The organism is Epilithonimonas zeae, from assembly GCF_900141765.1.
GTDB classification, from domain to species: Bacteria; Bacteroidota; Bacteroidia; order Flavobacteriales; family Weeksellaceae; genus Epilithonimonas; species Epilithonimonas zeae.
The window spans coordinates 288357-519042 of sequence record NZ_FSRK01000001.1 but is presented as its reverse complement, the minus strand read 5'-3'; the positions used below and the strand labels follow the sequence as shown (position 1 = coordinate 519042).

Below are 230686 nucleotides of genomic sequence, written 5' to 3'. Positions count from 1 at the left end.
GAAATCCAGTTTGGATAGGTTCTGCTTTCTCCGCCAGGACGAACCGATTCGTGAGAGTTGACCATAATCTTATAATCATTAGCTTTCTCTGCAATTCTGTAGAAATGGTTGATTGTCCACTGAGAATAATGGTGCTCTCCTCTTGGAATGATGTCGCCTACATAACCCGTTTTCACAGATTTGTAACCATATTTATTCATCAATTTGAACGCATCATCTGCCCATCTTTCATAGTTGGTTGCTGAACCGGAAGTCTCGTGGTGCATAATCAAATTGATGCCTTTTGAATGCGCATAATCATTCAGCATTTTGATATCAAAATCTGGGTAAGGCGTGATGAAATCAAAAACGAATTCTTTGGAATGTCCAAACCAATCTTCCCAACCTGTGTTCCAGCCTTCGATAAGCAAGCCTTGGAAACCGTTTGCTGAAGCGAAATCGATGTATTCTTTAACTTTTGTATTGTTTGCTGCGTGCTTTCCGTTGGGCGTCAATTTAGAAAAATCGGTTTTTCCGATGTGAACATTTTCTGCTGTTGAGTATGCCCATTGTGATTTCCCGATAATCATTTCCCACCAAACGCCCATATATTTGGTTGGTTTGATGTATGAAGTGTCTTTATATTTAGTAGGTTCGTTCAGATTGAACATCATTTTAGAAGCCATTACATCTTCTGCTTTTGGCGCAACGATAATGGTTCTCCATGGCGTCACAGTCGGTGTTTGAATATAACCTTTCGCGCCTTGCCTGTCAGCTGTTAAATGCGTTTTGAATTTGAAATTCTGAGCATCCACCTCTAAATGTGAAGCCGGATAATCCAAAACTGCAGCTTCTCCAACATTGATATACAACTGGTCTTTTCCTTCTTTTTTCAACATCAAAGGTGACTGAACTGCATTTTTGATCAAAGTCTGTGAAGCGTTGGAATCAAAAGCTTTTGGCCATTGAGCCGGGATTTCGGAAATTTTAGTAGTCTGATACTGGTATTCCTGAGAATCGTAATCTGCAACAATCCACCAAGCCTTCATATCGGTTGGAAAATCGATTTCAGAATCTTCTTCTCTGATTACGAAATAATTCAGATTTTTTTGTTGAGGGAACTCGTATCTGAATCCTAATCCATCATTGAATAACCTGAATTTTACAACAATACTTCTGTCGGAAGAAGTTTGATTCAGCGTCAATGCTAACTCGTTGTAATTGTTGATGTAGTTTTTCTTTTCTCCAAGAATCGGCTGCCAAGTTTCGTTTTTAGAATCTCTCTTCTCTGCTGTTTTTGTGAAGCCGTTATTGAGGTCAAAACTTGCATCTTCCGGTTTTGCAATCTCGGAAGCGAATTTGATAGAAGAATCTTTGAACAGTCTTAATCCTAATTTAGAATCTTCTACAACTACGTTTCCGTTATATTTCAGATTATAAACTGGAACGCCGTTTTTCAATTGGAAATTCATTTCAAATTTTCCGTCCGGAGACTTTAGACTTTGAGCATAAACTCCGTTAAACATCATAGTAAGCAAAGCTGCTCCAATGGTGAATTTTTTCATTTGACTAAATTTATTTTTTTAAGGTCAAATGGAATCGCTTATTAACTAATTAATAAAAAATAGCCAATGGCGATTTCATTTTTCTAAGGTTTATATATGTTGTACAATATAAAAAAAGTGCTGCGAAACCGCAACACTTTTCTATATGATTTTTAAGGTTTAAAGCTTAATAACTGAATATTTTAAGTTAACCAAATCTAAAACAATTTTGTAGTTTCCTGATTCAGCCACTTGAATATCACTACCACCTGAAACTAGGTTTCCACCAGATCCACCATAATTGGTAGTCCAAGCATCATTTAGTCGGAATTTGATATTTTTCCCACCCACGAGTGCAATATTAGCAATTTCCCAAGTTTGGTTAGAACTATTCCAAGTCATATCGGTATCAGCATCCCATCCTCCAGGTGTAGCATCACCAATTAGTCCCCAAGAATATGCTTCTAATGAGAATACAAGCGTGTTTGTATTTACAGTCAATTTTTGATAACCTGTATTTGGAGCTTTTAGATTACCTCCTCCGTTATAAATAAGATTTACGTTATCTGTTGTACCATAGCTATTATCCCAATTTCTTGCAGTTGTAATCTTAAATTCAGAATTTGCCTCTGTAAACTTAATATACCCTGTATAGATGCCATCACTTTTTGGAGAAATCAAACTTTCTGCTGTAGCAGGAGTCCAACCTTGATATGCTCCCGGTGCATAAAGATATGAAGTCACTTCATAAGGAGTAGCTTTGAAAGTCACAACCTCAGAAACTAATGTAATTGTTCCTGTTGATTTTGTTTCAGCAGTTACTTTGACATCAAACTCTGACTGTACATTAGCTGCCGCTCCGGCATTCAATAATGCAAATACAAAATCTTTGCTTGTTAACTCAAGTGATTTTACAGGATTAGCAACCGTACTAGTAACAGTTCCCAAGTTACTGAAAGAGCCTCCTTTTTTAGCAAGACTAACAGTATATTTCACATCAATACCAGATGAATAATCACTCCAGTTTATTTTGATAAGATCATCCGGTTTATTTACATCTAAGCTTACCACACTACCAGAAGTAGGAGCCGTGATAACAGGTCCAGCTACTGGATACGGTGTTACTGCAAAATTAATTGTATTAGAAACTTCTGCACCTGCTTCTATACGTAGATAAACATTTGAAGATGCATATGTTGATAAACCAGCTTGAAGAAATTTACTATTAATATCACCTATCGTTGTAGTAAATGTATTACTAGTAGAAGTGCCTAAAGTCATTTTATTTGCAAAATCTTCTGTCGTTGAAAATACGATAGTAGATTCTGAAGAGCCTGTTTTATCCCAAGTTAGGGTAAAAGGATTATCCTTCATTGTTTCATATAACACATTACTTCCTAAAGTAGTGTCATATAATTTGAAACTAGCCTCTGGTGAAGTCCAGTCTCTGTCAGCATCATTATCACAAGCTACAAAAACGATTGTAACAAGCAATGATGCAAATAATAATTTAAATATATTTTTCATATTCTAATAATTAAAAACTGGAATTATTGTTTAACGATAGTATAAATACCTGCTTTGATGTTAACTGTAATTTTGTAAGAACCTCCGTCTCCAACAAACTTAACATTACCATTATCTCCTTTTGGCCCTAGGAAACCACTAGCACCATCAGCAGAAATATTACCCCAATCTAAATCTCCAAAAGATTTTTGACCTAAGAATTTAAATTCGGCATCCGCAGGTAACGTCGTAGTATATTCGAATACACCCGCTCCTGTTTTTGTCATAGCAATAGCATTTTCGGCTGACCAGTTAACACCTGCTACATTTCCTACCAAATAAACTTGTGGGATATCGAAAGCTGGAATTGGGGAAGCTGTAGCTTTAAGAGATTGAACACTTTTGTCTGCATTAATTATAACTTTATAGATTCCTGTTTCACCAGTAAACTTCATATTTTCGTGGTCTGCAACAGTTATGTTGGAAGACACTTGTTTGAAATATCTATTCGCAGCATCCGTTGTAGCATCATCTATACTATAATTGAGCGGGCTCCAATCTTGTTGTCCCAAGAATCTAAAGTTCTTATCTTTTTCAAGATATGTGTAAATGATAGACTCATTTTCAACCTTATGAAGAATTTGAGCAGCACTAGCTGTCCATCCGACATAAGAAGCCTCGCCTACTAGGAAGAAATCTGGATAAACCAATTTGTATGGTGTTACCATCACAGATGTTACATTAGATTCCTGTTGTAATTGTTGAGATGTTCCAATATAAGATCTAACTTTCAAATACATTTTACCAGTAACATCTGCAGGAAGTCCAACGCCTGCCGCAGCATTGTTCATCTGTACTGCCGTAAATGTTGCATATTTAACAGACTGTCCAAATGTTCCAAGAACATAAGGTTGTGTAAAATTTTCTGTACTAGATGCTTCCACTACATAATTGATTTCCGTGGGAACAGAATAACTTGCTGCATCCCAATTGACAGTTAATGCAGGATTATTTGGAAAATTACCATCAAGAAAGACTGATTCTTTTGATAAATCCATTACTATAGGAGCATCATTTTCTTCTATCGTAATTTTCTCTCTATCTTCACAAGACATAACACTAAAAAGCATTATAATTGCGAAGAAAAATTTATATATTTTATGATTTTTCATTTCTTAAAATTTTTCTTTAAATTAATATCCTGTATTTTGAGAAAGATTGCTATTTAGATTCAGATATTTATTTGGAATTGGGAAAAGTTGTCTGTATTCAGGAAGACTATTACCATTGATACTTCCACCTTTCCATTGCCAGTTATATCCTGAAGTATATTTACCAAAACGTATTAAATCTTGACGTCTATAACCTTCCCAGTAAAGCTCTCTAGCACGCTCTGCTAAAATAAAATCTGCATTCAAAGCCGATTGTAAAACAGTTGCAGCCCCTCCCCTTGTTCTAAGTTCGTTAACATAAGTAAGCGCATTCGCTAAACTACCTTTTCCGTTCACTACCGCTAACTCAGCATACATTAAATAAGCATCCGCCATTCTAAATAATGGGAAATCCGCATCAGTAAAGTTAAGATCACTACCATTAGCTCCTGTTGAAGTTTTATTAGAAAACTTAATCAACTTTGCACCTTGTTCAAATTTAGAATAATCAGAAATAAATTCAGGATCTGTACTTCCTACTACTTTCATAACCCTTGCGTCAGAATTCCCTACTGTTTGCATAAATTCTTGACGAACTCTAAATCCTTGCCATCCGAAATCTATTCCTAATGTAGCGCCTACTTCATTTGTACAACTTGCGTGGATAAGATAAGTAGTACCACCATAAGTTCTTGTTTTAACACCATCAAAATTGATTGGGAAAATGATTTCATCTTGTGCTCCATTCGAATTATTATCAGCCTTGAATAAATCAGCATAAGGAATCTGCGCTACTTTATAAGTAGATCCAATTACTTTTTCAACTTCTGTCAAAGCTTCTGAACTTTTATCAGCGCCAGTGTATACTTTTGCATTAATGTATAATTTCGCTTTGAGCATCCAAAGAGCAGCTTGATCAGCTCTTCCATATTCATTCATTTTTGGAGCGGGAAGATCCCCCTCTATAGAATTCAGTTCATTAATCACATAATTGAACATATAATCTCTAGACTGCATCACTGGTTTAGTTCCTAAAGCATCATTTTCTGTTGCAAAAGGCATTTTACCATAAATATCAATTGCGTGATAGTAAGTCAAAGCTCTTAAAAATCTTGCTTCAGCTCTGAAAGTTTTTATTTGTGCTTTCAAATCTTCTGAAACACCTCTTGAGTTTAACTTGTCATCAGTTGTCTCTCTTAAGTATTCATTCACAAGACCTACTTGGAAAAATACTCTAGCAAAAAATGCTTCATTGAAAACATTATCCGCATTCCAAGTATTGAAGTTCAAATCTCTAATGGTAGGGTTATCACTTTCGCCCCAGGCAATTATAGCCTCATCTGTTGTTAGTTCCTGCAATTGCCAATATCCTCTTAAATATTGTGAAAAGCCTTCATTCGGTCCTCCATCATCTTCAGAACCTAAGTCAGATTGTCCATTACCAGATTGTTGACCTGTTACAGATAATCCCGCATAGATTTTTGCTAAAAACTGTTTGTATGAAGCTGGATTAGCGTAAAATTGTTCTGAGGTATATAATTCGTCATCATTAACAGACACATCAAGATCATTAAGACATGAAGTAGTTGTTAATAAAAAGATACCTGCAATAGCTAGATTTCTTAATTTAAATATATTTAGTTTCTTAATTTTCATTGTGAATTAGATTTAAAAATTAGCGTTTATTCCTAAAGTAAACATTCTCGCTCTTGGATAAATAGAGTTATCCATTCCATTGTTAAATACTTCAGGATCTAAATTTTTATATTTTGTAATTATTAATACGTTTTGAGCAGCTCCATAAACTCTTAAAGAAGCATTATTGCCCATAAAATTGTTGAAAGTATAACCTACAGTAAGATTGTCAAGCTTTAAGAAATTACCGTTTTTAACATAGTAATCTGAAACCTTATTAGCTTCCGCAAAACGGGTATTATTAAAATCTACTGGAGCATTATTTATATTATTATCAACGGTGTTATTTATATGATTCATCTGCGATCTATCTGCAGAAATCTGATCATATACATAATTACCAAGACTCGCTCTCCATCCCATTGAAAAATCCCAATGTTTTCCAAAAGTAGCATTGGTCATCAATCCCATAGTTACATCGGCTTGTGGTTTTTTATAATTATACTTATCTGCTGTTGTAATTTCACCATCACCATTTCTATCTACATAAGCTCCCTCCACTGGTCTACCGTTTGAATCATACACTTGTTGATATACCCAAAACGCATATGGAGAATAACCTTCCCTAAATGTCTGAACATAGCCACCTAATCCAACATTACCTTTATCTACACCATTAACTTGCAATTCTTGTATCTCCATTTTATTATAAGATACATTGTAGTTAAAGTTTAAAGTAAATTTCTCATTTTTAACTGCTTTTACATCTAAACCAAGATCAACACCTTTAGATTGTAATTTACCAATATTTTGAGGTCCAATGATTCTTAAATTCTCCAATGGCCCTTCTGGCACGATAGATAACAAATCTTTAGTATCAGCTAAGTAAAAATCTAAAGTACCTTTGATTCTATTATTCAAGAAACCGAAATCTAAACCTAAATTATATTTTAAGCTCTCTTCCCATTTCAGATTTTCATTATATCCGTTAGGTTTTGCTATTAAGTAATACTCATTTCCTAGTTGATAATACAATGTAGATGAAACATTATAAGTTTTAAAATAATCATATCTCCAATCACCTATATCTTGTTGGCCAGTTTTACCAACACTCGCTCTTAGTTTCAAATCGGAAAGTGTAGAATTTCCTTTCAAGAAACTTTCTTCAGAAATTTTCCAAGCTGCCGCAACACCTCCAAAGTCTCCCCATCTGTTATTTTTACTAAAGCGTGAAGATCCGTCTCTTCTGTAGTTAATTGTAACTAGATACTTATTATCCCAACCCAAATTTAACCTTCCAAAAAAAGCCTGTAGATTTAAATCTGGTTTTGTGTCTGGATTATAGAAGTTATTCGAAGGATCTAAAGAATACAGTAATGTATTACCAGAAGAAGATTTTATTTTATGATAATTCTGATATTCATAACCTCCCATGGCTTCTAAATTAAACTTACCAAATGCCTTAGTATAGTTTAGCTGGAAATTACCATTCTTATTTAAAATACTCTCATCTGAGTATGAGTTCTCTCCATAAAACTGAGGATTACCTCCTGCAACTGAGAAATATCCGTTTCTAGAATAAGGATTTGTAGTTACATGACCATCTAATTCTTTACTATCAAGACCCGCATTTACAATCAGTCTTAAATCAGGTAAAAAATGGAATTTATATTCCATATTCACATTTCCAAAAAATCTTCTGAAATTTTGTACATCATGCTTGTTTCTCAACATACTTACAGGGTTACTAACTCCAAAAGTTTTTAAAACTCCCGCATCTACTCTTGTCCATTCTGTATATCCATCGAATGGAGAACTTGTATCATAAACAGGTTTTGTAGGATCATATGAAATTGCATTTTTTATTGCATCTTCACTAGCGTTATTTTTAAAAGTATAAGAATATGTTCCAGTAATATTAAACTTCAAATGATCATCTAAAAAACTAGGACTTAAAGCTAAGTTAGCTGTTGTTCTTCTGAATTGAGAAGTCATTAACAATCCAGAATTATCCAAGTTATCAACTGAAAAACGCGTAGGCACTTTACCAAACAAGCTACCAGAAATAGAAGCATTAATATCAGTTGTTACAGTGGTTCTAAGAATTTCTTTTTGCCAGTCTGTATTGGCTGTTCCTAAAAGATATGCTTTTTCTGGAGCATACTGATTAATAATCTCTCGGAACTGATCTCCAGAATAAACGTCAATTTTTTTGGCCAAAGTATTCACCGTAGTAAAAGCATTAAGTGAAACTCTCAATTTTTTACTTCCTTTTTTTGTAGTAACTAAAATAACACCGTTAGAACCTCTAGAACCATAGATTGCTGTAGAAGCAGCATCTTTTAAAATAGAGAAAGACTCTATATCATTCGGGTTAAGTGTCGATAAAGAAACTCCATCCAAAGGTAATCCATCAACAACTAATAAAGGATCATTACTTGCATTTAAAGAAGAGCCTCCTCTAATTCTAATTGTTGCCTCACTACCTGGTGTTCCAGATTGGGTAATAACCAAACCCGAAGATCGACCATTTATAAGTCCTTCAGCCGTAGTTACTGCACCTTTATTAAAGTCTTCTGTGGTTAATGCAGTGATAGACCCTGTAAGATCTGTTTTCTTCTGCTTACCATAACCAATCAACACAACTTGTTCGATCTCGGTTTCTTTTTTGGCCGAATCAGTTTGTTGTGCATGTAGCATTGTTCCAAGCAAGAGAAATGCAGGAGCAATTTTTAATACATTATAGTTTCTCACAAAAAATAAATTTTTAAGGTTTATATTATTTTCTTATTTGTTTCCAGATTACACATAATCTAGTTTTGCAATTTATAAAAAAAACGACATTGTGTTAAAATATTTTTAAAATCAGTGAATTTAGCAAAGTATTTCGATAAAAAAAACAAGCAACAATAAAACAAATAGCTGAATATCAAATACTTAAATCAATGTTAATTTTCTTAACAAATATTGATTTTTAACAATTTTTTCGGTTTTTAAGTCTATTTTTCTTCTTCTAAATTAACCAATATTAATCCTATATTAATCAAAAATGAAACAAATCATAATTTTTAGAATATTCCAAATCGTTGAAAACATCAATAAATTCGTGACTTTAATAAAAATTAAAATATTCAATAAAAATAAATTTTTAATTAAATTAATAAACCTAAAACCATTAAAAAACTAAATTTAAACAAACACATCAATAACTAACAAAGGACTAACATAGGATATAGAAAGGACTTACAAAGACAAGTGAAAAATTTTCATTTCCACTAATTTGATTTTCCAATTTTCATAAATCTCATTAACTAAAAAACCTAACTGATCTTCATCCATTTTAATATTACTTGCACTTATCTGATTTTAAAAATGAAAATCGTATTTTTGCAACTCAAAATTTCAATTAGAAAATGTCAAACAGAAAGATGATTACGGCGGCTTTGCCCTATGCAAACGGACCGGTTCATATTGGGCATTTGGCGGGAGTTTATATTCCTGCAGATGTTTATGCTAGATTCCAAAGAAGATTAGGAAAAGATGTGGCGTTTATCTGCGGAAGCGATGAGCACGGAATTCCTATTACCATAAGAGCTAAAAAAGAAGGCGTCACGCCGCAAGATATTGTTGATAAATACCACGAAATCATCAAAAAATCATTCTCAGATTTGGGAATTTCTTTTGATGAATATTCAAGAACGACGTCTGCAAATCACCGTGAAACAAGTCAGGATTTCTTCAAAGTTCTTTATGAAAAAGGGAAATTTACGGAAGAAATGTCTGAGCAGTATTTTGATGAACAAGCTGGAGAATTCTTAGCAGACCGATATATTGTAGGAACTTGCCCGAATTGTGGCAACGAAAATGCTTATGGTGACCAATGTGAAAGATGTGGTTCTACCCTTTCGCCATCAGAATTGATTAATCCAAAATCAATGTTAAGTGGCAATGTTCCGATTTTAAAAGAAACAAAAAACTGGTATTTACCGTTAAATGAATACGAAGATTTCCTGAACAAATGGATTATCGAAGGTCACAAAGATGACTGGAAACCCAACGTTTACGGACAGGTAAAATCTTGGTTAAACGACGGTTTGAAACCTCGTGCCATGACCAGAGATCTGAACTGGGGCGTTCCTGTTCCACTTCCGAATGCTGAAGGAAAAGTACTTTACGTATGGTTTGATGCACCAATTGGATATATTTCTTTCACCAAAGAATGGGCTGAGAAAAAAGGAAAAGACTGGAAAGATTATTGGCAAAGTGAAGGAAGTGATTTAGTTCATTTCATTGGAAAGGATAATATTGTATTCCACTGTATTATTTTCCCTGCAATGATGAAGGCTCACGGTGATTTTATTATGCCGAAAAATGTGCCTGCTTTTGAATTTTTGAATCTTGAAAATGATAAAATTTCAACCTCAAGAAACTGGGCAGTCTGGGCACACGAATATGTTGAAGATTTCCCTGGACAACAGGATGTTTTGAGATACGCTCTTCTTTCATCGGCTCCGGAAACTAAAGATAATAATTTTACCTGGAAGGATTTTCAGACGAAGAATAATTCTGAGTTAGTTGGAATTTTTGGGAACTTTATCAACAGAGTTGCGGTTTTGATTCATAAATATTATGATGGCGTTGTTCCTGAAGGTGATGTAAATGCGCCTGAATTAGCTGAAATAAACAAAGCTGCAAAAGAAATTTCAGGCTTCTTAGAAAACTATGAATTTAGAAATTCTTTAATAGCTTTAATGAATTTAGCTCGTTTTGGAAACCAGTATCTTCAGACAGAAGAACCTTGGAAAACTATTAAAGATAATCCTGAAAAGGCCGCACATTCTTTATTTGTAGGCGCTCAGATTGCAGTGGCTTTAGCGCAGTTGTGTGAGCCTTTTATGCCTTTCAGTTCCGAGAAATTATTAAGTATGTTTAATGTTCAGAAATCAGATTGGAAAAATGTTGAAACTAAATCTGTTTTAATTGAAACTGGTCACAAAATCAACGAAGCTTCTCTTTTGTTCTCAAAAATCGAAGACGATGTTATCGAAGCTCAAATCAAGAAACTGGAAGATACCAAACAAAACAATAAGAAAACAAATCCTAACGCCAACCCTATGAAAGACGAAATTCAATTTGATGATTTTGCTAAAATCGACTTGAGAACTGCAACAATTCTTGAAGCTGAAAAAGTAGAGAAAGCAGACAAATTATTGAAGTTCAAAGTGGATACTGGTGTTGATATCAGAACGGTTGTTTCTGGAGTTGCAGAAAGCTTTTCTCCGGAAGAATTAATTGGAAAACAAGTAATGATTTTACTAAATCTTGCACCAAGAAAAATCCGTGGAATAGAATCTCAAGGAATGTTTTTATTAACCACAAAACCAGACGGAAAATTATCTTTCGTAACGCCTGATGAAACCGTAGAAAACGGAATCGAGATTGGATAAAATGAGATATATTAATCTGTTATTTTTATTTTTTGGAATTCTTTTTTTTCAAGGACAAGAACACAAAAATGCCTGTCTGAAATATAATCTTGAAAAAGACAGTGCAATTTTCAGATTATTATATGATAAAATATTCACTTCTTCGCCTCAAATTAATTTTAAAAAGATTAGTAATGATTCTTTACAGGTTTCTTACGGTTACAAACTTTTAAATCACAAAATTGAACCTAAAGACTATTTTAAAGTAAATTATTTTTCTGACATAAAAGAATTCAAGATTGATATATTCGGTAATAAAATCAAGCAAAAAGACTCTCTAGATTTATTACAAGAAAACATTAACATTAATTTAATTACTCTTGAGTTTCCAAAAAAATGTATAAATATTGGAGACAAATGGTTTTCAGACAACGATTTACATTTTTCATTGTACGAAAATTTTGATAAAGAATATCAACTTACAGAAGTTAATGAAAAAGAATCAAAAATAAATGTGAATTTTAATTTTAATAAAAAATTAAAAAAATCAAAATTATTCGAAGATTTATCAATAAAAGGTTTCTATATCATTAATAATGAAACAGGAATTATGAAAAATGCTAAACTTAATTTTTACTACTTTAAAGAGGAAGAAATGGTCTACGAATATGAAATGTTGATTGAAAGATTATTATAAGGAAGGAGTCAAAAATACTGACTCCTTTTTTATGTAATAATGCTAAAAAAATACTAAAATTTTAATTATTGAACGTTAGTCTAGCCAGATAAGAATCTTCATCCTGCAAAACTTTTTCAATTTTAAATCCATTATTTTCAGCGGCATTTTTCAAAGTATCAAAGTCGAGATATAGCCATTTTATCGGGTCTTCAGATTCGCCTTTGTAATGGACAATATAATCCAACTCACCATAATAACCATCTACCGGAATGTAAAAACCACCGTCCTCATCTTCATCAAACATATAAAGAATATCAGTGCTGTCAATAAGAATTTGACCTTTTGAACTTAATAAAGAATGGAGTTTTTTGAGGTAAATATCGATGACATTCAGGCTTTGGAAAATCCCAGTTCCGTTCATCAATAAAAGAATTGTATCGAATGTTCCTTCTGAAAAATGCAGCATATTTTCTGCAACCGCACTCTTGACTCCTCTTAGTTTACAAACTTCAATCGACTTTGGAGAAATATCCAATGCTGTAACTTCAAGATTTCTTTCATTCTGAAGATAAAGAGAATGCGAACCAGCTCCAGCTCCGATATCCAAAACTTTTCCGTTGGCTAATTTCAAAGCTTTTTGTTCGATTTTATTCATCTCCTTAAAATCTCGAAAAAGATAATCAACAGGAAGTTCATCCAGTTCGGAAATAGAAGTTTCGGTTTGCAAATCCTTTGGATTATTATTGTGGTAGTAATCCCAGATAGCACGTCCCATTAGGTCTTTCATAGTGGTAATTCTGATTGCAAAGATAAAACTTTAGAATAGGAAAATAAAGATTATGGATTTTGTAAAATCGAGATCTAAAAATTCTTATTACGTATTAGCATCATTAGTTTTTTCTATACTCTTACGGTTCAGATTTTGCTAATAATACCTAAATTGTATCTCCAATTTGAAATCGATCAATGAAAGATAAAAATAAAAACTTCCACACAGGATTTACGTTCAGCAAGCATATTCCGGAAGAGATTTCGCATTTTGACAGGGTTTTTGGCGTCTTCAAAGACTTGCTCATCCATACTTCCGGAGATTTGGACGAGGCTTTTGACTGGCTGGATATGCTCGATAAAGAATATGATATCTTCAATGAAGAATATGGTTTGGACGACTTTATCGAAGATCTTAAAAAACGAGGTTACATCAAAGAAGAGGTTAAAACAGAAGATGGAAATTCCGGTTCCGGAAATGGTAAAAATATTCTGACAGCAAAACTGGAAGCAGCTTTGCGGGATTATGCACTGGACCAGATCTTTGGAAAGCTGAGAAAAAGTGGTGTCGGAAATCACAGAACCAACAAAAGCGGTGTCGGTGATGAGAAAGACGGCGAAAACCGAAACTTTCAATTTGGCGATGACCTTGCAATGGTGAACCTGACCGAAAGTATCAAAAACGCACAAATCAACAACGGCATTTCTGATCTGAGACTGACGGAAAACGATCTCATTGTAGAAGAAACCAAACACAAAGCGCAGATGAGTACGGTTTTGATGATTGACATTAGCCACTCGATGATTTTGTATGGCGAAGACCGGATCACACCTGCAAAAAAAGTAGCAATGGCTTTGGTGGAACTCATCAAAAGGAAATATCCGAAAGATTCCATCGATATTATTGTTTTCGGGAACGATGCGTGGCCAATCCAAATCAAAGATTTGCCTTATCTGCAAGTAGGACCTTATCACACCAATACTGTTGCAGGACTGGAATTGGCAATGGACATTCTACGAAGAAAAAGAAATACCAATAAGCAAATCTTTATGATTACTGATGGCAAACCAAGCTGCCTAAAACTTCCAACCGGCGAATATTATATGAACAGTGTTGGTCTGGATGAAAAAATTGTTTCGGAATGTCTTAACAGAGCAGCACAAGCCAGAAAACTGAAAATCCCCATCACAACTTTTATGATTGCGCAAGACCCTTATCTGAGACAATTTGTGAAAGCCTTCACAGCTCAAAACAAAGGAAAAGCTTTCTTAACCGGACTTTCAGGATTGGGACAAATGATTTTTGAAGATTACGAAAAAAATAGAATTAAAAGAATTTAAGAAAAAGCAAATATTTTCTCGCTGATTTTACTAATTGTGCAGATTGATTTTAAACTAAATAATTTGCATAATCCGCTAAATCTGCGAGAATTAAAAACATTATTAATTAGTAAAAAATGAAGAACGATACGACATTCAAAGAATTAAAAAAATCGGGATACACAGATAAAACAATCAATCAGGAAATCCAGGCAAATCTGATTGCAAAAATCAAAGCCAAAGAACCAGTTTTCGAAGGACTTTGGGGCTACGAAGACACCGTGATTCCACAACTGAAAAAAGCAATTTTGGCTGGACATCACATCAATCTTTTAGGGTTGCGTGGACAGGCAAAAACTAGAATCGCCAGAAGTATGGTCAATCTTTTGGATGAATATATACCGATTGTCAAAGGTTCCGAAATCAATGACAGTCCTTTCAATCCGATTTCAAAATATGCAAGAGATCTGATTGCTGAACTAGGAGACGAAACACCAATTTCCTGGGTTCATCGTTCGGAAAGATTCTTCGAAAAACTGGCAACACCTGATGTGAACGTTGCGGATCTGATCGGCGATATCGACCCGATTAAAGCAGCGACTTTGAAACTGCCTTATTCGGACGAACGCGTTTTACATTACGGAATGATCCCGAGAGCTAACCGTTCGATTTTTGTGCTGAACGAATTGCCGGATCTACAGGCGAGAATTCAGGTTTCATTGTTTAATATTTTGCAGGAAGGTGATGTGCAGATCCGAGGTTTTCAGTTGAGAATGCCTTTGGATATTCAGTTTATGTTTACAGCCAATCCAGAAGATTATACCAACAGAGGAAGTATTGTAACACCTTTGAAAGATAGAATTGGTTCTCAGATCTTCACGCATTATCCGAAAACCGTTGCATTGGCGAGACAAATCACGGAACAAGAAGCTTTGGTTTCTGAAGATGATAAAGCAAAAATCCAGATTCCGGATTTGGCAAGAAATCTTTTGGAAGAAGTCGCATTTGCTGCCAGGGAAAGTGAGTTTGTGGATGCGAAAAGCGGCGTGAGTGCAAGGCTAACCATCAGCGCAATGGAAAATCTTATAGCTGCTGCAAAATTGAGATTATTAGAATCCGATTCAGAAAAGACGAATATCCGACTTATTGATTTTATGTCGATTGTTCCTTCCATCACCGGAAAAATCGAATTGGTCTATGAAGGTGAACAGGAAGGCGCAGATTATGTCGCCAAAATCCTGATTGATGATGCTGTGATGACTCAATTTGAAAGCCTTTTCCCTAGAATTTCCAAATTGGAAAAAGAGGGTTTGAAAACACCTTACACCGATATCATCCAATGGTTCAACAACAATCATCTGGAACTGAATTATTCTGATAACGATAACGATTTCTACAGCAAATTGGACAGCATAAAACCTCTGACAACTTTGATTGAAGAAAACGTTCCTGAATTGGATAACAATGATAAAAACTTCTGTAAAGAATTGGTATTATGGGCTTTGACAATCAGTAAAAAATTGGACAAGTCAGAAAATGCCTCTACTTTCAATTTTGAATCGGCTGGGATTGGGCAGTTTTTTAGAAGCTAATTTTTTAAACTAAATTTCACAATACAAAACCTCAGAGAAATTTCTTTGAGGTTTTTATTTTCTAGCCCCGATAGGAACGGCATCCTTTTTTGTTATTGCGGGGTAAATGGTTCAAAAGATTGCTTCACTTCGTTCGCAATGATGAAAAAGATATAGTGGATAGCGGGATTAAGCTCCTGAAAATGATTAGCACAAAAGCAAAGCCCCGCTCTGAAAACAAGACGGGACCTTACAAGTAAAAACAAGGTATTTTTTATATCGCAGAACCTACGCCATCTTTCAGGCTTTCTGCTAATTTTTTTCTTTCTCTTAAGCGTCTTCGGGCGACGACGGATTTACCGCCGAAGAGCCTTACAAGTTTATCTAAAGTGAATTTAGGATATCCGAAATGATGGGTCATTACGAAAATTAAAATCCCAAAACCGGCAAGTACAATATATCCGAACAGTTTTTTATTGGCTACAATCATCGCGTTGAGCTGAATGGTTTTCAGGCTGAGATTGGGTTGGGCATTAAGTGTCATTCCGTCCATATAGACGGCTAAATCTCCAAGACTCTCGATCTGAAACTGGTATTGAGTCCACGAAAATAGGGCGGAGAAAAGTCCGACTGTGACGAAAGAACGCCAAACCAAAAATAATCCGATTGCGGGCAACATATCGTTGATTTCGAGCTTATCCAAAGCGTAATACCAAACTGATATGTAGAGCGAACACATCCCGAATCCTTTTAAAAACATTGGCAGATACCAACTTTCATAACTGAACTCGAGTACCATCGAAAAATACATTATGATGCAGTACGCCACCATCGAAGAAAAGCCTGCAAAGATGAAAAACTTGAGCTTTTTTTCTTTTTTAAACCAATATACGGCTAAAATTCCTGCCAGTAACATTCCCGGAATCATCATCATATTCAGTTTAGCATTCGTCAACTGGTCGTATCCTAAAACTCCGACTGAAAAGATGTTCTGAAGTGAAGTGGTTGCCAGAAACATCCCGAGACAAAGCAAAAGGAATAACCCGACCTGCACATTGTTTCGTGTGAAAATTTTGAAGGAAAGATATGGTCGTTTTAAGGTCGCCTGACGTATGACCATCAAAGCAAAACTCACAAATGCAGCAATACTTGCATTAATGATATTCTGTGAATTGAGCCAATCCTGTTGTTTCCCGAATGAAAAAACATACGCCGAAAACATAAATGTCGAAATAAATAGAAGAATACTCAGCCAGTCGATGTAATGCAAAGGCATTTTAAGCGCAAAATATTTATTGTGCATCAACGCCCAGCAAATCAGTGCTACAATGAAACAGAGAATCGCTACAAAAATGAGGAACTGTCTCCAATTGTAAATGATAGAAAATTCTACGGCGTAATAATTTGCAACCTGAGTTATCACGAGAATAAAAGTGTAAAAAACACCGTAAAATATTCCCCTTCCGCCCATCAGCATCATCAATGGGAGAAATACTTCAATTGTAATAAATGTTTTGAAGAACCCTAAAATCAATGATATAAAAACAATTACCATTGGATTGGAAGTTGTAGCATTGATGAAACTTAAAACACCCATCAATACCAGTAAAGCCACGACTTTATCTCGCACTTTGAAACGCATTTTAGCTCTCAAAACGATAGGCATTGCAGCGCCCATCCCTACTGTTGTGGCATAGTTTGCCCACATATAATATTCGCTCAGCGCTCCCGTATCGCCCACCATATAGCTTAAACTTCCAGTATACACTCCACTCACCGGCATTGCGATAAGCGTGATCAGGAACAGCATAAATAGCTGAAGCGGTTTCGGAACCCAATTACTGAAAAGACCTTGGTTGTACATAATGTTGTTTTTAAGGTTGGAAGTTGGAAGATTTGTGCCGGAAGTTTTCCAGCAGTGAGTTGATTTCTAAAGATTTTATCACTCGGTGTTGCAAGGCGACGAATCACATACTTCCATAATCCCGCTTCCAGCTTCCATCCTTTTTACTTGATTCTTTTTACTTTTTACCTGGCTCTTTAATAGACACATTCATATTCATCCCTGCGCTCAGTTTCGCAACATCTTCTTTTTTGTTGGAATCTGTAAACTCAATTCTTACAGGAATTCTCTGCTGAACTTTAATGAAATTACCTGTCGAATTATCCGTTGGAACGCTAGAATATCTCGAACCTGTTGCTGCTGAAACGGCAGTTACGGTTCCTTCAAACTGTTTTCCGCCCAATGCATCGGCGGTCATCATTATCTTTTGTCCGATTTTGATATTCGGCATTTGACTTTCCAAGAAGTTAGCGGTTATCCATTTCTGATTATTCAAAACGATGGTTCCGACTTGTTGTCCCGGCTGAATCAACTGACCTTCAGAAATCAGTCTTCGTCCCATTACACCATCGTAAGGTGCAGTAATTACGGTGTAAGAAAGATTGATTTTCGCCATATCCAATGCAGATTTTGTTCTTTTGATTTCTGCATCGTTGATTCCTAATTTAGATTTCACTTCAGTGGTAGAAAGATTTGCCGATTGCTTTTGATTAACCAATGTTTCATAGGCTGCTTTTTGCGCATCATATTCGGTTTTCATCTGGTCGTATTGCTGTCTTGTTACTGCTTCCGAAGCCAATAAATTTTTATATCGGTTTAAATTCTGTTCTGCATTCCAAAGTCTGGCTTTTGCTCCGGCTATGTTCGATTCCATAACACTTACGTTGTTGGAAACCGTGTTGACAGAAGAACTTGTTGCTGACCTTTGAGCCAATGCATTTTGATACGCCGCTTCTGCCTGACCAAGCTGTGTAAGAATTTCTCTGTCATCCAGAATGACCAAAGTATCACCCTTTTTTACTTGTTGATGCTCGATAAATTTAATTTCCTTGATATAAGCCGAAACCCTTGTGTTAATCGGATTAATAAATTCCTCCACCTGAGCGGCTTCTGTGTAAGTTTTATCGCCGATGTGAAAGTACTGACGAACTAACCAATACAATCCGAAACCAATCACCGCAAAAACAATAATGTTTGAAATGATGGCTCTGATTTTATTTTTCTTATTTTCTTTCTTCTTCGCTACGGCAGAATTAGCCGCCGGTTTTGTATCTTGAGTATTTTGTTCCTTGTTTTCCATTATCTTGATTTTCAGTTTTAATAAAATTGAATGTTATTTTTAACGCAGAGTGCGCAAAGTTTTTTGACTACTAACTGTTTTTAAGTTTACAAAGGCGTAAACTCTGCTAAGACCACAGAACATTTCTTATAATGTTCCCGTTGATTTCAAAAGATTGTAATATTGATAAAGCACATTGATTTCCGCATTGGCAAAATCTAATTCCGACTGCAGTTTTTGGTTCTGTGCATCCAGCATTTCTGCCTGTACAGCCAATTGGTTCAGATATTTAGCTTCTGTGATTTTGTAGTTTTCATCGGCCAGATTTTTAGCATCATTCAGAATTTCTGCCTGCTGAATGGCTTCCTGATATTTTGTATAAGCCGCATTTACAGCCATATCAAGATTTTGCTGTACCAAAGTCATCGCATCATTCGCCTGATTTTTCTGGATTTCCCCAAGCTTCACTCTTTCTTTGGTTTTGTATAAATTATCAATATTATAGCTCAAAGAAATTCCGCCCTGCCAACCGCCGGAGTACATATCCAAAACAGGATTTCTTGTTGTAATCGGTCTTTGCAGAGTATAACCTCCAAAACCTGCGAGCGTTGGCATTTTATCGGTTTTAATGATTTCGATGTTTTTATCTGCAACTTCGATATTGGTTTTTGCCGATTTCATTTGAGGATTGCTGTCGTGAGCGAGATTCAGATAATAATCCATTCCGATTCCGGTTTCTTTGTTTCCTAAATTTTCTACTGGGACAATCTGCGTTTCAGAATTCAACCCTAAAGCAATATTCAGATTATAATTAAGAATTTTTCTGTTGTTGACTAAAGTTAAAATTCCCTGGTCGAGATTTTTGATGTTTAATTCTCCACGGATGATTTCGTTTCTCGTTATCATTCCTTGTTTATAAAAATCATTGATGTTTTTTAATCTTTCCTGAGCCAGCTTTTTGTTATTCTGAAAAATTTTTTCCTGATTGATTATTTTATAAATATCTAAATAATTTGAAATCACCAAAAACTTTACGTCTTGTTTATTTTTTTCTAAATCCAATTCGGAAAGCTGTTCACGAAGTCCGGCCAATTCAATAGATTTATTCACCAATCCACCTTTGAAGATGAGTTGAGTCGCCTGAACCGCATATGAACTCCCGTAATGAGGCATCGGAATCGTCGTTGAATTGGAAAAATCTTTGTCGATTGCCACCACATTTCCCAAGTAAAACTGACTTGTCGAAGCTGTGATTGTAGGAAGTTTCTGAAGTTTAGTAATATCCGTCTGCTGTTTTGCGATGTCGATATTCTGAGCAGAAATTTTTAGTTGCTGATGGTTCTGAATTGCCAGTGTGGCAACTTCATCTGCGGTCATCTGTTTTATTTCTTGTGAAAAAAACAGCGCAGGAAAGAGACCTATCAAAACTGAGACTGCTGTTTTTATGTTCTTAACCATTTTACCTTGTTTTACAGATGCAAAGTTAGGCCGGTTAAATATTCAAACAAATGTTTGATTTTTGGAAAAAGATGTTCAAATGTAGGATTCGATTATTGAAATTGCTGCCTGTACTGGCTTGGACTCATCCCCAAATGCTTCTTAAAAAAGTGAGAAAACGAGTACTGGTCGCTAAAGCCAAGAACGGAGGAAATCTCTGAAACAGGCATATTAGAAGAGTTTAAATATACTTTTGCTTCATTAATTACAATAGAAGCAATAATCTGGCTTGCCGATCTTCCCGTAATCGACTTCACCACCGACGAAAGATGTCTGGTTGTAATGGATTGCCGCTCTGCATAGAACTCAACATTGCGGTTATTCAAATGATGATTTGACAAATCATTAAGGAATAAAAAAACAATCTCTTCCTGTCTCGACATCTGATTCATTGCACTGCTGTCTTCCTTAGAAATAATTCCTGCCATCTGATAGCAGAAAACCGAGAAAAGATGTTCCACAATCTCTTTTTTATAGATCATTTCAGTGTTAGAATCGAGAATATATTTTAAAAAATTGACGCTTTTCCAAACCACTTCCAGGTCATCCGGTGAAAACGGAACACCGACATTCATCTGCTGACGGAAATACCGGTAGGTAATTAACCGATTAAATTTCAACGACAATGTAGAAATAAATTCGCGCTTATAAGAAACCATCCTCGACTGAAAATCATCGCTGAAAGAAATCAGCTCATAGACACTTTGCGGATCTGTGACAATAAAAGTATTGGCCGAAAGCTCCAGATCACTGAGGTGTTGCCTGAGTTTTATTGTCCCGCTTTTTATAAATAAAAACGCAGGATTCTCAGGACGAAAGGGTTTATCCACCGTAATTCTCTGGTGAATCGTTTCCTGAGTAAAAATCTCAACCCCGAATTTTTCTAAAGCTGTCATTTTGTAAATTTAAGGAATCTAATTTCAAATAAAAACCTCAGAGAAATTTCTCTGAGGTTTTTATTTTTTAGCCCCGATAGTAACGGTTACCCCACAGCAAGCGATGGAATTTGCGGTTGCGCGAGGAGTAATAGTGGATAGCGGGATTAAGCTCCTAAAAATTTATTTGGTTATAACGTAAACTTCCTCGTAAGGTTGGATGAGCACCCAGCCGTTTCCGGAAAACTTCATCTGGAATTCTTCGCCACTCCCCCTGCCAATAAGACTTTTCAGAGAAACGTTGGTTTTGAGCTCAGGCGTTAGGTTTCCTGACCAAGCAACGGTCGCATTAGGATCTGTGAAAACTGGATTTTCCGGTGTCACCAAAAGCGTCAGAGGATGTCCGTGCGTCGTGATGGCGATGTGACCTGTTCCACTCAGTTTTACCTGAAAAAGTCCGCCTGCCATAACACCTGCGATACTTTTCAGCATTTTGATGTCACTTTTGATGCTTTGGTCGTGTGCAAGAACGTCGTTTCCGTTGACAGAAATAGACTCATTGTTCAAGTGCAGGATTCTTACTTTTTTACCGTTATCAGCAACATACAATCTACCTGACCCTTCTGCTTTCATTAGTTTTGTACCTTCGCCGGAGATTGCTTTTTTAAGAAGGTTACCTAGTCCTCCAGACAACATTCCTTGTCTTTCGAAATTGATGTTCCCAACATAGCCAACCATACTTCCGGCCTTTGTCCATACCGCTTGGTTGTTGAGATTGATTTCCAGAAGTTCTGGTTTCTCCAGCTCGAAATAGTCTTTTTCTTGTGGATTTTCTTTTGTTTCGTTAACGAAAGCTTCGATTGAAAATTTGCTCATAATTTTTATTTTTTTTGATAACCTAAAATAAGAATTTTTATTAATCGAAAGATTAAATTTTCAAAACAGTAAGAAAAAACCCAACAAAATTGCCGGGTTTTCAAGTATAGTAAAAAAATTTAGTGTTTAAAATTGTCCGCCTCCAAGTGCGCGGTAAAACTCTGTAACGGCTTGTAACTGTTGTAATTTATCATTTACGCCTGCTAATTTTGCCGCTAATAATGATTGTTCAGAAGTTAAAACATTCACGTAATTTGTATTAGATGAATAGGTTAACAATTCTTTGTTGTACTCCACTGCTTTTTCCAAAGACTGGATTTGAAGTTGTCTTGTAGTTTCTTTTTCTTTAGCTTTTTGATAAGACAATAAAGAGTTTGAAACTTCGGAACCTGCTGTCAATAAAGCTTTTTCGAATGTATAATAAGCCTGCATTTTACGAGCTTCCATTATTCGAACCTGTGCTTTTCTGGTTCCCATTTGGAAAATATTTTGTGTCACCGTTCCTCCAAGTGTATAGAACAGAGAATTGGTGAAAAAACTTTCCAAAGTTCTGGATGACAAGCCTAGAGTTCCCGTGATGCTAATCGTTGGATAAACCTGCGCCATCGCCATATTTTTGTTCTCGAATGCCTGACGGAAAGTTAATTCAGCAGACTGAACATCCGGACGATTTTTCAGTAACGAAGCAGGAACTCCTGTTTTCAAATCTGTGTAAATCACTTGAGAATCGATGGAATTTCTGTCAATCGGTTGAGGATTATCATTCATCAAAATATTCAAAGAATTCTCGGTTTGCTGGATTTGCATTTCCAAATCCGGAACCGATAGTTGCGCTGAATAAAGGTTTGCCTTGCTTTGCTCCACGTCAGCTCCTGTCAGATATGCTGCATCCATCAACAACTGTACAGTTTCTACATCTTGTTTACGAAGTTCGATGGTTTGTTTTGTAATTTCCAATTGTTTATCAAGCGAAATCAATTGATAATATAATGTCGCCGCCTGAGCTACCATTTGTGTTTGAATGGCGCGTTTTGCCGCATCAGTCTGAAGAAATCCTGCGTAAGCCGAGTTTTTAAGCGCTTTGATCCTTCCCCAAACATCTATTTCCCAACCTGTGGAGATTCCTAATCTGTACACAAGCAAATCGGGCATCACAAAGTTTCCACCTTGAGCAGCTGCACTGTTTTTGGTTTCCGTGACAGAAGCCACGCCATCCAGACTTGGGAGATTCTGCAATTTGGATTGTTTGAAAACGGCACTCGCTTCCTGGATTCTCGCAACAGCAACTTTCAAATCCAGATTATTCTGAATGGTTTTATTGATGATATTCTGAAGCTTCGCGTCTGTGAAGATTTGATTCCACGCAACGTTGGCTACAGAAGTACTGTCGTTATTGGTTTTTTGTCGGAAAAGATTGTCCTGACGACTTTGCTCGATGTCCGGACTCTTGTAAGTATCTGTGACTTTACAAGAGTAAAAGAAACCAGCGACACCTGCTAATATGATTAGATTTTTTAAATTCATTTTTCTCAACTTTTGGTTATTCGCTTAGTTCGCCTTCGTATTTTTCAACGTCTTTTTTGCCACTCACTTTTTCCTGCAGATACATAAATACTGCAAATAAAATCGGGATAAAGAACACTCCGAAAATAGTTCCAAACAACATTCCACCAATCGCTCCAATACCAATCGATTGGTTACCTACGGCTCCAGCTCCAGTTGAAATCGCTAATGGAATCAAACCGAAAATGAAGGCAAACGAGGTCATCAAAATCGGACGAAGTCTTTGTTTCGCACCACTAATTGCGGCGTGCGCAATACTGTAACCTTTCTTCCTAGCATCAAGCGCAAATTCTACAATCAAAATCGCATTCTTCGCCAAGAGTCCAATCAACATAATGAGTGAAATCTGAGTATAAATATTATTAGAACCTCCAATCCACGCACTGAACATCATTACACCAGCCAAACCAACCGGCAATGACAACATTACTGCAAATGGCAAAATATAACTCTCATACTGCGCTGCCAAAAGGAAATAAACGAATACACAACATAAAATAAATATGTAAACCGTTTGCCCTCCTGCCGTAACTTCTTCTCTAGTCAAACCGGAAAATTCGTAACCGTAACCTTGTGGTAATGTTTCTTTCGCCACTTTTTCCACTGTAGCAATAGCGTCTCCGGAAGAGAAACCAGGATTTGGTGTTCCATTCAGAGAGATTGCTGTAAATAAGTTGAAACGCCCAATCGCCTGAGGTCCGTAAACTCTTTTCGCTGTAATAAATCTATTCAATGGTGCCATTTCACCATTGGAATTTCTAATCTGAATCATATTGAAACTCTCCAGATTTTCTCTATTCTCAAACGGCGCTTGGTAAATCACACGATATTGTTTCCCGAACAAGTTAACATTCGAAGAGTAAACACCTCCATAATAACCCTGCATTGTTCCCAAAATATCTGACACCGAGAATCCAGCCGCTTTTGCAGCAGGAATATCAATATCAATCATATATTGAGGATAATTTGGATTAAATGATGTAAATGTTCTTTGGATATCCGGCTGCTGATTCATTTTATCAATGAAATCATTTGTAACCTTAGTTAAGTCAGCGATACTTCCACCTTTCTGGTCCTGAATCTGCATTTCGAAACCTGCTGCATTACCAAAACCTTGCAGAGTCGGTCTTCCGAAGAAAGTCATTTTTGCATCTTTGATTCCGGCTGTTTCTTTATACATTTTTGCAACAAAAGATTGTAGATCTTCCCCTTTTTTAGTTCTGTCTTTCCAATCCTTTAATTTTACGATAAGCATCCCATTATTAGAACCACTTCCTGAAATCATTCCTCTTCCCGAAACTTTGAAGATGTGAAGAACTTCTGGCTGTTTTTCAACAATTTTCTCAACTTTGGCGAGAACTTCTCTCGTTCTGTTTTCGTTGGAACCTATCGGAAGCGAGATATCCATAAAAATCCCTCCCATATCTTCACTTGGAACGAAGGATTTCGGTGTGGTGTTCATCAACCAAACAAAGATTCCAGCGAACAAAGCCAGACCAGCGAATGCCATCCATTTTTTTCTTAATAAAAACAAAATCCCTCTCGAGTAACGTTTTATCATCGCATCGAAAATGATATTGAAATTGGTAAAAAATCGTTGCAAAAAATTCTTATTCTTTTCTTCGTGAGAATGAGGTTTAAGGAAAATCGCACATAATGCAGGACTTAATGTCAATGCATTTACAGCGGATAGTATAATCGAAATCGCTAATGTTAAACCAAATTGCTTATAAAATACCCCAGCCGAACCAGAGATAAAACTAACCGGAATGAAAACCGCCGCCATTACCAATGTGATACTGATAATCGCACCACTGATTTCGTCCATCGCATTTATGGAAGCCCTTAACGGCGATTTTTCCCCTTGCTCCAGCTTACTGTGAACGGCTTCTACAACTACAATCGCATCATCGACCACAATTCCTACCGCCAAAATCAATGCGAACAGCGTCAATAAATTAATCGTAAATCCGAAAATACTCAGGAAGAAAAATGTACCAACAATCGCTACCGGAACCGAAATCGCCGGAATCATTGTCGAACGCCAATCCTGTAAGAACAAGAAAACTACGATGAATACAAGGATAAATGCCTCAAACAAGGTATGAATTACTTTCTCGATTGACGCATCCAAAAAGTCATTAGCATTAACTAACGCCACATACTTTACACCTTTTGGAAAAGATTCCTGAGCCTTGTCCAAAACCGCAATAGATTGATTAATTACATCCTGCGCGTTGGAACCTGCAGTTTGTGCGACCGCCATACCAATGGATGGATGACCGTCTGTAACACTGGTTCCCGTATAGTCTTGTGCACCCAACTCTACTCTGGCTACATCTTTAAGTTTTAAAGTTTGCCCGTTTTCTGTAGCTTTTAGAATGATATTATCAAATTCGGGAATTTCTGTCAATCGTCCTTTATATTTCAAAGTATAACGGAAACTTTCATTACTTTCATCACCTAAACTTCCTGGCGCAGCTTCGATATTTTGTTCAGCTAAAACCGTATTGATATCAGAAGGAACCAATCCGTAAGAAGCCATTTTATTCGGGTCCAGCCAAATTCTTATCGAGTAATCTTTGGTACCAAAAACCGTCACATCACCAACGCCCGTTACCCTTTTGATTTGAGGAACGATGTTGATGTTGGTATAGTTTTGAAGGAAAGTCATATCGTAATTAGGATTCTCACTATACAAAGAGAAAATCAATACGTTGGAACTTTGTCTTTTAGTTGTTGTAACTCCGGCTCTTGTAACCTCCGCAGGCAACAAAGGCGTAGCTCTGGAAACCCTATTTTGTACATTTACCGCAGCAATATCTGGGTCAACGCCTTGCTTGAAATAAATCGTTACCGAACCACTTCCATCATTGGTCGCAGTAGAGGTCATATAAGTCATCCCTTCTACCCCATTGATTTGTTCTTCTAGCGGAACAATTACACTTTTTAGGATTACATCGGCATTAGCACCTTGATAACTTGCACTTACAACTACTGTTGGCGGGGCGATATCCGGATATTGTGAAATCGGTAAAGTCACGATTCCCAAAACACCGAGAATCACGATGATAATGGAAATTACGGTGGACAATACCGGACGTTCTATAAATTTTTTAAACATATTTTTTTAGACTAAAGGAAAAAAGAGGAATGATAAAAGACTTTCAAAATCGAAAGCTTTCAAATTCTCACTTTTGACATTAATGAAATAATTTGGAAGACTATTTTCTATCGATTACGTTTTGCAAAGTCGTTTCTTTTGGAACCACCTGCGCATCATCTTTTAGAAGTCCGATGCCTTCTACCACAACTTTGTCGCCAGCTTTTAATCCTGATGTTACAGCATAAGTTAATCCGTCTGGAAGACTTTCGACTTTAATTTCTGTAGATTTCACTTTGTTATCAGCTCCAATCAGGTAAACTAAAACTTTTCCCTGCATCTCGTACGTTGCAGCTTGTGGAATGATAATTACATTTTCGAGATTATTCGGCATCTGAACTGTTGCGCTGTAACCACTTCTGATAAGGCCTTTCGGATTTGGGAAAGTGGCTCTCATAGAAAATGAGCCTGTGTTTGGGTCAACCAATCCACTGATGGATTCAACTTTTCCTTTTTCCTCATATTTGCTTCCGTCTGATAAAACCAATTCTACCAAAGGCGAGTTTTTTAATTTTTCTTTAATTGTTGCACCTTCTGCGTGTTTGAAGAATTCCAGCTGTTGTTTTTCATTAATGGAAAAATAAGCGAATATCTTTGAAACATTGGAAACTGTTGTTAATGGCTGCGCTGTAGCTGTGCTGATGTAACTTCCTGCTTTGTAAGGTAAAGTTCCTACAACACCACTTACCGGACTGTAAAGTTTGGTGTAGCCTTGATTGACTTGGGCATTTGTTAATTGAGCCTGCGTTTCAGCCAAAGATGCTTTCGCAGATTTTAGCGCCAATTCAGCGGATTGTAATTCGTAAGCCGAGATGATTTTTTTGTCAACCAAAGGTTTGGTTTTTGTGACTTGCATTTGTGCGGTTGCAACTGCTGCTCGTGCGCTGTTTACCGTAGCCTGAGCTGCCAAAACAGATTGTTCGTATTGAGGATTTCTGATGAGGAAGAGTAATTGTCCTTTGCTGACCTGACTACCTTCATCGATGTAGATTTTTTCTACGAAACCATCAATTTTAGGTCTAATTTCTACATTTTCGATGCCTTCTAATCGGGCAGGATATTGTGTCAGATTTTCAGCTGGTCCACTTTTCGCAACGATATACTCATATGGTTGTGGTGGCAATTCTTTTTTGTCATCTTTATTTTCTGACTTTGAACAAGATGTTAAAAGACCTAAAACAACAAAAAAGCTAATCGCGATATTCCTCATAAATACTAATTTTTAGATGTGTTTTCAAACAAACGTTCAAATTTATTGATTATCTACAACACTTATGTTATGTAATTAATAATAATATCTATCAAAGATAATCAACAAAAACTATTATTACTGGTGTTCAATAACTTAAAAAATAATTTTAAAGAATATTTAACACAATTTCATCAAACATTTGTTTGAACAGGAAACTTAAAAGCTGTTTATTATAGAGATTTTTAAAAGCTTTTTATTGCTAATTTTTCACAATTATTCTTAATGAAGCAAAGCTACTTTTATGTTAGCAAGAAAACATTACCAAAATTACTGAATTATTTACCAATTTTACTTTTGACAGAATACTCTTCTACAAGAATTTATAAAATGGAAATTTAAATTAATTGATTATGAAAATGTAATATTTTTTGATGTAAAATTGTCATTAATAAAAATGGAAATATGAAATCAATTAAACTTATTTTTTTCTGCACTTTAGTTTACATTTCTTCGAATGCGCAGTCCGATAATACTTATCAAAGTTTAGTTGCCCAGGCAAGTTTATTTCATCTTCAAAAAAATCCGGAAAAAGCAGTTCAACTCTACGAAAAGGCTTTCGAAATACAACAACCTGATGCACTTACAGCTTATAAAGTGGCTGGAATATATTCTTTAAATCAAGATTCGGAAAAAGCTTTCCAATATTTGAAAACATCTTTATTTTCCGGCTGGACTGAAGCTGATTGGTTGTTATTCGACCCTTATTTTGATAATCTAAAAACTAATAATTCTGAAAAATGGAGAGAAATTGAAACGCTTGCAATTTCTCAGGAAAAACAATATGAAAAGACTTTGAAACTTCCCGCTTTGAGAAAAGAAATCAATCTAATGTGCCTGAATGACCAAAAACTTAGATATAAAAAATCACAAAATACAGATGAGAATTTAGCCAAAACAATTGACCAGCAAATTAATGAAGCGGATTCATTCAATCTAATTCAATCTAAAAAAATCATTAAGCAATATGGCTGGCCAAAAATGTCGGAGATTGGAAAAGACGGACAAAATAATCTTTGGTTGATTGTTCAGCACGCTGACCAAGATGTTCTATTTCAAAACGAAGCTTTGTCGGAAATGGAAAAGTTAATCGGAACAAAAGAGCTGAATATGGAAAATTACGTATTTTTATATGACAGAGTTCAATGTAATTTGAATTATAAGCAATTGTACGGGACGCAGGTAATTTGGTCAGGAAATGGAGAAGCATCTGGCTTTAGACCTATGATACGAGAGGATTTAGCAAATGAAAGAAGAGAAAAATTGGGACTTGAACCATTGGAAATCTATTCTTTGATTTATGGATTTTCTTATCAACCTATTGATTCAAAAGAGTCTGCAAAAAGAGAATCAATTTACAATTCACAAGTTAAAGAATTGTTGAAAAATGCCAAGAAAGCATATAATGTAAAGGAATTTCAAAAGGCTTATGATGATTACAACACAGCTTCCACTTTTCTCGGTGGAATGAGTAATAATGACAACATCGAAGCTTCAATTTTGTTTTCCAAAATCGCGAAAATTGACAAAGATGAAAAATATAAAAGCATTGCTTTGGACTTTTTGGATTTGTTATATCTACGAGGAAAATTAACCATAACTCAGCTTCTAAAACAGTCTGAATTTAAGATATTACATCAGGAACAAAGGTGGATTGATTTGTTGGGAAAATTAAAATAATCAAAAAATTGGTTTTTGCTTTTTTATAATAAGTATTTTTGAGGATAAAGAACTAAGGACTGTTTTAATGAAACCTCAAACGCTTCCAATTTTATTCAGTTTCAATTCGCTTTACTTATCATTTTTGTACTTTAGGTTATTTTGGATTTCGGATGGAGAAGAAACGCCTGAACTATTGATTTACAAATATATGTTGTATTCGGTTTTTCTGGTTTATCCGCTTTTCATTTTCTCGACTTTGATTTTTTCAAAAATGACAAAAGCGAATATGCTCCTTAAATTTTTGATTTTTGGATTGGTTTTGTCGGGCCCGGTTTTATACTTTTATTCCTTTGATTTGTTCAAACAAGAGGAATTAATGTGTGGATATCTTGTAATGCTAATCCAATGTTTGATTCAGTCTCAAACCATAAAAGACGAAGAAATGGTAGCAAGATTTGCAGGTGTTTATGCTGGAAAATTGCTTTTGTGGTTTTTCCTTTTAATCATATCACTATCTTATTTTTTATTTGATAATCGTGATATCTTGATGAATATGCTCTTCGGCGGAATCTATTATCTATGCGTTGGAATATTTGATTATTTCATCAACAAGTATAAATTTCTTACAGAAAAATAGGAGCAGTCAATTAATTATTTCCTCACAACAGGAAGAATCTCGTTCTTATTAAGACCAAATCTTTTGATATCAGCTTCTGAGAATTTTTGAGAATAGAAATTGATTTCGGTTTCAAAACCAACACTTTTCAGACGGTCAAAATAATCCATTCCGTACCAGCGAACGTGATCATACTGACCAAAGTGTTTTTGGCGTTCTTTCGGATCTGTGATGGTGAAATCTTCGTAAGTTTTTTCCAGAGAATTTTTCATCGGAACTTGTACAATTCCCCAACCTTTCGGTTTCATCACACGATAAAGTTCGGACATTGCTTTTTTATCATCAACAATATGCTCCAAAACGTGATTGCAGATAATCACATCAAAACTATTATCCTCAAAAGGTAAATCCAAAATATCAGCTTTTACATCCACAATCGGAGAAAACAAATCGGCAGAAGTATAATCCAGATTCTTCATTTTTTTGAATTTTCTGAGGAATTCCTGCTCCGGAGCAATATGAAGAACTTTTAATTTTTCAGTAAAGAAAATAGTTTCATTTTGAAGATAAAGCCACATTTGGCGGTGTCTTTCCAAAGACAACGTTCCTGGAGACAATGCATTTGCTCGTTGTTTTCCGTAACCGTAAGGCAAGAATTTGCGATAAGACCTTCCATCAATCGGGTCTGTAAAATTGTTCCCCTTGAAAAACAAAACAATTATCGGACGCAAAAAAATGCTTAGATTAATAAGCATTGGTCTCGGGATTTTATTGAGGAGAAATTTGGCTAATTTTTTCATTGATTAAAAATCAACTTGGAAAGCTTTTTCTTCGTCAGATTTAATTCCTAAAGCTTCGTAAATATAATCGTAAGTAGAAAGCAAAACAGGTTTTCCATTGTAAACACAAACATCGTGTTCAAAATGCGCGGAAGGCTGATTGTCCAAAGTTGTAACAGTCCAACCATCATTATGGAACTTCACTTTTTCTGTTCCAAGGTTAATCATCGGTTCGATTGCAAGGCAAATTCCGTCTTTTAGGACTTTTCCGCTTCCTGGTTTTCCATAATTCGGAACTTGCGGGTCTTCGTGCATTTGTCTTCCAACACCGTGACCAACCAATTCTCTCACTACACCATAACCTTCTTTTTCACAATGTTTTTGGATAGCATTGGAAATATCTCCCACTCTCTTTCCTCTCACACATTGCTCGATCCCTTTGTACAAAGATTCTTTGGTAACTCTCAATAGTTTTTTAACCTCATCGGAAACTTCTCCAACTTCAAAGGTGTAAGCATGGTCACCAACAAATCCGTTCCAGAAAACACCACAATCTACAGAAAGAATAGTTCCTTCCTTTATAGGTTCAGAATTTGGAATTCCGTGAACGACTTGCTCATTTGGTGAAATACAAAGTGATGCAGGAAATCCGCCATAGCCTAAGAATGCAGGTTCTGCACCGTGGTCTTTGATAAAATCATAAGCTAATTTATCAAGATGAAGTGTTGTAACGCCTGGCTTAATTTCTTTTGCCAACATCCCCAAAGTCTGGGATACCAATCTTGCACTTTGCTTCATCAATCGAAGCTCATCTATATTTTTGAGTTGAATCATTTATAATTGCATTGATGTATTATGTAAAATGTATTTTTAAAACGATATTTTGTACTTTTTACATTTTACTTTTACAAAGAGACTTACCAAAAAAGTCCTCTTTTCTTTTCTTTTTTCATTTTGGAGTAAGCGTGAACTTCACCGCCCGCCACTTGGAACTCTATTCTTTCGTTGATGATTTGGTAGATTTCGCCCCAACCCGGGAATCCGCCAAGATTTCTGTCATCGATGAAAAGGTCTGCGTCAATCTTTCTTGATTGCGTTTCCGAATCGAAAACTTCACCTTCAAAACTGGAATTAACAGCGTAAAATTCTAATCCGTTTTTTCTGCAGAATTCTACCGCATCTTCCAAAGATTTACCGTGTCGGTAAGTCCAAAGAATCAATCTGTAACCTTCTCCCTGAAGTTTTTTCAAAGTTTCGAATGCAAATGTTTTGGCTTTCCCAATTCCCGGATAAGCATCATCCACAATAGTTCCATCGAAATCGATTGCTAGTTTTTTATTACTTTTTATCATTGTTGTTTTTTATGAAAATAAGTGAGCAAATATACAAATTATATAAATGTCTTTTTAATTTTATAAATCAATGAAATTATTGATTTAATCAAATATTTTAAATTTTCTATACAAGAAAACCTGACCAAAGATCAGGTTTTTACTATTTAATAATTGTAATAACTATGAATATTTATTAATGTTTTATGACTTTGAAAGTTTTGGATTCTCCATTCTTCAACACTGTATTGACGAAATAAATTCCTTTTGACAAATTCGACACGTCTATCTTATTATTTTTAACTTCAGTAATAGTTTTAATAGTCTGTCCTGCAGCATTGTAGATGAATACTTTGTCAACATTCTGAATTGAACTGATATTCAACTCATTGGAAACTGGATTTGGAAAAACAGATACTTGATTTTTACCAACTTCATTAACAGCCAAATATGGATTTAAGAAACCTGAAATCTCGAAGACATAATTGTATCCGGCATTAGATTCCCAAGTTTCTCCACCGTCAAATGATACGACAGAATCCAAGTCACTTCCAGAATTAGGTGTAACTTCCCAACTTTGATAGTCTGTGAACGGAAACGGCGCTGCAATAATCTCGATAAAATACCTTCCCGGCAATAAGTCAACAGGCTGACTCCAATCAAACTCAACATCTGCTGCCACAACATCCAAAGGGAAACCTTGTACAGGGTGATAACCGTAGAAATTCTCCGTCGTTGGACCAACATTCTCAAAAGTGTGAAGAATCTCACCTGGTAAATCATTCTCAGACTTACGGATATTGATTGTCGCATTTTTGATATTACCCAGTTGCAAAGTAGAAATTTTGAATTTTGTAAATGTCAGTTTCTGCCCATCCGGAACTACAAAGTCATCCGCCAACGATGTCCAGATCATACGAACACCAGCTTCGTGGGAATCTCCGAAATTACCTGCTGTGAAAGGCGTTCCAGTCGGTTGCTGTTCGCTTGTGTCATTACAATTTCCTATAACTTCAAAAACGTGATCGTAGTAAGAAAATCCACCAAACCAAGGATCTGTATCAAATTTTGTAAAATCGAATCTGCCTAATTTTCTCGTATTTTGATCGGTAATTTCCCAGCTTACCGGCGTATTGTCGCCGGGAGCCGCTTGTAATTGAACAAAGTATTTACCTTTCGGCAAATCGAATGGCGATGGAAAATCTACAGTAATTTTGTAAGCATCCATATTTTCTAAAGTCGATTGATAATCCAAAACCTGAGAAGTCGGAACCAAATTCGTGAAAGTCTGAATTACTTCTCCAGGAACGCCTTGGTTTTCTTTAAGAATATAGACATTCACAAAGTTTAGATTGGCAGAACCTTTCAAAACATTGAACGTTAATTGCTTTGCCGTAAGAATTTTTCCTGGAGCAACATCGAAATCAGAAGCTGCACTATATTCATAAGTACCTCCTGTCGTAATATTTTCGCCGTTTGAAATTTTGTCCGAACCAATTCCATAACTGCAATTTTCACCTGATTGTGCAAATCCTAAAACGCTGGATAACGCCAAGGCAATAAGTAAGTTTTTTCTCATATCAAATTTTATAATTGTTGATGCTAAACTATGTTACATTATCTGTAAATCCAACTTTAACCCTTTCGAAATCCTTGATTTTGAAATAAGAAATCATTATTCAAAATACTGAAATTCAATATTTTAAATTTTAAAATTTAGCTTTTATAAAGATTAATTTTTTGAAGCTTCGCGAATGAAAACAGAAGGCGAAATACCCGTAATATTTCGGAAAACAGTCGCAAAAGAACTATGCGAAGCAAAGCCACATTCTTCTGCCAGATAACTTATTTTATAATTCTGATATTCTTTATTAGTATAAATTTTCTGACAGATGTACGCAATTCTCAACTCATTGATGTAAGTATTGAAGTTCTTGCCTTTATACTTATTAATAACCTCAGAAAGGTAACTTGTATTGGTTTTGAGTTGAAGGGCTAGACCCGCAATCGTCAATTTCGGATTGGTAAATTTCTCAGATTCTTCAAATTTCTGAAGTTTATCCAGCAAATCTTTTTCGACAGAATTAGGAATCTGAACTGGTGAATCTTTCTGAACTTCTACCGGAGATTCTAATTTATTTTTAGTTGAAATGATCTTGTCTGACTCCAATTTATGAATGATATTTTCAAAAACCTTTCTTTCTTTTTTTCTTCGATAAAGTAAAAAGATAATTGCAAAAGCTAATATTAAAACAAAAACTGTCGCAATAATCACAATATTTTTCTTAGAACTATCGGCATCAGAAATGGCATCTTTATAATCTTTCTGTTCTGCATTGATAGCGGACGAAATAGCTTTCATCTCACTTTCTCTGATGCTTCTGTTGAGTTTTATGAATTCCTCATTGTAAAGAGAATATTGAGATTGGTCATTCAAAGCTTTAAAATCTTGGGAAAGATTATAATAAACATCAGAAAGCAGACGCGTATCCAAATCACTTTTATGCTTGAGAACAATCTTCAAAGTATCAATTGCTCGTTGATATTCTTTCCTACCCGCATAAACTTGAGACAAAGCATTATAAATGAAATAGTTTATCTCATTGTTATAATTGTTCTTAATCGCAAGAGCTTTATTCAGATAGATTTCTGCAGAATCATTTTTAAGGTAATAGTAGGAATTCCCAATATTATAAAGCGAACGCCTGTGATGATAAATTGATTGTTCATCAGGATTTTTGACTAACTCAATTTCCTTCAGTGATTTTTTATAGAATTCGCTGGCTTTTTGATAATTTTCTTCATCAAAATCAATATTCCCGATTTCCAGATAAGACAAAGTTTTCAGTAGTTTTTTCTTGTCTCCTTCTGGTAATTTGTTGATTTGTTTGATAGCATTATCAAGATAGAATTTGGCTTTATCATTCAGATTTAGTTGAACATACTGATGCGCAATAGAACCATTCATTCTGGCAATCAATGCATAATCATCTGTTTTTTCTGCAAATTCTTTGGCTTTGAAAAGTAGTTCTGTAGATTTTTTAAGGTCATTATTTTTGAAGTACGAAACTGCCAAAGATGCGAGCTCTTCACTTTTCTTTGTATTGTAGTCGTTATCATTAGACAAAATATTCTGCCCAAATACAAGATTAGCCATCAAAATGCAACAGAAAAAAAATCTGCCAATCATCATTATTTATGAATTAATGAAACGAATTTACACCAAAAAATAAAAAAGTCGGTAAAAAACCGACTTTTCTATTTTATTTATCTTGAGTTTCTAGTTCGCCAGAATATTCCCAGTCATTTCTTCAGGAATATCTACGCCCATCACTTTCAAAATTGTTGGCGCCACATCACCCAATTTCCCTGGTGTCAAATTCCAAGTATGGTCTTTATCCATTACGATGAACGGAACCAAGTTAGTAGAGTGTTGCGTGTTTGGAGAACCATCCGGATTTATCATTACATCAGAGTTTCCGTGATCTGCCAAGATGAAAACCGCATAACCGTGTTCATAAGCCGTTTCAGCAACTTTTTGGATACAAGAATCAACAACTTCCGCCGCTTTTACTGCTGCAGAAAAAACACCTGTATGACCAACCATATCTGTATTTGCAAAATTAAGAACTACAAAATCTGCAGATTCTTTTTGTAACTCAGGCACGATTGCATTGGTGATATCGTAAGCCGACATTTCGGGTTTCAAATCGTAAGTCGCAACATCTTTCGGACTCGGGCAAAGCAAACGTCTTTCCTGAACGAATTCTGCTTCTCTACCGCCAGAGAAAAAGAAAGTAACGTGGGGATATTTTTCTGTTTCAGCGATTCTGATTTGAGATTTGCCTGCCGCTTCCAATACTTCGCCCATTGTTTTCTGAAGAACATTCTCATCAAAAACAACTCTTACATTCTGGAATGTTTTATCATAATTCGTCAAAGTCACATAGTACAAGTCAAGCTTTTTCATTCCATACTCTGGGAAGTCTTGCTGAGAAAGCACTTCTGTGATCTCACGACCTCTGTCTGTACGGAAATTGAAAGAAATCACAACATCGTGGTCTTCAATCTTAGCAATCGGGAAATGATTCTGAACTGCAACAATTGGCTGGATAAACTCATCCGTAACATCTGCATTGTACGAATCCTGAATCGCCTGAACCAGATCTTTTGACTCCTTTCCTACTCCGTTTACCATTACATCATAAGCCAACTTCACACGCTCCCAACGCTTGTCTCTGTCCATCGCATAATAACGACCGATGACAGAAGCCAGTTTCCCGGTTGTGGATTTCATATGATTCAGCAAATCTTCAATGAAACCTTTTCCGGACTTCGGGTCACAGTCACGTCCGTCTGTGAAAGCGTGAACGAAAACATTATCCTTGAATCCAAATTCGTGAGCTGCCGTCAGCAAACCTTTCAAGTGATTGATATGAGAATGCACACCACCATTGGAAACCAATCCAATGAAATGTACTTTTTTGTTGTTGGCTTTAGCATATTCGAAAGCAGCTTGGATGACAGGTTCTTTTCCAAGACTTCCGTTTTCCACAGCCATATTTAGTTTTACAAGGTTTTGGTAAACGACTCTACCGGCACCAAGATTCATATGTCCTACTTCCGAGTTCCCCATTTGTCCGGCCGGCAGACCAACTGCCAAACCACTTGCTTCCAAAGTTGTGTTCGGAAAGTTTTTAAGTGCTGAATCTATAAAAGGTGTTTTAGCTTGAGCCAGAGCGGAAACGCTATCGTTAAGACCTATTCCCCAGCCATCTAATATTGCAAGAATTGCTTTTTTTGACATTTTTAATTTTGTTTTGTTACTACAAATTTACGAAATGAAAATGCGTTAAGATAATTTCTAAAGATATTTTTTGCAGATTGATAAATATGATTAACTTTAAGACCCTTTTTTAAAAAATCAAAATGGACTTAAGAGACCAACTGAAAAACCTTTTCCCTGAACACGAAGAACAGGATTTCCAAATGCCTAACGAAGCCAAAGAAAACTTCAAACAGAAAGAACCTTTGGTGTGCAAATTCGAGAAGAAAGGCAGAAACGGGAAACCTGTAACCATTATCGAAGGTTGGGAAGGTGACGATGAAGGCTTGAAAGAAATCTCGAAAAAAATCAAAACAACACTCGGAATCGGCGGTTCTGAAAAAGATGGAACTATCATCATCCAAGGCGACAACCGAGACAAAATAATGACCATACTGAAAGACCTTGGTTACAAAACAAAACGTGTAGGAGGATGAGAATAATTATTAATGCTGAATTATAAATAATATTTGCTCGCAGATTTAGCTAATTAAGCAGATTAAGAAATCTGTGAAATCTGGAAAATCAGCGAGATAAAAATTAAATCTAATTTCTATTTGTTTACCATCTATTTTCTAAAAACAATCTAAAAATTAAAAAATCAATATAATATGATCAACAAACTAGCAGCTTCTGAATTGGTTCTAAATGACGACGGAAGTGTTTACCACCTCAATCTTCTTCCGGAAGATCTTGCAGACAAAGTACTTCTTGTAGGCGACCCAGACAGAGTTCCAAAAGTTTCAAAATTCTTCGATACTATCGAAATTAAAAAGAACAAAAGAGAATTCTATACACACACGGGAACTTTGCGTGGCGAGAGAATCACGGTAATGTCAACAGGAATCGGGACAGAGAACATCGATATCGTGATGAACGAATTGGATGCTTTGGTCAATATCGATTTGAAGGAAAAGGAATTCAAAAAAGAACATAAGTCGCTGGAACTTTTCCGTATGGGAACTTGCGGAAGTGTGAATCCGGACATCGAAGTTAATAATATGCTGGTAACGCAGAATGTTGTTGGTCTGGACGGATTGATGCATTTTTATCAGGATTACGCATTTGAAAATGAGTTCAGTAAGAATTTCTTAGAAAAATTCCCTTATGAGAAAATCAAACCAATGTTGTATTTCTCAGATTGGGCAGAAGATATCGCTGATTATTATGCTGATGCAAAATACAGAGGAAACACCGCGACTTTCCCTGGATTCTATGCACCTCAAGGTCGCCAGTTGAGATTGAAAGCACTTGATGACAAATTCCTTGAAACTCTAAATGACCTAGGTGTTTCGAACTTCGAAATGGAAACTTCTGCAATCTATGGTCTATCCAAATTATTAGGACACAAAGCAATTACTGTGAACTGCGTTATCGCTAACAGAAGACGTGGCGAATTTGCAAGCGACCACCACGCATCAGAAAAAATGATGATTGAGTGGGTTCTTGACAGAATTATTAAGTAGACACAATCTTTTAAATATAACAATTTACCAATCCAACAATTAGTACGCATTGGTAAATTGTTATATTTTTTTTCATTGTTAAATTGTATTCCGTACAAAACAACTTTCAATATGGTCATCTACAATTCCAGTAGCCTGAAGATGAGAATAGATAACCGTTGAACCCAGAAATTTGAATCCTCTTTTCTTCAAATCTTTGCTAATGGCATCAGACAATTCTGTCGTAGCCGGTGCTTCCGTATGAACTTTCCAGGCATTTACAATTCGGCTTCCGCCTGTAAAGGTTGAAATGTAATTATAAAAACTCCCGAATTCTTTCTGAAGCTCCATAAACTTTTGCGCATTGGAAATAGCTGCATTCACTTTTAACCGGTTTCGGACGATTCCTGTATCCTGCATCAGTTCTTCGACTTTATCTTCTCCATATTTTGCAATCTTCTTATAATCGAAATTATCAAAAGCCCTTCCGAAAGTTTCTCTTTTTCTAAGAATTGTAATCCAACTTAATCCTGCTTGGAAGCTTTCGAGAATCAAAAACTCAAACATTGTTGCATCATCGGTCACCAATCTTCCCCATTCCTCATCGTGATACTTCTGATAAAGTTCATCTGTTCCGCACCAGGCACATCTAATTTTTTCCATTGCTTTTAATTTTGATGTCAATTTAGGAAACATTATAAATTCAAAACAAAACATTAACGTTCGTTAAGATTTAACGGCATCGTAATTGAATAATTGGTTAGCATCAAATCAAATTTTTCAATATTAATCACTAAAACAAAATATTATGAGTACGCAAGACCAAAATTACAATGATGCAGAAAGAGCTGTCAACAAAACTGAAAATTCATTAGAAAATGCAGCTGACAGAGCTAAAAACAAAGTGAATGAATATGCAGACAGAGCTCGAAATTATATTGATGAACAAAAAAGAAAAAATGAAGAGCCAACAAGAGAAGGCTTTTTCGAAAATCTAAAATCAAGCGCTGCAGAAGCTTGGGAAGACACCAAAGATTTTGCAGACAAAGCTTGGGAAACAACAAAAGATACCGCTTCTGATGCCTGGGAAAAAACCAAAGATGCAGCCGAGGATGTAAAAGCAGAAGTGCGTAAAGCAACGAATTAGTTTTTAAGTTAGTAATAGTTTTTCACGAAAAGGAGAAGACAATGATTTGTCTTCTCCTTTTTAATTATATTTGCAAAATTATTATCAATGAAGATGAGAAACTTATTATTTTCGGTCTTATTTTTAGGATTTTTCGCAAATTCCCAAACATTCAATCAAGATTATGCAAATGTTGCCAATCTTGTTTCTCAGTCCAATATCAATACTTATTTACAAGAATTCGAAGGTTTGGGCGTAAAAACCACAGGTTCTACAGCCAACAACAATGCTTACAATTGGCTGAAAAACAAATATCTTTCTTTCGGATATTCGGAATCTCAAATTACGAAAGATGATTTTACATATAGCGGAAAAACAACTTCCAATTTAATTGTCACAAAAACAGGAACCAAATACCCTAATACTTACGTCATCATTTGTGGACATTACGATACGATTACCGGAACCGGAACCAATGACAATGGAAGCGGTGTTTCGGTAATTCTTGAAGTGGCTAGACTTTTGAAAAATGTTTCAACAGAATATTCTATCAAGTTCATTAATTTTTCTGGAGAAGAGCAAGGCTTACTCGGTTCTGCACATTACGTTTCCAATGTTGTGAATGCGACCAGCCCGAAAATGAGCATCCGTTTGGTTCTTAATATCGATGAAGTTGGCGGTGTAAAAGGAAAGACCAATGATACAGTCACTTGCGAAAGAGATGAATCCAACAGTCCAAGCTCCAACAACTCAGCTTCCAATACTTTCACACAACAATTGATGAATTGCGTAACTTTATATTCGACTTTGAAAACCAATCTCAGCTACGCCTATGCTTCCGATTATATGCCATTTCAAGCGAATGGTGAAATTATCACAGGACTTTTCGAGTACAACGAAACGCAATACGCACACACTGTAAATGATACTTATGTCAATCTTGACCCAGTTTACATTTATAATATCGCAAAAGCTACAACGGGAGCGGTTCAGCATTTTGCGATTGCGAATCAGACATTGGATGTTTGTACCCCTAAGGAAATTGCAATGAGTTTCAGGTTTTATCCAAATCCCGCAAAAGATTATCTACAACTAGAATTTTTGAACAGCAAAACTCAGCATTTTAATTTTACGATTACAACATTGGATGGCAAAATCCTTAGTAAAACGGAGAATCAAACTAGAATAGATATTTCAAACCTTCCGAAAGGTATTTATCTTGGAACTTTCAAAATCGAAGACCAGCAGATTACTAAAAAAATTATTGTAGAATAAGAAAGTTTGGATTTTCAATTTCTTAATTTTTCAAAGTTTCAATATTATTTTGGCAATCCCCTCGCCTACGCATTTGCCAAAGCCAGGGTTGCGCTATCCACTATTATCTTTTGTTTTGGCCTTAGCTAAATCCAATAAAAACAAAAGGATGGCCGTTTCTATCGCTATTGCAAGCAGGTTCGACCATTAGTCAAAAAATTCGGCAGACAATTTGCTATCAAGTTTTTTCAATTTTGAAATAATCAATCGTAATTAATTCGTTTTACGAAATCTAAAATCACTATCTTTGCCCTTATGCAGAAAATCTTAATCGTAGAAGACGAAAAAGCAATCTCCGGCGTTCTACACAGTATTTTATCAGACGAACTACCAGAATACCAATTCGAAATCGCAGAAGACGGTTTCGAAGGTTTCAAATTCATAGAAAAAGAAGACTTTTCTTTGGTCATCTCTGATATCAAAATGCCAAAAATCTCCGGAACCGAACTTCTTAAACAAAGCCTTCAGTTGAAACCCGAAACAACATTTGTGATGATTTCCGGTCATGCAGATATTGATACTGCCGTCAGCTGTCTGAAAGAAGGCGCTTACGATTTCATCTCCAAACCTATTGATATCAACAGATTGATTACGAGTGTAAAAAATGCTCTTGACAAAGGAAATCTGCAGAAAGACAACTCCAACCTTAAGCAGGAAAACTCTCAGCTTAAGAAAAAAGTCAATAAAAAATACCAGATGATTGGTGAATCTTCTGCCCTTAAAAAGATTCAGGAGATTATTGATAAAGTAGCACTTTCCGATGCCAGAGTTTTGATTACAGGACCCAACGGAGCTGGTAAAGAATTGGTGGCACACGCTATCCATTCTCAAAGCGAACGTTCCCGCGGACCAATGGTTGAAGTGAACTGCGCAGCCATTCCATCAGAATTGATTGAAAGTGAATTATTTGGTCACGTGAAAGGTTCTTTTACTGGCGCTATCAAAGATAAATCCGGAAAGTTTGAACAAGCCAATGGCGGAACTATTTTCTTGGATGAGATTGGAGATATGAGTTTGGTAGCTCAGGCAAAAGTATTGAGGGCTTTGCAAGAAAGTAAAGTTTCCCCTGTTGGAAGCGACAAAGAAATCAAAGTGGACGTCCGTGTCATTGCTGCAACTAATAAGAATCTGACCAAAGAAATCGAAGCTGGAAAATTCAGGGAAGACTTGTATCACAGGCTTTCTGTTATAGAAATCAACGTTCCATCTTTGAACGACAGGAAAGAAGATATTCCTTTGTTGGTAGAATATTTCACGCAATTGATTTCGAACGAAAATGGAACTTCGCCGAAGAAATTTGATGAAAAATCCATCAAAGCTTTACAGCAATATGATTGGACAGGAAACATCAGAGAACTTAGAAACGTTGTGGAAAGATTAATCATCTTAGGTGCAGACCCTGTGACTGCTGATGACGTGGCGAGTTTTGTAAAGAAATGAGATTAAATAAATAAAAATATTTAACCGTCTCGTTCTTTTCAACGAGGCGGTTTTTTTTGAATAAAAATGAAAAGTTTGCGATTATGACTTTTCTTTTAATAAAATTATATGAAATAAAATGAACTTTTTAAACAAACAATATACGCAGGAAGGACTGAAGTTAGCGCTTCCTGTAATGCTAACACAGGTTGGACAAGTTTCTGTAAACCTGTTCGATAACATTATCGTTGGTAAACTTTTAGGAGCTCAGGCTTTAGCCTCAGTCTCTTTGGGAAATGCATTGTTTTTTTCCATTTTCGTACTAGCTTTAGGATTTTCTTTTGCAATTCCGCCTTTGGTTTCGGAGGCTAATTCTCAGAAAAAACATGATGTGATTAATTCGGTTTTCAGACACGGATTTGTGATTAATTTAGGAATTGGAACTTTACTGATGATTATTTTGTTGGCGGCTCTACCTTTGATTTATCATATGGATCAACCAAAAGAAATTATTCCGAATACGATTAGTTTCCTCAGCATAATGGCATTTACGATGATTCCGTTTATGATGTTTCAGACTTTGAGAGAAGTTTCGGAAGGTTTATCATTTACGATTGGTGTAACCAAAGCTACAATCATTGCTAATGTGATTAATATCGTCCTGAACTATGTCTTCATCAAAGGTCTTTTCGGATTACCGGCAATGGGCGTTCAGGGTTCTGCATTAGCAACTTTGATTGCCAGAATTTTTATGGTAGTCTTCTTATATTTTGTTTTGGTAAAAGAACCAAAAACAAGACGTTACATCAAAGAATTCTCTTTAAAAATCAGTCTTTTCACAAAGGAGATGTTCAACAAAATGTTCAAGCTTGGTTTGCCAACTGCTTTACAAATGTTCTTTGAAGTTACAGCTTTTGCTGCCGCTGCTTTCATTTGTGGATTGATAAGTTCTACCGATATAGCTTCCCATCAGATTGCGTTGTCTATGGCTTCGTTTACATTCAATCTTTGTATTGGATTCAGTGTAGCTTCTACGGTAATGATTGGAAATAAAATGGGTGTTAAAGACTTTGAGGGATTGAGAAAAATCGGGATTAATAATTTCAAATTAACCTTGATCTATATGGGATTCTGTGGATTGATGTTTATTCTTTTCAGAAATGTCTTACCTCATTTTTTCACAAAAGAAAGCGATGTTCTGGTCATCAATTTAGCTTCTAAATTAATGATTATTGCAGCATTATTCCAATTATCCGACGGAATCCAGGTAACAGCTTTAGGCTGCCTGAGAGGAATTCAGGATGTGAAAATCCCAAGTGTCATTACATTCTTGGCTTATTGGGTTTTCACCATTCCGGTTGGTTATTTTCTTTGTGTGACTCTGAAAATGGGCGCTTTCGGGATGTGGATTGCTTTGGGAATCGGATTGACAATTTCTGCAATTCTTTTAGTAATTAGATTTTTGAGATTGAGTAAGAGGAAAGCTTTATCAAATAATGAGAAAGAATTAATAGTGAATTAAATCCTCTCTGAAAGTGTCATTGTAATAATATTATTACCTAAACCTATTTTAAATTTTTAAATTTGCAACACAAAATTCCGAAATGAATATTAAACAAAATATACAGTCAAAAATAACCGAAATCATTGCTCAACTCTATGGAATCGAAGGCGTAGTGCTGGAAGTTCAGAAAAACAAAACGGAGTTTGAGGGAGATTTCACAATCGTCATTTTTTCTTTGGTAAAACAGGCGAAAAAAAGTCCGGATGTTATCGGAAACGAATTGGGCGAAGAAGTGAAAAATCAAATAGATTTTGTTGAAAGCTTCAATGTGGTAAAAGGTTTTCTTAACCTCAAAATCAAAGACCAATTGTTCGCCGAGCAATTATCCGAAATCAGAAATGATTTCGATCAAGTAACACCGAAAAATCAAACGGTAATGGTGGAATATTCTTCACCAAATACAAATAAACCACTCCATTTGGGACATATCAGAAATAACCTTCTCGGTTTTTCTGTTGCCGAAATCCTGAAAGCGGACGGTTATAATGTTATCAAATCTCAAATCATCAATGATCGTGGAATCCATATATGTAAATCTATGTTGGCTTGGGAGAAATTCGGAAACGGAGAAACGCCGGAATCTACAGGTTTGAAAGGCGATAAATTGGTCGGAAACTACTATGTGGAATTCGATAAATTGTATAAATCCGAAATCAAGGTAATGGTTGCTGACGGAATAGATGAAGAAACTGCGAAAAAGCAAGCGCCATCTATCATAGAAGCTCAGGAAATGCTTTTGAAATGGGAGCAAAATGACCCAGAGGTTCGACAACTTTGGAAAATGATGAACGAATGGGTTTATGCAGGATTTAACCAAACTTACTCCAGATTGGGTGTTAATTTTGACCAGGTTCAGTACGAGAGCAATACTTATATTCTTGGAAAAGATTTGATTCAGAAAGGTTTGGAAGACGGGATTCTTTACAAAAAAGATGACGGTTCTGTTTGGTGCGACCTGACAGACGAAGGACTTGACCAAAAATTGTTGCTGCGTTCTGACGGAACTTCGGTTTATATGACTCAGGATTTGGGAACTGCTGTGGAGCGTTTCAAAAAGAATGACCTTCAAAAACTGATTTATACAGTAGGAAATGAGCAAGATTATCACTTTCAGGTTCTTTTCAAAATCCTAAAAAAATTGGGTTACGAATGGGCTGACCAGCTTTATCATTTGTCTTACGGAATGGTAGAATTGCCTGAAGGAAAAATGAAGTCCCGGGAAGGAACGGTGGTTGATGCTGATGATTTGGTTCAGGAAATGTATCAAACTGCGAAGGAGAAATCTCAGGAATTGGGCAAGTTGGAGAGTTTGAGTGACGAAGACAAAGAGAAATCTTACGAAACGGTTGGATTGGGTGCTTTGAAATATTTTATCCTAAAAGTTGATCCTAAGAAAAAAATGCTTTTCAATCCTGCGGAAAGTATCGACTTCAATGGAAATACCGGACCTTTTATTCAATATACTTATGCGAGAATTCAGTCGCTTTTGGCTAAGGCTGAGTTTTCCGGAAATGAGAATTGGGGAACTTACCTTCCGAATGAAAACGAAAAGGATTTGATTATGCTTTTGTCCGAATCCAAAGATGTTGTAAGCAAAGCAGCGGAATCTCTAAGTCCGGCTCTGGTTGCGAATTATGTTTATGAATTGGTAAAAACGTACAACTCGTTCTATCAAAATAATCCAATCCTGAATCAGGATGATGAGCAAGCCAAACAGTTTCGTCTTCAGTTGTCTGAACTGGCTGGAAAAACGATTAAAAAATCATTATCGATGTTAGGAATCAATGTAGTGAATAGAATGTAAAATTTCATCTTAAAAATAAATTGAAACTCTGCTTTTGGGCGGAGTTTTTTTGTTTCTACTCTTCCCTAACTGTATATTTCTCCAAAATATAAGGTGTAAGTGGTCGCAGATCACTTCCGTTTTCCGGGTTGATTCCATTATCTGTAAAAAATTCTACTTCGTTCTGATACTTAGAATACCAAATATTTTTAATAGAACTAATTGTATCAGGCTGAGTTATCTTTTTGAAATTAGCCACTTTTTTAGGATCAATTGCAATTAAATTATTTTTAGTCTGATTACAATCTTCCGGAACATATTCTTTTCCGTTCCAATACATACACTGCTTCGTTGCAACTAACAATCCTAACCTATTTCGATTAGTTTCTATTTCTGGTTTCTTTTCATCTGCTTTATACATTTTATTTCCAACAAACAAACCGCCACAAAGAATTGCCCCAATGATTCCTAGATTACTTTGTTTGGTAAGGAATTCTTGGAGGTTAAAAACTGGGCTATTGAAAAGTGTAAAACTAAAGTTAGTACCTTTCAAAGATTGTTCTTCATCATCAATACTGAATTTCAATGTTGTAGAATCATTAATCTTTTTTGTAAAAATAAAATTCTTACAAAAATCCTCATAATCCTTATATCCTAAATATTTACTCAATTGATCCAAAGTAATTTCATCAATATAACGATTCTTATTTTTTTGTACTAAATCAGTATAATACCTTTCAAACATCTTATCTGTTTTTGCAGATCCGAATAAACCTTCAAAATGAGTACTAAGATATCCGGCAAGATAATTTTTGCTGACATTTTCTTTTTTTAACTCTTTTTCGGCTTGCTCAAAAGCTGTTTTAACTAAAGTTTTCTTCTTTTCATACATATATTTTAATTGAAGAATTAATTCCGTGTCCAAATTAGACAAATCCCTGTCTGAAAAATTACGGTTTTCCATAAAAATGATACAAATACTGTCCAACTCGTGTCCAGTTCCTGTCTAGGAAAAAAGCCCCTATTTGATTGAAATTTGTAATCAGAAATCAGTGATAAACAAAACCTTACAAAAACAAAGTTACAAAACTGATCTCAAAAAACAACCTGATAAGACGGAGGACAATCTCTGACTTGGGAAGCAGAAATTTCTCTTCCGTTTTTGAAGGTCACTTCCCAAAAATTTAAGAAGCGCTTCTTTTTTCAAACTGTGTAAACCTACTCGTGATCTGCTTTGCGAGGAAGAACACGAATGCAAATTTTTAAATTTTTAAAACAATGTTAAACTTACTTTTAATATTATTGGGATTAATTTCAAATCCTTCAGATTCTAATACATCAAACTGTGGCAATGACGGAGGTACAACAGCTACAGTAGCACAACCAAATCCGGATGATACTGGTGGAGATAACGGTCATATTCCAATCAAAAAATAATTAATCTGGGCGAAAGAAATCTTTCGCCTATTTTTTTTAAATTCGAAGAAAAACTAATTGATAAAATATTTTACTTTATTCTTATTCATTATTCTTTGTTCGTGTTCAAAAAAACAAACGAATCAAAAGAGTACAAATATATATTATGATAAAGCTTTTGAATCTTTAGCCAACAATGAATATTATAATGCTTTTATAAATTTTACCATAGCTAAAGATATCTTTATTCGACAAAATGATAGCTTTAGTGCTGGTAAGTGTCTTACAAATATGGCAATATTACAAGAAAAAATTGGGGATAATTTTGGTAGTCAAGAGACCAGCTTACAAGCTAACCTATTTTTTAAAGAAAAAGACACTTCTCATAAACAGTATATAATAGCCAACTATAACAGTTTGGGATTATCAAATTATAATTTAAAAAACTTTAATAAGGCTCTTCTATTTTATGACAATGCTTTAGCTTTAGTTCAAGACTCTATCAGTAAATATATTTCACTTAATAATAAAGCAAACACATACAGGGAGTTAGAAAAATACGATAAAGCTATAGAAATATATGAAAGTATCTTAAAAATAACGCGAAAAGACAATACTGAACACGCTCGGACACTTACAAATCTTGCCTTTACAAAATGGCTTCAGAATCCAAAATACAATCCAATTCCAGAATTTCAAAAAGCTTTAAATATTAGATTAAAAGAAAAAGATCGGTGGGGGTTAAACTCAAGCTATGCTCACATTGCAGATTATTACATTAAAAATAATCAAGACTCCGCATTATTTTATTCTAGGAAAATGTATGAAATCTCAAAGAAAATCAACAGTCCGGATGATCAAATTGAAGCTTTACAAAAATTAATTACTCTAGAAAATTCTCAAAATTCAAAAAATTATTTTCAAGTTTATCAAAAATTAAATGATAGTCTCCAAACGGCCAGAAATAAAGCAAAAAATCAGTTTGCGTTAATCCGATATGAAACTGAAAAAAATAAAGCAGATTTTCTAAAAGCTAAAGCCGAAAGCACGGAAAGACAAAATAAAATAACAGTTCGAAACATTGCTTTAATAGTAGCTTTTTTTATTTTAATTGGTTTTTATATTTATCTAAGAAAGAGACAAAAAAGACTTCAGCAAGAAAAACTCTTAGAAGTAAAAAACACTGAGCTTAAAATTTCCAAAAAAGTCCACGATAAAGTTGCCAACAGAATTTATCAATTGATGTCACAAGTTGAGAATAAAGAAGTGATTGACAAAGATGCTCTCTTATTCGGTTTGGAAAATGCATACGAAACTTCCAGGGATATTTCTTATGAAAATAAAGATATCAATGAAAATCAAAGTTTCTCTGAACAGCTTTATAATATGCTGAATTCTTATTCTTCAAACGCTGTGAAATTTATTCCCATCGGAAATAATGAAAAACTCTGGGAAGGTGTCAGTTTTCAGAATAAAACAGAAGTTTACCTGGTTCTTCAGGAATTGATGACGAATATGAAAAAACACAGCCAAGCAAATATCGTTTCCATTAAATTTTCCAAAGACAATTCGAGAATAAATATCTCATATACAGACAACGGAATAGGAATTAAAAACCTTTCTCCAAAAAATGGATTGCAAAATATGGAAAACCGTATTAATGCTATCAACGGAACAATTATTTTTGACACAGAAACCAATAATCTATTGAAAATCAACATTTCATTTCCAGTCTAAAATAATACACATATGTTTACAAAAATTCTTATCGCCGAAGATTACGAAAGTTCCAATATCTCTGTTCAAAAAGCATTAGAAGACCTCAAAATTACCAATCCTAAATATGTCAATTATTGTGATGACGCACTTAGCAGAATCAAAATGAATTTGCTTGAAAAAAATCCCTTCGAGCTTTTAATTACAGACCTTTCTTTTGATGAGGATCATAGAGAGCAAAATCTTAAAAATGGTCAACAGCTTATTTTTGCCGCAAGAGAACTTCAACCAAATTTGAAAGTGATTGTTTTCTCTGTTGAAAAGAAGGAAGTTATTATTGAGAAACTTTTTACAGAACAACACATCAACGGTTATGTAAAAAAAGGGCGTGAAGATGTAAAAGATTTGAAAAAAGCAATAAGAGCAGTTTTCAACAATGAAAAATACATTTCTTATGATTTGAAAACAAATAGTTCTGAACGAAATTCTTTCGAGTTTTCTGAATATGACACTTTACTCGTTTCTCTATTAGCCAACGGGATTCTTCTTAAAAATATACCCGATTATCTGAAAGAAAATAACATCAAACCTGCTAGTATGAGTGCAGTGGAAAAAAGATTGAAGGAAATTAAAGAATCTTTAGACATCAATAGCAATGAACAGCTCATAGCTTTTTGCAAAGACTTCGGAATTATCTAATTCGTTTACATAACTACTTTTTATTAAAACTTTCAAAATCATATTGAAAGTTTTTTTGTTTTTACGGAAATCCGTAAAAAAAGAATATTTGACTGAGGTACTTTTGAATTGTTAAACAAATAAAAAATTTTCAAATGACAGGACAAAATGACAAATGGGAATTCTATCAAGATTCAAGAGATGAATGGAGATGGAGAAGAACTGCTTCTAATGGACAAATTGTAGGAGCTTCTACTCAAGGTTATGTTAACAAATCAGATTGTATAGCAAATGCAAGAAGAAATGGTTATAACGGATAACTAAAATTTTAAAACTAATAACTATGGAACTCAAATTAAAACTAGAACAACTGCATCAAAGAGTAAATGGTCTCAAAGATCAGATACAAACTGAGGAAGCTACGAAAACGGCTTTCGTAATGCCTTTTATTCAGATTCTTGGTTACGATATTTTCAATCCAACGGAAGTGATTCCAGAGTTCATTGCTGATATTGGAACCAAAAAAGGCGAGAAAGTGGATTTTGTCATCAAAAAGGATAACGAACCCATTCTGATTATAGAGTGTAAAAGTTGGAAAGAAAATGCGGATGCGCACAACTCTCAGCTTCATCGTTATTATCACGTTTCCAAAGCCCGATTTGGAGTTTTGACCAACGGAATTACTTATAATTTCTATACAGATCTGGAGAAGCCAAATATTATGGATGAGAAACCATTTTTCACAATCAATCTTGATGATTTGAAAGACAGTTCCATCAAAGTTCTTGAGAGTTTTACAAAGTCAGGTTACAACCTTGAATCGATTTTGGACTCTGCAGAAGCTCTGAAATATATCAAAGCCATCAGAAAAGAATTCGAAAAAGAAATTGAAAACCCTTCTGACGAAATAGTAAAGTTATTGGTTAATCGATTCTTCGAAAGACCACTAACAGCGAATAGAATGGTTATATTTAAGGAATATACCAAAAGAGCTTTAAGCCTATCAATTTCAGAATCTATCAGTTCCCGTTTAAAATCTGCTTTGGTTATTAATGATAATATCGAGACAGAAAAAACAACTGTTTCTATGACAAACATTGATCAGAATAATGAGACTTCAAAAGTTATAACTACAGATGAGGAATTAGAAGCTTTTCAAATTGTAAAAGCCATTTTACGTGAGAAAATCTCTGCTGAAAGAATTGCTTACAGAGACACACAATCTTATTTCGGGATTCTGCTGGATGACAATAATAGAAAGCCAATTTGCAGATTTCATTTCGGAGCTAATAGAAAATTAATTGAGTTATTCCATAACGGGAAAGATTCTGGAGAGAAAATGAATCTTGATTCACTTGACGAGATTTATAATCACAGAAATGAACTTCATCAAACCATTGAAAATTATAATTAAACGACTATGAAAAAACTACTTTTTATTTTATTGACATTAGGATTATTAATCCCAACAACTTACGACGCTTCAGCAAAAAATTCTTCAAATACAGAATTTTTTGCTAAAAGACAGAAGAAGAAAAAATCTTCTAAAAAGAAAAAATCATCAAAATCGTACTCAAAGAAAAATGGCTGTACATACAACGGTTATCCGCTAGAAGTCGGACCAAAAGGTGGTTGTTATTATTGGGCAGGAAACAGCAAAGAATATGTGGACAGAAGCTACTGTTCAGGATGTAATTAGGCTTTTAACACTTTAGAATTTGACTATGAAAAAAATAATTTTACTTTTTATAATCTGTTTATCATTTAATTCCTGTTCTAGAAGCGGAGATTCAGATGGAGATTCAAACAGAAGATGTACTTATAATGGACACACATTATATGTAGGAGAAAAAGGTGGCTGCTATTATTTATCCTCTGGCGGAAATAAGGAATATGTAGACAAGAGTTATTGCTCAGGATGTAATTAACGATGGAAGCAAATAATTCTAAAAATTTCAAACGATTAGAAATTATCTACAAAACATTTTTCTTTTTTTGTGCACTTTGCTGTTTCTTCGCTATTCTTCCTTTACCACTATCATATTACACATTTCTTAGAATCATCGTTTTCATTGCATCAGGAATTGTGATTTATTATTTCGGGAGACAGAAAGAATATCATTGGGTAATTGTTTTCGGAATCATTTTGATTTTATTTAATCCGATTTTTCCAATTCATCTTTATCTCAAAAGTCTCTGGATTCCGATTGACATTGTAACAGGGATTTTATTCCTGCTGCTGGTCGTCATCAGATTAAAAAAGAAAGAACCACTTCAGGAAATCATCCCGGAAAAACCGACTCCAGCTAAAACATTCAGCAGGGACAGAATCATTAGAACTTCATCAAAAAACAATAATAACAATGAATGAAATTATAGAACCAACCGAAAACCTTAAAGCCCATTTTTTAAGGCTTTATCAAATGGCACTTTGTGATGACAATTTTAGTCCACTTGAACTGAAAGCGCTTTACAAATCGGCCGAAGAAAGAGGGATATCTCCTAAAAAATTAGACGAAATCCTTTTGAATCCTATCAATTCAAAAATCGTGATACCTGAAAATATCGAAGAAAAAATCGATTATCTCTACGATTTAACAGTAATGATTTGGGCTGATGGAATTGTTTCTCCCAATGAGAGAACATCCTTGGAAAAATACGTCCTGATGTTCGGATTTATGGAAGAAAATGTATTACAAATCGTAGATTATCTCATCGATTCTGTAAAAGAAGGAAAAAGTAAAACTGACATTTTTAACGATTTAAAAAACTAAATTATGACCAGTAATATCAAAAACATTTTCAGGCTGAAACCTGTTGCAGTTGAGAAAGAAGAATCTCCTCTTAAAATTGTAGAAACCAACAACAATGAAGAAGTAACGGAAGAAAGCAGAAAGAGAACCTACCACGAATCTGGTTATAGAGATAGCTCTCGCAACAATGGAAACCACACCGCTTTATCGATTTGTCTGGACGCCATCTATTCCAAATTTCAGAATGAGGAAAAAGAATTGGCTGACAAACAAAATAAACTGAAAGAGCCTTACATCAACGAGCAAAAAAATAAAGAAACCGAAATCAAAGGTCTTACCATTTCTCTCGATAATAAGGAAGAGCAAATCAAAGAAATTCAGCAAAACGTTGACACGGTTAAGGATAAAATTGAAACTTTGAAATTCGAAATTAATGATATTCCGAAAAATCCGGAACAGTATCAGATCAATGCAAGCAAAGGCGCTTCTACAAAATTTTGGATTGGGCTATTGCTCTTGATTCCAATCAGCTTGTACCTGTTTACATTTTATATTTCGACTTCCTTCTCGGCGTTCTTTAAAACATTTGACCCGAATGTGAGCATTATGCAAAGTGTTTTAGATGCACAGGCATTCAACAAGGCTTGGGATGAAGGTCCGTTGGAAGGTGCTTTTGTGACTTTGATTCCGTTTGTTTTCCTCGGTTTAGGTTACTTGATTCATATGTTTGGAGAAAACAAAAACTGGCTGAATTATGTAAAAATGTTCCTGCTTTTTGTTGTGACTTTCGTTTTCGATGCCATTCTTGCTTATGAAATCGAATCTAAAATCTATGAGCTTAATAAAACTTTCGATTCTCCACCTTTTGATTTGTCGATTGCTTTTACGAAGAATCAGTTTTGGGGAATTATTTTCGCCGGATTTGTGGTCTATATTATTTGGGGATTGGTTTTCGATTTCATTATGAAAGAACATAAAGAAAAAGATAAAATCAAACACGAGCAAATCAAAAAACAAAAAGACATTCTTGTTCATCAAGACCGCATTACAGGATTTGAAAAACAAATGGAAGAAATCAAAAACGGTATTGCAAGCATCAAAGAATTAATCATCAAAGCCCGAGGAAGAATCGAAGAACTCCAAAATATTATTGATGGTGTTATCATTCCTACCAAAGAATACAAATCTTATGCTTCGGAATATGTCCAGGGCTGGATTACATTTATTGGTGAAAAATTAGCTGTTTCTCATCCTGTAAAGCAAGAAATGATAGAGGAATGCAAAAATCAATACAATTATAATCTGAACAAAGTCGGCGCCAATTCTGACAGCCAAAATTCAGTTTACGTTTCTGTTTTATAAACCAATACTATGAAAAAAATATATTACTTATTAATTCTTTCATTATTTTTTATTCAATGTAAAAAAAGTGAACCAAAAGTTGATGATGGTGGAAAAATCAATGATTCGATTGCCAGTAGCAAGAACTTAAATGTTAGCATTCTCATCGACCTTTCTGATAGAATCAACCCGGAAAAATACCCAAACCCATCAATGGAATATTATCAACGGGATTTGGAATACATCAAAGCGATTAAAAACGGTTTTATTGACCACGTTAAAAGTAAAAAAGTGATGCAACTGAATGACCAGATGCAGATATTCTTCAATCCAGAACCTTCCGATTCCAAAATCAACGACTTTGCAAAACAGCTGAAAGTTTCGTTTGATAAGAATACTTCTAAAGAAACTATCAATCTCATTGACGAAAAATATTCTACCCTGCCTGAAAAAATTTACCAATCAGCGATTCAGGACAAACAATACGTCGGTTCCGATATCTGGGGATTTTTCAAGAATAAGGTCAATGATTATTGCATCAAAGACAAACATAGAAACATTCTTTTTATTTTAACAGATGGCTATATGTTCCACAAAGATTCTAAATTCACAGAAAATGAAAAAACCTCTTATCTAACGCCAGAATTGGTAAAATCCTTAAAGTTGAATACTTCCGATTTCAAAACTAAAATCACTGACAAGGGACTCGGATTTATCAAAGCCAATGATAAACTTACTAATCTGGAAATTGTAGTTCTAGGAATCAATCCGGAAAAAGGAAATCCTTTTGAAGGGGATGTAATTAAAACATATTGGGAAAATTGGTTGAAAGAAATGAATGTGGCGAAATATCAAGTTAAAGATGCTGATTTGCCTACTAATCTGGAACCCATCATAAAAAATGTGATTCTGAATAAATAAAATAATTATTCAGCTAATAAAATGAGTTTTCAACATTTTGAAAGCTCATTTTTTTTACTTCAATACCTTATGAATAAAAAAAAGCAATCAACTGAAATTCAGTTGATTGCTAGTTTACAATGTAGACCCACAGGGATTCGAACCCCGACAGGCGGTACCAAAAACCGAAGTGCTACCGTTACACCATGGGTCTGTCGTTTATTGTGGTGCAAATGTACAGCTTTTTTTTTAAGTTCCAAATTTTCTTCGAAAAAAAATGCATAATTTTATAAAATAATTTTTCACACATCTCAATGTTAATCGACCTTTCCAAAGCTTCACCAATTGCAGAAACACCATCTAAAGAATTTGAAACCAAAGTTTTAGACTTCATAAAAGAATGGTTTTCGGAGTCAAAAACGGTAAAAATCCAGAGTTCTGGTTCTACCGGAATTCCGAAAGTTTTTGACATAGAAAAATCAAAAATGTTGAATTCGGCAGAAATGACTTGTGATTTTTTAGGATTAAAAGAAGGCGATTTAGCCTTACTTTGTCTTCCGATTGAATATATCTCCGGAAAAATGACGGTTGTAAGAAGTATTTCAAGAAAATTAAAACTGAAAATTGCTACTACTTCTCTCAATCCATTGGAAAATGTCAATGAAGAAATTGATTTCTGCGCAATGACACCTTTGCAGGTTGAAAATTCTTTGGACAAAATCCACTGGATTAAAAATCTGATCATCGGAGGCGCATCAGTCTCGGAAACTTTAAAACAAAAAATATCTCAAACCCTCAAAACCACAAATATTCAAACCAAAATATTCGAAACTTATGGAATGAGCGAAACCCTTTCTCACATCGCTTTAAAACAGATTTATCCAAATCAGGAAGATTGGCTTACAATTTTTGATGGCATTGATATTTCTCTGGATGAAAGAGGTTGCCTGAAAATATTTGCTCCAAAACTGAATTCAGAAGTTTTGCAGACCAATGATTTGGTGGAGATTAATGCGAAAAATCAATTCAGATTTCTGGGAAGAATTGACAATGTGATCAATTCCGGAGGTGCAAAGATTTTTCCCGAAGAGTTAGAAAAATTAGTTAAAAAAGAAATTCCCAATGAAGTTGTTTTCCTCGGAATTGAACATGAAAAACTCGGACAAAAATTAATCCTCATAATCGAAGGAGAAAATAACGAACATTTAAAATCTAAAATTTATAATCTAAAATTTGAAAAATCGTTTCATAAGCCAAAAGAAATTATTTTTGTAGAGCAAATCCCAAGAACGCCCAACGGAAAAGTGAATCGTCTTGAATTAAAGAAATTGATCAAAAACTAAAAATGAAGGATTTTTCTACCGAAATCAGCTACAAAACTTCCCGCTCTTCCGGAGCTGGCGGACAAAACGTGAACAAGGTGGAAACAGCTGTAACAGCGATTTGGAATGTAATGGAAAGTCAGTTTTTTTCTTTCGATGAAAAATTGAGAATCTCGGAAAAATTGAAAAATAGAATTAATTCCGAAGGTTTGCTGCAAATGACTTCATCTGATAGCAGAACTCAGCTTCAAAACAAAAAAATCGTAACTGAGAAAATGCTGGAACTGGTTGAAAAATCACTATTTGTTCCAAAGAAACGACTGGCTACAAAACCTTCAAAAGGTCACATCCAGAAACGTATCGACAACAAAAAGAAATTGTCTGAGAAGAAAGAGAATCGAAAATTCAGGTTTTAAAATCCGAAAGCTTTTCTATTTCCTGATTAATTCTCTGAGTGTATTCATATTGTTTGTCACGAATTCTTCCATGATTGGTTACCGTTTCATAATCCTGCTGATAATCCTTGTAATCATCATAAATATCCGTGTAAAACTTTTGAAGGGTTTTAGCATCCATTGTCTTATCACTGATTACTTTCCTGAATCTCCTCGCAAACAATTCGGCAATATCAAAATGACTTTGCTCGTGCATTAGAACCAAATCCGTTTTGTGGTCACTATGCGCCCAAGATCTTGTAGGAACAAAAAAAGATTCAATCTTAACTTCTCTGGAAGTGAATTTTTTAGTTGGACTGTTCAACAAATAGGAGATTCCACAAAAGGTTGTTGCGGCGGCTTTGGAAGTATCCGGTTGCGTTTTCGATTGGAAATCTTCCCAAACCAGCCTCCGGTTTTCATTCCAAAAAATCTTGTCTTGAGCCTTAGTCAATCCAATGAAAAACAGAAAAATAAGTACTAAAAATGGTCGTAACATATCTCTTAGATGTTTTTTTTCAATTAATGTTAATTTATTTCCACAAAAAATGTATTTTTACCTCCCTCATTTTAAAAAATGGAAAAAGAGATAAAAATCAACTTTGAAGTTATCCCGAGTTACGATGAACTCAACGATATAGAAAAAACACTTTTTGATAAAGCTAAAACCATTCGAGAACAAGCTTATGCACCTTACTCCCATTTTTTTGTTGGTTGTGCACTTCTTTTGGAAAACGGCGAAATAATCACAGGAAGCAACCAAGAAAACGCCGCTTATCCTTCCGGATTGTGTGCAGAGAGAACGACTATTTTTTGGACTTCAGCGAATTATCCTGATGTAAAAATCAAAAAAATATTTGTAATTGGCGGACCGGAAGACGCTTTGAGTTCCGTTCCAATTCCACCTTGTGGCGGTTGCAGACAATCTATTTTGGAGTATGAAGCTAAGCAAAAAGAACAAATCGAAATCTATTTTGCCGCACCCAACGGAGAAATCATCAAAACAAAATCTATCAGAGACCTTTTACCTTTCTCATTTGATGGAAGCTTTTTGTAATTTTTAGGAGCAACAAGCTGGTGGCTTCGGTAGAACATTTCAACCTGCTGTCCACTATATCTTTTTTGTCATTGCGAACAACGTGAAGCAATCCATTGAGCATTTCAGCAATCGCAATAACAAAAAAGGATGCCGTTCCCATCAGGGCTAAGTTGTCATTTTCTATTTCTTTTCAACAATTAAAACTTTGATTATTAAAAAAACATCTGCGAAATTAGCCTAATCTTCGAGAATAATAATTTTCTCTGATAATCTTTTATTTAAACAAGAACACAATAAAATCGAAAAACCCATTCAAAATCTTGATGGGCTTTTCTTTTTAAAATGTAGATATGGATATGAAAGTTTGGTTATTAGTTTTTAATCACTTTCCGAGTAGTTTTCTTACCATTTTCAAATTGGATTTCTACAACATAAATACCTTTATCAAAACGAGAAAAATCAATTGTAGAATCTGATGTCAATTCTGTATTCAAACTTTGTCCTGCAAGATTATAGACTTTATGCGTTTTGATTTTGCTCGTAGATTTTACGTTCAAGACACCTTTTACTGGATTTGGATAGATAGAAACTGTTGTGTTTTTAACATCAGCAACGCCTAGAACCGCCAATTCTTTTTCTTGGGATTTATCCGAATATTTTTTTGCAGCATCAATTGATTTTACGCTCCAGAATATTTTGGAGGGTAAATCCATTTTATCCAGATACCAGCTTTTTGTAGTCACAATATATTTTGCGATGTCAGTTTTTCCAGCTTCGGAACCAACACTCAATTCATATTGAAGAGAGTTTTCCGGCGTTTTGTCATCTGTTGCTCCAGACCAAGTGAATTTGATTTTACCGTCATTATCTGTTGCGGTTAAAATTGTTGGCGCATCTGGTTTTTGATTGGTAACCGTCGTTTTATTTTTGAATAATTTGGTGTAAGGCAACAAGTCTGGGTCATCCCAATCAAAACCATTGGCTAGAATATCAAGATTCCCGTCGTTATTATAATCAAATACAGCTAAAGTTCCTTGGCTTCCCAAATTGTAAAGGTTCGTATTTTCATCTTTCTCAAATTTCTGAAGTTGAGGATTGTAAAGGAAAATTTTAGAATAGGATTCATAATCATTATCTCCAATGACAACAAAATCATAATATCCATCGTTATTGAAATCACCGACTTCTACTCCACCACCAGACAATCCTTCGCCTTCGATTTTATTTTCTGTAAAATTCCCTTGGCCATCGTTAATGAAAACTGCCAGATATGGGTCATAATTTTCATCCTGACCTGCAACTACGAAATCCTGAAAACCATCACCGTTGAAATCCGCAAAAGACATTTTGCTGTCACTCACTACTGGAAGTTCAGACTTCTTAACTAAATTTCCATTCTCGTTAATATAAATAGAGAAAGTTCCTTTGTAGTTAGCATTATATCCGTTGACGATTAAATCCAGCTCGTTATCATTATTAACATCAATCACTTTGAAACTTCCGTTTTGTGTTCCTGCCGCCCAAGCTGTATTTTTCTGAAAACCTGCTGAATTATTAAGATATAAATCCAATTCGTGTGTGAACCCTACTCCTTCAACATACTGTGTTCCGTTGATTGCATAATCCTGTTTCCCATCGTGGTTGAAATCGAAAACATCTAAGCCCCCGTAGATTTTCCCAGCTGCATTATCAACCAGAGTAAAACCAGAACCTGTATTTTTATATCGATATTGTTGATAATTCACGATATCATTATAGCTTAATCCAGTTGTGATAACGTCCAAAAGTCCGTCATTATCAAAATCGATGAACTTCACAGCGCTCAAGTGAACCGAATTTTCTCCAAAATCCTGAATGGAAGAGAAAGTTCCATTGCTGTTTTTGTAAAGACTATTGGAAGTCGTATCAACATTGGTATCTCCGTCAGCATCTATCGCACCAGTGAAAAATATATCCTGAGATCCGTCGTTATCAACATCTGCAACTGCCGCTGCAGAATAGAAATAATTTTTAAGATTGGGCTGAGAGATTTCTTCAAAACTTTGTGCGTTGCTAATCATAGCAGATAAGAAGAAGAGAGAAACGTAAAACTTTTTCATAATATTTATTTAGAATAATTAAAAATTACTTCACAAAAGTATTGAGTTCTTCTTACCAAAAAGTATTTTGGAATATGATATTTATCTTGTTTTAGAGAAAATTAACTTGGGTTCAGAGAATGCAAACTATGAAATCTCAAACATTCTACTCTCCTCGTTGATGCGCCTTACAACGTTTTCTGTTCGTTCTTTATGTGTATCAGTAATGAAAATCTGTCCGAAACTTTCTTTGTTTACCAGTTCAATCAGTTGAGAAACTCTCGTATCATCCAGCTTATCAAAAATATCATCCAAAAGAAGGATTGGTGATTTTCCTGTCAATTCTTTGATTCGGTTGATTTGGGCTAATTTTAAAGAAATTAAGAAAGATTTCTGTTGACCCTGAGAACCAATTTTTTTGATTGAATTACCATTCATTTCAAACAACAAATCATCTTTGTGAGTTCCTTTTGAAGTATAAGTTAAAGCTCTGTCTTTATCAATAGAGCTTGATAAAAGTTCTTTAAAAGTATTGTCAAAAAGATGAGATTCATAAATGACATTTACGATTTCTTTTCCGCCGGAAATGATTTCATAAAAATGTTGAACGATCGGATTCAGTTTTTCTATGAATTCTTTTCTTTTTTCGAAAATTCGGGTTCCGAAGTTTGAAATAGGGTCATCATAGATCTCCAGAGAATCTTTGTCAAAAGTTCTGTTTTTGGCAAAATATTTCAGTAATGCATTTCTTTGCTGTATTGTTTTCTGATACTGAATCAAATCAAAAAGATAAGAGGAATCGGTCTGAGAAATCATCGCATCCAGAAACTTCCTTCTGCTTTCTCCCGAATCAGAAATCAAATTAGAATCATAAGGCGAAATCATCACACTCGGCAGATAACCAATATGGTCAGCCAATCTGTCGTAAGATTTATCGTTTTTCTTGATGACTTTTTTGGACTCTTTTGGTTGAAGGATTTTGATAATATCTTCTTTTTCCTCATTCTGAATTTCGGATTCAATGACGAAGAAATCTTCATCAGATTTTACATTATTAAGGTCAGAATTTCCGAGGAAACTTTTGCCAACAGAAAGATAATGAAGTGCATCCAGAATATTGGTCTTCCCTACTCCATTATTGCCCACAAAACAATTGATTTGAGGCGAAAAATCAAAAGACTGTTCCGAGTGATTTTTGAAATTGATGAGTGAAAGTTTGTTGATAACCATTCTTGAAATTGATTTTACAAAAATCGTTTAAAAATAAAAGCTTTCAAAATTTATTACTAAAAAAGAATTTAGTTCCCAAAATTCACAAAATGCGGAATATCCGTACCAAAATTATTCAGTGGCAAAACATTATTTCGGTTGCTGTTAAAATCAAAAACCGAATTGTTATCAAAAGGAACTCGAGGATAATAAGTAAACGAAATCTGAATCCTGTTGAAAACCAAGTATGGATTATTAATCAAAACCCCAATTCCGATTTTTGTATTGGCTTTAGTCTTTAAAAGATTATCATCAGGCATTCCCAGCCAGCCAACTGCAGTTGTCAAATAAGGACTAAAATGGAAATTTTTCCAAGTTTTATTAACGAAAAGTTGAAGCTGATATCTCAAAACCAACTTCTTTGTGCCGATGTAATCTGCATTATAAACAGGAAAATCTTCTGCTGAGGAAAGGTTGATTCTGTCTCTGTAAGAATAATTATGTTGAGGATTTCCAAGAGCCAAGGTTGGAGAAAAGAAATGTCTTGCCTTCGCAAATTTCCAATCCATTAGATTTGTGAAATAAGTTCCGTCCAACCGGAAAGATTCTCGGTTTTGGCTGTCTTCATTAAAGAATCTTCCAAACTGAGCCTTAATATTAAAATAACCAATCTTAGTAAAGTCGCCATATGAACCCGAAACACCAGCGTAAGGCATCACTTCATTACTTCTCGACAAAAATCCGGCGGTTAAACTGAACGTATTTCCATAAGCAATATCTTCCGGCAAATCATATTGAAAAATATTCTTCTGAACGGAGAATTTCCTTTGAATAAATCCCGCAGACATCAGAAAACTACTGTAAGAACGGAAATACCCAAACTGGTCAACATAAGGGCTATCTTTATATTGATAATTCTGAAAACGTCCTATCAAAGCAATATTACTGGAGACTTTTTCATCTGGATTTGATGAAACTGGAATTTGATAACCGCCCCACAAATCCTGACTGTAAACTTTGATCTGAACTTCTGGAAAAGTTGTGTCTGTTTCTATTGGAAGGAGCACATTTCGCATAAAATATTCAAAAGTAAAACCACCTGCCCATTTTGTCAACGGAGAGAAAAAATCCCTTTTGACATTGAAATTGATTCTTTCATTCTTAGCAAAATCACGTTCTCCCAAAACCTGAGCATTGATGTAAGAACCAAAAAGATTGTAAGCCGTATAACTTCCGTACATATAATCTTGTTTTTCCTTGGAATCGTTTCTGTAAAGGAAATCCGCTTCGTGGCCAAGTCCAAGAAAATTCTCTTCCGTTACTCCCAGACCAATTTTACTTCCGGAATAACTCACTCTCGGCTTCAAACTCCAGGAATCGAGAACTTTTACTACAACATCAATAGAATCTTTGGTAGAAGTGCTGTCAGAAACACTGATATTAACTCTGTTTACGAAAGGCATCGCTCTTAGCAAACGTTCGGATTCGTAGAGTTTTTGAGCGTTATATTCTTCGCCTTTTTTGAAGAGCAAATAATTATTAACGGTTGAAACTCGGGTATTGGAATGAAGATGATTTGTAAACCAATCGTACCATTTGGACTTTTCTTTTTTGTCTTTGGAACCGTATCCAAAAGGGTCGATCGTTTCAATTTTGATATTTCGGATATATCTTCCATCATAAGTTTCCTGAGATTGTTTATCCGTTCTGGTTTTTACAGAAGCCGAATCCGCTTCTCTACGAAATATAAAACGATGAATGAATTTCGTAACTTTTCTTCTATCAGAAAACTCCTCGATTTTATAATAAAGCGAATCTTTTCCTTCCTGGGCATTAGCAAAAGAAAAGCAACTTAAAACGAAAATAAAAATCAGAATCGATTTGTTCATCAATAATCGGAAAATTCAACAAAATCTGTTTAGCAATTTACAAGCCAATGCACGAAAAGCCATAACAAAGGTAATCCGCTACAACTCTCAACCCAAAAAGAAAAGTATGATTCTTGATTGCTATTTTCAGAAAAATAAATCAATATAAATGTGATAATTATCGTCAAGAAAAAATAAATACCGAATTCTAAATCAAGGGAAAAAACACTCAATAAACCAGAAATAAAAATCAGTAGATAAGCAAGAATTTTAGTTTTCTGAACGCCAATTAAAATCGGAAAAGTCACAACGTCATCACTTTTCATATCTCGGATATCAAAAGGTAAAACCAAAGCCGAAATGAATAACCAAGAAATTAAAAAAATCGGCCAATTAAATTGAGGAAGAATCAGCCAAGAATTAATCAAAGCCCAAGTCAATCCAACATAAAAAATCTTTAACAAAGGAATTTTCCGAATAAATTTCTCCAGAAAAAAAGAATTGTAGAGCAAACCCAAAACGACTATAATTGCCCATTTCAAAAGTCTGTATTCGTTATGATTTTTGAGGATGAGAATCACACTAATAATTCCACAAATACAATTGAAAATCAGAATCTTGAAAAATTTCTTTTTGTCGTATTGATATTTGGTATAAAGATAACCGCTGAAATAAGTAATGAAAATCAACAACAAAGTCGGCCAACGGAATATCTTTTGCTCCAGCATAAAAAATCCAGCCAGAAAAGTTCCCATTAATGAAACATAGACCTGACTCTCAATGAGATATTTTTTTGCTAAATTTAAAATCGACATTTTACTTTAACAAATGTCGGAAAAATTGTTCTAAATAAATAAAATCTTCAAAACGTTAAATTTCAAAAAAAATATTTCTCTTTCCAACCTTACGATAAAATAATGCATCTTTATAAAGTGATTCAGTCACTCATTCAAAAAAAAAAATAAAAGACATATATGAAAATCCTAAAATCTTTATTAGTATTCTTATTGATATTTGCTACTATGAATTTTTCCGCACAAAACTATTACGACCAGCAATGGAAAAAAATCGAAGACAATTATAAAAAAGGAACTTACAAATCCAATCTTCCGATCATTCTGGAAATACAAAACCAAGCTTTGAAAGACAACAACGCCATTCAAATCATCAAATCTTTGAAAGCGGAATTCAGTATTACAAAGCAGACTTACGATGATACGAAGAATGATGAAAATTCCAAATTCTTTTCGAAGCTTCAAAATACGGAAACCAAATTGAAAGGCGATGAAAAACAATTGTTTCATCTTCTGACTCTGGAATTTATCAAAGATTATTATCAGAATAATTCTTGGAAAATCAATCAGAAAACTAATATTGACAACGCCGATTTATCACAAATCGAAACTTGGAGCAAGCTGGATTTTAAAAATTATTTATCGAAGAATTATTCAGAATTAGAAAAAGAAAATTCTGTTTTGAAGAAAATATCGATGCAGAAATACAAGGAAATCTTTGACGAATCTGATAATCTTGAATATTTTCCAACACTTTCCGATTGGTACAATTACAATTATATTGAGTTCTTAAGAAATCAAAATCTTTTCACACCGAATGAATTGAAAGTGAATTCGACAAAAATCAATTCAATTTTTGATTCGGAAATTACTTCACTTTCTGGAAATTCTCAATTGTATTTCAAGCATCAGAAAATCAATTATAATTGTGAATTCAATAATTGTAAAGACAAATTCGCACAACTTGAAAAATTGGTTGAAGACGAATCTGTAAAAGGCGATTACAAAGTCTTGATTATCGATGATATGATTGAGATTCTTCAGCAAAAAGAGGATAACAAAAAAGCTTTGGTTTGGGCAAATAAAGCGAAAGAACTTTATCCAAAATCGAAATTTATCAATAATATTAAAAACAAAGAAAATCAGATCAAAAATCCGCAACTGAACTTGTTTTATGAGAACGAAACCCAGAGTAACAAACCAATTCACATCGTTGCGGAAGGAAAAAATGTTCAGCAATTTTCTTTGAATATTTATGAAGTAAAAGATGACACACAAGGTTTTCTGAATCACGTTTTCGATTCTTACAAAACACCTTTTGCGAAAGTCAAAAAAACACTGATAAGAAAAGACCAATTCACGATTCCGGAATCTTTCGATTTCAAAACGCATAAAACGTCTTTGGAGCTGAAGGCTCTTCCTGCAGGGATTTATCTGGCTGAATATGTTGTGGAAAATTCTGTTCAGAAAAGTTTTTATTTCATCGTTTCTGATTCGAAAATCATCTATTCTAAAAAAGATGATAACAATCCAAAAGCTAATATTCTAAAACTCGTAAACAACGAAAACGGAAAAGCTTTTATTAACGAGAATCTTGAGATTGTTGAATTTGTAAGAGGAAAACAAATCGTAAAATATTCTGTAAAAACCGATGCTTCCGGAAGTTTTCAAATTCCTAATTCTGAGAATAAAGAATATTACAGAAATTTTCTTGTGAAAAACGGGAACAATTATTCGATGATAAATGTTTACGGCTATGATAGTGATTATGGCAATCGAAATAAATCCGAGAATCAGGAATCGGCACAGATTTTCCTTGACAGAAAAATCTACAGACCTGGACAAATTGTTTATTTCAAAGCGATTGCAACTGGAATCAATGGCGAAACTCAGAGAGTAAAAACATTAGAAAAAATTCCGTTGAATATCACTTTGCACGACGCAAACGGCGAAGAATTGCAAACTTTGAAACTGACAACCAATGAATTTGGTTCGGTGAATGGCAGTTTTACACTTCCAAAAAACAAGCTGAACGGAAATTTCAATATTGAAGTTGATAATGACGATGATAATTCTGGTTATCATATTTCAGGTTATACGGATTTTAATGTTGAGGAATACAAACGTCCAAAGTTTGAAGTGACTTTTGACCCGATAAAAGACGAATACAAATATGGTCAAACTATCGAACTGAAAGGAAAAGCGATGATGTTTTCAGGCGTTCCTTTGAGCAATTCAATTGTGAATTACGAAATCAAAAAACAGAATATCCGTTGGAAGTATTTCTGGTGGTATCCTCGTGGAAATGATAACGAAAATTCGATTCTTGGTGATGTAAAGACCAACGAAAAAGGAGAATTTACTATCAAAATCGAGTTGAAAAAAGATGAAACTCTGGAAGGTATTCAGATTGATAATTATGCAATTAATGCTTCTGTGACGGACATCAACGGAGAAACTCAATCCGCAAATACGAATGTAAAAGTGGCTTCGGTTTCTCATTACATTACGGCGAACGAAATCGGAAATACGTTTTCAAATGAAGCTGTAAAACTAAATGTTGACACCAAAAATTACAACGACCAAGTTTTGAAGAAATCTTATAACGTAAAACTGGAAAAACTGGAAGAACCAAAACAGATTTTTAGAGAGAATTTTGCTTCGGTTGTTCAGGATCTACCAAAACTTTCTAAAGAAGAATTTGTGCAGAAATTTCCTCACGACAGATTTGATAAAAATGATGATTTGAAGAATTGGAAAGTTGAAAAACAATTGATTAATCAAGTTGAAAATCCATCAACTGACAACCAACAACCAACAACTAATCTCGATTTAGGGAAATTGGGAGCTGGAACTTATAAACTTCAATTTTATAACATCGAAGGGAAAGACACGATAAAAACGGAACAATTCTTCAAAGTTTGGGACAAAAAATCACTTGTACAAAATCAAAATCCATTCTTGGAAGTGATTAGACCAACGCAGGAATACAAACGAAGCGAGAAAGTAAAAGTGTTTGTTTACTCTGCGATTCCGGATGCTTTGGTCAACATTTTCATCCAAAATGGAAAAGAAGAAACTGTTACAGAAACCAAATCTTTCAAAAATGGAATTCTGGAATATGAAACTACCATTCCGAAAGATGAAAGTATCTCGAAAATTAATTTGCAATTCCAATTGGTTGCGTTTAATGATGTAAAAACCGAAAATGTTGATTTGAAAATAGCAGACAGCAAAGATGATTTGAAAATTGAAACCGTTACTTTCCGAGACAAATTACAGCCTGGACAAAAAGAAAAATGGACGATAAAAATCTCTGGCGCTGACAAAGAAAAAATCAACGCTGAAGTTTTGGCGAATATGTACGACAAATCGCTTGACCAATTTGCGTCTAATTCTTGGAATTGGCAGGAATTCTATTCTCCTTTTTATCAAAGTTCTTATGAATTTAGAAATGGTTTGGAACAACAATATTACAACGGTAAAGTTAAGTATTTAAAGACTTTGAATATAATCATTCCTCAATTCAATTGGTTTAATGGTGCCATTTTATTTGGTTCTGATATAGATGGTGACGGAATTGCAAATTCAGATGATGCTTGTCCAACTGTTCCTGGAACGGCTCAATATCAAGGTTGTCCAAAACCAAAAGCAATGTATGCAAGTGAAGTTGAAATGTCTGTTTCCGCTCCAGCAATGAAACTTCAAGGTAGAGCTGCAGGAATACAAGTTTCAGATTCTGCAAAAACTCAAAATATCGAAGAAGTCATTACTACAAGAATAAAGGAAAAAGATTTAAACAAAATCCCAGTTCGTCAAAACCTCAACGAAACAGCTTATTTCTATCCAAATCTTCTAACAGATAAAAAAGGAAATATTTCGTTTGAGTTCACTTCTCCGGAAGCTTTGACACAATGGAAAGTGATGTTTTTGGCGCATACAAAAGATGCGAGAAGTGCAATTTTGGAAAAATCTGTCGTAACGCAAAAAGAATTTTCTATCACACCAAATTATCCAAGATTCTTACGAGAAGGCGACGAATTGAATCTTCAGACTAAAATCTCAAGTTTGGTTAATCAAAAATTAAATGGTTTTACACAATTGCAGATTTTGGATGCGTTTACAAATGAAGATATTTCGGAGAAATTCGGGATTAGCACATTGACGGCTGTTCCTGGTTATAATAGAGAACAAACTTTTACATTAACGGAAAAAGGAAATTCCGTGGTGAATTGGAAAGTGAAAGTTCCGAACGATGTTTCATCAATTATTATTAAAATCGTTGCGAAGGCTGGAAATTTCTCTGATGGCGAACAAAAAGCAATCGCTGTTTTGCCTAACAGAATGTTGGTGACAGACGCACTTCCGATTTTTGTGAAAGAAGGACAGACGAAAACTTTCACTTTAGAAAATCTAAAAAATTCTGATTCTAAAACATTAACCAATGTTTCCAATACTTTGGAACTAACAACCAATCCAATTTGGGAAATTATGTTTGCGCTTCCAAGCCTGAAAGATGATACTAATAATTCAGCAGATGTTATTTTCAACAAATGGTTTGCAGATGTTTTGGCTTCGGAGATTTTCAAAGCGAATCCAAAAATGAAAACCGTTTTTGATGAATATCAATTCAAAGGTCTCTTGACCTCGAATCTTGAAAAAAATCAGGAATTGAAGCAATTGTTATTAGATGAAACGCCTTGGGTTCTTGAAAGTAAAAATGAAACTGAACAAATGCAGAAACTGGCAAGAATATTTGATGCGAATACGATGCGAAATTCAATTCAAAATGATTGGTCAGAATTAGTAAAATTGCAAAATCCTGATGGCGGATTTAGCTGGTATCAAGGTTATCCGAGTTCATATTATACTTCACTTTATATTTTGAAAAACCTAGGCAGAATCAATGAATGGTTGAAAGGAAATGTAACAGATTATCAAAGTTCTGAACAGAAAGAAATGGTTAAAAAACTGGTTTCTTACGTGGATAACGAAGTCAATAAATATTGGAAAACAGATAAGGACAATGTTTGGAACAATTTTGTTCTCGATTATCTTGACACAAGACATTATTGGGAAAAAGAATATGCTCTGAAAGCAAAAGGCGCAACTTTGAAAACGGCTATTATTTCTAAAGCTAAAACGGTAAAAATTACCGATTTAACTTTCTTTGGATTATACAGAGCGGCTTTATTATTTAATAATTATGGATTGAAAGATGTTTCGAAAAAACTGATGAATTATCTGAAAGAAACTTCGACAGAAACAGAAACTCAAGGTGTTTACTGGAAACAAAATCTAAACGATTGGGGTTGGTATTCTTCCAAAACCGTGAATCACGCCGGAGCCATTGAAGCGTTTCAAAAATTAACACCAACTGATGAAAACTTCATCGAAGAAATGAAAATCTGGCTAATTACGCAGAAAGAAGTAAATTCTTGGGGAAATTCCAGAGGAACTGCAGAAGTGATTTTTACCATTTTGAATTCGGGGAAATCTTGGACTTCAAATGAAAGTGATAAAGCGGAAATTAACTGGGGAGGAAAACAACTTAACCCGCAAACACAAGCAACAGGTTATGTGAAGCAAACTGTAACTTCTGATAACTTGGATAAAAATCTATCAACAGTTACAATCAAAAAAGAAAGCGCTGGAATTGTTCAGGGTGGATTATTCTGGCAATATTATGAGGATTTGGACAAAATCAAATCTTCGGAAAGTTATATTTCCATTACTAAAGAATTGTACAAAAAAGTGAAGACTGAAAATGGTGAACAATTAATTAAAATCAATGAAAATTCGCCATTGAAAGTTGGTGATAAAGTTACCGTGAGAATGATTCTGAACACCGACAGAAATATGGAATTCATTCACTTAAAAGATATGCGAGCTGCTGGTTTTGAACCGTTGGATGTGATTTCTGGTTATCAATGGAAAAACAATTTGGGATATTATCAATCAACAAAAGATGCTTCTACTAACTTTTACATCGAATACATGCCGAAAGGAAAATATGTTTTCGAGTATGACTATGTAGCGAATGCAAGTGGGAAATTCTCTAATGGAATTACGACTTTGCAGAATTATTATGCGCCGCAGATGAATGCGCATACACAGGGAACTAGCGTGCTTATAAATGAATAATTAATATTAAAACTGTTAAAAAAGCAATCAAATAATAATATTTGGTTGCTTTTTTTTATTTTTAAATACTTTTTTTTAATCAACTAATAAAACGACTAAACTTTCTTTTAAATATTAATCTTATAATATATAATTATGGTAAAACATTTATTAACTGTCACTGGTATCTTAGCATCTATTCTACTAAGTGCTCAAAAAAATTTTTGGACTCCAGTTCAAAATGCAAGTGTTCTTGGGAAAACAATCTCGCTCAAAGAAAGAACAACGACACCTAAGGCTTACAATCTCTACAAGCTGGACATGAAAGGAATTAAGTCTGAGTTGGCAAAAGCCCCTGCAAGAGAATCCATCAACGAAGATGTTGTCATCAAATTTCCAAATGCTAGTGGGAAATTAGTAGATTATGTTGTGAAGGAAGCTCCTGTAATGGCCAAGGAATTATCTGATAAATATCCTGACATCAAGTCTTATGTAGGTTATCAGAAAGATAACAGTGGTAATACAATTAGACTTAGCACATCTCCATTTGATGGAATCAATGTGATGTATTTTGATAATTGGGAAGTGAGTTATTTGGATACCTATACAGATGACCTGTCAACTTTTATCGTTTATAAAAGAAGTGATTTGCCTGCATATCCCGAGCAATTCAATTGTGGATTTGACCAAGCTAATTTCCAAACACCACCATCTGTAGAACCTATCGCCCTGAAAGCTCCAATAGTAAAAGACGGAATGCTAAGAAAATATCGCTTAGCATTAGCTTGTACTATAGAATATGCAGCTTTCCATGTAAATAGAGCAGGATTGTCTGGTGGTACTTTGGAACAGAAAAAAGCAGCAGTTTTAGCTGCGATGAATGCCTCTATGACCAGAGTAAATGGTGTTTATGAAAAAACTGTTTCCTTGACAATGGTATTAGTCCCAAATAATGACCAAATCATCTTTATCGATAGTGACAACTATGACAACGAAAACTCTGCGGCTAATGGTTACCCTCTATTAGGACAAAATCAAACGGTTTGTGATAATGTTATCGGTACAAACAATTATGACATTGGGCACGTTTTCAGTACGGCTTCTGGTGGTGTCGCTTCGCTTCAATCTCCTTGTAATGCTTCTAGGAAGGCACAAGGAACAACAGGTACAAATTCCCCAATCAATGATGCTTTCAACATAGATTATGTAGCGCACGAGATGGGTCATCAATTTGGTGGCAACCATACTTTCCGTGCCAATACAGGATCTTGCCAAGGCAATGCTAATAATGGTACAGCGGTGGAGCCAGGTAGTGGCAGCACGATTATGGCTTATGCGGGAATCTGCGGATCTACCAATAATATACAAACACGAAGCGATGCCTATTTTCATTCTGTAAGTGTTAATGAAATGTACAATTTCATCTCCAGAACTACAGATTGCTCCGTAAAAACATCAAATAATAATGGTGTTCCGACTGCTGATGCAGGTGCAGATTACACAATTCCTAATGGAACCGCATTTGTTCTGACAGGTTCTGGAACTGATCCTGATGGAGATGATTTAACTTATCTTTGGGAACAAACAGATTTTGCAGCGCTTGCCAACAACCCACAACCTCCCGTTGCTACTTCAACCCTAGGAACAGCCTTCAGATCATTTACACCTACAACTTCTCCACAAAGATATTTCCCAACAATGTCATCCATTGCCAACAATATTTTGACACCGAAATGGGAAGTAATACCAAATGTTGCAAGAACTCTGAATTTCTCTCTTTTGGTAAATGACAACAAAGCGACAGGAAATCAATCTGCAAGAGATTTGATGAAAGTAACTGTTACAACAACTGGTCCTTTCAAAGTGACTTCTCAGACATTAGCGGCCAACTATAATGGAGGTTCTACTCTGCCTGTAACCTGGGATCTTGCTGGAACCAACGTAGCCCCAATTAACACGGAGAATGTACAAATCTTACTTTCTTCTGATAATGGTTTAACTTTCCCGACCGTATTAGCGGAAAGTGTGCCTAATACAGGAAGCGCTGATGTAATTCTTCCAAATGAAAACAATGGAAATGCAAGGATTATGGTAAAAGCTGTAAACAATATATATTTCGCTGTAAACTCTGCCAGATTTAACATTAATAAAGTTCTAGCAGTTAACGAATCTGCTTTTGACAAAGGTTTTGCTATCTATCCAAACCCTACAAAAGGAGAAGTTAATATCTCTTTGAGTAAGGTAAACAAAGGAGCTAGTTATCAAATCTTAGATCTTTCCGGAAAATTAGTTTCTAATGGATCTTTGGAAAATGAAAAAACTCAGGTTAACATTTCTAGTTTGAAAACAGGAACTTACAGAATTGTAATTTCTAACAACGGAGAAACTACTAGCAAAAATCTTATTGTTAAATAAGCAATTAAACTTAAAAACAAAAACCAACTTCTTTTCGAAGTTGGTTTTTTTTGTTCAAAAATTAATTTAAATCAAATTAAAATCCGTATTGCAATCCAATTTGGAATCCACTATTCCTTAGCTGTTTATCACTATTATTCCAACTTGTAGAACCATTTTTCTTAATATCAGTAAAACCAATAATATATCTGGCTCCAATTGCCATATTATTGAATTTAAAACCTAATCCAACTCCGCCACTCAGATCCAATTGATTGTAAGCATCTTTATCTTTCTCGATTATGGTTTTGCTATCACTCTCATATTTATTTTTATTACCAACCAAAACACCAAACTGAGGTCCACCTTCGACATAGAACTTAGGTATCAATTCAAACTGAAACATAATTGGCATTGATACATAATTAAGATTCAGCGTGTGAGAAGTATTTCCATTTTCATATTTCACTCCCATATTGTTATATATCAATTCTGGCTGAATACTAAGTAAAGCATTAACTGGTGCATTCATATACAATCCCGCATAAAAACCAACCTTAGAATTTTTATCACCCCAACCATTTTCTTGACTGATTGTAGAGATGTTCGCTCCTCCTTTTACACCAAATGATTGAGAGTAAGCCAATGATATCATCGTCAATCCCAACAACCCAAATATTTTCTTCATATATAATTGTTTATGAAGAACAAAAATATAAATTATCAAATTAAAAAAGACCGAAATAATCGGTCTTTAGTAATAATTTAATATTATGTAATATTAGAATTTGTAAGATAATCCAACTTGGAAGGTATTGTTTCTGTTTTTACCACTTTGTTCTAATGTAGTATTACCATCTTCGTCGTTGTTTTTCTTGTTGATATCAGTAAATCCGGCAACATACCTTGCATTGATTCCAAAATTCTGAGTGAAATTAAAACCAAGACCTAGTCCTGCTCCCATATTGAATCCACTATAAAAATCTTTAATATCTCTTGAAGAATAAGACTCTGTACTTGTAGAAGATGAGCCTCCAGAAGTAATAGTTCTAGTTGTATCACCTTTAGCCTTAGCTCCAACTAAGAATCCAAATTCAGGACCAGCTTCTAAATAAAAATTAGGCGTTGCATGAAATTGAAACATTACAGGAACTGTTACATAATCTAAATTAAGACTTGCAGAGTTTTTATCCGTAGTAGTTACACCTCCAATAGTATAAGAATTGGTTCCAGTAACTTTAGCTCCCATTTGGCTATACAAAACCTCTGGTTGAATACTGAATTGTTCTGATAAGGGTGCATTCATAAAAACACCTCCATAGAACCCAGCTTTAGATTTTGAATCTTCATAGCCATCATCTGAGATTGATGAAATGTTAAGACCTGCTTTTAAACCGAACGACGGACTAGTTTGTGCAAATGCAAATGTTCCCGCTACTAAACCTAATCCTAAAAATAACTTTTTCATAATTTCAAATTTTAAATTTTGTTTTTACGATTTGGATAGTTTCAAAATCTTTGCCAAAATTTAAATAATCAATTATTATAAATGATTATTAGCTTGAAATCAATAATTCAAAAAGCTTGTTTTCAATGGATTAAAATATTATTCAATAAATAACAAAAATCAATTCTGATTAAGTTCTTTATAGAAATTTAGGGTCAAAATAATTTGTTCCGGACTTAATTTTTGGTCAAAAAGACAACTTCCAATTCCATTAATCAATGAAAAATTGATATTTCCGTCCTGATTTTTTTTATCATTAAACATCAAACCCATAATAGCAGCATTCTTGAATTCTGAAATATCGATATAAGGAAACAATCTTTTTATTTTACTAATAATAACTGATGACACTTCTACATCAATCAATCCGCAAAGAAAAGCCAAATGTGTTTCGCAAATTATTCCAAGCGCTACAGCTTCTCCGTGAGGAATTAGATTGCCTTTTTTCAAGAAAAGACTTTCCACAGCATGACCAATCGTATGGCCAAAGTTGAGTGTTTTTCTGACATTCTCTTCTTTAAAATCTTGAGAAACCACATTATTTTTAATTTCCATACTTCGGCTGATGAATGGAGAAACAGATTCTGGCGTTATTTTATCAAGAGAACTTAATTGTTTCCAATGTTCAGCATCGGCGATTAATCCGTGTTTCAACATTTCAGCAAAACCACTTCTTAGTTCTTCAAATTTTAGAGTTTCTAAGAATTTTGGATAAAAGAAAATACCTTCCGGCAATGCAAATGTTCCAATTATATTCTTCAGATACTGATGATCTATTCCCGTTTTACCTCCAATAGAAGCATCACACATTGATAATAGAGTTGTAGGAATATTGATGAATTTGAAACCTCTTTTATAAGTTGAAGCCACAAAACCGCCCATATCTGTTATCACACCTCCACCAAGATTGATTAGAAGAGATTTTCTGTCCGCTTCCATTTCTGAAAAGATTTCCCAGAGCTGTGTTGCCGTTTCTATATTTTTATTCTCTTCGCCAGCTTCTATCTCGATAACCTCAAAATGAGCTTCGGTTTCTAGGTTTGGGAGTAAGATTGGTAAACAATGATTGTGCGTATTCTCATCCACCAAAATAAAAATCTTACTTGGTTTGATTTGGTCAATATATTCATTAAGACTTGTGAAATCTTGGTCAAGCTCTTTTATCATAACTCAAATTTTAACAAAAGTAAGAACAAAATGGGAATAATCGGTTTTAATTGGACGACGAATTGTACGCAGCCACGACTTATCTCAATCTATGTATTTTTAATGGAATCGATGAACCACTTAGTTAGTTTTGAGCGGAAATTCTTTTTGTGGAGCAGAGTGGAACAAAAAGATTGACTTCGTCGAACGACTCCGTTAGGTTTGAGAGCAGAAGACGGATTAAGTTACCCAAAATAAAAAAGAGAGACAAAAGCCTCTCTTTATAAAATATATTGACGTAAATCTTACATGTGAATCGACCTTTTTCCAGTCGCATCCAAAGCAGCTTCTTTCACAGCTTCTGCATAAGTTGGGTGTGCGTGAGAACTTCTTGCGATATCTTCAGCACTTGCACGGAACTCCATTGCCATCACACCTTCTGCAACCAAATCTGCTGCTCTAGCCCCAATCATATGGAAACCTAGAACTTCGTCAGTTTTTTCGTCAGCGATGATTTTTACAAATCCGTCTGTATCACCACTTGCACGGCTTCTTCCTAAAGCTCTCATTGGGAAACTTCCTACTTTATAAGCCACACCTTCTTCTTTTAGCTGCTCTTCTGTCTTACCAACACCGGCAACTTCTGGCCAAGTATAAACTACTCCTGGAATCAAGTTATAGTTGATGTGAGGTTTTTGTCCAGCTAAAATTTCAGCTACCAAAGTTCCTTCTTCTTCCGCTTTGTGCGCCAACATTGCGCCTTTGATAACATCACCGATAGCGTAGATGTTAGAAACATTAGTTTGCAAATGGTCGTTGGTTTTAACTCTTCCTCTTTCGTCCAATTCAACTCCTGCTTTTTCTAATCCAAGTCCGTCTGTGTAAGGTCTTCTTCCCACAGAAACCAAAACATAATCACCTTCGAATTTGACTTCTTCACCTTTTTTATTTTTGGCTGTAACTTTTACAGAATCTCCATTTCTCTCCACTGCAGAAACCGCTGTAGAAAGCTCGAATTTCATTCCTTGTTTTCTAAGAACTTTTTGCAATTCTTTGGAAAGCGCACCATCCATTCCTGGGATGATCTTGTCCATAAACTCAACCACAGTTACCTGAGAACCCAATCTCAAATAAACAGAACCCAATTCAAGACCGATTACTCCTCCACCGATTACAACCAAATGCTTAGGAATTTCTTTCAAATTCAAAGCTTCTGTAGAAGTAATTACTCTTTCTTTATCCAGAGTGATGAAAGGTAAAGATGATGGTTTTGAACCAGTTGCGATAATTGTATATTTTGATTCGATAGTTTCAGAAGAACCATCGTTTTTAGTTACTTTAATTTGTGTAGCAGATTCGAAGCTTCCAAGACCTTCAAAAACTGTGATTTTGTTTTTATCCATTAGGAAATTGATTCCTTTTGTCGTTTGTTCTACTACTCCATTTTTACGTTCAATCATTTTTGCCAAATCTACTTTTGGCTCATCGATGATAATTCCGTAATCTGCAAACTCGTGTTTTGCTTTTTCGAAATGCTCAGAACTGTCCAGCAAAGCTTTGGAAGGGATACAACCCACGTTAAGACAAGTTCCGCCCAAGGTAGGATATTTCTCAATAATTGCAGTTTTGAAACCTAATTGCGCAGCTCTGATTGCTGCAACATATCCGCCAGGACCAGAACCGATAACGGTTACATCAAATTGACTCATATCTTTGTGATTATTATTCGAATAAAAATTTCCTCAAATTTACGAATTTTAGAACAATTTTGGAACTGATTTAAATAAGTAATTAATCTCTATTTTTGTATCAGATTTTTCTAAAATTCAATTACAATGTCACTCGAACAAAACTATCAAGATATCCTTTCTCAACTTCCCGAAAATGTAAAACTAGTAACAGTTTCCAAAACCAATCCAGCTGAAAAAATTAAGGAGGTTTATAATTTGGGACAACGCGCTTTTGGAGAAAATAAAGTTCAGGAATTACTGGAAAAACAACCCGTTCTTCCCAGCGATATCGAATGGCATTTGATTGGGCATCTTCAAACCAACAAAGTGAAATACATTGCCGGTTTTATTGCAATGATAGAAAGTATTGACAGTGAAAAATTGTTGAAAGAAGTAGATAAGGAAGCTCTGAAAAACAATAGAAAAATCAACGTTCTGCTTCAGGTCAAAATCGCAAAAGAAGACACGAAATTTGGTTTGACAGTGGATCAGGCTAAAGAAATTTTCAATGATTATCTTAATGGAAATTATCCGAATATCGAAATCAAAGGGCTAATGGGAATGGCGAGCTTTGTGGATGATGAAACTCAAATTCGTGAAGAGTTTTCTATTCTGAAAAATCTTTTTGATGAATTATCTGAACTGAAACCTTTAGAAACTTTATCAATGGGAATGAGTGGTGATTTTCCAATTGCGATAAAATCTGGCTCAAATTCTGTAAGGGTTGGTTCTGCGATTTTTGGAGAAAGGAATTATTAGTTGTTGTTTGTCAGTTGATAGTTTTTGTCAGGCTGAGGCTCTCGAAGCCGTTCTAAATTAAAATTCTATTAAATCAAACTCTTATAAATCTTCATCATTTCCTCAGCAATAACCTCATCATTAAATTTCTGAACAAACTGCAAACCTTTTTCAGCACGGCGTTTTCTCTCAGATTCATTATCCCAAAGAAAATTGATTTTGGCGCGGACATCCTCCACATTTTCAGGATTCACATAAACAGAATCTGGTCCGCCGGCTTCGGGCAAACAACTTGTGTTGCTGGTAATGACAACGGTTTCGGAAAATAAAGCTTCGATGACAGGAATCCCGAAACCCTCGAAAAAACTGGGATAAATAAAGATTTCCGCAAGTTTATAAATCCCAGCCAATTCTTCCATAGAAACGCCTGAGAGGAACTGAACTTCGATTTTACTTTTCTCAATTTCTTTTTCAATCAATTTAAAATATTTCGGCTTTTTGGCTCCGACAACTACTAATGGAATTTTCGAATCCTTTAAAGCTTTTATAATATTCAACAGATTTTTTCTTGGCTCAATCGTCCCGACATTCAAAATAAATTTTTCCGGAAGGTTGAATTTTTTTTTGATTTGATTAAGAACTCCCTGTGATTGTTTTTCTTTGAAACTGGCGTGACAACCTTGATAAACCACTTCAATTTTATTCTCGTTAACTTTAAGAAACTGAATTATATCCCGCTTAGTTTGTTCCGAAATTGCAATAATTTTATCTGCAGAATTTGAAGCTTTTTTGAATTTCCAGAAATGAATTTTTCTGTCAATCCAAGTGTAATATTCCGGATATCTTTCGAAAATCAAATCGTGAATGGTAACGACTTTTTTAATCGGTTTCGGGTTCCATCGCAAAGGCAATTCGCCGGACAAACCGTGGAAAATGTCTGCATTGTTGTTTTGTGCATCGATTCCTGTTTTAAGCTGTCGGGAAAGCGTGCCTTTAGTTGTTTGGACGAAAGTCACATTGGGCAATTTCAATATCGCTTCGCCACGCTCCGACTTCTTTTTATTGAATAATAAATATTGATTATCTGGAAAATACGTTGCTAAAACCCGAACCAAATCGCGGGAATAATTTCCTAAGCCAGACCAGCTGGAAAAAATACGTTTGGCGTCGTAGGCAATCTTCATTAATTCTTATTTTTTTGAGTCCAATTTTCCAAAAACTCTTTGGTTGTGAAGAATTGATAATTATTTTTCTTTGCCCATTTAATAAAATCATCAAAGCGATTTATCATTGCTTCATTCGTATTTTTGAAAGTAAAATTGGGCAATTTATATTTTGGATTTGAGATGTCTGCAAATTCCCAAGGGTGAAAATAGATGTTCAAAAATCCTGTGGAACTTAATGATAATTTGGACAGAAATTTATAAATCCAAAGCGGAAAGTTATGAAAACTCAGCCAAAACAATGGAACTCTAAATATTGTAGAAACCGATGCCGGAAACTGCAAAATCCTCTTCTGCCAAAATGGTTTTCTGCTAACTCTGAAGTTGTTATATCGTCCTGGCAGATAAGTTGGATTAATGGATGAATTGTAGAAATAGCCTGCATCAGAAACTGCATCTTCCGAAACCGGACTCATTCTTGGCATTCTGAGACCAACTACTTTTGTATTAAACAATTTTTCTAATTCTTGTTTTGATTCTGCTAAATGTTTCTCTTCAAAATCCGAATGAAACCACGTATGAGAAGCCAATTCGTGACCTTCAGAAAGTAATTGTTTTACCAAATCCTGATTATTTTCAGCAAAAACAACTGTCGAAAAAAAAGTAGCCTTGATATTATTTTCTTTCAAAATCCTGAGAATATTCTGTAAACCCTTTCTGGAAACCGCCAATTGCTCTTTCAAAGGAATTTCCCCACTATATTCTAAAGGCATATCAAATTCTTCTATATCAAAACTTAGTAAAATCATTAATTAAAAATTTTTCGAACGGATAATATAATTTGGACGTTCTTTGATTTGTTTGAATATTTTTCCCATATAAATTCCTAAAATCCCTAAAATTATCAGCTGGATTCCGCCAAAGAAAACAACTGTCATCAATATCGATGCCCAACCGGAAATTTCAGTTTTATTAATGAATGCATAAATGACATAAGGAATGTATAGCAAGGACAAAAATGAAAAGAAAAATCCAAGATAAGCCGCTAAATAAAGTGGTTTCATACTAAAAGCAGTAATTCCTGTAAATGCAAATTTTATCATTTTCCCCAAACTATATTTACTGCTTCCGGAAAATCTATCCGCAGCAACAAAATCAATCGAATATTGTTTAAAGCCAACCCATTTTACCAAACCTCGAAGAAAAATATCTGTTTCACCAGTTTTTCTGATAACATCAATGACTGATGCATCTAGCAAGCGGAAATCAGAACTACCCTTTTCCAGTTCTACATCGGATAAGCTTGACAAAATATGGTAGAAAAAATCTGATGTCTTTCTCTTGAAAAAACTAATATTTTTAGAATATTTTCTGATGGTATAAACCACATCGTAGCCTTCTTCCCATTTTTTAATCATATCAGGAATCATCGTTGGAGGATGTTGCATATCTGCGTCCATAGAAATCACAGCATTTCCATCCGCATAATCCATTCCGGCTTTTACAGCATTCTGATGTCCAAAATTTCTTGAAAATTCCAGATATTTTAGCTTAGGACAATTAGATGAAATCTCTTCTAAAGTCTTTTGGGTTGCATCCCGACTGCCATCATTCACATATATTATCTCATAATCATAATCAGGAAGGTTCAAAAACACTTTTTTGATCTCGCCGTGGATTATGGATAAGTTACCTTCTTCATTATAAGCCGGAATCACGATGGAAATCTTTTTCATCTGCTTATATTAATATTATTGGTCTAGTTATCAGTCCAATTTATAATCTTTTTCAAAATCCTTTGTCAGCAATTCATACATCACTCTAAACCAGATTAATATACAAGGAATTGCCTTAGTGGAATATTTGATAAAAATATCTTCTTTTATAAATTTTGGAAATAAATCCGAAAATGCAAAACAAGTGAAAATCATTACAAAAATCAATAAGCTAATGTCAATTTTTGATAATTTTTTCTGCATCAAAAACCAAAGCATGACACCTGCAACTGCAATGATATAAGTTGGACTCTCGGAACCTGAGCTGAAAAGGACGACAAATAATAGTGTGGAAGCCAAAATCATCATTTGAAATGGTAAAAATTTGAATTGTTTAGTTCTGAGATAAGGTAACATGAACAAAACAAATCCGGGAATCAAAAAGATAAGATTAGAAATAGTAGCATCGCCTAAAATTCTTCTCACAACACCCATTAATGAATAATCCTGACGTGTTCCCAAAGCTTGATTTTCCAAATTTTTTCCAGATAACGAAGTGTACCAATCAAAGTAGGATTGAATACCAAATTTTGGACTTGAAATCAACATCGGCAAAACAAAAAATAAAATTGAGATTATGATTAATGAAATAATGAATTTGGTTTTGTTTTTAACAAAGAAAAAAGCGGAAAGTCCCACAACTCCATAGATTTTCACAAAAACACCAATAAGAATGGCGAAAGCTGATTGCGTCTCTTTCCTTTCATAAATATAAATCGCTGACAACATCAATAATCCTGTCAAAATAATATTAAACTGAAAATAAGTTGCCGCGGTGATAAATTCCTGAAGACAAAGCCAAGCAAAAAACGATTTCTTTCTATCCGAAAAAGGAAGTTTGTAAATAGCATACAGGAAAACCAAAGTTCCGGCAACATTCCATAAAACTGCACCAAAACCATCTGGCATCATAGCAAAAGGAGCAATCAAAAGACTGAAAAATACACCGTAATGATTGCTATCAAAAAACAAGTCAGGATATTGCGAGAAAATATTTCTTTCTTGTAACGTATTGTAAAATACATTTTTGAAAATCAGATAGTTATTATAACCTCCAGTTCCTCTTTTGTATTTGCTGTACGCAGTCAACGCTGCAACAATAATATAGATTACAAAGATAATTCTGTAATCTGAAATCAGTTTCAAGAACTTCTGTTTCACAATAGCTTTGATAGGTTGATTAGTTTAAAAAAAATGTCATTCTAACAAGAAGTTTAAATTCTCATTAGAATGACAAATATAAGTTTAAAATCGATAGTTATTAAACTGCTACATTATTTTCTCTCAAAGCATCATTAAGAGAGGTTTTCTTGTCTGTCGATTCTTTTCTTTTTCCGATGATCAATGCGCAAGGAACCTGGTATTCTCCTGCAGGAAATTTCTTCGTATAACTTCCAGGGATCACAACTGATCGTTCTGGTACATAACCTTTCGTTTCGATTGGCTCAGGTCCTGTAACGTCGATAATTTTGGTGGACATTGTCAAACAAACATTCGCTCCTAAAACAGCTTCTTTACCAACACGAACACCTTCTACCACGATACAACGTGAACCGATGAACGCATCATCTTCTATAATTACCGGAGCTGCTTGCAAAGGTTCCAAAACACCGCCAATTCCTACACCGCCACTCAAGTGAACATTTTTGCCAATTTGTGCACAGCTTCCTACAGTTGCCCACGTATCTACCATTGTTCCGGAATCTACATAAGCACCGATATTAACATAAGAAGGCATCATAATCACGCCACTTGCAACAAAACTTCCGTGTCTTGCGATTGCATGTGGAACCACTCTTACACCTTTCTCAGCATAATTTTTCTTCAAAGGAATTTTATCGTGAAATTCGAATGGACCAACTTCTATGGTTTCCATTGTTTGGATTGGGAAATACATCACCACACCTTTTTTTACCCACTCGTTGATTTGCCAGCCGTTTTCAGTTGGTTCAGCGGTACGTAATTCTCCTGCATCTAATTTCGCAACAACTTCTCTTACGGCATTCTGATATTCTTCTTCTTTCAAAAGGTCACGGTTATCCCAAGCTTTTTCGATTTTTTCCTGTAAAGACATAATTATATAAATGATAATTGATTAATGATGATTGATTTTAATCTGGATTAATTTAATATTCGCAAAAATAATAAATCTAAAGCACACTTCTCGCAAAAAGAAAAGCTTTGTTCCAATAAGCTTCGTTGAGGGATGAAATAATAACTCCTTTTGAAGTTGAGGCATGAATAAAAGTCACCTCCCCATTATTCAAAATATCGTGAACAATTCCAACGTGTGTCACAGCAGATCCGCCAGCTGTTGCAAAAAACAAAAGATCGCCGGGTCTTGCTTCAGAAACATTGATTAATTTCCCTTGTTTTGCCTGATCAGATGAGCGTCTGGGCATTTGAATTTTATTTTCGTCAAACACTTTACAAACCAGACCTGAGCAATCAAAACCTGCCTTTGTATTTCCAGCATACTTGTAAGGTGTCCCCAAATAATTTTCTGCATTATCCAAAACAGACGATCTTGTTCCAGAAACTGAACCAGAATAATTGGAATTTAATTTTTTAAGGCTTGTAGATTTTGATGTTGCTGGCTTTTTGTAAGAATATTTTTTTGTAGACTTAGAAGCACCACAAGAAACCAGAATAATTGAAAATATAATTACCAGTACAGATTTTTTCATTCGACATTGTTTTAGAGTAATTATATTTCTATATGAATCAATTTTTGCTTACTGTACAAAAATAGGTTAGTTTAATTTTCCAAACAAACATTTGAATAAAAAAAGAGAGAAGTTTTTGAAACTTCTCTCAGGTAAATATATTGATTGTAAATTGATTCGAAATTAAGAGGGCAACTAGTGCCCCCTTTAATCAATAATCAGGTTCTATGAACTTGATTACTTGTTTTTTCATGAGCAAATTTTTTGCCAAACAAAAAAAAACAACCTACTGAATTTCAGAAGATTGTTTCAAAGTGGAGAATACGGGGATCGAACCCGTCACCTTTAGACTGCCAGTCTAACGCTCTAGCCAGATGAGCTAATTCCCCATTGATATTACAATGATAAGAATTTTAACTGAAAAAATTTAAAAAACTTAATAAAATTTAAAATAAAAAAATCGGGCTCAAAACAGTTTGAACCCGATTCCTGTAAAACGTAAAATTTAAAAATATGAAATCAATTTTGATTTGATTTTAAATACTCATCGATGATATCAAATGCTTTTTTTTCGTCTTTGATATCGACTTTAATAAAAGTGTTGGTTGCAGTGGGAGTAGATAAAAAACTAAGATAAGAGTTCTCTACATCACATTTTATTCCTGCATCTTCCAGCCTAAATTTTATTAGCTGAATCTCCTGTGGGCTATTACTTTCGTAAACAGCCACTCTTGTTGTTGCATCCATAATTCAGATTTTGATTTTTTTATTAAGCAAAGCAATTTACGAAAAAAATACCATAATCTGAAATTCCTTATATTAAATTCTCAAATATTGAATTAATTTTATCTAAAATAATTTGGATTTCTTCTTTTGTTACATTCAGATGTGGACGGAATCTAAGCGACTGGTCACCACAAGTTAAAATGATAATTCCTTCGTCATAAAGTTTGCTTCTCAACCATTCTCTGGACTCCCCATCTTTTAGATCAAATGCGCACATTAAACCTTTTCCTCTTGCAGCAGAAATATTTTCAGGAAATTTCTGCGCTAATTTTTTCAATCCATCTAATAAAAATTCACCTACAATTTTAGAATTTTCAATCAGATTTTCATTTTCAATAATTTCTAAAACTAATTGAAAACGAAGCATATCAATAAAATTCCCTCCAAATGTAGAATTGATTCTGGAACTTTCTACGAAAACGTGATGTTCTACTTCATCCAATTTTTCCTTATTGGCTAGAATTCCACAAACCTGAGTTTTCTTACCGAAAGTAATGACATCCGGAATAATATCAAGATGCTGGAAAGCCCACATTTTCCCCGTCATTCCAATTCCTGTTTGAACTTCATCAAGGATAAGAAGAATCTCGTTTTCATCGCAGATTTTTCTTAATTCAGTAAAGAACTCGTTTCTGAAATGATTGTCACCGCCTTCTGCCTGGATTGGTTCGATGATAATACAAGCCACTTGATCCGGATTTGTCAGAATCGCTTCTTGAATATGCAATAGAGCCAATTGCTCGTGCTTGATTGTTTCCTCCAGATTATCTTCTGTAATTGGGAAATTCAGTTTTGGATTCGTAATTCTTGGCCAATCGAATTTGGGGAAATACTGGTGTTTTCTCGGGTCAGAAGTATTGGTCAAAGACAATGTATAACCGCTTCTTCCGTGGAAGGATTGCTTAAAATGGATAACCATTCCGGCTTCTTTATCAATATTCTTCTGCCAGTTCTTTCTGGTTTTCCAGTCGAAAGCTGTCTTCAAAGCATTTTCCACAGCCAAAGCACCGCCTTCTACGAAAAAGCAATAAGGTAATTCCTTCGGAATCGCGACTCTGGAAAAAACTTCCATAAAATCTGCATATTCCTGCAAATAAACGTCGCTAAGCGTTGGTTTATAAGTTGCTAATCTTCCCAGCCAATTTGCTTTTTCCAAAATGTATGGATGATTGTAACCTACGGAAGCCGATGCGAACATAGAGAACATATCAAGATATTCTTTGCCCGTCAAACGGTCAACGATGTAGGAACCGTGGGATTTTTCAAAATCCATTACAAAATCGAAACCGTCTGCAAGGATGTGTTTTCCGAGGGTTTCTTTTACTTTATTTTCGTGTACAATTGTGTTCATTTTAATAGTTGATAAATTTACATTGATATTTACTTACTTAATCTGGTCGCTAATTAAAAATCTTTTTTTTTGCGACCCTTCTTTATTTTTTTTTGTAATTCACCTATTTGTTTACTTAATTTGCTTTTATCTGAATGCAAAATAATTGCTCCACAACCACCCCTACCTCCATATGATTTTGTTGCATCTTCAATATTTAGTAAATTAATTTCTTTAACAGTATTTTGATTGAGAACATTAAGTATAATTGAAAAGTTTGGTTGTTTATTCAAATCAAATAGAATTAAATGCTTATTATTCTCAAGAAAAAATAAAATTTTGCATTTATTTGAAAAATCTTCTCCATCTCTTAGTACTAAATCATTAGAAATTAAATTTTGCGGAACAATTGAATCAGTTTTAATTTTTTTTATAATTAATTGAATTTTTTCACCTTTATTTTCAGTGTTTTTTAAATTTCGCATCCATTCTAAATTTTTTATTTTTGAGGTTAAACTATCAAATTTATTTTGTGCAAATAAAAAATTAGAAAATAAAATAAATAGTAATACTACTTTCATCAAAATAATAATAATTTAAAAAAAAATAACTTTCAACAATTCTAATCTAAATCAAATTTGATTCCTTGAGCCAAAGGCAAACTGCTCGTATAATTAATCGTATTGGTTTGTCTTCTCATATAATATTTCCAGACATCGGAACCAGATTCTCTTCCGCCGCCGGTTTCTTTTTCGCCACCAAAAGCGCCACCTATTTCAGCGCCTGAAGTTCCAATATTGACGTTCGCAATGCCACAATCTGAACCTCCGTTTGAAAGGAACAATTCTGCTTCGCGAAGATTTTGTGTCATTATTGCAGAACTCAAACCTTGCGGGACATCATTTTGGATAGCAATTGCTTCTTCTAATGTTTTGTATTTAATCAAATAAAGAATTGGCGCAAATGTCTCGTGCTGAACAATTTCGTAACCGTTCTCAACCTCAGCGATACAAGGTTTTACGTAGCAACCAGAATTGTAATTATCGCCTTCCAAAACGCCACCTTCTACGATGAAGTTTCCGCCTTCAGACTTACATTTCTCGATAGAATCTTGATATTGTTTAACCGCTGATTTGTCAATCAATGGACCAACGTGATTAGTTTCATCCAAAGGATTTCCGATTTTCAATTGTCCGTAAGCTTTTACCAAACGATTTTTAACTTCATCATAAACAGATTCGTGGATAATCAAACGTCTTGTAGAAGTACATCTTTGTCCAGCCGTTCCAACGGCACCGAAAACGGCACCGATGATTGACATATTAAGGTCGGCATTTTCTGTAATGATGATGGCATTATTTCCACCCAATTCCAGAATCGATTTTCCGAAACGTTCTGCTACATTTTTTCCTACAATTCTTCCAACTCTTGTAGAACCTGTGAAAGAGACCAAAGCAATTCTCTTATCATTGACTAATTTGTCTCCAATTTCATGGTCAGCAATTACAAGACTAGAAATCCCTTCCGGAAGTCCATTTTCTCTTGTAACCTCAGCGAAAATATTTTGGCAAGCGATCGCACAAAGTGGTGTTTTTTCTGATGGTTTCCAAATAACAACGTTTCCACAAATCCAAGCTAAAGCAGCGTTCCAGCTCCAAACTGCAACCGGAAAATTGAATGCGGAAATTACACCTACAATCCCCAATGGATGATATTGCTCGTACATCCTATGACCTGGTCTTTCGGAATGCATTGTGTAACCGTGAAGCTGGCGCGATAATCCAACTGCAAAGTCACAGATATCAATCATTTCCTGAACTTCGCCAAGACCTTCCTGCAAAGATTTCCCCATCTCATAAGAAACCAATTTACCTAGGTCGTCTTTGTATTCTCTTAGTTTATTTCCAAATTGTCGAACCAAATCGCCACGTTTTGGCGAAGGAACTTGTCTGAATTCTCTGTAAGCTTCCTGCGCTTTCGTTACTACTTTTTCGTAGTCACCAGCATCGGAAGTTTTTACAGAAGCAATCTTATTTCCGTCAACCGGAGAGAAACTGTCTATATTTTGCCCAGATGAGAAAAATTCTAATCCGGTAGAAGTACCATTGTTTTCTGTTGAAATGCCTAATCTTTTCAGGTTTTCTAATATTGAAATCGAGGACATAAATTTTAATTTTTTTAGAGTCCCTAAGATAAAAATATATTTCGACCAGCAAAATCAAAAGCTAACAATCGTTAGTAAACATTTAGCAATTATTATTGCTTTGAGATAGTAAAAAGATAATTAATTTGTGAAAAAGGATGTTATCAATAAATTTAATTTGATATCAGTCACTCAAACATCTATAAATTAAGGATAATTTATAATTTTGAATGAGTCTAAATTACATAAATTTTCATATTTTTGAAAAAAATAAAAGATGGAAGACCAACTACAGACGACCGAAGAAAAGAAATTGCCGAAGTGGAAAAGTCTGCTGAAAAAATTTGGAATAGGTGGAATTATTTTTTTTACAGTAAAAGGTATCATCACTTCTACACTAATCTATTTTCTTGGCAAAAACTTTTGGGTGATTATCAAGGATTATGTTGCTCAATGGTTTGATTAAACTGACTTCGCTCCATATTAAAAATAAAAAAAATCCTTTGTAGCAAAGGATTTAATTTTTTTATCGGTAACCGAAATTTTTCAGGTCTCTGTCATTTTTTCGCCAGTCTTTTTTGACTTTCACAAACAGATTGAGATGGATTTTTTTCCCAAAGAATTTTTCCAAATCTATTCTTGCCTCTGTTCCTACTTTTTTAATAGCTTCGCCTTTGTGACCGATGATAATTCCTTTTTGCGTATCCCGTTCCACGTAAATGATGGAATCTATAACAATAGCACCTTCTTTCTCTTTGAACATCTCGGTAACGACTTCTACAGAATATGGAATTTCTTTTTCATAGTTAAGAAGAATTTTCTCACGGATTGCCTCATTCACAAAGAAACGTTCCGGCTTGTCTGTATACATATCTTTGTCATAATACGCTGGACTTTCCGGCAACATCGATTTCAGTTTCGGAAGAATAATTTCTGTATTAAAAGAGTTGAGTGCAGAAATTGGAAGAATCTCAGCTTTCGGAATTCTTTCGTGCCATTCAGTTGCTATTTTTTCCAGTCCTTCTTGATTGGTTTGGTCAATTTTATTCAACAATAATAAAACTGGAACAGGAATTTTGTTGAGTTTATCAATTAAAAATTCGGATGGTTCTGCTTTATCCGTCACATCTACGATAAACAAGAAAACGTCTGCATCCTGTAAAGAATCCTTCACAAAATCCATCATTTTTTCCTGCAAACCATATTTTGGATCAAGAACACCTGGTGTATCAGAGAAAACAATCTGCAAGTCTTCTTCATTATAAATCCCGAAAATACGGTGACGTGTGGTTTGTGCTTTTTGAGTAACAATAGCCAGCTTCTCTCCCATCAATTGATTGAGAAGTGTCGATTTTCCGGCGTTTGGTTTCCCGACGATATTTACGAATCCTGCTTTGTGCATTGATTTTAAATTAAAGTATTAAATGCTAAAATGATGTAAGAAAACATTTTAATGGACAGCAAAGTTACGGAAATTTTCGGGGGAACATTTCAGAAATCGTAACATTAAATAAATGAAGATTTTACATCATATTTTTTTTATCTTTATGGTCAATTAAAAAAACTTAACCTTATGAAAAAACTTTACACTTTATTATTTAGCTTTTTATGGCTATTAGGATTTTCTCAGTCTTATTCATCATTAATGAATATAAATTGGAAAATTGATAAAATAGAAAAAAACAACACAAACTATTTTCCTCCACTTAATAATGGATATGGGATATTTAATGAAGGTTTTGACACTTTCAATAACTCTAACTATTTTACATTATCTTCTGGATTATATAACTCTGTAGCGGGAAGAATAACATGGAGAGATAATTACTTCAATATACCAGCAATCAGTTTTACGTTAGGAATTTATGAGGGTGAGAATGAACAAGCTGTAAAGTTTTTTGATTTCCTAATTTACGAATTCTATACAGGAAATCAAAATCAACAAAATACTGAAAATTATTATTTTGTTTACAGTGAAAGCAATGGCGGTAAAAGTTTAGTTATATCCCGTTCTAATGGAGATAAAATCTTTTATTCAAATAAAATTTTAAGCACTTCCGACGTTTCAAAATCAAAAATCTCTATTCATCCGAATCCTTCATCAGAATATATTTTTATAGAAAACTTAAAACTTAATTCTAATATTGAATTGTATGACAATACTGGAAAATTGGTAAAAACAATCTCTAACAATACGTCTAAACAAGAAATCAACATCAAAAAACTTTTACCCGGAATTTACTACTTAAGAATTGATGGAAAGTCTGTCCAAAAAATAATCAAAAAATAACTAATACATATAATCATATGAAAAAACTCTATACTTTATTGATCGGTTTTTTTTGCGTCCTGGGATATTCCCAAAATCCACTTTTATTTGATAAAAATTGGAAAACAGAAAAAGTCATTATTGGAAACAACACTATTCTCCCAAATGAAAACAGTGGATATTTTATCAATTTTAATAAAACGAATACATTTTCCTATTACAGTAAAATATGTTCTGAAAATTGGGGAAATATCAATTACAACACCATTTCAGATGATTTCACAATCACCCTTGCCAATCACTATTTAACCAACTGTACCTTTACAGACTTGACTAATTTCGACATAAATTATTCTTTATTTTTTACAAAAAATTCATCTGGGACTAATAAAATTAATTATAACATTGAAAGTAACTCTACAGGTCAAAAATTAATCCTTTCAAACAGTTCTGGCGATCAGATTGTATATAATTTTTATACACCTCCTGTAAATTTAACATCAAAAACATGGAGCATAAACTCTTTAAAGATTAATGGAATTAATTATAATAAACCATCTCAATATTTAGGAGGAAGTACTACAATTGGTATTGATGGATTTTTCAACACATCATATTTCAATACAGGACAAGGTCAAATTGGTTTTTTTGCCGATAATAAATTTAGTGTCCTGTCATTATCCGTAACACTAGCCGATTCTGACAATCCACAAATATCCCAGTTTGATGGATTGTATTTTGACAACTTTTTCAGTGGTATAGATGGAAGAATAAATCCTTACTTCTACGAATTTTCTAATGATAATAATACTTTAACCATTATTAAATTCAATGGAGATACTGCCACTTACTCAAATAAATTCCTTTCAACATCAGAAATTTCAAAATCAAAAATCTCGGTTTATCCAAATCCATCATCTGATGTTGTAAAAATTGAAAATCTAAAACCGAATTCATTATTAGAATTAATAGACAGTTCAGGAAAATTGATTAGAACAATTTCTAATATTAAGTCAGATAAAACTGAGATTAATATTAAAAATTTAGCGTCGGGAATATATTATTTGAAAGTCGACGGGCAATCTGTACAGAAGATTATCAAAAAATAATTTTAATAAATCAAACAAAAATCGGTTCAACTTTGAGCCGATTTTTTTATTTTAAAGTTCTACCTTTGAAAATTCATTATTTCAAATAACCGTTTATGTTTACAGACAAAGAAATCTCAGAAATCAATCATCTTCTCGTTCCGGAAAATAACATCGTTATTGTAACGCATCATAATCCTGACGGAGACGCAATTGGTTCTTCTCTTGGTCTTAAACATTACTTGAAAACAAAAGGAATTGATGCCACTGTAATCACACCCAATGATTTTCCGAAATTTCTAAAGTGGATGCCAGAAGCGAAACAAATCATCATTGGTGAATATAAAAGAAAAATAGCTGGCGAAGCCATTTACAATGCGGATGTTATTTTTTGTCTTGATTTTAATTCACCTTCAAGAATTGGACTTCTTGGAGATTGGGTAACTAAAGCAAGAGCCAAAAAAGTTTTGATTGACCATCATCAGATGCCGGAACAATTTGATTACGTTTATTCTGATACAACAGTTCCTGCGACCTGCCAAATGATTTATCACTTTATCCAAGCGAATAATGATGAAAAATTAGTTAATCTTGATATTGCACAATGTCTTTATACAGGAATAATGACAGATACAGGCGGATTCAGGTTCCGTTCTACGAGTGCAACAACCCACAGAATTGTGGCTGAATTGATTGAAAAAGGTGCTGACCCAGCGATTATCACTTCCAATACTTGGGACACCAATACAATTTCCCGCTTACATTTGCTTTCATTAGTACTTAGCAGAATCGAGTTGACTAAAGATGGAAAAGTGGCCATTCTTTGGCTGAAACGTTCTGAACTGAAAGAATACGGCTTCGACAAAGGCGATACGGAAGGTTTTGTGAATTATGGGTTGAGTGTACTGGGAACTAAAATGGCGGTTTTCTTTATGGAAGATCTTTATGAGGATTTTATCAAAATCTCTTTCCGTTCCAAAGATTCTGTGGACACGAATCAGTTTGCTCGAAAATACTTCAATGGTGGTGGACACATCAATGCTTCCGGTGGAAAATATTTCAAATCGATGGAAGAAACAATTGAGGATTTCAAAGAAAAAATTGAAACGGAAGACTTTTAAGAAAGATCAAAGGCCAAAGAATCAAAATTTGATTAATTAGACTTCATTTGACACTGAAAATTTGATTGATTGACATAATTCCTAGCCCCGATGGGAACGGCATCCTTTTTTGTCTTATCTGAAAAATTATATTGAAGACTTAACTTCTAAGACAAAAAAGATACAGTGGACAGCGGGATTAAGCTCCTAAAAATCTACCTCAAAAAGACAAAAATCAGTGCAATAATCGCTGGTAAAGCCTGAACGACAAATATTTTCTTGGAGGCTGACAATGCGCCGTAAATTCCTGCTACAATAACACACGCAAGGAAGAAAATTGCGACATTTTTTGCCCAAATCGCATCGCTGATAAAGAAACTCCAGATGAGTCCAGCGGAAAGAAATCCGTTGTACAGACCTTGGTTTGCAGCGAGTTTTTTGGTGGGTTTGAACATCTCATCCGGCAATGAACCTTTGAATGTTTTTTTTCCTAATGTTTCCCAAGCGAACATTTCCATATAAAGAATATAAAGATGCTCCAGAGCTACGATTGCAATGAGGATTTTTGATATGATTTCCATTTTAGAGAACGAGTTTTTTTGGTAAATGATGCAGTAATTCTATATTGATAATCGAAGCGCAAATCTCCGGTTTTTCCCAATGTCCGTTATGTCCGCAGTCCAAAACATATGATTTGATATTGGTTCTATCAGGAAGATTTTTAATGGTTTTTTCTGAATTGACAGCGGAATCGTGTTTGCCCGACAGAACCAGAATTTTTCCTTCAAAGTTTTCTAAAACAGATTGTCTATCTGCTCGCTCTATCATTCCTTTTTGAGAAGCCAAAACACCATCAACAGACGATGTGTAGGCTGTTTCTTTGGCTAATTTAATTTTAGATTCCAAAATATCATGCTCATTAGGATTGAAAAGATTCGGAACACCTGCGTTGACGAAAGCCCGAAGATTTTCTTTGATGATTCTCAAGCCTTTTCTTCTGATTTCTTTTTTTGCTTCATCATCGGCAAAATAAGTCGAGAAAAACAAAGTAAATGATTTCAGAAATTCAGGATATTTTTCTGCAAAAGCTAGCGAAATATAACCGCCCATCGAATGTCCCAGCAAATGAAATTCTGTCAAGCCCAAATCATCAGTAACTTTTTTGACTTCATCCGCCATTATTTCGGAAGTTTGAATTTCAGCAACAACCCCAGACTTTCCAAAACCTGGCAAATCAATTTTTATCAATCGGAATTTTTCTGACAGAAACGGAATCATATCATTCCAAATCGACAGATTTTCCATAAAGCCGTGAAGCAAAACCAAATTTTCCGTTCCTTCTCCTTTTATTTCGTAGTTGAGCATCGTTTATAATTTAATCATTATTTTGTCAGCAAATCCTGCATTATTAACGGATTCATAAAGTTTGAAAGTTTTTCCACCGTCTTTGGTGGAAAAATTTTTCTTTCCTTTTCTGACATCTAGTTTTCCATTATCATAATCTGAAATGCTTTGCGTAATGGTTCCGTCGAATTTAAGATTTTTCGGTGAAGTCATTCTTGCGCTGCCTTCGATTTTCACAAAATTACTTCCCGATTTATTTTCGCCTGAGACTTGATATTCATCTTGACCGATTTTTGTAAAAGTGATTTTTCCTGTTCCATTCACTTGGTCGTGAGTCAAAGAATGTATTCCCGACAGATCTTTAAACGCTCGACTACTGAGAATACTGTCATTGATTTTTGTTCTAACTGCATTGATTGAATCGATGATTTTCACACTATCAACTTTCGGAGTTGTAGTTTCTTCGGATTTTTTACAAGAAACGATTAAAAAAAGAATAAGAACTGGAATTAGTTTTCTCATAGTTTTAATTTTCCTCACGAAAATAAATAAAAAAGAGCGTCCTGAGACACTCTTTACAAAATAATTTTTTTAATTATTGAACTTTATTTTGGTACAATTCCTTTTCTTTACCATTCATTTCCGCAATTCCATAACGTTCGGATTTAGTCAGTGCCAATTCATCTAACATATCAATGACTGTTTTATATTCTGAATCATCTGCAGGTTTTACAATGACTGTGAAGTTTTCTTTTTTAGGCGCATTTGCTTTTGCTGTTTCAATTGTTTTTGCAACCTGAGCTTTATCAAATGAAACTTGTTTTAGACTATTATCATTCAAATCTTTTTTATCCGCTTGATAATAGAAAACTTTACCTTCTTTACCTAAAATAAATGTAATTGAATTTTTATAATTAATTTCTGTTGGTTCTCCAGTATTTCTCGGAGGATTGGAAAAATTGATGGCGTTTGGTTTTGAGAAATTGGTGGTAAACATAAAAAATGTAATCAATAAAAATCCCAAATCCACCATTGGTGTCATATCCACACGAATTGGTTTCTTGTTTTGAGTTTTCTTTCCGTTAGATTGTTCTTTAATTTGTACTTCTGCCATAGCTTTAAGTTTTAGTAGTTAGTAATAGAAAATAAAAATCCATAACGATTCTTCATCATTATGGATTTTTGAATACAAATTATGTACCTAAAATTTTATTTTATTATAAAAATATTATTTATAGAATTATAAATTTTGCCATTGTTCAAAAGTCATCTGAAATTTGATTTCTTTTCCGTGTGTTCCGATTTCTTCCCAGCCAGAAAATTTGTAGAATTGTTCAGCTCTTGTTTTTGGCGCAGTTCCCAGCCAAACTGTAGTTTTTGTCTGTTGAAAATACCAGCTCAACATCAGGTTATGTAAGTGTTTTCCGATGCCTTGCTTTTCGAATTTAGGTTTTAGAAACAATGCCCAAATATTGCTTTCAACCAAATCTACGATGGCGAATCCTACAATTTCATTTTCAATTTCGCAAACCCAACCTTTTCCGTTGTCTGTTAAATAAATCTCGTAATCTTTATCTTTTACAACATCCGGATTGGACAATTGATTTTCATTTACAGAATTGCGGACAATCTGCATTTGTGGAATATCGCTGATATTGGCTTCTCTGAAAATCATTACTTATTTTTAAAATAATCAATTCCACATTTTAGGAATTTTTTGAAATCCTCTTTTGGCATATAGCCTGAAACAGGCGAATTAATCACCTTTTGGTCAGGCGTTACCAAAACATAGTGCGGCTGGGAATTATTATTGAAGTTAACCTGCTGGAACAGACTCCATTTGTCGCCAATAGTTTTCACTTTCTTCATTTGACCTTCGCCCATATCGATTTTGATCTGTTCATTTTCCGGCAGCTCTTCTTTGTCATCCACATAAACTGAAGCGATAATCACATCGTTTTGAAGAATCGGTAAAATATCATCCTGACTCCAGACAAATTCCTCCATTTTTCGGCAATTTTCGCAACCATAACCTGTGAAGTCTATCAAAACCGGTTTGTTTTCTTTCTTCGCAACTTCTATCGCTTCGAAATAATTATGATAAGGTTTCAATCCAAGAATTCCGTCTTCTTCATTGTGGAAATAGCTGACATTCAATGGAGGTAAGATTCCGCTTAGCATTTGTAATTTCGGTTTTTCTGAAGGAATCAATCCTTGAATCAAATATCCAATAAAGACAATTCCAAAAACACCAAGAATTCTTCTTGATAAACTGATTTTCGGCTTTTTATCATCGTGCGGAAACCTGATTTTTCCGAATAAATAAACTACCAATCCAATGGCAATGATAATCCAAAGTACGATGAACAGTTCTCTTTTTAGCAAAAATGTTTTGGAAACTAGATCTGCTTTTGACAAGAATTTTAAAGCTAATGCCAATTCTATAAATCCAAGAACGACTTTCACAGTGTTCATCCAACCGCCAGATTTTGGCAAACTTTGAAGCGCTTGTGGAAACAACGCCAACAATCCAAAAACCAATGCCCAAGCCAATCCGAAACCACCTAAAGCGAACGTCAACAATGTTGGAACGTTTGTCGCACCTGCAACAACACCACCTAATAAACTTCCTAAAATCGGACCTGTGCAGGAGAACGAAACGATGACTAAAGTCAAGGCCATAAAGAAAATTCCAATCAATCCGCCCGCTTCTTCAGCTTTGGAAGATTTGTTGGCAATCCAGCTTGGCAAAGTAATTTCGTAGTAACCAAAAAAGCTTAAAGCAAAGAATAAAAATATGGCGAAGAAAAATAAATTCAACCAGATATTAGTTGAAATCTGATTAAAAATATTACCCGAAATCCCATCAATAATATGAAACGGAATACTCAATAAAACAAAAATCAAAAGAATGAAAAATCCGTAGATAAACGCATCTCTTTTACCTTTTGCTTTGTCTTTGTTTCCCTTTGTAAAGAATGAAACCGTCAACGGAATCATTGGGAAAACGCAAGGTGTCAACAACGCAATCAACCCACCTAAGAATCCTAACCCAAGAACTAACCAATTGTCATCATTCGGTTTTTCCTGAACATTTCCGCAATTCGTCAAAGGATTTTTGAAGTCCAGAGAATTAACTTTCAAACCTTCTTGTTTGGCAACAGCAGGCGTTTCAATATTTGTAGGTTTCAGAACCGTACCAACCTGTCCTGCCGGAGCGACTTCATAAACGGTGTCTTTTGTTTTATCAACATTTTCGCCAGAAGTGACTTCGGTTTTACTCCCTTCGATTTGTTTTTCAAATTCTAACGTATTTGGTGCCAGACAAACACGGTCATTACAAGTCTGATACATTATTTCAGCAGTAATTGTTGCTGGTTTTGTCGCATCTTTTGGTTTGAATTTCTGCTTAAAAACAACTTTATTTGAATAATAAACAATCTGAGCACCAAAAGCTTCCGAAAACTCATCATGTTTTTTTCCTATTTCCTGAACTTTTCCAAGCAATTGAATTCCTTGTTTTGAAGTAATTTTAAATTCAGTCGGAATTCCGGAATCCGGTGGCAAATCTTGCGAATAAATATGCCATTTATCTTCAATAGTTCCCGTCAAAACTGCTTCATATTCGTCTTTCCCAACAGAAACAACATCGAATTTGAACTTAACCGGGTTTTTTATCTGCGCATTGAAAATAGTTATTATTAATAGAAAAAGTGTTGATAACACTAATTTTAAATCTTTCATTTTTTGATATTAAATTTTTACTTCCAGAGAATTCGAATTTTCAGAACTGAATCTCCCGTCTTGCCGAAAAGGCAATACACCTAAGATTTGGTCATTCGTATCACAAAGAAGCCAGATTTTTTGCTTGGCTAAAATAGACAATTTTTCATCCTTAAAAAACTTCGAAATTTTCTTTTTACCAATCATTCCGATAGGAAAAAACAAATCACCTTCTTGTTTTTTTCTCAATTTCAAAGGCAATTGAATCTTATTTTTATCAATTTTCCAAAAACAAGTACCGAATTCCTGAATCTCACTTTTAATATTTTGAGGAATTACGATTTCATAATCAACAATTTCAAGCAAAACTTCTTCTGAATCCTCACTTCTGACTTCTAGTTTATCACTAAAAATCAATTCGTTGCGATTAATAATTAAGTGAAATTCAGAATTGAAAAATGAACTTCCGGTGTGAGCTGACAGAACTTTCTGCATTTCGTTTTCATCATTGAAACCAAATCTTTTCAATATCTCATATCGAATCAATTCAGATTCTTCTGAGAATGTTTGTTTATCAATGATGATTTGATTTTTGTTAGAATTTATTTTGAGAGCTTCAATTTTTTCAGTCACAGATTCATTAATAAAATCTTTAGCTTGATTGATGTAATAGATGCTTTTTGAGAAATTGGTCAAAAAATCTGGATTAATTTTTTCCAATTCCGGAACAATATTGTGTCGGATTTTATTTCTTAGGTAATCCGTTTTCTGATTGGATTGATCTTCTCGAAATTCAATTTGATTCTTTTTTGCAAAATCATAAATTTCGTCTTTAGAAAAATCAAGAAGAGGACGAATGATTCCGTTTTCATTTTTGGGAATCCCACTTAAGCCTCGGATTCCGGAAGCTTTGGAAAGATTAATGATAAATGTTTCCAATTGGTCATTCAGATGATGTGCCGTGACTAAAAAGTCAAGATTTTGTTTTTGCTGAATTTCTCGAAAAAAACGATATCGCAACTCTCTCGCCCAATTTTGGATTGAATTTTCCGGTTTCTTATCAACTTTTGAAACTTCGTATAAATGCAAAGGAATTTGATGTCTTTCACAAAATCCGGAAACCAGCTTTTGGTCAAGGTTAGAATCCCCATTACGAAGGTGATAATTGATGTGAGCAATATGAAAATTAAATCCTGAAACCTGAAATAAATCAGCCAAAACCATAGAGTCCACTCCTCCACTTACAGCCAAAAGGTATGTTTTTTGTTGTGGTTGGTGAAGCATTTGCTCTAACAGGTTTTGAAATTTTAAGAGACTTAACACAATTTTATAACGAAACATTAAGTTATAAGCACAAATATACAGTTATTAATTCTTACTTTTGAAACGTTTTAAAAACCAATAACCGCTCAATAAAACAATAAAACAAATAAATATTTACTATGAGATTATTTAAAATCTTGACCATTACAGCCGTGGGACTTTCCCTTGCTTCTTGTGTCAGCAAAAAACAATTCGATGCACTTAATCTGAACTACAAACAATGTATAGAAGATGCGGGTGAAAGAATGCGCCAAATCCAAGATTTGAAAGGAGAAAACTCTTCTCTAAAAGGTCAGAATGACTTGCTAGTTGGACAAAACAACGCTCTTAAATCCAGTTTGGATGCTTGTTTATCTAACGCAGGAAAAGGTTCTGCAAACATTGATAAATTAGTTGGAGAAATCAACGCTTCCAATGCTTACATCAAACAATTGATTTCTGGAAAAAGCAAAAACGACAGTTTGAATTTGGCTTTATCTAATAAGTTGAAACGTTCTCTTGACAACGTTGCAGACCAAGATGTAGATGTGAAAGTTCTAAAAGGAGTTGTATTGATTTCATTATCAGACAAAATGCTTTACCAAGTTGGAAAATATGACATCCAACCAGCTGCAGCAGATGTTTTAGCAAAAGTTGCTAAAGTAATCAATGATTACGATACTTATAGTGTTTTGATTGAAGGTAACACAGATAACACGCCATTGAACAGTGCCAACGCGCCAAGAGACAACTGGGATCTTTCCGCATTGAGAGCGACAGCAGTTGCGAAAGTTCTACAAAATCAGTTTGGTGTGAATCCTAACAGAATCACTGCTGGTGGTAGATCAGAGTACAATCCTAAGACAACTAACGCATCAGTTTCCGGACGTGGAGAAAACCGTAGAACGGAGATCATCATTATGCCAAAATTGGATGAGTTTATGAAGTTGATGGATATCGCTCCAGTGAAAAAATAAATAAAAAAAGATGAATGATAAATGATTCATTCACCTGTTCTCAATTAAACCTTGTCAGAAATGGCGAGGTTTTTTATTTGGGCAACTTTATCTGCCTTCCACTCCCGCTATCCGCCAGAGGTGGATGAGCACCGTTAAAACTTAACGGAGTTGTTCATCGATTCAAATAAAAAAAATACATAGAGATAAGTCGGACTGCAGATTAGACATCAATACAACATCAGTCATAACTTAAACATTTAGTACCTTTGAACCTTAAACCAAAAACTCCGAACTCCCAATGAGTTATTTCGAAGAATTAGATAAAGAAATGGACAGATACTTGGAAGAAACCGCTTCCGAAGAACCTGCCATTCTCAAAAAATTAAGAAAGGAAACCTATCAAAAGACTACACAACCACATATGATTTCCGGTTATCTGCAAGGTCGTCTTTTGAGTATTTTATCACATATTATTCAGCCAAAAAATGTTTTGGAAATCGGAACTTTTACAGGTTACGCTGCTTTGAGTATGGCGGAAGGCTTACCGAAAGATGGGAAAATCTACACAATTGACAAAAATGAAGACTTAGCCTATATTCCACAAAAATATTTTGCAGAAAGCGATTATAAAGACCAAATCAAATTCATACTTGGAGATGCAAAAGAAGAAATCAAAAAACTGGATAAAGTTTGGGATTTGATTTTCATAGACGCAGACAAGGAAAGCTATCTGGAATATTTGAAACTCATCAAACCCAATCTCCGCTCGGGAAGTATCATTTTGATTGACAACGTTCTCTGGTACGGAAAAGTCCTTGAAAACAAACCGAAAGACAAGCAAACCGAACAAATCAAACTCGTGAATAAAATCATTGCTGAAGATTCTGATTTCGAAAATCTAATCTTACCTTTGCGAGACGGATTACACTTGATTAGAAAGAAATAATTCGTATTTTTAAATTCATAATTGATTGAAATGAATAAAGGCATTTGCAATGTTTCCATCGCGCCACTAAGAGCGGACAGTTCTGACAAAAGCGAAATCGTATCCCAACTACTTTACGGTGAATCTGCGGATATCATCGAAGTTAAAGACAACTGGACCAAAATCATAACGCATTATGATAATTACGAAGCTTGGATGGATACGAAACAAATTTCGCCTGTTTCTGATGAGTTTGTTGCATCAAGAAAAAGAAACCTTGTGAAAGAACCTTTTCAATCTACAATGACAGAAAGTGGAAAAGTACTTTTATCAATGGGTTCTGAAGTCAATTTTGAAACTACAGCACCAACACGCGGACGTGACCTCAGCGAAAGCATTGTTAACTGTGCCAAAGAATTTCTAAACGTTCCTTATTTGTGGGGCGGAAAAAGCTTTTTCGGGATAGATTGTAGTGGTTTTACACAAATCATTTATAAAATCCACGGTATTAAAATTCCACGAGATACTTATCAGCAAGCGGAAATTGGAGACGCTTTAACTTTTATTGAAGAAGGTAAACCCGGCGACCTTGCTTTCTTTGAAAATAAAGAAGGAAGAATCCATCACGTTGGAATTATCTTAGCAGATCAAAAAATCATCCACGCTCACGGAAAGGTAAGAATTGACAGTTTAGACACAAGCGGAATCTTCAACAAAGACCAAAATAAGCATACCCATAAATTGAGATTCATTAGGTCTTATTTTTAAAAAATATGTCGGTGCTTCGCATCTCTCTTTTATTACATCAATATTTTATACCAATATTTCGGTGCTTCGCACCTGCATAAAAAAAGCTTCCAAATTTGGAAGCTTTTTTATTTATTTGAGAAAATCAATTGAACAAATTTCGGTTTTTCATTTCTCCTTTTACTTTCCCGTAGCTAAAAATATTAGCAATAACCAAAGGAATAAAAGTCAATGGCAAGATTGTAAAAACGCCAAATCCCTTATTAACTGTGATATAAAGACAAGTTATAAGAAGCAAAATAAAAATACTGAAAAAGATTTTTAAAAACATCCTTGCTTGCTTGAATAACTTTTGTAATTCTTCATTCGATAATTCGGTGAGGTTTTGGGAATGTTTCATTACTTTATTTTACAACAATACTACAATTTGAATTCCAATTTGACATTGAAGAATCTTCCCGTCAATCTAACTGGTACAGGATAATATAATTGTGGAGACGAATTCACATCGCTTATCCATTGATTAGCAATTGTATTATTGATATTAAACGCATTGAAAATCTGAACACCCAAAGTTAATTCCTTGAATTTGCCCCAGAAGTTACCACTTGCCTTGTTGTCTTTCTGATCGATGAAAACTTTCGTCAAACCAATATCAACACGCTTGTAAGCTGGTAAAGTTTTTTGATAACGATAAGCCGCCAAATAATCTGGCAAACCTGCAGAATCAAACAAAACCGGTGTTCCAGAAGGCAATCCACTTGCGTAAGTCAAAGTCAAATTAACTCTCATACTTGGAAACTTCGGCATATAATCCTGATAGAACATAGAGAAACGGAAACGCTGATCTGTAGGTCTAGGAATATATCCCATCCCTTCAATATTTTCATACACTCTCGCATAACTTGCAGAAATCCAAGAATCTACTCCCGGAACAAATTGACCGAATAATCTTGCATCTAATCCATAAGCATAACCTTCCGCATTATTTTTACCAGAATATCTTACTCGCACATTATCAAGATAATATGGAATCAGATTCTCCATTTTCTTATAGTAAGCTTCCGTTGTTAATTTGAAAGGCTTTCTGTTATCATTATTTCCAATTTTGAATTCGTAGTCGTTGGCTATGATAATTTGATAAGATTTTTGAGCTTTGATATCAGAATTAAAACTTCCTGTCAAATCCTTAATCTCCTTATAAAAAGGCGCCTGATAGTAAACACCTCCGGAAACTCGGAACAACATATCCATATCCCAATTTGGTTTGATGGCAAATTGTGCTCTTGGACTAAATAAGGTTTCTTTATTATAACTCCAGTTCTGTACTCTCGCTCCACCATTAACAAAGATTCTGTTGCTTCCCCAATAGAATTTTTTCGAGAATTGGGCATAGGCAGAAATTCTTGTTGGTGTGATATTATTCTGTCCTGCGATATAATATTTAAGATTAAGATCAGAAGTATCAAGATTTCCCGGAATGACAAAATCTCTTGGATTGCTATAACCGATAGAATCTACAAATTGCCATTCATTGGTGAAATCTTTAATCGTTTCTCTTTCAAATTTTGCGCCTACTTCGATATCTGTATTGACATCCGGAGAGAATTTGGTTCTGAATTGAGAACCAGCCACTCTAACCAATAAGTCATTCCTTGCGTGATCGATTTGTCCACCTGCATCATAACCAGCAACAGGATTACCTTCCTCATCAAATGCTTCCAAAATGTAGCCAGAAGCCAAAGAATAGTATTCTCTTTCTCTGTTTTGATAAGCGAAATTATCTAGACTAAATTGCCATTTCTTACTAGGCTTGAAGTTAACACTCACCGTCCCCATCATATTCTTGTACTGATCATCTTCCTGCCCGTTGTAGAAAACAGTCAGTTTTAGAGGTTGTAAAAGACTTCCAAAATCCACTTCTTTCTGCTTAGGAACCATCTGATAATCGTTCTTCGCGTAATAGCCTAAGAAAGACAAAGACCATTTTTCATTGAACTGATAATTAAGATAAGTCTGCAAATCCATGTAACGTGGATTGAAATCTGTATCTTCATTCAAAGTGTTAAGAACTAAATTGGTATTTCTATATCTTGCAGAAACTAATCCTGTGAATTTTTTATCTTTTGACGCAAAACCTGTTGTCAATCTTCCGCCAATCAAACTTGCTTCTCCGGAAAGTTCGAATTTTTCTGGCTGTCTGTAATAGATATTAAGCGCAGACGACATTTTATCACCATATCTTGGTTCAAATCCACCTGCAGAAAAGTTGATCATCCCCACCATATCAGGATTGATGATACTCATCCCTTCCTGCAAAGAGTTACGGATCAAAAACGGACGATAAAGCTCAACATCATTGATGTAAATTAAGTTCTCATCATAATTCCCACCTCTTACCATAATCTGGGAAGACAGCTCGGAATTGGAATTGACAGAAGGTAAACTTTTCAAAAGACCTTCCACCCCACCTCCTAAAGACGCAACTTCTCTCGCCTCTTTCACAGATATCTCAACCGAAGTCAAATCATTGGTTTTACGAATTCCTTTTTTTTGGAAAACAACTTCCTGAATTTCCGTCGTATTTGCGACTGGCAAGAAAAGAATATTGACCGTTTGAGATTTTGGCGATGTTTTGATGGTTTTAGAAAAACCTTTAAAGTTCAATTTCTGTACACTCAAAGTTTGTTCAGAATCAGCAAGTGGGATTCTTACAAAACCGTTTTTATCGGTTTGATAAGTTTGGTTATTATAACTAACCTCTGCTTCGGAAACAGATTTTCCGTCTTCGTCAAGAACTTTTAAATTGATTTGAGAAAATGCCAAAACTGGCAAAAAGAAAAGAATTAAGAGAATATAATTTTTCAATGTTGTAGTTTTTATTATCGATTTTATATTTTGAAATATCCTTGGATTAGCAAAAATAACAATTAATCTAAAGAACGAAAGAATATTTGTAATTGTTATGCAGAAAATCGATTTGTTTCGGAATATTTGCTGACGAATTAGGAAATATTAAGTCAAAATTCTAAACATTCTCAATTCAAACACAAAAAAAAGTCCGAATCAATCGGACTTTCTATTTTATAATATCGCTTCTCTGATTCTTGTCAGTTTTCCAAGCAAGTCATCAAGCAAATCTAATTTTAACATATTCGCACCATCAGATTTCGCAATAGATGGGTCTGGATGAGTTTCAATGAACAATCCGTCAGCTCCCACTGCAATTCCCGCTTTGGCAATTGTTTCAATCAACTCTGGTCTTCCACCTGTCACACCCGAATTTTGATTCGGCTGTTGAAGAGAATGTGTCACATCCAAAATTACCGGAGAATATTCCCTCATTGTCGGTATTCCACGGAAATCTACAACCAAATCACTGTAACCAAAAGTATTTCCTCTTTCGATAATTGCCGTTTTATCATTTCCGGAATCTTTCACTTTCTGAACAGCAAATTTCATTGCTTCTGGTGAAAGAAACTGTCCTTTTTTAAGCGTCACTGCTTTTCCAGTTTCTGCTGCCGCAATCAACAAATCGGTTTGTCTAACTAAGAAAGCCGGAATTTGCAAAACATCCACATATTCTGCTGCCAAAGCGGCGTGCCCATTCTCGTGAATATCTGTTGTCGTAGGAATATTAAAAGTTTCTCCCACTTTTTTAAGAATCTTTAAAGCTTTCTCATCGCCGATTCCTGTGAAAGAATCTACACGGCTTCTGTTCGCCTTTCTGAAAGACCCCTTGAAAATATAAGGAATATTGTATTTGTCAGAAAGCTTTACAATATGTTCTGCAATCTGCAAAGCCATAGTTTCATCTTCGATTGCGCAAGGTCCTGCAATCAGGAAAAAGTTCTTGGAATCTTTGTGATGAATATTATCTAAATATTGTATCATTTTTTTGATTTTAAATTATAAATTTCAGATTGTTTTATGTCTGAAAATCGAATACAAATATACGGAATTAATGCAGGAAAACCTTTTCCAACTCAAACTATCGAAAGGGTTGAAATTATCTATTTATTGAATTTATTAATAATCTTTTCAAACGTATTAGTATTCCTGCTCGTCATTTTATCTTTCAAGCTTTTCTTGCCAAGAACTTTACCAAAATCGGAATCCAAAGTTTGTCCTTTTGGAACTTGCCAATAGAATATATTATTAATGATTTTGCCTTTTTCATTTTCTGCTTTATTTGATTTCTTGAATTCCTCCAACAATGTTTCTTCTACTTTTTCTGAACCAAGGAAAATATAATTATGAAAGTTTTCAATTGGCGGAAATGGGGCATTTTTTAAAATGTCGTTGATTTCGTCTTCGTCCTTAATAAAGAGAAAAGCTTCGTAATTGAAATGGCCTGACATTGCTTTTTCCAGAATCTTCTTCAATTCAATAGAATCTTTATCAGACTGAAATAGAATATTACCGCTTGCCAAAACCGAAGATACATTTTGAACGCCAGTGTCTGAAAAGACTTTGCAGACATCTGCCATTTTCATATTGGTTCCTTTAACATTGACGCCACGGAGGAAAGCACAAAAATTGGTCATAGTTGATAGTTGATAGTTGATCGCAAAATTACACTTTAAAACTTTGACTGAGTGATAATATTTAAAACAAAAAACCCTTTCAGAGTTCTAACTCTGAAAGGGTTGATATAGTTTCAGTAGATAACTCTCTACTGCGTGACTTTCATCAGCTGTTTTGTGATGTTATCCATCTTTTCAGCTTCGTAAGTCGTATCGTAATCTTTCATAATATCAAATAGATACGAGTAGAACGATGTTACCTTCTGTACATCATCTGCTTTTTTGAAAGCTTTCTCTTTGCCCATCTCCTGCAAATCCTTAATGAATGTATTGAATCTTTTATCGATAACATTCAGAGAGTTGACAAGATATTCATAGCCTTTATCTTTCTGACCAATTTTATTATAAGCATCGGAAACCGCGCCAACTACCAAAGAATATTCCATTGGTTTGGTTTTCATCTGTCTCGCTGCATAAACCTGGAATTTTGGCGATAATCTTGTGTAATAATCGTACTCTTCGAAGATTCCTTTCTTAAGATCTTCTGCCAGTTTCAGTCCTTTTTGCTCTTGTCCTGCAACGATATAAGCATAAACAATAGAACTCAAAGACCTTGGGTCGTTATATTTAGAAACAGGAATTTCTCTACTTGCCAAATCCAGAACTTCAATTGCCTTTTGCTTCTCACCTTTCAGAACCAAAGCCTCAGCCGCTCTACTTGCCGATGATCTGTAACCGATGATATTCTGTGTACAAGTTTCGTCAAAATGGACTTTCAAATCTTTGAAATTACCCCATCTGTAATTTTTCACAATGTTGTAAAGTTCGTCCGCATTCACCATTCCTAACTCGCCATCCGGAGACTCTTCGGTTTTGATTGGAACCAATCTGTAGCTGAATCCATCAAACTTAAGATAATTGGACAAGAAGAATAGATTGCTTCCGTCATAAATCCCACCGCTTGAGAAGTTAATTGGGCGTTTCCAATCAAAGTTCGCCAGGATATCCAACATCATCATATTATTCTTGAACATACTAGAACCTTTGTAATCGATGACGATTTGCTTTTCTGCTTTCTGCGCTTCGGCCGGTGTGATAATTCCTGATTTAACAGCATTATTGACATTCACCGGAAGTACAAATTTAGAAACCGGAAGGAAGTTGAATTTCTGATAACGCTCTTCTCCGAAAATCATTTTCACAATTTCATCTTTTTCAGGCGATTTCATTTTCAGGAAGTTAACAGCTTCTTTCATTGTAATCGAATCCTGAGTCAGGTATTTTCTGAAGGCTGCAAATTCTGTATCCGGTGCGCCCTGTTCTTTTAGATTCGCAAAAATATTAGACCAATCGTCTTTCGTCATCATATAAACCTGATCGTTGGAACCTTCACGATAATCTTCGTGAGTCAAAGTTGATGGAACAGGCATTGAGTTATATGTTCTTCTTTTAACCTGATCGATATTCCAAGGCGTAGATAACAATGTAAAATTCACGACTTTTACGTCTGGACGAAATTCCTCAGTCTCCTGAATGGCCCAAACCGGATAGGTATCATTATCACCGTAAACGAACATTATTCCGTCTTTAGGCAAAGATTTCAAACTTGAATAAGCGTAATCGTAAGCCGTGTAACGTCCACTTCTGTCGTGAACATTATAATTCTGGAAGCCCATCATAAAAGGAATTCCCAACAAAACCACGCCTACAATAATCTGAGCTGATTTACTTTTCACTTTTTTCTGAAGCAGCCAATAAATGGAAGCTACACCTAATCCAATCCAAATTGCAAACGCATAGAAAGAGCCAACCATCGCATAATCTCTTTCACGAGGCTCAAATGGTTTCATCCCTGTATAGAATACAATCCCGACACTGGTTAAAATGAATAAAGACAATATCGCATAGAATCTTCCGAAATCTCTATTTAGTTGGAAGAAGAAACCTAGTAATCCTAAGATTAAAGGTAACATAAAGAATTTAACCGTACTTTCATTCTGGAATTTAGCCGGCATCTCGCTTTGGTCTCCCCAAATATTATTATCGATGAAAGGAATACCTGTAATGAAGTTTCCATTCGTATTTTCCATATGACCTTCGACATCATTCTGGCGGCCTGCAAAATTCCAAAGGAGATATCTACCGAAGTAATAATAATTCTGGAACGTAATGAAGTAATCAAGATTCTGAGCTAACGTCGGTTTCTGAACATTGATAATTCCGAATTGTTTCGCCTTCAGATAATCATCCATTTTAATCGTTCCGTTCTCGTATTTCTGACGTAGTTCATCAAAGAATTGTTTCGCTTCAGGACTTTCAGAGATTTGCTCATTACCATAATTGAAAGTAAAATCTGGTGCACCATACATCGAAATATAATTTGGCATCACCGATTTATCCTCACTGAACATCCTTGGCAAGAAACCAACGTGCTCTTCACTAAACACATAATTGAACTTCTCTCCTACCAAACGATAACGTCCTGTCTGAGCATCTCTTTCGTAAGTATCACCCGTTTTTTTCGTTTTATAACTTCCGTCCTCATTTTTCTGGATACCGTTCGGGTCTAGATAAGCCGTGTAGTTTTGACCGTACAAAGTTGGCCAATCCCCGTACTGTTCACGATTGTAATAATCCAACATTCCGATGGCGTTATCTGGGTCATTAAGGTTCATTGGTGGATTGGCGATTGCCCGGATTGGGATTACCAACCAGCAAGAGAAGCCTATCATCATATAAACTATAGATAAGGCAATAGTTTGATACAATGATTTCCCAGTTTTTCTTGTGTAAGTAATGAACAAATAACAAAGAACAACCAGAATAACAAATGCGAAAACTGTCCCTGAGTGGAAAGGCAAACCTAATCCGTTAACAAAGAATATTTCAGATTTCCCAAACAATGTCATTATCACAGGAAAAATAATTTTGAATACAATGGCAAGAATAACTAAAGTTACAGCATTTGCTATCAAAAATGACTTCCAAGTGAATTTATAATTTCTTGTGTAATAAATCAGACAAACTGCAGGCAGCGCCAACATACACATCATATGCACACCTACGGACAATCCGATGATAAAGAATAAAAGTATAATCCATCTCTCGTTGTCTTTTTCAAGGTATTCATTTTCCCATTTTGTAATCAGCCAGACAATCAATGCAATAAACATACTTGCCATCGCATAAACTTCACCTTCAACTGCAGAAAACCAAAATGTATCCGAAAATGTAAAACACAAAGCGCCGACTGCTCCTGCAAATAAAGTTGCAATTTCTTCAGCAATTGTTATATTTTCGAATTCTTTATTCAGCAATCTTCTTACAAGATGTGTAATCGTCCAGAATAAAAACAGAATTGTAAATGCACTAAACAAAGCAGACATCGCATTAATTACCAAAGAATAATGCTGACCATCACCAAACGCAAATAATGCTACAACAGCTCCAACTAACTGAAACAAAGCAGCTCCTGGTGCGTGGGTAACCTCCAACTTAACGGCTGAGGAAATATATTCTCCACAATCCCAAAAACTAAAATTGGGTTCTATGGTTGATAAATAAGTGATAAATGCAATTACAAAAATGACCCATCCCAAGATGGTGTTCCACTGTTTAAAAGTCCAATTCTTCATACGGAAAATGAAATATCGGCGAATTTAACATTTTTGATTCAGTTATCTGAGTTTTTAACAAAAATTAAACTTTATAAATGAGTGAAAATTAACCAAATAATTTACAATATATCACACATCTAATATATTAATGTCTCAAAACCAAAAACATTGCGATTTTTTTTTTATTTTTGCAGACAGTTTTTGAGAGAAAAATGATAATAAAATGATGAATGTACACGATAATATTCTTGGTTTGATTGGCAACTCACCGTTGGTCAAGTTAAATCAGGTTACCAAGGACATTCCTGCGACGGTTTACGCTAAGTTGGAGTCTTATAATCCTGGACATTCTACGAAAGACAGAATCGCTCTTCACATTATAGAAAATGCGGAAAGACAAGGAATCTTAAAATCAGATTCTGTAATCGTAGAAACAACTTCCGGTAATACAGGTTTTTCCATAGCAATGGTTTGTATCGTAAAAGGTTACAAATGCATCCTTGCAGTAAGTGACAAAACAAAAGCTGAAAAAATTGCTTATTTGAAAGCTTTGGGCGCAACTGTTTATGTTTGCCCAGCTTCTGTTCCTGCAGACGACCCGAGGTCTTATTACGAAGTAGCAAAAAGAATTGCTGCAGAAACACCTAACTCGGTTTACATCAATCAATATTTCAACGAATTGAATATTGATGCGCATTACCAAACCACAGGTCCTGAAATCTGGAAGCAGACAGAAGGTAAAATAACACACCTATTTGCGTGCACAGGAACCGGCGGAACACTTTCCGGCTCAGCAAAATATTTAAAAGAACAAAATCCTGATATCAAAGTAATTGGCGTAGATGCAGACGGCTCTATTCTGAAAACTTACCACGAGACAGGAAAAATCAATAAAACAGAAATTCATCCTTATCAGATTGAAGGTCTTGGGAAAAACTTGATTCCGGGTGCACTTTTATTTGACACGATTGATGAATATGTAAGAGTTAATGATGAGATGTCAGCTTACAGAACCCGCGAAATTGCTTTGAAAGAAGCTATTATGGGTGGTTACACAACTGGAGCTGTAACTCAGGCTTTGATTCAATATGCGAATTCTCACGAGTTCAAAGAAGATGATTTGGTTGTATTAATTTATCCAGACCACGGTTCTCGCTATATTACCAAAGTTTACAGTGACAAATGGATGGAAGAACAAGGCTTTATCAACAATTGTTTCCACAACTATGATGAAGTGTTTAAAACAGAAATCATCAAGTAAAATTTAATCACAAAATTTATAACCTTTTGTATTACAAAAGGTTTTTTCAATCAATAAAAAATATCAGTTAGAAAAAATGGACATTTTTGAAAGAATAAAACAAAATCCGGGTCCACTAGGACAATTTGCAGATTACGCAGAAGGCTATTATATTTTCCCAAGATTAGAAGGACCAATTGGCCCGAGAATGAAGTTCCAAGGGAAAGACGTGATTTTCTGGAGCGCAAACGATTATTTGGGACTTTGCAACCATCCAGATGTTTTGGAAGCCGATGCAAAAGCTGCTGCAGAATACGGAATGTTTTATCCAATGGGTGCGAGAGCAATGTCCGGAGAAACTGACCAGCACCTTCAGCTTGAAAGAGAATTGGCAGAATTTGTTCAAAAAGAATCAGCATATCTATTGAATTTCGGTTATCAAGGAATGGTGTCTTGCATCGATGCTTTGGTTTCCAGAAATGACGTGATCGTTTACGATGTAGATTCTCACGCTTGTATCGTGGATGGCGTTAGATTGCACTCTGGCAAACGTTTTACCTACAGACACAATGATATTGCAAGTCTTGAAAAAAACTTACAAAGAGCTCAAAAAGTAACCGAAGAAACCGGAGGTGGAATTTTGGTCATTACCGAAGGTGTTTTCGGAATGCGAGGACAACAAGGTAAATTGAAAGAAATCTGTGCTCTTAAAGAAAAATATGGTTTCAGAATTTTGGTAGATGATGCACACGGATTCGGGACGCTTGGAGCAACCGGAGCGGGTGCTGGAGAAGAGCAAGGATGCCAAGACCAGATTGATGTTTACTTCTCTACTTTCGCAAAATCTATGGCTGGTTTCGGAGCGTTCTTAGCTGGAAATAAAGAAATCATCCGTTATTTGAAATTCAACTTGAGGTCTCAAATTTTTGCCAAATCTTTAACAATGCCAATGGTGATCGGAGGTTTGAAAAGATTGGAACTTCTAAGATCAAGACCAGAAATCAAAGCCAAACTTTGGGAAAATGTTGAAAAACTACAAGGCGGACTTAAGAAAATTGGTTATAATCTTGGAGACACAAACACTTGCGTAACACCGGTTTTCATCAAAGGTGGACCAATGGAAGCGATGATGTTGGCGAAAGATTTGAGAGAAAACTATTTGATTTTTACATCTGTAGTTTCCTATCCTGTAATCCCAAAAGGAATGATTTTACTAAGATTGATTCCAACGGCTTCTCACACAGATGCCGAGATCAACGAGACATTGGAAGCTTTTGATTCTATTTACAAAAAATTAGAAACTGGCTATTACAAAAACCTTGCAGACAAACAAGTTGAAGAGCAGAATTTGCAATTCAAAGAGATTTAAATTTTGACTTTAAATACATACGAAAACTCCTGAACTTAATTGTTCAGGAGTTTTTAATTTTCAAATGACAAAATACGTCTATTAATTAATCTTCTTCAAATCCAAATCCTCAAAATCAAAACTAAAATCTGTCACGTCAGAAATCGGTTTCATTTTTGCAGAAACGGCTTTTCCATTTTCATCAAAATTCAACGTGAAGAAAACATCGGCGTCATAACTTCTGTCATCCCATTTCACGACAAAAGAATTGGCAGAATAGGGAATCAAATCGCCTTTCAGTTTTGGAGAAGATTTGCTAAGAATTCTATAAGCTTTTCCAACTTTAGAAACCTCAACAATTCCAAACCATTCATCTTTGTACCAACCAATGAATTGGTCGTCTTTCAAATCAGATTTGAACTTCGAAGCTTTGTCGTAAACGTCTTTTTTTTGTTTGGAGAAAAACTCTTCATTCTTTTTATTTCTATCGCCATAAATTTTCAGCCAATCGCGGTTTTCAACTTTCAGATAAGCATCTTTCACAGAGTTTGTAATCGTAGAAAAAGCTGCACCGGATTGTTGATTGGTCAAGACCACGATTCCCAGTTTCATATCAGGAATCAAAGTAAAATGCGTTACAGTTCCAATCAAACCGCCAGAATGCTGAACCTGCAAATGACCTTTCACATCGCTCAAAAACCAACCTAAACCATAACCATAAAAATGCGTATCATAAGGAGAAGTAATCCCAACTTTATCAGGAATCTGAAGACTCCAAAGTTCGTGCGCATTTTTCTCAGAAACCAAGCGTTTTCCATCTTTGGTCACAAAACCATTTAAAAGGAAATTAGCCCAAGTTGTCATATCCTGGATGTTACTCATTATTCCACCCGCTGCATTCGCCGTTTCGTTCCAGTCGTGAGGAACTGCGATGGCTTTTCCGTCAACTGGCGCGTGCGCATCGATGATATTTTGAGAATTTTTTGCACGATTATAAGAACCGAAACTCGCTGTCATTCCGACAGGTTTCATAATTCTCTGCTCGATAAAATCTGCCCATTGCAAACCGGAAACTCTATGAATCACTTCTCCAGCAACGATGAACATTATATTGTTATAATCCAAAGTCGTACGGAACGGATTTTCTGGTTTCAAGTAACGAACATTGTGAACGATATCATTCACGGTCAAACTCCCACCTTCCGGGAAGAACATCAAATCACCTTGTCCCAATCCCAATCCAGCTCTGTGTGTTACCAAGTCTTTGATGGTTACATTCTGTGAAACGTAAGCATCTGCCATTTGGAATTCAGGGATATATTTTGTGACTTTATCGTCCCAGTTGATTTTACCTTCGTCAGCCAAAATCGCCAAAGCGGTGCAAGTGAAACCTTTACTATTAGAAGCAATTCCCACCAATGTATTGTCATCCATAGGCTGATTATTATTAAGCGAACGAACACCGAATCCTTTGGCATAAATCACTTTTCCATCTTTAACAATTCCGACGGACATTCCCGGAACGTCAAAGGTTTTTAAAGAATTTTGAATAAGTTCGTCGAGTTTCTTTTCTTCAATTTGAGCATTGGAAACGGCAAATGAAAAAAGGACAAAAAGTAAAGATATATTTCTTTTCATTTTTAAATTAGAATTTATGCTAAGATAGGAATTTGTAATTTTTAATTGTGAATGATTATGGGTTAATTATCTTTACATTTAAAATTTAATTACAAAAACGATGTCCTATTGTCAAGCTATAGAAACGATGCAGCCGGAAGAGCGAAAAGCACTGCACAAAAACTACCACGATAATCATTATGGTTTCCCAATTCATAATGATGATGAACTTTTCGGAAGATTGATTATGGAAATCAATCAGGCTGGATTGAGCTGGGAAACGATTCTCAAAAAGGAAGAATCTTTCCGAAAAGCTTACAGTAATTTCAGTATAAAGAAAATTGCCGCGTACACAGAAAAAGACCGAGAAAGATTATTGGCCGACCCGGGAATCATTAGAAACAAACTCAAGGTCAATGCAGCTATAGAAAATGCAAAGACTATTTTGGAATTGAAAAAGGAATTCGGTTCTTTTGAAAAATGGCTGGAACATCATCATCCGAAAACTAAGGAAGAATGGGTAAAATTGTTCAAGAAAACTTTTAGATTCACGGGTGGAGAAATAGTTGGTGAGTTTCTGATGAGCATTGGTTTTCTGAAAGGTGCGCATTCTGAAAATTGTAAAATCAATGAAAAAATATTTGCTACAAATCCAAAGTGGAAGGAAGTTTAATTTAAATTATCTCGCAGATTAAGCAAAATTTGCTGATTTTAAATTGAGAATATTATTTAATCTGCGGAATCTTTAAAATCTGCGAGAAATAAAAAAAACGAAACTTTTGTGACTTTTGTGGTTTAAAAAATAGCCTTAAATTTGTAGAAATCTAAGAAAAGTAAATGGAAAGTAAAAAAGAATTCTTCCTCGAGTGTTACAAACTCGGGATTATTAAATTTGGGCGTTTCACATTGAAAAGCGGTATAGAAAGTCCGTTCTACGTGGATTTGCGTCCACTAGCTTCTGACCCCAAAATCCTTAAAAAACTCGCCAATTATCTTCTGGAAATGCTTCCGTTGGATAATTTCGATATCATTTGCGGTGTTCCTTATGCGGCACTTCCGATGGCGACTGCAATGTCTCTTCAAAGTTACATTCCATTAATTATTAAACGAAAAGAAGCAAAAGCTTACGGAACAAAAAAACTGATTGAAGGCATCTACGAAAAAGGTCAAAACTGTCTTTTGGTAGAAGATGTGATTACATCCGGAAAATCTTTGGTAGAAACGATTGACGAAGTTGAAAATGAAGGCATCAAGGTTTCTGATATTGTTGTAGTTCTCGACAGACAACAAGGAGGAAAAGAAAAGCTGGAAGACAAAGGTTACAAAGTGCATTCACTTTTCAATATTTCTGAAGTTGTAGAAATCCTGAGAGAAGTTAGTTATATTGATGACGAAGAAGTTGCAAGAATTCAGGATTTTGTGAACGGAAATCAGGTAGTTTTCGAAGAGAAAAAACGATTGTCTTACGAACAAAAACTGAAAGTTGCTGAACATTCTTTCGCGAAGAAAATCCTTGAAATTGCTATTGAGAAAAAGTCAAACCTAATTGCTTCGGCAGACTTCATCACTACAAAAGAATTATTGGATTTCGCTGATTTTGTTGGTCCTCATATTGTGGCTCTTAAAACACATATTGATATTCTGAATGATTTCGATGCTGATGAAACGATTCTTCCACTTAAAGATTTGGCAACAAAACATAATTTCCTTTTAATGGAAGACCGAAAATTTGCTGATATCGGAAATACTCAGGAATTACAATTTTCTTACGGAACTTATAAAATTTCCAATTGGGCAGACTTAGTAACTTCTCACGTGATTGGAGGAAGCAAAAGTTTAGATTGCTTTGTAAATGTTGGTGTTGTAGCAATTTTAGGAATGTCTTCTGAAGGAACTTTAACAGATTCTCATTATCGCGAAGAAGCTTTGAAAGTCATAGAAAATCATCCAAGCATTATCGGATGTGTGGCGCAGAATCAAGTTTCTGACCAGCTCTTACTATTCACACCAGGTGTGAATTTGGGAACAAGCGGTGATGACAAAGGGCAACAATATAATTCTCCGGAACACGTGATTAAAAATTACGGTACAGATTTCATTATCGTGGGACGCGGAATTTACAAAGCTGACGAGCCTGAACAAGAAGCTTTACGTTACAAAAACGAAGGTTGGAAAGCCTATCAAGATTCTTTGTAAATCTTCTAAATGATTTAAAATATTAATTAACCCCTTCAGAGATTGAAACTCTGAAGGGGGTTTTGTTTTTTATGATAGTCCGTCAGAAGGGTCGTTATCAAACTGTCAGTCTGAGGTTCTCGAAGGCAAATAAACGCTTCAAAAATCGTCAGATTTTACCCCTTATGAAAATTCTATCAATTCGGAAATTTCGTACCATTAGTAGAAAAAAATTTTAACAACTAAATATTAATATTCATCAGAAAAAAAGTAGTAGTTTTAGTTACTTATATTTTTTGATGAAGCGATTTCTTTTATGTTTGGTTCTATTTCTTCCTTTTTTCTGGGCAAAGTCTCAGCAAGACAGCATTTTGTTGAATGTAAAACTGAATGAAGACCAAAAATCGATTTCTGTAGAACAGACTTTGTTTTATCATAATCTGCACCAGAAATCCATCAATCAAATCAAACTTTTGAATTGGGTTTCTGCTTATCAGAAACGTAAAACACCACTTCTCAAAAGAAAAGTTGAAGACAGAAAGAAGGATTTGTATTTTGCTAAGGATAATCAACTCGGGAAGTTAGAAAGTCTCCAATATTCTTACGGAAATATTTCTGCTGAAATTCTTAATAAAACTCAGGAAAATATTCTCATTCCGCTTTCCGAACCTTTAGAATCTGGAAAAAGTATCAAACTTAATATGAAATATCAAATCCAGCTTCCTGATGCTCGCTTTACAGGTTATGGCGTAGATGTGAATCACATTTTGTTAAAGTACTTTTTCCTTGTTCCAGAAACTTATGAAGATGATTTTCAAAAAAAATCTTTCTATCGTGACACCGAAGAAACAGCTAATGCAGGCTCATTCTGGAAAGTAAATTTTGAGGTTCCAAATAATTGGAAAATCTATTCTAACCTTAATCAAAATAGTAACACTGAGTTCGAAGGACAATCTATCAACGATCCAGAATTTCAAATTTCAAAAGAAATTTATCCTGAATTTCCAATCAATATTGATGGACAACCAATCAATGTTCAGCTAGGTTATCAGGTTACGGAATATCAGCGTCAGATTTTAGGTTCTGTTATTACGAATCATCTCAAATTCATAAAAACGAGAGTTGGAAATCTTCCTGACAAATTATTCATCACTCAAAAATTCTTGAATAAAGAAGAGTTTATCGGGATTGATGATGTCAAGTTCTGGAAATTCAAATACCAATTGTTTACGGATTATGAAAAGACAGATTTGGATTATTTCAGTGTGATTTCAAAGAAAGTAATGGATGACTATTTCATAACCAACAAAACGAAAGACCACTGGCTGAAGAATGGTTTGAAGTCCTATCTTGAGATTGAATATCTTAAACAGTTCTATCCAGAACACAAACTTTTGGGAAATCTCCCCGATAATGCCAGCATCTTCGGTATAAAACCTCTGAAGCTATTTCACGCCTCGAAACTTAAACTCTCCGAACGTTATGGTTTGGCTTATCATTATATCTCGACCCAGAATCTCGACCAAAAAATAACGACGCCTTATTATCTTCTGAGCAACTTCAATACAACAGCTATTAGTCAGTTTGAGATGGGAAGCCTTTTGGCTCAAATCTCAGAATATTCGGGAACGCAATCTTTTGATAATTTTTTGAAAGATTACCTTTCTGCTAATTATCAATCCAAAACAGAGGGTCAAAAATTCCTAAATGAACTGAAAATTTTTTCCAAAGGAAAGTCTAATTTCTTGCAGCAAATGATGGCTGAAAAACACCGAATCAACTTCAATTTAAAAAATATCAAAGAACAAAAAGAGAATTATTTGGTAGATATTCGTAAAAACAACACACTGGAAATACCTCTTAAAATAGGAACAGAAAAGAGTTCAGGCGAAACTACAACCTATTGGAAAGAGTCGAGTTTGGCTAAAAATGATACACTTTCGGTTCCGAAAAAAGATGTAGAAAAAATTGTTTTAAATGATAATTATATCTTCCCAGAATCTAACTACCGGGATAATTATATCTACACCAAAGGATTATTCTCAAATACAAAAAAAATAAGGTTCAAGTTGATAAAAGACATCCAAAATCCAGAATACAACGAAATTTTCCTGACACCAAGATTGACTTTCAACGCTTACGATAAAATTCTTATTGGAATGAATTTTAAGAATCAAGGGATTTTTGACCAAAAGTTCGATTATTCTTTCACACCTTATTTCAGTACAGGAACTGGAAAGTTGACAGGTTCTGGAGCAGTTGGTTATTCGATTTTACCACCGAATAGTTTTTTCAGAAGCTGGAATTTTGCAGTTTCCGGTTCTTACTTTCATTATAATAACAATTTGGCTTATAAAAGATTTGGAGCCGGAACATCAATTAACTTTAATAAAAATCCGAGAAGCGCCTTGGGAAGAAGTTTGTATTTTTCTTATAATTATTATGACAGAGAGCTTACTCCGCTGATGATTGAAAATAATCTTTACTCCAAATACAACCTCTGGAATTTGGGTTATTCTTACTCTGACAACCGCTTGATTCACGAAAAATATATCTCTGGTAATTTACAATGGATGGAAGACTTCCAAAAGATTTCTGCAGAAGCTTTTTATCGCTGGGAATATGCAAAAGACAAAAAAATCAGTTTTAGATGGTTTGCCGGGTATTTCATTAAAAACAATACCAAAAATGCTTTGTTCAATTATGGTATTTCACGAGTATCCAACTACTCTTTTTCTTATGGATTGTTGGGGCAGAGTGCGACTTCGGGGATTCTTTCCCAGCAGTTCATCTTGGCAGAAGGCGGCTTCAAATCGATGTTCAATACTTCAGTCAATCAGTTCATCACCAGTTTGAATGTAGATTCTCACGTTTGGAAATGGTTTAATGTTTATGCTGATGCCGGCGTTTACAAAAACAAAAACAGAGCAACACAATTCATTTGGGACTCTGGAATAAAAGTGAAGGTCATTCCTGATTTCTTGGAAGTTTATTTTCCCGTTGCCTCTAGTTTAGGCTTCGAAGCTGGTTTCAAAGATTATGGTTACAGAATCCGATATACTCTGGTTTTGAACCTTGGAGCTTTGATTAATAATTTGAGACGCGGGGTTTTCTAAAACCACTTGTAAATGCTGGTCATCTATTAAAACAATCTGATTTTATCCCTTAAAAAGAACAAAAAAGGCTTCCAAATTAGGAAGCCTTCTATTTTTAAGAAAAACTAATATTAGTTTTTGATTACTTTTTGAGCTACTTTTTCTCCGTTTACAGAACCTGTAACGATGTAAACACCTTTAGCAAGAGAAGCAACGTTCAAAGTAGAACCTTCTATTACTTTAGCAGCTTTAACAACTTGTCCAGCAGCGTTGATGATTTGGATATCAGCAGTCTTAGCGAAAGCGATAGATTCTCCAACTACAGTATTTTTAACTAAGCTATATTTATCTTTAGAGAAGTCAACAACAGCCATTGTTCCTTTTTCATAGGCCATAACATCGTCAAAAGAAGAAGTTGTTCCTCCGTAAGCTCTTATTGCGACATCAAGATTAGTTACAGCTGTTCCAGCAGGCATTTCAGCTGTATACTGTGTCCAAACAGCGGCAGCAGGCAAATACTTATTATTAGTTCTGAATGGATCTGTAGTATTATCTGGCGTAGTATATACAGGTGCTCCAGAAGCATTTTTGTAAATACTCCAAAGTCTAGCAGCAGAAGCACTAGAAGTTTTGTACCAAAAAGAAATAACATATGTTTTTCCCTCCGTTACTGGAACATTTTGGAAAAATCCTGTGGTAGCAGACGGCGAATAAGTAGCACTGTTACTTCCTGTATGCGCATCAGTTGTAGAAATTGTAGGTGCAGTGTAACCAGTTCCAGTTCCAGCAGTCCAAGGAGCTAAACCACTTTCAAATCCACCATTAACTACTAAATTTTGAGCAGATACCAAAGATACCGCAGCAACACTTAAAATTGTAAAGATTTTTTTCATTTTATTAAAGTTTAAAAAATTGTTTTATAATATTATTTAAAGGGATGCTAAGTTAATAAAAAAATGTATTCAGCAAAATTTTGTTTATTTTTTAACATTTCCATATTCATAAAGTTCGATTTAATCAAGGCTGTAAAATTTTGCCTTCATAAAATTAACATATTTACATCTTCATAAACTATCCCTTTTTTGCTGGTACAAAAGTAAACATATTAAAAGAACTATATGTTAATCCTGTTTTAAATCATCAAAAAATCCAGCATCTCACGATACTGGATTTGTAATAATTAAAGGGAATAATTACTTTTTAATTACTTTTTGTGAAACTGCTTGTCCATTAATAAGACCTGTTACGATATAAGTTCCTTTTGGCAAAGCCGAAACTTCTAATCTTGTGTTTTCAGTCACTTCAGCAACTTTCACAACCTGACCAGCTGTGTTATAAACAGATACTCTTGCAGAAGTCCCAAAAATCAATTCGTTTGAGACAATTGTATTTTTAACCAAATTAGTTTTTCCTTTCGCAGCATCTATTGCGGCCATTGTAGGCGCAAAGAATTTGACATCATCAATATAGAGTCTGGATGTCGCAGTAGGAGCTGTAGCATAAGTTAATTCAAATTTGAATCTAAGTCCTCCTGTAGCTGACGATGGCACATTATAAGTATACTCGGTTTTTGTAGTAGTTAATGTGAAGGTTTGTGGGCTTAACCAAGTGGTTCCGTTATTGGCGGAATAAGAAACGATAACATTAATTCCATTGGTATTGGCCGCACTAAATGTCACTTTCTCAACACCAGTAGTATTGAAATTAGTATACGTGTAACCTTTGCTGCTAGTCGCACTTGTGTACCATCTCATTTGCATAGATTGGTTCCCTGTCAGCGGAGAAGTGGTAGAAGGTGTTCCGTAGAACGTCCCCCATTGTTTCCCTGCAGCACCACTAAACGTAACTGTTGTATTATTGTAAACGTTGTCTGATGAGAAACTATCGCTTGATTCAAATCCTGTAGAATAGATTTGTGCATTGATTGTTGCAGTTAAAAAAACTGCAGCTAATAAAGAATAGAACTTTTTCATAATTAGTATGTATTAAAGATTTTGTTTGTGACAAATCTATCATGACTCTCCCTATTCTGTATTGACTAAATATTAATAATAGAATAACAATCAATAACTTAAAGTTTCATTTAAATTCATTTTACTTAATATTATATTAACAAAAAAACGCTACCAAAAATGGTAGCGCAATATAGTTTATTAGATAAATTAAGATTATTTCTTAATTACTTTTTGAGATACAGCTTGTCCATTAACAAGACCCGTTACTACATAAGTTCCTTTTGGCAAAGCAGAAACATCTAATCTGGAGTTTTCAGCAACCGCAGCAGTTTTTACAACTTGACCAGCAGTATTGTAAACTGATACTTTTGCAGAAGCTCCGAAGATTAATTCATTTGCTACGATTGTATTTTTCACCAAGTTAGCTTTTCCTTTTGTAGCATCTCCTACTGCCATTGTAGCTGCATCTTCAACTAAAACATCATCCAAGAAAAAACGGTTATTAGCAGCTACATCTGCAGAAAATTTAAGCTTTAGTGGTCCTACAACATTTGTTAAATTAACTGTATAAGTATTAAATTCTCCTTTAGTTAGTGTGATTGCACCATCTGCTACTGTAGCACTACCGCCAGCAACACTTACAGTGATTGTTACTTTTTCGTTTGTACTATTCCAAGCTCCTGCTCTGAAAGTTAATTTAAGTGCAGTTGCAGTTGTAGAGAATTCAGGAGTAATTGCACTTCCCATATTACTTCCAGAACCTAATTTAAGACATTTATCACCTCCTGCAGCTGAAGTATTTACCCAGCCAGCTAATTTGCCTGTCAAAGGTCCTGTAGCAATACTTCCACTCCATCCTCCAGAGTTTCCTCCAGTGTAAGTAGATGCTCCTGTTAATGTATCAAAGTTTTCAGAAAATACTTGCGCATTTACTGTTGCAGTCAAAGCGACTGCTGCCAATAAAGAATAGAATTTTTTCATAATATAAAGTTTAAAAATTGTTATTAATTCTGTTTGTTTTTACGAGTGCCAAATATAAAATTTTAATGTCAAGTATAATTTTATATCCCCTGTTTCCGTTTTAAATAATTGTTAATTCGCTGTAAAGCCTATTATTAGTACATTTACACATCACAAGAAAAGGGTGTCGAAGATAAATAAAATTTTTCTAATAATCTGTACTTTTTTTGCACTAATTTCGGTTAATGCACAGATTTTCAATTGGAAAAATCCTAATATCCCGCAGGATTCCCTCAAAAAAGACAGTATTCTAATTTCTAAAATCAATCAGGATTTTTTCACCAAAGACACGCTCGACTTCATCAAAAAACAAAATCGCGTGATTTATGATGAAGAAGTGCTCGTTAAAAATGACAAGAAAAGAATCCTTGGAGAACTTAACTCCAAAGGTTCTATTATTAGAGGAATTACTTTTGGAAATAATCAGGGTTCATCTGTGCAAAGTTCTATGGATATGCAGATTTCCGGAAAACTGAGTCCTGATGTTTCGATTTTGGCTTCTATTTCAGACCACAATCTTCCAGTTCAGGCTGATGGTTACACTCAAACATTGCAGGAGTTTGACAAAATCTATCTTCAACTTAACATCAAAAACCACAGCATAATAAGAGCTGGGCATCTCGACCTTAATGATGAAACGACCTATTTCGGTCGTTACCAAAGGCGAAGTATGGGATTGCAGTTTCTTACAAATTGGGAAAAGAATGGTAACAAAACTTCAGTTGATGTTTCCGGAGGTGTTGCCCGAAGTGAATTTTTCAGGATGCGATTCCAAGGTGTTGAAGGCAACCAGGGACCTTATCGATTGACTGGAAAAAACGGCGAATTATTCATCACAATTATTTCTGGTTCAGAGCAGGTTTATATCGATGGAATTTTGATGAAACGTGGCGAAAATCAGGATTACATCATTAATTACAATACGGGAGAAATCACTTTTACTAGTTTTAGACCGATTTATTCTCAGAATTTCATCAACGTATCTTATAACTATAGCAATCGAAATTACACAAGATTTTTAATTACCGGAAACATCAAACATCAGCGTGAGAAGCTCAAAGCGGGATTCAGTTGGTTTATGGAGAATGATAATAAAAACGCACCACTTTCATTAAATCTTAGTGAAGAAGACCAGCAAACTTTAGTCAATGCAGGGAACAATCCTGATGCAATGTATTCGCCATCAGGTGTAGAAACGGAATATGATGTGAATAAAATTCTCTACAAAAAAATATTCGATACAGACTCTTTCCATTATGAGTTTTCTACAGACCAAACTCAGGTTTTGTATCAGGTTTCATTCACTTATTTTGGCAGTGGAAAAGGTGATTATCAATTACAGCAGTCCACTAACAACGGACGTGTTTTCCAATATGTTGGAAGCGGTTTGGGAGATTATATGGCAGTTAGAAAATTGCCGGCGCCGGAAAAAGCACAAGTTTATTCAGCAAATTTCGAATATGCTTTAAATGAAGGTATCATTGGGACCGATGTATCGATGAGCAATTATGACATCAATATGTTTTCGTCCAGAGATAATGATAAAAATATTGGTTACGCTGCAAGAATTTATGCCAACAAAACATTCCGAAAAAACACCTGGACAGGAACGCCAATGTTGGAATATCAAATGATTCAGAAGAACTTCCATATTTTGGATAGAATTAACAATGTTGATTTCTGGAGAGATTTTAACCTGACCAATGAGTTCAGCCAGATTACTCAGAATAGATTTATTTTCTCTTTTTTAAATGACTTTAACAAAACTTCAAAAATCAATTATAAACTGAATTATCTTGAAGAAACCGACACTTACAAAGGAATCAAAAATGACATCGATGCCATTTGGAAAATCGGTAAATTCAATAATCTCGCAGCGGTTTCTTATCTCGACACCAAATCGACTGACCTTAACACAACTTTCATCCGAGGAGCTGTCTCCACAGAAATGGTAGGCAAAAAAGGGAGCTGGATGTTGGGAGGTTCTATGGAACACAACGAGAAAAAATATAACGCCACGCAATTGTTAGATGTAACGAGTTTCAGCTGGAAAGAGGTTTTCATTCAGAAAAAAATCGCTGATTCTGCACGAACCAAATTATTGACTAAGGTTTATCTTCGAAGTAATGATTCGGTACAGGATAATCGTCTTCAGAAGATGAATAATATTTTGGGATTGATGGCGGAAAGTCAAATCATCAAAACGGAAAAAACACAATTATCGACTTTGGTTCATTACAGAAAATTCTATTATGAAAATCAGACTTTGGCAAATGACCAGAATCAGGATTTTGTGGTGGGAAATATTTTATACAATCAGCAATTATTCAAAAACGGGATGCGCCTTCAGCTTTTCTACGAACTTGGAAACGGTCAGGAAGCGCAACGTGAGTTCCAATACATCAAAGTAACCGATGGACAGGGCGTATACAAATGGACGGATTACAACAATGACGGCATCCAGCAATTGGATGAGTTTGAGGTGGCGGAATATGCAGATTTGGCGCAATACATCAGAGTTTACACAAATAGCGTGAATTATCTCGCTTCCAACAAAAACAAATTACAAGTCGCTTTATTCGTAAATCCATCTGTCATTATCAGTTCTGAAAATGCTTTTCTGAAGCGTTGGAACTTCAATTTGTCCTTACTTTCTCAAAATTCTTATATGAAAGGCAGCAAGGTTCTGGTCTGGAATCCTTTCGAAAAACAGGCTGACCAATTGCTGAGAACACAGAATATTTTGGCTTCGGCTTTATTTAATTCCAATGATAAATCCGGTTGGAACGGCAGTTACCGATACACCGATAATGATAATTTGGTTAATGCCAATTACAGTAACGAAGCACACGGACAGAAATCTCATTTCCTGAACGTCGGTTATTCGTTTTCCAAGACTTTCCGAACAGATTGGGAAAACACCTTGCAAAATGTCACAAACAGCTCTCAGGTTTATGCTTCCAGAAATTACCTTCTTCAAAACTGGGAAACTAAACCAAAAGGAACCTATAAGCTAACCGAAACTTTGCAAACCGAATTATCTGGCGCGCTTCGTCAGAAAAAAAGAACCGATGGCGATGAACTTTTGAAAACCTACGAGATCTCCGGAACTTTGCAATGGGAAAAAGCGAAAACTTCTGTAAGAGCTAATTTCTCTTTCATCAATAATGATTTTACAGGCAATAGTTTCAGCATCGTCGGAAATCAAATGCTGGAAGGTCTAAAAGCTGGAAAAAATCAAGTCTGGACATTATATATCCAACAAGCAATTAATTCCTTTATTCAACTTAATGTAAACTATGAAGGCCGTAACTCTGGTGACCGAACAATCCATATCGGAAGTATGCAAATACGAGCGAGCTTTTAATAATTATGAGTTATAAATTATTAATTATGAGTTTTCAAATGCATTCATTATTCATAACTAAACTTCGTTTCTGCTCCACTCGCTCCAGCTTCCAACATACAAATTCGGAATATCAAAACCGGCGTAGTCCAAAGCTAAAAGAGAATGACAAGCCGTCACGCCACTTCCGCAATGGAACGTGATTTTATTTTGGTCATAATTTTCAAATAATTCTGAATACAAATTTTTGAGAAGTTCAGGAGATTTGAACAAACCATCGTCATCCAGATTATCAATGAATGGAAAATTCTTAGCATTCGGGATATGTCCTGCAATCAAATCAATTAGCTCTGTGATACCGTCATACCGTTGAGATTCTCGGACATCAACAATCACAGAACCCGAATCTTGTGTTGCCAATTTAACATCATCCATCCAGATTTGTGGCAATTGCCAGTCTTGGTGTCCAGAAATATAGTCGGTTTCTGGATAAGAATCTTCACCAGAGCTCAAAGGGTAATTTTGATTTTCTGCAAACTGCAAACCACCATTCAGAACCTGAACATTGGTCTGACCAACCGCACGCAACATCCACCAAAATCTCGCTGCTGCATTAGCTCCGTTTTTATCATCATAAATTACAACGTGAGAATCTTTATCAATTCCTAAACTCCCTAAAGTTTTTATAAAATCTTCAAACTTTGGTAGCGGATGTCTTCCTCCATTTTTTGGATTATCAATTTCGGCCAAATCAGAATTCAAATCAACAAAAACCGAATTTTCAAGATGTTTTTTAAGATATTCTTCTTTAGCATTTGGACCAGTTCGGCCATCAAAAATTCTCAGATTCGGATTTTCAGATATGGTAAAAAGTTCAGCAACTTCAATTATTGGCGATTGATTTTTCATATTATGATATTTTTAAAAAATTTATTGGAATTCTTTTTGATTCTCAATCCCAAATTTAATTAGATTTGCGAATCAAGAAAAGTAAAAATGAAACTATGACAGAAAAAATTCTCATCACCGGCGCACTAGGGCAGATTGGAACGGAACTAACCGTTAGATTATCAGAAATTTATGGTAAAGAAAACGTTATTGCTTCTGGACTCGACAAGTGGAAAGAAGGCATTACAGAAGCTGGTTATTACGAAAGACTGGATGTAACTAATTTTCAAGCCGTTACAGACGTCATAAAAGAACACAACATTACTACCGTTTATCATTTAGCATCGCTTTTATCCGGAACTTCAGAAAAGCAACCACTTTTTGCTTGGAAACTGAATCTTGATCCGTTAATCCATCTTTGCGAATTAGCAAAAGAAGGAACATTAAAAAAGATTTTCTGGCCAAGTTCTATTGCCGTTTTCGGAAAAGGAATACCTAAAGAAAATGTTGGGCAAGAAGTTGTTTTGAACCCGACAACTGTTTACGGAATATCAAAAATGGCAGGCGAAAAATGGTGCGAATATTATTTCGAAAAGTATGGAGTTGACATTAGAAGTATTCGTTATCCAGGTTTGATTTCCTGGAAAGCACCAGCAGGTGGAGGTACCACAGATTACGCTGTAGAAATATTTTATGAGGCTGTAGAAAAAGGAAAATATACGAGCTTCATCAGTGAAAATACAGCGATGCCAATGTTATATATGGACGACGCCATTGACGCAACAATCAAGCTGATGACAGCTCCAAAAGAACAGGTGAAATTACGTTACTCTTACAACCTTGGAGGGATGAGTTTTACACCAAAAGAGCTGGCAGCAGAAATCAAAAAAACAATACCTGATTTCGAGATAAAATATGAGCCGGATTTCCGTCAGGCAATTGCAGATTCTTGGCCAGCGAGTATTGATGATTCTGCTGCAAAACAAGACTGGAGATTAGATTACAAGTTTGATATTTCGTCAATGTCAATAGATATGATAAATAATCTTAAAAAGAAATTAGGCAAATAGCTAGATTTAAATAATTAATTTAGATTAAATACATTTTAACATTTGATTTTAAATTAATTATAAATAAAATATAAATTTTGGTTTAAGTGGTTTTATTAACTTTCAACATATCAATTTCTGAAAATAAAATATTAAACACTAAAAATATTTCAGAAAAAGAATTGATTACATCTATCGAAGAAAAAACAGAAATCATTTTGCTTTTATTGGAACTTCATGAGTTCAAAGCAACATTTTTCGTTGAGGTTTCTATTGTTGACAAGCTTCAAAAACTACTAAAAAAGATTTCATTTTCAGGACACGAAATCGCATTTTATAACGTCAATTCCACGCCAGAAAATATAGAAAAAACCAAGCAAAATTTAGAGCATTTTTTGGAAAAACCAGTTCGTGGTTTGAGACAAAAATATCATCAAATTTCGTATTCCGAAATCAAGAATTTGGACTTCAATTATGTTTCGAATATCGAAGAATCCAAGCTCAATTTTCTATGGCGAAAATTGACTGCAAAAACTGAAATTCATATCGAAAATGATTTGACCATCGTTCCGGAAAGTCAGTCACCCTACTCTCAACTTCCGTTCAATGATTATGTCTTTCAGGTCACACCGATGAAGTATTATGAGAGTATGCTTTTGGAGAGTTTGAAGAATAATGAGTACGTGATGATTTACGTCAATGCGTGGCAATTTTTCAACCGAAACGAATCACCTTTTGACTTGCCATTTTACAAAAAGATAAATACCGGCCGAACATTTGAAGACCGTCTTGAGCAGCTATTTCAATTCATTGATGAAAATGAAATAGCTGTATCGAGAATGAAGGATTATTTGTTTTAATAAGCTTAAAAAGTTTAATTTCAATTTTCAGATTCAGCAAATAACAAAATATATTTTTGAATAATTGATAATTATTTAAAGTTATAATTAGCTAACGGAACCATACAGTAACTTTACTGAAACCATACAAAAAGCCTGCTATCATTATATTGATAAACAGGCTTTTTATTATTAAATTAACTCAGCTCAAACACGGTAATTTCTGGCAATACTCCTACCCTACCTGGATAACCAATAACGCCAAAACCACGATTGACATAGAGATACTTATCGCCACTTTGATATAAATCTGCCCATTTAGGATATTTATATTTCACAGGCGACCATTTGAAATTCTTCAAATCAATTCCGAACTGCATTCCGTGCGTGTGTCCGGAAAGCGTTAATTGAACGTCTTTTGGATGATTTTTCACTACCGCATCAAAATGTGACGGGTCGTGAGACATCAGGATTTTACAAGATTCTACAGGAACATCTTGCGTTGCTTTATCTAAATCTCCAAACTGTGGAAACGGTGGAATTCCCCAATTTTCTACACCTAAAATATATAATTTTTCCCCGTTTCTTTCTATGATTCTATTCTCATTTCGAAGCATTTGGAAACCAGCTTTCTTTTCATATTCAACCAAAAGTGGAATATTATTTCTTCTTTCTTCCTCATTTTTCCATTCGCCATATTCACCGTAATCGTGATTTCCTAAAACCGCAAATTTCCCGTCCTTACCCTTAATCTGAGAAAACAAATCAATAAAGGGAACAAATTCATCCGCATAATTATTAACCATATCTCCGGTAAAAAGTACCAAATCTGCATTTTGCTCATTAATCAAATCGATAGCGTGCTGCAATTTCTTGGGATTTTGGAAACTCCCACTGTGAACATCAGAAATCTGAACAATTTTATAACCTTTGAAACTCGCTGGTAAGTTTTTGAGTTTAAGTCTTACAATCCTTGCTTTGTGACGGTATTTCCCAAAGATAATTCCATCCAAAACCATTCCCGCCAGAATCGCTCCCGAACCAAGTCCAACCAAGCTGATAAACTTCCTCCTTGACGGATAAATGTGATTATCTGTTGCGACATAATTGTAACCGAAATTCAGAAGTCTGATAATATCCTCAATCAAAAGAAAAATAGCGACTAAAATCTTCGGCAGAACAAAAATTAAAATGACCGAAAAGACGATTTGGAAATTCAGATACTTGTGAGAAGCCCTATTGAAAGTAAAGACTGAATAAATCAAAAAAGTATAAATGATAATGGTAGGAATCCAATAAATAAACCTTGCATTCTGGCTTGTATAAACTGTTTTAAAAGCTTGATAAACATAAGTTTCCAACACTAAAAAAATTCCTAGAAGAAATAAAATATTCTTTTGCATACTATGATATAAAAAAAACAAAAGGAATAAAAAAATCATTCCTTTTGCATTATAAACGTTTAAAATTGAATTTTACTTTAATTCAATTTTATTATCTTAAATTTTCCCTTCCGGAAACTTGTAAACAACACAATTGATGTTCATCCCGGCGCCAACAGATGTAAACAAAATATGAGAACCTGGCGTGAAATGCTGACCTTCCATTTTCCCTTTTCTGATTAAATCAAACAAAGTAGGAACTGTTGCAACTGAAGAATTTCCTAATTCCTGAATCGTCATCGGAGAAATCGCGTGATCATATTCTTTTTGTCCGTATAATTTGAAAAGTCTGCCAATCATCGCATAATCCATCTTTGCATTAGCCTGATGAATCAAGACTTTGCTGATATCGGAAATATCGAGATTCGCTTTTTCAATAGTTGCTTTTATTGCATCAGGAACATTTTTCAGAGCGTATTCGTAGATTTTACGACCTCTCATTCTGATGTATAATTTACTTTGATCGTGCTCCAAATTCAAAGAAGGTGCATTTTCCAAAAAGCAAAGCTCTTCACCATTATCACAAAGCGTATTATCCGCTATCACACCAACAGTAGTATCTTCCGTAGCCGTTACAACAACAGCTCCAGCGCCATCTGCAAAAATCATTTTGTTTCTGTCATAAGGGTCAGTTACTCTACTCAAAGTTTCACCACCAACTACCAAAACAGTTTTAGCTTTTCCAGCTTTTATCATCGTATCAGCAAGAATCAAAGATTCTACCCAACCCGGACAACCGAAAATCATATCATAATTGACACAATCTCTTCTTTTAATTCCCAATTTACCCTTCAGCCTAGCTGACATAGAAGGCATAAAATTCGGAACACCATCCGTATCTAATTCCCCAAAATTGGTGGCATAGATGATATAATCAATCTCTTCTTTATCAATACCTGCATCTTCTATAGCTTCAATAGAAGCTCTGAGACCAAGGTCAGAATTAAAATCTTCAGGATTCATATATCTCCTTCTTTTGATTTCCGTAATATCTACAAACTTCTCGATGATTTCCTCAGTTGGTTTCTCAATCAATTGATTATTATCATCATAGAAAATCGAGTCCTTGAAATGAGAACCTTCTATTACGTTTTCCGGGATATAACTTCCGGAGCCAATGATTACTGTATTAGGCATTGATTTAAAAAAAATTTGAATGCAAAATTACGCAAAAATTAATTTACTGAATTTTATTTCTTTAAGATTTCTTTAAGAAGTTTCCACAACTCGTTTGACAATTCTTATCTGACTCCTATAAACACTAATAGATTCACACATTTTTATATAATAATTGAATATTAACAATTTGAAATTCTTTTTGGAATTTATATTTTTGACGAATGTTTGAATTCCAAACCATACAGAAACCGATTGAAGATATTTTGCTCAAAGAAAAGGGAAGCAAGTTCATTGGTTTTGCTTATCCCGTTAACTCTGAATCTGAGATTAAGGATTCATTAAATCACTTAAAATCAATTCATCCAAAAGCAACACATCATTGTTATGCTTACAGATTAGGAATCAACGGCGAAAATTATCGCGCTAACGATGACGGCGAACCTTCCGGAAGTGCCGGATTGCCTATTTACAATCAACTTCTCGCCCATCAAATCACGAACATCTTAGTAGTTGTGATAAGATATTACGGAGGAACAAAATTAGGCGTTGGTGGACTTGTAAAAGCTTACAAAGAATCAGCGAAATATACTTTAGAACAAGCCACGATCATTACTAAAGAATTAGAATCTAAAATCGAATTAAAGTTCAAATTCTCACAACAAAATCAAATTTTTACTTTGCTTAATAAATACGATGCAAAAATCCTTGACTTCGATGCTCAGGAAATTTGTATCATCCAAGCCAATATCAAAACCTCTAAAAGAGAAAGCATCTCAGACGAGTTGTCCGAGATGCTTTTGGAATTTAATTTTTCATAACTTTTACCTTCTATTCCCTAATAACATCGATGCAAAATAAAGCAATTGCGCCAAAGAACCGAGCGCTGCCACAACATAAGTTCTGGCCGCCCATTTCAAAGAATCTTCTGCGCCTTCATATTCCTCAGCAGTTACTGTTCCTGTAGATTTCAACCATTGCAAAGCGCGATTACTAGCGTCATACTCCACTGGTAATGTTATAAATGCAAACAATGTTGTCACAGCAAACAATATTACACCAATTGCTAAAACTGTTGTATTTCCGTTTGGATTATCAATACTTCTGGTTGCTGCCATTATGGCAATACCAGCAAACAAAACAAACTGTAAAAGATTAGAGCTGATATTGACAATCGGAACCATTTTTGACCTCAATTGTAACATAGAATAACCAACTGCATGTTGTACAGCATGTCCACATTCATGAGCTGCAACTGCGGCGGCGGCGGCGTTTCTTTGCATATAAACCGCTTCCGAAAGATTAACTGTTTTATTTTCAGGATTATAATGATCAGACAAATGTCCTGGAACAGAAACTACCTGAACATCGGTAATCCCGTTGTCTCTCAACATTTTTTCCGCAACTTCTTTTCCAGACATTCCATTTCGTAGATGGACTTTGGAGTAATATTCGAACTTCGATTTGAGTCTAGAGGAAACAATCCAACTAAACAACATAGAAATTCCAATAATTAAATAATAACCAGTCATTTTTAATAAAATTTACATTAAAATAAATCTATGATTTTTGAGTAAAAATTATGCCAAAGCATTGCACATTTTACCTTAAAAACTATCTTTGTCTTATTGATAAGCAAGAATATGGAAAACATCATTATAAAGCAAGTGGTTACGGAAAGTGATTTGATAAAATTCATAAAATTCCCGATGGAATTGTACAAGAACAACCCGAATTTTGTTCCACCTTTAATCAACGATGAAAAAGACATTTGGAATAAGGATGAAAATCCTGCGTTGCTATATTCTCAGGCGAAACAATTTTTAGCTTATAAAAATGATAAAATCGTTGGTAGAATTGCGGTGATGATTAATAATAAGGAAGCTCAGGAATTGGGAATCAAAAAAGTAAGATTTGGATGGATTGATTTTATTGATGACGAGGAAGTTTCCAAAGCTTTGATTAATGAAGCAATTAAATACGCCAAAGAAAATCAAATCGATAAAATCGAAGGTCCAATGGGATTTACGAATCTTGACAAAGCCGGAATGTTGATTTTCGGGTTTGATAAATTGGCAACAATGATTGGAATTTACAACTTCGAATATTATCCGAAACATCTGGAGAAATTAGGTTTGGTTAAGGAAAAAGAGTGGGTAGAATTTGAATTGCAATTCCCTGACGTTTTACCAGAAAAAATAGAGAAATTCAGTGCTTTGATTGCTCAGAAATACAAATTGAGAACTTTAAAGTTTAATAACAAAAAAGAGATTCTTCCTTATGTAGAACCGATGTTTAAGCTTTTGGATGAAACTTACAAATCGCTTTCAACTTACACACCAATTTCGGACGAGCAAATCAAATCTTACAAAGAGAAATACTTCAGTTTTATTGATAAAGATTACATCACTTGTGTTGCGGACGAAAATGATAATTTAGTGGCTTTTGCGATTACAATGCCTTCTTATTCCAAAGCTTTGCAGAAAGCCAACGGAAAGCTTTTCCCTTTTGCTTGGTGGCATTTTTTACAAGCCGGAAAGAAAAACGACAGAGCAAATTTTTATTTGATAGGAATTCATCCGGAATATCAGAGACGTGGTGTTACTTCTATGATTTTCAAATCCATCCAGATGAATCTTAAAAGTAAAGGCATTAAATTTCTTGAAACCAATCCAGAGTTAGAGGAAAACAAAAACGTACAAGTTCTTTGGCAGGATTATCATCCCGTGCATCATAAAAGCAGAAGAACCTACTCTTTGAACATCAATGATTAATTTAGTTAAACAATTGTTTAACTAAATTATATTTCAACTTAGATTTCTGACCTTTAAAATCCAATTCAATTGAAAAAGCAACTTTACATATACGCAGGTCTTATCATTTTGTTTGTAGCTTACAATTTCTACAAGCCAGTCAAAGACGACAGATTGGATGCTGTCATCAACATCTTGTTTGCCAGCGTATTGTTTCTGTACATCGCTTATATAGCTTATCTTGTTCTCAAGAAGATAAGTAAGAAAGACTAATCAGTCCTTATTTATAACTGTTCTAAATTTACAAAAACAGACTTTTGTCTGCTCTTCCGAAGGCGGATAATTTAATATATTAAATCTTTATTTAGTATTTTTGCATAGTTAAATTTAGACTTTATGAATTTACCTGAAAATTATATTCCAATACTCATTCAAGCAGGAGTTGGATTGGGCTTTGTTATCATTTCTTTGTTGGGTGCACATTTTTTGGGACCAAAACAAAAGAAAGGTAATTCTACCAAAAATTCAAGTTGGGAATGTGGTATTCCTGTTGAGGGAAACGCTAGAACGCCTTTCTCCATCAAATATTTCTTAACTGCTGTATTGTTTGTATTATTCGATATAGAAATCGTATTTTTTTATCCTTATGCTGTTAACTTCAGAGAATTTGGAATGGAAGGCTTTTTAGCCGTACTTACGTTTGTTGCTATTTTCTTTGTCGCTTTTTTCTACGTCTGGAAAAGAGGCGCTTTGGATTGGGACAAATAAATTAATTTAATTACGTTTTGGATTTAAAATTGAATCAATTAAAGTCTAAAATTTAAAATCTAGAAAAAATGTCAGATAATAAACCAGTAATAAAAACAGATGCGCCCGCTCCTCCAGGATTTGAAGGAGAAGGATTCTTCGCAACACAATTGAGCAGTGTGATCGGGATGGCAAGAAAGTTCTCACTTTGGCCTTTACCTTTTGCAACATCTTGCTGTGGAATCGAATTTATGGCGACATTGAATCCAACTTACGATGCATCAAGATTTGGAATGGAAAGAAACTCTTTCTCTCCAAGACAGGCAGATATGTTGATGGTTTGCGGAACTATTTCTAAAAAATTAGGACCAGTTTTGAAAGAAGTTTACACCCAGATGGCTGAGCCAAAATGGGTGGTTGCTGTTGGCGCTTGTGCTTCCAGCGGTGGTATTTTTGATACTTATTCGGTTCTTCAGGGGATCGATAAAATTATTCCTGTTGACGTTTATGTTCCAGGGTGCCCACCAAGACCAGAACAAATCATTGAAGGTGTAATGCAGGTGCAGGCTTTGGCAGAAAGCGAAAGCATCAGAAGAAGAGATATGCCAGAGTATCAGCATTTGTTAGATTCATACAACATCGACAACTAAGGAATAATGACGAACGAATTTGTATTAGAAGCTATCACGAGAGAATTTCCTGAGTCTGTGATTTCAAGTTCAGAACCATACGGAATGCTGACGGTTGAAATCAAGAAAGACGATATCAAGAAGGTAATTCATTATTTGAAAGATTCAAGTTTAGAAATTAATTTTTTGACGGATGTTTGCGGGATTCATTATCCTGAAACACCTGAGAAAGAGATTGGCGTTATTTATCATTTGCATAATATGATGACCAATTTCAGAATTCGTCTTAAAGTTTTTATGACGAGAGAAAATGTTGAAGTTGATTCTTTGACTGAATTATATGCCGGAGCCAACTGGATGGAAAGAGAGACTTTTGATTTCTATGGAATCAAATTCAAAGGACATCCGGACTTGAGACCAATCCTTAATATGGAAGACCTAGGTTACCACCCAATGTTGAAAGAATATCGCTTGGAAGATGGAACCAGAACAGACAAGAACGATAGTATGTTCGGAAGATAAAATTAATATAAATGATAAATGATGATAGATAAATGATTATCGATTATCACCTATCAATTATCAATTATAAAGAATATGAAAGATAACTCATTATCTAATATACTTAACCAATACGATAGCAAGGAACAAATCGACGGGCAATTATACACCCTGAATCTTGGACCTACGCACCCTGCAACTCACGGGATTTTCCAGAACGTTCTTACAATGGACGGAGAAAGGATTCTTCACGCTGAACAAACTGTAGGTTATATTCACAGAGCATTTGAAAAAATCTCTGAGAGAAGAAACTTTGCACAAATCACGACGCTTACAGATAGAATGAACTACTGTTCTGCACCGATCAATAACTTAGGTTGGCATATGACAGTTGAGAAATTGCTTGGAATCAAAGTACCTAAGCGTGTAGATTATATGCGTGTGATTTTGATGGAGTTGGCAAGAATTGGTGACCACTTGATTTGTAACGGTGTAACAGGAATGGATGCCGGCGCAATTACAGGACTGACTTATATGTTCATCGAAAGAGAACGTATCTACGATATGTACGAGCAGATTTGCGGTGCAAGGATGACGACCAATATGGGAAGAATCGGCGGTTTCGAAAGAGATTTCACACCGAAATTCCACGAGTTGTTGAAAGACTTCCTGAAAACTTTCCCAGCAAGATTTGCAGAATTCGGTCAATTGTTAGAAAGAAACCGAATCTTTATGGACAGAACCATAGGAGCTGGCGCAATCTCAGCAGAGAGAGCTTTAAGCTACGGTTTCACAGGTCCAAACCTACGTGCGACTGGCGTAGATTATGACGTGAGAGTGGCACAACCTTATTCTTCTTACGAGGATTTCGATTTTATCATTCCAGTTGGAACTGCGGGCGATACTTACGACCGTTTTATGGTTCGTCAGCAGGAGATTTGGGAATCATTGAAAATCATCAATCAAGCTTACAATAATCTTCCAGAAGGACCATTCCACGCAGATGTTCCGGATTTCTATCTTCCTGAAAAGGCAGATGTTTACAACAAAATGGAAGCTTTGATTTACCATTTCAAAATCGTGATGGGAGAAACGGATGTTCCTAAAGGCGAAGTTTACCACGCTGTAGAAGGTGGAAACGGCGAATTAGGATTCTATCTTGTGAGCGATGGCGGAAGAACGCCTTACAGATTGCACTTCAGAAGACCTTGTTTCATTTATTACCAAGCGTATCCGGAAATGATTACCGGCGCTGTAATATCTGACGCGATTGTTACGATGTGTAGTATGAATATCATTGCGGGAGAATTAGACGCATAATTATTAGACAAATACATGAAAGATAAAAGACTTTCATTTCAAAAATAAAAATTGAATTTAGAATTCAGAATCGCGAGTCTTGACTCTTTGTTCTTGATTCTTTAATCTTAAATAAAATGAGCGAAACAATTGCTTTTAAACCTGAGAGTTTAGCACAGGTTCATAAAATTATCGCAAGATATCCTGAAGGCAGACAAAAATCTGCGTTGATTCCTGTCTTGCACATTGCACAGAAAGAATTCGATGGTTGGTTAGCAGTTCCAGTAATGGATTATGTAGCTGAACTATTGAGTATCACGCCGATCGAAGTATATGAAGTTGCGACTTTCTATACTATGTTTAATATGAAGCCGGTTGGGAAATATGTTTTGGAAGTTTGCAGAACCGGACCTTGTATGTTGAACGGAAGTGACAATATCCTAGACCATATCCGTACAAAACTGAATATCAAAGATGGAGGAACTTCTGAAGACGGATTATTTACTTTGAAGCCTGCTGAATGCTTAGGAGCTTGTGGATATGCACCAATGATGCAGTTGGGTAAATTCTTTCACGAAAATTTAACAATAGAAAAAGTTGACGAAATCCTTGAGCTTTGCAGACAAGGAGCAATCGCTTTAGATTAATATTAAAGAAATGAGTAAAAAACTTTTACTTAAAAACGCACATATAGAGGGAATCCGTTACTTCGAGACTTACCGTAAACATGGCGGTTACGAAGCAGCGGAAAAAGCTCTGAAAATGACGACCGACGAAGTTCTGGAAGAAGTTAAAGTTTCCGGACTTAGAGGAAGAGGTGGCGCTGGTTTCCCAACGGGAATGAAATGGAGTTTCCTTGCAAAGCCGGAAGGCGTTCCAAGACACTTGGTAGTGAATGCCGATGAATCTGAACCTGGAACTTTCAAAGACAGATATTTGATGGAGTTTCTTCCGCATCTTTTGATTGAAGGAATGTTGATTTCTTCTTACACATTAGGATCCAATGTTTCGTACATCTACATCAGAGGAGAATATTCCTGGATTCCTGATATTTTGGAAGAAGCCATCGAAGAAGCAAAAGCTGCTGGATTTCTTGGAAAAAATATCTTAGGGACTGGTTACGATTTGGAGATTTATGTTCAAAGAGGTGGTGGCGCTTACATTTGTGGAGAAGAAACTGCCTTACTTGAATCTCTTGAAGGAAGAAGAGGAAACCCAAGACTGAAACCACCTTTCCCTGCTGTTAAAGGACTTTGGGAAAGACCAACGGTTGTAAATAATGTTGAATCGATCGCAGCAGTTGTTCCAATCATCGAAATTGGTGGTGCGGAATATGCTAAAATTGGCGTAGGAAGGTCAACAGGAACTAAATTGATTTCTGCTTGTGGTAACATCAACAAACCAGGTGTTTATGAAATTGATATGACCATTACGGTTGAGGAATTCATTTATTCTGATGAATATTGTGGAGGAATTCCGAATGGTAAAAAGTTGAAAGCTTGTATTCCTGGTGGTAGTTCTGTTCCAATTGTTCCCGCAAATCTTTTACTGAAAACAATCAACGGCGAACCAAGATATATGAATTATGAATCTCTTGCTGACGGTGGTTTTGCTACTGGAACAATGATGGGTTCAGGAGGTTTTATTGTTTTGGATGAAGACCAGTGTGTCGTTAATCATACAATGACTTTAGCAAGATTCTATAATCACGAAAGTTGTGGACAATGTACACCTTGCCGTGAAGGAACAGGCTGGATGTACAAAATACTGAAAAAAATAGAAAAAGGAGAAGGGAAAATGGAAGACATCGATTTGCTTTGGGACATCCAGAGAAAAATAGAAGGAAACACCATTTGTCCTTTGGGAGATGCTGCTGCCTGGCCGGTTGCTGCTGCTATCAGACACTTCAGAGATGAGTTTGAATGGCACGTTAACAATCCGGAACTTTGCCAGACTCAAAATTACGGAATTGCCAACTATGCTGATCCAATACCAGCAGTGGCTAACAATTAAGAATAGGATTTGAGTTTTCAAATTCACTAGAAATAATGAAGAAGTTCTTTGAATTAGTTTTTGTATTTTTTGTTGGGATTACAACTGTATTTGGACAAAATCAAGAAACTACAATTGATAACAACAACACATCCTCCTTGAAAAAAGGAACAATGTTCGTTTTTTGGGGATGGAACAGAGCTGGATTTAGCAAGTCTGATATCCGTTTCAAAGGGAATGGTTATGATTTCACTTTGAATAATGTGGTGGCGCACGATAGACCGTCGGAATTAAGTATGGCATATATAGACCCTACAAGGCTTTCTATACCTCAGTTTAATTTTAGATTTGCTTATTTCTTAAAAGATAATTTAGCATTAGTCGTTTCGCAAGACCATATGAAATATGTGATGGACCAGAATCAAGTTGCTAATTTCAGCGGTCATATTTCTGATCCGACTTATGCAGGAATGGTTCAGAATGGTCAGGTTAATTTGTCTGATGAGCAATTCCTTACCTTTGAGCATACAGATGGACTGAATTATGTGAATCTTGGTCTTGAGAAATACAAAAATCTATCAAGCAAAAAGAACTTTGACATCTTTTGGGCTTACGGCGGCGGAATCGGTGCTTTGATGCCAAAAAGTAATGTGAAATTATTTGGAAACGAAAGAAGTGACAGATACCATTTAGCAGGATTTGGACTAGATGCAAGAACAAGTATCAACGCTGTTTTCTGGAATCACATTATGGCAAGAGTAGAAGGAAAATTCGGTTATATCAATATGCCGGATATCAAAACTACTCTTAATAATAAACCTGATAAAGCAAGTCAGGACTTCGTATTTTACCAGGTTAACTTTGGTGTTGGATACGTTTTTAATAGAAAATTAAAGAAGTAAAATATACTCTCAGAGATATTTTAAATTATAAATAGAATTGACAAAAGATTTAGGAAAAAGGTTTAATCTAAAATCCGAAAATCTAAAACCTTGAAATATGAGCGAAGAAGTCAAAAAATTTAAAGTTACCATAGACGGACAGACGACGGAAGTTTTGCCTGGTACTTCTATTTTGGAAGCTGCAAGACAAATCGGTGGGAAATCTGTTCCGCCAGCTATGTGTTATTATAGTAAACTGGAAACCAGTGGTGGTAGATGCAGAACGTGTTTGGTAGAAGTTTCCAAAGGTTCTGAGGCAGACCCAAGACCAATGCCAAAATTGGTTGCAAGTTGTAGAACTGGCGTGATGGACGGAATGGAAGTGAAAAACTTAACTTCTGAAAAAGCACAGGAAGGTAGAAAAGCTGTTACAGAATTCCTTTTGGTAAATCACCCTTTGGATTGTCCAGTTTGTGACCAGGCTGGAGAATGTCATCTTCAGGATTTGGGTTACGAGCACGGTAATCTTGAAACCAGAACAGAATTCGAAAGAAATACTTACGATGCAGACGACATCGGTCCATATATCAAACTGAATATGAACCGTTGCATTCTTTGTGCAAGATGTGTATTGGCTGCAAATCAATTAACTGAGAAAAGAGAGCACGGAATTCTTTACAGAGGTGATCACGCAGAAATATCAACAATGTTGAACAAAGCTTTGGATAATGATTTCATCGGAAATGTGATTGATGTTTGTCCAGTTGGAGCTTTAACAGATAGAACAGCTAGATTCACAAGTAGAGTTTGGTTTACTAAACCGTACAATGCAACTTGCAAATGTGAGAAATGTAGCGGAAAAGCTGTACTTTGGATGAAAGGAGATGAAGTTGTAAGAGTAACGGCAAGAAAAGACCAATACGGCGAAGTTGAAGACTGGATTTGCAACGAGTGTCGTTTTGAGAAAAAAGATACTGCACTTTGGAATATCGAAGGACCAAGACATATCGACAGACATTCTGTGATTTCTCTTAATCACTACGAGAAAAAAACAGACAGCTACAATGTTTTGGATAATCCGGAAGCCAAAGAAATTGGTGTGGCAGACGAAAAAGAAATTGAAAAATTAGGTAGTTAATAAAAATTTAAACTCAATTTGAACTTTAAATTTTGAACTTATAAAATATGGAATTACTAACTTTTAAAATCATATTAGTATTGGCGCTGTTCCTTTTGGCACTTACTATTGCTGCCTACTCTACTTGGGCAGAAAGAAAAGTGGCGTCGATAATGCAAGACCGTATCGGACCAAACAGAGCGGGACCTTTCGGGCTATTACAACCGTTGGCAGATGGTGGTAAATTTTTCTTCAAAGAAGATTTTACACCTCAAAATGCAGAAAAGTTCCTTTTCATTTTAGGACCATCTTTGGTAATGTTTATTTCATTGATTACCGGAGCAGTAATTCCTTGGGGAAAAACATTGAATTTCGGAGGTATTTCTTACGATTTACAGGTTGCTAATATCGATGTTGGTGTTCTTTTCATCATTGGAATGGCTTCTATCGGAGTTTACGGAATTATGATTGGAGGTTGGGCTTCCAACAACAAATATTCATTATTAGGTGCCATCAGAGCTTCATCACAAATGATTTCTTATGAATTGGCAATGGGATTATCATTGTTGTCAATCATTATGATGTCCGGAAGTTTGGATTTAAAATTAATTACTGAAGCTCAATCTGCTGGGAAAATTTGGGGATTCATTCCTGCCATTTCCGGAATCAACTGGAATATCCTTTATCAGCCTTTAGCTTTCTTGATATTTTTCATCGCTGCAATGGCTGAAACCAACAGACACCCTTTCGATTTACCTGAGTGTGAATCTGAATTGGTAACTGGTTATTCTACCGAATATTCTTCAATGAAATTAGGACTGTATATGTTTGGAGAATATGTGAATATGTTCATTTCCAATGCATTTATGGTAGTTCTTTTCTTCGGAGGTTACAATTATCCTGGAATCGATTGGGTAACGCACAACTGGGGAGAAAATGTTGCAGGTGTTTTGAGTATCCTAGCTTTCTTAACAAAAACAATCATCGGAATTTTAATCTTTATGTGGATTAGATGGACACTTCCGAGATTCAGATATGACCAATTGATGCACCTAGGATGGAAAACTTTGATTCCATTAGCTTTGGTGAATCTAATTGCTACAGGTGCTGTGATTTTAGCATTTGGAAATTAAAAAATTGAAAATTTGATAATGAGGTGATGTGATAATTTGATTCAAAATCTAATATCTAACATCTGACTTCTAACATCTAACTTATATTAAATGAAACTTACTAATAGATCAAAAGTTGTTTCTAATAAAGAAATGACTCTGGGTGAAAAAATCTATTTGCCGGCGATTTTCAAAGGAATGGGAATCACTTTCAAGCACGCTGTAAGAACTGTGTTGAAGGGCGCTCCTGCAGTATATTCTTATCCGGAGGTTCAGAAACCAAGAGCAGATATCTGGAGAGGGCAACACGTTTTAAAACGTGATGAAGAAGGTAGAGAAAGATGTACCGCTTGTGGGCTTTGTGCAGTGGCGTGTCCTGCAGAAGCCATCACAATGACGGCTGCTGAAAGAACTAAAGACGAGAAACACCTTTACAGAGAAGAGAAATATGCATCGATCTATGAAATCAATATGTTGAGATGCATCTTCTGCGGAATGTGTGAAGAAGCTTGTCCAAAATCTGCAATCTATCTTACAGACAGATTGGTAGATGTGGAACAAAACAGAAATTCTTTCATCTATGGAAAAGAAAAATTGGTCGAAAAAATTAATGCAAGGATTGACATCACAGAGAGACAATCTGAGAAACAAAAAAAGGCAGTAAAATAATGGATCAGATTTTATTTTTTATTGTAGCGTTTATCGCCATTGCAAGTGCTGTTTACTTCGTATTTGCAAGAAATCCTTTATACGCCATTCTTTCTTTGATTGTAACGATGTTCTCTATCGCGGGAATGTACATTCTTCTTAATGCGCAGTTTTTAGGTATTGTTCAAATCATCGTTTACACGGGAGCCATTATGGTTTTGTTCCTTTATATTTTGATGATGTTGAACTTGAACAAAGAAGACGAAAGCAAGAAAGGAAGCCTACCAAAGTTCATTGGGATTATTTCTGTTTGTATCTTGTTTGTAGGAATGTTGGGAGCTTACAGAGGTCTTTCAGGAAAAACAACAGTTGCAGACAACATCGACCACTCGGTTGGTTTGACCAAAAATCTGGGAAGATTATTGTTTAACGAATATGTATTGCCATTCGAATTGGCTTCGATTCTGATTTTAGCAGGGATTGTAGGTGCTGTTCTTATCGGTAAAAAAGATTTATAAGATTATGGAAGTGAATACATTTATACAACAAGTACCTTTGGAATATTTCATTATTCTGAGTACCGTTTTATTTTGCCTTGGTGTTTTGGGAGTTTTGCTTCGTAAAAATGCTATCGTGATTTTGGGATGTGTAGAATTGATGCTTAATTCCGTAAATCTTTTATTAGCAGCATTTTCTGCTTACAAAGGTGATGGTAACGGACAACTTTTGGTTTTCTTCATTATGGTGGTTGCAGCAGCGGAAGTAGCAGTAGGATTGGCAATTATCGCAATGATGTACAGAAATACCAAATCTGTGGACGTAAGTATTTTTAATAAATTAAGAGGATAATAAAAGGAATGGAAAATTTAGTTTACGCAATTGTACTTTTGCCTTTAGCCGGATTCCTGATTAACGGACTTTTTGGAAAGAATCTTCCGAAAGTTTTTGTTGGAGGATTGGCAACATTAGTAGTTTTCGCTTCATTTGTTATCGCAACCAGTATATTTTTAGGATTCAAAAGTGATAGCGCACCTGTTATCGTAAAAGCTTTTGAATGGTTTAGAGTGAATGGGATTCAGGTTAATTTTGGTTTCCAAGTTGACCAATTATCATTGATGATGGTAATGATCATCACAGGGATCGGGTCATTGATCCACCTCTACTCTATTGGCTATATGAGCCACGACAAAGGATTCTACAAATTCTTCACATATCTTAACCTGTTTATTTTCTCGATGTTGCTTTTGGTTTTAGGAAGCAATTACCTGATTCTATTCATCGGTTGGGAAGGTGTAGGACTTTGTTCTTATCTATTGATTGGATTCTGGTACACCAACGAAGATTATGGAAAAGCAGCAAGAAAAGCTTTCATTATGAACCGTATTGGAGATTTAGCATTATTGATTGGTATTTTCACAATTGCATCCCAAGTCAACGCTATCGATTATTTGAGCGTACAGGAGAATGCTTCAAAATTTGCTTTAGACAGCAATATTATTATATTCATCACGGCAAGCTTATTCATTGGAGCAACTGGTAAATCAGCTCAGGTTCCTTTATATACTTGGTTACCAGATGCGATGGCTGGACCAACGCCAGTTTCGGCCTTGATTCACGCAGCAACGATGGTAACGGCTGGTATTTACTTAGTAGTAAGAAGTAATTTCTTATTCACTTTAGCGCCAACTGTTCAGGATGGGATTCTATTCATCGGGTTCCTGACTGCCGCTTTAGCTGGATTCTACGCACTTCGTCAGAACGACATCAAAAAAGTATTGGCCTATTCTACAGTTTCACAACTTGGATTTATGTTCATCGCTTTAGGTCTTGGCGCTTATACAACAGCAATGTTCCACGTAATGACACACGCTTTCTTCAAAGCTTTGATGTTCTTGGGAGCAGGTTCTGTCATCCACGCAATGAGCAACGAGCAGGATATGCGTTTTATGGGAGGTCTGAAAAAATATGTTCCAATCACGCACATCACTTTCCTTATCGGAACATTAGCGATTTCAGGTTTCCCATTACTTTCTGGGATGATTTCTAAAGACGAAATTTTAGTTGCAGCTTATGCGAAAAGTCCAATTTATTGGGTAATGTTATTTGTTTTAGCAGCAACGACCGCAGCATATATGTTCAGGTTGTACTATTTGACTTTCCACGGAAAGTTCAGAGGTACTGAAGAACAAAAACATCACTTGCACGAAAGTCCACTGAATATGACTTTGCCATTAATCGTTTTGGCTGTCCTTTCAGTTATTGGAGGTTTTATCAATCTTCCTCACTTCATCGGTCACGGTCATTATGCTAAATTGATGGAATGGTTGAAACCAGTATTGACGGAGCAAAGTTTCAGCGAAATGGAAGCGACGCTTTCCGGTGTGGATTTTAATACAGAAATGATTCTTCTTGGAGCAACGGTTGTAATGTTTTTCAGCGTTTGGTTCATTGTTAAAAACATCTACGTTAACAAGAAAAAAATGGCTCTTCCTGAAGATAAATATACAGGCTGGGAGAAATTGTCTGCTAAAAAATTATTCGTGGATGAGATTTACAATGCAATGATTGTAAGACCTTTCGAAGAAGCTGGAAAAGCGGCGGCAATGTTTGATAAAGCAGTTCTTGACCCGATTGTGAATTTCATTGGATTTGGAGCAGCAGATTCTGGACGTGCAGCAAAACGTCTCCAAAACGGAAATGTAGAAAACTATGTGCTAATTATGTCATTGGCGATAGGAATTGTATTGATTGTTAACTTTATATTGAAATAATAATGTCGTATTTACTATTAACATTATTACTATTACCTCTCGTAGGTTCGGTTTTACTATTTTTCTGGAAGAGTCCTTCCAGTAAATATATCGCATTAGCTTTTGGCTTTGCACAGATGTTCATCGCATTTTATATGTTAGGGAATTTCGATTTCAACCCAACTGTAGATGCTGTATTGCAATATGAAATTAATGAACCTTGGTCCAATTATATCAAAAGTAAAATTCATTTTGGGATTGATGGAATGAGTATGCTGATGGTTCTGTTGACCAACATCTTGGTTCCACTCATTACTTTATCTTCTTTCAACGAGTCAAAAGGTTACCCTAATTCTTTCTACGCATTGATATTATTGATGCAATTCGGATTGTTGGGTGTTTTCACTTCTTTGGACGGATTGTTATTCTACATTTTCTGGGAAGTAACATTGATTCCAATCTGGTTGATTGCCGGACTTTGGGGTCAGGAAGATAAAAGAATCAAATTCACAACCAAGTTCTTTGTTTACACATTTGTAGGCTCTTTATTTATGTTGATTGGATTGATTTACGTTTACAATCACGCAGCATCATTTGCCTTGACAGATTTGTACAACGCTAACTTAAATGTGAACGAACAAACGGTAATATTCTGGTTTATTTTCTTTGCTTTTGCGGTGAAATTACCGGTATTCCCTTTCCATACTTGGCAGCCAGACACTTATACATATTCTCCAACGCAAGGTTCGATGTTGTTATCAGGAATTATGTTGAAGATGGCAGTTTACGGTGTTATGAGATATTTATTACCAATTACACCATTAGCAATTGGCGGAATTTCTGGAGAAATCGTGATTATTCTTTCTGTAATCGGAGTGATATATGGCGCTTTAATCGCTATGATTTCTACAGATACCAAGCGATTGATTGCTTATTCTTCCCTTTCTCACGTTGGATTAATTGTAGCGGGAATCTTCGCTTCAGCTGTTGTAACAATGAGAGTTGGATTAGACTTCGAAGGTGCTCAAGGTGCAATGATTCAAAGTTTTGCTCACGGGATTAACGTAGTTGGATTATTTTATTGTGCAGATATTCTTTATAAAAGATTCAAAACAAGAGATATCAGAAAAATGGGAGGTTTGGCAAAAGTCGCTCCTAAATTTGCCATATTGTTTATGATTATTTTGCTTGGTGCCACGGGAGTTCCATTAACCAACGGATTCATCGGAGAATTTATCTTATTGAAATCAATTTTTTCATACAATCTAATAATGACAGTTTTAGCTGGATTAACATTGATTCTTGCAGCAGCTTATATGTTGAGATTCTACGGAAAAACAATGTTTGGAAAAGGAGACGACGCTGTTTTGGCTACAACAAAAGACATTAGCTCAGTGGAGTTCACAGTACTGGCAAGTTTATCAGTTTTCGTAATTGTTTTAGGCGTTTTTCCTCAACCAGTTATAGAAATGGTAACAAGTTCTGTAAGATTCATCTACTCTTCTATGCTTAACTAAGAATGGATTTGAAATCAATTCAGATAAAAAGAAATATTAAATAAAATTCAAAACGGACATCGGACTTCCGGTTTCCTACGAAATAAATAAAGAAATGAGTGTTTTAATAGTTTTATTCCTTACGGCAATTCTGGTATTATTCTCAGGTGTTTTCGAGAAAGGCAAATACGCAAGATATATCGGAATCTTGGGATTAATCATTGGTCTGGCGACTAGTTTTCTTCCTGATTGCGAGTTTTTCGCGCAATACAAATCGATGTACGAATACAGCTACAATGCCGAATTATTCACAAAAATATCGGTGGCTGTTACTTTGTTATTGTTCTTTTTAGGAGGATTTGCATTCAGCAATCACAGAAGTCATCAGTCAGAATTGTATGCATTGATGTTATTTGCACTTTGTGGCGGGATTGTATTGTTCGGATTCCAAAACCTAGTAACATTATTCATCGGAATCGAGATTCTATCAATTCCTTTATATGTAATGGCTGGAGCTAATAAAACCGACCTTCGCTCTACGGAAGCTTCTATGAAATATTTCTTAATGGGAGCATTCGCAACAGGATTTCTTTTGTTTGGAGTAGCTTTGGTTTATGGAAGTGCAGGAAGTTTTGACCTTTATGCCATTCACGATTTTGCTTACAACAATCCTAAGAACTTAATGCTGATAATGGGAGCTATCCTGATGTTGTCTGCATTGGCATTCAAAGTATCGTTAGCACCATTCCATATGTGGAGTCCAGATGTTTATCAAGGCGCACCATCATTGATTACAGCTTTTATGGCATCTGTCGTAAAGATTTCCGGATTCTTCGCTTTGTTCAAATTAATGACGATTGCTTTCGGGGGAATTGCTGGAGATTGGATTAATATCTTAGGCGTTTTCATCATCCTGACTTTACTTTTGGCAAACGTTATGGGATTGGTTCAGACCAATGCAAAAAGAATGCTTGCCTACTCTTCCGTTTCGCACGCAGGATATATTGCTTTGATATTTTTCGGAATCAATAACTTCTCAACTTACATTTTAGGCTATTACTTGTTCGCTTATTCATTGGCAACAGTTGGTGTTTTCATCAGTTTGATCTGGGTTGAGAAAATCAAAAAAGAAACTTCTTTTGCCGCTTTCAACGGATTGGGAAAAAGAGAACCTTTGTTAGCAGTTGTTTCTACAATCTCAATGCTATCAATGGCTGGGATTCCTTTGACAGCCGGTTTCATCGGAAAATTAGGAATCTTCAATCAGGCGATTGGCGGACATTATGAGTTCTTGGTTCTGATTGCAGTTCTAGGTTCAGCATTGAGTATCGCTTATTATTTGAGATTAATCATCGCAATGTTTTTCTACAAAGAAGACAACTTCCACAATACGGAAAGAGCGAGTATCACTTACAATATCGTTTCTGTAGTAATAATTTTAGCATTGGTTTCTATGGGAATTGTTCCGGATCTATTCGCTAAAATTTTCGGATTATAGGAAAATTAAAAATACACAAAGCCTGATTCCAACGAGTCAGGTTTTTTTATGTCTGTATACAAAATAATTGGGCGCCTTTATCCGCGCTCCACTCCCGCTTTTTTGTTATTGCGAAGAAAGTGATACATTAGACAGAACTATTCAGCAATCGCAATAACAAAAAGAGCTCCGTTCAGCTCGGGGCGCGCTTCGCACAAAACAGATTTACAGTTTAAAACTAAAAACAAAAACATTTTCAGATTTAAATCTAAAAAAAGTAAATTCGTAATTACAAGCTTTAAAATTATGAATTACGGCCTATTATTTTTATTTATACTTTCTCTTTCCTGATGTACAAATTCTACAAAACAACCTGAGAGTGAAATCAAAGAAATAGAACTAACAGATATAAAATATGGATCTTATGAAAGAAACAAAATGGACATCTACTTACCCGCCAACAGAACAAATAATACACCTTTTGTAGTAAATATTCACGGAGGAGCGTGGACCGTAGGTGATAAAAGCACTGACACTTCTTTATCAAAATATTTGCTTTCAAGAGGAATAGCGGTTGCCAACATCAATTACAGATACGCTAATAATAACACACATCTTTCAGAACTCTTAGATGATGTAGATAAGATCTTCAAATATTTGATCACACATTCCAAAGAATGGAACACCAGAAGCACAGGTTTTTCTATAACCGGACAAAGTTCTGGCGCACACGTTTCTCTAATGTATGCCTATACTAAGTCAGATAAAATCAAAGCTATTGTTGATCGTTGCGGACCAACCGATTTTACCGATACCTCCACACTTTGGCAGCTGGATAATCAAAATCTTATGGATGCTGTCAACAAAATGTCTGGTAACAAAACTGTTTGGAAAGAAGGCAATCCAATTCCTGAACTTTATATTAAATCGAGTCCCGTAAAATTTGTAAAAAAGATTCCAATTCTAATGATACACGGCGACAAAGATCCGATTGTTCCTATCAAACAATCCTTTAATTTGATAGAGGCTTTGAAAGAAGAAAATGTACCTTATAAATTGTTGATTTTTCAAGGAGCAGATCATTCATTAGATGCCCTACCTGGTAATTCTGTTAAAAAAATTACTTCTACTGCAGACTGGATCATTAAATATGGCAAAAATTAATCGTAAACTATTTTTATTCTGATCATCAAGTTTTATCTTTATTCAAATATTTATTTTCAATGAAAAAGTTCTTAGTGTTTTTCTGTTTTATCACAGTTAGTTTCGGTTTTGCACAAACCAATTCTGTTGAAGACAACTTCACCAAAAAAGAAGTTTATATCCCGATGCGAGACGGAACCAAACTGTTTACGATTATTTACACACCAAAAGACATTTCAAAAAGCAACAAGTATCCATTCATTATGAACAGAACTTGTTACAGTATTACACCTTATGGCGAAAATAACTTCAGAAAAAAATTAAGCCCCAACCCTTTCATCGAAAAAGAAAAATACATCTTTGTTTTTCAGGATGTTCGAGGACGATATATGAGCGAAGGCACTTTCACGAATATGACGCCACAAGTGGACCACAAAACCAAAAAAGATGTGGACGAAAGCACCGACACTTATGATACTATAGATTGGTTGGTTAAAAACGTTCAGAATAACAACGGAAAAGTTGGGCAATACGGAACTTCTTATCCTGGATTTTACACAGCAGTCGGAACTTTAGCGAACCATCCTGCTTTGGTAGCTTCGTCTCCTCAAGCTCCTATTTCAGATTTTTGGTTTGACGATTTCCATCACAATGGTGCATTCTTGATGGGTTATTTCAAAACGTTTCCAGTGTTCGGAGTTCAGAAAACTAAAGCTGAAGACAAAAGCTGGTTCGTTGATAAAATGATAAAACCAACTTCTGATGACGGTTACATTTTCTACAAAGATATGGGAACATTGAAAGATGGTGTGGATAAATACTATAAAGACAATTTCTTTATGCAGGAAGTTGTGAATCATCCCAACTATGATGAGTTCTGGCAAAAAAGAAATCTTTTACCTCATCTTAAAAATATCAACCACGCTGTGATGACAGTTGGCGGCTGGTTTGATGCAGAAGATTTAGCTGGTCCGCTTAACATTTATAAAACCATTGAGAAATCTAGTCCGAAAGCAAAGAACACGATTGTGATGGGACCTTTCTCCCACGGAGGCTGGAACAGAGAAGAAGGGAAACATTTTCATAATGACATTTATTTCGGAGACAGCATCGCTACTTATTATCAGAAAAATATAGAACAACCATTCTTTCATCATTATTTGAAAGAAGATTCTAAAACTGCGGCAAAACTTCCGGAAGCTTATATGTTTGACACCGGAAAAAAAGAATGGGAACAATTTGAAAACTGGCCGCCAAAACAAACTCAAAAAGTTACTTTTTATCTTGATAATTCTGGAACATTAGCTAAAAACATTCTGAATCAGGTTGCATTTTCAGAATATACTTCTGACCCCAACAATCCGGTTTTAAGCAGCGAGAATTACAAAGATATGAATGGATTCACACCAAGGAATTATATGAGCGAAGACCAGAGATTTGCGAGTTACAGACCAGATGTTTTAACTTTTACAACGGATGTTCTAGATAGCGATGTTACTTTTGCCGGAGAGATTTTAACTAAACTGAAAATAGCTACCACTTCCACCGATGCAGATTTTGCAGTTAAATTAATTGATGTTTATCCTTCTGATGAGAAAGCAAATCCAGACAAACCCAATGTCGTTTATGCCAACTATCATCAAATGGTAAGAAGCGAAATAATGCCGGCAAGATTCCGTAATAGTTTTGAAAAACCGGAAGCTTTGACTCCAAATAAAGAAGAAGTTGTGAATGTAAAATTGCAGGACGTTTTGCACACTTTCAAAAAAGGACATAAAATCCAGATTCAGGTTCAGAGTAGTTGGTTTCCTTTGATGGCCATCAATCCTCAGAAATTTCTTGAAAATCCTTACAAAGCAACCAAGGAAGATTATACAAAAGCCAATATCAAAGTTTACAACAGCAGTACAATTGAAGTTGACGTTCTGAAATAAAACAAAAGCACAAACCTAGGTTTGTGCTTTTAATTATAGTGATTTGATAACTTCTGAAGCTATCTCGTAAGACCTTTGTTTTTTATCAAAATCGAAGATGTTTCCTGAAACAATAATCTCATCTGGTTTGTAATCCTTCCTAAACTTGGTCAGTTTTTCTTTCAAAGTTTCTTTGTCTCCCACGAATGTTTTAGCAGCCATTCTATTGAGATGAAGAGCTACTTCATCTGAAATACCAGCCAATTCGGTTTCATCTGGTGGTAAAAGAGGCTGTCTTTGGTCAGTCAAAATATTGACAAAAGCCTGGAAATGCGACGTTGATAAATAATGAGCTTCATCTACAGAATCTGCCGCAATAATATTAATACAAATCATCACATAAGGTTCATCAAGAAATTCAGAGGGCTGAAAATGTTCCCTATAGATTTCCAAAGCCACTTCCAATTGAGAAGGCGCAAAATGGGCTGCAAAAGCGTAAGGCAGACCTAATTTAGCTGCTAAAAAAGCTGAATCTGTAGAACTTCCCAAGATGTAAAGCGGAACATCCGCACCTTCACCTGGAATCGCTCGTACTTTCGCTTCAGCATTTTCATTAGATAAATATTTTTGAAGTTCTTTAATATGAAATTCAAAATTATAATTCGGATTGAAATTATTTCCTCTCAATGCAGTTGCTGTCAACATATCCGTTCCTGGTGCTCTTCCCAATCCCAAATCAATTCTGCCAGGAAACAATCCATCCAAAGTTCCAAATTGCTCTGCGACAGATAAAGTGGAATGGTTGGGCAGCATAATACCTCCGGAACCAACTCGTAAAGTTGTGGTTTGTGAAGCAATATGACCAATTAATACCGATGTTGAAGCGCTCGCAACATTAGGGAAATTATGATGCTCCGAGAACCAATATCTTGTAAATCCAAGTTGTTCTGCGTGTTGTGCAGATTTCACCGATTTCTGAAATGTTTTATTGATATCATCGCCTTTGACAATAGTTGCCAAATCGAGAATTGAATATTTTAAAGCCATAATTCTAAAATTTATACAAATGTTTAGCTCAAAAAACAAACCATTACAGGAATGTCAAAAATAATTGGAAATTTTGTCAGTCAACAAATATTTTTTGAATTATTCACAACTAATTAAAAATTTTATTAGATTTGTTTTAATAAACTATTAAAAAAACAAAACAAATGGTATCAACAACTTCAAAATTTGTTGCCGAAATGATTGGCACAATGGTTCTTGTATTAATGGGCTGCGGCAGTGCAGTGATTGCTGGCGCTGATGGAACAACTGGTGTCGGGCTTCTGGGAATTTCTTTTGCATTTGGTTTGAGTGTGGTCGCAATGGCATACGCTATCGGACACATTTCCGGATGTCACATCAATCCTGCTATTTCATTGGCGATGGTTGCGGCTGGCAGAATGAAATTGGGAGAAGCTTTGTACTACATCGTTGCTCAGATAATCGGAGCTATTATTGGTGCAGGAATACTGTATGTCATTTTTACCAATCATCCAGGTGCTGAATTAGGACCTTGGGCTTTGGGTTCTAATGGCTGGGGAACTGGCTATCTGGATGAATATACAACTGTAGCTGCTTTGGTTGCTGAGTTTGTTTTCACATTCATCTTCTTGATGGTAATTCTGGGATCTACTTCTACTAAGAATATCCACGGAGGCTTTGCTGGTCTGGCAATTGGACTTTCTTTGGTTCTGATTCACATTGTCGGAATCAAAATTACAGGTGTTTCTGTAAATCCTGCAAGAAGTATTGGTCCAGCACTATTTGCTGGTGGAGAAGCACTGTCACAACTTTGGCTGTTTATTGTAGCGCCAATTCTGGGTGGAGTTTTTGCAGCCTTCACTTATAATTTATTGATTGAAAAACCTGAAAAACTATAAGCGTAGAATCATTTCTAAAGATAAATCCTACTTAATAAAGTAGGATTTATTTTTTATTCTTAATCTCAAATGGACTTTTGAAAATTAATTCTTCTTTTTTCCCTTTCAATTCAAATTTCTTGACGAGCAGGTTTCTGGCAAGATTTCTTAGAAAATAGTCTTTGTCACATAGTTTCCAATAAGAATCTTCATGAATCATTTTTGGTTTCCGGATTTTGTAAAAAGTCGTTTCCCAATTGTCTTCGTTGTGGTAAAATTCAATAATTCCACAATGTTCCGGAATATCCTTGTGGTCAACCATTCCCATTGGAACAAGAAAACTGAATGAATTGCAAATATAATCGCCACAGCCAATCTTATCGTGCTTTAGAAATTTTTCTCCTGATTTTTGATTGGTATAGAATTTTTTAAAATCGTTTTTGAAATCGGATTTGGATAATTTTATTTCAATTTCGTGGCTGAAACCTTCATTATTAATCAATAAAATATCGGCTTCCCAGTCGGAATGGAAAAAATTAGTCAAAACAATTTCTTTATCAAAGTCACAATTGGAAGTGACAAAAGCGTGAACGAGTTCTTCTATTTTCAACATCAATTCAAACTTTAGTAGTTACGAACTGTAACGTGATAACAGCTTTGCTGCTTCTCCTTAATATAAAAGATTTTACCAAGATTTTTATACTCTGTCAAAACTTTCTCCAATTCTTTTTCCAATTTTGGATTGACTTTCAATTTGTGGTCAAATCTAACATACGAAATATCAAACGCAGCGCCGTAATTATGAGAACTGATTCCCAAAGACGCATTAGAATTCACTTTTCTTAATCTGCATTGGTCTTCCAAAGTTCTAGTAACAGATGAAACAACAAAGAAACTTTTTGTTTTTGCAGCAAAATCATTCGCCATCCTTTCCAAAGTTGTTCTTGCCTTCTTAACCAAATATGGTCGGCTATATTCTAAAGTCTGCAATCTGTAACCTCTTGATTTTTTCTTCACTTTCACAAATTTTCCATTGGCAATGTTCTTATCAACAGTCTTTGTATTTTGAAGAATCTTAACTCCGAAATTCTGTGAAGCTAATAAATGGGGTTTGTATAATTCTGTAGGCTCAACTTTCAAAACTGTCTTCAAATCATAGCATTCTTGAGATTTGAAAAGAGAAAAAGAGAGTAGAAAAATTAATAATAAAAACCTCATTAGGCAGATTTTAAATTAGACTTTAAATAAATCAAATTGTGTTTTTAAATTAAATTTAATTAAAATTCAGGAAACCAAAAGACTGCAGCCTCGGATATCAGAATGATCGATTCTTCCCAAAACCTGAAACGTATCATCCTTAACGTTTCCTAAATCCTGAGTTGCAATAAATGAACAAGAATGTTTATTTGCCAAATCTATGATATTAATTGCGCCCGTTCTTCCGTCCTCAATATATGAAAAAGGATCTTCGGTATTTCGGATGAGAATTCTCATCCAATTGGGGCTTTTATAGATATTTTCGCCTAGAGAATAAGCCTGAGACAACAACTCTGTCATCGAATATTCTGAATAAATTTTTTCTGTTTTGAAGCCTTCTTGGAATATTTTCAACAGTTCATCTTTCGTCATCTCTTCTTTTCTCCCTTTCATTCCGCCAGTTTCTATCACTGTGAGAAAGTTGGAGAATTGGAGAGTTTTAGAGTTTGAGTTGCAATAATCTAAGAAATCTAATAATGCGAAAGAAACACCAAATAGAATTACTTTTTTATCCGTTAAAGTTTGAAGCAAGTCAAATAATTCCTGATGATTGTAAAGGAAATAACCGTTCTCTGGTTTATCTGATTTTTTCATCAAAAAATCAATCATATAAATCAAAGAGGAATGTGGATTTTCAGAATAATTAGGAAGTAAACCTAAAAAAATATAATCTTCAGGCTTTCCAATGAATTGCTCAAAGCTTTTGTAAATACTTTCTTCGTAAATAGAAAAATCAGCAATGTAATGTTTGGAGCGATTCATTTGTGTTGTTCCGGAACTTTGAAAATAATTCTCTGCATTAGAATTTTCATCCAAAACCAAATGATTTTTAAACATCTCAATCGGTAGAAACGGAATTTCAGAAGTTTGTTTTATGGTTAATGGATCAATGTTGAGATAATCTACAAACTTTCTGTAAACTTCAACATTCTCATATTGATAAATAAAAGTTTCCAAACAAGCCGCCTGGAATTCTTCTTCTGTTTTAATATCAAAAATATTCTGCTTCATTTTCCAACTTAATTTTATCCTTCGAATTTATTCAATTCAAAATTTTCTCCATCAAAAACGCCATAAGTGAAATAAGAAATCCAGTCTCCAAGATTGATATATTTCGCTCCTTTGTCCAAATCCAAAACCATTGGCAAATGGCGATGACCGTAAACAAAATAATCGATTTTTTCTGTCTTCAGTTTTTCTTTTGAATAGAGAATCAAAAACTCTTTATCTTCACCTAAAAACTTTTGATCTCCAACACCAGAGATCATCTTATTTTTCTGCGACATATAGTTGGCAATTTTCATTGCGATATCTGGATGTAACCATCTGAAAGCCCATTGAGCAAGAGGATTGGTAAAGACTTTTTTCATTCTTTTGTAGCCTTTGTCACCAGGCCCAAGTCCATCGCCGTGCGCTAAAAGAAATTGCTTACCATTAATTTCATAATATCTTTTTTCGAAGAAAACAGGAATTCCCAATTCAACTTCGAAATAATTTTTCATCCACAAATCGTGATTCCCAACAAAGAAATAAATATCAATTCCCGAATCTTTCAACTCGGCAATTTTTCCTAAAACCCTGATATAGCCTTTGGGGACAACATATTTCCACTCGTGCCAAAAATCAAAAAGGTCGCCCATCAAGAAAAGAATTTGTGCATCTCTTTTGATTTGATCCAACCAACGAATAAATCTCTCTTCCCTAATTCGGCTTTGTTGCAAATCAGGAACTCCGAAATGCTGATCGGAAGCGAAATATATTTTTTTACCAGATTGTAGATCGATCTGCATAAAAATAAGTTTAATTAATCAAAATTATTACGTTCGTCGTTTTTGTCGCATTTGCTGTAAATCCACATTCCAATTCCCAGACCTATTACTGCAGAAAAAGCAGTTAACAAAGCTCTCGAAAGTTTATCTGGCGAATCATTTCCAATATAATTCATCAGAAAAATAATGATGAAAGTAATAACTGCAATCAGTATATATTTTGGATTTTTGAAATTCATCTTTAAAGTTTATAAGAAATCATTATCCCACCTTTGTAAGGAAGCAACTCACCACTCCTGTTCGTTTCTCTACCCATAGAATCTCCTTCTGTATCGTAGCGGTCGCCACTCAGCTTATCATAGCCTTTATAAAAACTTTGCATCGTCCCAAGACCAAGATATAGATCAAGATTCCATCTTTCACCCAGAGTAAACTGATAGCCAGCTAATCCGCCTAACATAAATGAATATCCTCTTTGATATAAATTAGAATTAATATATGGCGTCACCACTCCATTTTTATGAACATAAAAATTATCATTCCAATATCCCCACTTTTGGATATTGAATCTCGCCAATGAAAAATCAACGCCAACATAGAATTTTTTGAAAGCTTCATTAAAATAATATCTTCCATTGAACCCCAACATATAAACTTGTGCGTGTTTTCCTGCGAACGATTTCCAAGGAGAAACAAATAAATCCGCCTGTCCAGTAATATGATCTGAGAAGCCGTGTTCTACGCCTACATTCAGCATTCCTACTGGAAGAAATAAAGCATTGGCTTTGATATAAGTTTCATTTTTTTGCGAAAAGCCGTAAGTGATAATGCCAATAAAACTCAGCAATAAAAGTTTTTTCATCATTATTTTTTGTTCAGGATTTCGTTCATTTTTGTGGCATCTTTGTTTTCATCTTTTGCAAAATTAGCTGCCATTCCTGCAAACATTTTGGCTTCTTCTTTTTTACCTAATTTGTCATATAATGTTGCCAAAATACTTGTAGAATCAAAGTTTTCTGAAGACATAACCACTTTCTCCGCCCAACGTGATGCCGCTTGAAGAGACTTGACATCTTTAGATTTTCCACTGATTGTACTTGCTGCAGCTAACAATTCATTAGCGTTGAATTCCTCAGGATTTTTGTAATATTCTATAGCTGTTTTTTCGTAAGCTGGAAAATTATCGTGAGCTGAGTAATAGTTCAATTTGTAAAGATTCAGGCTTTTCGTCAATTCTTCTTTTGGGAATAGACCTTCTCCTTCTTTCAGAATTTTTGCATCGTCGATTGTTTTGGTTTTTTCGTCTGTTGCAGACGTTACCAGTTTCATCAATTTAAGATAACTATCAAACTGCTTATAATTTTGTTCCGGAAGAAGCTTTGTAATTCCCTCTTTGTTTGCTACAAAAACTTTGTAATTAGCATCATCAACAGATTGAGTGAAATTCAAAAGAGCATTAACCTCTTCGCCAGAAAACTCTTTGTCTTTTTTCTTCGCAAAATATTTTTCTGAAGCTTGCTTTGCTAAAATCGGGTCTTTGCTTGCATATAGATTAATGAAATTAAGTAAAGCTGCTTGGTCTAATTTTCCTTTCAGAAATTCATCTTTCAGGTTTGTATTAACCAAACTCGGGTTATTGTTTTTTTTACCTAATTCCAGAAATTCTTCAGTCTTGATATAACCTAATTCTTTACCAACGATTTCGCCTTCTCCATTTAAAAATAACAAAGTTGGATAACTTCTGATTCCATATTTTGAAGCCAGACTTGGTCCTTCACCTTTTTCCATATCAAAATGCGCATTGATGAAATTCTTGTTGTAATAGTCTGCAACGTTCTTGTCTGTAAAAACGTTTTTCTCCATCAACTTACAAGGTCCACACCAAGCTGCGTATGCATCCAGAAAAACTATTTTTTTCTCAGCTTTAGCTTTAGCTAGGATTGTTGCAAAATCAGAATCTTCAAATTTGATGGTCTGTTGAGAAAAACTCAATTGAGAAACTAGTAATATTAAGAAAAATGATATCTTGTTCATCCTTAGAATAAATCGAATTAACTGCGAAGATAACCATAATATAAGAATTGACCGAGAGTGAAATAGTAAAGTTTTAATTTTTTAACTTTGCAAATCTCAGTTTTTCAGATTTTACTGAAAACTATTAAATATTCAGAACAAAAAATATGAGGAAATTATCCTTGCTTTTTACGAAAGATGGTTTGCAATGGCAGATTTCTAAATCCAAAAAGGTTTTAGAAGAAAAAATCTGGCTGAAAGATGAAGAAACGCCAAAAAATCTGGTGGAAGAGAAACTAAATGAGGTTTTTGCTTCTGAGAAGTTTTCTGAAATCTCTGTGATATCGGCTATCAATCATTTTTCGATTGTGGAAGAAGGTTTTGACCAGCACGATTTGGGATATGATTTGATTTCCTATAATGCCGATGTAAAAAGAGATTCTGAGGAACTGATGCTTTCTGTAAATAAGAAATTTGGAATTCAGTTTTATTATAGTTTTCCAAAGGATTTTTATCACAAAATAAAGCAGTTAGAAATTCCAGTTCATTTCAATTTTTCAGGTGAAAAGTTCCTGAATTCTTTGAATGTAAAAAACCGAAAAGAAATCCACGTGAATCTTTATCATCAGCAGGCAGAATTTTTTGCAATTGAGAATAAAAAAGTGGTTCTTTATAACAATTTAGATGCAGCTTCGGAAGTAGATTTCTTGTATTTTATAATGTTTACGCTAAGTAAAATCGATTTCGGAATTTCTGAAACTCACTTTTATATCTATGGCGAAACTACTGAGAATGAAACTTTCATTTCGGAAATGCAGAAATTCGTTCCAAATTTGAAAATTGTTTTTGATAATCTTCATAAAAAGAATTTTGTCCTGAATTAAAATGAACTTCAAAATAGTTGAATACAAAGATTCTCATAAAAACGAAATCCTTTCTGTTTGGGAAAAATCTGTAAAAGCAACGCATCATTTTTTGCTGGAATCCGATTTTGAAGAGTACAAAAAGATTCTGCAGAATTTCGATTTCAAAGATTTAAATGTTTTCTGTCTCGAAGAAAAAGATGAAATTATAGGTTTTATCGGCATTCATTCAGAAAAAATAGAAATGCTTTTTCTCAATCCAGATTACATCGGAAAAGGATTAGGCAAACAATTAATAGATTTTGCATTTTCGAATTTTGACATTCAATATGTTGATGTTAACGAGCAAAATCCAAATGCAACAGAATTCTACAAAAAGATAGGATTCGAGACCTTTGACAGAACGGAGAAAGACGATATGGGAAAACCTTATCCAATTCTCAAAATGAAACTTAAAAAATAAAAAATGTTTAGAATAATCAGTGGAAAATGGAAAGCTAAAAGAATTGCGGCGCCAAAAAATTTCGATGTAAGACCAACGACTGACTTTGCCAAAGAAGCGCTTTTCAGTATGATTGAGAATCGTTTTGATTTGGAATTTTGTTCCGTTTTAGACTTATTCGCAGGAATTGGCTCGATTACTTTGGAGTTTGCTTCTCGCGATTGCAAAGACATTACTTCCGTAGAACTGAATCCAAAACACGCCGGATTTATCAATTCTACAGCCAACGATTTGGATATGGGACTACAAGTCAATATACAAAGAGCAGACGTTTTTGACTGGTTGAAAAGAAAAAGAAATCACGAAAAAAAATATGATATTATTTTCGCTGATGCACCTTTCGAAACTGACGAAAGCAAATATAAAGAACTGATTGATTTGGTTTTAAGCAATGGATTATTGAAACCAAATGGTGTTTTCATTCTAGAACATCAAAGCAGACAAAAATATCCACACCCCAATCTGAAAGACAGCAGAAAATACGGAAATATCAATTTTTCTTTCTTCGAAGCTGAAGCTGTTTCTGAATAAATTGATTGTGATATGAGGAGTTTCAACATCAAATTATTAATGATTTTCGTTCTGCTTTTCAGTTTGAAAATCTCTGCTCAGAATTCTTACGTCAATCAATACAAGCCTTTTGCTACGGAGCTTTCTCAGGAATTTGGGATTCCAACTTCGGTTATTCTTTCAATTGCTTTTATGGAAACTGGCGGTGGCACAAGTTCGGCGTGTAAAGTCCTGAACAACCATTTTGGAATGACAGGAAAAAACGATATCAACAATTCCAGATTCAAAAGTTTTACTGATTCCAAAGCATCTTATCGTGCCTTTTGCGAATGGGTTTCGAAAAAGAAATTTTATCAAAATCTAAAAGGTTCTCAAAATCATAACGAATGGTTTGTCGCCATTGCTTCCTCCGGATATTCTACAAAACCCGCAGAATGGAAGCAAAAACTGAATCTCGTTATGAAAAAAATCGGATTATAATCAGTTCTGGACCAAAATCTTATCCGAATCTTTTATCGCCTCATTTCCCCAACCACAAATCGAACGCAAAACAGGAATCAAAGTTTTTCCAAATTCTGTCAAAGAATATTCTACCATTAGCGGTGGTTTTTGCGTGTAAACTTTCCGCTCGATAATTCCGTCATCTTCCAGTTGTTTCAACTGCAGACTCAAGGTTCTTTCCGTAATTGTCGGGATTTCTTTCCTGATTTCATTATATCGTTTCGTTCCCTTTGCAAGATGAATGAGAATGACTGCTTTCCATTTACCTCCTATAAAACGCATTGTAACGCTTGTTCCGCAAGGAAATTTTTTATTATCGATTAAAAACATATACTATCATTATTGACCGTTATTGCAAAGTTAATAAACACTATTTATTTTTGCAACTATAAAATTGATAGTATAAAATTATGGAAACATTTCTTACCAAAATGCAGAAAAGATACACTGTAAAAAAGTATAATTCTGAAGGAAAACTTAGCAATGAAATTAAAGAACAATTGAAATCGATTCTGCATCTGAGTCCATCTTCAATCAACAGTCAGCCTTGGAAATTCACTTTTGTAGAAGATTCAAAAGCTAAGTCAGAATTCGCTGAAGCTTCTTATTTCAACAAAGAAAAAATCAATGACAGCCAGCTTTTGGTAGTTTTTCAGGTTTTGAAAAATGCGGAAGATTTTGAAAAACAAATCGAGGGAAATTTACCTGAAGGTTCTATAGAATATTACAACAAAATGATAAAACCACACGGCGAAGATTATACAAAAAGCTGGATGTCGCATCAGGTTTATCTTGCTTTAGGTGTTTTGTTGAGCGCTTGTGCACAAATGGAAATCGATTCTACGCCAATGGAAGGAATTGAAATTGCAAAATATGATGCTATTCTGAATAATGAAAAATACACAACGTTATTCGCAGTCGCGATTGGCGTGAGAGATGAAAATGATTTCAATCAACCGAAGCTCAAAGCAAAATCTAGATTGAATTTTGAAGAAATTCTGGATGTGATTTAATAATAAAAGCCTTGGAAATTCAAGGCTTTTTTTGATTTTAAAAATAATTTCTAACTTTGCAGAAATAAAATTCTAAAGATTAAAATGTAAAATTCAATTTCTTTTCAGGCAATCTTCTGCGGACCAACTCGTCTGCTATTGTTCATCTTAAAAAAGAAATTATGTTAATTTTACAAGATATATCTTATCAACATCCTAATAAAGATGTTCTTTTTTCGGACATCAACTTTACCCTTAATTCTCAGGAAAAAATAGCTCTCATCGGAAATAATGGTTCTGGAAAATCGACTTTGCTCAAAATAGTTGCTGGCGAATTACAACCAAAATCAGGAACGATTAAATCTGATTCTAACATCTGTTATATTCCACAAATTTTCGGTCAGTATAATCATTTGAGTATTGCTGAGGCTTTAGGAATCGATAAAAAACTGAATGCTTTAAAGGAAATTCTAAACGGTTCTGTCACCGAAGATAATATGGGAATTCTGAATGACGATTGGACAATCGAGGACAGAATTAAAGAAGCTTTCACATATTGGAATCTACCCGATTTTGATTTAAATCTAAAATTAAAAAATCTAAGTGGCGGACAAAAAACCAAATTGTTTCTCACAGGAATGATGATTCATCAACAGGATTTGATTCTAATGGATGAACCAACGAATCATTTGGATTTGGCAAGTAGAAGTTTGCTTTATGATTTTGTCAATTCAACTTCGAAAAGTCTTTTGATTGTAAGTCACGACAGAGTTTTACTCAATCTTTTAGACAAAACTTGCGAACTCAACAAAAATGGAATTTCGGTTTATGGAGGAAATTATGATTTCTATTATGAACAGAAAAAAATTGAGCAAAATTCACTTGAACAGAATATTTTTAACCGAGAAAAAGAACTGAAAAAAGCCAAAGAAAAAGAACGCGAAACGATTGAAAGGCAAAACAAATTAGATTCTCGAGGAAAAGGAAAGCAGGAAAAATCAGGCGTTTCCAGAATTATGATGAACACGCTTCGCAACAAAGCGGAAAACAGTACCTCAAAACTGAAATCTGTTCATTCTGAAAAAATCGATAACATCAGAGAAAATCTTCACAACCTGAAAGACAATCTTTCCGGAATCGATAAAATGAAAATCAATTTTGATAATTCTCAGCTTCATAAAGGGAAAATATTGGTCAAAGCCGAACAAATCAATTTCAGTTATTATCAAGGAAATCTTTGGAAAAACAATCTAGATTTTCAAATTGTTAGTGGAGAAAGAATTGCGATAAAAGGCAATAACGGTTCTGGGAAAACAACTTTGATTAAAATGATTTTAGGAGAATTTGAACCGACTTTTGGCGAAATCTATTTAGCGGAAAAGAAAACGATTTACATTGACCAGGAATATTCTTTGATTAAAAATGAACTTTCGGTTTATGAACAAGCTCAGCAATTCAATTTAAAAAACCTTGAAGAACACGAGATTAAAACCATTTTAGCACGTTTTCTTTTCTGGAAAAACGATTGGGACAAAAAGTGCAAATTCTTAAGCGGTGGCGAAAAACTAAAGCTTCTACTCTGCTGTCTTTCCATTCAGAATATTTCGCCTGATATGATAATTCTGGATGAACCAACGAATAATCTCGATATCCAAAATATTGAGATTTTGACATCCGCAATCAACGATTACGAAGGAACTTTGATTGTGGTTTCTCACGATAATCGATTTTTGGAAGATATCAATGTCAATAAAACTATTTCATTATAAAAAAACGCCTCGATTAATCGAGGCGTTTCTATTTTAAACTAATTTCGCCAGATAAATTTCTGCTGGTTTTTCCAATAAATCAGGAACTTTTTCAACAAATTCTTGGATATAAGGTTGTTGATTGTGAGCATCCAAACCCTCTTTGCTTTTCCAAATCTCGTGAAAGATAAAAACCGCTTCGTCATCCAGACTTTGCTGTAGTTCATACTTTTCGCAAGCTTCTTCCTTTTTTGTATTCAGAACCATATTATCAAGAATTGATTTCAAATCCTGAATTTTATCTTTTTTCGATTTCAAAATCGCTGTTAAATAGATTGACATTTTAATTTTATTTAATTAATTCAACACTTTCAATTCTTCAGTTTCCAAGGCATTTTTCAGATAATTTTTATACTCAATTTCATAATTATCAATTCTTTCTTTAGTAGCTGCCTTCTCCATATCGTGGAAATGGAAGCTTCCTAAAAGTGTCATTCCTGTGAAGGCGTTCATCCTGTGAAAACCGAACAAAACCCCTTCATCTACAGAATGCTGATTAAAAAATTCACCTTCCAAAGTAAAAGCAGTTTCCGGCGCATTCCAACTTGTGGTTACAAAATATTTTTTACCGTGCATCAAACCGCCGGTTCCGTAATTAATCGCCGGATCCACTCGGGAACGTCCGTCGCTTTTATAGATTCCATTATTGTGGCCAGCCGTGAAAACTTCATCGATGTAAAATTTCAAACGATTCGGAACCTGAAACCACCAGACTGGAAAATGGTAAACCACAATATCTGCCCATTTGAAATTCTCGGCTTCCTGAACTGCCTCAAATTCCTCATTCACATTACTTACTCTAATTTCGAAATTAATGCTTTCCAAAACATCTTTTGTCCAATTGGTAATCGTTTTGTTAAAAGCTCCACCGGAATGTGCGAACGTTTGTCCACCGTTGATTACAAATATTTTTTTCATTGAATTTTCTATTTAATAATTTAATGATGCAAAGTTCCGACAGAAAAATCAATTATAAAAATAATATAAATTATATATTTGCATCATAATTATAATACAAAATGATAAATCTGGAATGGCTCAGAACTTTTAAAAGTGTTTATGAAACTCAGTCTTATACCAAAGCGGCGAAGGAATTATATATTTCCCAACCTGGTGTTAGCCTTCATATTGGTTCATTGGAAGCTTATGTTGGTTATTCTTTGTTCGAAAGGATTTCAAAGAAACTAATTCCGACAGAGAAAGCGAAGATTCTTTATAATTTCACTTTGGAACCTCTCTTGAAACTGGAAACGGCCGAACAAACTTTTCATAAAACGACGAAAACCGAACGTGCAACTGTGAGCGTTGGAATGTGTTTTGAAACTTTTCAATTCACGTTGGAAAAGCATATTCCGACATTTGATTTCAATGTGATTATCCGTTTTGGATTGTATGAACAGATGTTTTCGGATTTGGATAACGGATTGCTGGATTTGATTATTACACCAAGAAAAACTAATCTTAAAAACTTAAATTTTGAAGCTTTTTCCAAAGAAAAAATTGTCTTGATTAATGGAACCGGAACTGACACTTCTGACTTCAAAAAACTAATTAAAACCAATAAAATTGAAGATGCTGAAAACTGGCTGAAACAGCAAATCTGGTACAGCACAGCGGCGGATATGGAACATCTGAATAATTTTTGGAAAGCTAATTTTAATCGACATCCAGACTTTAAACCAAACTATATAGTTCCGAATATTTGTTCGATTGTGCGTTGTTTAAGTGGAAATTCGGGTTTCTCAATCGTTCCTGATTTTCTTTGTAAAAAAGAAATTGCCAACGGTGGAATCGAGATTACTTGGGAAGGCAATAATAAAATCGAGAATACTTTACACTTTGGCGAAAGAGTGAAAAATATGGTTCAAAGCGAAATTAATCAAATCAAAAGTATCTTCAGAAATGAGAATTTCTAAAGTGATTTAAGTTCTAACTCAATTGATTTTCCAAAGAATTTTTTAGAGATTTTTTCGAAATTTTTGGTAATATCCGATAAGAAGAATTCATAAGTTGATTGATGATTTTCTTCATTCAGAAGATGATGTTTATCCAAAATCATTTTCAATTGATTGGCAACGATATTTGGAGAATCAATTACACGAACACGGTTTCCGTAATATTGTTTGATTTCGTCAATCAAAAGCGGATAATGTGTACAACCAAGAATCAAAGTTTCAATATTTTTTAATTTACTATTACTTAAGTAATTATAAATAATCGAGTGAGTAATCGGATGATTTTTAAAACCTTCTTCAATTGCAGGCACCAAAAGAGGCGTTGCCAATTCATCAACCTTGATGAACTTGTTATGTTTCCTAATTGATTTTTTATAAAGTCCGGAATTAACCGTTGCTTTGGTCGCAATCACGCCAACATTGTTATGAATTTCGTAAGACACTTTTTCCGCAACTGGGCTAATCACATCAATCACTGGAACTCTGTCTGCAACCAATTCCTGAACTTCCTGCAAGGCATTAGCAGTCGCAGAATTGCAGGCAATTACAATCGCTTTACAATTTTTCTCTAAAAGGAAATTGGTAATTTTAGTTGAATAACCAACAATAGCTTCACGGGATTTCTCACCGTAGGGAAGATGTTTTGTATCGCCAAAATAAATCAAATCTTCATTGGGCAACAATCTTTTAATTTCTTTCGCAACCGTTAATCCGCCAACTCCGGAATCAAAAATTCCGATTGGTTGATTGGCTGAAAGATGCGTGTAGTCGGCTTTTTTCTTTTTCAAGAGATAATCTTTTATCTGTTATTTGAACGCAAAGTCCGCAAAGTTTTTTTGACTATTGAAACGTTTTTAAGTTCGCAAAGACGTAAAACTCAGCAAAGATTTAACTTCACAAAAATAGTGATTTTTTTATTCTGAAAAACATTTCGACAAGCTCAATGTGACAACTCTGATACTAATTATGCATTGTCAGACTAAGCTCGTCGAAGTCTTTAGACTATAAATAGGTCACTCGCAATTCCGTCTGCTAAAAACCAATGTTTTTCTGGAATTTTCAAGTAATTATTTTCTATTTTAAGAATTCCGGATTCTAATTTAGGTTTGATTTCTTGGTTAAGATAATCGATTATTTCTGAAGAAAAGTTTTGATTGATTTTATCCAAATCAACGCCCCAAATTGTTCTAAGTCCAATCATCATCATTTCATTGAATCGGTCTTTTTCAGAGAGAATTTCGGTTTCCTTTGGAAGAAGATCCTGGTTGATATTTTTGATGTAAAGCGAATTATTGGCAACATTCCAGCTTCTTTCGAAATTGCCATTGTAAGAATGCGCAGACGGGCCAATCCCCAGATAAGGCTCGGATTTCCAATAAGCAGAATTGTGTCTGGAATGAAATCCAGGTTTTCCAAAGTTTGAAATCTCATAATGGTCAAATCCATTATCTTTCAGAAAATCTTTCATATAGTAGAACTCTTGATTTTGTTCTGCTTCTTCGGGAGAACTTACTTTTCCATTTTCAATCCACTTTTCTAAAGCCGTTTTTGGCTCGACTGTCAAAGCGTAAGATGAAACGTGTGGAACTTGAAGCTCGATAGTTTTATTAAGGTTTTCTTTCCAGATTTCGAAGTTTGAAGTTGGCGAACCGTAAATCAAATCGATGCTGATATTTTCCAAACCGAAATCCTGAGCTCTTTTAATCGAACTTTCAGCTTCGGAAGCATTATGAGCACGATTCATCAATTTCAGATCTTCATCAAAAAAACTCTGTGTTCCGATTGATAGACGATTGATTTCTGTATTGGATAATTCTTTGAGAAAATTTTTATTAAGGTCGTCTGGGTTGGATTCTAAAGTAATTTCAATATTTTCATCAAAAGTGAAATATTTCTGAATCTCATCCAACAGAGATTTAATTTCGTCAATACTTAAAACTGAAGGCGTTCCTCCACCAAAATAAAGGGATTTTAAGAATTTATTTTCAAGTTCGTTATGTCTGAGCCTGATTTCTTTTTTAATAGCGGACAGCATCTCATCCTTCAAGCTAAAAGAAGTTGAAAAATGAAAGTTACAATAGCTGCATTTTTGTTTGCAGAAAGGAATGTGAAGGTAAATCATCTTTTAAACAAAATGAAAATCCAAGAAATCAGCGCACCAATCAAAAAGCCAGAAACGTGGGCAACATTATCAGAATTTGTAATAAATCCAAATAAAACATTTATTAACAAATATCCAAATGTAATAAATATTACTGTTTTATTTTCCTTGTAACCATCTACCAAACCTGCTCCAAATAAAGAACCAATTATTCCAAATATTGCTCCGGATGCTCCCACTCCTATATACCCATTATGAAAGAGCAAAGTCACAAGAAAAGATAACAATCCGGAGATGAAATAAATCATAGCCAATTTTTTTTCTCCAAAAATTTCTTTTGCAAATAGACCTGCGAAAGCTAGTATTATCATATTATAAACTATATGCTGTAAACCACCGTGCATAAACATTGCTGTTACAAAGCGCCAAATTTCTCCATTTGCAATTTTCACACTATTTATCGCTCCAAAGCGAACTAAATCTTCTGTACGCGGTGAAAATATATCAATTCCAAATAAAGCTAAAAGCACATAGTAAGCTATATTGAGATTAATAATAATTGGTAAAAAGTAGTTCTCCTTTCTAGGAATCAAAAAATTAACTATTGACAAAAATTCGTCATTTTTCTTTTTATATTCGACTTCTTTGTAGGAAATAAAAATCAGTGAAAAAAGTATAATCAACAATCCAATCCCTAATATTTTGAAATACCAAAAGAATACTGAAGTTCCATTATTTGAATTCTTTAAAATTGGTTTAAGAATAAGAGCAGATTTATCTTGATTTCCAATCAATTTGTCAAACTTTTCCTTTTCATCAGATTCAAAAACTTTTTCAAAACTATGTAAATTGGACAAGTCTTTATTTTTAAAATATTTGACTGTATTATTATAAAATTTTTTAAATGCTATTTCTTTTTTTTGATTTGATAAACTATAACTTATCGTAGTATCTTTTGTTTCCGAATACCAAACTTTATAATTTTGAAGCGTTAATGAATCCTTGAACATTGGTGCAATAAAAAATATTTTCATATTCAGTTTATCCCCATTCTTTCCAACTACTTTAGTCTCAAAATCACCTCTAGCATATCTTTCATTAATGTAGACCTTTTGGATATTGTAATTTGAAATATCGTGTTCGAATTTAATTTCAGATACATTATTAATTGTTACACTCTTATAAAGATATTTAGTAAAAAACATTTGAGAATTCACAAGTAGTCCAAAGATTAATATCCAACATAAGAATATGTAAAAAAAATTATCTTTTGTATTATCTTTAAATTGAAGTACAATGAATTTTTTTCTAATTAAAATAACCGAAACAACTGAAATTACGAAAGGAATAAAAAATTCCCAACTAATCAGTTTGATATCAATTTCTAATTTGTATTCTAAAATGTATCTTATTAATAGACAAGAAATTGTTGAAACAAAAATTGCCAATAACAAAACTGGCAAAATACTTTTAACTTTTTTGAAATAATCCTTCATTATCTGTATCGGAAACCCCTTGCGTTGATAAAGTTTTCGATATTAAATCCAATGGATAGCATAAAACTATTCCCAAAATTCTCAGTCAATTCTGAAACGCCAAAATTGTAAACCGCTCCGAAAGTAAAGTTTCCAACTCGTCCTTTTATTACAGGTGACATTCCTAGATTCTGGCTTCCTACAGCACTTTTTGCACTTCGGAAACTTAGACCTGCAGAAAGATTATTTTGTTCTCCAAAAACAGTCGCCATTAAATTATAATCCATTATTCTTGACGAATTGGTATTCAGATTCATCATTAATGAGGGTGTTAAAAACATTCCGTCTGTGAAATGCCAATCGTAACCTGCATTAAGATAAAACTTGGTTGGCGAAGGTTCTATTCCGTTGATAATTGGTAAATCGTTAGTTAATGGGATATCAATTACAGAAATACCTGCAAAGAAATGCCTGTATTTAAAAGCAGCTCCCAAATTAGCATAAGCTAAAAAAATATCGTTGGTGTTTTCACCCAAAGTAGGATCTCCAGGTTGTTCAGGATTCAGTTGAGTGTAGTCGATATTCATATTGTAGAGATTGGTTCCGATACCAAAAGAGAATTGATCCTGACGATCCTCTTCATCCGATAACGGAATAAAATAAGATGCTCCTAACATTAATCCATTCGAAGAAATTGGACCATTCTGATCTCTAAAAAATGAAATACCCGCGCCAACTCTGTCAAAAACATTTGCGTGAAATCCTAAAGACTGGACATTAGGTGATTCGCTGAGTTGGGAAAATTGTTTTTGGTAGTTAAAATTCAAAACTACATCATCCGTTTTTCCTAATAAAGCCGGATTGAAAAGAAAATCTCCATCCAATAAATATTGCTGATAGAAAGGCAAAGTTTCCTGAGCTTTAGTCTCAATAAAAAAAACTGTTATAAAAAGTGAAAATATTTTATAAAATGAGTAATTTTTCTTCACGATACAAATATATAAACTCTAATTGTTTTCTAAGTAATTTCGCCAACGTTCTGATGCCTCCTGCATATCTTTTGGCATCGGACTTTCAAAATACATTTCTTTCTTAGTCGTTGGATGAATAAAACCTAGCGTATGAGCATGTAATGCATGTCTCGGTAAAACTTCGAAAACATTATTTACAAACTGCTTGTACTTTGGAAGATTAACACCTCTAAGAATGACATTGCCCTCATATCTTTCATCATTAAACAAAGTGTGTCCAATATGTTTCATATGCGCCCGAATCTGATGGGTTCTTCCTGTTTCCAGTTTACATTCTATCCAAGTCATATAGCGGAATCGTTCCAAAACTTTGTAATGTGTAACAGCGTGCTTACCTTGGCTTCCGTCTTCATAAGTGTACATCTGCATTCTATTTTTTGGATGTCTTCCGATATGACCGGTAATTGTTCCTTCATCATCCTGAAGATTGCCCCAAACAAAAGCCCAGTAAAGACGTTTGGTTTTTCTATCAAAAAATTGTTTTGCCAAATAACTCAGCGCATACTCATTTTTAGCGATTACAAGCAATCCGGAAGTATCTTTATCAATTCTGTGAACTAATCCTACTCTATCCAAATCTGAATTATAATTAGGATCTTTAGCAAAATGAAATGCCAAAGCGTTAATCAATGTACCGTCCCAATTTCCGTGACCTGGATGAACTACCATTCCTGCATCTTTGTCAACTACAATCAAATCTTCATCTTCATAAACGATATTAATTGGAATATCTTGCGGAATGATGACATTTTCTCTTGGCGGATGAGCCAATAAAACACTGATATTATCACCAGGTTTTACTTTATAATTTTGTTTTACAACGTTGCCATTAACAATAACATTTCCGGCTCTGCAAGTTTGAGAAATCTTGTTTCTTGTAGAGTTCTGGCGGAAGATGGACAAATATTTATCAATACGCAATGGTTCCTGATTACCATCAACTGTAATATTGAAATGTTCATACAGACCACTATTTTCTTCGTCATCTGAAGAAGTGTCATTGTTGATAAATTCGTCTTCTAAAAAATCCTCGTTTTCGTCCAGCATATTATAATTTTAAAAGGCTTCAACCATTAGTCGAAGCCTTTTTTGATATTAATTTTAATTTTTTATTCAATAACCACTTTTTTAGGCTTAGGCTTTTCTTGTGGTTTAGCAGGTGTCGTGGCAGTTTGTTTTGCTACAGTTCCTCCTGAATTATTAGCTCCCGAATTTTGCGCAGGCGTGACAGCTTTAGGTTTTGGAGCGGTTGACTCAACTGAAGCTGCTGGCTTTTGAACCTGAGGTTTCGGTGGATCTACACTTGGCATCTCATTATATTGAATCGGAGCTAATGTTGTATCAATTTTTGGACGATACATCTCATCCAATTGTCTTATTTTATTTTGTAGCTCTGCCGGCGTTTTTTTACTTGCCCAAAGATCGATTTGCATTCCCTGATCTCGTAGAGAACCAAATTCCGGATCCTGATAATAAACAATATCAGAATCGTCTTTCCCGCCGTCTTCGTGTTCTACAATTCCAACTTCGAATAAAGCTTGAGCAATAATCTTCTTCGCTTCCTGTACTGTTCTTCCAACAACATTTGGAATACTAACATTTCTCAAAGGACCAGAACCTATGACCAAATCAACAGCAGAAAATCTAGGAATTTGAGTTCCCGGTTTCACACTTGTCCCGTTATATATAATTCTAAGAACAGCATCTCGTTGGATACTTGGTTCATAAATTGTATCTCCCACTTTAAGACCAACAAGATTTAATTGATTAAAAGCCAAACCTTTATATCTATCAATAATATCTGGAATAGCTACTTTTGCCCAAGTTCTTGGATTAACTTTAAGTGTAATTACCCTTCCGTTTTTAACGTTAGCTCCAGGATTTGGATTGACTGCTAAAACTTGAAAAGGACGGAATTTAGGATCATATTTGAAACTATCAACTTCGTATTCCAAACCAGAATCATCCAAGATTTTGATAGCTTCGTGGACGGTCATATTCATAACATTCGGGACAGGAACTTCCTCTCCGTGATTGGTATGAAACTCCAGCCAGCGGAAGGTCAACCAAACCAGACCGGCGAAAAACGCCATTGCTAAAACGATATTAAGTAAAACTTTCCAATGGAAAAGCGATTTGAACATAATTATTCTTTTTCAGAAACGTAACGCAAATATAGATAATTAAATTGTATTACCCTTTGCCGAAAAAGCTTCAAAAAAAGAAAATCGGCAGTTTGGCTGAAAAATCTTACTTTTGCACTTTGATATATATATGGAGTCTATACAAATTCACGACAAAAGTTTCGTACCATACCTGAAACACGATGAAATTCAGGAAATTATAAAAAAATTAGCCCTAAGAGTTTACGAAGATTACAAAGATGAAACGCCTATTTTTGTAGGTGTTCTGAACGGCGTAATTATGTTTTTCTCAGATTTTTTAAAGTACTATCCTGGTAAATGTGAGATTGCATTCTTACAGGTAAGTTCTTATTCTGGTACACAATCTACAGGGATTGTTTATAAGAAAATGGATCTTACGAAAGATGTTGTAGATCGTCACATCATCCTTATGGAAGATATCGTAGACACCGGAAATACATTAGAAAACCTTTTTGAATATTTCAAAAATACGCAACGTCCGAAAACTTTGAAAGTAGCTTCATTACTATTAAAACCAGACGTTTTCCAAAAAGATTTCACGATTGATTATGTTGCTAAAGAAATTCCTAACAAATTTGTACTAGGCTATGGATTAGATTACGATGAATTGGGAAGAAATCTACCAGATCTTTATCAATTAGAAGAAGGAAGAATCAATCATTAGTATTATACGGAAAGAAATAAATCAATAATAAATTTAAAGAAATTATGATCAATATTGTTCTCTTTGGCCCTCCGGGAAGTGGAAAAGGAACCCAGGCACAGCATCTTATCGAGAAATTTAATTTAAAACAAATTTCGACAGGAGATCTGTTCCGATATAATATGAAGAATGAGACTGAGCTTGGAAAATTAGCCAAATCATATATTGACAAAGGAGAATTGGTTCCGGATCAGGTTACCATTGATATGCTGATTGATGAGTTGAGAAAACCTACAGAGACCAATGGATTTATTTTTGATGGATTTCCTAGAACTGCTACTCAGACAGAAGCTTTGGAAAACATTGTAAAAGATGAATTAGGAGCAGAAATTAGCGTTTGTCTTTCTCTTATTGTAGAAGATGAAGTTTTGGTAGAAAGACTTCTGAAGAGAGGAGAAACTAGCGGAAGAACAGATGATTCTAATGAAGAGATCATCAGAAACAGAATCAAAGAATATTATACAAAAACTGCAGAAGTTGCAGAATTGTACAAAAATCAAGGTAAATATGTGGAAGTTAACGGAATTGGGAACATTTCTGAAATCTCCGAAAAACTATTTGCCGAGGTAGAAAAAATTAAATAATAAAAACTTATATTTATAGAGAATAGATTATGAACTTAGAAAAGTTTATCATCTATTCTCTATTTGTCTATAATCCCAAGTAATATGTCAAATTTCGTAGATTACGTAAAAATTCATTGTAAAAGTGGTCACGGTGGTGCAGGTTCTGCCCATCTCCGCAGAGAAAAATACATCCCAAAAGGCGGTCCTGATGGCGGTGATGGCGGACGCGGTGGTCACGTGATTATGAAAGGAAACGCCCACGAATGGACGCTTTTGCCACTTAGATATACGCGACACGTAAAAGCTGAGCGTGGAGAAAATGGAGCAAAAAACCAGTTGACAGGTGCTTACGGTGCAGATGTGTACATCAATGTGCCTTTAGGAACAATTGCAAGAAATGAGGAGGGTGAAATTGTAGGAGAAATCTTGGAAGACGGACAAGAAATCATTCTGATGGAAGGTGGAAAAGGAGGAAAAGGAAATGAGCATTTCAAATCATCTACCAACCAAACCCCGAGATATGCCCAGCCAGGAATGGAAGGTCAGGAAGGTTACATCATTTTTGAACTGAAACTTTTAGCAGACGTAGGATTGGTTGGTTTCCCAAATGCAGGAAAATCTACACTTCTAGCATCGGTTTCTGCAGCCAGACCTAAGATCGCAGATTACGCTTTTACAACTTTAACCCCCAACCTTGGAATTGTGGAATGGAGAAATTACAAATCTTTTGTAATGGCAGATATTCCCGGAATTATCGAAGGTGCAGCAGAAGGAAAAGGACTTGGACACAGATTCTTGAGACATATCGAAAGAAACTCTATTTTATTATTCTTGATTCCGGCAGATTCTGAAGATCATTTTCAGGAATTCAAGATTTTGGAAAATGAGTTAAAAGAATATAATCCTGAATTAGTAGACAAAGATTTCATTCTATCTGTTTCAAAAGCAGATTTGCTGGATGACGAATTGAAGAAAGAAATCTCCGCAGAATTCCCTGAAAACAGACAACCTTTATTTTTTTCCGGCGTAACTGGTGAAGGACTTCAGGAATTAAAAGATGCCATTTGGAAAAAATTGCACGGATAAAAACTAAAATTAATAACCTATGAAAAAACTTACTTTGCTATTAATGATAGCAGCATCTTCTTTGGCTTTTGCGCAAACACATTTTGGAGTAAAGGCCGGGTACATCAATTCTACGTTGGACTGGAAAGATTCTCCTGACACATTTTGGGAAGATTTTACTGATTTCAAATCAAATTCATTCTTCTATGTCGGTGGTTTTGCTGAGCATTTTGTTAGTAAAAATTGGGCTTTATAAGGCGAGTTACTTTTCACACAAGTGGGTGGAAAAATGACGGTTGATTTATACGATTTCGTTGGTAATGAAATCGTACAGGCTGGAACTATGAAAGTGAATTATAAATACACTCAAATTCAGGTTCCAATTTCTGCAAAATATTATTTCATCAACAAATTTGCACTTAGTGGAGGATTCAACTTTGCCTTTAATATAGATGCCAAAGTTAAAAACAATGCAAACTTCACAGCATTTCCATCCGGTAAAATCGAAAATGCAAGAACTCTTAACGTAAATCCATTTGTTGGTGCTGAATATCATATTACACAAAATCTTTTTGCTGATGCCAGATATAATTTTGGATTTGGATATATCAACAAAGACGGAGCTGATATGAGAAGTAGTTTCTTCCAAATCGGATTAGGTTATCGATTCAAATAATTTTCGGAACAATTATTGAAAGCTGTTGAACAAAAAATTGACAATGAAATATTTACTAAGCCTTTTGCTATTGATTGGACTAATGTCCTGCGGTACTTCTCAAACTTCAAAGTATTCTAAAATAGAATATGAAGTTGGTCCTTGCTTCGGATTTTGTCCTATTTACAAGATAACGATTGACACAGATAAAAATGCTGTTCTTGAGGCAGAACACTTTAATTTCTCTCAAGGAGAAGGTAAAGGCGATTTGGATAAACCAAGAGAAGGAACTTTCAAATCTACAATCAGTCCGGCAGATTATGATAAATTAATCACTTTAACAGATGCAGCTAATGTAAAATCATTATCAGACAGTTACATAGATAAGAGAATTATGGATGCATCTAAAAGTAATCTCAGAGTTTATTTTTCAGATGGCAGCAAAAAAGATATAGCTTTGTCTGCAGGCGAAAAACCTGAAAATCTAACTGCTCTGATCACTTATATTACTGAATTAAAGAAAAAACAAAACTGGCAAAAAGTTAACTAATAACTTTATTTTAAATAACTTAACTTTGCAAAACATAAATTCCTTCTGAATTGAAGGGATTTTTTTATTTACACTTAAAACATTTCATTTGAATTTCGAAGAATTAGGCTTAATTAAGCCAATATTAGATGCATTAAAAGCACAAGGCTACGAACAGCCGACACCAATACAAGAAAAAGCAATCCCATCTATCTTACAGAAAAAAGATCTTTTGGGAAGCGCACAGACAGGGACAGGAAAAACTGCAGCATTTGCAATTCCTATTTTACAAAACCTCTCAGAAAAAGACCAACGCACAAACCAGATAAAAGCGTTGATTCTAACACCAACAAGAGAATTAGCCATACAAATTGAAGAGAATTTCCAAGCTTATGGAAAACATTTGAAATTGAAATCTTTGGTGATTTTTGGTGGTGTAAAACAACACGCTCAGGAACAACAGTTGAAAAGAGGTGTAGACATTTTGATTGCCACTCCTGGAAGATTATTGGATTTTATTTCTCAAGGGATTATTAAACTTCATCATCTACAGATTTTTGTTTTGGATGAAGCGGACAGAATGTTGGATATGGGTTTCGTACACGATGTGAAGAAAATCCTGAAAATAATTCCTGCTAAAAGACAAAACCTTTTCTTCTCTGCAACTATGCCGAAAGAAATTGCCAATTTAGCTTCTGAGATTCTAGTAAATCCTGTAAAAGTAGAAGTTGCTCCGGTTTCTTCCACTGCAGACACAATTCAGCAAAGTATTTATTTTGTTGATAATTCTAATAAAACCGATTTGTTAATTCACCTTTTGGAAAACCCAAAATTGGATCAGGTTTTGGTATTTTCCAGAACTAAACACGGCGCGGACAAAATTGCCAGAAAACTTCATCAATCCAAAATTTCTGCTGAAGCGATACACGGAAACAAATCTCAGAATGCAAGACAAAATGCACTTTCCAACTTCAAATCGAAAAAGACAAGAGTTCTGGTTGCGACAGACATTGCAGCGCGAGGAATTGACATCGATGAGCTGAAATATGTTGTGAATTATGAATTATCTGATGTTTCTGAGACATATGTTCACAGAATCGGACGAACTGGTAGAGCGGGTTCAGAAGGAACTTCTTTTTCGTTTGTTGACGGTTTGGATTTAGCGAATCTTAGAAGTACAGAAAAACTGATTGGTAAGAAAATCCCTGTTGTGACAGATCATCCATATCATACAGATAATTTGGTGGAGCAAAAAAGAGACAGTAATAACAAACCTTTTACACCAAGACCAAAACCTCAGGCAAAAACTGAAATCGGTTTTAAGAAACCTAAAAATAAAGGATTTTTTAGAAAGAAATAAATTGAAATAGCCGAAATAATTCGGCTATTTTTTTATTTTTAATCTTAAAATTTGAAGTCTTAATAATAAATTCTATACATCAATTCGATTACATCTTCCGGAATATTATTTTGTTTTATGAAATCAGAATAAAGATTTTTTCGATTTTCTCCGTCTGGATAAATAACAACTCCAAAGGTTTGTGAATAAATAAAATCCTTCAGAAATCCCTTATCAACAATTTTTTGAAGACTTTCAAAATAGATTTTTGTTTTCTCGTTTCCTATCATTTTATCTTTGTTATCATTATAAAATTTGAGTTTTTGTTAAATTGCGCTGACGTAAGATTCAATTTCGAAATCACTGAAACCAGCAGATAATTCTTCAACACTTTTGTTAACATTTAGCCATTCTTTTTTTGCTTCTGCTTCTTCGATTGTAGATTTTAGCATTAAAGAATCTCTTTGTGCCGTTTTTGAAATAAGAATTTTAGCATTTTTGCCACTCTCAATTTGATATTTTTCTGCAATTTTAATAGGTTCAAAAGAAGTCATTACAGCATTTTCTAATTGTTTTACTCGCTCAAAATCTCCATTTTCTACACTAATCCTAAACTTAACATTCCATTTTCCGCAATCATAAACCGAAAATAAAGATTTATTGTTTTGATCCTTCTGACCTTTCATAAAGTCCGGAACAATAATATTGTAATCGAAATATGATTTTAATCCGTTTACGATTACTTTTTCCGATTTTAATTTTATAAACTCAGGTGAAATTTCTGGATGATTTGTGGCATTTCTATTGACAACTTCTTTGAAAGATAAAAATTGGTCTCTAAGATTTTCATTAGAAACTTCTGTAGGATAAATATAGATACTAATATTTGTGACTTTCTTATTTGCCTTAAAATAGTATGTTGCGCCAATATTATAGTTTTTGGAGTCATAGGAAACCAATCTGTCTCTTTTAAAACCATTCCATTCTTTTGGAAAAATCACGCCAGTTGTATGCGTATAATCTGAACTTGTTTTAATTTCTACAGGCTGATTTCTCTGCTGTGAAGAACAGAAATTATATATTAAAATAAATAAAAATAAAAGTTTTCTCATAATGACTTATATTTTAACTAAATACTATTTTTGTTTCTGCTTTCTGATTAATGTTATTAAATTCTAAATAACTTCAAAGCATTCTCAGTTGTAATCCGATCAATTTCCGAAAAGTCTTTTTTATAGATATCTACCAATTTCCCTGCAACCAATTCTACATAAGAACTTTCGTTACGTTTTCCACGGAAAGGAACTGGTGCGAGGTAAGGTGAATCTGTTTCCAGAACGATTTTATCTAATGGAATTTGATTTAAAAACTGATCAATTTTTCCATTTTTGAAAGTCACTACTCCACCTATTCCCAAAACAAAATTGAGGTCGATTGCCTGATTCGCCTGTTCCAGATTTCCGGAAAAACAATGGAAAATCCCACGTAATTTCGGATGTTTCTTTCTTTCCAGAACTTCAAAAGTTTCATCAAAGCTTTCTCTCGAATGAATGACGATTGGAATATCTTTTTCAATAGCCCAATCAATCTGCTGTTCAAAAGCTTTAATCTGAATATCCAAAGTCGATTTGTCCCAATACAAATCAATCCCGATTTCACCAATCGCTACAAAATCTCTTTGATCCAGATAATTTTTAACTAATTGTAATTCGTATTCCCAAGATTCTGGTTTTACAGAACAAGGGTGAAGTCCCATCATCGAAAATATTTTCCCCGGATATCCAGATTCTAATAAGAGCATTTTTTCGTGTGTTTCAGAATCAATTGCGGGGAGAAAGAATTTTTCCACGCCTTTATCCAAAGCCCGTTGAATCATTTCAGAACGGTCTTCATCGAATTGGTCAGAATATAAATGGGTATGAGTGTCAATCATATTAATGATGAATGATGAGTGATAAATGATGAGTCAAAATGTGAAAATTTTATATTTCATCATTTATAATTAATAATTACTAAAATATTTTATGTTTAACTTTTTTTTGTTGTTCAATCATTTTCTGATTGATTTTATCCAAAAATTCCTGATATTTTGGATTCTTGTCGTCATTGGTCTTATGATTTAGAGCAGTTAGGATTTTATTATTTTCATTGATAAAAACCTTAGCCTCATCAGAAAAATAAGCATTCCCAAATTTTCCCCAAATGTATTGAACAGCCTGATAATTAGGATGAATCAAATCATCTTTGTAAAAACGATAATCCCGAAGATCATCCATCAAAATCTCATAAACCGGCAAATACCTACAATTTTCTTTTCCTGAAATCGATTCGTGAATGGCAGTAATCAGTTTTGATTTACTTAATTGATTTTCTACAATTCCGTCTTTTGTATGACGAACCGGCGAAACTGTGAACAAAATCTGAACATCATTTCTACAAATGTCTTTTAGAATTTCGATGGTTTTATTGATGGAATCCGTCAGCTCTTGATGAGATAGAAATCGTTTTTCAAAAAATTTTTGTGGAATTTTATGGCAATTGGCAACCAATTTATTTTTAGGCAGAAATTCATAAATATAAGATGTTCCAAACGTGATTATCACAAAGTCTGTGCTTTGTAAAAACTGATTGGCTTCTTCTATATTTTGATTGATTTTCTCCAAAGATTTGTGCACATATCTGGAATCAAAAGACGAATGATGATCTAAACTGATGTAATTCTCATTAGCCAAAATCAAATCATTTTCCTGATATTCCTTTGCATCATAAACCTGCTTAATAGTCTGAAAAATAGAATAAGGATTGAAAATTGTCCCGAAAGGATTATTGAGAGATTGAATCTGCCCTTCAGAAAACTTCTCGTGCATCTCCGTCGCAAAACAAGAACCAATCGAGAATATACAATCTTCGATGCCTATTTTTTTTCCACTTTCATTAATCTCTACTTCTGTCCTGAATTTCATTATTGATTTTTAATAGTAATTACCTAATTCCTTCACGTTTTTTATACTCTGTAAAAAGCTTTTCAAAAAGCAATCGGTTTTTATCACTTTTGTATAAGTAATCTTCATATGTCGCAATTGCGAATAGCAAAGGTAATTCATCCTGTCTGTAAGTGTTATTTTTAATGGCATCTTTCCATCCTCCACCATAGTTTTGGATAAAACTTTTCTGAACATTATATGCCATTTCATTTCCTAAAAATTTTGGGAGAGCATTTATGTAAACCGCCTTAGACAAAAGTTCTCTAATTTGTCTGTCTTTTTTAGTGTAGGCATCTAATAAAAAATAAATTAGAGCATTGAAAATTACTGTATAAATTAAAGCATTTTTATATGTATGGTCATAATAATCCCTCGTCAAGCCTTTTATTAAAAGATAGATTAGTGAGATAACAATGACATAAATCTTAACTGCATGTTTCCAGTGCAAATCTATTTCTATGCTTCTATTATTTTCAAGAAAATAAAAACTCTGGACTGGGAACAATGGAATTCCCACAACTACAAATCGTGTTCCAATACCCTGTCCTTTATACTTTCTGTATTTTTTTATGATAAAATGCCCAAAAATCATATTTTCTTAGCTTTCTCTTCTCAAAAGATAATTAGCCAATTCTCTGAACGGTAATTTACTTTCGTCCGGAAGATTTATTTTATCCAAATAAGATTGTCCGATTTCATTATGCTTCTGAATCAGTCTTAAAACTTTGTCATCCACTTTTGTTCTTCGGAAAATCTTTTCTACACTGTAAACTTTATCTACATTATCCGTTTTTTTGGAATACCAATAATTAAGCTCAGATAATTCCTCCTGATTGGCATGTTCAAGAGCCAAAAGGTAAAGAATGGTTTTCTTATTTTCGTAAATATCTCCTGCGTGTTTTTTCCCGAATTGTTCTTGATTTCCGAAAACATCCAAGTAATCGTCCATAATTTGGAAAGCAATCCCAATATGTTTTCCGAAGTTGTACATTGCTTCTGCATCTTCTTCCGATGCTCCGGCAATCAAAGCTCCAATCTGGAAAGATGAAGCGCTTAAAACACCTGTTTTGAACGTAATCATTTGAATATAATCATCGTAACTTACATCCGACCTGTTTTCGAAATTAATGTCAAATTGTTGACCTTCGCAAAGAACAGCGCCTGTTTCAGAGAATATCTTGATACATTTTTTGAATAATTCCGGTTCCAAATCTTCAAAAAATTGATAAGCTTTAATCAATAATGCATCTCCGGAAAGTATCCCAACATTAATCCCGTGAAGTGTATGGATTGTTGGTTTATTTCTTCTCAACGGTGCTTCATCCATAATATCATCGTGAATCAAAGTGAAATTGTGGAAGAACTCGATTGCTAATGAAGGTTTCAAAGCTTTATCCAAATCACCTTTGAAAAGGTCGCAAGCCATTAATAACATAATCGGACGAAGCCTCTTTCCACCGTGAGAAATGATGTAATTCATCGGGTGGTACAACTCGTCCGGCTTGTTGGTAAAAGTATGTTTTTCGATAGCGTCTGCTACAATTTTCTGATACTGGTCTAGGAATTCCATTTAAAAACTTGTTTGAGACAAAAATACGATTTTTAAACACTTTTCAAATAAAATACTCCGACAAACTGCCAGAGTATTTCTTTAAAATTGAATTTAATATTTAATCAACAACAATCAATTAACTATCTGAATTTTTTTTGAAACCGAGTTTTGATTTTGCTTCAAATTAATCATATACAATCCGCTTTTTAAACCTTCATTGGCAAGCGAAACTGTGTGCATTCCTTTTTTATCGGCAATTTTTGATTCTTTTCTGATTTTTCGGCCTTGCATATCCCAAATCGTAAGGTCCGTTTCTCCGTTTTCCGAAAGACAAAATCGAAGTCCCGGACGAGTTCCGCTTATGGTTTTCAAATTTTTCAGTTGACAAGTTTTATCATCGGAAACAGATAAATTTTCTTGTGTATAGATTTCAGTTTTTTTCAAATATTGCTGTTCAAATCCTCCGGAACAAATCAGTTTCCAACTGCCATCAAGAAAAATTGAAGTTGCGTTTCCAGTATTCCAAGCTGTTGGTTTGTTGGTTAATTGAGTCCAAGTGTTATTATTGGCATCAAAAAAGTAATTTTCATTGGTATAAGTATCAAAAGTATTATCCGTAGTTCCTCCGATAAGAATCACACCATTATTCCAAGGCTGAAGTTCGAAAAAAGTACGTGTCTGACCCGGAAAAGAAGTTCCTTGAGTCCAATTGACAACCGAACGGTTATTTTGGTCTATCTCTCCAATCCAGACATTGTTCCAATAAGTTGTGGAAAAAGTTCCATTAGAACCACCAATGTAAACCAATTTATTTCCAGAAACTGAAAGTGCACCATAAGAAAGCGAAGTTCCCGGTGATGGAACAGCATTGCATTCCCGCCATTTGTCTTTATTAATATTATAAACAAAAGTTTTCTCAGAATTATAACTTCCAACGACATAAATCAAACTGTCCTGATAAGGCACTGCATCGCCGTCTGTAAATGCTCTCGGAAAATCTGCCACATTACTCCAGATATCATTTTCAATATTATATTTATAAACTTTCCGTGTAACAGTTCCAGGCGTTGTAACCATTCCTCCAATGATGAAAATGTTATCTCCAATTCTTGCGCTGGCTGCCCCTAAAATTGGTGTTGGAGCATTCTGTTTTGTATCCCAGGTATTGGTTCTGATGTTATAACGATAGGTTTTATTTGAAATAATTTCCTGGTCGTTTCTACCACCAATAACGTACATATAAGCATTGTTGCTGGCATCAGAATAAGAAATCGAATTCCCTGCTCTTATTCCTTCCGGCATATCGGCTCCTGTTGTCCATTGTCCAAAGAACATTTCGCAAAGGACAGACGTCAAAATAAATAATAGTGATTTTTTCATTTTTTTATTAAAATTAACTCGTAAAAAGATCGAAAAAAGCGACTTGCGATACAAAGCTTATCAGGAATTACACACAACCATTTTAAGCAGTTCAATGACATCATAACTGTTTATGTGAAAAAGAGAATCATTGATGTATTAAAAACTGTAGTTCATAACAATCTTGAAAATCGGAAAGTTAAAAAACGTAGTTTTACTTTATGAAAAAACGATTCGCAAGGCATTTCATTTTTTGGTTATTCTATTTGATATTGGAAGTTTACACAGAATATTATTGGATGGAAATCCAGTACAAACAATCTGTCTACTCCACTTTTGTTCACGCTTTTTTGGAAGAATTTCTGACGATATTGCTTATCAAAATGCCGATGGGATATTTGATGTTGTATTTGATTTCAATTTTCAGACATAAGAAAAATAACATCAAATTAATTATTTCATTATCGGTTACATTAATCTTATTTTCAGTTTTTGGCTATGTTTTTCTGGTTCATTTTATTGTGCCTTATATTTATCCACATCTTGAGATTGTCGGAATTTATGGTTACGGTGGAATTTTAAATTCTTTTATGGACAAGATTTTTCTGGCTTGTGTGATGATTGCACTTTATGAATATTCTGCCAGTCAAAAGTTGAAACAACGGGAAATATTATTAATGAAAGAAAAAACCGAAGCAGAACTCAACTTCCTAAAATCCCAAATCAATCCGCATTTTTTGTTTAACACACTTAATAATATCTATTCTCTCGCAAGGGAAAAATCAGATAAAACGGCTGATGTAATCTTAAAATTATCGAGTCTATTGCGGTTTATGTTGTATGAAACTAAGGAAAAATTCATTCCGATATCGAAGGAAATTCAGTTTATGAATACTTATCTGGAAATTCAGAAAATACGTTTTGATGAACGTTTGAAAATTGAATTTCGGAACTCAGCCACAGATAATCAAAAATTGGTTTTACCTTTAATATTACTTCCTTTTTTAGAAAATGCCTTCAAACACGGTGCGAGTGAAAGTACTGACAATAAATTCATTAATATTAATCTTGAAATCAATAATAATATTTTAAATTATAGCGTCATTAATTCTTTTGAAAAAAATGATAATGAAGAAAGCAAAGGCATTGGTTTGATTAATTTTGAAAGGCAACTGAAACTGGTTTACAATGATTTCCTTTTGCAAACCGAAGCAGAAAATAATATATTCACAGCAACACTTTACATCAATCTGAATTCCTATGAACCTGAAATGTATAATAGTTGAAGATGAGCCGCTGGCCGTCAATATAATGAAGGATTACATTCAGCAGATTCCTTTTTTGGAATTAATTGCTGTTTGCAATGATGCGATTAGTGCGATGCAAAAACTCAATGAAAACAAAATTGATTTGATGTTTCTGGATTTGCATTTGCCAAAAATAAAAGGTCTGGATTTTTTATCTGCAATCAAGAATCCGCCAAAAGTTATTATTACAACTGCTTATCACGAGTTTGCTGTGGAAAGTTATCAGTATCAGGTTTTGGATTATTTGCTAAAACCTATTGCGTTTGAAAGGTTTGTATCAGCGGTTCAAAAAGCTTTACCAACTGCTAAAACAGAAGGTCAAATAACAAATGAACCTGAATTTTTGTTCTTTACTGTTAATAAGAAAAGAGCAAAAATTCAGGTTCAAGAAATTCTTTATATCGAAAGTCAAAAGGAGAATATCAAAATTGTTTTAAAAGAAAGAACAATCCTAACCAGACATTCTATCAGTGAATTGAAAAAAATACTGCCGTCAGATTTTATTCGGATTCACCGTTCTTTTATCATTTCAAAATCCAAAATAGACTTTTTTGATTCACAATCTGTAGAAATCCAAGGAGTTCAAATTCCTATCGGAAGGAACTACAAAGATTATATTAAGAGTTTATTAGAATATTAAAACTACAAGCAGATAAGTAATTCCTGCCACAATTGCACTAATTGGAATCGTTAGAATCCAAGCCCAAAGCAGGCTGACTGTAACTCCCCATCTTACTGCCGAAACTCTCTTGGTAAGGCCAACTCCAATAATAGATCCAGTAACGGTATGCGTTGTAGAAACCGGAATTCTCAATTGTTCCGTGATGAAAAGCGTGATAGCTCCAGCAGTTTCTGCTGCTACTCCTTCCAACGGTGTTACTTTCGTAATTCTGGTTCCCATTGTTTTGATAATCTTCCAACCGCCACTCATCGTTCCTAATGCAATTGCTAAGAATGAAACAACTGGAACCCAAAGATAATGGTCTGCAAAGAAGTTGAAACGATCTGCTTCTGGAATATTAAGATAAAGTGGATCTTTCATCATATTCACGTGGAAATAGATCATCGCTGCTCCAATAATCCCCATTACTTTCTGAGCATCATTTGTTCCGTGTCCAAGACTGAATAATGCAGAAGAAACCAACTGTAATTTTTTGAAAACTCGTTCAGCCTTATGTGGATTAGCTCTTTTACAGATATTAACGATGATCAATGTAATAACAATTGAAATCGCCATACCGATAAGTGGCGCCATAAAAATGAATAGAAATATAGGAATTACCACCTTATATTTAACCACATTTTGCGAGAAAAGCTGAACAAATGACTGATAAGCCTTTTCGAAAAAAGAATATTCCGGATGTGTGATTGCAATTAAATGATAATCAGAAATCAAAGCGTGCATCAAAGCTGCTCCAATAAATCCACCAATCAAAGTGTGTGATGACGAAGATGGAATCCCGAACCACCAAGTTAATAAGTTCCAAGCGATTGCTGCAATTAATCCTGCAAAGATTACTTCTAGTGTGATAAAGTTTTCATCTACCGTTTTAGCAATCGTATTACCAATTTTGAATTCGCCTACAACATAAGCGGCAATGAAAAACGCCGCAAAATTCCAAAATGCTGCCCAAAGAACAGCTTGAAAAGGCGTTAGTACTTTTGTAGAAACAATGGTTGCGATAGAATTGGCTGCATCGTGAAAACCATTGATATAATCAAATATCAGCGCTAATGCGATAATAATAATGAGTAGAATTGGAAAATCCATTCGTTTTTAATTTTTGGTCGCGCGCTTATGCGTATTTGATAACTATGCTTTCCATTGTGTTGGCAACATCTTCTGCTTTATCTGTAACAATTTCCAAATAATCAAGAATAGATTTTTGCTTGATAATCAACAATGCATCATTGGTTTCAAATAACTTCACAATAGCCTGACTTAGAACATCATCTGCAATATTCTCGTAAGAATTGATCTTGATACAAGATTCTCTTACTTCATTTGGATTTTTGAAGTCTTTCAAGTTCTCCAAAGCTTTCTTAATCTCAAGACAAGATTTGTGAATTAAAAGAGAAAACTCGGAGTAAACTTTGTTGTCCGGGCTCTTGTATAAATAAATATATTTTGCAGAAGCGTAGATATAATCAGCAATGTCATCCAAACCAGAAGCCAGATAGTTGATATCTTCTCTGTCAAATGGCGTGATAAAATTCTCTCCCAATTGAACAAAAATCTCGTGGGTAAGATCATCCAATTTATGTTCATAATCGCTCATTTGATTCAACAAAGTTTCATCATTGATATCAAAATCCAGCAAACCGTCGTGAAACGTTTTGGACATTTCTACTAAGTTGTCTGCTACTCGAAGAAACAGATCAAAAAAGATTTTATCTTTCGGTTGAAATGCTCTGAAAAGATTGCCTATTCCCATTATTTCGGATTAATTTCTGCAAATATGATAAAAAACAAAAGGCAATGAAAATTTTTATGTTAAATAATCATTAAGATTAAAAACAACAAAAACCTGCTGATTAGCAGGTTTTTACAAATATCATTTGAAATATTTATGACTGTTTTAGGATTAATTTGCAACTTCGGCGCGCATTTCTTTTCCCCGAAATTTCATCTCAGTTAATCCATTCATAACTTCATTCTTGAAAGACTTTTCTATTTCGAAAAAGCTGAACTTATCCAAAATCTCGATATTACCAATATCTGCTCTTTTTTTGGATTTTGAAGTCGCTTTGTTGATGATATCAAGCATATCCACTTTTTTCAATTGGTCTCTTTTTCCAAGGTTAAAGAAGAATCTTACCATATCTTCATTCTTTCTTCTTGGTTTTCCACCTCTGTCATTTCTATCACCACGTTCTCTTCTTTCTCTAGGCTCTCCGCTTCTCTCACGCTCTCTTCCTCTATCTCTTCTGCTACCTCTATCATCTCCTCTACTATTGAGTTCTTGCTGTTGGATATCATTTCTATCCTTATAATAAGTTGCAAGATCTTTCAATTGGAATTGCAGTAACTGATGAACCAATTCTTCTTTTGTAAGGCTAGAAAGGTCTGGAATCAAACTGTTATCAAAGTCAAAGAAATCTTCGTGTTCTGTCAATAACTTCTCGAAAACACCGCCAACCTGAGCTTTGATAATATCTTTTCCAGTCGGTATTTTTTTCTCCTCAATCTCGATTTTAGTTTCGGATTTGATTTGCTTCAGTTTTCTAGATTCTTCTGGTTTGATAAGAGCCATAGAAATTCCGTCTTTACCAGCACGTCCTGTTCTTCCACTTCTGTGAACAAAAACTTCTGGATCATCCGGTAAAGAAAAATGAATAACGTGCGTCAAAGAATCCACATCCAAACCTCTAGCTGCAACGTCTGTCGCAACCAGGATATCGATATTTTTTAATCTGAATTTCTTCATCACCGTATCTCTCTGTGCTTGAGAAAGATCACCATGAAGAGCATCAGCTGCGTAACCATTTTGCATCAAGAAGTCTGCAATTTCCTGAGTTTCCATTCTGGTTCTGCAAAAGATAATCGAATATTGATTGGGATTCGAATCAATTAATCTCTTAAGAGCATCTTTTTTCTGTCTGTAACCAACCACATAATATTCGTGTTTGATGTTTTTCTTAACTGCATTGATCGATCCAATAGAAATTCTGTGAGGATTGGTCAAATAGTTTTTAGAAATACGTTCCACTTCTTTGTTCATCGTTGCAGAGAACAAGAAAGTTTGTTTTGTTTCTGGCGTTTCGCTAAGAATAGTTTCCAAATCATCTTTGAAACCCATGGATAACATTTCATCAGCCTCATCCAAAACTACCCATCGCACTTCAGAAAAATCAAGTGCTTTTCTTCCGATCATATCGATCACACGACCCGGAGTTCCCACAATAATCTGTGGTTTTTCTCTCAAAGATCGGATTTGGTCCATAATACTGCTACCACCATAAACTGCTGTAGTTTTGATGTTTTTTAGGTATTTCGTATAATTTTTGATGTCTTTGGTAATCTGAAGGCAAAGTTCACGAGTAGGGCAAAGCACCAATAATTGGATTTTACGACTATTGTCGTCTATCATATCCAAAATCGGAAGCGAAAATGCTGCTGTTTTGCCTGTTCCTGTTGCCGCAAGTGCGATAAGATCGCGAGTATCTGTAGAGATAAAAGGAATAGTCTGTTTTTGGATTTCTGTCGGCTCTACGAAGCCGAGGTCGCCAATCGCCTGAAGAACTTCAGCGCTAAGATTGGATTCCGTAAATAAATTCATTTAAAGATCGTCTAATTTGGCGCAAAGGTACGATTTTTATTTTTGCTAACAAAACGACTTCTTTTTTAACGATTCTTTATTACAGAAAATTAATATTGGGAATATAAATTAATCTTTTATAATTTTTTCTGTAATCATTCCTTTATCAGTCATAATTTTTACAATATAATTACCTTTTGGTAGATTAGAAATATCTGTATCTTTAAGAAATGACGTTTTGATTAATTGTCCATTTAAAGAATAAAATTCTATACTCTTAATTTTGTTTTCTGTCTGAACATGAAAATATTTTTTCACAGGATTCGGATAAAAACTCACTTTCAATTGTTTATTATTTTCAACCGAGAGATATCCACAATTCTCACTATAATTTGACCAAGCATCTTTGTTAAACCAATTAGCATTAGAATAAACAGCATTATCGACTTGTACGCAAAATAAGTTTGGATTTTGTGTTGAAGTTAAAGAAGAAATATTGGAATTATGTCCATTCTTCAAATCTAATATTTCCAACTTGTTGTTATTACAATACAGATCAGTCAAAGCTGTATTATTAATTAGATTAAGATTTTTAATCTGGTTTTGATTACAAGCTAAAAAAACTAATGCCGTGTTTTTGCTTACATCCAAGTTCGTTAATTTGTTATTTGAACAATCAAAAGTGTCTAATCCAATATTTTTACTGATGTCAATATTAGTCAACTGGTTGTTATAGCAGTTGATAACACTTAATGCAATATTTGGGCTGACAGTTAGACTAATAAGTATATTATTACCACACTCTAATGACTTTAAAGCAATATTTTTACTTGTATCCAAACTTGTTAACAGATTATCATTACAAATCAATTGCTTGATATTCACAAAAGCTTCTATTCCTGTCAAGTCTGCTATATTTTTAAAAGAACAGTCTATAAATCCCGTAAAATTGTTCGCTTCTGATATCTGTATTTCGGCATCGCCATTAGAATTAATATTAAAATCGCCGACTAAATAAGCTTTAAAATTTGGATCTGGAATATTAACTATTTGAGTATATGAAAAAGAAAATGTCAATAGTATGACAAGAAAAAGTAATTGTTTCAACATTCGTATTATTAATTTTCGCAAAGGTATTTTATTTAAATTTATTTATAGACTTAACATTCCGCCACATTCACAGCTACAGCTAAACCGCCTTCGGAAGTTTCTTTGTATTTTGAATTCATATCTAACGCTGTTTCCCACATTGATTTGATGACACTATCTAAAGACACTTTCGCTTTGGTTGGATCACCATCCAGAGCTAATGATGCTGCGGTAATCGCTTTCATAGCGCCCATAGAATTTCGTTCGATACAAGGGATTTGAACCAATCCGCCAATCGGGTCACAGGTTAAACCAAGATGATGTTCCATTGCGATTTCTGCTGCCATCAAAACTTGTCCAGGAGTTCCGCCAGAAATCTCAGTTAATCCAGCCGCGGCCATTGCTGACGAAACACCAACTTCTGCCTGACAACCGCCCATTGCCGCGGAAATAGTTGCATTCTTTTTAAATAAAGTCCCAATCTCTCCTGCAACCAAAAGAAATCTGATAATATCTTCTTCAGAATTGAATTCTGTAAAAGTCTGTGCGTACATCAAAACTGCGGGAATTACACCACTTGCGCCATTTGTCGGCGCTGTGATAATTCTTCCAAAAGATGCGTTTTCTTCGTTCACTGCTAGAGCGAAGCAGGAAACCCATTTGGTAACTGAACTGAAAGTTTTTTGCTCATTCTTTACCATCTCAAACCACTCATTCTTATTTTTGTAAATCTGAGTTCCTAAGAGTTTTTCGTTCATTTCGGAGGCACGTCTTGTTACATTCAAACCGCCTGGAAGAATTCCTTTTTTATTAATGCTTTTGTAAACACAATCTTTGATATTATCCCAAATTTCAAGAGCTTTTTCACGAGTTTCTTCCTGAGTTCTCCAGGATTCTTCATTAAGAAATACTAAATCTGAGATTTTATCAATATTAAGTTTTTCACAATATTTGAGAATATCGCTGCCGTGATGACAAGGATATAATGTCCTCACACATTTTTCCTCAATCGAATTATCCTCTTTCGTGGCTACAAATCCGCCTCCAACTGAATAATAATCCTGACTGAATTCTTCTCCGTTTTGGAAAATAACTTTGAAAATCATTCCGTTTGGATGAAAATCTAATGATCTTTCTTTATTTAAAATCAGATGATGACCATAAATAAAAGGTAACCAAACTTCTCCGCCAAGATGGATTTTTTGTTCTGATTTTATTTTTTCAATTTTCTCATCAATCTTATTGGTATCAATTGTTCGGAAATTTTCTCCGCTTAAGCCAAGCATTCCTGCAATATCAGTTCCGTGCCCAACGCCGGTTTTTGCCAGCGAGCCAAAGAATTCTACAAAAACTTCTTTTACGTTTTGTAAAGAATGATTTCGCTGAACCAGATCCAGAAACATCTTTGCTGCGTTCCATGGTCCCATTGTGTGGGAAGAAGATGGTCCGATCCCGATTTTTATGATATCAAAAACACTGATAGATTCCATTAAATTGTAAAAAATTATCGTTTGTAAATGTAATTGATTTTTGAAACTGATACAACTTTATATTGTTCATTGTTGTTGAACGTAAAGAGCGAAAAGATTTTTTTTTGCAATCATAAAGTTTTTAAGTCCGCAAAGACGTAAAACTTATCAAAGAATTTGTAGTACATACTTTGTCATTCCGGAGAAATCTTGACAGTTTAGATTGACTTCGTTGAACCACTCAGTTAGGTTTTCTACGAAATGACAAAATTACGCTTCTATGTTAACTGTTAATTGATGTTGAATCTGCAGCCCGGCTTGAGCGGAAATCCTTTTTACGCAACGAAGTGGAGTGAAAAGATTGGGAGCGGAAGACGGATTAAGCTGCCCAAATAATTTAAACGAATATATTTTTCAAAATCGCTGAAACTTCTTTCGCTTTGGTAACCGGGAAAAGGTGGGTTGCATTCTTAATCACGAAATCGGGTTGCGAATTTTTAATCGGAAAAACAATGTCTTTATCTGCCAGAATCTGAATAACATCCGGCATTTTATCGAATTTCCAATTTGCGACTTTGTCCATAGACCATTTGAGATAATATGGATCTTTTACCCTGAAATATTGCGTAAGTCTTGGATTTTTCGGGTCAAATAATTTTCTGAAAAACGAATAAAATAAGGTTGTATTACCATTAAAAACTCTGAGTGGAATATATTTTACAGCATTTGTTTTTTGTCCTGCGAGAATCAATTTTGATTTTTCGGAATCGGAGCGGATGCTTCCCATAATCACTATTTTTTTTGCTGGTTTCAGTTTATGAATTTCCTGAACAATCAAACCTCCAAAGGAATAACCCAATAAATAAAAATCTTCGGAATCATCTATAGATTCTGACATTCTTGTAACATAATGATGAAAATCCTCTTCCAAATCCGGAATGAGCCAAGGAATGTGAACGACTTCTATATTTGGATTGAAAGTCAGTTTTTCTAGAACTTTTTCATCTGCCCCGAGTCCGCTAATGGTATATAGTTTCATTATTTTTTTACTTTACTGTTCTTTTGCCTTGAAACAAAGAAACAAAGAAACAAAAAACCAAAAATTCAAGACTAGGAAACTCAGCTAAAATTTTAAATAAATTCTTTAACGCTTCCGTTTCTTATAATGCTAATCTCGTGAATCAATTAAAATTCATTATATCAAATTTAAAACAAAAAAAAGAGCAGAAAAAAATTCTGCTCCTGATATTTATGTATTACTGTGGTAATTATTTTACGCTGATTTTCACTTTCAAATCAACATCGTCTTTTACCAAAACGTCTTGCATTGTAGATTTGTAAGCTACATCAAATTTTTGTCTGTCAAAAGAGAATTTATCAGACTCCAAAGTCACAACGCCGTTTGCCGCAGTGATTTTTGCAGGGAAAGAAACTGGGTTAGTTTTACCTTTTACAGTCAGGTTTCCGTTTACTACAAAGTTATAATCCTTGTTAGAGTTTTTCTTAACAGAAGTGATTTTGTAAGTTGCGGTCGGGAATTTTTCAACTTCGAAGAAATCACCGTTTTTCAAGTGACCGTTCAATTTACCTTGGTATTCTCCAGAAAGGTCTGTTGCGTTGATAGACGTCATATCCAATACGAAATCTCCACCTATAACAGCTCCGTTTTTAAGAACCAAGTTTCCAGATTTTACATTCACAGTTCCATCGTGAGAAGACGCTTCTGTTTTTGCAATTTTATAACCCCACCAATGTACGTCTGAACTTGTTAATTTTTTAGTTTGTCCGAAAGCTAATCCGCTTACCAATACAGCTAGTAATAATACCTTTTTCATTGTTTTAAATAATTTTAATGATGCAAATCTACTTAGAATGATTCAAAATAAAAATTGATGTATGATAAGTTTTTAAAAAAATTAACGCCTTCAAATTAATGAAGACGTTAATAATGTGTCATAGTTTGATTTATATTCTTAGATTTTCTTGAGAAAACCGAAAAATTCTGATTATTTACCTAAAGGAATGTTGTAAGCAAAACCTACACCTATTGCACCAGCATTGTATTTTTGGTCCGCAATCTGTCCTTTGTCACCAGTAAATGTTTTATTGTACTGTACAAAGAAGTTCCAGTCACGATTGTGATATCCAATCTCCGGTCTGATATAAAAACCACCGTCTGGTCTATCCACATTGACATTATTTGCTACTTTGTCATCTCCAACGATGAATCCATAACCTAAGTCAGTTCCGAAATAAAATCCAGTCTGTTGTGGATAGAATCTAAACAATGCAGCAACTGGGATCACTCCAAAGTCGTTGTTTTCGACATTGACACCATTTATTGTTTTATTTTTTCCGAAGTAATGGTTATAACCAGTTGCGACACCTAAACCAAAACCTGGAGTAATCAAATTCTGGTAAGATAAATCCACTCCTAGATTTGCAGCTGTATTACCACCGGTTGATATACCCGTGTTAAGACCAACCTTTAACATATTGGTCATATCAGAACTCTGTGCAGACATTAATCCTCCTGCCAAAATTCCTGCGCCTAATATTAACTGCTTTAAAGATTTCATATTCTTAAATTTTAAATTTTACAAGGTTCTTACTTGTAAATACCGTGCCAAAACTTACTTTTTGTTTGAAACTTCTAACAATACGAATAACAACACTCTAATTTTCAATTAATTAAATTCATAATTAAATATTAAAGTTTATTAACAAACTGACATTTTCATCATTTTTGATTTAACTTAACACTTGTAATGCAGTCAAAAAATTATAAATCTCAACTTATGAATAATTTCCAGAAGAATAAACATTTGTTTTCCAGAGCAGGTTTTGGGATTCATCATAATGATATTGAGAAATATAAAAACCTGAGTCCAAAAAAATTATATCAGGAACTAAAGAACAATTCGGATTACAAGCCTTTGTCAACTGATATACAACCTGTCACTCCCGAACAATACCAAGAAATGGCGAAAGCGACTGACAGAAAACCTTATAATCAATTTAATAAATTCTATAATAGTTCTGTTCGGAAATCCTGGCATTCTCAAATGATAAATACGCCTTCCCAGCTTCGGGAAAAAATGGCGCTTTTCTGGCACGGACATTTTGCAACAAGACTTCAGCAGGCACTTTTTAATAAAGAGATTATAGAAATCTTTCGAAAAAATGCTTTGGGGAATTTCCGAGATTTAGTCTTGGAAGTTTCAAAATCAGCGGCGATGCTCAATTTTCTGAATAATCAACAAAATAAAAAAGCCAAACCTAATGAGAACTTCGCCAGAGAATTGATGGAACTTTTCACACTAGGAAGAGGAAATCTTTACACTGAGAAAGACATTAAAGAATCTGCAAGAGCTTTTACCGGCTGGAGTTATAATGGTTTAGGGGAATTTACGGATAATAAAAAACAACACGATTCTGGAGAAAAAGTGTTTCTCGGAAAAACCGGAAACTTTGACGGAACTGATATCATTAATATGATTCTCGAAAAACCAGAATGTGCCTACTTCATCACAGAAAAAACATACAAATTCCTGGTTAATGAAGTTCCTGATGAAAAAATAGTGAAATCTTTGAGTGAAAAATTTTTCAAATCCAATTATGACATTACGACTTTGATGGACGAAATTTTCCTTTCAGATTGGTTTTATTCTGATAAAAACATTGGAGCAAAAATCAAGTCGCCAGTAGAATTAATTGTCGGAATCAGAAGAATAATGCCAATGGATTTACAAAACCGTGATACCATTTACAACTTTGAAAAACTTCTTGGACAAGAATTGCTACAACCACCGAATGTTGCTGGCTGGCCAAGCGGAACCCTTTGGATAGACAGTTCTACTCTATTATTACGAATGAGAATCCCTGCGGTAATGGCCGGTTACAAAACTTTGGACATCGAACCCAAATCAAATGACGACGTCAATATGGGAAAAGATGAGAAAAAAGTGATTGTCAACAAAAAGCAAAACACAATCACCATCCATTGGCAAGGCATCAGTAATATTCTGAATGAAGACCTTTTCAGTCTTCTGTTATCAAAACCTAACGAAGGCCTTCAGAAAATGATTACGGATTTCAATTCTGACAAAAGTAAGAAGCATCTGATGATTAGTATTATGTCAACTCCGGAATATCAACTTTGTTAAAATAAGCAGTTATGATTATCAATAGAAAAACATTCTTGAAAACTAGCAGTCTGGCTGCAGCTTCTTTTCTTTTTCCAAATTTTCTACAAGCTTTAACACTGCCAGAAGCGATTGCAATGAATGGAAAAACACTTATTATTCTGCAATTAACTGGCGGTAATGATGGTCTTAACACGATTATTCCTGTTAAAAATGATATTTATTATAAATCAAGAAATCAGATTTCTATTAAAGAAGAAAACTCACTTTTATTAACCGATGAAGCCGGAATCAATCCTAATCTCAAATTCTTCAAAGAACTCTATGACAATGGAGAATTAGCTGTGATGAATAATGTCGGTTATCCTGAACCGAACAAATCACACTTCCGAAGTATGGATATTTGGCAAACAGCAAGTGACAGTAATGAATTCAAAAACTCTGGCTGGCTCGGGCGTTATTTGGACGAGGCTTGTCACGATTGTCATAATCCCACTCAGGCGATAGAAGTTGATGATTTGTTAAGCCTTGCTATGAAAGGCGAAACGAAAAATGCGATTGCTCTCAAAGATCCGAAAAAATTATTCGACATTAGTCAGGAAATGCTCTACAAAAAACTGAATGCTGACAATCACGACCACGAGCATGATTTGGCTTCTTATCTTTACAACACACTTGGCAATGCTATCAACAATTCCGAATATATTTTTTCCGAAAGTAAGGCCAAACCAACAGACAAAGTTTATCCATCGACTCAAATCGGAAAAGATTTTAAAACGATTGCATCACTCATCAAATCCGATATCAACACGCAGGTTTATTATCTTTCTGTAGGAAGTTTTGATACGCACGCTAATCAGAATCAAAGACAAACCCAACTTTTTAAAAATATCAATGATGCTGTGGAGATTTTTACAAAGGATATGAAGGAGAATGGGAAATTCAATGATATTATGATAATGACTTTCTCTGAATTTGGTAGAAGAGTTGCACAAAATGCGAGTAATGGAACCGACCATGGAACTGCGAATCAGATGTTTTTCATCAGTGGTGGGCTAAAGAAAAAAGGATTGTTAAACCCACTTCCTGATTTGACCAATCTCAAAGATGGCGATTTGATTTACACAGAAGATTTCCGAAAAGTTTATGCGACACTTCTCAAAAGATGGCTGAATACCAATGATCAGAAAATCCTTGGAAAAGATAATGGCTACTATGATTTTATCTAAAATTTAAATTCAAAAGTTCATTTAATAGTCAACATCAATAATCGATTTTGATGAAAACTTCAATTTATATTTTGCACAATATAATTTTACACTATACATTTGTACCATCAAATAATAATTAAACATCAACAAAATGAAAACATTGTACAGCATTGGCGCTACAGCCAAAGGAGGAAGAAACGGCCACGTAAAAAGTGATAACGGAGTTTTGGATTTAGAAGTAAGAATGCCAAAAGGTCTTGGCGGCGCCAACGATGACTTTGCGAACCCCGAAATGCTTTTTGCTGCAGGATATTCAGCTTGTTTTGACAGCGCATTGAATTTGGTTATCAAACAAAGTAAAATCGAAACTGGCGAAACAACTGTAACTGCAAAAGTTGGAATTGGCCAAATCGAGAATGGTGGATTTGGATTGGAAGCAGAATTACACGCTAATATTCCGGGAGTTTCTTTGGAACAAGCTCAGGAATTGATTGAGAAGGCGCATCAGATCTGTCCTTATTCTAACGCAACAAGAGGGAATATCGATGTTAAATTGACTGTAAGCAACGATTAAGAAAAGCTTAATTTATTATCTTTGAATTGTGGAATCAACTCAAAACTCAATATGGAAGATTTACTAAAATTAGACAAACAACTTTGCTTTTCCGTTTATGTTTTACATCGCGAAATCATGCAATGTTACCGTCCGATTCTGAAAAATATTGGGTTGACTTATCCGCAATACATTACGATGTTAGCGCTTTGGGAAAAGGATGATTTGACCGTGAATCAAGTTGGGGAAATTTTACAATTGGATAACGGAACTTTAACGCCACTTTTAAAAAGATTGGAATCAAAGGGTTATCTGGAAAGAAAACGCAGCAAGGAAGATGAACGTGTCGTAAAAATTCATTTAACAGAAAAAGGAACAAAACTCAAAGAAAAGGCCACTTGCATCCCAATTGAACTGGCAAAAGCAATGAACCTAAGCATTGATGAAATAATGGAATTGAAAACATTATCCGACAAAGTTGTTCAGAAAATTAATCAATAAAAAAAGAGCTATTCGTTTTTGAATAGCTCTTTTCTATTTTAAATTAATTTGGATTAATACTCAAACAAAACACTTCCCCAAGTGAAACCACTTCCGAAAGCCGACATACAAACCAAGTCGCCACGTTTCATTCTACCTTCCAGGATCGCTTCGCTCAAAGCAATCGGAATAGAAGCAGCCGTTGTGTTACCATATTTTTGGATATTCACGAAAACTTTTTCGTCCGATAATTTCAACAATTGCTGAACATATTGTGCAATTCTGATGTTTGCCTGATGCGGAATCAATAAATCTAAATCCTCAATTGATTTTCCGGCTTTTTCTAGTGCTTCCAGAATGGTTTCTGGAAAACGAGTTACAGCATGTTTGAAAACGAAATTTCCGTTCATCACAGGATAGATATCTTCTGCAGTTAAAGAATCTGGGTTTTTAAGAAGATTGTCGCTCCAGCCTAATTTGGTTCCAGGGAATTTCACCGCTAATTCTTCCGCATATTTCCCTTCGGAATGCATATTTACGGAAAGAATTCCTTTTGCATTGTCATCTTGGCTTGCCGATAAAACAACTGCGCCGGCTCCATCTCCGAAAATCACAGAAACGCCACGTCCGGCATCGGAAAAATCAAGTCCAAAAGAATGAATCTCTGCACCAACAACCAAAACGTTTTTGTACAATCCAGATTTGATGAAAGCATCAGCAACGCTCATTGCATAAACAAAACCTGAACATTGATTTCGAACGTCTAAAGCGCCAATTGTTCCGCAGCCTAACAATTCCTGCAACAATACGCCCGAACCCGGAAAATAATAATCCGGAGACAATGTTGCGAATACAATATAATCTATGTCTTTTGCGGTAAGGTTAGCATTTTTGAGTGCTATTTCTGATGCTTTGAAACCATAAAAAGAAGTTGTTTCTTCAGAATCTACACGGTTCTTGCGATGTCTTCTTTCCTTGATTCCCGTTCTTTCTGTAATCCACTCATCATTGGTGGTCATTAGTTTAGAAAGGTCGTCATTGGTCACTATATTTTCCGGAACGTAATGTCCGACTCCTGATATTACACTTTTAAACATTGCTGTGTTTTAGAAATTTTGACAAATGTAAATATTTTATTTATTACATAGATTTTTTATTGATTATGGGAATTCAGTTGTTTGTTCTAGAATTGGGAAAGGCTGAAAGATACTGGCAAAGTCTCTCTATTTCTGATAAATGTTGAATATTGCGAAGCTACAGCCCGACTTGAGCGGAAATCCTTTTTTGCTTGTACAAAAGTTCTATTTAATGTGAAATCGTCTTGCAAAAAAGATTGGGAGCGGAAGGCGGATTAAGCTGCCCAGATAATTTGAAATATCGATAGTCTTGAAATAAGCAATATTTTAATTAGTTTTGTTCTATGCCGATAGAACAGAAATATAAAACTGCCAACTGGGAATGGATAGACGTGACTGCGCCTACTGAGGAGGATTTGCAGTTTTTGCACGAGCGCTACCATATCAATTATCTCCTGTTGGAGGATACAATAGACCCCAACCACCTTCCGAAATATGAAGAAGTGGACCAAGTGAAGTTTTTTCTGACCCGTGAATCTACGGATTTGGAGAAGCGGACGCTTAACAATATCAGTGATATCAGCAGTAAATTAGGGATTTTCTTGCTTCCAAAATTAATTATTACTACACACAGAACGAAAAGCAAAAGCATCAATGAAGTTTTTGAGGAACTGAAAAAACACCATCCTGAGAATATTTCGCGCGACCATCTGGCACTTCGATTGGCTTTGAAAATCATAAAAACTTTTGATGACGAGAGCAACACCCTGCTTGAGGTAATGGATAGTATGGAAAACGAAATCTTCCTGAAAACGACCAATCACACGAATCAAATCAGAAGACTTTATAAACTGAAAAGAAAATCTGGTCTTAATACGAGAATCTTAACCATCTCGGGAGAATGGATTACTAAATTCAAAACTCTGGATTTGCAGGAAGTTGAAGTAATGGATTTACTCGACAAGCAAAAGGATGTAATTGCAGATTTTGACCACGTGAATGCTCAGACTGTCAACCTCATCTCTATGTTCCTAGCGTTATCTGACCAAAAAGCGAATCAGGTCATGAAACTTTTGGCTATCTATTCGGTTTATTTTTTACCGATTACTTTTATTGCCGGAATTTATGGGATGAACTTCGATAATATGCCGGAACTGCATCATAAAAAAGGTTACTATTTTACTCTAGGATTAATGGCTTTGATCGTGATTTGTACCTTTATTTATATGCGCCGAAAAAAATGGCAAGGCTAGATGGATACAGAATTGCTGACATTTTATAACGTCGAAAATTTTTATCCGCCTGACAAAGATTCTGCAGAATCCTATCATTCCGGATTATACAATTGGGATGAGTACAAATACAATCTGAAAGTCAGAAAAATATCTAATGTCTTTCGTTTCATCGAGGAAGATTTTGGGCAATTGCCTTCTATTATTGGTTTGGCTGAGATTGGAGCAAAATCTGTTTTGGAAGATTTAACTCAGATAAATTCTCCTCTCAATGATTATGAAATCATCTATGAACCATCTCAAGATTCCCGCAATCTAAGTGTGGCTTTGCTTTTTGATAAAGAAAAATTTACTTTACTGAAATATCATACTTTACAGTTTCAATTGGATAAAGAGAAAGAATTTGATACACGTGATATTTTGCAAGCGGAGTTTTCTTACCAAGAAAAAAAACTTCACATTTTTATCCTTCATCTGCCTTCCAAAAGAAATCGGGATATAAAAAAAGACCATCGAAATTTTATTATTGAAAAGTTAAAAGAAACACTTCAGAAACTATTTGATAAAGGAGAAACTGTTGTTTTGATGGGCGATTTCAATGAAAATCCGGATAATGAAGTTGTTAAGGAATTGCTTTTTGATAAAGATGGTGAACAGGTTCTTAATAATCCTTTTGAAAAATTATTCAATGAAAATCAGTTTTCGACTTATCACGGAAAGAAAGGTGTTTGTTTTGATCAAATTTTATTTACAGAAAAAAATTTAAAAGAAAACTTTACTTTTAAAAATATCGAAGCTCAAATCTATAATTCTCAAAGGCTGAGAAACAAAGACAACAAGAACAGTAATTATCCTTCAAGAACTTATTCAGGTTCGAGATATATGAGTGGTTACAGCGACCATTTTCCTGTTATTTTAAAATTATTCCGGAATCAACAATCATAAGCTTTTATCATTTCAAAATTGAAAAGGCACAGTATATGCTTATAGCTAATTAAATCACACTAAAAAATTTAAGTTATGAGAAATCTATTATGGTTAGTCGCAGTCATTTGTATTATTGTATGGCTTTTAGGAATGTTAGGCGTTGTTCCGGGAATGGACACAGGAAGTTTAATTCACGTTCTTCTGGTTATCGCTATTGTAGTGGTATTATTTAATATCATCTCAGGAAGAAAGCCTCTGGATTAATTTTACGAATTAAAAAATAAAACAGCCTGCTTATTAAGCGGGCTGTTTGTTTTACATCTTATTAGTTTTTGCTTTAATTAAATTACAAAAACACTATTTTCGCTGTTCAAAATTTAAAAATGACGGCTTCAGAATTCATACATAAGCAATTAAATATTCCAACCAAAAGTATAGATAGTACGCTTCAGCTTTTCACCGAAGATTGTACAATCCCTTTCATTGCGCGTTACCGAAAAGATAAAACCGGTAACCTGGATGAAGTTGCTATTGAAAATATTTTCAAACTGAATAAGCAATTTGAAGAAATAGTTAAAAGAAAGCAAAGCATTCTGAAATCTATCGAAGAACAAAGTGCTTTAACTTCTGAATTAAGACAAAAAATAGAATTTAGTTTTGATTTGCAGGAGTTAGAAGATTTTTACCTGCCTTACAAAAAACGAAAAAAGACAAAAGCTGATACTGCTAGAGAAAAAGGATTGGAACCCTTAGCCAAAATCATTATGAGCCAACGTTCTGATGACATTGATTTTATCGCTTCTAAATATATTAATCAAAATGTTGCCGACGAAGATGACGCTCTGCAAGGTGCAAGGGATATCATTGCAGAATGGATCAATGAAAATCTCTATGTTCGTAAAAACTTGAGGCGATTATTCCAGAGAAAAGCCATTATTTGTTCCAAAGTTGTCAAATCGAAAAAAGATGAGGAAGCAGCACAAAAATTCTCACAATATTTTGAATGGCAGGAAGCCTTGAACAGAATCCCATCTCATCGTCTATTGGCAATGCTCCGTGCTGAGAATGAAGGCTTTGTAAAAACTTCTGTCGATATCGAAAAAGATGAAGCGCTTGACCTTATCGAAAATGCGATTATAAAAAGTAATAATTCATCTTCAAAACAAATCGAATTAGCGATTACTGATTCCTTCAAACGATTGTTAGAGCCAGCTCTTTCCAATGAAGCGCTTCAGGAAGCCAAAGAAAAAGCAGATATCAAAGCGATCGAGGTTTTTTCTGAGAATCTTCAACAACTGCTACTCGCTTCGCCTTTGGGAGAAAAGAGAATTTTAGCCATTGACCCTGGTTACAGAACTGGTTGCAAGGTCGTTTGTCTGGACGAAAAAGGTGACCTTTTACACAACGAAAATATCTATCCGCACGCACCTCAAAACGAAAGCGGAATGGCGATGAAAAAAATCCGCTCGATGGTTAATGCTTATAATATTGAAGCTATCTCCATCGGCAACGGAACTGCCAGCCGTGAAACCGAATTCTTCATTAAGAAAATTGCATTTGATAAACCAATTCAGGTTTTTGTAGTTTCGGAAGCAGGCGCATCAGTCTATTCTGCCAGTAAAATTGCTAGAGATGAATTCCCGAATTATGATGTAACCGTACGTGGTGCAGTTTCCATTGGACGAAGATTAGCCGATCCATTAGCCGAATTAGTAAAAATCGACCCTAAATCTATTGGGGTGGGACAATATCAGCACGATGTAGATCAAACCAAACTAAAGGAAGAATTGGACAACACAGTCATCCGCTCCGTAAACTCTGTCGGTATCAATCTTAATACGGCAAGTAAATCTTTGTTGAGCTACGTTTCCGGAATTGGAGAAAAAATGGCCGAGAATATTGTGAATTTCCGAACAGAAAATGGCGCTTTCACCGAAAGAAAAGAACTTAAAAAAGTACCTCGATTAGGCGAAAAAGCCTATCAGCAAGCCGCAGCTTTTGTGAGGATCAAGAATGCAAAAAATCCTTTGGACAATTCAGCCGTTCATCCGGAAGCTTACAAGACCATTGAAAAAATGGCGAAAGATCTTGGCTTGAAAACTGAAGATTTAATTTCGAATAAAGACAAAATAGCCTCTATCAATCCTGAAAAATATGTGACCAATGATATTGGAATTCTTGCGATTAAGGATATTCTGAAAGAATTAGAGAAACCAGGATTAGACCCAAGAAAAGCAGCAAAAGTTTTTGAATTTGATCCCAATGTAAAATCAATCAAAGATGTTAAACCTGGAATGATACTTCCCGGGATTGTGAATAACATTACAGCTTTCGGATGCTTTGTCGATTTGGGAATCAAAGAAAGTGGATTGGTTCATATCTCTCAATTGAAAGATGGCTTTGTATCAGACGTGAATGAGGTAGTTAAACTTCATCAACACGTTCAGGTTAAAATCACTGAAGTGGATGAGGCAAGGAAGAGAATCCAGTTGACAATGATTTTGTAAAAAGAATATCCTTAAAAATGCCAACCAGAACAACTTATTTTACCATTTGTAAAGACTGCGGAGGTCTTGGAAAAAAGAAAAAAAGAATCAAGAAAAGTCTGAAGCTCCGATACCAATCTGAGTTGGAAAACTTTGAAAAAACAAATAGAGAAGGTTCTGTTCCTGTTCGTCCGGAAGCTCATTTGTACACTTGCCCAACTTGCTCTGGTTCAGGATTAATTTCTACAGATGAATTTCCTATTCTAGATACTGAGAATCGTCCGCACGTTGCTATTATCGGTGGTGGTATTGGTGGTGTTGCTTTGGCGGTTGCTTGTTTGCACAGAGGAATTTCATTTACGATTTATGAACGTGACAATAGTTTCAATGAACGTTCGCAAGGTTACGGACTTACATTACAACAAGCCAGCAAAGTCATAGATGGGTTCGGGATTTATAATCTGGAACAAGGTGTGATTTCTACAAGACATTTGGTGTTTAAACCCGACGGAACTGTGGTTGCCGAATGGGGAATGCGAAAGTGGATGGCAAACTCCACAAAACCCGGTCCTAAAAAAACCAACATCCACATCGCCAGACAAGCCTTGCGCTCCACATTGATTCAACAATTAGGAGGCAATGATGCTATAAAATGGGGACATCAACTCATTAATTTTAATGAAAACAAAGACGGAAAATTAGACCTTAACTTACAGGTCAATGGCAAATTGAAAACTGAAAAAGCCGATTTAATTGTCGGAGCTGACGGTATCAGAAGTGCAGTTCGTAACATCTTAATTGGCGAAGAAAATTCACCTTTACGTTATCTTGGCTGTATTGTGATTTTAGGGATTTGTCCTTTAAGTTCTTTAGATAGTAGTGACAATCATTTGCTTGATTCGGCAACTGTTTTTCAAACTGCCAATGGGAATGAACGGATTTATATGATGCCTTTCAATTCTGAGTCTGTGATGTGGCAACTAAGTTTCCCAATGTCTGAGGAAGAAGCTAAAGAATTAAGTTCAAAAGGTTCTGAAGCTTTAAAAGAAGAAGCTATCAAACGTACGCAATGGCACGCTCCTATTCCTCAAATTATGGAGGCCACTCTAGCCAGTCAAGTTTCCGGATACCCGGTTTATGACCGAGAGTTACTCAATCCTGATTTATTACTAAATGCAGGAAAAGCTACCTTAATCGGTGACGCTGCTCATCCAATGAGTCCGTTCAAAGGGCAAGGCGCCAATCAGGCTTTGCTGGATGCTTTATCTTTGGCTCGAATCATTTCGAAACAATGCCAACCAAAATCTGATTGGAAATCAAGAGGAATCAGAGAAAGTGTGCTAAAACAATTCGAAGCAGAAATGATAGAAAGAAGCTCAGTCAAAGTTGAAGATTCTGCGGCAGCTGCACAATTTCTACACTCAGACATTGCGCTTTATGAAGGGAATGAACCGCGAGGTAAAGTTTTGAAAAGGAAGAATTCATTAAAGTAAAAAAGCGATTCTACTATTGTAAAACCGTTTTATATAATTTAATTCTAAATCTCAAACTCTATTAATAATCTTTACTGCTTCTTTTCGGCTCTCTCACATCCTGCCATTTGGTCACCGCACCTCTCAAGTTGAATTTTTCAACAAAAGAAATTGCTACTTATACATTCACTGCAATTAAATCTGTTCAAAACCGGAAAAACCGTTTAAGAAAAAGACTGAATATCCCTTCTGATGAAGATATTATTTATATCCGGATTGATAAACTGTAAAAAACAGGCTTCATTAAAATGGAGCCTGTTTTTTTATTCTTTAATAATTTTTAAGGTGTGTTTTTGCCCGTCAAATAAAACTTTAAGCAAATAAGTTTCTTTCGGAAGCTTATTGACATTAAGCTGCTTGCTTTTCAGATCTTTGATATCAGAACTTTCTGACCTGAGACATCATAAATTTCCACATTGGTAATAATAGATGCTCCATCAATATTCAGTACATCTTTACTGGATTGTATATATGGAAACCATTTTCTTATTGTAATTATAATATAAAACAATCAATTTACACATACCACTTAGATACCTATAAGGCTTAAACCCTAATCCATAAAGGTTTTTTTATCTTCATTAACACAACATTTTCATTTAGAATTATAAAAACACACAACCGATTACAAGTTTTTATATGTCCCAAAATTCACTTGAGGTACATATATGGTATAGTTTTTTTTGGGCTGTATGTCATTTATTACTCTCTTTGCTGCACAAACACAAATGATCTTACTGAATTTTTCAGTAAAGTACACATCGGGCTTTCCGGCTGGCCGGAAAGCATAGCAAACGGTAATGCACCAATGGGAATTACTGGAAATAATAATCTCTGATTTATAAAAGAATCCTAACGAAGTGTTTTGCTTGCGGGATCTTTTCCTGTAAGTTTTTTGGCCGGGCAGTTTTTTAAAAACTAGATTTTATCATTGTCTATTTTTTTTCTGTCCGGCCTTTTTATCATCCAATATTGCCTTATCCTAATAAATGTGAACTGCAATACGAATTATTAAACTTTAACTATGAACAAACAAATACAGAAAATAGATGCTTTGGTAAGGGAATATCTTCATCAATCAAGAACAGCGTTAATGATATTTATGGTGTTCCTGACAAAACATTAAATGATGATATCTGAATCTGCAAACAGAATAGATATATATTTTTAAGACTGAAACCGTTTTCGTATTTAAGTTAAGACTGAAACCGTTTTCATATTTAAGAATAGCAGATATTATGATTTTTGAATATATATTCCGTATACATTGGAGTGATTTGTTTATAATGCCAATCAAACACCAAAATATGAAGTGGTAAACCATTGTTTGCAGAAAATCATACAAATATTCTGAAACTCATTTCAACGAATTAAAAATAAAACTGATATTATAAACCAAATAAAAAGCGTTTCACTTATGAAACGCTTTATTTGTACAATTAATAATCCTTACTGCTTCTTTTCGGTTCTCTTTGTTCCGGCCATTTTACAGCAGTACCTTTGTCATCATTCGGCATTACACGCTTTTCTCTGCTCACAAATTCTAGGTCTTCCGAAGCCATATAAGCTAAAGTTGCGGTCAGAATCACATTATTCTTCAATTCATCAAAAACGATTTTGTCATAAGTATCTTTCGTCGTGTGCCAAGTGTAACCGAAGTAACCCCAGTTAAGCGAACTCAAAGAAAATCCCGGAACTCCCGCAGCGACAAACGAAGCGTGGTCAGAACCGCCACCGCCAGGCATTCCCGGAAAGGTGGATTTGATCTGGTCTTTTACTTTTTTAGGTGCTACATCCAGCCATCTTCCGATATAGGCATAAGAATCTTTGAAACCCTGCCCGCTGATATCCACCACTCTACCCGTTCCGTTATCCTGATTGAAAACTGCCTGCACGCCTTTGATGATTTCAGGATTATCAGCAACGAAACCTCTTGAACCATTCAGTCCTTGCTCTTCACTTCCCCAAAGTCCAACAACAATGGTACGCTTTGGATTTGGATAATATTTTTTAAGGATTCTCATTGTTTCCAGCATTGTCAAAGTTCCTGTTCCGTTGTCAGTAGCACCTTGCGCGCCATCCCAAGAATCGAGATGTGCGGAGAGAATCACATATTCATTAGGTTTTTCTGAACCTTTTATCATTCCGATGGTGTTGAAGGATTTGGCTTCCGGAAGCACTTTGGATTGTGCATCCACTTTGATTCTCGGTTTTGCACCTTTTTCTGCCATTCTATAAAGCATTCCATAATCTTCCAAATCGATATCGAACATTGGAATTGATTTCGTTTTCGCCCCGAAAATACGATTGGTACTATGGATTCCTGTCCAGTTGGAAATGGCAATTCCTGCAGCTCCAGCTTTTTCAAGCGCTTCTGGTAAAGTATTATTATCGTAACCGATAGTCTTGATATAATCCGCAAAATCCTTTTTGGCCTGTTCTTTTTCCGCTTTCAGTTTCTCGTATAATTCTGGAGTTGCAAATTCTTTGATTTGTTCATCTGAGCGACCAATTTTCTGATATTGCGCCATCAAAACTATTTTTCCTTTTGCAGAAGGCAACCATTTATCAAATTCGGCTTTGGAAGATGCTTTTGGAAGAATAACCACTTCTGCCTCTACCGTTTTTTTAGTTGCAGGACTCCACGCCAATTGTGTTGCTGATAATGTTTTGGTTCTCGGATAAACCAAATCCACGTGCGTTGTTCCACGCTGCCAGCCTTTCCACGTTCCGAATTGCTGAAGATTTGCATCGATGCCCCAAGACTTCAGCTTATCGGCTGTGTAATTGTTAGCGGCCAACATCTCAGGCGTTCCAACAAGACGCGGTCCGATGCCGTCTAGAAGTTCGTAAGCCATATCTTCCAATTGGGAATTGTTATTGACTTCATTGACAAAACTCTGAACGATTGGATTGAGTTTTTCCTCGGATTTGGTTTGAGCGTTGAGTAGGGTGATTTGAGCTGCAAAGAAAACAGCAGACATTGCTAAAAATGAGTTTCTCTTCATATCTTTTATTTGATTCCGATAAAGGTAAGAATTATGACTAAAAAGTCATTGATTGTAAACCTAATTAAATATAAAATTTACAACACTTTTGAGTTTTGAAATATCTCGCAGATAAAGCGGATTTTGCAGATTTGACACGAAATAAAAATTGTCATTCTATAGAATTCTAAGCAATGTTTAGATTCCTACGGAATGACAAATATTGTATGGATGACCAATCGTCTTTTTCTGCGAAGCTGCAGCCCGACTTGAGCGGAGCTCCTTTTTACACAACGAAGTGGTGTGAAAAGAGCGGGAGCGGAAGGCGGATTAAGCTGCCCAAATAATTAAGGATTGGTTGAGAAAATAGAACCGCTTGCAATCAATGCACGTCTGTTCATTTTCAGGATATCTCTTACCCATTCTGCGAAATCTTCCGGCTGAAGAACTTTGTCCGGATTACCGTCTGTCAAACCGCCATTGATGCTCATATCAGAAGCAATTGTACTCGGTGTCAAAGTAATAACACGGATATTCTGCTTTCTCCATTCCGCCATCATCGACTGCGAAAGAGAAACGACTGCCGCTTTGGAAGCTGCGTATGCCGACATATTTGGCCCACCTTTCAATCCTGCTGTGGAAGCAACATTCACGATATCACCTTGTCCTTTTTCTTTCAAATAGGGATAAACGGCTTTGGCTGTGTAATAAACGCCGAAAAGATTGGTTTTGATGACTTGTTCCCAAACATCAGAAGCCATTTCCTCGATGCTTCCAAAGTCGCCAATTCCAGCATTGTTGACCAAAATATCGATTCCGCCTAATTCGTTTGCCAGAGATTCAATTCCTGCTTTAACTTCTAATTCGTTGTCGACACTAAAAACTGCGTAAGCTACTTTCACGCCGGTTTGTCTCAGTTCGTTAGCTGCTATTTTAAGATAATTTTCGTTTCTTCCTGTGATACCAACATTCGCACCTTCGTTGGCAAGAATCTGAGCTACAGCTTTTCCAAGTCCTCTTCCACCGCCTGTGATAATGGCATTTTTACCTTTAAGATTCATAATCTGATTTATAAAATTTGAAGGTGCAAATTTACCAAACACACGTTTAAAATCCGAATAAAGTCTTATGATTTAATACAAGTTTATCATTGAGGAATTCGATTGGAAATATAATTAATCGCAAAGGCGCAATTTGAATTAATTATAGAAAAATAAAAAAGTCGCAAAGAAAAACTTGGCGACTTTAGAAGATTTGAATTGTAATATTTTCGCGACTTTGCGATAAAACTATTTATCTTTTAACTGGTCAGGAATGTTTGTTGTAATGAAATTGATTCCTTGATTTTTGAGTTCTTCGTAAACATTGATATCATTCACAGTCCAGGAATTGGTAATCAATCCAAGCGCATTGGCTTCCGAAATCCAAGTTGGATTTTTCTCGAAAACGCTGTAATGATAATCTAATCCGTCCAGACCTTCGGCTTTGATTTGCTGAGGAGAAAGATTGCCTTCAAGATACTGGACTTTTGCAGACGGATTTAGTTTCTTGATTTCTTTACAAATATTAAGACTGAATGAAATATAATCACTTTGGTTGTCGAGTCCGAGGTCTCTTACGGTTTTCAGAACTTTAGTAACGATTTCGTTTTCACGCTCTTTGGATTTGGTTGGTTTTATTTCGATAATTAATTTGACGGAAGCATCTTTCTTTCCTTGTTTCAGATAATCTTTCAGGGTTGGGAGTTTTTCTCCGTTGGATAATTTCAGTTTTCTTAAATCGGAAAAATCAGTTTCCGCGATTTCCATTTTTCCATGATGCTCGTCGTGATTGATCACCAATTTCCCATCTTTGGTCATATGAATATCGAATTCGGTTCCATAAATTTTCAGTTTCTGGGCATTTTCCAATGACTGAATCGAATTTTCTGAAGTTTTGGGTTGAGTTTTCCAAAAACCACGATGGGCGATAATCTGAGTTTGAGCGTTGATAAACATAGTCGTGACAAAGATTAAACTACAAAATACTTTCTTCATTTTTTTGATATTGAATAAATTTGAACACAGAGTCCACAAAGATATTTTTATTATCAAATTCTTTTTAAGGTTCACAAAGGTACTTCGACAAGCTCAGTATAAACTTCAACCTTAGCAAAGCTCAAAGAAATTCAAATCTATGTGACTATGTGGTTTTATTTTTATGAAGAACCAAATTACTCATTTTATTTTTAGTCGTTCTCCTTGTTTTGGTTATTTTTGCTTTAAATAATTTTCCAATGTCCGAAAACATTCAGCAAAAGATAGAATCCCTTAGAGAAGAACTTCATCAGCATAATTACAGTTATTACATTTTGGATGAACCTTCGATTTCTGATTTTGAATTCGATGCGAAACTGAAAGAGCTTCAGGAGCTGGAAACGACGCATCCTGAGTTTTTTGATGCCAACTCTCCGACTTTGCGTGTTGGCGGCGGGATTACAAAGCATTTCCCAACGGTTCAGCATCAATACAGAATGTATTCTCTGGACAATTCTTATGATTTTGACGACCTAGAAGATTGGGAAAAACGAATCATTAAAACGATTGATGAACCTGTAGAATTTGTAGCTGAATTGAAATATGACGGTGCTTCGATTTCTATTCTTTATGAAAACGGAAAATTGTCTCAAGCTGTGACACGTGGCGATGGATTTCAGGGTGATGAAATTACCAATAACGTAAGGACTATTTCCGATGTTCCTCTGACCTTGAAAGGTGATTTTCCTAACCGATTTTTTATCCGCGGCGAAATTTATCTTACCAGAAAAAACTTTGATAAAATCAATAAAGCTCGTGAAGAGGAAGGTTTGGATTTGTTTATGAATCCAAGAAATACCGCTAGTGGAAGCCTGAAAATGCAGGATTCCGGAGAAGTAAGAAAACGTGGACTGTCGGCAGTTTTGTATCAATATATTTCGGATGAATTTTCTGCAGATACGCATTGGGACATCTTGGCAAAAGCTAAAAACTGGGGTTTCCGGGTTTCAGAAGACCAGGCGAAATTGTGTATAACAATGAATGAAGTGAAGGAATTCATCACGTTTTGGGATACAGAAAGACACAAATTACCTTTCGAAATCGACGGGATTGTTTTGAAAGTCAATTCGCTAAAACAACAAAGACAATTAGGTTTCACAGCCAAATCGCCACGTTGGGCAATGGCTTATAAATTCAAGGCAGAGAAAGTGGAAACTCAACTGCTGAGCGTGGCTTATCAGGTCGGAAGAACCGGAGCAATAACGCCTGTTGCGAATTTGAAACCTGTTTTATTGGCAGGAACAACGGTAAAACGCGCGTCTCTTCACAACGAAGATATTATCAAAAAACTGGATTTGCACGAGCACGATTTTGTGTACGTTGAAAAAGGCGGCGAAATTATTCCGAAGATTGTTGGTGTGAATACGGAGAAAAGAACGCTCTTGCAAACACCAATTGAATATATCAAAAATTGTCCTGAATGTGGAACTGAATTGGTAAAAATAGAAGACCAAGCGATTCATTTTTGCCCAAATGAACTGCATTGTCCGCCACAAGTAGTTGGAAGAATGATTCATTATGTGTCTAGAAAAGCTTTGAATATCGAGAATCTTGGAGGCGAAACCATTGAGCAACTTTACAGAGAAAAACTGATTGAAAATCCTGCTGATTTTTACACGCTTAAAAAAGAACAACTTCTTCCACTAGAAAGAATGGCTGAAAAATCAGCGCAGAATATTTTGGATGGAATTGAAAAATCCAAGGATATTCCGTTTGAAAAAGTACTTTACGGCATCGGAATCAAACACGTTGGGGAAACGGTTGCGAAGAAACTCGTGAAGAATTTCAATACGATTGACGAATTGAAAAATGCGACTTTGGAAGAACTTTGCCAGGTTGAAGATATTGGGATGAAAATAGCAGTCAGCATCACTGAATTTTTCCAAAATTCTGAAAATATCCTGATGATTGAACGGTTGAAATCTTACGGTGTTCAATTGGAAAAAGGCGAAAATACGAATGAAGTTTTGTCCAATGTGTTGGAAGGGAAAACATTCCTTTTTACAGGAAAACTATCACTTTTTACAAGAGAACAAGCGGAAGAAATGGTGGAAAAACACAACGGGAAAAATATCTCCGCGGTTTCAAAAAACCTAAACTACCTGGTGGTTGGCGAAAAAGCAGGAAGTAAACTGAAAAAAGCGCAGGACATCGGGACTATTACGATTCTGGATGAACAGCAGTTTCTGGATTTGATTGGATGATGAAAACATCAATTAATAATTTTTTCAAGAAATGGTATAATCCGATAATATTAATAATTGTCGTCGGAATAATATGTCTTTTTCTGATTTCAAATCCATATAATGTTTATGTTTTTTATTTTTTACTGTTTCTACCTTTTATTCTAATTCTAATTTCAGGAATAAATGCAACAATAAAAATTGTACAGAAAAATTATAAAAATGGTTTACTTCAACTATTTTCAACTTTGACGTTATTTGTAGCTGGTGTATTTATGATTAGCATTGCGTTAAGTTTTTATCCTTATGATTTCTATGCGGATAACTTGGAAATTCCAAAAAATATAAAAATTGAAAAACCAATTGATTTAGATGTATTTGAAAATGGAAAGAGACCAAGTTCAATAATAAACAAAAGCAGTAATAAAATTGATTTTCAGCTTTACAATATTAATCAACCAGGAATTTACACTTATGATGTATGGACTGATAAAAAAGAAAATGGTTTTTATTATTTAAAAGCAATTGAAATCACAAAAAACGACACGTTATCTAGCAGAGAAATTCTCAATAAATCAAAAATTCATATTCGCCTAAATGAAACAAATCTTTCAAGGCTTGAATTAAAGAATGATTTTACTATCTATGAAGGAGATTGGGGAAAACCTTATTCTGCTAAATTTGAACTTTGGTTTCACAATGATAGTTTGAATACAGATAAAAAGTTGATTTCGAAAAATTATATTATCGAAGGTTGGATGAGATAAAAAGTTGTTCTTGATCACAAATGTTGAAAAAAAATACAAATCCCTAGCCCTGATTGACTCTATATTTTATTTTTTTTAATTGGAATCGTCGAAACGTCGTTTTGCAGTGGAAATCCTTTTTTGCGTGGGCTTCGAGAACCTCAGCCTGACAAAACGTGATGCAAAAAAGATTGTAACGGAAAGCAGGTTCCCGGCTCCTAAAAATTAGTTTTCTGATGAAAAATGAGATTGAAAATAAACTGATGAACAAGAATACCAAACCGACGAGTATGCGGATTTTGGTGTATGCTTTTTTGGATTCTCAGAATGTGGCTTTGTCTTTGTCGGAGATTGAAAACCAGTTTGAAAATGCCGATAGAATCACAATTTATAGAACACTGAAAACGTTTGAGGAGAAAGAAATTGTTCATAGTATTCAAGAAAATAACACCACAAAATATCGGCTTTGCGAGGACGATTGTAACGAAAATACGCACAGCGACAGACATCTGCATTTCTACTGCAAAATCTGTAAACAGACGACCTGCAAAGAAAATGTAACGTTTGCAGACAACCCGAATCTCGGTTTCCGAATAGATGAAGTTCGGTTTTTTACAAAAGGGATTTGCGAAAACTGTCTCGATGAAACTTTGCAATAGTGTCGCACTTTCCACAGCTGTAATTTCGCAGAAAAATCAGCTATGGAATTATTTATCAAAATCTTTTTACCTATTTATTTTATCTTGTTTTTCGGAATTTCTTTTGTTGCAAAAACGATTATTGTTGCCAGAAGAATCAAGAAAAACCCTTTAGTTTTGCCTCAAGATGAAAGTGCTTATGCGCTGGTCGGAAACTATTTTAAACTTTGTCTGGCTGGGATTTTCGTGTATGTTATTTTGTTTCCGTTTTTGTCAGAAATTTCTTTTCTTCCTATTGATTTTCTTGATATTGAGTTACTGAAATTTGTTGGATTGACATTAATGCTACTCGCTTTGATTTGGACAATTATCGCTCAGAATCAAATGAAGAATTCTTGGAGAATCGGGATTGATAACGATATGAAAACAGAATTGGTAACTTCCGGATTATTTTCGATTTCCAGAAATCCTATTTTTTTTGGAATGGTTGTAAGTTTGGTCGGTCTTTTCTTTCTTACACCAAATGCGGTTTCTCTATTGTTTTTGATTCTGGGTTATGTATTGATTCAGGTTCAGATAAGACTGGAAGAAGAATTTCTCTATAGACAACACGGAGAAAAGTACTTGAATTATTTGATTAGAACAAGAAGGTTGATATAAAAGAGTCATAATATTAACATTTTTCTTAATTTTAATCAATATTTTTCTATGAAATTATTAGAAATGTTTGCCTTGCAAAATGACCTTTTATTAATAATCTTATCGGTTTTTATTGGTCTTATTATTGGCGCAGAAAGGGAATATCGTAATAAATCTGCTGGTCTAAGAACCTTTATCTTGGTAAGTTTTGGGTCTTGCTTATTTACTATTCTTTCCGTCAAAATCGGAATCGAAAATCCTGACAGACTTGCGGCCAATATCATCACCGGAATTGGTTTCCTTGGTGCTGGTGTTATTTTCAAAGACGATAATAAGATTGGAGGTATTACGACCGCCACAACGATCTGGGCAACTGCTTCTCTTGGAATGGCTATTGGTTCCGGTCACATTGCTCTAGCTCTTTTGGGAACTGTTCTGGTTTTATTTATTCTCAGCCTCTTGACTTATCTTCAAGATTACATTGACAATCAGCATAAAATTAGGGAATATCGTATTGTAACAAGTTCAAAGGATGATTTTCAATATTGTGAAGCGATGTTTAAAAATCACCATTTGAAGTTCCTCATTATCAAACAGCAATTTACTACGGGAAGCCTTGCCACCACTTGGAAGCTGACTGGGAAAAACACAAATCACGAAGCGCTTATTCAACAATTGATGAATGATGATAAAATCAATGCTTATCAATTTTAATCTTTAGACAAAAAAAAATTCATAAAGCTCGAAGCATATTTGCCAAGTCATCAGATTACGAAGCCATATTAAAAAAGGCATTCAGAATTCTCTAAACACCTTTTTACTTTAACTAATAAATATTATAAATCAATTCTGATTTTTCTTCAACCATTCCAATCTTCGCTGGTCTGGTAAATGTTTTACAGAGAAGTTTTCGAAAGTCGCTTTGAAACCGTTTCCGTCTGGACTTGCTGCCATAAAACCGACTTGGACTGGTGTGTTGTCTTGCAAATAAGCATTTCGCATCATTACATAATCTTTATCATCGAATGAATAGAAAATCTCCACAGCATCCAATCTTCTCACTGCTTTTATCCATACAAATGGCGGCGTTTTCTCGAGAACAATCACACTCCAATCACTGGTTTTGTGAGTCACAACAGTACTTAGATTGAACTTTCCATCCACGAATTCTACGCCTGCTTTGATATAATTTTGCTCATCAATTCTGAGCATCAGTCCCATCTGGTCAAAACGGGCTTTGTAATCACCTGTAATTTTGACTTTGGTTTCAAATTCTCCACCATAAGTGGAGTAATAAAAAGGTGCATCATCAACAGTGAAACCATAATGCGAAATTCTCCAATAATCGCTTTGTGGTGTGACGGCCATTGTGAGTTTTTTGTCTTTGATTTCCCATTGCGAAGGCTCATTGAACCAGGTCATTTTTTCCAGAGATTGTGCTTTCATTCCTCCAAAAAATGAGAAGAATAATGTAGTAGTAACGAATATATTTTTCATAGTTTAATTATATTTCTTTAATGACTTTACAAGGATTTCCCACAGCTAAGACATTTGAAGGAATATCTTTTACTACGACGCTTCCTGCGCCAATGACGACATTATCGCCGATAGTAACGCCAGGAAGAATACTACACCCAGCGCCAATCCAAACGTTATTTCCGACGGTGATAGGTTTTGCATATTCCAAACCTTTGTTTCTGGTTTCTACATCAAGAGGATGATTCACAGTATAGAATCCACAGTTGGGTGCAATGAACACATTGTCACCGAAAGTGACCTTGGCACAATCGAGAATCACGACATTGACATTGGTATAGAAGTTTTCACCGATTTCTATGTTGTATCCATAATCACAATAAAAAGGCTGCTCTATCAGGAACATTTTCTCTGTTTTGCCGAATAGCGTTTTGATAATACCTTTTCGCTCCTTCATTTTGGAAGGCTGAGTCTGATTGTAACGGAAACACAAATCCTTGCTTCTCTGTCTTTCCTCTACCAATGCTGCATCATTCGCATCATATAATTCGCCGGAGAGCATTTTCTCTTTTTCGTTCAGATTATTCATTGTATTTTTGACATATTAACAGCGCAAATTTATATTCATTAGCCTGAATTATCAATACTGATAAATAACCATTTTTGTATTCAAATAAAATAACTAATGAACTCATTCAACGGAATTTTCAAATTCATTTTCACAGTTGTAGTGTTTCTTATAAGCAACTGTACCTTTGCACAAACCAAATATCAAAAAGATTTTAATGAATTTTGGTCTGAAATCAATGAGAATTACGCTTATCTGGACCAGCAAAATATTGACTGGAAAAAAGTCAAGGAAATTTATGAACCTCAATCTGCCAAAATTTCTAATGACAGCGAATTCATCGCATTTCTTGAAAAGGTTTTGAATGAATTGTATAATGGACATTCATCTCTTAATACCAATCTCACAACTTCCAACAGATTAGTTCCTTCTGGATTGGATTTGTATATAGAGAAAGTCGGAAATAAATATATTATTAAGGATTTAAGAAAAGGTTTTGGGGCTGATTTGGCAGGTTTAAAAATCGGAATGGAAGTTAATACTTTCAACGGAAAAACTATTGATGAACAGTTAAAAAAGTTCTTACCAAAATTCACAAATCAGTATAATCAAAAAATGTATCAATACGCCATTGATATGTTGTTTGCGGGAACTCACGATGCGAAAAGGGAGATCGCTGTTACCGAAAACGGAAAATCGAAAACATTTTTTCCCATTACCTATGGAAACAGTAATGAACTACTATTCAGCAAAGCTCTGAATGAAACTACTGCCTATATCAAAATCAATAATTCTTTAGGAAATAGTAATCTCATTACAGAATTTGATAAAACATTAGACAACTTTTTTCAATCTAAAAATCTGATTATTGATTTAACGGAAACCCCTAATGGTGGTAATTCTACTGTTGCACGAGCAATAATGGGAAGATTCACAAGCCAAGTTTTACCTTTTCAGGTTCACGAGTTCGATGAAAAAGAATTCGAAACGAAAAGACATTGGGTAGAATATGTGACACCACGCAAAACAATTTATAGTGGAAACGTGTATATTCTGGTAGGACACTGGACAGGAAGTATGGGCGAAGGAATGGCAATTGGTTTTGATGGAATGAAAAGAGCCAAAATTATCGGAACTAAAATGGCTGGTTTACTTGGTGCTATCTCCAACTTTCAAATGACAGAAACCAAAATAGGATTTCAGTTTCCGACAGAAAGATTATATCATATTGGCGGAATACCAAGAGAAAATTACGTTCCTGAAATTTTGACACAAAATATCGAAGAGACACTTCAAAAAGCGCGAGAGATTAAATAATTATTGATGAAGAATATTCAGTCTGATTTGAATGAGCAATTGTTGCAACAGGATTTTGTTTACGAAGCAGAACAATTGCAGCTGGATCAATGCCAGTTAATAGCTCAGAACTTTGTGGAACTGGAAAATGGAATCGCAATTCTCAGCGACCTCAAAAATAACAAAAGCTATGTCTATTCCGGAAAGATTGCAGACGAATTAAATATATTTCAGAATAAAAATAATCTTGAAATCGAAAGTATCTGGGAAGATGAATTGTTTAATATTTTGGAACCAGATGATGTTTTGCAGAAGCATATTCTGGAGCTTCAATTCTTTCAGTTTATCAAAACGGTGCCGTTTGAAAAAAGAAAAGATTTTTGTGTGATTAGCAAACTGAGATTATCAGACAGTCCAAAATCTTTGATCCATAAGATGTTTTATTTCTCGGACGACCTTCATAACAATGTGGAACTAGCACTTTGTCTTTATCATTTCGATTTTCTGCCTTCCTCAGATTATACAGGAATGATCATCAACACTACAGACGGCAGCATTATTCAGCAGACCGAAGTTGAGAATTCTAATTTTCTCTCTGCTCGTGAAAAGGAAATTCTGAAGATGATTCAGTCCGGAAAAAAGAGTAAGGAAATTGCGGATGTTCTCTTTATCAGCATTAATACGGTGAATCGACACAGACAAAATATCCTTGAAAAGATGCGGGTTTCTAATACTACCGAAGCTTGTACATTGGCTTCAAAACTCAAATGGATTTGATTTGGTTGTAGCGCTTGAGGGTTTAAGACATTTTGAGGGAATATCTTTAGCCAGGCGGACAAAACATCTTTATTCGAGCGAGCAAAACACCTTTACCCGAGCGAACAAAAACTCTTTACTCGGACGGGCAAAGATCCTTTGTCTGAAAGTTTATTTATCACCAGTCATTTCTTTGAGATTCTCATCTTTCATCTTAGCCTCTATTTTTTCGACTTTCAGGCTTTGTCTTAGATATCCAAACAGGCTCATATACCAGTTGGCAATCCATACCAAGGAAAAAAATGCTAACAGATAACCGCGCCAATCATCGTACAACAACTGGAATTGCGTAATTACCAGAAATATAATACTGATGTAATGGCTGAAACAATATTCGCAGGTGAAAAGATAGAAGAATTTCCGCTTCGTAATAGATTCTGTACTACCACAGATTTTTTGGCAATATTCTCTTGGTTCTCGGAAAATCTCCTCATGGGTTACTGTCCAAGCGATGCAGGCAACGGGAATCGCAATGATGAATAGGTGCAATATTTGGGATAGTAATGGCATCATAACTTTGATTTTGAATGGATTGATAATTCAACTACCATTAAAATCAATGCCAAAAAAAACTCAGAACCAATCAAGATTCTGAGTTTCTAACAAATAACTAAAAAAATAAATTAATGAGCAGCGCTCAGGTCGATTTTCTCGCCTTTGCCTTTTCGTTCTCTTACGAAGAGCACAAAGGGAATACATATCAAAAACATCAATCCCAAGTAAAGGAAAACATCCATATAAGATAATACTGTTGCCTGTTTGGTCACCGAGAAGTCCAGCATTTGATAAGCGGCATTCAGCGCTCTGTCTGGTGTGTAACCTTTGGCGATGAAGCTGGCTTTGAGTGCTGCAACCCTCTGTTGAACATCAAAATCGTTGACATCCAGGTGCGACACCAAATTGCTTCTGTACAATTCACTCTTGTTGGCAATGAAAGTTGTAATTGCTGCAATCCCGAATGAACCGCCTAACTGTCGCATCATCCCTGTAAAAGCAGCACCTTGCCCAATCTCGGGGCCTTTGAGCGTACTCAGCGATAACGATGTAATCGGGATGAATAGTAGACCTAATCCCATTCCTCTTACAATCAGCATCCAGAAGAAGGCATCTTTTCCGGTGTCTGGCGTCAGGATTTTATATCCCCAAAAACTGTAAACGAAGAAGATGAATAAGCCTAATGCTACCAATATCTGCTGCTTGGCACCTCTGGTTAACAATTGACCTATGATCGGCATCATAAAAGCGGTCGTCAATGCAGCAGGAATCATTAATGCTCCGGATTGTAATGCCGTCCATCCCAAAATACTTTGTGTATAAAGCGGAACGATAAACGTTGAACCATATAAACCGAATCCTAAAATGAATGACATCACGGTTCCAATTCTAAGATTTCCGTTCTTGAGAACACGAAGTTCCACAATCGGATACTTGAAGGTGAGTTCTCGCCAAATAAATAATATGAATCCTACAACAGCAGTAATCGTCAATACTACAATGGCTTTACTGGCAAACCAATCGTCCTCGTGGCCTCTTTCCAAAATGTATTGTAAAGAACCCACAAACGCTGCTAATAATCCAATCCCAATCCAATCGACATCGGAAGCCGAACGCTTCTCAGAATATCGCGGACTTTTCACAAATTGTAATGTTAATAACGTTGCAATAATTCCCAAAGGAATATTGATATAAAAGATATAAGGCCAGCTGTAATTGTCAACAATATAACCTCCTAATGGCGGACCAAGCGTTGGCCCGATAATCACGCCCAATCCGTAGATAGCCTGAGCCATACTTCTTTTTTCAACAGGATAAGATTCGGTGATAATGGTTTGTGAAGTTACCAAAAGTGCTCCACCACCAATCCCTTGACACAAACGGAAAAATACCAGTTCCCAAATATTGGTCGCATTACCACAGAGAAAAGAAAAAATCGTGAATATGATAATGGATACCGCAAAGTAATTTCTACGCCCGAACTGTTGGGAAAGCCAACTCGTCATTGGAACGATAATCACGTTACCAATGGCATAAGCCGTGATTACCCAACCTACTTCAGAAAGTGTTGCACCAAGGTTACCCTTCATCTCGTTAAGTGCCACATTCACGATGGTGGAGTCCACAATCTCAAGAAGCGCACACATAATCGCCGTGATGGTAATAATGGTTCTGCGAAATCCGTATTCTACTAATGAATCGTCTTGCATTTTTTAATGTATTTCTTCAACGCAAAGGCGCAAGTTTGTTAATATCAGTGTATAAAAAGCTAAAAAAAAATCTTCGATTCTGATTTGCAGCTTTTCTAATTATTAATAAATCTACTGAGCGACTTTGCGATAAAATTGGTAGGTTAATTATTTCAAGGAAACAACAGTTTGAACATTCATCCCAACACGTAGTTTTTTCATAATATCTTCGTTAAGATTGTCGAAAGTAATTTTAACAGGAAGTCTCTGAACGACTTTTACGAAGTTACCACTCGCATTATCCGGAGGAAGCAATGCAAATGCAGAACCCGTTGCCGGAGAGAATGAACTGATTGTTCCCTGGAATTTTTGGTCAGGATAAGCATCGATTTCGATTTCTACTTTCTGACCTTCCACCATTTTCTCAACCTGAGTTTCTTTATAATTCGCTACAACCCATTTTTGGTTGCTCAAAACTACACTGAACAATTGTGAACCGGCTTGGATAAACTGCCCTACCTGAACAGGAATTTTAGAAACATAACCATTTTCTTTAGCTGTAATCACCGTGTAAGAAAGATTCAGTTTTGCATTATCTACATCCACTTGTCTTTGTTTTAATTGAGAATTGGCGATACCGACATTTTGATAGGTTGCATTAGATTGAGATGTAACAACTCCGGTCTGAACATTAGCCTGATTCTTTTGGTCAATCAAAACCTGAAGTTGTTTCTGAGCGGTTTGATAAGCTGCAGATGCCTGCTCATATTGTTGCTGCGTAATGGTGTGGTCTTTTACCAATTCCGAATATCTCTTCATATCCTGCTCTGTTCTCCAGACATTCACTTTTGCTGCTTCTATTTGTGCATTAGCCGTTTGAACTGCCGCTCTGGAATTACCGATTCCTGTTTTTGCTGCTTCCGAACCAGCCTGAGCGGATGCTACATTGCTTTGAGCCGTTCCTAAAGCTGCTTCTGCCTGTTCCAAAGCCATTTTCTGGTCTCTGTTATCAAGAACAACAAGCGTATCTCCTTTTTTCACGAACTGATTGTCCTTAACTTTTACTTCTGCAACGTAGCCTGATATTTTAGAAATTACTGGACTTACGTCTGCTGCGATTTGTGCATCGTCCGTTTCTTCGTGAGCCTGACTGTATTGGTATTCTCTAACACCAAAGAAAGCTGCTCCCAAAACTGCAACCGCAACGATAACGTAGAATACAGGGCTTTTTTTCTTTTTTGCAGGGATTTCTCCTTGTTCGAATTTTATATTGTCTTGTGCCATTTTATTTGTTTAAAGTTTTTTGTTCTAAGTTTAAAGTTCTTTTTATCATTAATCGATTATTATTGATTAATAATTCCTGTAGTTTGTAATAATTTTTTGTGAGCTAGTGCGGCGTCTGCTTTAGAGGTAACCACATTCACGTTCGCTGTGATTCTTGCCGTGTCAGCATCCAGAAGGTTGGTAATGGTTTCCAGACCGTTGTTATATTTATTAAGTGTAATTCTATAATTTTCTTCCGCTTGCTCTAATGCTCTTTGATAAACATCGATTTTCTTGTGCGCATAGAGGTCATTCTGATAATCACGTTTTACTTCCAAAGTCACATTGTCATTTAACAAATCATTGTTTGCTGCCAATTCCTGTTCTCTAGCTTTAGATTGCATCAAACTTGAATTCTTTTTCCAGATATTAGAAAGATTATATTGAATTCCAACTCCTACATTCACAGCATTTGTAATCGTTAAAAGTTTCGGAATATCGGCTGCAACGTAACCACCTGTGAAGGCTAATGAAGGAAGGTTTTCTGCTTTTGCAGATTTGGTTCCAAGTGCTGCTGCTTTTCTTTGATAATCCAAAGCTTTCAAATCATTTCTGCTTTCTCTGGCCAAATTCAGATAATAATCATCCGGTTTTGCAAGGTCATCTTCTCCTATATAATTAGAATCAACTTCGATTTCTGTATTGTCAGGAAGTCCAAGAAGTAAATCCATATTGATGTTGGCAATGCTGTAATTGTTCTCCGCTTCCATCAACTGTAATTCGATGTTAGAAGTCTGAAGTTGCGCTTTCAAACGGTCATTTCTTGCGATGACGCCGTTGTTTTCTAATTTGATGAAGGATTGATCTCTTTTCTGTGAAGATGCCAAATTCTCTTTCAGCAATTTCACCACTTCATTCGCCTTGAAAAGGTTATTGTAAGCCTGAGAAATGTTGTAAGCAATCGCGTTCTTGTCGTTTTCAGATGTTAGTTTAGAAGCTTCTACAAGATATTCTGCAGATTTGATTCCGTATTTGATTCTTCCTCCCAAGTAGATTGGAACCGATAGATTTGCTGAGCCATAAAGAACATTGCTCACTTTTGGTCCGCCTCCGGACATTCCTGGAATTTTCAGATCTACATTCGGTTCCAAAGGCAAATACAAATAACTTCCCGAAACCGTCAGTTCCGGTAACTGCCTGTTTTTCGCTGCCAAAAGATTGGCTGTAGATTCTTCTATTTTAGCTTGATCTATTTTTAGATTTTTGCTATTTGCTATTCCCAATTTCACAGCTTCTTCCAGACTCAACACTCTTTTTTCCTGCGCGGAAATGGAAGAGAAAGTCATTATTAAGAATACTGTTGCAAAAAATTTATTCACTTTAGTAATTATTGTTATAGTTGTGTGTAATGATTATCCTTGGTAACCAACCAGCGCTCTTACAATTGTTTTCACGTGGTCAGATGCTTCCTGGAAATATTGATTTTCATATAGTTTCTCGTCGAAATCTGAATTATGTTTTTTTAGATATTCCTTATACATTTTAGTGCCATGCATTGCATTGAAAATCGTTCCCGAAATGGTACATTGTAAAAGATGATAAGATGGTTTTTTAGTAAAAATTCCTTTTTCCAGACCTTGTTCTATAATCTTTTGATTGATTTCTATATAATTGATTTTGGATGCTCTAAGAAAATTCTGAATATTTTTATTCTGACTGATAACTTGTTGCGTATGAACAAGCAAAAAGAAATCTCTCAATCTCTGAACTCGGTTTACGAAATTATCTATAAAAGCATCAATTTTTTGAATTTCGTTCAGTTCATTATTTTCTAAAATATTCTTCGCAAAGTTTAGTCCTTCTTCCATTCTCCATTTGAAAAGCTCCTCCATCAAGTTTTCCTTTGAACCGAAATAATAGGAAATCATAGACACATTGACCTTTGCTTTGGTCGCAATATCTCTCACCGAAGTCCCATTATAGCCATTGGCAGCAAAGAGTTTCTCCGCAACCATCATAATATGTTCTTCTTTTGTTGGCATAATTGATTTTTAACGGCGCAAAGTTAAATCAAAAACACATTCAATCAAACATTTGTTTGATTAATTTTTTATTAAGGAATTATAGACATTGTAAATAAATGCCTACTGGAAAAATCAAATTATACTTAATGAAGTACGAGAAATATTTAATAACAGTGTTTTGTAGATTGAGAACCTAATCAACTACAAGATGAGAAAATCAAAAAAATAGCAATTTAATTATTCTGGAAAAACCATATCCAGACTTCTGTAATCTATCCACTCTGCAAACTTCTTACTGCTATTGCTGATGACACTTACAAATATTTTATTTTCTTTGGTATCCAGATTATTTTTGTAAATGACAAAATAAGTCGCGTTATTTTTGTCATCCTTCCATTTCATCGCCTCTTCCGTAATATGGTCGGTTTCATATTCGCCGTTTTCATCTAAAAAGAGTGGATTTTTTTTGGTGTTTTCACGTTTTTTATAAAAGGTTTGTTTGCCGAATTTTTTATTGAACTCGGCTATCAACGATTCACAGTTATTGTTGTTTTCCAATTCCAATTCGTAAACAAAGGCATTATTGTCCTTTTTCATGTAAAAGACGACCAAATTTGTGATTTTTCCGATATTCAAATCGTTAAACTTAAAATCATTATCCGGCGAAAACCAGAATTCTTCATAATCCAGATTCAGATTGACTGTCGTTGAATAATTGTCATTTTTGTCCAGATTAAAACCTTTCAGGATTGTATCTACACTTGTGTTGAGTGCAATTTTATCAACCTGAATTGTCTGCTTCTTTTTAGTCTTTACGGTATTAACTTTAACCCTATTTTCGACTTCTTTTTTCTCTTGTCCATTGCAAGAATTCACCAATAATAGAATAACGGATAGAAATAATATTTTTTTCATTGTGTTCAGAATATTTTTAAAATTCAACAATAAACTAAGAAGTAACAGTCAGATTTAAAATCTAAAACTAATTTGAAGCTTTATGAATATATCTGGTCAATTTGATTCCCATATCGGTCAACACAATTTTGGAATTGGCGTTTCTGGAAATGTGGTAAGAGGCGTCTGTGATTTCCTCAACAATAGAAACAATATTAGCACCGTGAATGAACTTGGAAAAAGATTGCCAGTTGAAATTACCTTCACTCAATTTCTTATAAACAAGATTATCATTTCCATAATTTTGAAGCATCGCCAGACGAAAAATCTCAATACAATAATTGAGGAATTTCATTTGTTTTTCACGATTCCACTCGGAGATTTGTCGCGCCCATTTTACGATTTCACGGAGAACTTCGGGTTTCTTTTTAGCCTGAAATGCATTCCGAACCCATTGGATAAATAAAGTCTCGAATTCCGAAGCACCTTCGTTATTTTCTGATAATGATTTAGCCAAATTCCAATCGCCCTGAGCCTGATAAGCAATTTCTTTTGCCGAATTATGGTTTTGAAGCTGGTCTAAAATATCTTCATCATTAATTCTCGGAACATTGACAATCTGACATCTTGATAAAATGGTTGGTAAAATATCATTGGTACTTGGCGCACAAAGAATAATGAATGTATTTTTAGGAGGTTCTTCCAGAAACTTCAGGATTTTGTTGGCTGCCGCATCGTTCATTTTGTCAGCTCGCCAAACGATAAGAATTTTGCTTCCACCTTCAAAACTTTTCAGATTGAATCTTTGTCCGATATCTTCGGCTTCATCTGCAGAAATGAAAAATTGTTTATTCTCAGATTCCAGGAAACTCGTCCAATCATCAAACGATGAATAAGGGTTTTCCAGAACCATCTCTCTGAAATTGTCGAAAAAACGTTTACTCAGCGAAACATTCTTCTCAGAAAAAACCGGAAAACTGAAATGCAAATCAAGATGATTGAGATTCTCGACCTTATGAACAGATGCAGGATTTTCTTTTTCAAAAATCTCCTGAGCCATCGCCAAAGCCAAAGGTAAAACACCAAAACCTTCTTCTCCTACGAAAAGCTGCGCGTGCCCTACTCTAGAATCCTGAATACTATCCTGTAAAAGATTTTTGATGGATTGCTGACCAATAATCTGTTCCCATTTCATACTCGCAAAGATAATATTTTCGTTAGAAGTCGGATGGCAGATGGCAGAAGTTTTTCGGTGAATTTGTTAAAAAATGAGGTAATCTAACAATCTTTATCAACTATCGGAAAATAACATTAATCTATCGAAGGTACTTAACAAACTTTAACCCAAATATATTTTTGCAATTCATTATTAATTAAGATATTTGCGCATTGAAATTTTAAAGGATGAAGAGAATTTTTGTTTTATCATCATTGGTGGCAGGATATTTCCTGAACGCTCAAAGTATTGGTAATTCGCCATACGGAGCTTATGGAATTGGAGATGTAAAATATGATAACACAGTCGATATTAGTTCAATGGGAGGTATTTCCACGGCTTACATTTGGGACTTTAATAATAATTTTAATTTCCGAAATCCAGCTGCGAATACCAACTTGGAACTTACCACTTTGAAAGTAGAAGGCACAAACGAAAATAATTATTACAGATCTGACTTTAATAATATAAAATCAGATAAACATTCGACATATCTATCCAATATATCGATAGCTTTTCCTATTTCCAGAAAAGTGAAATTCGGGATGGGTTTCCAGCCATACAGCTCTAAAAGTTATGATATTGTAAAAAGCCAAGCTTTACAGGATAGTCAAGTAACACAAGTGACTAATTTCCACGGTGAAGGTTCTTTGAATACTGTTCAGGCAGCACTTTCTTATCAAATCAACCCAGAATTTGCTTTAGGTCTTAGATCTAATTTCTATTTCGGAAAGTTGTATGATATTGAGGAATCTGCTTTTACCGGAGCAGAATTAATCAGTGGATATTCTAACAGTTATAGAGTAAGTGCGTTCAATTTTACATTGGGAACAACTTATCAGAAAAAACTGGAAAACAATCATAAACTGACTGTTGGTGCAACTTATACGATTGGTAACAGTGGAACCTTGAAAAACACTTACACTAACAGTACCTATTATTACTTAATTGGTGAAACTAAAGGTGGGGAAACAATCATAGATGAGCAAGTTAATTATGACAAGAAATTTCTTCCACAAGAAGCTTCTCTTGGTTTAGGTTATGGTAAAGACACCAAATGGTTTTTGAGTGCACAGCTAGACTACAAAAAAGGTGAAAGCATCAACTTCCTAGGCTCACCAATTTTCTATCAGGATTCTTACAGATACTCTGTCGGAGGATGGTATTTGCCGAACTACAACAACTTCCGTTCTTACTTCTCAAGAGTTATTTACCGTTACGGTGCTTATTATGAAAAAGGAGGTTTACAGTTGAATGGAACTAACATCAACAAATATGCAATCACTGCAGGTGTTACACTTCCATTTGAGAAAAGTACAATCAACCGTATGAACAGCATCGATCTTGGAATTGAACTTGGAAAAAGAGGAACCTTGGATAACAATTTAATTCGACAAAATTTCATAAATTTGAGGATTGGGATCAACTTTGCTGACAAGTGGTTTGCGAAGCGCCTATACAACTAATGAAAGTACACTGATAATCTATGAAGGATTATTATTCAAAAATATTTAAACTAAAAACATCACAACGATTCATTTTGTTGCTGATGTTTTTTCTTATTCAGTCCTGCGAAGAAGATATTGCGAAAGTTAGTAACGAAAAGAAAAAGACCAATTTTGCATCCCAGGTTATCTACAATGGTAACATTATTCAAAAAGATTCTGGGCAGGTTAAAGTTAACTTCCGTGCGCCTTTGATCGAAAAGTATGAGTTGATAGACTCGCCTTATGTAGAAGCTAAAAAAGGAATTTATCTGGAATTTTTTGATAAAAAATCAAAAGAGCCTGGTAAAATTTGGGCAAAATATGCTAGAAACGACATCAAAAAGAATTTCTACTTCGCAAAAGGACGAGTGAAAATTATCACAACCGAAGGCCAGACTTTTGTAACAGAAACCATTAACTGGGATCAAAACGAGCATAAAATGTACACCAAAGACACTGTTTTTGTTTCGGATAAAGACGGAAACATCCTTGTTGGCGCGCATGGAATGGTCGCTAAAGACGACTTTTCAGAATACACTTTTTTCAACAATTCCGGAAGTTTCACTTCTTCGAATTTACCTGCAACCAGCAAATAGTTTTTGATGATGTCAAGTTTTCATGCTATTGGTTTGATGTCTGGAACTAGTCTTGATGGATTGGATATTTGTTATGCAAAATTCACTCAAACCAATTCTATTTGGAATTTCGGGATTCTGAATTGTGAAACACTTCCCTATTCGTCTGATTGGGAACAATCTTTACGGAATGCAGTAAATCTATCCAGTGAGGAACTTCTAAAATTGAATTCTGATTATGGATTTTATCTTGGAGAAAAAACTTCAGAATTCATTTCAAAAAATAAAATTATCAATCTTGATTTGATTGCCTCTCACGGTCACACGGTTTTTCATCAACCAAAAAATAGATTCACGTTACAAATCGGAGACGGAAGAGCAATTAAATCAAAAACCAATAAAACCGTTATCTTCGATTTCCGAAGTCAGGATGTAATTCTGGGAGGAAATGGAGCGCCTTTGGTTCCAATTGGTGACGAACTGTTGTTTTCGGAATTTGATGCCTGCCTTAATCTTGGTGGATTTTCTAATATTTCTTTGAAACGAAATGGAAAACGTTTGGCTTTTGATATTTGTCCCGTCAACATTATTCTGAATGATTTGGCGTTGAAACTTGGAAAGAAATATGATGAAAATGGAGATTTGGCTAAATCCGGAATGATTGATTACGAACTTCTTGAACAATTAAATCAACTTAAATTCTATGAGGAAAAAGCACCAAAATCTTTGGGAACAGAGTGGATTAAAGAACAAGTTTTACCATTGATAAAAACACAAAAACCCGAAAATCTTCTGGCAACTTTCACAGAACATTCTGCAGTTCAAATTGCTAAAGTTTTGGATGAATTTGAGATAAAAAACGTCTTGATAACCGGCGGTGGAACTTACAACAATTATCTTATTGAAAAGATAAAAGCAAAGACCAAAACCGAAATCCAAATTCCAAAAAAAGAAATTATTGAATATAAAGAAGCTTTGATTTTTGCTTTTATGGGTGTTTTGAGATTACAGAATCTCAATAATGTTTTGTCATCAGCAACAGGAAGTTTGTACGACCATTCTTCCGGTTTGATTTGCTAAATTAAAGTTGCTCGATTTTATCTGTCAAAGAATTGATGAAATTCTGAAGTGGTTTTTCTACCATCATTTTGATAAACGGATTGAATTTTCCTTCGAATAACAGCTGTACTTCTGTTTGATTTTCATTAAGAGGATTCATTGCGCCTGTCAATGCAAAATCTAGACTAGAGCTTGCAGATTTCAGAACTACTTCTTTATCAGAAACATTATCAATTTTCAAAGCAATTTCCGGCATTCCCTTCAACCCAAATTTGAAACCATCTTCTCTAGCTTCGAAACTTTGCAGACCTTCTGGCATCAAATCTTTGTAATCCTCAGGATTTTTAAGCATTCCTGCCAATTCTGATGAAGATTTATTTACAATAATTTTTCGTCCTTCTAAATTCATTTTTATATTTTTGTATTAATATTAATAGCCTTACAAATGTATAAAGTTTTTATCAATGAGAAAAGATTAATTTTGAGTTCTGAACCTCAAAATAGTCCTAAAATACTGAATTACGATGGGTCGCATAGTTTCGACTTTGCTATTGATTTGTTAGAAAATACAGCTTCGCAAGGTCTTAATATTTATCATAAAGATGTAGAGGAACTATGGACTGATTTCAGAAATTATTTCAAAAATATAGAAGCTGCCGGTGGCGTTGTCATCAATCCGGAAGATAAAATCCTTTTTATCCACAGATTAGGAAAATGGGATTTGCCCAAAGGTAAAATCGAAAAAGGCGAATCCAGAGAAGTAGCTGCCGTCCGTGAAGTAGAAGAAGAATGCGGCATTTTCAATCTTGAACTGAAGGATTTTATTAATTCTACTTATCACATTTATACGGAAAGAGACGGCAAGAAAATCCTTAAAACCACTTATTGGTTTGAGATGTTTTACTCCGGAAATGAAACGCCGAAGCCACAAATAGAAGAAGGCATTAATGAAGTTGGCTGGAAAAATGAAGAAGAAATCGAATCGCAAATTCTACCTTCAACATTTCAAAATATTAAATTGATTCTGAATGATTTCAAAAATAAAAAACCTCAATAATCTGAGGTTTTTCTTTTATATATAATCGATTATTTTTTCGAGTGCAATTCCTCGCGAGGCTTTTAATAAAACATTTTCATTCTTGATTGGATCAGCTTTTAATTTTTCAATCAGTTCTGAAGTATTCTCAAAAGCATTATCTGAATGATTAACCAATTTGAAATTCGGGCCAACAGTAATTATTTCATCAAATCTACAAGATTGTGCAAAATCTAAAATGGCCTGATGTTCCTTCAAACTTTCTTCTCCAAGTTCCAACATATCGCCAATGATAATCGTCTTAGTTCCTTCGAAAGTTTTGAAATTTTCTAAAGAAACCTGCATACTGCTCGGATTGGCATTATAGGTATCCAAAACTAAGGTTTTATTACCTTTTTTTTGGATTTGCGAACGCATATTGGAAGGAACATAATTTTCTATCGCTTTCTTAATTTCAGAAATATTGAGTCCAAAATGTAACCCTAAAGCAACAGCCGCAGAGATATTATCATAATTATATTTGCCTGTAAGATTAGAAAAAATCTCAGTTCCCTGATAATCTAATCCTACAAAATGGTCTTTATAAACCGGCAAAAAGTAATAATCTGAGTCTGACTTTCCAAAAGTAATTTTCGATGAATAATCAACCGTCTTCTCTTCCTGAATCACATCATTCTGATTAACCAGAATATTTTGATGATGATTTTTCAGATAATCGTAAAGTTCCGATTTTCCCTTGATTACGCCTTCGTAGCCACCAAAACCTTCAAGATGAGCTTTTCCAAAATTGGTGATATAACCGATATTTGGTTTAGCAATTTTACAAAGGAATTCAATTTCTTTCTGATGATTGGCTCCCATTTCTATGACAGCAATCTCGTGTTTTTGTCTGATTGAAAGAATCGTCAAAGGAACTCCAATATGATTATTAAGATTACCGAAAGTGTACTGAACTTTAAATTTCTCAGCTAAAACATTACTGATTAATTCTTTGGTTGTAGTTTTACCATTACTTCCCGTTAATCCAATGAAAGGAATATCTAATTGCTCTCTATGATAAATAGCTAAATTCTGTAAAAATTCTAAAGTAGAAGAAACGTAAAAGATATTATTTTTGGCATCATAATACTTCTCATCTTCTACAATAACGGCCAAAGCTCCTTTTTCAATTGCTTCTGTGGATTTCTCCGCCGCATTATAACTTTCTCCAGAAAAGGCAAAGAAAATGCTCTCATTCTCTATCTTTCTACTATCTATGACAACATTCTTGCTTTGCAAGAAAATAGGGTAAAACTCGCTGATATTCATAGCTCAAAAATATTAAAATGCTTCTATATAAAAACAAAAAACAGCAGAAAATTCTGCTGTTTTTTACATATCTATATTTTGATATTATCTTTTTGTACGTCCAGTTTTGGAGTTTTTAGCATCTTGTGCTACACGGAAACCAACCCAGCCATATCCTTTCATTTGATTTTTAAATCTTCTTTGTCCCGGATCCAACCAGTATGCAGAATCTAACCAAGAACCTCCTTTTACAACCCTACTGTAGTCATTGATTTGAGAAGTTGCTTTGTTTTTATCTTTTTGTAGAACTACACTTCCATTTTTGTTAACAATGAAAGTTGGTTTAACAGAGTTGTACATGTTATACTCTGAACTATCACTTGGAGGCGTGCCACCAGCATCTAATGAAGATTGATAATCACCATCTCTGTAGTTTCTATTATCCTCAACCACTTTTCTTTCAAATTCTCCAGGTAATCCTTTGTAAACCAAACGACCATCTGCTAATGTATCATACTTGATTTCCATATTACCCACTTTTTTGTAAGATCCATCCTCATTTTTAACAGCTTGAACCACTACGTTTCCTCTGAAATAGTTGAAGTCACTAAATTCCTCATCAATCATTGGTCTGTAGATATCAGCAACCCATTCTGCAACGTTACCATACATTCCGTAGATTCCAAGATCATTAGAAGGATATTGTTTCACGTCTGCAGTGGTAGGAGATCCATCGTTTTTCCAACCAGCAACACCAGAGTAATCACCTCTACCTTGTTTAAAGTTTTCCAGGTACATCCCGCGGTTTTTACCTTTTTTACCTTTAATTTTATCCATTTGAGTATTCTT

210 protein-coding genes and 2 tRNA genes (2 of these 212 only partly in view) are annotated in these 230686 nt (G+C 34.9%); 101 read left to right on the top strand and 111 right to left on the bottom strand.

All coding sequences use genetic code 11. The features are described 5' to 3' along the window. From BUR19_RS02305 to BUR19_RS02285, 5 genes are all read right to left on the bottom strand, one after another. Positions 1 to 1544 carry the 5' portion of a glycoside hydrolase family 97 protein gene (locus tag BUR19_RS02305; protein WP_074233317.1) on the bottom strand. 613 nt of this gene lie to the left of the window's left edge, so the window shows 1544 of its 2157 coding nt (coding positions 1–1544); it begins with the start codon at positions 1542 to 1544; its stop codon lies beyond the left edge, outside the window. 159 nt (positions 1545 to 1703) lie between these two features. Next, positions 1704 to 3050, bottom strand: a complete 1347-nt coding sequence (locus tag BUR19_RS02300; protein WP_074233316.1) for a SusE domain-containing protein — start codon at positions 3048 to 3050, stop codon at positions 1704 to 1706. Between the two features lie 23 nt (positions 3051 to 3073). Further along, positions 3074 to 4201, bottom strand: coding sequence for a SusE domain-containing protein (locus tag BUR19_RS02295; protein WP_074233315.1), 1128 nt, complete (start codon positions 4199 to 4201; stop codon positions 3074 to 3076). Between the two features lie 21 nt (positions 4202 to 4222). Then, positions 4223 to 5836: a RagB/SusD family nutrient uptake outer membrane protein gene (locus BUR19_RS02290; protein ID WP_074233314.1), complete on the bottom strand. Its 1614-nt coding sequence runs from the start codon at positions 5834 to 5836 to the stop codon at positions 4223 to 4225. Positions 5837 to 5848: 12 nt separating this feature from the next. Beyond that, positions 5849 to 8569: a SusC/RagA family TonB-linked outer membrane protein gene (locus BUR19_RS02285; RefSeq protein ID WP_139297244.1), complete on the bottom strand. Its 2721-nt coding sequence runs from the start codon at positions 8567 to 8569 to the stop codon at positions 5849 to 5851. A gap of 659 nt (positions 8570 to 9228) precedes the next feature. Between BUR19_RS02285 and metG the strand changes: the two genes are divergently transcribed. Then, positions 9229 to 11262: a methionine--tRNA ligase gene (gene metG, locus BUR19_RS02280; RefSeq protein WP_074233312.1), complete on the top strand. Its 2034-nt coding sequence runs from the start codon at positions 9229 to 9231 to the stop codon at positions 11260 to 11262. Position 11263: 1 nt separating this feature from the next. Then, the gene (locus tag BUR19_RS02275; protein ID WP_074233311.1) at positions 11264 to 11938 is read left to right on the top strand and encodes a DUF6263 family protein; all 675 of its coding nucleotides are present in this window, start codon (positions 11264 to 11266) and stop codon (positions 11936 to 11938) included. 61 nt (positions 11939 to 11999) lie between these two features. Here the strand turns inward: BUR19_RS02275 and BUR19_RS02270 are convergent, their stop codons facing one another. Next, on the bottom strand, positions 12000 to 12707 hold the full coding sequence (locus BUR19_RS02270; RefSeq protein WP_074233310.1) for a class I SAM-dependent methyltransferase: 708 nt from the start codon (positions 12705 to 12707) through the stop codon (positions 12000 to 12002). Between the two features lie 179 nt (positions 12708 to 12886). On the opposite strand from BUR19_RS02270, the gene BUR19_RS02265 reads away from it, so the two are divergent. Together BUR19_RS02265 and BUR19_RS02260 are read left to right on the top strand one after the other, a co-directional pair. Beyond that, positions 12887 to 14029, top strand: a complete 1143-nt coding sequence (locus BUR19_RS02265) for a vWA domain-containing protein (RefSeq protein WP_074233309.1) — start codon at positions 12887 to 12889, stop codon at positions 14027 to 14029. A 116-nt stretch (positions 14030 to 14145) separates the two neighbouring features. Then, positions 14146 to 15600 (top strand): sigma 54-interacting transcriptional regulator, encoded by a 1455-nt coding sequence (locus BUR19_RS02260; protein WP_074233308.1) that lies wholly within the window; start codon positions 14146 to 14148, stop codon positions 15598 to 15600. A 253-nt stretch (positions 15601 to 15853) separates the two neighbouring features. Here BUR19_RS02260 and BUR19_RS02255 read toward each other — a convergent pair whose 3' ends face one another. The 8 genes from BUR19_RS02255 to BUR19_RS02220 form a co-directional block, all read right to left on the bottom strand. Next, positions 15854 to 17443 carry an MFS transporter gene (locus BUR19_RS02255; protein WP_083600626.1) on the bottom strand — a complete coding sequence of 530 codons (1590 nt, stop codon included), beginning with the start codon at positions 17441 to 17443 and terminating at the stop codon, positions 15854 to 15856. Positions 17444 to 17600: 157 nt separating this feature from the next. Further along, positions 17601 to 18722, bottom strand: coding sequence for an HlyD family secretion protein (locus tag BUR19_RS02250; protein WP_074233306.1), 1122 nt, complete (start codon positions 18720 to 18722; stop codon positions 17601 to 17603). A 126-nt stretch (positions 18723 to 18848) separates the two neighbouring features. Next, positions 18849 to 20159: a TolC family protein gene (locus BUR19_RS02245; protein ID WP_074233305.1), complete on the bottom strand. Its 1311-nt coding sequence runs from the start codon at positions 20157 to 20159 to the stop codon at positions 18849 to 18851. Between the two features lie 92 nt (positions 20160 to 20251). Then, a complete protein-coding gene (locus BUR19_RS02240) occupies positions 20252 to 21094 on the bottom strand; it encodes a helix-turn-helix domain-containing protein (protein WP_074233304.1) in 843 nt (280 codons plus the stop codon). A gap of 162 nt (positions 21095 to 21256) precedes the next feature. Beyond that, positions 21257 to 21949: an AIM24 family protein gene (locus tag BUR19_RS02235; RefSeq protein ID WP_074233303.1), complete on the bottom strand. Its 693-nt coding sequence runs from the start codon at positions 21947 to 21949 to the stop codon at positions 21257 to 21259. A gap of 126 nt (positions 21950 to 22075) precedes the next feature. Beyond that, positions 22076 to 23473, bottom strand: a complete 1398-nt coding sequence (locus BUR19_RS02230; protein ID WP_245799007.1) for an efflux transporter outer membrane subunit — start codon at positions 23471 to 23473, stop codon at positions 22076 to 22078. A gap of 16 nt (positions 23474 to 23489) precedes the next feature. Next, positions 23490 to 26636, bottom strand: coding sequence for an efflux RND transporter permease subunit (locus BUR19_RS02225; protein ID WP_074233301.1), 3147 nt, complete (start codon positions 26634 to 26636; stop codon positions 23490 to 23492). 100 nt (positions 26637 to 26736) lie between these two features. Further along, positions 26737 to 27885 carry an efflux RND transporter periplasmic adaptor subunit gene (locus BUR19_RS02220; protein ID WP_074233300.1) on the bottom strand — a complete coding sequence of 383 codons (1149 nt, stop codon included), beginning with the start codon at positions 27883 to 27885 and terminating at the stop codon, positions 26737 to 26739. 444 nt (positions 27886 to 28329) lie between these two features. Between BUR19_RS02220 and BUR19_RS02215 the strand changes: the two genes are divergently transcribed. Beyond that, positions 28330 to 29604: a tetratricopeptide repeat protein gene (locus tag BUR19_RS02215; RefSeq protein ID WP_074233299.1), complete on the top strand. Its 1275-nt coding sequence runs from the start codon at positions 28330 to 28332 to the stop codon at positions 29602 to 29604. A gap of 67 nt (positions 29605 to 29671) precedes the next feature. Then, positions 29672 to 30223 (top strand): hypothetical protein, encoded by a 552-nt coding sequence (locus BUR19_RS02210; RefSeq protein ID WP_074233298.1) that lies wholly within the window; start codon positions 29672 to 29674, stop codon positions 30221 to 30223. A gap of 14 nt (positions 30224 to 30237) precedes the next feature. On the opposite strand, the gene BUR19_RS02205 is transcribed toward BUR19_RS02210, so the two are convergent. The 6 genes from BUR19_RS02205 to gpmI form a co-directional block, all read right to left on the bottom strand. Further along, entirely contained in the window at positions 30238 to 31002 is a 765-nt protein-coding gene (locus tag BUR19_RS02205; RefSeq protein ID WP_074233297.1) for a class I SAM-dependent methyltransferase, read from the bottom strand. A 3-nt stretch (positions 31003 to 31005) separates the two neighbouring features. Continuing rightward, positions 31006 to 31815: a type I methionyl aminopeptidase gene (gene map, locus BUR19_RS02200; protein WP_074233296.1), complete on the bottom strand. Its 810-nt coding sequence runs from the start codon at positions 31813 to 31815 to the stop codon at positions 31006 to 31008. A gap of 83 nt (positions 31816 to 31898) precedes the next feature. Beyond that, positions 31899 to 32330, bottom strand: a complete 432-nt coding sequence (locus tag BUR19_RS02195; RefSeq protein ID WP_074235511.1) for a BT0820 family HAD-type phosphatase — start codon at positions 32328 to 32330, stop codon at positions 31899 to 31901. 178 nt (positions 32331 to 32508) lie between these two features. Beyond that, positions 32509 to 33891 carry a T9SS type A sorting domain-containing protein gene (locus BUR19_RS02190; protein ID WP_074233295.1) on the bottom strand — a complete coding sequence of 461 codons (1383 nt, stop codon included), beginning with the start codon at positions 33889 to 33891 and terminating at the stop codon, positions 32509 to 32511. Between the two features lie 153 nt (positions 33892 to 34044). Then, positions 34045 to 35469, bottom strand: coding sequence for a helix-turn-helix domain-containing protein (locus BUR19_RS02185; protein WP_175565857.1), 1425 nt, complete (start codon positions 35467 to 35469; stop codon positions 34045 to 34047). A gap of 123 nt (positions 35470 to 35592) precedes the next feature. Continuing rightward, positions 35593 to 37119, bottom strand: a complete 1527-nt coding sequence (gpmI, locus tag BUR19_RS02180) for a 2,3-bisphosphoglycerate-independent phosphoglycerate mutase (RefSeq protein WP_074233293.1) — start codon at positions 37117 to 37119, stop codon at positions 35593 to 35595. Between the two features lie 122 nt (positions 37120 to 37241). Between gpmI and BUR19_RS02175 the strand changes: the two genes are divergently transcribed. Both BUR19_RS02175 and BUR19_RS02170 read left to right on the top strand, forming a co-directional pair. Next, a complete protein-coding gene (locus BUR19_RS02175; protein WP_074233292.1) occupies positions 37242 to 37574 on the top strand; it encodes a translation initiation factor in 333 nt (110 codons plus the stop codon). Positions 37575 to 37748: 174 nt separating this feature from the next. Then, positions 37749 to 38603 carry a nucleoside phosphorylase gene (locus tag BUR19_RS02170; protein WP_074233291.1) on the top strand — a complete coding sequence of 285 codons (855 nt, stop codon included), beginning with the start codon at positions 37749 to 37751 and terminating at the stop codon, positions 38601 to 38603. Between the two features lie 78 nt (positions 38604 to 38681). Here the strand turns inward: BUR19_RS02170 and BUR19_RS02165 are convergent, their stop codons facing one another. Further along, positions 38682 to 39245: a DNA-3-methyladenine glycosylase I gene (locus BUR19_RS02165; protein WP_074235510.1), complete on the bottom strand. Its 564-nt coding sequence runs from the start codon at positions 39243 to 39245 to the stop codon at positions 38682 to 38684. Between the two features lie 145 nt (positions 39246 to 39390). On the opposite strand from BUR19_RS02165, the gene BUR19_RS02160 reads away from it, so the two are divergent. From BUR19_RS02160 to argS, 5 genes are all read left to right on the top strand, one after another. Further along, positions 39391 to 39729 (top strand): hypothetical protein, encoded by a 339-nt coding sequence (locus tag BUR19_RS02160; protein ID WP_175565856.1) that lies wholly within the window; start codon positions 39391 to 39393, stop codon positions 39727 to 39729. Positions 39730 to 39816: 87 nt separating this feature from the next. Beyond that, entirely contained in the window at positions 39817 to 40983 is a 1167-nt protein-coding gene (locus BUR19_RS02155) for a M28 family peptidase (protein ID WP_083600625.1), read from the top strand. 294 nt (positions 40984 to 41277) lie between these two features. After that, positions 41278 to 42462 carry a sigma-54-dependent transcriptional regulator gene (locus tag BUR19_RS02150; RefSeq protein ID WP_074233289.1) on the top strand — a complete coding sequence of 395 codons (1185 nt, stop codon included), beginning with the start codon at positions 41278 to 41280 and terminating at the stop codon, positions 42460 to 42462. Positions 42463 to 42580: 118 nt separating this feature from the next. Beyond that, on the top strand, positions 42581 to 43963 hold the full coding sequence (locus BUR19_RS02145; RefSeq protein WP_074233288.1) for an MATE family efflux transporter: 1383 nt from the start codon (positions 42581 to 42583) through the stop codon (positions 43961 to 43963). Between the two features lie 82 nt (positions 43964 to 44045). Next, positions 44046 to 45809, top strand: coding sequence for an arginine--tRNA ligase (gene argS, locus BUR19_RS02140; RefSeq protein ID WP_074233287.1), 1764 nt, complete (start codon positions 44046 to 44048; stop codon positions 45807 to 45809). A 55-nt stretch (positions 45810 to 45864) separates the two neighbouring features. Here the strand turns inward: argS and BUR19_RS02135 are convergent, their stop codons facing one another. Next, positions 45865 to 46752 carry a hypothetical protein gene (locus BUR19_RS02135; RefSeq protein WP_083600624.1) on the bottom strand — a complete coding sequence of 296 codons (888 nt, stop codon included), beginning with the start codon at positions 46750 to 46752 and terminating at the stop codon, positions 45865 to 45867. A 314-nt stretch (positions 46753 to 47066) separates the two neighbouring features. On the opposite strand from BUR19_RS02135, the gene BUR19_RS18875 reads away from it, so the two are divergent. The 10 genes from BUR19_RS18875 to BUR19_RS02090 all read left to right on the top strand — a co-directional run bounded on the left by BUR19_RS18875 (position 47067) and on the right by BUR19_RS02090 (position 54613). After that, entirely contained in the window at positions 47067 to 47225 is a 159-nt protein-coding gene (locus BUR19_RS18875; protein ID WP_175565855.1) for a hypothetical protein, read from the top strand. 57 nt (positions 47226 to 47282) lie between these two features. Beyond that, on the top strand, positions 47283 to 48941 hold the full coding sequence (locus tag BUR19_RS02130) for a tetratricopeptide repeat-containing sensor histidine kinase (RefSeq protein ID WP_139297243.1): 1659 nt from the start codon (positions 47283 to 47285) through the stop codon (positions 48939 to 48941). 12 nt (positions 48942 to 48953) lie between these two features. Then, entirely contained in the window at positions 48954 to 49619 is a 666-nt protein-coding gene (locus BUR19_RS02125; protein WP_074233286.1) for a response regulator, read from the top strand. A gap of 134 nt (positions 49620 to 49753) precedes the next feature. Beyond that, positions 49754 to 49918 carry a YegP family protein gene (locus BUR19_RS02120; protein ID WP_074233285.1) on the top strand — a complete coding sequence of 55 codons (165 nt, stop codon included), beginning with the start codon at positions 49754 to 49756 and terminating at the stop codon, positions 49916 to 49918. A gap of 23 nt (positions 49919 to 49941) precedes the next feature. After that, the gene (locus BUR19_RS02115; protein WP_074233284.1) at positions 49942 to 51012 is read left to right on the top strand and encodes a type I restriction endonuclease; all 1071 of its coding nucleotides are present in this window, start codon (positions 49942 to 49944) and stop codon (positions 51010 to 51012) included. A 6-nt stretch (positions 51013 to 51018) separates the two neighbouring features. Next, positions 51019 to 51297 carry a hypothetical protein gene (locus tag BUR19_RS02110; RefSeq protein WP_074233283.1) on the top strand — a complete coding sequence of 93 codons (279 nt, stop codon included), beginning with the start codon at positions 51019 to 51021 and terminating at the stop codon, positions 51295 to 51297. A 231-nt stretch (positions 51298 to 51528) separates the two neighbouring features. Beyond that, complete coding sequence (locus tag BUR19_RS02105) at positions 51529 to 51969, top strand: DUF6804 family protein (protein ID WP_074233282.1); 441 nt, start codon at positions 51529 to 51531, stop codon at positions 51967 to 51969. After that, the gene (locus tag BUR19_RS02100; RefSeq protein WP_074233281.1) at positions 51962 to 52372 is read left to right on the top strand and encodes a hypothetical protein; all 411 of its coding nucleotides are present in this window, start codon (positions 51962 to 51964) and stop codon (positions 52370 to 52372) included. The genes BUR19_RS02105 and BUR19_RS02100 overlap by 8 nt, the downstream gene beginning before the upstream one ends. A 3-nt stretch (positions 52373 to 52375) precedes the next feature. After that, entirely contained in the window at positions 52376 to 53713 is a 1338-nt protein-coding gene (locus BUR19_RS02095) for a coiled-coil domain-containing protein (protein ID WP_074233280.1), read from the top strand. A gap of 9 nt (positions 53714 to 53722) precedes the next feature. Continuing rightward, complete coding sequence (locus tag BUR19_RS02090) at positions 53723 to 54613, top strand: hypothetical protein (RefSeq protein WP_074233279.1); 891 nt, start codon at positions 53723 to 53725, stop codon at positions 54611 to 54613. A 122-nt stretch (positions 54614 to 54735) separates the two neighbouring features. On the opposite strand, the gene BUR19_RS02085 is transcribed toward BUR19_RS02090, so the two are convergent. Further along, positions 54736 to 54806, bottom strand: a tRNA-Gln gene (locus BUR19_RS02085). Positions 54807 to 54906: 100 nt separating this feature from the next. Here BUR19_RS02085 and BUR19_RS02080 point away from each other — a divergent pair. After that, positions 54907 to 55935 carry an AMP-binding protein gene (locus BUR19_RS02080; RefSeq protein WP_074233278.1) on the top strand — a complete coding sequence of 343 codons (1029 nt, stop codon included), beginning with the start codon at positions 54907 to 54909 and terminating at the stop codon, positions 55933 to 55935. Between the two features lie 2 nt (positions 55936 to 55937). Next, positions 55938 to 56330, top strand: a complete 393-nt coding sequence (arfB, locus tag BUR19_RS02075; protein WP_074233277.1) for an alternative ribosome rescue aminoacyl-tRNA hydrolase ArfB — start codon at positions 55938 to 55940, stop codon at positions 56328 to 56330. Here the strand turns inward: arfB and BUR19_RS02070 are convergent. Then, a complete protein-coding gene (locus tag BUR19_RS02070) occupies positions 56320 to 56847 on the bottom strand; it encodes a DUF922 domain-containing protein (protein ID WP_074233276.1) in 528 nt (175 codons plus the stop codon). The two genes, arfB and BUR19_RS02070, sit on opposite strands and share 11 nt — an antisense overlap. 78 nt (positions 56848 to 56925) lie before the next feature. Here BUR19_RS02070 and cdd point away from each other — a divergent pair, with 78 nt between their 5' ends. Then, entirely contained in the window at positions 56926 to 57405 is a 480-nt protein-coding gene (cdd, locus tag BUR19_RS02065) for a cytidine deaminase (protein ID WP_074233275.1), read from the top strand. Positions 57406 to 57758: 353 nt separating this feature from the next. Here cdd and BUR19_RS02060 read toward each other — a convergent pair whose 3' ends face one another. The 4 genes from BUR19_RS02060 to BUR19_RS02045 form a co-directional block, all read right to left on the bottom strand. Continuing rightward, positions 57759 to 59486 (bottom strand): T9SS type A sorting domain-containing protein, encoded by a 1728-nt coding sequence (locus BUR19_RS02060; protein WP_074233274.1) that lies wholly within the window; start codon positions 59484 to 59486, stop codon positions 57759 to 57761. A 126-nt stretch (positions 59487 to 59612) separates the two neighbouring features. After that, entirely contained in the window at positions 59613 to 60695 is a 1083-nt protein-coding gene (gene recF, locus BUR19_RS02055) for a DNA replication/repair protein RecF (protein ID WP_074233273.1), read from the bottom strand. A 68-nt stretch (positions 60696 to 60763) separates the two neighbouring features. Next, positions 60764 to 62563, bottom strand: coding sequence for a hypothetical protein (locus tag BUR19_RS02050; RefSeq protein ID WP_074233272.1), 1800 nt, complete (start codon positions 62561 to 62563; stop codon positions 60764 to 60766). A gap of 29 nt (positions 62564 to 62592) precedes the next feature. After that, positions 62593 to 63357 carry a UbiA prenyltransferase family protein gene (locus BUR19_RS02045; protein WP_175565854.1) on the bottom strand — a complete coding sequence of 255 codons (765 nt, stop codon included), beginning with the start codon at positions 63355 to 63357 and terminating at the stop codon, positions 62593 to 62595. A gap of 159 nt (positions 63358 to 63516) precedes the next feature. Between BUR19_RS02045 and BUR19_RS02040 the strand changes: the two genes are divergently transcribed. Then, positions 63517 to 69480, top strand: coding sequence for an alpha-2-macroglobulin family protein (locus BUR19_RS02040; protein ID WP_074233271.1), 5964 nt, complete (start codon positions 63517 to 63519; stop codon positions 69478 to 69480). A 135-nt stretch (positions 69481 to 69615) separates the two neighbouring features. Further along, entirely contained in the window at positions 69616 to 71874 is a 2259-nt protein-coding gene (locus tag BUR19_RS02035; RefSeq protein WP_074233270.1) for a zinc-dependent metalloprotease, read from the top strand. Positions 71875 to 71950: 76 nt separating this feature from the next. On the opposite strand, the gene BUR19_RS02030 is transcribed toward BUR19_RS02035, so the two are convergent. The 4 genes from BUR19_RS02030 to lpdA form a co-directional block, all read right to left on the bottom strand. Then, complete coding sequence (locus BUR19_RS02030) at positions 71951 to 72541, bottom strand: porin family protein (protein WP_074233269.1); 591 nt, start codon at positions 72539 to 72541, stop codon at positions 71951 to 71953. Positions 72542 to 72634: 93 nt separating this feature from the next. Continuing rightward, positions 72635 to 73321 carry a porin family protein gene (locus BUR19_RS02025; RefSeq protein WP_074233268.1) on the bottom strand — a complete coding sequence of 229 codons (687 nt, stop codon included), beginning with the start codon at positions 73319 to 73321 and terminating at the stop codon, positions 72635 to 72637. Positions 73322 to 73480: 159 nt separating this feature from the next. Then, entirely contained in the window at positions 73481 to 74527 is a 1047-nt protein-coding gene (gene aroB, locus BUR19_RS02020; protein WP_074233267.1) for a 3-dehydroquinate synthase, read from the bottom strand. Between the two features lie 284 nt (positions 74528 to 74811). Continuing rightward, the gene (gene lpdA / locus BUR19_RS02015) at positions 74812 to 76215 is read right to left on the bottom strand and encodes a dihydrolipoyl dehydrogenase (RefSeq protein WP_074233266.1); all 1404 of its coding nucleotides are present in this window, start codon (positions 76213 to 76215) and stop codon (positions 74812 to 74814) included. A gap of 126 nt (positions 76216 to 76341) precedes the next feature. Here lpdA and BUR19_RS02010 point away from each other — a divergent pair, with 126 nt between their 5' ends. Further along, positions 76342 to 76995: a YggS family pyridoxal phosphate-dependent enzyme gene (locus BUR19_RS02010; protein ID WP_074233265.1), complete on the top strand. Its 654-nt coding sequence runs from the start codon at positions 76342 to 76344 to the stop codon at positions 76993 to 76995. Between the two features lie 68 nt (positions 76996 to 77063). On the opposite strand, the gene BUR19_RS02005 is transcribed toward BUR19_RS02010, so the two are convergent. From BUR19_RS02005 to amaB, 11 genes are all read right to left on the bottom strand, one after another. Continuing rightward, entirely contained in the window at positions 77064 to 78158 is a 1095-nt protein-coding gene (locus BUR19_RS02005) for a glycosyltransferase family 4 protein (protein ID WP_074233264.1), read from the bottom strand. Then, positions 78158 to 78946: a polysaccharide deacetylase family protein gene (locus tag BUR19_RS02000; protein ID WP_074233263.1), complete on the bottom strand. Its 789-nt coding sequence runs from the start codon at positions 78944 to 78946 to the stop codon at positions 78158 to 78160. The genes BUR19_RS02005 and BUR19_RS02000 overlap by 1 nt, the downstream gene beginning before the upstream one ends. A gap of 3 nt (positions 78947 to 78949) precedes the next feature. Beyond that, a complete protein-coding gene (locus tag BUR19_RS01995; RefSeq protein ID WP_074233262.1) occupies positions 78950 to 79873 on the bottom strand; it encodes a glycosyltransferase family 2 protein in 924 nt (307 codons plus the stop codon). Positions 79874 to 79903: 30 nt separating this feature from the next. Beyond that, positions 79904 to 81073, bottom strand: a complete 1170-nt coding sequence (locus BUR19_RS01990) for a glycosyltransferase family 87 protein (protein ID WP_074233261.1) — start codon at positions 81071 to 81073, stop codon at positions 79904 to 79906. Between the two features lie 100 nt (positions 81074 to 81173). Beyond that, positions 81174 to 81986, bottom strand: a complete 813-nt coding sequence (locus BUR19_RS01985) for a 2,3,4,5-tetrahydropyridine-2,6-dicarboxylate N-succinyltransferase (protein ID WP_074233260.1) — start codon at positions 81984 to 81986, stop codon at positions 81174 to 81176. A 76-nt stretch (positions 81987 to 82062) separates the two neighbouring features. Further along, positions 82063 to 82599 (bottom strand): C40 family peptidase, encoded by a 537-nt coding sequence (locus BUR19_RS01980; protein ID WP_074233259.1) that lies wholly within the window; start codon positions 82597 to 82599, stop codon positions 82063 to 82065. A 294-nt stretch (positions 82600 to 82893) separates the two neighbouring features. Beyond that, positions 82894 to 82967: transfer RNA gene (locus BUR19_RS01975), tRNA-Ala, on the bottom strand. A 130-nt stretch (positions 82968 to 83097) separates the two neighbouring features. Then, positions 83098 to 83325: a putative signal transducing protein gene (locus BUR19_RS01970; RefSeq protein WP_074233258.1), complete on the bottom strand. Its 228-nt coding sequence runs from the start codon at positions 83323 to 83325 to the stop codon at positions 83098 to 83100. Between the two features lie 67 nt (positions 83326 to 83392). Continuing rightward, entirely contained in the window at positions 83393 to 84715 is a 1323-nt protein-coding gene (gene lat, locus BUR19_RS01965) for an L-lysine 6-transaminase (protein ID WP_074233257.1), read from the bottom strand. Positions 84716 to 84768: 53 nt separating this feature from the next. Then, positions 84769 to 85275, bottom strand: a complete 507-nt coding sequence (locus tag BUR19_RS01960; protein ID WP_074233256.1) for a hypothetical protein — start codon at positions 85273 to 85275, stop codon at positions 84769 to 84771. Positions 85276 to 85316: 41 nt separating this feature from the next. Beyond that, positions 85317 to 86858, bottom strand: coding sequence for an L-piperidine-6-carboxylate dehydrogenase (amaB, locus tag BUR19_RS01955; protein WP_074233255.1), 1542 nt, complete (start codon positions 86856 to 86858; stop codon positions 85317 to 85319). Between the two features lie 256 nt (positions 86859 to 87114). On the opposite strand from amaB, the gene BUR19_RS01950 reads away from it, so the two are divergent. Next, the gene (locus BUR19_RS01950) at positions 87115 to 87303 is read left to right on the top strand and encodes a hypothetical protein (RefSeq protein ID WP_074233254.1); all 189 of its coding nucleotides are present in this window, start codon (positions 87115 to 87117) and stop codon (positions 87301 to 87303) included. A 60-nt stretch (positions 87304 to 87363) separates the two neighbouring features. Here BUR19_RS01950 and era read toward each other — a convergent pair whose 3' ends face one another. Beyond that, entirely contained in the window at positions 87364 to 88239 is an 876-nt protein-coding gene (gene era, locus BUR19_RS01945) for a GTPase Era (RefSeq protein WP_074233253.1), read from the bottom strand. Positions 88240 to 88410: 171 nt separating this feature from the next. Between era and BUR19_RS01940 the strand changes: the two genes are divergently transcribed. The 3 genes from BUR19_RS01940 to BUR19_RS01930 all read left to right on the top strand — a co-directional run bounded on the left by BUR19_RS01940 (position 88411) and on the right by BUR19_RS01930 (position 91315). Continuing rightward, complete coding sequence (locus tag BUR19_RS01940) at positions 88411 to 89127, top strand: T9SS type A sorting domain-containing protein (protein ID WP_083600622.1); 717 nt, start codon at positions 88411 to 88413, stop codon at positions 89125 to 89127. A gap of 17 nt (positions 89128 to 89144) precedes the next feature. Further along, positions 89145 to 90215, top strand: coding sequence for a T9SS type A sorting domain-containing protein (locus tag BUR19_RS01935; RefSeq protein WP_074233251.1), 1071 nt, complete (start codon positions 89145 to 89147; stop codon positions 90213 to 90215). A gap of 95 nt (positions 90216 to 90310) precedes the next feature. Next, entirely contained in the window at positions 90311 to 91315 is a 1005-nt protein-coding gene (locus BUR19_RS01930; protein ID WP_074233250.1) for a DHH family phosphoesterase, read from the top strand. Positions 91316 to 91509: 194 nt separating this feature from the next. On the opposite strand, the gene BUR19_RS01925 is transcribed toward BUR19_RS01930, so the two are convergent. The 7 genes from BUR19_RS01925 to tilS all read right to left on the bottom strand — a co-directional run bounded on the left by BUR19_RS01925 (position 91510) and on the right by tilS (position 97645). Next, complete coding sequence (locus BUR19_RS01925; protein WP_074233249.1) at positions 91510 to 91875, bottom strand: DUF1304 domain-containing protein; 366 nt, start codon at positions 91873 to 91875, stop codon at positions 91510 to 91512. A 1-nt stretch (position 91876) separates the two neighbouring features. Beyond that, positions 91877 to 92659, bottom strand: coding sequence for an alpha/beta fold hydrolase (locus tag BUR19_RS01920; protein WP_074233248.1), 783 nt, complete (start codon positions 92657 to 92659; stop codon positions 91877 to 91879). Positions 92660 to 92662: 3 nt separating this feature from the next. Continuing rightward, on the bottom strand, positions 92663 to 93160 hold the full coding sequence (locus BUR19_RS01915) for a hypothetical protein (protein ID WP_074233247.1): 498 nt from the start codon (positions 93158 to 93160) through the stop codon (positions 92663 to 92665). A gap of 73 nt (positions 93161 to 93233) precedes the next feature. Beyond that, positions 93234 to 93752, bottom strand: coding sequence for an ExbD/TolR family protein (locus tag BUR19_RS01910; RefSeq protein ID WP_074233246.1), 519 nt, complete (start codon positions 93750 to 93752; stop codon positions 93234 to 93236). A gap of 126 nt (positions 93753 to 93878) precedes the next feature. Next, positions 93879 to 94313: a GNAT family N-acetyltransferase gene (locus tag BUR19_RS01905; RefSeq protein ID WP_074233245.1), complete on the bottom strand. Its 435-nt coding sequence runs from the start codon at positions 94311 to 94313 to the stop codon at positions 93879 to 93881. Then, a complete protein-coding gene (locus BUR19_RS01900; protein WP_074233244.1) occupies positions 94313 to 96382 on the bottom strand; it encodes a protein-disulfide reductase DsbD family protein in 2070 nt (689 codons plus the stop codon). The genes BUR19_RS01905 and BUR19_RS01900 overlap by 1 nt, the downstream gene beginning before the upstream one ends. Before the next feature lie 9 nt (positions 96383 to 96391). Beyond that, a complete protein-coding gene (tilS, locus tag BUR19_RS01895; RefSeq protein ID WP_245799006.1) occupies positions 96392 to 97645 on the bottom strand; it encodes a tRNA lysidine(34) synthetase TilS in 1254 nt (417 codons plus the stop codon). A gap of 158 nt (positions 97646 to 97803) precedes the next feature. On the opposite strand from tilS, the gene BUR19_RS01890 reads away from it, so the two are divergent. The 3 genes from BUR19_RS01890 (at position 97804) to BUR19_RS01880 (ending at position 100315) form a co-directional block, all read left to right on the top strand. Further along, on the top strand, positions 97804 to 98640 hold the full coding sequence (locus BUR19_RS01890; RefSeq protein WP_074233243.1) for an OmpA/MotB family protein: 837 nt from the start codon (positions 97804 to 97806) through the stop codon (positions 98638 to 98640). Positions 98641 to 98920: 280 nt separating this feature from the next. Next, entirely contained in the window at positions 98921 to 99568 is a 648-nt protein-coding gene (locus BUR19_RS01885; RefSeq protein WP_074233242.1) for an O-methyltransferase, read from the top strand. A 30-nt stretch (positions 99569 to 99598) separates the two neighbouring features. After that, positions 99599 to 100315 (top strand): C40 family peptidase, encoded by a 717-nt coding sequence (locus tag BUR19_RS01880; RefSeq protein WP_074233241.1) that lies wholly within the window; start codon positions 99599 to 99601, stop codon positions 100313 to 100315. Positions 100316 to 100714: 399 nt separating this feature from the next. Here BUR19_RS01880 and BUR19_RS01870 read toward each other — a convergent pair whose 3' ends face one another. The 4 genes from BUR19_RS01870 to BUR19_RS01855 all read right to left on the bottom strand — a co-directional run bounded on the left by BUR19_RS01870 (position 100715) and on the right by BUR19_RS01855 (position 108455). Then, a complete protein-coding gene (locus tag BUR19_RS01870; protein WP_074235504.1) occupies positions 100715 to 102934 on the bottom strand; it encodes a TonB-dependent receptor plug domain-containing protein in 2220 nt (739 codons plus the stop codon). A 444-nt stretch (positions 102935 to 103378) separates the two neighbouring features. Further along, the gene (kdsA, locus tag BUR19_RS01865) at positions 103379 to 104188 is read right to left on the bottom strand and encodes a 3-deoxy-8-phosphooctulonate synthase (protein WP_074233239.1); all 810 of its coding nucleotides are present in this window, start codon (positions 104186 to 104188) and stop codon (positions 103379 to 103381) included. Between the two features lie 119 nt (positions 104189 to 104307). Further along, on the bottom strand, positions 104308 to 104841 hold the full coding sequence (locus BUR19_RS01860) for a DUF1697 domain-containing protein (protein WP_074233238.1): 534 nt from the start codon (positions 104839 to 104841) through the stop codon (positions 104308 to 104310). Between the two features lie 128 nt (positions 104842 to 104969). Further along, on the bottom strand, positions 104970 to 108455 hold the full coding sequence (locus BUR19_RS01855) for a glycosyltransferase family 117 protein (protein ID WP_074233237.1): 3486 nt from the start codon (positions 108453 to 108455) through the stop codon (positions 104970 to 104972). A 205-nt stretch (positions 108456 to 108660) separates the two neighbouring features. On the opposite strand from BUR19_RS01855, the gene BUR19_RS01850 reads away from it, so the two are divergent. Beyond that, positions 108661 to 109698, top strand: coding sequence for a PLP-dependent cysteine synthase family protein (locus BUR19_RS01850; RefSeq protein WP_074233236.1), 1038 nt, complete (start codon positions 108661 to 108663; stop codon positions 109696 to 109698). A 76-nt stretch (positions 109699 to 109774) separates the two neighbouring features. Further along, complete coding sequence (locus BUR19_RS01845) at positions 109775 to 111046, top strand: aminotransferase class I/II-fold pyridoxal phosphate-dependent enzyme (RefSeq protein ID WP_074233235.1); 1272 nt, start codon at positions 109775 to 109777, stop codon at positions 111044 to 111046. A gap of 81 nt (positions 111047 to 111127) precedes the next feature. Here BUR19_RS01845 and BUR19_RS01840 read toward each other — a convergent pair whose 3' ends face one another. Beyond that, the gene (locus BUR19_RS01840) at positions 111128 to 112663 is read right to left on the bottom strand and encodes a serine hydrolase (RefSeq protein WP_074233234.1); all 1536 of its coding nucleotides are present in this window, start codon (positions 112661 to 112663) and stop codon (positions 111128 to 111130) included. Between the two features lie 100 nt (positions 112664 to 112763). On the opposite strand from BUR19_RS01840, the gene BUR19_RS01835 reads away from it, so the two are divergent. The 3 genes from BUR19_RS01835 to BUR19_RS01825 all read left to right on the top strand — a co-directional run bounded on the left by BUR19_RS01835 (position 112764) and on the right by BUR19_RS01825 (position 117933). Further along, on the top strand, positions 112764 to 113315 hold the full coding sequence (locus BUR19_RS01835; protein ID WP_074233233.1) for a DNA-3-methyladenine glycosylase I: 552 nt from the start codon (positions 112764 to 112766) through the stop codon (positions 113313 to 113315). 164 nt (positions 113316 to 113479) lie between these two features. Further along, complete coding sequence (gene pyrF, locus BUR19_RS01830) at positions 113480 to 114838, top strand: orotidine-5'-phosphate decarboxylase (RefSeq protein WP_074233232.1); 1359 nt, start codon at positions 113480 to 113482, stop codon at positions 114836 to 114838. Between the two features lie 278 nt (positions 114839 to 115116). Next, positions 115117 to 117933, top strand: a complete 2817-nt coding sequence (locus BUR19_RS01825; RefSeq protein WP_074233231.1) for a TonB-dependent receptor — start codon at positions 115117 to 115119, stop codon at positions 117931 to 117933. A 110-nt stretch (positions 117934 to 118043) separates the two neighbouring features. Here the strand turns inward: BUR19_RS01825 and BUR19_RS01820 are convergent, their stop codons facing one another. From BUR19_RS01820 to BUR19_RS01810, 3 genes are all read right to left on the bottom strand, one after another. Beyond that, positions 118044 to 118805, bottom strand: a complete 762-nt coding sequence (locus BUR19_RS01820; RefSeq protein ID WP_074233230.1) for a carbohydrate binding domain-containing protein — start codon at positions 118803 to 118805, stop codon at positions 118044 to 118046. Between the two features lie 300 nt (positions 118806 to 119105). After that, positions 119106 to 119885: a T9SS type A sorting domain-containing protein gene (locus tag BUR19_RS01815; protein WP_074233229.1), complete on the bottom strand. Its 780-nt coding sequence runs from the start codon at positions 119883 to 119885 to the stop codon at positions 119106 to 119108. A gap of 195 nt (positions 119886 to 120080) precedes the next feature. Further along, entirely contained in the window at positions 120081 to 120848 is a 768-nt protein-coding gene (locus BUR19_RS01810) for a T9SS type A sorting domain-containing protein (protein WP_074233228.1), read from the bottom strand. 163 nt (positions 120849 to 121011) lie between these two features. On the opposite strand from BUR19_RS01810, the gene BUR19_RS01805 reads away from it, so the two are divergent. Further along, positions 121012 to 124254, top strand: coding sequence for a hypothetical protein (locus BUR19_RS01805; RefSeq protein WP_379954866.1), 3243 nt, complete (start codon positions 121012 to 121014; stop codon positions 124252 to 124254). 57 nt (positions 124255 to 124311) lie between these two features. On the opposite strand, the gene BUR19_RS01800 is transcribed toward BUR19_RS01805, so the two are convergent. Beyond that, complete coding sequence (locus BUR19_RS01800; RefSeq protein ID WP_074233227.1) at positions 124312 to 125142, bottom strand: sulfurtransferase; 831 nt, start codon at positions 125140 to 125142, stop codon at positions 124312 to 124314. Positions 125143 to 125237: 95 nt separating this feature from the next. Between BUR19_RS01800 and BUR19_RS01795 the strand changes: the two genes are divergently transcribed. Both BUR19_RS01795 and BUR19_RS01790 read left to right on the top strand, forming a co-directional pair. After that, positions 125238 to 126191, top strand: a complete 954-nt coding sequence (locus BUR19_RS01795) for an NAD-dependent epimerase/dehydratase family protein (RefSeq protein ID WP_074233226.1) — start codon at positions 125238 to 125240, stop codon at positions 126189 to 126191. Between the two features lie 86 nt (positions 126192 to 126277). Then, a complete protein-coding gene (locus BUR19_RS01790; protein ID WP_074233225.1) occupies positions 126278 to 127030 on the top strand; it encodes a polysaccharide deacetylase family protein in 753 nt (250 codons plus the stop codon). A 176-nt stretch (positions 127031 to 127206) separates the two neighbouring features. On the opposite strand, the gene BUR19_RS01785 is transcribed toward BUR19_RS01790, so the two are convergent. Together BUR19_RS01785 and BUR19_RS01780 are read right to left on the bottom strand one after the other, a co-directional pair. Further along, the gene (locus BUR19_RS01785) at positions 127207 to 128412 is read right to left on the bottom strand and encodes a metallophosphoesterase (RefSeq protein ID WP_074233224.1); all 1206 of its coding nucleotides are present in this window, start codon (positions 128410 to 128412) and stop codon (positions 127207 to 127209) included. Between the two features lie 96 nt (positions 128413 to 128508). Further along, positions 128509 to 129588, bottom strand: a complete 1080-nt coding sequence (locus tag BUR19_RS01780; RefSeq protein ID WP_074233223.1) for a 3-oxoacyl-ACP synthase III family protein — start codon at positions 129586 to 129588, stop codon at positions 128509 to 128511. A 203-nt stretch (positions 129589 to 129791) separates the two neighbouring features. Between BUR19_RS01780 and BUR19_RS01775 the strand changes: the two genes are divergently transcribed. Then, a complete protein-coding gene (locus tag BUR19_RS01775; RefSeq protein WP_074233222.1) occupies positions 129792 to 130388 on the top strand; it encodes an IMPACT family protein in 597 nt (198 codons plus the stop codon). A 3-nt stretch (positions 130389 to 130391) separates the two neighbouring features. Here BUR19_RS01775 and BUR19_RS01770 read toward each other — a convergent pair whose 3' ends face one another. Beyond that, positions 130392 to 131099 carry a zinc metallopeptidase gene (locus BUR19_RS01770; protein ID WP_074233221.1) on the bottom strand — a complete coding sequence of 236 codons (708 nt, stop codon included), beginning with the start codon at positions 131097 to 131099 and terminating at the stop codon, positions 130392 to 130394. Positions 131100 to 131210: 111 nt separating this feature from the next. Between BUR19_RS01770 and BUR19_RS01765 the strand changes: the two genes are divergently transcribed. The 19 genes from BUR19_RS01765 to BUR19_RS01675 all read left to right on the top strand — a co-directional run bounded on the left by BUR19_RS01765 (position 131211) and on the right by BUR19_RS01675 (position 150046). Further along, the gene (locus tag BUR19_RS01765; RefSeq protein WP_074233220.1) at positions 131211 to 132341 is read left to right on the top strand and encodes a GNAT family N-acetyltransferase; all 1131 of its coding nucleotides are present in this window, start codon (positions 131211 to 131213) and stop codon (positions 132339 to 132341) included. A 69-nt stretch (positions 132342 to 132410) separates the two neighbouring features. Continuing rightward, positions 132411 to 132593, top strand: coding sequence for a hypothetical protein (locus BUR19_RS01760; protein ID WP_074233219.1), 183 nt, complete (start codon positions 132411 to 132413; stop codon positions 132591 to 132593). Between the two features lie 123 nt (positions 132594 to 132716). Continuing rightward, positions 132717 to 133088 carry an NADH-quinone oxidoreductase subunit A gene (locus BUR19_RS01755; protein WP_074233218.1) on the top strand — a complete coding sequence of 124 codons (372 nt, stop codon included), beginning with the start codon at positions 132717 to 132719 and terminating at the stop codon, positions 133086 to 133088. 68 nt (positions 133089 to 133156) lie between these two features. Next, positions 133157 to 133717, top strand: a complete 561-nt coding sequence (locus tag BUR19_RS01750; RefSeq protein ID WP_063969022.1) for an NADH-quinone oxidoreductase subunit B — start codon at positions 133157 to 133159, stop codon at positions 133715 to 133717. A gap of 6 nt (positions 133718 to 133723) precedes the next feature. Next, a complete protein-coding gene (locus BUR19_RS01745; RefSeq protein WP_074233217.1) occupies positions 133724 to 134218 on the top strand; it encodes an NADH-quinone oxidoreductase subunit C in 495 nt (164 codons plus the stop codon). A 75-nt stretch (positions 134219 to 134293) separates the two neighbouring features. Next, positions 134294 to 135517 carry an NADH-quinone oxidoreductase subunit D gene (locus tag BUR19_RS01740; RefSeq protein WP_074233216.1) on the top strand — a complete coding sequence of 408 codons (1224 nt, stop codon included), beginning with the start codon at positions 134294 to 134296 and terminating at the stop codon, positions 135515 to 135517. Between the two features lie 116 nt (positions 135518 to 135633). Then, entirely contained in the window at positions 135634 to 136143 is a 510-nt protein-coding gene (locus BUR19_RS01735; protein ID WP_074233215.1) for an NADH-quinone oxidoreductase subunit NuoE family protein, read from the top strand. A gap of 10 nt (positions 136144 to 136153) precedes the next feature. Then, positions 136154 to 137509 carry an NADH-quinone oxidoreductase subunit NuoF gene (gene nuoF / locus BUR19_RS01730; RefSeq protein ID WP_074233214.1) on the top strand — a complete coding sequence of 452 codons (1356 nt, stop codon included), beginning with the start codon at positions 136154 to 136156 and terminating at the stop codon, positions 137507 to 137509. A gap of 35 nt (positions 137510 to 137544) precedes the next feature. After that, positions 137545 to 138390, top strand: a complete 846-nt coding sequence (locus BUR19_RS01725; RefSeq protein WP_074233213.1) for a hypothetical protein — start codon at positions 137545 to 137547, stop codon at positions 138388 to 138390. A 97-nt stretch (positions 138391 to 138487) separates the two neighbouring features. Continuing rightward, a complete protein-coding gene (locus BUR19_RS01720) occupies positions 138488 to 139507 on the top strand; it encodes a 2Fe-2S iron-sulfur cluster-binding protein (protein ID WP_074233212.1) in 1020 nt (339 codons plus the stop codon). Between the two features lie 47 nt (positions 139508 to 139554). After that, positions 139555 to 140619: an NADH-quinone oxidoreductase subunit NuoH gene (gene nuoH / locus BUR19_RS01715; protein WP_074233211.1), complete on the top strand. Its 1065-nt coding sequence runs from the start codon at positions 139555 to 139557 to the stop codon at positions 140617 to 140619. A gap of 90 nt (positions 140620 to 140709) precedes the next feature. Next, positions 140710 to 141267 (top strand): NuoI/complex I 23 kDa subunit family protein, encoded by a 558-nt coding sequence (locus BUR19_RS01710; RefSeq protein WP_074233210.1) that lies wholly within the window; start codon positions 140710 to 140712, stop codon positions 141265 to 141267. Further along, positions 141267 to 141764 carry an NADH-quinone oxidoreductase subunit J family protein gene (locus tag BUR19_RS01705; RefSeq protein WP_074233209.1) on the top strand — a complete coding sequence of 166 codons (498 nt, stop codon included), beginning with the start codon at positions 141267 to 141269 and terminating at the stop codon, positions 141762 to 141764. The genes BUR19_RS01710 and BUR19_RS01705 overlap by 1 nt, the downstream gene beginning before the upstream one ends. A gap of 4 nt (positions 141765 to 141768) precedes the next feature. Continuing rightward, entirely contained in the window at positions 141769 to 142095 is a 327-nt protein-coding gene (nuoK, locus tag BUR19_RS01700) for an NADH-quinone oxidoreductase subunit NuoK (protein ID WP_074233208.1), read from the top strand. Positions 142096 to 142103: 8 nt separating this feature from the next. After that, on the top strand, positions 142104 to 144017 hold the full coding sequence (gene nuoL / locus BUR19_RS01695) for an NADH-quinone oxidoreductase subunit L (protein ID WP_074233207.1): 1914 nt from the start codon (positions 142104 to 142106) through the stop codon (positions 144015 to 144017). Between the two features lie 2 nt (positions 144018 to 144019). Further along, positions 144020 to 145513 carry a complex I subunit 4 family protein gene (locus BUR19_RS01690; RefSeq protein WP_074233206.1) on the top strand — a complete coding sequence of 498 codons (1494 nt, stop codon included), beginning with the start codon at positions 144020 to 144022 and terminating at the stop codon, positions 145511 to 145513. Positions 145514 to 145607: 94 nt separating this feature from the next. Then, positions 145608 to 146990, top strand: a complete 1383-nt coding sequence (locus BUR19_RS01685) for an NADH-quinone oxidoreductase subunit N (RefSeq protein ID WP_074233205.1) — start codon at positions 145608 to 145610, stop codon at positions 146988 to 146990. 417 nt (positions 146991 to 147407) lie between these two features. Further along, complete coding sequence (locus BUR19_RS01680) at positions 147408 to 148133, top strand: prolyl oligopeptidase family serine peptidase (protein ID WP_074233204.1); 726 nt, start codon at positions 147408 to 147410, stop codon at positions 148131 to 148133. A 59-nt stretch (positions 148134 to 148192) separates the two neighbouring features. Beyond that, positions 148193 to 150046 (top strand): CocE/NonD family hydrolase, encoded by a 1854-nt coding sequence (locus BUR19_RS01675; protein WP_074233203.1) that lies wholly within the window; start codon positions 148193 to 148195, stop codon positions 150044 to 150046. A 33-nt stretch (positions 150047 to 150079) separates the two neighbouring features. Here the strand turns inward: BUR19_RS01675 and BUR19_RS01670 are convergent, their stop codons facing one another. After that, complete coding sequence (locus tag BUR19_RS01670; protein ID WP_074233202.1) at positions 150080 to 151072, bottom strand: LLM class flavin-dependent oxidoreductase; 993 nt, start codon at positions 151070 to 151072, stop codon at positions 150080 to 150082. A 164-nt stretch (positions 151073 to 151236) separates the two neighbouring features. Between BUR19_RS01670 and aqpZ the strand changes: the two genes are divergently transcribed. Beyond that, positions 151237 to 151950, top strand: a complete 714-nt coding sequence (gene aqpZ, locus BUR19_RS01665) for an aquaporin Z (RefSeq protein ID WP_074233201.1) — start codon at positions 151237 to 151239, stop codon at positions 151948 to 151950. Positions 151951 to 151996: 46 nt separating this feature from the next. Here the strand turns inward: aqpZ and BUR19_RS01660 are convergent, their stop codons facing one another. From BUR19_RS01660 to BUR19_RS01630, 7 genes are all read right to left on the bottom strand, one after another. Further along, complete coding sequence (locus tag BUR19_RS01660) at positions 151997 to 152542, bottom strand: hypothetical protein (RefSeq protein WP_074233200.1); 546 nt, start codon at positions 152540 to 152542, stop codon at positions 151997 to 151999. An 11-nt stretch (positions 152543 to 152553) separates the two neighbouring features. After that, positions 152554 to 153147, bottom strand: coding sequence for a DUF5715 family protein (locus tag BUR19_RS01655; protein ID WP_074233199.1), 594 nt, complete (start codon positions 153145 to 153147; stop codon positions 152554 to 152556). A gap of 66 nt (positions 153148 to 153213) precedes the next feature. Further along, positions 153214 to 154197 (bottom strand): LuxE/PaaK family acyltransferase, encoded by a 984-nt coding sequence (locus BUR19_RS01650; protein ID WP_074233198.1) that lies wholly within the window; start codon positions 154195 to 154197, stop codon positions 153214 to 153216. A 14-nt stretch (positions 154198 to 154211) separates the two neighbouring features. Next, a complete protein-coding gene (locus BUR19_RS01645) occupies positions 154212 to 154976 on the bottom strand; it encodes a UDP-2,3-diacylglucosamine diphosphatase (protein ID WP_074233197.1) in 765 nt (254 codons plus the stop codon). Between the two features lie 14 nt (positions 154977 to 154990). After that, the gene (locus tag BUR19_RS01640) at positions 154991 to 155194 is read right to left on the bottom strand and encodes a hypothetical protein (protein WP_074233196.1); all 204 of its coding nucleotides are present in this window, start codon (positions 155192 to 155194) and stop codon (positions 154991 to 154993) included. 2 nt (positions 155195 to 155196) lie between these two features. Beyond that, the gene (locus tag BUR19_RS01635) at positions 155197 to 155817 is read right to left on the bottom strand and encodes a DUF3575 domain-containing protein (protein WP_074233195.1); all 621 of its coding nucleotides are present in this window, start codon (positions 155815 to 155817) and stop codon (positions 155197 to 155199) included. Positions 155818 to 155819: 2 nt separating this feature from the next. Beyond that, complete coding sequence (locus BUR19_RS01630; RefSeq protein WP_074233194.1) at positions 155820 to 156989, bottom strand: thioredoxin family protein; 1170 nt, start codon at positions 156987 to 156989, stop codon at positions 155820 to 155822. Positions 156990 to 157135: 146 nt separating this feature from the next. Here BUR19_RS01630 and BUR19_RS01625 point away from each other — a divergent pair, with 146 nt between their 5' ends. From BUR19_RS01625 to BUR19_RS01610, 4 genes are read left to right on the top strand one after another with little or no spacing between them, the layout of a single operon-like run. Beyond that, entirely contained in the window at positions 157136 to 157852 is a 717-nt protein-coding gene (locus BUR19_RS01625; protein WP_074233193.1) for a DUF3822 family protein, read from the top strand. A gap of 1 nt (position 157853) precedes the next feature. Next, positions 157854 to 158294 carry a GNAT family N-acetyltransferase gene (locus BUR19_RS01620; RefSeq protein WP_074233192.1) on the top strand — a complete coding sequence of 147 codons (441 nt, stop codon included), beginning with the start codon at positions 157854 to 157856 and terminating at the stop codon, positions 158292 to 158294. A gap of 3 nt (positions 158295 to 158297) precedes the next feature. Continuing rightward, positions 158298 to 158864: an RsmD family RNA methyltransferase gene (locus tag BUR19_RS01615; RefSeq protein WP_074233191.1), complete on the top strand. Its 567-nt coding sequence runs from the start codon at positions 158298 to 158300 to the stop codon at positions 158862 to 158864. A 12-nt stretch (positions 158865 to 158876) separates the two neighbouring features. Next, the gene (locus tag BUR19_RS01610; protein WP_074233190.1) at positions 158877 to 159323 is read left to right on the top strand and encodes a glucosaminidase domain-containing protein; all 447 of its coding nucleotides are present in this window, start codon (positions 158877 to 158879) and stop codon (positions 159321 to 159323) included. Here the strand turns inward: BUR19_RS01610 and BUR19_RS01605 are convergent, their stop codons facing one another. Next, positions 159324 to 159674 (bottom strand): winged helix-turn-helix transcriptional regulator, encoded by a 351-nt coding sequence (locus BUR19_RS01605; protein ID WP_074233189.1) that lies wholly within the window; start codon positions 159672 to 159674, stop codon positions 159324 to 159326. A gap of 80 nt (positions 159675 to 159754) precedes the next feature. Here BUR19_RS01605 and BUR19_RS01600 point away from each other — a divergent pair, with 80 nt between their 5' ends. Together BUR19_RS01600 and abc-f are read left to right on the top strand one after the other, a co-directional pair. Next, positions 159755 to 160357: a nitroreductase family protein gene (locus BUR19_RS01600; RefSeq protein WP_074233188.1), complete on the top strand. Its 603-nt coding sequence runs from the start codon at positions 159755 to 159757 to the stop codon at positions 160355 to 160357. Between the two features lie 161 nt (positions 160358 to 160518). Then, positions 160519 to 162105: a ribosomal protection-like ABC-F family protein gene (abc-f, locus tag BUR19_RS01595; RefSeq protein WP_074233187.1), complete on the top strand. Its 1587-nt coding sequence runs from the start codon at positions 160519 to 160521 to the stop codon at positions 162103 to 162105. 33 nt (positions 162106 to 162138) lie between these two features. Here the strand turns inward: abc-f and BUR19_RS01590 are convergent, their stop codons facing one another. Both BUR19_RS01590 and BUR19_RS01585 read right to left on the bottom strand, forming a co-directional pair. After that, positions 162139 to 162426 (bottom strand): putative quinol monooxygenase, encoded by a 288-nt coding sequence (locus BUR19_RS01590; RefSeq protein WP_074233186.1) that lies wholly within the window; start codon positions 162424 to 162426, stop codon positions 162139 to 162141. A gap of 15 nt (positions 162427 to 162441) precedes the next feature. Beyond that, entirely contained in the window at positions 162442 to 163062 is a 621-nt protein-coding gene (locus BUR19_RS01585) for an NAD(P)H-dependent oxidoreductase (RefSeq protein WP_074233185.1), read from the bottom strand. A 101-nt stretch (positions 163063 to 163163) separates the two neighbouring features. Between BUR19_RS01585 and BUR19_RS01580 the strand changes: the two genes are divergently transcribed. Further along, positions 163164 to 164060, top strand: a complete 897-nt coding sequence (locus BUR19_RS01580; protein ID WP_074233184.1) for a LysR family transcriptional regulator — start codon at positions 163164 to 163166, stop codon at positions 164058 to 164060. Here the strand turns inward: BUR19_RS01580 and murI are convergent. From murI to BUR19_RS01550, 6 genes are all read right to left on the bottom strand, one after another. Then, a complete protein-coding gene (murI, locus tag BUR19_RS01575) occupies positions 164057 to 164887 on the bottom strand; it encodes a glutamate racemase (RefSeq protein WP_074233183.1) in 831 nt (276 codons plus the stop codon). The genes BUR19_RS01580 and murI overlap by 4 nt on opposite strands. 209 nt (positions 164888 to 165096) lie before the next feature. Further along, a complete protein-coding gene (hemW, locus tag BUR19_RS01570; RefSeq protein WP_074233182.1) occupies positions 165097 to 166221 on the bottom strand; it encodes a radical SAM family heme chaperone HemW in 1125 nt (374 codons plus the stop codon). Beyond that, positions 166218 to 167696, bottom strand: coding sequence for a rhomboid family intramembrane serine protease (locus BUR19_RS01565; protein WP_074233181.1), 1479 nt, complete (start codon positions 167694 to 167696; stop codon positions 166218 to 166220). The genes hemW and BUR19_RS01565 overlap by 4 nt, the downstream gene beginning before the upstream one ends. Continuing rightward, complete coding sequence (locus BUR19_RS01560) at positions 167696 to 168664, bottom strand: PorP/SprF family type IX secretion system membrane protein (protein ID WP_083600621.1); 969 nt, start codon at positions 168662 to 168664, stop codon at positions 167696 to 167698. Before BUR19_RS01560 ends, BUR19_RS01565 begins: the two co-directional genes overlap by 1 nt. An 18-nt stretch (positions 168665 to 168682) precedes the next feature. Next, positions 168683 to 169753 carry an RluA family pseudouridine synthase gene (locus BUR19_RS01555; RefSeq protein ID WP_074233180.1) on the bottom strand — a complete coding sequence of 357 codons (1071 nt, stop codon included), beginning with the start codon at positions 169751 to 169753 and terminating at the stop codon, positions 168683 to 168685. 62 nt (positions 169754 to 169815) lie between these two features. Then, positions 169816 to 170850, bottom strand: a complete 1035-nt coding sequence (locus BUR19_RS01550) for a PASTA domain-containing protein (RefSeq protein WP_074233179.1) — start codon at positions 170848 to 170850, stop codon at positions 169816 to 169818. A 130-nt stretch (positions 170851 to 170980) separates the two neighbouring features. Between BUR19_RS01550 and BUR19_RS01545 the strand changes: the two genes are divergently transcribed. From BUR19_RS01545 to BUR19_RS01515, 7 genes are all read left to right on the top strand, one after another. Next, a complete protein-coding gene (locus tag BUR19_RS01545) occupies positions 170981 to 171535 on the top strand; it encodes a phosphoribosyltransferase (protein WP_074233178.1) in 555 nt (184 codons plus the stop codon). A gap of 44 nt (positions 171536 to 171579) precedes the next feature. Next, positions 171580 to 172158, top strand: coding sequence for an adenylate kinase (locus BUR19_RS01540; protein WP_074233177.1), 579 nt, complete (start codon positions 171580 to 171582; stop codon positions 172156 to 172158). A gap of 84 nt (positions 172159 to 172242) precedes the next feature. Continuing rightward, positions 172243 to 173226 carry a GTPase ObgE gene (gene obgE / locus BUR19_RS01535; protein WP_074233176.1) on the top strand — a complete coding sequence of 328 codons (984 nt, stop codon included), beginning with the start codon at positions 172243 to 172245 and terminating at the stop codon, positions 173224 to 173226. Positions 173227 to 173245: 19 nt separating this feature from the next. Further along, positions 173246 to 173461, top strand: coding sequence for a hypothetical protein (locus BUR19_RS01530; RefSeq protein WP_139297242.1), 216 nt, complete (start codon positions 173246 to 173248; stop codon positions 173459 to 173461). 33 nt (positions 173462 to 173494) lie between these two features. Further along, a complete protein-coding gene (locus tag BUR19_RS01525; RefSeq protein ID WP_074233174.1) occupies positions 173495 to 173881 on the top strand; it encodes an outer membrane beta-barrel protein in 387 nt (128 codons plus the stop codon). A 43-nt stretch (positions 173882 to 173924) separates the two neighbouring features. Next, a complete protein-coding gene (locus BUR19_RS01520) occupies positions 173925 to 174410 on the top strand; it encodes a DUF6438 domain-containing protein (RefSeq protein WP_074235501.1) in 486 nt (161 codons plus the stop codon). Between the two features lie 88 nt (positions 174411 to 174498). Continuing rightward, a complete protein-coding gene (locus BUR19_RS01515; protein WP_074233173.1) occupies positions 174499 to 175749 on the top strand; it encodes a DEAD/DEAH box helicase in 1251 nt (416 codons plus the stop codon). A 59-nt stretch (positions 175750 to 175808) separates the two neighbouring features. On the opposite strand, the gene BUR19_RS01510 is transcribed toward BUR19_RS01515, so the two are convergent. The 7 genes from BUR19_RS01510 to BUR19_RS01480 all read right to left on the bottom strand — a co-directional run bounded on the left by BUR19_RS01510 (position 175809) and on the right by BUR19_RS01480 (position 181644). Beyond that, positions 175809 to 176018 carry a hypothetical protein gene (locus BUR19_RS01510; RefSeq protein WP_074233172.1) on the bottom strand — a complete coding sequence of 70 codons (210 nt, stop codon included), beginning with the start codon at positions 176016 to 176018 and terminating at the stop codon, positions 175809 to 175811. 36 nt (positions 176019 to 176054) lie between these two features. Next, positions 176055 to 176840 carry a hypothetical protein gene (locus BUR19_RS01505; RefSeq protein WP_074233171.1) on the bottom strand — a complete coding sequence of 262 codons (786 nt, stop codon included), beginning with the start codon at positions 176838 to 176840 and terminating at the stop codon, positions 176055 to 176057. Positions 176841 to 176896: 56 nt separating this feature from the next. Further along, positions 176897 to 177661, bottom strand: coding sequence for a TatD family hydrolase (locus BUR19_RS01500; protein WP_074233170.1), 765 nt, complete (start codon positions 177659 to 177661; stop codon positions 176897 to 176899). Positions 177662 to 177740: 79 nt separating this feature from the next. Next, the gene (locus BUR19_RS01495) at positions 177741 to 178691 is read right to left on the bottom strand and encodes a GSCFA domain-containing protein (protein WP_074233169.1); all 951 of its coding nucleotides are present in this window, start codon (positions 178689 to 178691) and stop codon (positions 177741 to 177743) included. Positions 178692 to 178710: 19 nt separating this feature from the next. After that, positions 178711 to 179304: a hypothetical protein gene (locus BUR19_RS01490; protein WP_074233168.1), complete on the bottom strand. Its 594-nt coding sequence runs from the start codon at positions 179302 to 179304 to the stop codon at positions 178711 to 178713. 6 nt (positions 179305 to 179310) lie between these two features. Next, positions 179311 to 180282, bottom strand: coding sequence for a polyprenyl synthetase family protein (locus tag BUR19_RS01485; RefSeq protein ID WP_074233167.1), 972 nt, complete (start codon positions 180280 to 180282; stop codon positions 179311 to 179313). A 114-nt stretch (positions 180283 to 180396) separates the two neighbouring features. Then, a complete protein-coding gene (locus BUR19_RS01480; protein WP_083600620.1) occupies positions 180397 to 181644 on the bottom strand; it encodes a Kelch repeat-containing protein in 1248 nt (415 codons plus the stop codon). 200 nt (positions 181645 to 181844) lie between these two features. On the opposite strand from BUR19_RS01480, the gene BUR19_RS01475 reads away from it, so the two are divergent. Continuing rightward, complete coding sequence (locus BUR19_RS01475) at positions 181845 to 182909, top strand: sensor histidine kinase (protein ID WP_074233165.1); 1065 nt, start codon at positions 181845 to 181847, stop codon at positions 182907 to 182909. Then, on the top strand, positions 182884 to 183570 hold the full coding sequence (locus tag BUR19_RS01470; protein ID WP_074233164.1) for a LytR/AlgR family response regulator transcription factor: 687 nt from the start codon (positions 182884 to 182886) through the stop codon (positions 183568 to 183570). Before BUR19_RS01475 ends, BUR19_RS01470 begins: the two co-directional genes overlap by 26 nt. Here the strand turns inward: BUR19_RS01470 and BUR19_RS01465 are convergent. The 8 genes from BUR19_RS01465 to BUR19_RS01430 form a co-directional block, all read right to left on the bottom strand. Next, positions 183559 to 184701 carry an inorganic phosphate transporter gene (locus tag BUR19_RS01465; RefSeq protein ID WP_074233163.1) on the bottom strand — a complete coding sequence of 381 codons (1143 nt, stop codon included), beginning with the start codon at positions 184699 to 184701 and terminating at the stop codon, positions 183559 to 183561. The two genes, BUR19_RS01470 and BUR19_RS01465, sit on opposite strands and share 12 nt — an antisense overlap. Before the next feature lie 25 nt (positions 184702 to 184726). Continuing rightward, on the bottom strand, positions 184727 to 185365 hold the full coding sequence (locus BUR19_RS01460; protein ID WP_074233162.1) for a DUF47 domain-containing protein: 639 nt from the start codon (positions 185363 to 185365) through the stop codon (positions 184727 to 184729). Positions 185366 to 185515: 150 nt separating this feature from the next. Next, positions 185516 to 187210: a DEAD/DEAH box helicase gene (locus tag BUR19_RS01455; protein ID WP_074233161.1), complete on the bottom strand. Its 1695-nt coding sequence runs from the start codon at positions 187208 to 187210 to the stop codon at positions 185516 to 185518. 108 nt (positions 187211 to 187318) lie between these two features. Beyond that, positions 187319 to 188299 carry a T9SS type A sorting domain-containing protein gene (locus BUR19_RS01450; RefSeq protein WP_074233160.1) on the bottom strand — a complete coding sequence of 327 codons (981 nt, stop codon included), beginning with the start codon at positions 188297 to 188299 and terminating at the stop codon, positions 187319 to 187321. Between the two features lie 50 nt (positions 188300 to 188349). Further along, complete coding sequence (locus tag BUR19_RS01445) at positions 188350 to 189768, bottom strand: L-serine ammonia-lyase (protein WP_074233159.1); 1419 nt, start codon at positions 189766 to 189768, stop codon at positions 188350 to 188352. A 376-nt stretch (positions 189769 to 190144) separates the two neighbouring features. Then, positions 190145 to 190786 carry an alpha/beta hydrolase gene (locus BUR19_RS01440; protein ID WP_074233158.1) on the bottom strand — a complete coding sequence of 214 codons (642 nt, stop codon included), beginning with the start codon at positions 190784 to 190786 and terminating at the stop codon, positions 190145 to 190147. Between the two features lie 229 nt (positions 190787 to 191015). Beyond that, the gene (locus BUR19_RS01435) at positions 191016 to 191582 is read right to left on the bottom strand and encodes a YceI family protein (RefSeq protein WP_074233157.1); all 567 of its coding nucleotides are present in this window, start codon (positions 191580 to 191582) and stop codon (positions 191016 to 191018) included. Between the two features lie 171 nt (positions 191583 to 191753). Beyond that, the gene (locus BUR19_RS01430) at positions 191754 to 192326 is read right to left on the bottom strand and encodes a hypothetical protein (protein ID WP_074233156.1); all 573 of its coding nucleotides are present in this window, start codon (positions 192324 to 192326) and stop codon (positions 191754 to 191756) included. 219 nt (positions 192327 to 192545) lie between these two features. On the opposite strand from BUR19_RS01430, the gene BUR19_RS01425 reads away from it, so the two are divergent. From BUR19_RS01425 to BUR19_RS01410, 4 genes are all read left to right on the top strand, one after another. After that, positions 192546 to 193913 carry a DUF1800 domain-containing protein gene (locus BUR19_RS01425; protein WP_245799005.1) on the top strand — a complete coding sequence of 456 codons (1368 nt, stop codon included), beginning with the start codon at positions 192546 to 192548 and terminating at the stop codon, positions 193911 to 193913. An 11-nt stretch (positions 193914 to 193924) separates the two neighbouring features. Beyond that, positions 193925 to 195121, top strand: a complete 1197-nt coding sequence (locus BUR19_RS01420) for a DUF1501 domain-containing protein (protein ID WP_074233154.1) — start codon at positions 193925 to 193927, stop codon at positions 195119 to 195121. Between the two features lie 133 nt (positions 195122 to 195254). Further along, on the top strand, positions 195255 to 195677 hold the full coding sequence (locus BUR19_RS01415) for an organic hydroperoxide resistance protein (protein WP_074233153.1): 423 nt from the start codon (positions 195255 to 195257) through the stop codon (positions 195675 to 195677). Between the two features lie 51 nt (positions 195678 to 195728). Beyond that, positions 195729 to 196157, top strand: a complete 429-nt coding sequence (locus BUR19_RS01410) for a MarR family winged helix-turn-helix transcriptional regulator (RefSeq protein ID WP_074233152.1) — start codon at positions 195729 to 195731, stop codon at positions 196155 to 196157. 53 nt (positions 196158 to 196210) lie between these two features. Here the strand turns inward: BUR19_RS01410 and BUR19_RS01405 are convergent, their stop codons facing one another. After that, the gene (locus tag BUR19_RS01405; RefSeq protein WP_074233151.1) at positions 196211 to 197233 is read right to left on the bottom strand and encodes a 3-oxoacyl-ACP synthase III family protein; all 1023 of its coding nucleotides are present in this window, start codon (positions 197231 to 197233) and stop codon (positions 196211 to 196213) included. A gap of 323 nt (positions 197234 to 197556) precedes the next feature. Between BUR19_RS01405 and BUR19_RS01400 the strand changes: the two genes are divergently transcribed. The 5 genes from BUR19_RS01400 to BUR19_RS01385 all read left to right on the top strand — a co-directional run bounded on the left by BUR19_RS01400 (position 197557) and on the right by BUR19_RS01385 (position 203350). Continuing rightward, positions 197557 to 198465, top strand: coding sequence for a magnesium transporter CorA family protein (locus tag BUR19_RS01400; RefSeq protein WP_074233150.1), 909 nt, complete (start codon positions 197557 to 197559; stop codon positions 198463 to 198465). Beyond that, positions 198466 to 199389 (top strand): endonuclease/exonuclease/phosphatase family protein, encoded by a 924-nt coding sequence (locus BUR19_RS01395; RefSeq protein WP_074233149.1) that lies wholly within the window; start codon positions 198466 to 198468, stop codon positions 199387 to 199389. A gap of 75 nt (positions 199390 to 199464) precedes the next feature. After that, positions 199465 to 199635 (top strand): lmo0937 family membrane protein, encoded by a 171-nt coding sequence (locus tag BUR19_RS18770; RefSeq protein WP_120213526.1) that lies wholly within the window; start codon positions 199465 to 199467, stop codon positions 199633 to 199635. A gap of 119 nt (positions 199636 to 199754) precedes the next feature. Further along, positions 199755 to 201878 (top strand): Tex family protein, encoded by a 2124-nt coding sequence (locus BUR19_RS01390; protein WP_074233148.1) that lies wholly within the window; start codon positions 199755 to 199757, stop codon positions 201876 to 201878. Positions 201879 to 201895: 17 nt separating this feature from the next. Continuing rightward, positions 201896 to 203350 carry an FAD-dependent oxidoreductase gene (locus tag BUR19_RS01385; protein WP_074233147.1) on the top strand — a complete coding sequence of 485 codons (1455 nt, stop codon included), beginning with the start codon at positions 201896 to 201898 and terminating at the stop codon, positions 203348 to 203350. A gap of 1478 nt (positions 203351 to 204828) precedes the next feature. Here BUR19_RS01385 and BUR19_RS01380 read toward each other — a convergent pair. From BUR19_RS01380 to BUR19_RS01370, 3 genes are all read right to left on the bottom strand, one after another. After that, a complete protein-coding gene (locus BUR19_RS01380; RefSeq protein ID WP_074233146.1) occupies positions 204829 to 206397 on the bottom strand; it encodes a M20/M25/M40 family metallo-hydrolase in 1569 nt (522 codons plus the stop codon). 326 nt (positions 206398 to 206723) lie between these two features. Continuing rightward, entirely contained in the window at positions 206724 to 207437 is a 714-nt protein-coding gene (locus BUR19_RS01375) for a 3-ketoacyl-ACP reductase (protein WP_074233145.1), read from the bottom strand. A gap of 228 nt (positions 207438 to 207665) precedes the next feature. After that, positions 207666 to 208412 carry a glycerophosphodiester phosphodiesterase family protein gene (locus tag BUR19_RS01370; RefSeq protein WP_074233144.1) on the bottom strand — a complete coding sequence of 249 codons (747 nt, stop codon included), beginning with the start codon at positions 208410 to 208412 and terminating at the stop codon, positions 207666 to 207668. 239 nt (positions 208413 to 208651) lie between these two features. Here BUR19_RS01370 and ligA point away from each other — a divergent pair, with 239 nt between their 5' ends. From ligA to BUR19_RS01345, 5 genes are all read left to right on the top strand, one after another. Continuing rightward, positions 208652 to 210655: an NAD-dependent DNA ligase LigA gene (ligA, locus tag BUR19_RS01365; RefSeq protein ID WP_074233143.1), complete on the top strand. Its 2004-nt coding sequence runs from the start codon at positions 208652 to 208654 to the stop codon at positions 210653 to 210655. Continuing rightward, a complete protein-coding gene (locus BUR19_RS01360; RefSeq protein WP_074233142.1) occupies positions 210652 to 211401 on the top strand; it encodes a hypothetical protein in 750 nt (249 codons plus the stop codon). The genes ligA and BUR19_RS01360 overlap by 4 nt, the downstream gene beginning before the upstream one ends. Positions 211402 to 211616: 215 nt before the next feature. Then, positions 211617 to 212039 (top strand): Fur family transcriptional regulator, encoded by a 423-nt coding sequence (locus BUR19_RS01355; protein WP_074233141.1) that lies wholly within the window; start codon positions 211617 to 211619, stop codon positions 212037 to 212039. Positions 212040 to 212081: 42 nt separating this feature from the next. Continuing rightward, positions 212082 to 212678, top strand: a complete 597-nt coding sequence (locus BUR19_RS01350) for a methyltransferase family protein (RefSeq protein ID WP_074233140.1) — start codon at positions 212082 to 212084, stop codon at positions 212676 to 212678. Between the two features lie 48 nt (positions 212679 to 212726). Further along, positions 212727 to 213371 carry an MgtC/SapB family protein gene (locus BUR19_RS01345; RefSeq protein ID WP_074233139.1) on the top strand — a complete coding sequence of 215 codons (645 nt, stop codon included), beginning with the start codon at positions 212727 to 212729 and terminating at the stop codon, positions 213369 to 213371. Between the two features lie 129 nt (positions 213372 to 213500). Here the strand turns inward: BUR19_RS01345 and BUR19_RS01340 are convergent, their stop codons facing one another. Both BUR19_RS01340 and BUR19_RS01335 read right to left on the bottom strand, forming a co-directional pair. After that, on the bottom strand, positions 213501 to 214154 hold the full coding sequence (locus BUR19_RS01340; protein ID WP_074233138.1) for a DUF1349 domain-containing protein: 654 nt from the start codon (positions 214152 to 214154) through the stop codon (positions 213501 to 213503). A gap of 7 nt (positions 214155 to 214161) precedes the next feature. Further along, the gene (locus BUR19_RS01335) at positions 214162 to 214722 is read right to left on the bottom strand and encodes a sugar O-acetyltransferase (RefSeq protein WP_074233137.1); all 561 of its coding nucleotides are present in this window, start codon (positions 214720 to 214722) and stop codon (positions 214162 to 214164) included. Between the two features lie 96 nt (positions 214723 to 214818). Between BUR19_RS01335 and BUR19_RS01330 the strand changes: the two genes are divergently transcribed. Together BUR19_RS01330 and BUR19_RS01325 are read left to right on the top strand one after the other, a co-directional pair. Continuing rightward, positions 214819 to 216018, top strand: coding sequence for a S41 family peptidase (locus BUR19_RS01330; RefSeq protein WP_074233136.1), 1200 nt, complete (start codon positions 214819 to 214821; stop codon positions 216016 to 216018). A 6-nt stretch (positions 216019 to 216024) separates the two neighbouring features. After that, positions 216025 to 216774, top strand: a complete 750-nt coding sequence (locus BUR19_RS01325; RefSeq protein WP_074233135.1) for a response regulator transcription factor — start codon at positions 216025 to 216027, stop codon at positions 216772 to 216774. Between the two features lie 150 nt (positions 216775 to 216924). On the opposite strand, the gene BUR19_RS01320 is transcribed toward BUR19_RS01325, so the two are convergent. The 7 genes from BUR19_RS01320 to BUR19_RS01290 form a co-directional block, all read right to left on the bottom strand. After that, the gene (locus tag BUR19_RS01320) at positions 216925 to 217326 is read right to left on the bottom strand and encodes a hypothetical protein (protein WP_245799004.1); all 402 of its coding nucleotides are present in this window, start codon (positions 217324 to 217326) and stop codon (positions 216925 to 216927) included. 110 nt (positions 217327 to 217436) lie between these two features. Next, a complete protein-coding gene (locus tag BUR19_RS01315) occupies positions 217437 to 219017 on the bottom strand; it encodes a DHA2 family efflux MFS transporter permease subunit (RefSeq protein WP_074233133.1) in 1581 nt (526 codons plus the stop codon). A 147-nt stretch (positions 219018 to 219164) separates the two neighbouring features. After that, positions 219165 to 220280 carry an HlyD family secretion protein gene (locus tag BUR19_RS01310; RefSeq protein ID WP_074233132.1) on the bottom strand — a complete coding sequence of 372 codons (1116 nt, stop codon included), beginning with the start codon at positions 220278 to 220280 and terminating at the stop codon, positions 219165 to 219167. A gap of 59 nt (positions 220281 to 220339) precedes the next feature. Beyond that, positions 220340 to 221638 carry a TolC family protein gene (locus tag BUR19_RS01305; protein ID WP_245799003.1) on the bottom strand — a complete coding sequence of 433 codons (1299 nt, stop codon included), beginning with the start codon at positions 221636 to 221638 and terminating at the stop codon, positions 220340 to 220342. 33 nt (positions 221639 to 221671) lie between these two features. Continuing rightward, positions 221672 to 222301: a TetR/AcrR family transcriptional regulator gene (locus BUR19_RS01300; RefSeq protein WP_074233130.1), complete on the bottom strand. Its 630-nt coding sequence runs from the start codon at positions 222299 to 222301 to the stop codon at positions 221672 to 221674. Between the two features lie 219 nt (positions 222302 to 222520). Further along, entirely contained in the window at positions 222521 to 223198 is a 678-nt protein-coding gene (locus tag BUR19_RS01295) for a hypothetical protein (protein WP_139297241.1), read from the bottom strand. 67 nt (positions 223199 to 223265) lie between these two features. After that, the gene (locus tag BUR19_RS01290) at positions 223266 to 224372 is read right to left on the bottom strand and encodes a DNA polymerase III subunit (RefSeq protein ID WP_074233128.1); all 1107 of its coding nucleotides are present in this window, start codon (positions 224370 to 224372) and stop codon (positions 223266 to 223268) included. Between the two features lie 209 nt (positions 224373 to 224581). On the opposite strand from BUR19_RS01290, the gene BUR19_RS01285 reads away from it, so the two are divergent. From BUR19_RS01285 to BUR19_RS01275, 3 genes are read left to right on the top strand one after another with little or no spacing between them, the layout of a single operon-like run. Beyond that, complete coding sequence (locus tag BUR19_RS01285; protein ID WP_074233127.1) at positions 224582 to 225859, top strand: hypothetical protein; 1278 nt, start codon at positions 224582 to 224584, stop codon at positions 225857 to 225859. 20 nt (positions 225860 to 225879) lie between these two features. Then, positions 225880 to 226476: an LPS export ABC transporter periplasmic protein LptC gene (lptC, locus tag BUR19_RS01280; RefSeq protein WP_074233126.1), complete on the top strand. Its 597-nt coding sequence runs from the start codon at positions 225880 to 225882 to the stop codon at positions 226474 to 226476. Positions 226477 to 226485: 9 nt separating this feature from the next. Then, positions 226486 to 227535: an anhydro-N-acetylmuramic acid kinase gene (locus BUR19_RS01275; RefSeq protein ID WP_074233125.1), complete on the top strand. Its 1050-nt coding sequence runs from the start codon at positions 226486 to 226488 to the stop codon at positions 227533 to 227535. Between the two features lies 1 nt (position 227536). Here BUR19_RS01275 and BUR19_RS01270 read toward each other — a convergent pair whose 3' ends face one another. Next, the gene (locus BUR19_RS01270; RefSeq protein WP_074233124.1) at positions 227537 to 227923 is read right to left on the bottom strand and encodes an orotate phosphoribosyltransferase; all 387 of its coding nucleotides are present in this window, start codon (positions 227921 to 227923) and stop codon (positions 227537 to 227539) included. A 36-nt stretch (positions 227924 to 227959) separates the two neighbouring features. On the opposite strand from BUR19_RS01270, the gene BUR19_RS01265 reads away from it, so the two are divergent. Then, positions 227960 to 228571, top strand: a complete 612-nt coding sequence (locus BUR19_RS01265; protein ID WP_074233123.1) for an NUDIX hydrolase — start codon at positions 227960 to 227962, stop codon at positions 228569 to 228571. Between the two features lie 15 nt (positions 228572 to 228586). Here the strand turns inward: BUR19_RS01265 and BUR19_RS01260 are convergent, their stop codons facing one another. Together BUR19_RS01260 and gldJ are read right to left on the bottom strand one after the other, a co-directional pair. Next, positions 228587 to 229858 (bottom strand): UDP-N-acetylmuramoyl-tripeptide--D-alanyl-D-alanine ligase, encoded by a 1272-nt coding sequence (locus tag BUR19_RS01260; RefSeq protein ID WP_074233122.1) that lies wholly within the window; start codon positions 229856 to 229858, stop codon positions 228587 to 228589. A gap of 84 nt (positions 229859 to 229942) precedes the next feature. Continuing rightward, positions 229943 to 230686 carry the 3' end of a gliding motility lipoprotein GldJ gene (gene gldJ, locus BUR19_RS01255; RefSeq protein ID WP_074233121.1) on the bottom strand. Its footprint extends 864 nt past the window's final position, so only the last 744 of its 1608 coding nucleotides appear in the window; the start codon falls outside the window, past its right edge; the stop codon is at positions 229943 to 229945.

Bases quoted from the DNA above. Each gene is read 5' to 3' on its own strand.
- metG (WP_074233312.1), top strand. From the start codon at position 9,229: ATGTCAAACAGAAAGATGATTACGGCGGCTTTGCCCTATGCAAACGGA.
- BUR19_RS01755 (WP_074233218.1), top strand. From the start codon at position 132,717: ATGAATTTACCTGAAAATTATATTCCAATACTCATTCAAGCAGGAGTT.
- BUR19_RS02245 (WP_074233305.1), bottom strand. From the start codon at position 20,159: ATGGTTAAGAACATAAAAACAGCAGTCTCAGTTTTGATAGGTCTCTTT.
- BUR19_RS01270 (WP_074233124.1), bottom strand. From the start codon at position 227,923: ATGAATTTAGAAGGACGAAAAATTATTGTAAATAAATCTTCATCAGAA.
- BUR19_RS02025 (WP_074233268.1), bottom strand. From the start codon at position 73,321: ATGAAAAAGTTATTTTTAGGATTAGGTTTAGTAGCGGGAACATTTGCA.
- BUR19_RS01625 (WP_074233193.1), top strand. From the start codon at position 157,136: ATGAGGAAATTATCCTTGCTTTTTACGAAAGATGGTTTGCAATGGCAG.
- obgE (WP_074233176.1), top strand. From the start codon at position 172,243: ATGTCAAATTTCGTAGATTACGTAAAAATTCATTGTAAAAGTGGTCAC.
- BUR19_RS01605 (WP_074233189.1), bottom strand. From the start codon at position 159,674: ATGTTTTTAATCGATAATAAAAAATTTCCTTGCGGAACAAGCGTTACA.
- BUR19_RS01835 (WP_074233233.1), top strand. From the start codon at position 112,764: ATGTCCTATTGTCAAGCTATAGAAACGATGCAGCCGGAAGAGCGAAAA.
- BUR19_RS01995 (WP_074233262.1), bottom strand. From the start codon at position 79,873: ATGAAAAAGATTTCCATCGTGATTCCGGCTTATAATGAAGAAGGTAAC.
- BUR19_RS01765 (WP_074233220.1), top strand. From the start codon at position 131,211: ATGGAAAACATCATTATAAAGCAAGTGGTTACGGAAAGTGATTTGATA.
- BUR19_RS01345 (WP_074233139.1), top strand. From the start codon at position 212,727: ATGAAATTATTAGAAATGTTTGCCTTGCAAAATGACCTTTTATTAATA.
- BUR19_RS01580 (WP_074233184.1), top strand. From the start codon at position 163,164: ATGATAAATCTGGAATGGCTCAGAACTTTTAAAAGTGTTTATGAAACT.
- BUR19_RS01980 (WP_074233259.1), bottom strand. From the start codon at position 82,599: ATGAAAAAATCTGTACTGGTAATTATATTTTCAATTATTCTGGTTTCT.
- pyrF (WP_074233232.1), top strand. From the start codon at position 113,480: ATGGAAAGTAAAAAAGAATTCTTCCTCGAGTGTTACAAACTCGGGATT.
- BUR19_RS02150 (WP_074233289.1), top strand. From the start codon at position 41,278: ATGCAGAAAATCTTAATCGTAGAAGACGAAAAAGCAATCTCCGGCGTT.
- BUR19_RS02230 (WP_245799007.1), bottom strand. From the start codon at position 23,473: ATGAATTTAAAAAATCTAATCATATTAGCAGGTGTCGCTGGTTTCTTT.
- BUR19_RS01550 (WP_074233179.1), bottom strand. From the start codon at position 170,850: ATGTTCAAATCGCTTTTCCATTGGAAAGTTTTACTTAATATCGTTTTA.
- BUR19_RS01385 (WP_074233147.1), top strand. From the start codon at position 201,896: ATGCCAACCAGAACAACTTATTTTACCATTTGTAAAGACTGCGGAGGT.
- BUR19_RS01310 (WP_074233132.1), bottom strand. From the start codon at position 220,280: ATGGCACAAGACAATATAAAATTCGAACAAGGAGAAATCCCTGCAAAA.
- BUR19_RS01295 (WP_139297241.1), bottom strand. From the start codon at position 223,198: ATGAAAAAAATATTATTTCTATCCGTTATTCTATTATTGGTGAATTCT.
- BUR19_RS02120 (WP_074233285.1), top strand. From the start codon at position 49,754: ATGACAGGACAAAATGACAAATGGGAATTCTATCAAGATTCAAGAGAT.
- aqpZ (WP_074233201.1), top strand. From the start codon at position 151,237: ATGGTATCAACAACTTCAAAATTTGTTGCCGAAATGATTGGCACAATG.
- BUR19_RS01660 (WP_074233200.1), bottom strand. From the start codon at position 152,542: ATGTTGAAAATAGAAGAACTCGTTCACGCTTTTGTCACTTCCAATTGT.
- BUR19_RS01450 (WP_074233160.1), bottom strand. From the start codon at position 188,299: ATGTTGAAACAATTACTTTTTCTTGTCATACTATTGACATTTTCTTTT.
- abc-f (WP_074233187.1), top strand. From the start codon at position 160,519: ATGTTAATTTTACAAGATATATCTTATCAACATCCTAATAAAGATGTT.
- BUR19_RS02250 (WP_074233306.1), bottom strand. From the start codon at position 18,722: ATGGAAAACAAGGAACAAAATACTCAAGATACAAAACCGGCGGCTAAT.
- BUR19_RS01675 (WP_074233203.1), top strand. From the start codon at position 148,193: ATGAAAAAGTTCTTAGTGTTTTTCTGTTTTATCACAGTTAGTTTCGGT.
- BUR19_RS01920 (WP_074233248.1), bottom strand. From the start codon at position 92,659: ATGCTCAACTACGAAATAAAAGGAGAAGGAACGGAAAATTTGGTTTTG.
- BUR19_RS01705 (WP_074233209.1), top strand. From the start codon at position 141,267: ATGGATCAGATTTTATTTTTTATTGTAGCGTTTATCGCCATTGCAAGT.
- BUR19_RS02045 (WP_175565854.1), bottom strand. From the start codon at position 63,357: ATGTCGATTTTAAATTTAGCAAAAAAATATCTCATTGAGAGTCAGGTC.
- BUR19_RS01735 (WP_074233215.1), top strand. From the start codon at position 135,634: ATGAGCGAAACAATTGCTTTTAAACCTGAGAGTTTAGCACAGGTTCAT.
- BUR19_RS01720 (WP_074233212.1), top strand. From the start codon at position 138,488: ATGAGCGAAGAAGTCAAAAAATTTAAAGTTACCATAGACGGACAGACG.
- BUR19_RS01275 (WP_074233125.1), top strand. From the start codon at position 226,486: ATGTCAAGTTTTCATGCTATTGGTTTGATGTCTGGAACTAGTCTTGAT.
- BUR19_RS01425 (WP_245799005.1), top strand. From the start codon at position 192,546: ATGAATAATTTCCAGAAGAATAAACATTTGTTTTCCAGAGCAGGTTTT.
- BUR19_RS01635 (WP_074233195.1), bottom strand. From the start codon at position 155,817: ATGAAAAAACTTTTATTGCTGAGTTTTATTGGCATTATCACTTACGGC.
- BUR19_RS01400 (WP_074233150.1), top strand. From the start codon at position 197,557: ATGCCGATAGAACAGAAATATAAAACTGCCAACTGGGAATGGATAGAC.
- BUR19_RS01725 (WP_074233213.1), top strand. From the start codon at position 137,545: ATGAAGAAGTTCTTTGAATTAGTTTTTGTATTTTTTGTTGGGATTACA.
- BUR19_RS01795 (WP_074233226.1), top strand. From the start codon at position 125,238: ATGACAGAAAAAATTCTCATCACCGGCGCACTAGGGCAGATTGGAACG.
- BUR19_RS01360 (WP_074233142.1), top strand. From the start codon at position 210,652: ATGATGAAAACATCAATTAATAATTTTTTCAAGAAATGGTATAATCCG.
- BUR19_RS01940 (WP_083600622.1), top strand. From the start codon at position 88,411: ATGAAAAAACTTTACACTTTATTATTTAGCTTTTTATGGCTATTAGGA.
- BUR19_RS01405 (WP_074233151.1), bottom strand. From the start codon at position 197,233: ATGTTTAAAAGTGTAATATCAGGAGTCGGACATTACGTTCCGGAAAAT.
- BUR19_RS02115 (WP_074233284.1), top strand. From the start codon at position 49,942: ATGGAACTCAAATTAAAACTAGAACAACTGCATCAAAGAGTAAATGGT.
- BUR19_RS01455 (WP_074233161.1), bottom strand. From the start codon at position 187,210: ATGAATTTATTTACGGAATCCAATCTTAGCGCTGAAGTTCTTCAGGCG.
- BUR19_RS02295 (WP_074233315.1), bottom strand. From the start codon at position 4,201: ATGAAAAATCATAAAATATATAAATTTTTCTTCGCAATTATAATGCTT.
- nuoK (WP_074233208.1), top strand. From the start codon at position 141,769: ATGGAAGTGAATACATTTATACAACAAGTACCTTTGGAATATTTCATT.
- BUR19_RS02060 (WP_074233274.1), bottom strand. From the start codon at position 59,486: ATGAAAAAGTTTTACGTTTCTCTCTTCTTCTTATCTGCTATGATTAGC.
- BUR19_RS02185 (WP_175565857.1), bottom strand. From the start codon at position 35,469: ATGGCTAATCTTGTATTTGGGCAGAATATTTTGTCTAATGATAACGAC.
- BUR19_RS02030 (WP_074233269.1), bottom strand. From the start codon at position 72,541: ATGAAGAAAATATTTGGGTTGTTGGGATTGACGATGATATCATTGGCT.
- BUR19_RS01370 (WP_074233144.1), bottom strand. From the start codon at position 208,412: ATGAAGAAAGTATTTTGTAGTTTAATCTTTGTCACGACTATGTTTATC.
- BUR19_RS01985 (WP_074233260.1), bottom strand. From the start codon at position 81,986: ATGTCTTTACAGGAAAAAATCGAAAAAGCTTGGGATAACCGTGACCTT.
- BUR19_RS02205 (WP_074233297.1), bottom strand. From the start codon at position 31,002: ATGAAAAAATTAGCCAAATTTCTCCTCAATAAAATCCCGAGACCAATG.
- BUR19_RS01930 (WP_074233250.1), top strand. From the start codon at position 90,311: ATGTTTACAGACAAAGAAATCTCAGAAATCAATCATCTTCTCGTTCCG.
- BUR19_RS02010 (WP_074233265.1), top strand. From the start codon at position 76,342: ATGTCACTCGAACAAAACTATCAAGATATCCTTTCTCAACTTCCCGAA.
- BUR19_RS01710 (WP_074233210.1), top strand. From the start codon at position 140,710: ATGAAACTTACTAATAGATCAAAAGTTGTTTCTAATAAAGAAATGACT.
- BUR19_RS01505 (WP_074233171.1), bottom strand. From the start codon at position 176,840: ATGAGAAAACTTTTATTTTTATTTATTTTAATATATAATTTCTGTTCT.
- BUR19_RS02105 (WP_074233282.1), top strand. From the start codon at position 51,529: ATGGAAGCAAATAATTCTAAAAATTTCAAACGATTAGAAATTATCTAC.
- arfB (WP_074233277.1), top strand. From the start codon at position 55,938: ATGAAGGATTTTTCTACCGAAATCAGCTACAAAACTTCCCGCTCTTCC.
- BUR19_RS01950 (WP_074233254.1), top strand. From the start codon at position 87,115: ATGGAAGACCAACTACAGACGACCGAAGAAAAGAAATTGCCGAAGTGG.
- BUR19_RS01340 (WP_074233138.1), bottom strand. From the start codon at position 214,154: ATGAAAAATATATTCGTTACTACTACATTATTCTTCTCATTTTTTGGA.
- BUR19_RS01500 (WP_074233170.1), bottom strand. From the start codon at position 177,661: ATGATTGACACTCATACCCATTTATATTCTGACCAATTCGATGAAGAC.
- BUR19_RS01555 (WP_074233180.1), bottom strand. From the start codon at position 169,753: ATGCTGGACGAAAACGAGGATTTTTTAGAAGACGAATTTATCAACAAT.
- BUR19_RS01525 (WP_074233174.1), top strand. From the start codon at position 173,495: ATGACGGTTGATTTATACGATTTCGTTGGTAATGAAATCGTACAGGCT.
- BUR19_RS01925 (WP_074233249.1), bottom strand. From the start codon at position 91,875: ATGGAAATCATATCAAAAATCCTCATTGCAATCGTAGCTCTGGAGCAT.
- BUR19_RS01785 (WP_074233224.1), bottom strand. From the start codon at position 128,412: ATGCAAAAGAATATTTTATTTCTTCTAGGAATTTTTTTAGTGTTGGAA.
- BUR19_RS02165 (WP_074235510.1), bottom strand. From the start codon at position 39,245: ATGGAAAAAATTAGATGTGCCTGGTGCGGAACAGATGAACTTTATCAG.
- nuoF (WP_074233214.1), top strand. From the start codon at position 136,154: ATGAGTAAAAAACTTTTACTTAAAAACGCACATATAGAGGGAATCCGT.
- BUR19_RS02090 (WP_074233279.1), top strand. From the start codon at position 53,723: ATGAAAAAAATATATTACTTATTAATTCTTTCATTATTTTTTATTCAA.
- BUR19_RS02225 (WP_074233301.1), bottom strand. From the start codon at position 26,636: ATGTTTAAAAAATTTATAGAACGTCCGGTATTGTCCACCGTAATTTCC.
- BUR19_RS01855 (WP_074233237.1), bottom strand. From the start codon at position 108,455: ATGAAGAATTGGACTTTTAAACAGTGGAACACCATCTTGGGATGGGTC.
- BUR19_RS01600 (WP_074233188.1), top strand. From the start codon at position 159,755: ATGGAAACATTTCTTACCAAAATGCAGAAAAGATACACTGTAAAAAAG.
- BUR19_RS01475 (WP_074233165.1), top strand. From the start codon at position 181,845: ATGAAAAAACGATTCGCAAGGCATTTCATTTTTTGGTTATTCTATTTG.
- BUR19_RS01335 (WP_074233137.1), bottom strand. From the start codon at position 214,722: ATGAATAATCTGAACGAAAAAGAGAAAATGCTCTCCGGCGAATTATAT.
- BUR19_RS01905 (WP_074233245.1), bottom strand. From the start codon at position 94,313: ATGATTTTCAGAGAAGCCAATATCAGCGATATTCCACAAATGCAGATT.
- BUR19_RS02110 (WP_074233283.1), top strand. From the start codon at position 51,019: ATGAAAAAACTACTTTTTATTTTATTGACATTAGGATTATTAATCCCA.
- BUR19_RS01845 (WP_074233235.1), top strand. From the start codon at position 109,775: ATGGACATTTTTGAAAGAATAAAACAAAATCCGGGTCCACTAGGACAA.
- BUR19_RS18875 (WP_175565855.1), top strand. From the start codon at position 47,067: ATGTTAAACTTACTTTTAATATTATTGGGATTAATTTCAAATCCTTCA.
- BUR19_RS01415 (WP_074233153.1), top strand. From the start codon at position 195,255: ATGAAAACATTGTACAGCATTGGCGCTACAGCCAAAGGAGGAAGAAAC.
- lptC (WP_074233126.1), top strand. From the start codon at position 225,880: ATGAAGGATTATTATTCAAAAATATTTAAACTAAAAACATCACAACGA.
- BUR19_RS01430 (WP_074233156.1), bottom strand. From the start codon at position 192,326: ATGAAATCTTTAAAGCAGTTAATATTAGGCGCAGGAATTTTGGCAGGA.
- BUR19_RS01460 (WP_074233162.1), bottom strand. From the start codon at position 185,365: ATGGGAATAGGCAATCTTTTCAGAGCATTTCAACCGAAAGATAAAATC.
- BUR19_RS01740 (WP_074233216.1), top strand. From the start codon at position 134,294: ATGAAAGATAACTCATTATCTAATATACTTAACCAATACGATAGCAAG.
- lat (WP_074233257.1), bottom strand. From the start codon at position 84,715: ATGAACACAATTGTACACGAAAATAAAGTAAAAGAAACCCTCGGAAAA.
- BUR19_RS01800 (WP_074233227.1), bottom strand. From the start codon at position 125,142: ATGAAAAATCAATCGCCAATAATTGAAGTTGCTGAACTTTTTACCATA.
- BUR19_RS01420 (WP_074233154.1), top strand. From the start codon at position 193,925: ATGATTATCAATAGAAAAACATTCTTGAAAACTAGCAGTCTGGCTGCA.
- BUR19_RS01655 (WP_074233199.1), bottom strand. From the start codon at position 153,147: ATGAGGTTTTTATTATTAATTTTTCTACTCTCTTTTTCTCTTTTCAAA.
- BUR19_RS01470 (WP_074233164.1), top strand. From the start codon at position 182,884: ATGAACCTGAAATGTATAATAGTTGAAGATGAGCCGCTGGCCGTCAAT.
- BUR19_RS01540 (WP_074233177.1), top strand. From the start codon at position 171,580: ATGATCAATATTGTTCTCTTTGGCCCTCCGGGAAGTGGAAAAGGAACC.
- BUR19_RS01290 (WP_074233128.1), bottom strand. From the start codon at position 224,372: ATGAAATGGGAACAGATTATTGGTCAGCAATCCATCAAAAATCTTTTA.
- BUR19_RS01840 (WP_074233234.1), bottom strand. From the start codon at position 112,663: ATGAAAAGAAATATATCTTTACTTTTTGTCCTTTTTTCATTTGCCGTT.
- BUR19_RS01565 (WP_074233181.1), bottom strand. From the start codon at position 167,696: ATGAAGGATTATTTCAAAAAAGTTAAAAGTATTTTGCCAGTTTTGTTA.
- BUR19_RS01750 (WP_063969022.1), top strand. From the start codon at position 133,157: ATGTCAGATAATAAACCAGTAATAAAAACAGATGCGCCCGCTCCTCCA.
- BUR19_RS02160 (WP_175565856.1), top strand. From the start codon at position 39,391: ATGAGTACGCAAGACCAAAATTACAATGATGCAGAAAGAGCTGTCAAC.
- BUR19_RS02290 (WP_074233314.1), bottom strand. From the start codon at position 5,836: ATGAAAATTAAGAAACTAAATATATTTAAATTAAGAAATCTAGCTATT.
- BUR19_RS02125 (WP_074233286.1), top strand. From the start codon at position 48,954: ATGTTTACAAAAATTCTTATCGCCGAAGATTACGAAAGTTCCAATATC.
- BUR19_RS02080 (WP_074233278.1), top strand. From the start codon at position 54,907: ATGTTAATCGACCTTTCCAAAGCTTCACCAATTGCAGAAACACCATCT.
- BUR19_RS01590 (WP_074233186.1), bottom strand. From the start codon at position 162,426: ATGTCAATCTATTTAACAGCGATTTTGAAATCGAAAAAAGATAAAATT.
- BUR19_RS01630 (WP_074233194.1), bottom strand. From the start codon at position 156,989: ATGAACAAGATATCATTTTTCTTAATATTACTAGTTTCTCAATTGAGT.
- BUR19_RS01690 (WP_074233206.1), top strand. From the start codon at position 144,020: ATGTCGTATTTACTATTAACATTATTACTATTACCTCTCGTAGGTTCG.
- BUR19_RS02215 (WP_074233299.1), top strand. From the start codon at position 28,330: ATGAAATCAATTAAACTTATTTTTTTCTGCACTTTAGTTTACATTTCT.
- BUR19_RS02100 (WP_074233281.1), top strand. From the start codon at position 51,962: ATGAATGAAATTATAGAACCAACCGAAAACCTTAAAGCCCATTTTTTA.
- BUR19_RS01935 (WP_074233251.1), top strand. From the start codon at position 89,145: ATGAAAAAACTCTATACTTTATTGATCGGTTTTTTTTGCGTCCTGGGA.
- map (WP_074233296.1), bottom strand. From the start codon at position 31,815: ATGATTCAACTCAAAAATATAGATGAGCTTCGATTGATGAAGCAAAGT.
- BUR19_RS01510 (WP_074233172.1), bottom strand. From the start codon at position 176,018: ATGATAGGAAACGAGAAAACAAAAATCTATTTTGAAAGTCTTCAAAAA.
- BUR19_RS02070 (WP_074233276.1), bottom strand. From the start codon at position 56,847: ATGTTACGACCATTTTTAGTACTTATTTTTCTGTTTTTCATTGGATTG.
- BUR19_RS01825 (WP_074233231.1), top strand. From the start codon at position 115,117: ATGAAGCGATTTCTTTTATGTTTGGTTCTATTTCTTCCTTTTTTCTGG.
- BUR19_RS01260 (WP_074233122.1), bottom strand. From the start codon at position 229,858: ATGAATATCAGCGAGTTTTACCCTATTTTCTTGCAAAGCAAGAATGTT.
- BUR19_RS01325 (WP_074233135.1), top strand. From the start codon at position 216,025: ATGAAGAATATTCAGTCTGATTTGAATGAGCAATTGTTGCAACAGGAT.
- BUR19_RS01745 (WP_074233217.1), top strand. From the start codon at position 133,724: ATGACGAACGAATTTGTATTAGAAGCTATCACGAGAGAATTTCCTGAG.
- BUR19_RS01395 (WP_074233149.1), top strand. From the start codon at position 198,466: ATGGATACAGAATTGCTGACATTTTATAACGTCGAAAATTTTTATCCG.
- era (WP_074233253.1), bottom strand. From the start codon at position 88,239: ATGCACAAAGCAGGATTCGTAAATATCGTCGGGAAACCAAACGCCGGA.
- BUR19_RS01820 (WP_074233230.1), bottom strand. From the start codon at position 118,805: ATGAAAAAAATCTTTACAATTTTAAGTGTTGCTGCGGTATCTTTGGTA.
- BUR19_RS01880 (WP_074233241.1), top strand. From the start codon at position 99,599: ATGAATAAAGGCATTTGCAATGTTTCCATCGCGCCACTAAGAGCGGAC.
- BUR19_RS01480 (WP_083600620.1), bottom strand. From the start codon at position 181,644: ATGAAAAAATCACTATTATTTATTTTGACGTCTGTCCTTTGCGAAATG.
- BUR19_RS01495 (WP_074233169.1), bottom strand. From the start codon at position 178,691: ATGAAATTCAGGACAGAAGTAGAGATTAATGAAAGTGGAAAAAAAATA.
- BUR19_RS01610 (WP_074233190.1), top strand. From the start codon at position 158,877: ATGAGGAGTTTCAACATCAAATTATTAATGATTTTCGTTCTGCTTTTC.
- BUR19_RS01445 (WP_074233159.1), bottom strand. From the start codon at position 189,768: ATGGAATCTATCAGTGTTTTTGATATCATAAAAATCGGGATCGGACCA.
- BUR19_RS01615 (WP_074233191.1), top strand. From the start codon at position 158,298: ATGTTTAGAATAATCAGTGGAAAATGGAAAGCTAAAAGAATTGCGGCG.
- BUR19_RS02270 (WP_074233310.1), bottom strand. From the start codon at position 12,707: ATGAAAGACCTAATGGGACGTGCTATCTGGGATTACTACCACAATAAT.
- BUR19_RS01770 (WP_074233221.1), bottom strand. From the start codon at position 131,099: ATGACTGGTTATTATTTAATTATTGGAATTTCTATGTTGTTTAGTTGG.
- BUR19_RS02035 (WP_074233270.1), top strand. From the start codon at position 69,616: ATGGTAAAACATTTATTAACTGTCACTGGTATCTTAGCATCTATTCTA.
- BUR19_RS01780 (WP_074233223.1), bottom strand. From the start codon at position 129,588: ATGCCTAATACAGTAATCATTGGCTCCGGAAGTTATATCCCGGAAAAC.
- BUR19_RS01380 (WP_074233146.1), bottom strand. From the start codon at position 206,397: ATGAAGAGAAACTCATTTTTAGCAATGTCTGCTGTTTTCTTTGCAGCT.
- BUR19_RS01355 (WP_074233141.1), top strand. From the start codon at position 211,617: ATGAAAAATGAGATTGAAAATAAACTGATGAACAAGAATACCAAACCG.
- BUR19_RS02170 (WP_074233291.1), top strand. From the start codon at position 37,749: ATGATCAACAAACTAGCAGCTTCTGAATTGGTTCTAAATGACGACGGA.
- BUR19_RS01860 (WP_074233238.1), bottom strand. From the start codon at position 104,841: ATGACCAATTTTTGTGCTTTCCTCCGTGGCGTCAATGTTAAAGGAACC.
- BUR19_RS01350 (WP_074233140.1), top strand. From the start codon at position 212,082: ATGGAATTATTTATCAAAATCTTTTTACCTATTTATTTTATCTTGTTT.
- recF (WP_074233273.1), bottom strand. From the start codon at position 60,695: ATGGTTATCAACAAACTTTCACTCATCAATTTCAAAAATCACTCGGAA.
- BUR19_RS02095 (WP_074233280.1), top strand. From the start codon at position 52,376: ATGACCAGTAATATCAAAAACATTTTCAGGCTGAAACCTGTTGCAGTT.
- BUR19_RS01440 (WP_074233158.1), bottom strand. From the start codon at position 190,786: ATGAAACTATATACCATTAGCGGACTCGGGGCAGATGAAAAAGTTCTA.
- BUR19_RS02260 (WP_074233308.1), top strand. From the start codon at position 14,146: ATGAAGAACGATACGACATTCAAAGAATTAAAAAAATCGGGATACACA.
- BUR19_RS01885 (WP_074233242.1), top strand. From the start codon at position 98,921: ATGAGTTATTTCGAAGAATTAGATAAAGAAATGGACAGATACTTGGAA.
- BUR19_RS01685 (WP_074233205.1), top strand. From the start codon at position 145,608: ATGAGTGTTTTAATAGTTTTATTCCTTACGGCAATTCTGGTATTATTC.
- BUR19_RS01640 (WP_074233196.1), bottom strand. From the start codon at position 155,194: ATGAATTTCAAAAATCCAAAATATATACTGATTGCAGTTATTACTTTC.
- BUR19_RS02235 (WP_074233303.1), bottom strand. From the start codon at position 21,949: ATGAGCAAATTTTCAATCGAAGCTTTCGTTAACGAAACAAAAGAAAAT.
- BUR19_RS01680 (WP_074233204.1), top strand. From the start codon at position 147,408: ATGGACATCTACTTACCCGCCAACAGAACAAATAATACACCTTTTGTA.
- BUR19_RS01850 (WP_074233236.1), top strand. From the start codon at position 108,661: ATGATGAATGTACACGATAATATTCTTGGTTTGATTGGCAACTCACCG.
- BUR19_RS01315 (WP_074233133.1), bottom strand. From the start codon at position 219,017: ATGCAAGACGATTCATTAGTAGAATACGGATTTCGCAGAACCATTATT.
- BUR19_RS01585 (WP_074233185.1), bottom strand. From the start codon at position 163,062: ATGAAAAAAATATTTGTAATCAACGGTGGACAAACGTTCGCACATTCC.
- BUR19_RS01465 (WP_074233163.1), bottom strand. From the start codon at position 184,701: ATGGATTTTCCAATTCTACTCATTATTATTATCGCATTAGCGCTGATA.
- kdsA (WP_074233239.1), bottom strand. From the start codon at position 104,188: ATGATACAATATTTAGATAATATTCATCACAAAGATTCCAAGAACTTT.
- BUR19_RS01670 (WP_074233202.1), bottom strand. From the start codon at position 151,072: ATGGCTTTAAAATATTCAATTCTCGATTTGGCAACTATTGTCAAAGGC.
- BUR19_RS01970 (WP_074233258.1), bottom strand. From the start codon at position 83,325: ATGGATGCAACAACAAGAGTGGCTGTTTACGAAAGTAATAGCCCACAG.
- BUR19_RS01520 (WP_074235501.1), top strand. From the start codon at position 173,925: ATGAAATATTTACTAAGCCTTTTGCTATTGATTGGACTAATGTCCTGC.
- BUR19_RS01375 (WP_074233145.1), bottom strand. From the start codon at position 207,437: ATGAATCTTAAAGGTAAAAATGCCATTATCACAGGCGGTGGAAGAGGA.
- BUR19_RS02155 (WP_083600625.1), top strand. From the start codon at position 39,817: ATGAAGATGAGAAACTTATTATTTTCGGTCTTATTTTTAGGATTTTTC.
- gpmI (WP_074233293.1), bottom strand. From the start codon at position 37,119: ATGTCAAAAAAAGCAATTCTTGCAATATTAGATGGCTGGGGAATAGGT.
- BUR19_RS02040 (WP_074233271.1), top strand. From the start codon at position 63,517: ATGAAAATCCTAAAATCTTTATTAGTATTCTTATTGATATTTGCTACT.
- aroB (WP_074233267.1), bottom strand. From the start codon at position 74,527: ATGATAAAAGAGCTTGACCAAGATTTCACAAGTCTTAATGAATATATT.
- BUR19_RS01285 (WP_074233127.1), top strand. From the start codon at position 224,582: ATGAAGAGAATTTTTGTTTTATCATCATTGGTGGCAGGATATTTCCTG.
- argS (WP_074233287.1), top strand. From the start codon at position 44,046: ATGAATATTAAACAAAATATACAGTCAAAAATAACCGAAATCATTGCT.
- cdd (WP_074233275.1), top strand. From the start codon at position 56,926: ATGGAAAAAGAGATAAAAATCAACTTTGAAGTTATCCCGAGTTACGAT.
- BUR19_RS02240 (WP_074233304.1), bottom strand. From the start codon at position 21,094: ATGACAGCTTTAGAAAAATTCGGGGTTGAGATTTTTACTCAGGAAACG.
- BUR19_RS01910 (WP_074233246.1), bottom strand. From the start codon at position 93,752: ATGGCAGAAGTACAAATTAAAGAACAATCTAACGGAAAGAAAACTCAA.
- BUR19_RS02000 (WP_074233263.1), bottom strand. From the start codon at position 78,946: ATGATTTTACTAAGTTTTGATATAGAAGAATTTGATATGCCTTTAGAA.
- BUR19_RS02300 (WP_074233316.1), bottom strand. From the start codon at position 3,050: ATGAAAAATATATTTAAATTATTATTTGCATCATTGCTTGTTACAATC.
- ligA (WP_074233143.1), top strand. From the start codon at position 208,652: ATGTCCGAAAACATTCAGCAAAAGATAGAATCCCTTAGAGAAGAACTT.
- BUR19_RS02145 (WP_074233288.1), top strand. From the start codon at position 42,581: ATGAACTTTTTAAACAAACAATATACGCAGGAAGGACTGAAGTTAGCG.
- nuoH (WP_074233211.1), top strand. From the start codon at position 139,555: ATGGAATTACTAACTTTTAAAATCATATTAGTATTGGCGCTGTTCCTT.
- BUR19_RS02265 (WP_074233309.1), top strand. From the start codon at position 12,887: ATGAAAGATAAAAATAAAAACTTCCACACAGGATTTACGTTCAGCAAG.
- BUR19_RS18770 (WP_120213526.1), top strand. From the start codon at position 199,465: ATGAGAAATCTATTATGGTTAGTCGCAGTCATTTGTATTATTGTATGG.
- BUR19_RS01410 (WP_074233152.1), top strand. From the start codon at position 195,729: ATGGAAGATTTACTAAAATTAGACAAACAACTTTGCTTTTCCGTTTAT.
- BUR19_RS01330 (WP_074233136.1), top strand. From the start codon at position 214,819: ATGAACTCATTCAACGGAATTTTCAAATTCATTTTCACAGTTGTAGTG.
- BUR19_RS02005 (WP_074233264.1), bottom strand. From the start codon at position 78,158: ATGAAGATTGCCTACGACGCCAAACGTATTTTTTCCAGCTGGTCTGGC.
- hemW (WP_074233182.1), bottom strand. From the start codon at position 166,221: ATGATTTACCTTCACATTCCTTTCTGCAAACAAAAATGCAGCTATTGT.
- tilS (WP_245799006.1), bottom strand. From the start codon at position 97,645: ATGCTTCACCAACCACAACAAAAAACATACCTTTTGGCTGTAAGTGGA.
- BUR19_RS01915 (WP_074233247.1), bottom strand. From the start codon at position 93,160: ATGAGAAAACTAATTCCAGTTCTTATTCTTTTTTTAATCGTTTCTTGT.
- BUR19_RS01620 (WP_074233192.1), top strand. From the start codon at position 157,854: ATGAACTTCAAAATAGTTGAATACAAAGATTCTCATAAAAACGAAATC.
- BUR19_RS01890 (WP_074233243.1), top strand. From the start codon at position 97,804: ATGAGATTATTTAAAATCTTGACCATTACAGCCGTGGGACTTTCCCTT.
- BUR19_RS01490 (WP_074233168.1), bottom strand. From the start codon at position 179,304: ATGATTTTTGGGCATTTTATCATAAAAAAATACAGAAAGTATAAAGGA.
- BUR19_RS01645 (WP_074233197.1), bottom strand. From the start codon at position 154,976: ATGCAGATCGATCTACAATCTGGTAAAAAAATATATTTCGCTTCCGAT.
- BUR19_RS01960 (WP_074233256.1), bottom strand. From the start codon at position 85,275: ATGAAAGTAGTATTACTATTTATTTTATTTTCTAATTTTTTATTTGCA.
- BUR19_RS02175 (WP_074233292.1), top strand. From the start codon at position 37,242: ATGGACTTAAGAGACCAACTGAAAAACCTTTTCCCTGAACACGAAGAA.
- lpdA (WP_074233266.1), bottom strand. From the start codon at position 76,215: ATGAGTCAATTTGATGTAACCGTTATCGGTTCTGGTCCTGGCGGATAT.
- BUR19_RS01900 (WP_074233244.1), bottom strand. From the start codon at position 96,382: ATGAAAGATTTAAAATTAGTGTTATCAACACTTTTTCTATTAATAATA.
- BUR19_RS01545 (WP_074233178.1), top strand. From the start codon at position 170,981: ATGGAGTCTATACAAATTCACGACAAAAGTTTCGTACCATACCTGAAA.
- BUR19_RS02220 (WP_074233300.1), bottom strand. From the start codon at position 27,885: ATGAGGAATATCGCGATTAGCTTTTTTGTTGTTTTAGGTCTTTTAACA.
- BUR19_RS02190 (WP_074233295.1), bottom strand. From the start codon at position 33,891: ATGAGAAAAAACTTACTTATTGCCTTGGCGTTATCCAGCGTTTTAGGA.
- BUR19_RS01810 (WP_074233228.1), bottom strand. From the start codon at position 120,848: ATGAAAAAATTCTATTCTTTATTGGCAGCAGTCGCTTTGACTGCAACA.
- nuoL (WP_074233207.1), top strand. From the start codon at position 142,104: ATGGAAAATTTAGTTTACGCAATTGTACTTTTGCCTTTAGCCGGATTC.
- BUR19_RS02210 (WP_074233298.1), top strand. From the start codon at position 29,672: ATGAAACCTCAAACGCTTCCAATTTTATTCAGTTTCAATTCGCTTTAC.
- BUR19_RS02275 (WP_074233311.1), top strand. From the start codon at position 11,264: ATGAGATATATTAATCTGTTATTTTTATTTTTTGGAATTCTTTTTTTT.
- BUR19_RS01815 (WP_074233229.1), bottom strand. From the start codon at position 119,885: ATGAAAAAGTTCTATTCTTTATTAGCTGCAGTTTTTTTAACTGCAACA.
- BUR19_RS01485 (WP_074233167.1), bottom strand. From the start codon at position 180,282: ATGGAATTCCTAGACCAGTATCAGAAAATTGTAGCAGACGCTATCGAA.
- BUR19_RS01265 (WP_074233123.1), top strand. From the start codon at position 227,960: ATGTATAAAGTTTTTATCAATGAGAAAAGATTAATTTTGAGTTCTGAA.
- BUR19_RS01650 (WP_074233198.1), bottom strand. From the start codon at position 154,197: ATGAAGCAGAATATTTTTGATATTAAAACAGAAGAAGAATTCCAGGCG.
- BUR19_RS01320 (WP_245799004.1), bottom strand. From the start codon at position 217,326: ATGATGCCATTACTATCCCAAATATTGCACCTATTCATCATTGCGATT.
- BUR19_RS01530 (WP_139297242.1), top strand. From the start codon at position 173,246: ATGAAAAAACTTACTTTGCTATTAATGATAGCAGCATCTTCTTTGGCT.
- BUR19_RS02135 (WP_083600624.1), bottom strand. From the start codon at position 46,752: ATGGAAAACCGTAATTTTTCAGACAGGGATTTGTCTAATTTGGACACG.
- BUR19_RS01300 (WP_074233130.1), bottom strand. From the start codon at position 222,301: ATGCCAACAAAAGAAGAACATATTATGATGGTTGCGGAGAAACTCTTT.
- amaB (WP_074233255.1), bottom strand. From the start codon at position 86,858: ATGTCCTCGATTTCAATATTAGAAAACCTGAAAAGATTAGGCATTTCA.
- BUR19_RS01390 (WP_074233148.1), top strand. From the start codon at position 199,755: ATGACGGCTTCAGAATTCATACATAAGCAATTAAATATTCCAACCAAA.
- BUR19_RS01775 (WP_074233222.1), top strand. From the start codon at position 129,792: ATGTTTGAATTCCAAACCATACAGAAACCGATTGAAGATATTTTGCTC.
- BUR19_RS01435 (WP_074233157.1), bottom strand. From the start codon at position 191,582: ATGAAAAAGGTATTATTACTAGCTGTATTGGTAAGCGGATTAGCTTTC.
- BUR19_RS02255 (WP_083600626.1), bottom strand. From the start codon at position 17,443: ATGTACAACCAAGGTCTTTTCAGTAATTGGGTTCCGAAACCGCTTCAG.
- BUR19_RS02050 (WP_074233272.1), bottom strand. From the start codon at position 62,563: ATGAACAAATCGATTCTGATTTTTATTTTCGTTTTAAGTTGCTTTTCT.